This window comes from Variovorax monticola, from assembly GCF_051216855.1.
GTDB lineage: Bacteria > Pseudomonadota > Gammaproteobacteria > Burkholderiales > Burkholderiaceae_C > Variovorax.
Map to the genome: position 1 here is coordinate 896,290 of NZ_JBPJZP010000001.1, position 228,474 is coordinate 1,124,763.

At 67.6% G+C, this 228,474-nt stretch carries 193 protein-coding genes and 2 pseudogenes (2 of these 195 cut by a window edge); 101 read left to right on the forward strand and 94 right to left on the reverse strand.

The window, feature by feature from the left end:
- Positions 1–234, forward strand: partial view of a MocR-like pyridoxine biosynthesis transcription factor PdxR gene (pdxR, locus tag ACSFA5_RS04050; protein ID WP_435442723.1) — the final stretch only. It extends 1,284 nt beyond the left edge of the window; the window shows 234 of its 1,518 coding nt (coding positions 1,285–1,518); its start codon lies off the left edge, out of view; the stop codon is at positions 232–234.
- Positions 224–820 (forward strand): DNA-3-methyladenine glycosylase, encoded by a 597-nt coding sequence (locus ACSFA5_RS04055; protein ID WP_435442724.1) that lies wholly within the window; start codon positions 224–226, stop codon positions 818–820. Before pdxR ends, ACSFA5_RS04055 begins: the two co-directional genes overlap by 11 nt.
- Before the next feature lie 9 nt (positions 821–829).
- Here ACSFA5_RS04055 and ACSFA5_RS04060 read toward each other — a convergent pair whose 3' ends face one another.
- The 10 genes from ACSFA5_RS04060 to ACSFA5_RS04105 form a co-directional block, all read right to left on the reverse strand.
- Positions 830–2,068 carry a type II toxin-antitoxin system HipA family toxin gene (locus ACSFA5_RS04060; protein WP_435442725.1) on the reverse strand — a complete coding sequence of 413 codons (1,239 nt, stop codon included), beginning with the start codon at positions 2,066–2,068 and terminating at the stop codon, positions 830–832.
- Complete coding sequence (locus ACSFA5_RS04065; RefSeq protein WP_435442726.1) at positions 2,065–2,343, reverse strand: helix-turn-helix domain-containing protein; 279 nt, start codon at positions 2,341–2,343, stop codon at positions 2,065–2,067. Before ACSFA5_RS04065 ends, ACSFA5_RS04060 begins: the two co-directional genes overlap by 4 nt.
- Positions 2,344–2,442: 99 nt before the next feature.
- Positions 2,443–2,784: a hypothetical protein gene (locus tag ACSFA5_RS04070; protein WP_435442727.1), complete on the reverse strand. Its 342-nt coding sequence runs from the start codon at positions 2,782–2,784 to the stop codon at positions 2,443–2,445.
- Positions 2,785–3,584: 800 nt separating this feature from the next.
- Positions 3,585–4,658, reverse strand: a complete 1,074-nt coding sequence (locus ACSFA5_RS04075) for a DUF4238 domain-containing protein (RefSeq protein WP_435442728.1) — start codon at positions 4,656–4,658, stop codon at positions 3,585–3,587.
- Positions 4,659–4,667: 9 nt separating this feature from the next.
- Positions 4,668–5,240 carry a hypothetical protein gene (locus tag ACSFA5_RS04080; protein ID WP_435442729.1) on the reverse strand — a complete coding sequence of 191 codons (573 nt, stop codon included), beginning with the start codon at positions 5,238–5,240 and terminating at the stop codon, positions 4,668–4,670.
- A gap of 2 nt (positions 5,241–5,242) precedes the next feature.
- Complete coding sequence (locus tag ACSFA5_RS04085; RefSeq protein ID WP_435442730.1) at positions 5,243–5,896, reverse strand: DUF4145 domain-containing protein; 654 nt, start codon at positions 5,894–5,896, stop codon at positions 5,243–5,245.
- A 299-nt stretch (positions 5,897–6,195) separates the two neighbouring features.
- Positions 6,196–6,633, reverse strand: coding sequence for a CBS domain-containing protein (locus ACSFA5_RS04090; protein ID WP_435442731.1), 438 nt, complete (start codon positions 6,631–6,633; stop codon positions 6,196–6,198).
- A gap of 48 nt (positions 6,634–6,681) precedes the next feature.
- Positions 6,682–7,737, reverse strand: a complete 1,056-nt coding sequence (locus tag ACSFA5_RS04095; protein WP_435442732.1) for a 2-oxoacid:ferredoxin oxidoreductase subunit beta — start codon at positions 7,735–7,737, stop codon at positions 6,682–6,684.
- Positions 7,734–9,584, reverse strand: coding sequence for a 2-oxoacid:acceptor oxidoreductase subunit alpha (locus ACSFA5_RS04100; protein ID WP_435442733.1), 1,851 nt, complete (start codon positions 9,582–9,584; stop codon positions 7,734–7,736). The genes ACSFA5_RS04095 and ACSFA5_RS04100 overlap by 4 nt, the downstream gene beginning before the upstream one ends.
- A 157-nt stretch (positions 9,585–9,741) precedes the next feature.
- Positions 9,742–11,541 carry an FAD-dependent oxidoreductase gene (locus ACSFA5_RS04105; RefSeq protein WP_435442734.1) on the reverse strand — a complete coding sequence of 600 codons (1,800 nt, stop codon included), beginning with the start codon at positions 11,539–11,541 and terminating at the stop codon, positions 9,742–9,744.
- Between the two features lie 240 nt (positions 11,542–11,781).
- Between ACSFA5_RS04105 and ACSFA5_RS04110 the strand changes: the two genes are divergently transcribed.
- The 7 genes and pseudogenes from ACSFA5_RS04110 to ACSFA5_RS04140 all read left to right on the forward strand — a co-directional run bounded on the left by ACSFA5_RS04110 (position 11,782) and on the right by ACSFA5_RS04140 (position 16,011).
- Entirely contained in the window at positions 11,782–12,675 is an 894-nt protein-coding gene (locus ACSFA5_RS04110; RefSeq protein WP_435442735.1) for a DMT family transporter, read from the forward strand.
- A 94-nt stretch (positions 12,676–12,769) separates the two neighbouring features.
- Positions 12,770–13,165: pseudogene (arr, locus tag ACSFA5_RS04115) on the forward strand (NAD(+)--rifampin ADP-ribosyltransferase).
- Positions 13,166–13,308: 143 nt separating this feature from the next.
- A complete protein-coding gene (locus tag ACSFA5_RS04120; protein WP_435442736.1) occupies positions 13,309–13,773 on the forward strand; it encodes a GNAT family N-acetyltransferase in 465 nt (154 codons plus the stop codon).
- A 66-nt stretch (positions 13,774–13,839) separates the two neighbouring features.
- Positions 13,840–14,214: a hypothetical protein gene (locus ACSFA5_RS04125; protein ID WP_435442737.1), complete on the forward strand. Its 375-nt coding sequence runs from the start codon at positions 13,840–13,842 to the stop codon at positions 14,212–14,214.
- 458 nt (positions 14,215–14,672) lie between these two features.
- On the forward strand, positions 14,673–14,945 hold the full coding sequence (locus tag ACSFA5_RS04130) for a hypothetical protein (RefSeq protein WP_435442738.1): 273 nt from the start codon (positions 14,673–14,675) through the stop codon (positions 14,943–14,945).
- Between the two features lie 102 nt (positions 14,946–15,047).
- Entirely contained in the window at positions 15,048–15,383 is a 336-nt protein-coding gene (locus ACSFA5_RS04135; RefSeq protein ID WP_435442739.1) for a hypothetical protein, read from the forward strand.
- Positions 15,384–15,660: 277 nt separating this feature from the next.
- Positions 15,661–16,011, forward strand: coding sequence for a hypothetical protein (locus tag ACSFA5_RS04140; protein WP_435442740.1), 351 nt, complete (start codon positions 15,661–15,663; stop codon positions 16,009–16,011).
- Between the two features lie 299 nt (positions 16,012–16,310).
- Here ACSFA5_RS04140 and ACSFA5_RS04145 read toward each other — a convergent pair whose 3' ends face one another.
- The 3 genes from ACSFA5_RS04145 to ACSFA5_RS04155 form a co-directional block, all read right to left on the reverse strand.
- Entirely contained in the window at positions 16,311–16,865 is a 555-nt protein-coding gene (locus tag ACSFA5_RS04145; protein WP_435442741.1) for a DUF427 domain-containing protein, read from the reverse strand.
- 496 nt (positions 16,866–17,361) lie between these two features.
- The gene (locus ACSFA5_RS04150; protein WP_435442742.1) at positions 17,362–17,661 is read right to left on the reverse strand and encodes a hypothetical protein; all 300 of its coding nucleotides are present in this window, start codon (positions 17,659–17,661) and stop codon (positions 17,362–17,364) included.
- Between the two features lie 356 nt (positions 17,662–18,017).
- A complete protein-coding gene (locus ACSFA5_RS04155) occupies positions 18,018–21,638 on the reverse strand; it encodes an indolepyruvate ferredoxin oxidoreductase family protein (protein WP_435442743.1) in 3,621 nt (1,206 codons plus the stop codon).
- Positions 21,639–21,730: 92 nt separating this feature from the next.
- On the opposite strand from ACSFA5_RS04155, the gene ACSFA5_RS04160 reads away from it, so the two are divergent.
- From ACSFA5_RS04160 to ACSFA5_RS04190, 7 genes are all read left to right on the forward strand, one after another.
- Positions 21,731–22,249, forward strand: coding sequence for an Lrp/AsnC family transcriptional regulator (locus ACSFA5_RS04160; protein ID WP_435442744.1), 519 nt, complete (start codon positions 21,731–21,733; stop codon positions 22,247–22,249).
- A 203-nt stretch (positions 22,250–22,452) separates the two neighbouring features.
- Positions 22,453–22,839 carry a response regulator gene (locus ACSFA5_RS04165; RefSeq protein WP_435442745.1) on the forward strand — a complete coding sequence of 129 codons (387 nt, stop codon included), beginning with the start codon at positions 22,453–22,455 and terminating at the stop codon, positions 22,837–22,839.
- Positions 22,840–22,955: 116 nt separating this feature from the next.
- Positions 22,956–23,360 carry a BLUF domain-containing protein gene (locus ACSFA5_RS04170; protein WP_435442746.1) on the forward strand — a complete coding sequence of 135 codons (405 nt, stop codon included), beginning with the start codon at positions 22,956–22,958 and terminating at the stop codon, positions 23,358–23,360.
- 106 nt (positions 23,361–23,466) lie between these two features.
- Positions 23,467–27,861, forward strand: coding sequence for a DEAD/DEAH box helicase (locus tag ACSFA5_RS04175; RefSeq protein ID WP_435442747.1), 4,395 nt, complete (start codon positions 23,467–23,469; stop codon positions 27,859–27,861).
- Between the two features lie 257 nt (positions 27,862–28,118).
- On the forward strand, positions 28,119–28,391 hold the full coding sequence (locus ACSFA5_RS04180; protein ID WP_435442748.1) for a hypothetical protein: 273 nt from the start codon (positions 28,119–28,121) through the stop codon (positions 28,389–28,391).
- Positions 28,392–28,530: 139 nt separating this feature from the next.
- Positions 28,531–29,571, forward strand: coding sequence for a TRAP transporter substrate-binding protein (locus ACSFA5_RS04185; RefSeq protein WP_435442749.1), 1,041 nt, complete (start codon positions 28,531–28,533; stop codon positions 29,569–29,571).
- A complete protein-coding gene (locus ACSFA5_RS04190; RefSeq protein WP_435442750.1) occupies positions 29,568–32,642 on the forward strand; it encodes a bifunctional diguanylate cyclase/phosphodiesterase in 3,075 nt (1,024 codons plus the stop codon). Before ACSFA5_RS04185 ends, ACSFA5_RS04190 begins: the two co-directional genes overlap by 4 nt.
- Here ACSFA5_RS04190 and ACSFA5_RS04195 read toward each other — a convergent pair.
- Positions 32,632–34,254 (reverse strand): thiamine pyrophosphate-binding protein, encoded by a 1,623-nt coding sequence (locus tag ACSFA5_RS04195; protein WP_435442751.1) that lies wholly within the window; start codon positions 34,252–34,254, stop codon positions 32,632–32,634. The two genes, ACSFA5_RS04190 and ACSFA5_RS04195, sit on opposite strands and share 11 nt — an antisense overlap.
- Before the next feature lie 170 nt (positions 34,255–34,424).
- Between ACSFA5_RS04195 and ACSFA5_RS04200 the strand changes: the two genes are divergently transcribed.
- Positions 34,425–35,393: a hypothetical protein gene (locus ACSFA5_RS04200; protein WP_435442752.1), complete on the forward strand. Its 969-nt coding sequence runs from the start codon at positions 34,425–34,427 to the stop codon at positions 35,391–35,393.
- Positions 35,394–35,544: 151 nt separating this feature from the next.
- On the forward strand, positions 35,545–36,843 hold the full coding sequence (locus ACSFA5_RS04205; RefSeq protein WP_435442753.1) for a cation:proton antiporter: 1,299 nt from the start codon (positions 35,545–35,547) through the stop codon (positions 36,841–36,843).
- 21 nt (positions 36,844–36,864) lie between these two features.
- Here the strand turns inward: ACSFA5_RS04205 and ACSFA5_RS04210 are convergent, their stop codons facing one another.
- Together ACSFA5_RS04210 and ACSFA5_RS04215 are read right to left on the reverse strand one after the other, a co-directional pair.
- Entirely contained in the window at positions 36,865–37,977 is a 1,113-nt protein-coding gene (locus tag ACSFA5_RS04210) for a YihY/virulence factor BrkB family protein (protein ID WP_435442754.1), read from the reverse strand.
- Positions 37,978–38,081: 104 nt separating this feature from the next.
- The gene (locus tag ACSFA5_RS04215) at positions 38,082–38,999 is read right to left on the reverse strand and encodes a LysR family transcriptional regulator (RefSeq protein ID WP_435442755.1); all 918 of its coding nucleotides are present in this window, start codon (positions 38,997–38,999) and stop codon (positions 38,082–38,084) included.
- A gap of 75 nt (positions 39,000–39,074) precedes the next feature.
- Here ACSFA5_RS04215 and ACSFA5_RS04220 point away from each other — a divergent pair, with 75 nt between their 5' ends.
- From ACSFA5_RS04220 to ACSFA5_RS04230, 3 genes are read left to right on the forward strand one after another with little or no spacing between them, the layout of a single operon-like run.
- The gene (locus tag ACSFA5_RS04220) at positions 39,075–39,944 is read left to right on the forward strand and encodes an HpcH/HpaI aldolase/citrate lyase family protein (protein ID WP_435442756.1); all 870 of its coding nucleotides are present in this window, start codon (positions 39,075–39,077) and stop codon (positions 39,942–39,944) included.
- A 47-nt stretch (positions 39,945–39,991) separates the two neighbouring features.
- Positions 39,992–40,975, forward strand: coding sequence for a tripartite tricarboxylate transporter substrate binding protein (locus ACSFA5_RS04225; RefSeq protein WP_435442757.1), 984 nt, complete (start codon positions 39,992–39,994; stop codon positions 40,973–40,975).
- A gap of 10 nt (positions 40,976–40,985) precedes the next feature.
- The gene (locus ACSFA5_RS04230; RefSeq protein WP_435442758.1) at positions 40,986–42,191 is read left to right on the forward strand and encodes a CaiB/BaiF CoA transferase family protein; all 1,206 of its coding nucleotides are present in this window, start codon (positions 40,986–40,988) and stop codon (positions 42,189–42,191) included.
- Position 42,192: 1 nt separating this feature from the next.
- Here ACSFA5_RS04230 and ACSFA5_RS04235 read toward each other — a convergent pair whose 3' ends face one another.
- The 3 genes from ACSFA5_RS04235 to ACSFA5_RS04245 all read right to left on the reverse strand — a co-directional run bounded on the left by ACSFA5_RS04235 (position 42,193) and on the right by ACSFA5_RS04245 (position 44,734).
- Positions 42,193–42,594 carry a nuclear transport factor 2 family protein gene (locus tag ACSFA5_RS04235; RefSeq protein WP_435442759.1) on the reverse strand — a complete coding sequence of 134 codons (402 nt, stop codon included), beginning with the start codon at positions 42,592–42,594 and terminating at the stop codon, positions 42,193–42,195.
- 210 nt (positions 42,595–42,804) lie between these two features.
- A complete protein-coding gene (locus ACSFA5_RS04240) occupies positions 42,805–43,206 on the reverse strand; it encodes a hypothetical protein (protein ID WP_435442760.1) in 402 nt (133 codons plus the stop codon).
- 145 nt (positions 43,207–43,351) lie between these two features.
- Positions 43,352–44,734 (reverse strand): RepB family plasmid replication initiator protein, encoded by a 1,383-nt coding sequence (locus ACSFA5_RS04245; RefSeq protein ID WP_435442761.1) that lies wholly within the window; start codon positions 44,732–44,734, stop codon positions 43,352–43,354.
- 613 nt (positions 44,735–45,347) lie between these two features.
- Between ACSFA5_RS04245 and ACSFA5_RS04250 the strand changes: the two genes are divergently transcribed.
- The 4 genes from ACSFA5_RS04250 (at position 45,348) to ACSFA5_RS04265 (ending at position 50,678) form a co-directional block, all read left to right on the forward strand.
- A complete protein-coding gene (locus ACSFA5_RS04250) occupies positions 45,348–46,502 on the forward strand; it encodes an AAA family ATPase (RefSeq protein ID WP_435442762.1) in 1,155 nt (384 codons plus the stop codon).
- Positions 46,503–46,946: 444 nt separating this feature from the next.
- The gene (locus tag ACSFA5_RS04255) at positions 46,947–48,032 is read left to right on the forward strand and encodes a ParB/RepB/Spo0J family partition protein (protein ID WP_435442763.1); all 1,086 of its coding nucleotides are present in this window, start codon (positions 46,947–46,949) and stop codon (positions 48,030–48,032) included.
- Between the two features lie 438 nt (positions 48,033–48,470).
- Complete coding sequence (locus ACSFA5_RS04260; RefSeq protein WP_435442764.1) at positions 48,471–48,710, forward strand: hypothetical protein; 240 nt, start codon at positions 48,471–48,473, stop codon at positions 48,708–48,710.
- A 27-nt stretch (positions 48,711–48,737) separates the two neighbouring features.
- Complete coding sequence (locus ACSFA5_RS04265; RefSeq protein WP_435442765.1) at positions 48,738–50,678, forward strand: phage integrase family protein; 1,941 nt, start codon at positions 48,738–48,740, stop codon at positions 50,676–50,678.
- On the opposite strand, the gene tsaC is transcribed toward ACSFA5_RS04265, so the two are convergent.
- A complete protein-coding gene (gene tsaC / locus ACSFA5_RS04270) occupies positions 50,675–51,250 on the reverse strand; it encodes an L-threonylcarbamoyladenylate synthase type 1 TsaC (protein ID WP_435442766.1) in 576 nt (191 codons plus the stop codon). The two genes, ACSFA5_RS04265 and tsaC, sit on opposite strands and share 4 nt — an antisense overlap.
- Positions 51,251–51,537: 287 nt before the next feature.
- Between tsaC and ACSFA5_RS04275 the strand changes: the two genes are divergently transcribed.
- Positions 51,538–52,236 carry a pentapeptide repeat-containing protein gene (locus ACSFA5_RS04275; protein WP_435442767.1) on the forward strand — a complete coding sequence of 233 codons (699 nt, stop codon included), beginning with the start codon at positions 51,538–51,540 and terminating at the stop codon, positions 52,234–52,236.
- Positions 52,237–52,258: 22 nt separating this feature from the next.
- Entirely contained in the window at positions 52,259–54,259 is a 2,001-nt protein-coding gene (mrdA, locus tag ACSFA5_RS04280) for a penicillin-binding protein 2 (protein WP_435442768.1), read from the forward strand.
- A 12-nt stretch (positions 54,260–54,271) separates the two neighbouring features.
- Here the strand turns inward: mrdA and ACSFA5_RS04285 are convergent, their stop codons facing one another.
- Positions 54,272–55,054, reverse strand: a complete 783-nt coding sequence (locus ACSFA5_RS04285; RefSeq protein WP_435442769.1) for an IclR family transcriptional regulator — start codon at positions 55,052–55,054, stop codon at positions 54,272–54,274.
- A gap of 159 nt (positions 55,055–55,213) precedes the next feature.
- Here ACSFA5_RS04285 and ACSFA5_RS04290 point away from each other — a divergent pair, with 159 nt between their 5' ends.
- The 5 genes from ACSFA5_RS04290 to ACSFA5_RS04310 all read left to right on the forward strand — a co-directional run bounded on the left by ACSFA5_RS04290 (position 55,214) and on the right by ACSFA5_RS04310 (position 59,624).
- The gene (locus ACSFA5_RS04290; RefSeq protein WP_435442770.1) at positions 55,214–56,221 is read left to right on the forward strand and encodes a TRAP transporter substrate-binding protein; all 1,008 of its coding nucleotides are present in this window, start codon (positions 55,214–55,216) and stop codon (positions 56,219–56,221) included.
- A gap of 33 nt (positions 56,222–56,254) precedes the next feature.
- The gene (locus tag ACSFA5_RS04295) at positions 56,255–56,701 is read left to right on the forward strand and encodes a type II 3-dehydroquinate dehydratase (RefSeq protein WP_435442771.1); all 447 of its coding nucleotides are present in this window, start codon (positions 56,255–56,257) and stop codon (positions 56,699–56,701) included.
- A gap of 14 nt (positions 56,702–56,715) precedes the next feature.
- Positions 56,716–57,279, forward strand: a complete 564-nt coding sequence (locus tag ACSFA5_RS04300; RefSeq protein WP_435442772.1) for a TRAP transporter small permease — start codon at positions 56,716–56,718, stop codon at positions 57,277–57,279.
- On the forward strand, positions 57,276–58,556 hold the full coding sequence (locus ACSFA5_RS04305; RefSeq protein ID WP_435442773.1) for a TRAP transporter large permease: 1,281 nt from the start codon (positions 57,276–57,278) through the stop codon (positions 58,554–58,556). The genes ACSFA5_RS04300 and ACSFA5_RS04305 overlap by 4 nt, the downstream gene beginning before the upstream one ends.
- 63 nt (positions 58,557–58,619) lie before the next feature.
- The gene (locus ACSFA5_RS04310; RefSeq protein WP_435442774.1) at positions 58,620–59,624 is read left to right on the forward strand and encodes a TRAP transporter substrate-binding protein; all 1,005 of its coding nucleotides are present in this window, start codon (positions 58,620–58,622) and stop codon (positions 59,622–59,624) included.
- 71 nt (positions 59,625–59,695) lie between these two features.
- On the opposite strand, the gene ACSFA5_RS04315 is transcribed toward ACSFA5_RS04310, so the two are convergent.
- From ACSFA5_RS04315 to ACSFA5_RS04325, 3 genes are all read right to left on the reverse strand, one after another.
- Entirely contained in the window at positions 59,696–62,254 is a 2,559-nt protein-coding gene (locus ACSFA5_RS04315) for a TonB-dependent siderophore receptor (protein ID WP_435442775.1), read from the reverse strand.
- 103 nt (positions 62,255–62,357) lie between these two features.
- Positions 62,358–63,371 (reverse strand): FecR family protein, encoded by a 1,014-nt coding sequence (locus ACSFA5_RS04320; protein WP_435442776.1) that lies wholly within the window; start codon positions 63,369–63,371, stop codon positions 62,358–62,360.
- The gene (locus tag ACSFA5_RS04325; protein WP_435442777.1) at positions 63,364–63,876 is read right to left on the reverse strand and encodes a sigma-70 family RNA polymerase sigma factor; all 513 of its coding nucleotides are present in this window, start codon (positions 63,874–63,876) and stop codon (positions 63,364–63,366) included. Before ACSFA5_RS04325 ends, ACSFA5_RS04320 begins: the two co-directional genes overlap by 8 nt.
- Positions 63,877–63,993: 117 nt before the next feature.
- Between ACSFA5_RS04325 and ACSFA5_RS04330 the strand changes: the two genes are divergently transcribed.
- Positions 63,994–64,500 carry a DUF2867 domain-containing protein gene (locus tag ACSFA5_RS04330; RefSeq protein WP_435442778.1) on the forward strand — a complete coding sequence of 169 codons (507 nt, stop codon included), beginning with the start codon at positions 63,994–63,996 and terminating at the stop codon, positions 64,498–64,500.
- Here the strand turns inward: ACSFA5_RS04330 and ACSFA5_RS04335 are convergent.
- Positions 64,497–67,277: a hybrid sensor histidine kinase/response regulator gene (locus ACSFA5_RS04335; RefSeq protein ID WP_435442779.1), complete on the reverse strand. Its 2,781-nt coding sequence runs from the start codon at positions 67,275–67,277 to the stop codon at positions 64,497–64,499. The two genes, ACSFA5_RS04330 and ACSFA5_RS04335, sit on opposite strands and share 4 nt — an antisense overlap.
- Positions 67,278–67,432: 155 nt before the next feature.
- Here ACSFA5_RS04335 and ACSFA5_RS04340 point away from each other — a divergent pair, with 155 nt between their 5' ends.
- The 5 genes from ACSFA5_RS04340 (at position 67,433) to ACSFA5_RS04360 (ending at position 71,431) form a co-directional block, all read left to right on the forward strand.
- Positions 67,433–67,819: a response regulator gene (locus tag ACSFA5_RS04340; protein WP_435442780.1), complete on the forward strand. Its 387-nt coding sequence runs from the start codon at positions 67,433–67,435 to the stop codon at positions 67,817–67,819.
- A 91-nt stretch (positions 67,820–67,910) separates the two neighbouring features.
- Positions 67,911–69,008 (forward strand): alpha/beta hydrolase, encoded by a 1,098-nt coding sequence (locus ACSFA5_RS04345; RefSeq protein WP_435442781.1) that lies wholly within the window; start codon positions 67,911–67,913, stop codon positions 69,006–69,008.
- Positions 69,009–69,019: 11 nt separating this feature from the next.
- Positions 69,020–69,229: a tannase/feruloyl esterase family alpha/beta hydrolase gene (locus tag ACSFA5_RS04350; protein ID WP_475539808.1), complete on the forward strand. Its 210-nt coding sequence runs from the start codon at positions 69,020–69,022 to the stop codon at positions 69,227–69,229.
- Between the two features lie 151 nt (positions 69,230–69,380).
- On the forward strand, positions 69,381–70,217 hold the full coding sequence (locus tag ACSFA5_RS04355; protein WP_435442783.1) for an alpha/beta hydrolase: 837 nt from the start codon (positions 69,381–69,383) through the stop codon (positions 70,215–70,217).
- 158 nt (positions 70,218–70,375) lie between these two features.
- Positions 70,376–71,431: a MerR family transcriptional regulator gene (locus tag ACSFA5_RS04360; RefSeq protein ID WP_435442784.1), complete on the forward strand. Its 1,056-nt coding sequence runs from the start codon at positions 70,376–70,378 to the stop codon at positions 71,429–71,431.
- Here ACSFA5_RS04360 and ACSFA5_RS04365 read toward each other — a convergent pair.
- The 3 genes from ACSFA5_RS04365 to ACSFA5_RS04375 form a co-directional block, all read right to left on the reverse strand.
- Positions 71,428–72,039: a DUF938 domain-containing protein gene (locus ACSFA5_RS04365; RefSeq protein WP_435442785.1), complete on the reverse strand. Its 612-nt coding sequence runs from the start codon at positions 72,037–72,039 to the stop codon at positions 71,428–71,430. The two genes, ACSFA5_RS04360 and ACSFA5_RS04365, sit on opposite strands and share 4 nt — an antisense overlap.
- 70 nt (positions 72,040–72,109) lie before the next feature.
- A complete protein-coding gene (locus ACSFA5_RS04370) occupies positions 72,110–73,315 on the reverse strand; it encodes an ABC transporter substrate-binding protein (protein ID WP_435442786.1) in 1,206 nt (401 codons plus the stop codon).
- A gap of 41 nt (positions 73,316–73,356) precedes the next feature.
- On the reverse strand, positions 73,357–74,559 hold the full coding sequence (locus ACSFA5_RS04375; RefSeq protein WP_435442787.1) for an acyl-CoA dehydrogenase family protein: 1,203 nt from the start codon (positions 74,557–74,559) through the stop codon (positions 73,357–73,359).
- A gap of 298 nt (positions 74,560–74,857) precedes the next feature.
- Between ACSFA5_RS04375 and ACSFA5_RS04380 the strand changes: the two genes are divergently transcribed.
- From ACSFA5_RS04380 to ACSFA5_RS04445, 14 genes are all read left to right on the forward strand, one after another.
- Positions 74,858–75,814, forward strand: coding sequence for an SDR family oxidoreductase (locus tag ACSFA5_RS04380; RefSeq protein WP_435442788.1), 957 nt, complete (start codon positions 74,858–74,860; stop codon positions 75,812–75,814).
- Positions 75,811–76,587 (forward strand): TetR/AcrR family transcriptional regulator, encoded by a 777-nt coding sequence (locus tag ACSFA5_RS04385; protein WP_435442789.1) that lies wholly within the window; start codon positions 75,811–75,813, stop codon positions 76,585–76,587. Before ACSFA5_RS04380 ends, ACSFA5_RS04385 begins: the two co-directional genes overlap by 4 nt.
- On the forward strand, positions 76,584–78,056 hold the full coding sequence (locus ACSFA5_RS04390; protein ID WP_435442790.1) for an acetyl-CoA carboxylase biotin carboxylase subunit: 1,473 nt from the start codon (positions 76,584–76,586) through the stop codon (positions 78,054–78,056). The genes ACSFA5_RS04385 and ACSFA5_RS04390 overlap by 4 nt, the downstream gene beginning before the upstream one ends.
- A gap of 14 nt (positions 78,057–78,070) precedes the next feature.
- A complete protein-coding gene (locus ACSFA5_RS04395; protein ID WP_435442791.1) occupies positions 78,071–78,592 on the forward strand; it encodes an acyl-CoA carboxylase biotin carboxyl carrier protein subunit in 522 nt (173 codons plus the stop codon).
- Positions 78,589–80,199 carry an acyl-CoA carboxylase subunit beta gene (locus tag ACSFA5_RS04400; protein WP_435442792.1) on the forward strand — a complete coding sequence of 537 codons (1,611 nt, stop codon included), beginning with the start codon at positions 78,589–78,591 and terminating at the stop codon, positions 80,197–80,199. The genes ACSFA5_RS04395 and ACSFA5_RS04400 overlap by 4 nt, the downstream gene beginning before the upstream one ends.
- A 37-nt stretch (positions 80,200–80,236) precedes the next feature.
- Complete coding sequence (locus tag ACSFA5_RS04405) at positions 80,237–81,895, forward strand: AMP-binding protein (RefSeq protein WP_435442793.1); 1,659 nt, start codon at positions 80,237–80,239, stop codon at positions 81,893–81,895.
- A gap of 44 nt (positions 81,896–81,939) precedes the next feature.
- Positions 81,940–82,380, forward strand: coding sequence for a MaoC family dehydratase (locus tag ACSFA5_RS04410; protein ID WP_435442794.1), 441 nt, complete (start codon positions 81,940–81,942; stop codon positions 82,378–82,380).
- 54 nt (positions 82,381–82,434) lie between these two features.
- A complete protein-coding gene (locus tag ACSFA5_RS04415) occupies positions 82,435–84,057 on the forward strand; it encodes an AMP-binding protein (protein WP_435442795.1) in 1,623 nt (540 codons plus the stop codon).
- A gap of 78 nt (positions 84,058–84,135) precedes the next feature.
- Positions 84,136–84,399, forward strand: a complete 264-nt coding sequence (locus ACSFA5_RS04420) for a hypothetical protein (RefSeq protein ID WP_435442796.1) — start codon at positions 84,136–84,138, stop codon at positions 84,397–84,399.
- A gap of 85 nt (positions 84,400–84,484) precedes the next feature.
- Positions 84,485–85,048 carry a hypothetical protein gene (locus tag ACSFA5_RS04425; protein ID WP_435442797.1) on the forward strand — a complete coding sequence of 188 codons (564 nt, stop codon included), beginning with the start codon at positions 84,485–84,487 and terminating at the stop codon, positions 85,046–85,048.
- Positions 85,045–86,253, forward strand: a complete 1,209-nt coding sequence (locus ACSFA5_RS04430) for a PrsW family intramembrane metalloprotease (RefSeq protein WP_435442798.1) — start codon at positions 85,045–85,047, stop codon at positions 86,251–86,253. Before ACSFA5_RS04425 ends, ACSFA5_RS04430 begins: the two co-directional genes overlap by 4 nt.
- 19 nt (positions 86,254–86,272) lie before the next feature.
- Entirely contained in the window at positions 86,273–87,493 is a 1,221-nt protein-coding gene (locus ACSFA5_RS04435; protein WP_435442799.1) for a helix-turn-helix domain-containing protein, read from the forward strand.
- 47 nt (positions 87,494–87,540) lie between these two features.
- On the forward strand, positions 87,541–88,254 hold the full coding sequence (locus tag ACSFA5_RS04440) for a Vgb family protein (RefSeq protein ID WP_435442800.1): 714 nt from the start codon (positions 87,541–87,543) through the stop codon (positions 88,252–88,254).
- A 314-nt stretch (positions 88,255–88,568) separates the two neighbouring features.
- Entirely contained in the window at positions 88,569–91,583 is a 3,015-nt protein-coding gene (locus ACSFA5_RS04445) for an autotransporter outer membrane beta-barrel domain-containing protein (protein ID WP_435442801.1), read from the forward strand.
- A gap of 82 nt (positions 91,584–91,665) precedes the next feature.
- On the opposite strand, the gene ACSFA5_RS04450 is transcribed toward ACSFA5_RS04445, so the two are convergent.
- Positions 91,666–92,247: a flavin reductase family protein gene (locus ACSFA5_RS04450; protein ID WP_435442802.1), complete on the reverse strand. Its 582-nt coding sequence runs from the start codon at positions 92,245–92,247 to the stop codon at positions 91,666–91,668.
- The gene (locus ACSFA5_RS04455) at positions 92,244–93,512 is read right to left on the reverse strand and encodes an acyl-CoA dehydrogenase family protein (protein ID WP_435442803.1); all 1,269 of its coding nucleotides are present in this window, start codon (positions 93,510–93,512) and stop codon (positions 92,244–92,246) included. Before ACSFA5_RS04455 ends, ACSFA5_RS04450 begins: the two co-directional genes overlap by 4 nt.
- 258 nt (positions 93,513–93,770) lie before the next feature.
- Between ACSFA5_RS04455 and ACSFA5_RS04460 the strand changes: the two genes are divergently transcribed.
- The 4 genes from ACSFA5_RS04460 (at position 93,771) to ACSFA5_RS04475 (ending at position 97,210) form a co-directional block, all read left to right on the forward strand.
- Positions 93,771–94,421 (forward strand): TetR/AcrR family transcriptional regulator, encoded by a 651-nt coding sequence (locus ACSFA5_RS04460; RefSeq protein ID WP_435442804.1) that lies wholly within the window; start codon positions 93,771–93,773, stop codon positions 94,419–94,421.
- Between the two features lie 146 nt (positions 94,422–94,567).
- Complete coding sequence (locus tag ACSFA5_RS04465; RefSeq protein ID WP_435442805.1) at positions 94,568–95,158, forward strand: undecaprenyl-diphosphatase; 591 nt, start codon at positions 94,568–94,570, stop codon at positions 95,156–95,158.
- Between the two features lie 16 nt (positions 95,159–95,174).
- Complete coding sequence (locus ACSFA5_RS04470; RefSeq protein WP_435442806.1) at positions 95,175–95,831, forward strand: response regulator; 657 nt, start codon at positions 95,175–95,177, stop codon at positions 95,829–95,831.
- A gap of 2 nt (positions 95,832–95,833) precedes the next feature.
- The gene (locus ACSFA5_RS04475; RefSeq protein ID WP_435442807.1) at positions 95,834–97,210 is read left to right on the forward strand and encodes a sensor histidine kinase; all 1,377 of its coding nucleotides are present in this window, start codon (positions 95,834–95,836) and stop codon (positions 97,208–97,210) included.
- Between the two features lie 8 nt (positions 97,211–97,218).
- On the opposite strand, the gene ACSFA5_RS04480 is transcribed toward ACSFA5_RS04475, so the two are convergent.
- A complete protein-coding gene (locus ACSFA5_RS04480; protein WP_435442808.1) occupies positions 97,219–97,869 on the reverse strand; it encodes a DedA family protein in 651 nt (216 codons plus the stop codon).
- A gap of 140 nt (positions 97,870–98,009) precedes the next feature.
- Between ACSFA5_RS04480 and ACSFA5_RS04485 the strand changes: the two genes are divergently transcribed.
- The 3 genes from ACSFA5_RS04485 to ACSFA5_RS04495 all read left to right on the forward strand — a co-directional run bounded on the left by ACSFA5_RS04485 (position 98,010) and on the right by ACSFA5_RS04495 (position 101,443).
- Positions 98,010–98,870 carry a hypothetical protein gene (locus ACSFA5_RS04485; RefSeq protein ID WP_435442809.1) on the forward strand — a complete coding sequence of 287 codons (861 nt, stop codon included), beginning with the start codon at positions 98,010–98,012 and terminating at the stop codon, positions 98,868–98,870.
- The gene (locus tag ACSFA5_RS04490; protein ID WP_435442810.1) at positions 98,857–99,642 is read left to right on the forward strand and encodes a COG4705 family protein; all 786 of its coding nucleotides are present in this window, start codon (positions 98,857–98,859) and stop codon (positions 99,640–99,642) included. Before ACSFA5_RS04485 ends, ACSFA5_RS04490 begins: the two co-directional genes overlap by 14 nt.
- Before the next feature lie 313 nt (positions 99,643–99,955).
- Positions 99,956–101,443 (forward strand): glycosyltransferase family 39 protein, encoded by a 1,488-nt coding sequence (locus ACSFA5_RS04495; protein WP_435442811.1) that lies wholly within the window; start codon positions 99,956–99,958, stop codon positions 101,441–101,443.
- 215 nt (positions 101,444–101,658) lie between these two features.
- On the opposite strand, the gene ACSFA5_RS04500 is transcribed toward ACSFA5_RS04495, so the two are convergent.
- The 4 genes from ACSFA5_RS04500 to ACSFA5_RS04515 form a co-directional block, all read right to left on the reverse strand.
- Complete coding sequence (locus ACSFA5_RS04500; RefSeq protein WP_435442812.1) at positions 101,659–102,894, reverse strand: 2-methylaconitate cis-trans isomerase PrpF family protein; 1,236 nt, start codon at positions 102,892–102,894, stop codon at positions 101,659–101,661.
- The gene (ribB, locus tag ACSFA5_RS04505; protein ID WP_435442813.1) at positions 102,891–103,613 is read right to left on the reverse strand and encodes a 3,4-dihydroxy-2-butanone-4-phosphate synthase; all 723 of its coding nucleotides are present in this window, start codon (positions 103,611–103,613) and stop codon (positions 102,891–102,893) included. The genes ACSFA5_RS04500 and ribB overlap by 4 nt, the downstream gene beginning before the upstream one ends.
- Complete coding sequence (locus ACSFA5_RS04510; protein ID WP_435442814.1) at positions 103,610–104,710, reverse strand: flavin reductase; 1,101 nt, start codon at positions 104,708–104,710, stop codon at positions 103,610–103,612. Before ACSFA5_RS04510 ends, ribB begins: the two co-directional genes overlap by 4 nt.
- Before the next feature lie 126 nt (positions 104,711–104,836).
- On the reverse strand, positions 104,837–105,781 hold the full coding sequence (locus ACSFA5_RS04515) for a LysR family transcriptional regulator (protein WP_435442815.1): 945 nt from the start codon (positions 105,779–105,781) through the stop codon (positions 104,837–104,839).
- A gap of 132 nt (positions 105,782–105,913) precedes the next feature.
- Here ACSFA5_RS04515 and ACSFA5_RS04520 point away from each other — a divergent pair, with 132 nt between their 5' ends.
- The 4 genes from ACSFA5_RS04520 to ACSFA5_RS04535 are packed head-to-tail and all read left to right on the forward strand — an operon-like array spanning position 105,914 to position 110,018.
- Positions 105,914–106,894, forward strand: coding sequence for a Bug family tripartite tricarboxylate transporter substrate binding protein (locus ACSFA5_RS04520; protein ID WP_435442816.1), 981 nt, complete (start codon positions 105,914–105,916; stop codon positions 106,892–106,894).
- A 33-nt stretch (positions 106,895–106,927) separates the two neighbouring features.
- Entirely contained in the window at positions 106,928–108,328 is a 1,401-nt protein-coding gene (locus tag ACSFA5_RS04525; protein ID WP_435442817.1) for an LLM class flavin-dependent oxidoreductase, read from the forward strand.
- Positions 108,325–109,698 (forward strand): acyclic terpene utilization AtuA family protein, encoded by a 1,374-nt coding sequence (locus ACSFA5_RS04530; protein ID WP_435442818.1) that lies wholly within the window; start codon positions 108,325–108,327, stop codon positions 109,696–109,698. The genes ACSFA5_RS04525 and ACSFA5_RS04530 overlap by 4 nt, the downstream gene beginning before the upstream one ends.
- Positions 109,695–110,018 carry a DUF4387 domain-containing protein gene (locus tag ACSFA5_RS04535; protein ID WP_435442819.1) on the forward strand — a complete coding sequence of 108 codons (324 nt, stop codon included), beginning with the start codon at positions 109,695–109,697 and terminating at the stop codon, positions 110,016–110,018. Before ACSFA5_RS04530 ends, ACSFA5_RS04535 begins: the two co-directional genes overlap by 4 nt.
- Before the next feature lie 18 nt (positions 110,019–110,036).
- Here ACSFA5_RS04535 and ACSFA5_RS04540 read toward each other — a convergent pair whose 3' ends face one another.
- Positions 110,037–110,204 (reverse strand): hypothetical protein, encoded by a 168-nt coding sequence (locus ACSFA5_RS04540; protein ID WP_435442820.1) that lies wholly within the window; start codon positions 110,202–110,204, stop codon positions 110,037–110,039.
- Positions 110,205–110,236: 32 nt separating this feature from the next.
- Here ACSFA5_RS04540 and ACSFA5_RS04545 point away from each other — a divergent pair, with 32 nt between their 5' ends.
- The 5 genes from ACSFA5_RS04545 (at position 110,237) to ACSFA5_RS04565 (ending at position 117,727) form a co-directional block, all read left to right on the forward strand.
- On the forward strand, positions 110,237–111,646 hold the full coding sequence (locus ACSFA5_RS04545; RefSeq protein ID WP_435442821.1) for an MmgE/PrpD family protein: 1,410 nt from the start codon (positions 110,237–110,239) through the stop codon (positions 111,644–111,646).
- A 58-nt stretch (positions 111,647–111,704) separates the two neighbouring features.
- A complete protein-coding gene (locus ACSFA5_RS04550) occupies positions 111,705–113,048 on the forward strand; it encodes an MFS transporter (protein WP_435442822.1) in 1,344 nt (447 codons plus the stop codon).
- 128 nt (positions 113,049–113,176) lie between these two features.
- Positions 113,177–114,169: a Bug family tripartite tricarboxylate transporter substrate binding protein gene (locus tag ACSFA5_RS04555; RefSeq protein ID WP_435442823.1), complete on the forward strand. Its 993-nt coding sequence runs from the start codon at positions 113,177–113,179 to the stop codon at positions 114,167–114,169.
- Positions 114,170–114,389: 220 nt separating this feature from the next.
- Positions 114,390–117,074 (forward strand): chemotaxis protein CheB, encoded by a 2,685-nt coding sequence (locus tag ACSFA5_RS04560; protein WP_435442824.1) that lies wholly within the window; start codon positions 114,390–114,392, stop codon positions 117,072–117,074.
- A gap of 35 nt (positions 117,075–117,109) precedes the next feature.
- Positions 117,110–117,727 carry a hypothetical protein gene (locus ACSFA5_RS04565; RefSeq protein ID WP_435442825.1) on the forward strand — a complete coding sequence of 206 codons (618 nt, stop codon included), beginning with the start codon at positions 117,110–117,112 and terminating at the stop codon, positions 117,725–117,727.
- On the opposite strand, the gene ACSFA5_RS04570 is transcribed toward ACSFA5_RS04565, so the two are convergent.
- A complete protein-coding gene (locus tag ACSFA5_RS04570; protein ID WP_435442826.1) occupies positions 117,656–118,456 on the reverse strand; it encodes a Crp/Fnr family transcriptional regulator in 801 nt (266 codons plus the stop codon). The two genes, ACSFA5_RS04565 and ACSFA5_RS04570, sit on opposite strands and share 72 nt — an antisense overlap.
- Before the next feature lie 141 nt (positions 118,457–118,597).
- Between ACSFA5_RS04570 and ACSFA5_RS04575 the strand changes: the two genes are divergently transcribed.
- Complete coding sequence (locus ACSFA5_RS04575) at positions 118,598–118,870, forward strand: hypothetical protein (protein WP_435442827.1); 273 nt, start codon at positions 118,598–118,600, stop codon at positions 118,868–118,870.
- A 180-nt stretch (positions 118,871–119,050) separates the two neighbouring features.
- On the opposite strand, the gene ACSFA5_RS04580 is transcribed toward ACSFA5_RS04575, so the two are convergent.
- The 4 genes from ACSFA5_RS04580 to ACSFA5_RS04595 form a co-directional block, all read right to left on the reverse strand.
- The gene (locus tag ACSFA5_RS04580) at positions 119,051–119,773 is read right to left on the reverse strand and encodes an ABC transporter ATP-binding protein (protein ID WP_435442828.1); all 723 of its coding nucleotides are present in this window, start codon (positions 119,771–119,773) and stop codon (positions 119,051–119,053) included.
- A gap of 49 nt (positions 119,774–119,822) precedes the next feature.
- Entirely contained in the window at positions 119,823–121,748 is a 1,926-nt protein-coding gene (locus ACSFA5_RS04585) for a branched-chain amino acid ABC transporter ATP-binding protein/permease (protein WP_435442829.1), read from the reverse strand.
- A 25-nt stretch (positions 121,749–121,773) separates the two neighbouring features.
- A complete protein-coding gene (locus ACSFA5_RS04590; RefSeq protein WP_435442830.1) occupies positions 121,774–122,649 on the reverse strand; it encodes a branched-chain amino acid ABC transporter permease in 876 nt (291 codons plus the stop codon).
- 83 nt (positions 122,650–122,732) lie between these two features.
- Positions 122,733–123,962: an ABC transporter substrate-binding protein gene (locus tag ACSFA5_RS04595; protein WP_435442831.1), complete on the reverse strand. Its 1,230-nt coding sequence runs from the start codon at positions 123,960–123,962 to the stop codon at positions 122,733–122,735.
- Between the two features lie 209 nt (positions 123,963–124,171).
- Here ACSFA5_RS04595 and ACSFA5_RS04600 point away from each other — a divergent pair, with 209 nt between their 5' ends.
- Positions 124,172–126,259, forward strand: a complete 2,088-nt coding sequence (locus ACSFA5_RS04600) for a TonB-dependent receptor (RefSeq protein ID WP_435442832.1) — start codon at positions 124,172–124,174, stop codon at positions 126,257–126,259.
- Here the strand turns inward: ACSFA5_RS04600 and lplT are convergent.
- The 19 genes from lplT to ACSFA5_RS04695 form a co-directional block, all read right to left on the reverse strand.
- A complete protein-coding gene (gene lplT / locus ACSFA5_RS04605; RefSeq protein WP_435442833.1) occupies positions 126,247–127,482 on the reverse strand; it encodes a lysophospholipid transporter LplT in 1,236 nt (411 codons plus the stop codon). The genes ACSFA5_RS04600 and lplT overlap by 13 nt on opposite strands.
- Positions 127,479–128,261: a GNAT family N-acetyltransferase gene (locus tag ACSFA5_RS04610; protein WP_435442834.1), complete on the reverse strand. Its 783-nt coding sequence runs from the start codon at positions 128,259–128,261 to the stop codon at positions 127,479–127,481. Before ACSFA5_RS04610 ends, lplT begins: the two co-directional genes overlap by 4 nt.
- Before the next feature lie 8 nt (positions 128,262–128,269).
- Positions 128,270–129,364, reverse strand: coding sequence for a hypothetical protein (locus ACSFA5_RS04615; RefSeq protein WP_435442835.1), 1,095 nt, complete (start codon positions 129,362–129,364; stop codon positions 128,270–128,272).
- Positions 129,364–130,317 carry a methyltransferase gene (locus ACSFA5_RS04620; protein WP_435442836.1) on the reverse strand — a complete coding sequence of 318 codons (954 nt, stop codon included), beginning with the start codon at positions 130,315–130,317 and terminating at the stop codon, positions 129,364–129,366. The genes ACSFA5_RS04615 and ACSFA5_RS04620 overlap by 1 nt, the downstream gene beginning before the upstream one ends.
- Entirely contained in the window at positions 130,311–131,234 is a 924-nt protein-coding gene (locus ACSFA5_RS04625) for an iron-containing redox enzyme family protein (RefSeq protein WP_435442837.1), read from the reverse strand. Before ACSFA5_RS04625 ends, ACSFA5_RS04620 begins: the two co-directional genes overlap by 7 nt.
- A gap of 268 nt (positions 131,235–131,502) precedes the next feature.
- The gene (locus ACSFA5_RS04630) at positions 131,503–133,491 is read right to left on the reverse strand and encodes a hybrid sensor histidine kinase/response regulator (RefSeq protein WP_435442838.1); all 1,989 of its coding nucleotides are present in this window, start codon (positions 133,489–133,491) and stop codon (positions 131,503–131,505) included.
- Between the two features lie 2 nt (positions 133,492–133,493).
- Positions 133,494–134,372 carry a sensor histidine kinase gene (locus ACSFA5_RS04635; protein ID WP_435442839.1) on the reverse strand — a complete coding sequence of 293 codons (879 nt, stop codon included), beginning with the start codon at positions 134,370–134,372 and terminating at the stop codon, positions 133,494–133,496.
- Positions 134,369–135,454, reverse strand: a complete 1,086-nt coding sequence (locus ACSFA5_RS04640) for a SpoIIE family protein phosphatase (RefSeq protein WP_435442840.1) — start codon at positions 135,452–135,454, stop codon at positions 134,369–134,371. Before ACSFA5_RS04640 ends, ACSFA5_RS04635 begins: the two co-directional genes overlap by 4 nt.
- Positions 135,445–135,849 (reverse strand): anti-sigma regulatory factor, encoded by a 405-nt coding sequence (locus tag ACSFA5_RS04645; protein WP_435442841.1) that lies wholly within the window; start codon positions 135,847–135,849, stop codon positions 135,445–135,447. The genes ACSFA5_RS04640 and ACSFA5_RS04645 overlap by 10 nt, the downstream gene beginning before the upstream one ends.
- Positions 135,839–136,213 (reverse strand): STAS domain-containing protein, encoded by a 375-nt coding sequence (locus ACSFA5_RS04650; RefSeq protein ID WP_435442842.1) that lies wholly within the window; start codon positions 136,211–136,213, stop codon positions 135,839–135,841. Before ACSFA5_RS04650 ends, ACSFA5_RS04645 begins: the two co-directional genes overlap by 11 nt.
- Positions 136,214–136,225: 12 nt before the next feature.
- Positions 136,226–137,080 (reverse strand): STAS domain-containing protein, encoded by an 855-nt coding sequence (locus ACSFA5_RS04655; protein ID WP_435442843.1) that lies wholly within the window; start codon positions 137,078–137,080, stop codon positions 136,226–136,228.
- Positions 137,081–137,339: 259 nt separating this feature from the next.
- Complete coding sequence (locus tag ACSFA5_RS04660) at positions 137,340–138,551, reverse strand: HupE/UreJ family protein (protein WP_435442844.1); 1,212 nt, start codon at positions 138,549–138,551, stop codon at positions 137,340–137,342.
- The gene (locus ACSFA5_RS04665) at positions 138,538–139,752 is read right to left on the reverse strand and encodes a tetratricopeptide repeat protein (RefSeq protein ID WP_435442845.1); all 1,215 of its coding nucleotides are present in this window, start codon (positions 139,750–139,752) and stop codon (positions 138,538–138,540) included. Before ACSFA5_RS04665 ends, ACSFA5_RS04660 begins: the two co-directional genes overlap by 14 nt.
- Before the next feature lie 10 nt (positions 139,753–139,762).
- Positions 139,763–140,053, reverse strand: coding sequence for a hypothetical protein (locus ACSFA5_RS04670; RefSeq protein WP_435442846.1), 291 nt, complete (start codon positions 140,051–140,053; stop codon positions 139,763–139,765).
- Between the two features lie 25 nt (positions 140,054–140,078).
- Positions 140,079–141,578 carry a DUF4331 domain-containing protein gene (locus ACSFA5_RS04675; RefSeq protein ID WP_435442847.1) on the reverse strand — a complete coding sequence of 500 codons (1,500 nt, stop codon included), beginning with the start codon at positions 141,576–141,578 and terminating at the stop codon, positions 140,079–140,081.
- A 202-nt stretch (positions 141,579–141,780) separates the two neighbouring features.
- The gene (locus ACSFA5_RS04680; protein ID WP_435442848.1) at positions 141,781–142,611 is read right to left on the reverse strand and encodes an urease accessory protein UreD; all 831 of its coding nucleotides are present in this window, start codon (positions 142,609–142,611) and stop codon (positions 141,781–141,783) included.
- Positions 142,612–142,646: 35 nt separating this feature from the next.
- Complete coding sequence (locus tag ACSFA5_RS04685) at positions 142,647–143,636, reverse strand: quinone oxidoreductase family protein (protein ID WP_435442849.1); 990 nt, start codon at positions 143,634–143,636, stop codon at positions 142,647–142,649.
- Between the two features lie 85 nt (positions 143,637–143,721).
- Positions 143,722–144,246, reverse strand: a complete 525-nt coding sequence (locus ACSFA5_RS04690; RefSeq protein ID WP_435442850.1) for a nucleoside deaminase — start codon at positions 144,244–144,246, stop codon at positions 143,722–143,724.
- Positions 144,243–145,277 carry an ABC transporter substrate-binding protein gene (locus ACSFA5_RS04695; RefSeq protein WP_435442851.1) on the reverse strand — a complete coding sequence of 345 codons (1,035 nt, stop codon included), beginning with the start codon at positions 145,275–145,277 and terminating at the stop codon, positions 144,243–144,245. Before ACSFA5_RS04695 ends, ACSFA5_RS04690 begins: the two co-directional genes overlap by 4 nt.
- Positions 145,278–145,633: 356 nt before the next feature.
- On the opposite strand from ACSFA5_RS04695, the gene ACSFA5_RS04700 reads away from it, so the two are divergent.
- Positions 145,634–146,713 carry an aromatic ring-hydroxylating dioxygenase subunit alpha gene (locus ACSFA5_RS04700; protein ID WP_435442852.1) on the forward strand — a complete coding sequence of 360 codons (1,080 nt, stop codon included), beginning with the start codon at positions 145,634–145,636 and terminating at the stop codon, positions 146,711–146,713.
- A 7-nt stretch (positions 146,714–146,720) separates the two neighbouring features.
- Here ACSFA5_RS04700 and ACSFA5_RS04705 read toward each other — a convergent pair whose 3' ends face one another.
- The gene (locus ACSFA5_RS04705; protein WP_435442853.1) at positions 146,721–147,926 is read right to left on the reverse strand and encodes a diguanylate phosphodiesterase; all 1,206 of its coding nucleotides are present in this window, start codon (positions 147,924–147,926) and stop codon (positions 146,721–146,723) included.
- A 124-nt stretch (positions 147,927–148,050) separates the two neighbouring features.
- The gene (locus ACSFA5_RS04710) at positions 148,051–149,352 is read right to left on the reverse strand and encodes a D-amino acid dehydrogenase (protein ID WP_435442854.1); all 1,302 of its coding nucleotides are present in this window, start codon (positions 149,350–149,352) and stop codon (positions 148,051–148,053) included.
- 128 nt (positions 149,353–149,480) lie between these two features.
- Here ACSFA5_RS04710 and ACSFA5_RS04715 point away from each other — a divergent pair, with 128 nt between their 5' ends.
- Together ACSFA5_RS04715 and ACSFA5_RS04720 are read left to right on the forward strand one after the other, a co-directional pair.
- The gene (locus tag ACSFA5_RS04715; protein WP_435442855.1) at positions 149,481–149,948 is read left to right on the forward strand and encodes a winged helix-turn-helix transcriptional regulator; all 468 of its coding nucleotides are present in this window, start codon (positions 149,481–149,483) and stop codon (positions 149,946–149,948) included.
- 75 nt (positions 149,949–150,023) lie between these two features.
- A complete protein-coding gene (locus tag ACSFA5_RS04720) occupies positions 150,024–150,425 on the forward strand; it encodes an OsmC family protein (protein ID WP_435442856.1) in 402 nt (133 codons plus the stop codon).
- A gap of 37 nt (positions 150,426–150,462) precedes the next feature.
- Here ACSFA5_RS04720 and ACSFA5_RS04725 read toward each other — a convergent pair whose 3' ends face one another.
- Positions 150,463–151,596, reverse strand: coding sequence for an alpha/beta fold hydrolase (locus ACSFA5_RS04725; protein WP_435442857.1), 1,134 nt, complete (start codon positions 151,594–151,596; stop codon positions 150,463–150,465).
- 156 nt (positions 151,597–151,752) lie between these two features.
- Between ACSFA5_RS04725 and ACSFA5_RS04730 the strand changes: the two genes are divergently transcribed.
- From ACSFA5_RS04730 to lpxO, 3 genes are all read left to right on the forward strand, one after another.
- Positions 151,753–152,436 (forward strand): response regulator, encoded by a 684-nt coding sequence (locus ACSFA5_RS04730; RefSeq protein WP_435441557.1) that lies wholly within the window; start codon positions 151,753–151,755, stop codon positions 152,434–152,436.
- Positions 152,433–153,860: a sensor histidine kinase gene (locus ACSFA5_RS04735; RefSeq protein ID WP_435442858.1), complete on the forward strand. Its 1,428-nt coding sequence runs from the start codon at positions 152,433–152,435 to the stop codon at positions 153,858–153,860. Before ACSFA5_RS04730 ends, ACSFA5_RS04735 begins: the two co-directional genes overlap by 4 nt.
- A gap of 103 nt (positions 153,861–153,963) precedes the next feature.
- Complete coding sequence (lpxO, locus tag ACSFA5_RS04740) at positions 153,964–154,860, forward strand: lipid A hydroxylase LpxO (RefSeq protein WP_409171275.1); 897 nt, start codon at positions 153,964–153,966, stop codon at positions 154,858–154,860.
- Between the two features lie 22 nt (positions 154,861–154,882).
- Here the strand turns inward: lpxO and ACSFA5_RS04745 are convergent, their stop codons facing one another.
- Positions 154,883–155,581: a phosphatase PAP2 family protein gene (locus tag ACSFA5_RS04745; RefSeq protein ID WP_435442859.1), complete on the reverse strand. Its 699-nt coding sequence runs from the start codon at positions 155,579–155,581 to the stop codon at positions 154,883–154,885.
- Between the two features lie 133 nt (positions 155,582–155,714).
- Between ACSFA5_RS04745 and ACSFA5_RS04750 the strand changes: the two genes are divergently transcribed.
- From ACSFA5_RS04750 to ACSFA5_RS04770, 5 genes are all read left to right on the forward strand, one after another.
- Positions 155,715–156,407: a response regulator transcription factor gene (locus ACSFA5_RS04750; protein WP_435442860.1), complete on the forward strand. Its 693-nt coding sequence runs from the start codon at positions 155,715–155,717 to the stop codon at positions 156,405–156,407.
- Positions 156,398–157,750: a sensor histidine kinase gene (locus tag ACSFA5_RS04755; RefSeq protein WP_435442861.1), complete on the forward strand. Its 1,353-nt coding sequence runs from the start codon at positions 156,398–156,400 to the stop codon at positions 157,748–157,750. Before ACSFA5_RS04750 ends, ACSFA5_RS04755 begins: the two co-directional genes overlap by 10 nt.
- 83 nt (positions 157,751–157,833) lie before the next feature.
- On the forward strand, positions 157,834–158,142 hold the full coding sequence (gene relB / locus ACSFA5_RS04760; RefSeq protein ID WP_435442862.1) for a type II toxin-antitoxin system RelB family antitoxin: 309 nt from the start codon (positions 157,834–157,836) through the stop codon (positions 158,140–158,142).
- A complete protein-coding gene (locus ACSFA5_RS04765) occupies positions 158,139–158,426 on the forward strand; it encodes a type II toxin-antitoxin system RelE/ParE family toxin (protein ID WP_435442863.1) in 288 nt (95 codons plus the stop codon). Before relB ends, ACSFA5_RS04765 begins: the two co-directional genes overlap by 4 nt.
- Entirely contained in the window at positions 158,423–158,695 is a 273-nt protein-coding gene (locus tag ACSFA5_RS04770) for an oxidoreductase-like domain-containing protein (protein ID WP_435442864.1), read from the forward strand. Before ACSFA5_RS04765 ends, ACSFA5_RS04770 begins: the two co-directional genes overlap by 4 nt.
- 33 nt (positions 158,696–158,728) lie before the next feature.
- Here the strand turns inward: ACSFA5_RS04770 and argE are convergent, their stop codons facing one another.
- The 9 genes from argE to ACSFA5_RS04815 all read right to left on the reverse strand — a co-directional run bounded on the left by argE (position 158,729) and on the right by ACSFA5_RS04815 (position 168,320).
- Complete coding sequence (gene argE, locus ACSFA5_RS04775; RefSeq protein WP_435442865.1) at positions 158,729–159,847, reverse strand: acetylornithine deacetylase; 1,119 nt, start codon at positions 159,845–159,847, stop codon at positions 158,729–158,731.
- 7 nt (positions 159,848–159,854) lie between these two features.
- On the reverse strand, positions 159,855–160,589 hold the full coding sequence (locus ACSFA5_RS04780; RefSeq protein WP_435442866.1) for an alanyl-tRNA editing protein: 735 nt from the start codon (positions 160,587–160,589) through the stop codon (positions 159,855–159,857).
- Between the two features lie 22 nt (positions 160,590–160,611).
- On the reverse strand, positions 160,612–161,526 hold the full coding sequence (locus tag ACSFA5_RS04785; RefSeq protein ID WP_435442867.1) for a DMT family transporter: 915 nt from the start codon (positions 161,524–161,526) through the stop codon (positions 160,612–160,614).
- Positions 161,527–161,717: 191 nt separating this feature from the next.
- Entirely contained in the window at positions 161,718–162,557 is an 840-nt protein-coding gene (locus ACSFA5_RS04790) for an AraC family transcriptional regulator (protein WP_435442868.1), read from the reverse strand.
- 105 nt (positions 162,558–162,662) lie between these two features.
- Positions 162,663–163,145 carry a nucleoside deaminase gene (locus ACSFA5_RS04795; RefSeq protein ID WP_435442869.1) on the reverse strand — a complete coding sequence of 161 codons (483 nt, stop codon included), beginning with the start codon at positions 163,143–163,145 and terminating at the stop codon, positions 162,663–162,665.
- Between the two features lie 7 nt (positions 163,146–163,152).
- Positions 163,153–163,923 carry an ABC transporter permease gene (locus ACSFA5_RS04800; protein WP_435442870.1) on the reverse strand — a complete coding sequence of 257 codons (771 nt, stop codon included), beginning with the start codon at positions 163,921–163,923 and terminating at the stop codon, positions 163,153–163,155.
- Positions 163,920–164,780, reverse strand: a complete 861-nt coding sequence (locus ACSFA5_RS04805) for an ABC transporter ATP-binding protein (RefSeq protein WP_435442871.1) — start codon at positions 164,778–164,780, stop codon at positions 163,920–163,922. The genes ACSFA5_RS04800 and ACSFA5_RS04805 overlap by 4 nt, the downstream gene beginning before the upstream one ends.
- On the reverse strand, positions 164,780–165,811 hold the full coding sequence (locus tag ACSFA5_RS04810) for an ABC transporter substrate-binding protein (RefSeq protein ID WP_435442872.1): 1,032 nt from the start codon (positions 165,809–165,811) through the stop codon (positions 164,780–164,782). Before ACSFA5_RS04810 ends, ACSFA5_RS04805 begins: the two co-directional genes overlap by 1 nt.
- A gap of 208 nt (positions 165,812–166,019) precedes the next feature.
- Positions 166,020–168,320 carry an NADP-dependent malic enzyme gene (locus tag ACSFA5_RS04815; RefSeq protein WP_435442873.1) on the reverse strand — a complete coding sequence of 767 codons (2,301 nt, stop codon included), beginning with the start codon at positions 168,318–168,320 and terminating at the stop codon, positions 166,020–166,022.
- A 208-nt stretch (positions 168,321–168,528) separates the two neighbouring features.
- On the opposite strand from ACSFA5_RS04815, the gene ACSFA5_RS04820 reads away from it, so the two are divergent.
- Entirely contained in the window at positions 168,529–169,866 is a 1,338-nt protein-coding gene (locus ACSFA5_RS04820; protein ID WP_435442874.1) for an NAD(P)/FAD-dependent oxidoreductase, read from the forward strand.
- 98 nt (positions 169,867–169,964) lie between these two features.
- Here ACSFA5_RS04820 and ACSFA5_RS04825 read toward each other — a convergent pair whose 3' ends face one another.
- From ACSFA5_RS04825 to gcl, 3 genes are read right to left on the reverse strand one after another with little or no spacing between them, the layout of a single operon-like run.
- Positions 169,965–170,873, reverse strand: a complete 909-nt coding sequence (locus ACSFA5_RS04825) for a 2-hydroxy-3-oxopropionate reductase (RefSeq protein WP_435442875.1) — start codon at positions 170,871–170,873, stop codon at positions 169,965–169,967.
- Between the two features lie 20 nt (positions 170,874–170,893).
- Positions 170,894–171,679, reverse strand: coding sequence for a hydroxypyruvate isomerase (gene hyi / locus ACSFA5_RS04830; RefSeq protein WP_435442876.1), 786 nt, complete (start codon positions 171,677–171,679; stop codon positions 170,894–170,896).
- A gap of 11 nt (positions 171,680–171,690) precedes the next feature.
- Complete coding sequence (gene gcl / locus ACSFA5_RS04835) at positions 171,691–173,484, reverse strand: glyoxylate carboligase (RefSeq protein ID WP_435442877.1); 1,794 nt, start codon at positions 173,482–173,484, stop codon at positions 171,691–171,693.
- A gap of 112 nt (positions 173,485–173,596) precedes the next feature.
- Here gcl and ACSFA5_RS04840 point away from each other — a divergent pair, with 112 nt between their 5' ends.
- On the forward strand, positions 173,597–174,499 hold the full coding sequence (locus ACSFA5_RS04840) for a LysR family transcriptional regulator (RefSeq protein ID WP_435442878.1): 903 nt from the start codon (positions 173,597–173,599) through the stop codon (positions 174,497–174,499).
- 30 nt (positions 174,500–174,529) lie between these two features.
- On the opposite strand, the gene ACSFA5_RS04845 is transcribed toward ACSFA5_RS04840, so the two are convergent.
- From ACSFA5_RS04845 to ACSFA5_RS04865, 5 genes are all read right to left on the reverse strand, one after another.
- The gene (locus tag ACSFA5_RS04845; RefSeq protein ID WP_435442879.1) at positions 174,530–176,035 is read right to left on the reverse strand and encodes a carotenoid oxygenase family protein; all 1,506 of its coding nucleotides are present in this window, start codon (positions 176,033–176,035) and stop codon (positions 174,530–174,532) included.
- A gap of 10 nt (positions 176,036–176,045) precedes the next feature.
- Entirely contained in the window at positions 176,046–176,492 is a 447-nt protein-coding gene (locus ACSFA5_RS04850; protein ID WP_435442880.1) for a DUF2141 domain-containing protein, read from the reverse strand.
- Positions 176,493–176,658: 166 nt separating this feature from the next.
- On the reverse strand, positions 176,659–177,747 hold the full coding sequence (locus ACSFA5_RS04855) for an AI-2E family transporter (protein WP_435442881.1): 1,089 nt from the start codon (positions 177,745–177,747) through the stop codon (positions 176,659–176,661).
- A 111-nt stretch (positions 177,748–177,858) separates the two neighbouring features.
- On the reverse strand, positions 177,859–178,566 hold the full coding sequence (locus tag ACSFA5_RS04860) for a GntR family transcriptional regulator (protein ID WP_435442882.1): 708 nt from the start codon (positions 178,564–178,566) through the stop codon (positions 177,859–177,861).
- A gap of 11 nt (positions 178,567–178,577) precedes the next feature.
- Positions 178,578–179,915, reverse strand: coding sequence for a C4-dicarboxylate transporter DctA (locus tag ACSFA5_RS04865; RefSeq protein WP_435442883.1), 1,338 nt, complete (start codon positions 179,913–179,915; stop codon positions 178,578–178,580).
- 314 nt (positions 179,916–180,229) lie between these two features.
- On the opposite strand from ACSFA5_RS04865, the gene ACSFA5_RS04870 reads away from it, so the two are divergent.
- Positions 180,230–181,252 (forward strand): hypothetical protein, encoded by a 1,023-nt coding sequence (locus tag ACSFA5_RS04870; RefSeq protein ID WP_435442998.1) that lies wholly within the window; start codon positions 180,230–180,232, stop codon positions 181,250–181,252.
- A gap of 169 nt (positions 181,253–181,421) precedes the next feature.
- Here ACSFA5_RS04870 and ACSFA5_RS04875 read toward each other — a convergent pair whose 3' ends face one another.
- The 6 genes from ACSFA5_RS04875 to ACSFA5_RS04900 all read right to left on the reverse strand — a co-directional run bounded on the left by ACSFA5_RS04875 (position 181,422) and on the right by ACSFA5_RS04900 (position 198,987).
- Positions 181,422–181,640, reverse strand: a complete 219-nt coding sequence (locus ACSFA5_RS04875) for a hypothetical protein (RefSeq protein WP_435442884.1) — start codon at positions 181,638–181,640, stop codon at positions 181,422–181,424.
- 353 nt (positions 181,641–181,993) lie between these two features.
- Complete coding sequence (locus tag ACSFA5_RS04880; protein WP_435442885.1) at positions 181,994–182,686, reverse strand: RNA polymerase sigma factor; 693 nt, start codon at positions 182,684–182,686, stop codon at positions 181,994–181,996.
- A gap of 8 nt (positions 182,687–182,694) precedes the next feature.
- Positions 182,695–196,389 (reverse strand): filamentous haemagglutinin family protein, encoded by a 13,695-nt coding sequence (locus tag ACSFA5_RS04885; protein WP_435442886.1) that lies wholly within the window; start codon positions 196,387–196,389, stop codon positions 182,695–182,697.
- Positions 196,390–196,662: 273 nt separating this feature from the next.
- Positions 196,663–197,673, reverse strand: coding sequence for a FecR family protein (locus ACSFA5_RS04890; RefSeq protein WP_435442887.1), 1,011 nt, complete (start codon positions 197,671–197,673; stop codon positions 196,663–196,665).
- Positions 197,674–197,737: 64 nt separating this feature from the next.
- Complete coding sequence (locus tag ACSFA5_RS04895; RefSeq protein WP_435442888.1) at positions 197,738–198,253, reverse strand: RNA polymerase sigma factor; 516 nt, start codon at positions 198,251–198,253, stop codon at positions 197,738–197,740.
- Between the two features lie 2 nt (positions 198,254–198,255).
- Positions 198,256–198,987: a TonB family protein gene (locus ACSFA5_RS04900; RefSeq protein ID WP_435442889.1), complete on the reverse strand. Its 732-nt coding sequence runs from the start codon at positions 198,985–198,987 to the stop codon at positions 198,256–198,258.
- 292 nt (positions 198,988–199,279) lie between these two features.
- On the opposite strand from ACSFA5_RS04900, the gene ACSFA5_RS04905 reads away from it, so the two are divergent.
- Positions 199,280–201,118 (forward strand): phospholipase D-like domain-containing protein, encoded by a 1,839-nt coding sequence (locus tag ACSFA5_RS04905; protein WP_435442890.1) that lies wholly within the window; start codon positions 199,280–199,282, stop codon positions 201,116–201,118.
- A 271-nt stretch (positions 201,119–201,389) separates the two neighbouring features.
- Here ACSFA5_RS04905 and ACSFA5_RS04910 read toward each other — a convergent pair whose 3' ends face one another.
- The 3 genes from ACSFA5_RS04910 to tnpB all read right to left on the reverse strand — a co-directional run bounded on the left by ACSFA5_RS04910 (position 201,390) and on the right by tnpB (position 203,632).
- Positions 201,390–202,151 (reverse strand): SDR family NAD(P)-dependent oxidoreductase, encoded by a 762-nt coding sequence (locus ACSFA5_RS04910; RefSeq protein ID WP_435442891.1) that lies wholly within the window; start codon positions 202,149–202,151, stop codon positions 201,390–201,392.
- 104 nt (positions 202,152–202,255) lie between these two features.
- Positions 202,256–203,161 (reverse strand): LysR family transcriptional regulator, encoded by a 906-nt coding sequence (locus ACSFA5_RS04915; protein WP_435442892.1) that lies wholly within the window; start codon positions 203,159–203,161, stop codon positions 202,256–202,258.
- 24 nt (positions 203,162–203,185) lie between these two features.
- Positions 203,186–203,632, reverse strand: a complete 447-nt coding sequence (gene tnpB, locus ACSFA5_RS04920) for an IS66 family insertion sequence element accessory protein TnpB (protein ID WP_435442893.1) — start codon at positions 203,630–203,632, stop codon at positions 203,186–203,188.
- 192 nt (positions 203,633–203,824) lie between these two features.
- Here tnpB and rpsU point away from each other — a divergent pair, with 192 nt between their 5' ends.
- Positions 203,825–204,037, forward strand: a complete 213-nt coding sequence (rpsU, locus tag ACSFA5_RS04925; RefSeq protein ID WP_435442894.1) for a 30S ribosomal protein S21 — start codon at positions 203,825–203,827, stop codon at positions 204,035–204,037.
- Between the two features lie 24 nt (positions 204,038–204,061).
- On the opposite strand, the pseudogene ACSFA5_RS04930 reads toward rpsU, so the two are convergent.
- Positions 204,062–204,385, reverse strand: a pseudogene (locus ACSFA5_RS04930) (LysR family transcriptional regulator); the annotation flags it as partial.
- A 135-nt stretch (positions 204,386–204,520) separates the two neighbouring features.
- Here ACSFA5_RS04930 and ACSFA5_RS04935 point away from each other — a divergent pair.
- The 9 genes from ACSFA5_RS04935 (at position 204,521) to ACSFA5_RS04975 (ending at position 215,756) form a co-directional block, all read left to right on the forward strand.
- Positions 204,521–204,913, forward strand: a complete 393-nt coding sequence (locus ACSFA5_RS04935) for a RidA family protein (protein WP_435442895.1) — start codon at positions 204,521–204,523, stop codon at positions 204,911–204,913.
- A gap of 589 nt (positions 204,914–205,502) precedes the next feature.
- Positions 205,503–205,955 (forward strand): type II secretion system major pseudopilin GspG, encoded by a 453-nt coding sequence (gene gspG / locus ACSFA5_RS04940; protein ID WP_435442896.1) that lies wholly within the window; start codon positions 205,503–205,505, stop codon positions 205,953–205,955.
- An 83-nt stretch (positions 205,956–206,038) separates the two neighbouring features.
- Entirely contained in the window at positions 206,039–206,995 is a 957-nt protein-coding gene (gene gspK / locus ACSFA5_RS04945; protein ID WP_435442897.1) for a type II secretion system minor pseudopilin GspK, read from the forward strand.
- A 25-nt stretch (positions 206,996–207,020) separates the two neighbouring features.
- Positions 207,021–208,178 carry a type II secretion system protein GspL gene (gene gspL, locus ACSFA5_RS04950; protein WP_435442992.1) on the forward strand — a complete coding sequence of 386 codons (1,158 nt, stop codon included), beginning with the start codon at positions 207,021–207,023 and terminating at the stop codon, positions 208,176–208,178.
- Complete coding sequence (gene gspM, locus ACSFA5_RS04955) at positions 208,175–208,744, forward strand: type II secretion system protein GspM (protein ID WP_435442898.1); 570 nt, start codon at positions 208,175–208,177, stop codon at positions 208,742–208,744. Before gspL ends, gspM begins: the two co-directional genes overlap by 4 nt.
- A 341-nt stretch (positions 208,745–209,085) precedes the next feature.
- Positions 209,086–211,536, forward strand: coding sequence for a type II secretion system secretin GspD (gene gspD / locus ACSFA5_RS04960; protein WP_435442899.1), 2,451 nt, complete (start codon positions 209,086–209,088; stop codon positions 211,534–211,536).
- Complete coding sequence (gene gspE / locus ACSFA5_RS04965) at positions 211,533–212,987, forward strand: type II secretion system ATPase GspE (protein WP_435442900.1); 1,455 nt, start codon at positions 211,533–211,535, stop codon at positions 212,985–212,987. The genes gspD and gspE overlap by 4 nt, the downstream gene beginning before the upstream one ends.
- Positions 212,988–212,998: 11 nt before the next feature.
- Entirely contained in the window at positions 212,999–214,201 is a 1,203-nt protein-coding gene (gene gspF, locus ACSFA5_RS04970; protein ID WP_435442901.1) for a type II secretion system inner membrane protein GspF, read from the forward strand.
- 328 nt (positions 214,202–214,529) lie between these two features.
- Entirely contained in the window at positions 214,530–215,756 is a 1,227-nt protein-coding gene (locus ACSFA5_RS04975; protein ID WP_435442902.1) for a substrate-binding domain-containing protein, read from the forward strand.
- 131 nt (positions 215,757–215,887) lie between these two features.
- On the opposite strand, the gene ACSFA5_RS04980 is transcribed toward ACSFA5_RS04975, so the two are convergent.
- From ACSFA5_RS04980 to ACSFA5_RS04990, 3 genes are read right to left on the reverse strand one after another with little or no spacing between them, the layout of a single operon-like run.
- On the reverse strand, positions 215,888–216,595 hold the full coding sequence (locus ACSFA5_RS04980; protein ID WP_435442903.1) for a prepilin-type N-terminal cleavage/methylation domain-containing protein: 708 nt from the start codon (positions 216,593–216,595) through the stop codon (positions 215,888–215,890).
- Complete coding sequence (gene gspI / locus ACSFA5_RS04985; protein WP_435442904.1) at positions 216,592–216,993, reverse strand: type II secretion system minor pseudopilin GspI; 402 nt, start codon at positions 216,991–216,993, stop codon at positions 216,592–216,594. Before gspI ends, ACSFA5_RS04980 begins: the two co-directional genes overlap by 4 nt.
- Before the next feature lie 3 nt (positions 216,994–216,996).
- Complete coding sequence (locus ACSFA5_RS04990; protein ID WP_435442905.1) at positions 216,997–217,485, reverse strand: prepilin-type N-terminal cleavage/methylation domain-containing protein; 489 nt, start codon at positions 217,483–217,485, stop codon at positions 216,997–216,999.
- A 183-nt stretch (positions 217,486–217,668) separates the two neighbouring features.
- Here ACSFA5_RS04990 and ACSFA5_RS04995 point away from each other — a divergent pair, with 183 nt between their 5' ends.
- The 6 genes from ACSFA5_RS04995 to ACSFA5_RS05020 all read left to right on the forward strand — a co-directional run.
- Entirely contained in the window at positions 217,669–218,160 is a 492-nt protein-coding gene (locus tag ACSFA5_RS04995; protein WP_435442906.1) for a hypothetical protein, read from the forward strand.
- 247 nt (positions 218,161–218,407) lie between these two features.
- Positions 218,408–219,094, forward strand: a complete 687-nt coding sequence (locus ACSFA5_RS05000) for a transposase (protein WP_435442907.1) — start codon at positions 218,408–218,410, stop codon at positions 219,092–219,094.
- 252 nt (positions 219,095–219,346) lie between these two features.
- Complete coding sequence (locus ACSFA5_RS05005) at positions 219,347–220,003, forward strand: STN domain-containing protein (protein WP_435442908.1); 657 nt, start codon at positions 219,347–219,349, stop codon at positions 220,001–220,003.
- On the forward strand, positions 220,003–220,512 hold the full coding sequence (locus ACSFA5_RS05010; protein WP_435442993.1) for an RNA polymerase sigma factor: 510 nt from the start codon (positions 220,003–220,005) through the stop codon (positions 220,510–220,512). Before ACSFA5_RS05005 ends, ACSFA5_RS05010 begins: the two co-directional genes overlap by 1 nt.
- A 103-nt stretch (positions 220,513–220,615) precedes the next feature.
- Entirely contained in the window at positions 220,616–221,599 is a 984-nt protein-coding gene (locus ACSFA5_RS05015) for a FecR family protein (protein ID WP_435442909.1), read from the forward strand.
- A 264-nt stretch (positions 221,600–221,863) separates the two neighbouring features.
- Positions 221,864–228,474: the 5' end (the start) of a filamentous haemagglutinin family protein gene (locus tag ACSFA5_RS05020; RefSeq protein ID WP_435442910.1), read on the forward strand. Its footprint extends 6,721 nt past the window's final position; the window shows 6,611 of its 13,332 coding nt (coding positions 1–6,611); its start codon is at positions 221,864–221,866; the stop codon falls past the right edge of the window.

Genomic DNA, 228,474 nt, shown 5'->3' on the forward strand with positions numbered 1-228,474 from the left:
CTGGTGCTGCAGTTGCCCGAGGGCAGCGACGACGTGGCGATCTCGCAAGACGCCGAGGCCCACGGCGTGCTCACGCGCCCGCTGTCGCGCTACTACCGCCGAGGCGGCGCGCAGCGCGGGCTGCTGCTGGGGTACGCCTGCGTGCAGGAGGCCGACATCGAGCCCGCGTTCCGCGTGCTGCTGGGCTGCCTGCAGCGCGCCGGCGCGACTACCATTCGCGCGCATGTCTCCTGATGCCCTGCTCCCCGTCGCTGGATCGATCGGCTTCGAAGGCCCGTCGCTCGAGGTGGCACGCCGCCTGATCGGCATGACCCTGCTGATCGACGGGGTGGGCGGGCGCATCGTCGAGACCGAGGCCTACGACAGCACGGAGCCCGCTGCCCACGGCTTCGGCGGCCTGCGGCCGCGCAATGCCGCGCTGTTCGGCCCGCCGGGGCACGCCTACGTCTACCGCTCCTACGGCATTCACTGGTGCCTGAACTTCGTCTGCCGCGAGGCCGGGCACGGCGCCGGAGTGCTGATTCGCGCGCTGGAGCCGACGCATGGCATCGAGCGCATGCGAGAGCGGCGCGGCCTCGAAGACCTGCGACTGCTGTGCGCCGGCCCTGGGCGGGTCGGGCAAGCGCTCGGCATCGACCGCAGCTTCGACGGCATGGCGCTCGACGCGCCGCCCTTCGCGTTGCTGGCGCCGGCTGGCAACGGTCCATTGCTTGAACTCGACGTCGGGCCGCGCATCGGCATCACGAAAGCGATCGATCTGCCTTGGCGCTTCGGGGAGAAGGGCTCGCGCTACTTGAGCATGCCGTTTCGGCGGGCATGACCGCGGGGCCTAGCGCCTGGGCAGCGCGTCGAAGAACGACAGCAGCTTGACGCCCGCTTTCCACTGCCGTGCCATGGCGGCACCGATGGCCTTGAACTCGGGGTGCGCGCGCGCATGCACCGCCATTTCGGCGCGCGCCTGCTCCACGCCGGCGGCAGTGCGCTGCGCAATCTCCCTCAGGCGCACCGCAGTCAAGCCGGCCCGCTCGTGCGCAAAGCGCACCAGGGTCTTGTCGGGCTCACCGAGCTTCTTGCCGGCGATGGAAATCGCGGGAATGTCATTCTTGTATTGCGGGTAGACCTTGGTCGTGACCATGTCGAACATGGGCGCGAGCCGCACGCTCGAAGCGTCGCCATAGACCAGCCCGAAGTTCTTCAGATGGGCGTCGGTGTTCCCCACCGCCATCGACAACAGGTGCGCCGCCATCAGCGTTTCCTTGGCCTCGATGCGCTGCGGCCCTCGGGCGCAGGCATCGATCGCCTTGAAGATGCGCTCCATGGTGCCGCCGTACTTGCGCTCGGGCGGCATCGCGAGCAGCGCGCAAAAATCCTCGAAGCCCAGTGCGTTGCCAAGTTCGTCGTGGTCGAAGCGCTTTACCGCCAGGATGGCGCCGTTGTCCGCCAGCTTGAACTCCGGTGTCTCCAGGCCCGCGCATTGGGCAGCGCGCATCGTGAAGAACTCGTTGGTGGCCAGTTCAGGCAGGCTGGCGTCGCCGGCTTTGAGGATCCAGTGCTCGTCGCGAAGGGTGGCGCGGCCCTGCACCAGCACTTTGGGCAAGGCGCCCGACACGCCGAAGCCGATGTACCGGTCCAGCAGTTCGGCGAAGAGCGAGCCCACCTGCCTGTCGGCCATCAGTGAATCGATGTCCACCTGCAGCGGCCGGGTCCAGTTCAGGGCAAAGCCGGAAGGCACCACACGCTGGCGGCCAATGGGGTTGGCGCCGGTCAGCGCCAGCAGCACGAAGTCGTCGGTGGCCAGCACCTTGCCGAAGCGCTCTGTGATGTTGCGGCGCAAGAATCCTTCGGGCAGGTTCTGCTGGAACGTCGGAATCAGGGCCGAGGGCGCCGCGTAGCTCTCCAGCCGCACGGGCATCAGCAGCGAGGCGAAGTCGCGCGCGGCCACGTCCGGCAGGTAGGCGAACACGCTGCCGGCGGCGCCCTGCCGCTCGAGCGTGCCGACCCGGTTCTCGCCGACGTACACATCGAGCTGGTGTGCATGGGCCTGGACCTTGGCGAGCAGGTCGGTCACGCCGGGCGCTCCGCTTGGGCCGCGAAGTCGCGGGCGGCGTCTTCCATCGCCTCTTCGAGCGTCATGCCGTGGCCTGCGGGTCGCACCACCAATTGCAGGTTGAGGTACTCCGCCACGCGCAGCAAGCGCCGCGCGCCGATATCGTCCAGGTCGCCGCGCTCCAGGCGGGACAGCGTCGCGATGCCCATGCCCAGCGCGCTGGCCACGGCCTTCAGCGTGTGGCCCTGTGCTTTGCGGGCGTCGCGAATGGCTTGGCCGATCTCTGTGAGCGTCATGTTTATCCGATCTGACAAATTTTGGCTGAATTTACTTGATGTTTGTCGTATGCGATAAGTTATGGACCGCATAAATTATCTGATCCGATAAATTAATCGTTATATTTTCTCATTTTTATCGCATGCGATAAGTTTTATCTTGGTGTGCTGCAGGCCGTTCTCGCCCTGTTCGAGCGCGTCGAGCACGCGGTGCGCGCCTTGCAGAAACTGCTCGGCCTCGCGTGTGACAGCGTGGCCGCGAACACCGTGAGTTGGGCCGGCCCAGCACCAGATGGCTCCTTTTCTGGTCTGGCTCAAGCGCATCACTTGTAGGGCATGGCGGGACAAGACGCGGGCGCGCATTGCATCTGTGAAGGGGGTGCACAGATCGCAGAGTTCGCGTTCTTGCACGATCTGTTTGCGCGATGAGCGCTGCCGGATTTGTTTCTTGCGTGGAAGCAAATGTGGCGCTGCTGTGCTTGACGGGAGCAGGCCAGTGAGGCCCCTGCACGGCGTATCGCAGAAGCTGTATTTGTTCGCGCTTGTCGAGACTTCGTGGCGCACGAAACGGCTATTGCGCCGAGACGTTCTCTACAGTGAATGCCCCTGTCACTCACTACCCCAACAAGGGAACACGGAAGGCGCTACACACACAGCCACTGAATGTTTGAAGGCTGCTTGCCTCGCGGCAGGTTGTCGGTGCGAAAGCAGCGATGCGAATGCGAGGTATCAAAGGCGACGGCCGGGGTGTTAGAGCATCCCGACCGTCTAACCAAATCAGTGCACTTACCTCTAAAGGACCGCACAAAAATGGCTACTAAGACTATAGCCCGGCCTCGCACACCCGGAGCTTCCGAAGACAACGCCCAAGACCAGGCGGATCTTCTCGAAAACACACTCTCTCAGCTCGAAGCCCTCCTATGGGTCTGCCATGGGGAAGACATCGATTGGTGCAGCGGGAGTGGGCCTCGACAACTGGACAACTTGCTTTGGCTTGCGGCTGAATTGGCGCGGAAGGCTGGGGAGTTGTTTCAGATGAACGAGAAGGCGCGCAAGGGCGCGTCTGAGACTGGCGGGTAGGGCTGGTCTGGCGGGCTGCGATTTCGCCGCCCGTCTATCGAGGGCAGACGGCCAGCCACGTAGATCAACGCACAACCTACGGCCTTCGCCCAAACTGCTTCAGATTGGCATCGGTCATTTCGGCTAGGCCGCTCGACGACCAATTTAGATTCCACTTCCGGACGTGGTGCCATTCCGCCAAATTAAGGGAGTCCTAGGCCACCAATAATCTCGTCAACGTCTGCATTACTCAGAAGATGGGAGTTGCTCGCGATGTCCAGCGCCAACGCCCGATTCTCCGCGCTGTCGATGCTTGTAATGAAGAACTCAAGAGAGCAGGCAGTGAGGGCTCGTCGTACGCCCTCGGCGGTATTGAACGTCTCACATGGCCCGTCCAATTCTCCAATGAGGCACGTTTCTGTATCCAAAGGAAGCAGCACACCAATCATCGGCGTAGTGGCATCGTTGAGAGGCACTGCCTGACGCTCGCCCTCCACCGCGTACACGGCTGCCGAATCGCCCAAGATGATGCCGCCGCCTGGGTACTTGTGAATATGAAACTTCAGCTTCGCAAATGCCTCTTCTCTGGCCGAGCTTGTACCAACGCGTTTGAGTGCCTTTAGGTGCCCGGACTTCATCGCGCCTTTAAGCAAGCTTTTCGCCAGTTTCCCCTCAGCTTGCAGCGCCGTTGCCTGCTCGCCAGCGCTTGCCATGAAATGCGCAGACAGTTGCGTTCTAAGTTGCTGGAGAAACGCCGGGGTTATTTCCTCATCCAAGCGTCGACTCAGTTCCTCGGGAGGAACACGATCACCAGCAAGCGCCGTCCGAAATTGCTTGACGATACGAGTCAAATTGACATTGTCTTTAATTTGCTGAATGAATAAAGCGGCCAACTTCTCCGGATCCGCCATCGCGCTGTATACGCCTTCCAGCAACTCGCCACTCATCTTTCCGAAGTTTTCGCGAACATGCCGCGTGCGAACCAACATGTGAGCGACCAATTTGGCCGCCTGCTGTGAATCCACGTTCGTCCCGCCTGCAGCGGCACGCAGGTCCATCACGAATGCTGCCAGAGCGCCTTCGTCGTCCGTAATCGCGTCGTCCACGGACGTGTCGCCGTCGTGTGCGTAGAACTGCCCCTCGATAGCAATGTTCTGGATGTTGGTGTTGAGCGGTGGCCTATCCTTGCGAAAGACCCAAGCATTGCTTGCGTTATCTGGGCTAGCAAACCCGCGCTGAAGAAATTGAGGAATGAAGTGGTGTCGCTTACCTGCCATATCGCTTCCTCACACAGCTTTTTTGTTCTTAACGAACTCCGCCATATCTTCAAGGTAGCCAGCCATCGCCACCGCAGAAACAATGTACTGGTTCACTGCTTCTGGCGTCACGTCCATGTCCACGGCGTGCACCGCCATGTTCCGCAGTTCTCGCAGGTGACGAAACGCATTCACCTGAGGGGCCGTTAGGACGTCGAGTTGCTTTAAGCTGTTCAACAGCTGCAACGGGCCTACAGCGTTCGGCATGTGAAGCCCAGCTTGCCTTACCACCTCTGCCGCGTTGGTTTCGACGCGCACCCAAGCCTCCACGATGGCCGCCCTAGGCGAGATTTCTCCGATCTGTCTCAGTCGAGCAATGTCAGGGTCTTCGAAGGGCGGGGTAGCAGGGATCGCGGTTTGAGTTTCGGCCGCCAACTGCTCTGCCTGTTTTTCAAACTCCATCTCCAATCCGCTGAATTTGAGTTTTCTCAGCGAGCGGGCGAGGGCTGGCAGGTGTTCCTTTAGGTACCAAAGTAACCACACGACGATTGCGGGCCACGCAAGCGCTTCTACGAGTTTTGAAATAAACGTCAGTACATCCATATTCAAGAAAATTTCGTCAAAAGGAATTGTTCGACAAATCCAATGACGCTACTAACATCCGGTTCGGTGAGCTTTTCCCAATCTGCGTGCAATGCCATGTTTCTAATTCTCGGCATGGTATCCAAGAGGGACTTTTGAGCCCCTGAAACGTATCCGGCACCTTTCAGCGCTCCCACCACATCCTGCATCGTCTTCCCATCGACGTTCAATCCATTTGCTTGAGCGTAGCGCTTCAAAGCGTCTTCAAGGGCGGCACACGCGAGTACTGCAGCAACGTCCTTTTTTCCTTCAGCAAGCGCAGTCTTGGCAAGCCCGACGAAATCACCAAAGATTTCTCCCGATACACGGAGCTCCACATTAAAGACATACCCGCCATCAAAGTCTTCCTTTGCGCTAGAGAAAATTTGGTAGAGCCCCCTTAATTCGCTCGCATCACCATACCGGTCGTTTGTTTGCGCTGACTGTTTGCTGAAGTTCTGATAGTGCGGGGAGTTTTCCGAGAAAACAGCCTTAATCAGATTTTGCGCGCTAGATGCCCATCCTTTCCATCCGCCTTGCTCGCTGCTCTCATATCCATTGCTTGCTCGGCGGATTGGAATTTGAGCAAACGATCTATCGAGTTCGCTAAATCGCTTTTCAAATTGATCGCTAATCATCTGATTTGTTCGGGAAAATTTTGTGCTCCATCGCCGTGAGACGGCGCGAGCTTCGATTCACACACTATCTCTGGAATGCCGATCATGACGGCAAGCATCCTAGACGCCAATAGATGAGGTGCTTATGTTGAGCAGCAGCCCCGGCTCGTAGGCCAGGCGCATATAGCGCCAGTCACGGCAGGCCCTGAAGAGGCGTGCAACGCTGCCTATCCGACATTCGTTAGCGACAGCTTTGGTTCAAATCTCCCCAGGCGTACTCAAACCTTCTTGAGTAGCACTTGCCACCAACATGCCGTTCCTCACCCCAGCACATCCTTCCCCTGCTCATTGAATTCAGTCTGACTCAGCGCCGCGCCGATCTCCCTCGGCAGCGCGTCGCGCACCGAGAACACACCCAGAATCTTCGTTCCCGACACCAGCGGCAGATGGCGAAAGCCCCGTTCGAGCATCAGCACCACGGCGTCGGACACCCGCATGTCGGGTGGCACGCAGATCGGGTTGGGCGTCATGACCTCGCGCACCGCCGTGCGATCGGCGTCGAGCCCGCGGGCCAGCACCCGGGTCATCAGGTCGCGCTCGGTCAGGATGCCCAGCAGGGTGTCGGGCAGCTCCATGACGAGCACGCTGCCGCAATTGGCGCGCGTCATCACGCAGGCGGCGTCGCGCACGCTGGCCTGTGGGCCCAGGCTGACGACATGCGTGCGCGAGATGGACTGAAAAACCGTGCGCTCGGCCATGGTGCGACCTCCGGAATTGGCGTGCGTGATGGTGCGCCCGGCCTCGGCTCAGCGCAAGGAAGCGTTGAGCCGCTCCAGTGCCTGGGCGCCGGGGCAGAGCTGGGCCGGCCCGAGTGTGTTGAGCGGCCGGTCGCTGGTGTTGAGCGCCGTGTGCAGGTCGGTGGCCAGCGGGTCGACATAGAGCAGGCCCGTCACCACTTCGCCCATCGCGTGGTGCCGCTGCATGTAGGCCATGGCGGCGTAGCGGTCGCCGGGGTTGTAGTCGGGGTGCAGGCTGCGCAGGCGCAGCAGCGTGCCGTCGTGCTGGCGCACGTCCAGCACTTCGCCCGGCCCCATGTCGACGGTGATTTCTTCCCGCCCGCTGATGAAGTCGATGCGGCTCACCGCCTCGTTGTGCTCGCGCACGTAGTCGTAGCTCTTGGTGCTGCCCGGGTGGTTGTTGAAGGCGACGCAGGGACTGAGCACGTCGATGAACGCCGAGCCGCCGTGGCTGATGGCCCCCTTGATGAGCGGCACCAGCTGCGCCTTGTTGCCCGAGAAGCCCCGGCCCACGTAGCTCGCGCCCAACTGCAGCGCCATGGCCACCAGGTCCACCGGGCTGTCGGTGTTGACGACGCCCTTCTTGCTCCTGGAGCCCTGGTCGGCGGTGGCGGAGAACTGCCCCTTGGTCAGGCCGTATACCCCGTTGTTCTCCACGATGTAGGCCATGCGCACGCCGCGCCGCATGGCGTGGGCGAACTGGCCCAGGCCGATGGAGGCCGAATCGCCGTCGCCCGACACGCCCAGGTACAGCAGGTCGCGGTTGGCCAGGTTGGCGCCGGTCAGCACGCTGGGCATGCGGCCGTGCACGGTGTTGAAGCCGTGAGAGGCGCCCAGAAAATAGTCCGGCGTCTTGGAGCTGCAGCCGATGCCCGAGAGCTTGGCCACGCGGTGCGGCTCGATGTCCAGCTCCCAGCAGGCCTCGATGATGGCCGCGGAGATCGAGTCGTGGCCGCAACCGGCGCACAGCGTGGAGATCTTGCCCTCGTAGTCGCGCCGCGTGTAGCCGACCTTGTTGGTGGCCAGCGTCGGGTGGTGCAGCCTTGGCTTGGCGAGGTAGGTCATGCGGACTCCTTGGTATCGATGGCGCGGGACGCTTGCGTCTGCACATGCGCGGCGATGGCCTGCACGATGAAGCGCGCCGTGATCGGCGTGCCGTCGAAATGCAGCACCCGCACCAGCCGTGCCGGGTCCATGTCCAGCTCGTTGACCAGCAGGCTGCGCATCTGCGCGTCGCGGTTCTGCTCGACCACGAACACCTGCCGGTGCTGCGCGAGAAACTGCTTCACGCTGTCGGGGAACGGAAAGGCGCGCAGCCGCAGCGCGTCCAGGTGTATGCCTTGGGCCTCCAGCGCGTCCAGCGCCTCGTGCATCGACGGACTGGTCGAACCGAAATAGATCACGCCCAGCTCGGTGGCCTGCGCGGCCGGCCGCGGCACCGGCTGCGGCACCAGCGTGGCCGCGGTCGCGAACTTCTTCAGCAACCGTTCCACGTTGTAGATGTAGTCCTCCCCGCGCTCCGAATACCGCGCATAGGCGTCGCGCGTGGTGCCGCGCGTGAAGTAGCTGCCCTTGGTCGCGTGCGTGCCCGGCAGCGTGCGCCAGGGAATGCCGTCGCCGTCCACGTCCTTGTAGCGGCCGAAGTCGCGGCCCGCTTCCAGCTCTTCGGCGGTCATGACCTTGCCGCGGTCGTAGGCCTTGCTGTCGTCCCACGCAAAGGGCTCGCACAGGCGCTGGTTCATGCCGATGTCCAGGTCGGTCATCAGGAACACCGGCGTCTGCAGCCGGTCGGCCAGGTCCAGCGCCGCGGCCGCATGCTCGAAGCACTCGTGCGGGTCTTCGGGAAACAGCAGCACGTGCTTGGTGTCGCCGTGCGACGCATACGCGCACGAAAGAATGTCGGCCTGCTGCGTGCGCGTGGGCATGCCGGTGGAAGGCCCGCCGCGCTGCACGTTGATGAGCGTGACCGGAATCTCCGCGAAGTAGGCCAGGCCGATGAACTCGGTCATCAGCGAAATGCCGGGCCCCGAGGTCGGCGTGAAGGCCCGTGCGCCGTTCCATCCGGCGCCCACCACCATGCCGATGGAGGCGAGCTCGTCTTCGGCCTGCACGATGGCGAAGCGGTGTTGGCCGGTGGCCGGATCGATGCGGAACTTGGTGCAGTACTTCTGGAAGGCCTCGGCCACCGAAGAAGACGGCGTGATCGGGTACCAGGCCGCGACGGTAGCGCCGCCGTACACGCAGCCCAGCGCGGCGGCGCTGTTGCCGTCCACGAAGATGCGGTTGCCCACCCGGTCGGCGCGACGCACCTGCAGCCCGATGGGCTCGCGCAGGTTCTCGCGCGCGAAGTCGCAGCCCAGGTGCAGCGCCTGCACGTTGGAGGCCAGCAGCTTTTCCTTGCCCTTGTACTGCTCGCCGAACAGCTTCTCGACCACCTCGGGCTCGATGCCCAGCAGGATGGCCAGCGCACCCACGTACACGATGTTCTTGAACAGCTGGCGCTGGCGGGGGTCTTGATAGACGGCGTTGCAGATCTCGGTGAGCGGCATGCCGATCACGCGAATGTCGCTGCGAAACTTCGACGGCGGCAGCGCTCGCGTGCTGTCGTAGAACAGATAGCCGCCGGGCTCCAGCTCGGCCACGTCGGCATCCCAGGTCTGCGGGTTCATCGCCACCATCATGTCGGTGCCGCCGCGCCGCCCCAGGTGGCCCGCTTCGGTCACCCGCACTTCGTACCAGGTCGGCAGGCCCTGGATGTTGCTCGGGAAGATGTTGCGCGGGCTCACCGGCACGCCCATCCGCAAGATGGCCTTGGCGAAAAGCTCGTTGGCCGAGGCCGAGCCCGAGCCGTTGACGTTGGCGAACTTGATGACGAAGTCGTTGACTGCCGTGATCTGTGGCGTGCCGCTCATGGAGTCACCTCTGTGCGCGTGTTGCTCCCTTTCCCCCTGGGGAGAGGGCGGGGGTGAGGGCCGGCGACGATGGCAGGGGCGGCGGGCTTGCGAAGGCCCACGCCCTCACCCCAACCGTCTCCCCAAGGGGAGAGGGAGCAAGAGCAAGAGCGAACGTTCATGCGGCCACCCCCTGCCCCGCAGGCGTCATCTTCAACAGGAATTTCTGCATGTCCCAGGCGCCCGTGGGACAGCGCTCGGCGCACAGGCCGCAGTGCAGGCAGACGTCTTCGTCCTTGACCATCACGCGGCCCGTCTTGAGCCCGCCGGACACGTACAGGTCTTGCGCCAGGTTCAGCGCCGGCGCCTTCAGCCGGGGCCGCAGTTCGGCTTCGTCCGCGTTGTCGACGAAGCTGATGCAGTCCATCGGGCAGATGTCCACGCAGGCATCGCATTCGATGCACGCGGGCTCGGCGAACACGGTCTGCACATCGCAGTTCAGGCAGCGCTCGGCCTCCTTGAAGGCGGTGGCGGCGTCGAAGCCCAGTTCCACCTCCACGCGAATGCTGGCCAGCGCCGTTTCGGCCTTGGCCCAAGGCACCTTGTAGCGCAGGTCGTTGGAGGTGTCGTTGTCGTAGCTCCACTCGTGGATGCCCATCTTCTGCGACACGAGGTTGGTCATGGGCGCGGGGCGCACGTACACCGGCTCGGCGCGCAGCAGCTTGTCGATCGACACCGCGGCCTCATGGCCGTGGGCCACGGCCGTGATGATGTTCTTGGGGCCGAAGGCCGCGTCGCCGCCGAAGAACACGTGGGGCACGGTGGACTGAAAGGTGTTCTGGTCGAGCGTCGGCAGGCCCGACTTGTCGAAGGCCAGGCCGCAGTCGCGCTCGATCCAGGGAAAGGCGTTTTCCTGCCCCACGGCCACCAGCACCTCGTCGCATTCGACATACGCATCGGGCTCGCCCGTGGCCACCAGCGTGCGGCGGCCCTGGTCGTCGTACTCGGCACGCACGAGTTCGAAGCGCATGCCCAGCAACCTGCCCTCCTCGTGCACGAAGGCCTTGGGCACGTGAAAGTCGATGATCGGAATGCCTTCGTGTTGGGCGTCTTCCTTTTCCCAGGGCGAGGCCTTCATTTCGTCGAAGCCGCTGCGCACGACGACCTTCACGTCGGTTCCGCCCAGGCGGCGTGCCGAGCGGCAGCAGTCCATGGCAGTGTTGCCGCCGCCCAGCACGATCACGCGCTTGCCGATGCTGCTGATGTGCCCGAACGACACCGAGTTGAGCCAGTCGATGCCGATGTGGATGCTGGCCGCTGCTTCTTGCCGGCCGGGCACGTCGAGGTCGCGCCCGCGCGGCGCGCCGCAGCCGACGAAGATCGCGTCCCACCCCTGCGCCATCAACGCCTTCATCGAGTCGATGCGCTCGCCGCCGCGGAACTCGACGCCCAGGTCGAGCACGTAGCCCGTCTCTTCGTCGATCACCGACTCCGGCAGGCGAAAGCGCGGGATCTGCGTACGGATGAAGCCGCCGGCCTTGGCTTCGGCGTCGAACACGGTCACCTCGTAGCCCAGCGGTGCCAGGTCGCGCGCAACGGTGAGCGAGGCCGGGCCGGCGCCGACGCAGGCAATGCGCTGGCCGTTCTTCGGCACGGGCTTGGGCATGCGCGGGCGCACGTCGTCCTTCAGGTCGGCGGCCACACGCTTGAGCCGGCAGATGGCCACCGGTTCGGGCGCCTGGGCGTTGCTCTCTTCCACACGCCCACGCCTGCAGGCAGGCTCGCAGGGCCGGTCGCAGGTGCGCCCCAGGATGCCGGGAAACACGTTGGAGGCCCAGTTGATCATGTAGGCGTCGCCATAGCGGCGCTGCGCGATCATGCGGATGTATTCGGGGACGGGCGTGTGCGCCGGGCAGGCGTACTGGCAATCGACCACCTTGTGAAAGTAGGCCGGGTTGGCTATGTCGGTTCGCTGCAAAGCGTTGTCTCCTGACGGTCGCCCGGGAGCCCGAAGGGGCCGGCGCGCGGCTCGGCTGCGAGTATGCGCCGCACTGGTGGCTGGCAAAACTTGGTGGAATCCCGCAGCAGCGCAAGCCATCGGACGACAGATCGATTCGAGCGGCGGCACTGCAGGGTCAGCCGACCGATGGCAGCGCCTATGCTTCGCGGTCAAGAACAAGGCCACTGTCCGGCCACTGCCGCAAGACACACACCTCCCATGCACCCGACCGGAACCCTGCGCGGCATTGCCGCGATGCTGTTGGCCTGCGCCTTCTTTGCCTGCATGGACGCGCTGCTCAAGAACCTGGCCGGGCACTACCCGCCGGTGCAGGTGATGGCACTGCGCGGTCTTACCGCGCTGCCCCTGGTGTGCCTCTACATCGCATGGCGGCGCGAGGCCGGCGGCGTGTTCCACCGCCGGCTGCGTTGGCGGCTGCACCTGCTGCGCACCGTGCTGAACATGGCGATGCTGGTGCTCTTCGTCTACGGCCTGAAGACCCTCGGCCTGGCCGAGGCCTACACGCTCACCTTCATCGCGCCGTTGTTGATGGTGCTCATCGCCGTACCGATGCTGGGCGAGTCGGTGCGGCCGCGGCACTGGGTCGCGATCGGGCTGGGCTTTGTCGGCGTGGTGATCGCGCTGCGGCCCGAGCAGGGTGCGTTCCTGTCGATGGGGGCGCTGGCGGTGCTGGTGGCCGCGGTCTGCTATGCGGTGTCGAACATGCTGGGCCGGCTCATCAGCCGCACCGAGCCGAGCACCGCGCTGGTCTTCTGGACGACCGCCGGCATGGCGCTGGGCGGGACCGTGTTGGCGGTGCCGCAATGGGTGCCCCTTCAGGCCGAGCACACGTGGATGCTCGCGGGCCTGGCCATCAGCGGCTTCCTGGGCCAGATGGCCATCGCCGAAGCGTTTCGGCACGGCCAGGCTGCGGCCATCGCTCCGTTCGAATACAGCGCCCTTGCGTGGGGGTTGATGCTCGACTGGTTGTTCTGGCACGCCGCGCCCGATGTGTGGACGCTGGGTGGCGGGGCGTTGATCGTTGCGAGCGGGCTGTGGCTGGCGCGCAGCGAGGCGCCGAGGTCTGCGCGGAAGAAGCGGCGCGCCGTCTAAGCCGCGGTGAGGTGCGTGGGCGAAGCCGCGCGCCGCTGCGAGTCGACCTGAGCAGACTCCGCGGCTTTTCCTTTATGCAAAGGAGCGACCCGCGATGGCAGTCTTGGACACCGGCCCTTGTTTCCACGGCACGCGGGCGGACCTGCAAGTGGGCGACCTGCTCACCGCAGGCTTCCGCTCCAACTGCGACGGCCGCGTCGTCATGAGCCACATCTAGTTCACCGCTTGGCCAAAGGGCGCCGGGCTGGCGGCGGAAATGGCGAAGAGCGACGGCCGTGGCCGCGTGTACATCGTCGAACCCACGGGCGTCTTCGAGGACGACCCCAACGTCACAGACAAGAAGTTTCCGGGCAATCCCACACGCTCGTACCGCAGCCGCGAGCCGCTTCGGATCGTCGGCGAACTGGAGACCTGGGAACTCTTCGATGCGGAGTACCTCCGGCAGCTCAGGGAGCGCGTAAGCGCAGGCATGGGAGAGATCATCAACTGAATCTCGCCTGCCATGCCGTGCTGGGCAGCGATTGGAAATGGACTGGGTTGGTGACAGCCTTGGGCTCCTCGGCGCCACTGGTGCGTGGCAGGATTCGGCCAATACCAGCCCTTCGTCGCAGGTGGGCAATTCAAGGGAGGTGTATGGAAGTTCGACAAATCGCCGCTTCGGAACTCAAGAGCCTGCTGGCCCTGTACCAGCATCTTCACGACGTTGATGATCCATTGCCGGATATTGCCGCTGTCGAGTCTATATGGCAGGAGCTAGTAGGCAACTCGCGCTATAGGTACTTCGGGGTCTACACAGCGGAAAAGCTCGTCTCCAGCTGCACCGTCACCGTCATCCCGAATCTCACTCGGGGCTGCAAGCCATATGCCGTGATCGAGAACGTCGTGACCCACGCAGACCATCGCAAGCGTGGATACGGCAAGGCGGTACTTGTCGAGGCCCTAGCTTTTGCTTGGTCGCAAGGCTGCTACAAGGTCATGCTGATGACCGGCAGGAAGGATGAAGCGACCTTCCAGTTTTATGAGGCGGTCGGTTTCAACCGCAGCGACAAGCAGGCCTTTGCTGTGAAGGCTCCCGCCACCAACCCCGGAGCCAGATAGGACCGGACCCGGCCAACAGCGGTCATCCAACTTGGACTCTCAATTCAGCTAGAACACATGCCAAGCGTGACAATTGACGTCGTGAGTTTCGACCCTGTCCGTGACCAGTACGCGCTGCATCTGGTTGAAAGCGAAGATTTGCCCGACCACGTTGATGACAGGCGCGCCCGATTGAAGGCAATTCAGGACAGGGTCTTCAGCGCCGTAGATGCAGCAATTGATGGGCACCTTGCAGAGAAGTACCCTGAAACGCTTGGGCAGACAGTTCGAGTTCAAGTGGACAGCCCCTCCGGGAGAAATGATGAAATCGAGCTGGTGGTCAGCCGCGTGGCCGACTACCTCAGCACCGACCCGGAATACGTCACGGCAACCAAGAAATCGACTTACGTCAGGGCCGTACACGTGCTCACCAGCCATCAACTTGGTAGATTCCAGCCGTAGCTTCTGGCGTGCCGCCCTCGGCCAACAGCGGACGGTCGACCTTAGCGTTCCGAAGCGCGTGCGCACTCACAGCATGACGGATAAAAATCGCTGGCAGTAATCTCACCAATGTGTCACTCGCTCAGGACTTCCGGATGGACTGCAAAGCTCAAATCTATTGCCCTCACTGCAAGTTCAGACCGCGAGCTGAAGACCGGTGGTTTTGTGTGCCAAGCTGCGGTACTAGCTGGAACACATTCTGGACACGAGGCATTTGCCCCGGCTGCAGCGTCAGATGGCCTCAAACGCAATGCCTCCAGTGCGATATCTATGCGCCACACGAAGACTGGTATCACTATCCAGAACCTGAAGAAGTTCGAGAAGACAGCGATGCCATGCAGGAGCCAGTCCTTGTGTGAGCTCCAGTCTGGCAACAATCGGCAGGACCAGACGTTCACGCGCAGGCTAGATTCACGCCCATGACACGTGCACGGACACCTATCGAGGCTGCCGCCGGCAAGCTCATGGCGGCGATTCAGAAGGAGTGGGACATCGAAGCCGGCGAGCCGGAGGCGGCAGCAAGCGAGAGCGTGATGCACGCGGCGCACGACTTGCTGCAGGCCGCGTCCGAGTTTTGGTCAATCGCGAACGCCATCGACTCGGGCTCCGTATCGACGTTCATAGGCGCCCAGTGGGTTGAGGTCCATCCGCGAGTCCTGCCATATATTGCGGCGCTCGAAGGCGCTCAATGAGCAACGGGCGGAAATCGGCCACAACCAGACGTTCAGCTTCATGGAGAAATTTGCTTCAAAGCAGACATCCGCCCTGTGAAGAAGGCAAGGAAGAGTCACTCAATGTTCAAACTATTGCCAATTCGGCTGCGCCCGATGGATGTCAATCTTGATCAATTCCTTTTCGAAAGCGACTTGCCGGAGGCTGAGCTCGAAGAGTATGGCTTTCAGTTTGAGGACGTCTTAGACGAGATTGGTTCGGCGCGCGTCTGCCTCATCTGCGCCGATGAAAATCGATACTTCATCCTGCATCTTCGCCCAGAAATGCCTGAGGTTCGACTCCATGTGTGGGGCATCATCACGGCTGACATAGCCGAGCAGATCGATCAATTTACGGCGGCAACAGGGTTCAAAGCTGAGGAAATCTCATATCGGATCGATCAACGATATGTTGGCTAGGCGCGCAAATTCGGTGCATCTCAGCCCGACAAGCATCTGTTCGGCCGCGATGCTCCTTGAGGCGCGACCGGCTGCAGTCGGCCGAGGCTGTGTGAAAACGTTCGAAGGTCATGTTTCCATGGGTAGCCAAACCATTCCCGAAGCCTCGATAGTCGATCCTGGCGCGATCTGAGAGGTCGACTTTCACGCAAGGGGCACAGCACCAACGTTTTCACACAGCCTCGGCCAGGACCGGACCTTTGCAACTGGTCGCATGAACCAAATCAGGTGTCTTTAAATGAGCAAGTCGGATGCAGATGTCGTTTCGTATCTGGTCGTGGTGCGCGGCTTGCACGAATCTGCGCAAAGGCAGTTCTTCGAGAAATTTCCAAAGCACAGGGGCGGAGCAACTCCGGGGCCAGACCCTCGAGAAATCTACTTGGTCGTTGATTGCGAACCGGACGAAGTGAGTGCGAATCTCTGCTGGATTGCCGAAGCGATACCGAGAAAATACCGGGCGGTTGAACTCGGCGTCCACATCTATACACCTCGCAACTGGGCGAATTTCGATGTGCCGGCGGAACTCCTCGGGGCGGCACATCAATACGGTGCAACTCTTCGCGTTTCGTTCATGTCGCCCGCAATCTGATAGCAATGGTGGCGGGGGTGACAGACCGCTTTAGGGAATCGGCGACCGGCTGCTCTGGGCCCTAAGCGGAAGTCTGTCAAATTCCAGCAACAGGCTTGGAGCTACAGATGAGATTTGCCGGTCCAGTGACTGCTAAGGCCAATACCGACCATCCGACCCGGCGCTGGTTGAGCGACCGCTGCACTTCTTGCAGCTGAAGTTGGTCGGCCATGATCTCGATTCCGGCGGCGCGCACTCGCGATGGCACTTGATTGTGCGATTTGTCCTTGCTTGCGCACCGGGTCACCGAAACCGACTGGCTACCAACCTCCGCTACCGGGTCCGCCTTTGAAGGGCCCAGCCAAGTCGGGCGTGATCCAGCCCCCATAGAAGGCGCCCTCCTGTGGATGGGCCTTCGATCCGCCGACACGGCAGTCAAGATTGTGGGCATAGAAGGCCACGCACCCGGCGAGTGGCTCGGCACCGGACAAGGGATGGGGGTAGCTCCAGGCGACCTGGTCCAAGCGACGTGCGCCGTCTACCAGATTCCAATAGCGCGCCGGTCCCTTCCACTCACAGAACGAGCCACCGCCAGCGGGCTGCAACAGTCCAGGCTGTACGTCGACCAGCGGCAGGTAGAAGGTGGGTGGGTGGGCCGTTTCGCGGACAGCCCAGGCGGCGCGTGTGCGCGCTACCTCCAGGTGGCCCCAGAGCACGACGATCTCACGTGCTTCGCGTACGAGCTCTGGCGGCCTCGGGAAATCCCAAACCGAAACCTGCCCTGACGCAGGGACATCGGCGAACGGGGGCCGCTCTTCCCCTCGCCAAAGCCACTGCGCGCGGGCGCTCTCAAGCCATTTGGAATCGCTGCTCATGATGGCTCACAGAATACATGACGAGGCCGAAGTGCCGGTCGAAAGGCCGAGAACCCAAGGCGGTTCAGAAAACCAGCTTTTGGCGGAGCCGGTGATGCCGACGATGTGCACCTGCAGCCAAAACATTGGCCGTCAGCGCTTGGGGGATAGCCGCGACATTTTTCCCGATCGAACAAGCATCACGAAAGAACGGCCTCGCCCGATTCCAGGCAATAACGTGGAGCCTCCTTTGCGCTTGCGAAGCAACGCACAAATGATTGTCCCGGCGCCCAAGAACACATCGGGCGATCTCCCACCCAAGACTCGTACCCGACGGGAAGCATCATCTTGAAAGCATCGTCGATCCAGCAGGTACCGCTGCACATTCGGTCTCCCTGGATCTGCCGGTCTCGTGACCTGCCCGGAGCTTGTCGAACAGGGAAATTTTGCTGGCGGTGCCTGCACCGTCAGCGCGAGCGGTCTTGATTCGGGGGATATGCCGGTGCACGCGCCGTACTCATCGCTCACGAACCAATCGGACGTATCGCCAGCCTCCCCAGACGGCCCCGACGATGATGCCGATTCCGACGCTCCAGCCCACCGGCAAACCCAGTCCGAATGTGAGGAGGAGCATCAATCCAGCGCAGGCCATCGAGATGAAAACCATCGTGACGAAGTCAAAACGCGCGACCTCGAGCGTGTCCGCAGCAACGCCACGGTCGGAGCGGCCATGCTTGCGGCGCAGGCCTCTGAACAACAAGACGTCGATGACGAAATCGAAGATGCCGACGACAAGGTCGGCCAAGATGCTCCACATGAAGGTGCTCCATTTGCGGTGACACCCCGGGCCATCACTGCTCTCATGACGATCCGGCCAGGGTGGAGAGAGGCATCGTACCGAAATGTTGCCGGGTTTGCGACGAGCGATGCTTTCGCAAGCAGTCATCTCGAACGCAGGGTCGACCTTGATCGGCAAAGGTCTGAAGCAGAGCACGCCGCCGGGCTGCGCAATCGAAATGGACTTCGAGTCGCACAGTCAAATCAACGACATCAGGGCAGATCCGGAATGGCGCTCGTCTTTTCGTCTTTCAACGACCACTTGGGCACGCTGCCGCCCGAGCTCAAGCAAGAAGTTCTGAGCCTTCGGTCGCAGGCCTGAGCGGCGCGCGCACCTCAGGCTGCCGAGCCGGCCACGATCGCGATGCCGCGAATCTGGCCTGCCACAGGCGCGCCTTCGGCCGACGCCGGCTTCGCATAACGCGACGGCGCAAAGCGGTGCAGCAACTCGGCTTCGCGAACGCGCACCGACGCGAGGTTGGCGAGCTTCACATGCCCGAAGCCGCGCACCGACATCGGCAGCACGGCCACGCGCGCTGCGGTCGATTGGTTGTCGGTGGTGAGCTCGGTGCACATGTCCTGCAGCAGGCTGTCGAAGTGCGTGATGAGCCCGCGCTCGGTGCGCCGCTCTTCGGTGTAGCCGAACAGGTCGAAGGCCGTGCCGCGCAGCCGCTTGCCGTGCGCCAGCCATTTCATCGCGGGCAGCATCCACGCACCAAGGCGCACCTTGACCGGCGCCTGCCCGTGCGCGGGGCGCGCGAGCAGCGGCGGGGCCATGTGGAACTCGAGCTTCAGCTCGCCTTCGAACTGGTCCTGCAACTTCTGCAGGAAGGCGCCGTCGGTGTACAGGCGCGCCACTTCGTACTCGTCCTTGTAGCTCATCAGCTTGAGCAGGCCGCGCGCCGCATTGCGCGTGAAGGGCAGGCTGACATCGCCGCCCGCCAGTGCGGACTCGGCCTTTTGCAGCGCGCGAATGCGCGTCTCGAAGCGAGCCGCCCACGCGGCGTTCTGGTAGCCGGTGAGATGGCGGCGCGCATCGGCCAGCAGCGTTTCCAGCGGGCGCTCGTCGGCTTGCTGCGCTGGCGCATTCATCGGCGCCGCGCGCAATTGGTCGAGTGCGGCCGGGTCGCCCGCCGCCAGCCGCCCCAGCGAGAAGGCCGACTGGTTGGCCGCCACCGCCACGCCGTTGAGTTCGATCGCATGCATCAGCGCCTCCAGGCTCAGCGGAACCAGGCCGCGCTGCCACGCGTAGCCGGTCGCCACGATGTTGGCGGCCAGCGTGTCGCCCAGAAATTCTTCGGCCAGGCTCTGCGCGTCGAAAGTCTCGACCTGGTCTTCACCCGCGACGAAGCGCATCTTCTCCAGCAGCAGGTCGACGTGCAGCTCGGCATCGGGGTTGCGCAGCGACTCGGCCACGGGAATCTCGTGGATGTTGGCCAGCACGCGCGTGCGTCCGTGCCGCACGGTCTGCAGCGCGTCGGCCGATGCACCGACCACCACGTCGCACGCCAGGATGGCGTCGGCCTGCTGCGTGTCGATGCGCACCTGGTTGAGCCGCTCGGGCGCATCGGCCAGGCGCACGAAGCTCAGCACCGAGCCGCCCTTCTGCGCGAAGCCCATGAAGTCGAGCACGCTGGCCGACTTGCCTTCGAGGTGCGCGGCCATCGCGATGACGGCGCCCACGGTCACCACGCCGGTGCCGCCAACGCCCGTCACGAGCAGGTCGTACGGCGCGCTCCACGCATGCGCCGCGGGGTGCGGCAGCGCGGCCACGCGGTGCAGGAAGGCGTCGCGCCCCGCGGCCAGCGCGCCGCTCTTGCGGCGCAGCTTGCCGCCGGTCACGCCCACGAAACTGGGGCAGAAGCCCTTGGCGCAGGAGTAGTCCTTGTTGCAGCTGGTCTGGTCGATCTTGCGCTTGCGGCCCATGGTCGTTTCTTGCGGCAGCACGGCCACGCAGTTGCTCTGCACGGTGCAGTCGCCGCAGCCTTCGCACACGGCCTCGTTGATGAACAGGCGCTTGGGCGGGTCGGCCAGCTCGCCCTTCTTGCGGCGGCGGCGCTTCTCGGCGGCGCAGGTCTGCTCGTAGATGAGCACGGTCACGCCGGGCATCTCGCGCAGGCGGCGCTGCACGGCGTCGAGCGCGGCGCGGTCGTGGAACTCGGTGCCCGCCGGAAAGCGGCTCCTGATGGCGTCGTACTGGCCGATGGCATCGCTCACGACCACCACCTTCGTGACGCCTTCGGACTCGACCTGCCGCGCGATGGCGTCCACGCTGATGACGCCGTCGACCGGCTGCCCGCCGGTCATGGCGACCGCGTCGTTGAACAGGATCTTGTAGGTGAGCGTGGCCTTGGCCGCCACCGCCTGGCGAATCGCGAGGTAGCCCGAGTGGTAGTAGGTGCCGTCGCCCAGGTTCTGGAACACGTGCGGCGTTTTCGTGAACATGGCGTGCGAGATCCAGTCGACGCCCTCCCCACCCATCTGGATCAGGCCCGCCGTGCTGCGGTCCATCCAGTTGGCCATGAAGTGGCAGCCGATGCCCGCGCGCGCGGTGGAGCCTTCGGGCACCTTGGTGCTGGTGTTGTGCGGGCAGCCGGCGCAGAAGTACGGCACGCGCTTGACGGCGTCGCTCGCGTTGCCCAGCAGCTCGGGCGGCGTGAAGTCGCGCACATGCTGCAGGTGGTCGCCCAGGTCGTGGTTGTCCGGAAAGTGCACGGCCAGCCAGTGCGCGACCAGCTCGATGAGGCGCGACGGGCGCAGCTCGCCCAGCGCGGACACCAGCGGCAGGCCCGCGCGGTCGTGCTTGCCCACGAGCACGGGGCGCGCACCGGCGGGCGCGTTGTAGAAGATGTCGCGCAGCTGCGTCTCGACCACCGCGCCCTTTTCTTCCACGACGAGGATCTCGTCGAGCCCCTGCGCAAAGGCCTTCAGGCGCGTCTGCTCCAGCGGAAAGCTCAGGCCCACCTTGTAGAGCCGCACGCCGGCGCGCGCGAGCTGCTCGGGCGAGAGTTCGAGCCGGCGCAGCACCTCCATCAGGTCGTGGTGCGCCTTGCCGCAGGTGACGATGCCCACCCTGGCATGCGGGCTCACGATGACGTGGCGGTCGATGCTGTTGCGCTGCGTGAAGGCGGCCACGGCCGCGAGCTTGTCTTCGAGCCGCGACTCGATGCGCAGCGACGGCAGGTCGGGCCAGCGGTAATGCAGGCCGTCGGGCGGCGCGCGGTGGCCGGTGGCGGCGCGCACGGCGTCGGCGTCTTCCCAGGCGGCGACGCGCGCATTCACCGCGTCGAGGTCCACCGTGCCGGCGCTCTCGACAATTTCTGACAGCGCCGCCATGCCGACCCACGCGCCCGAATAGCGCGAGAGCTCGTAGCCGTACAGGCCGAACTCCAGGTACTCGGCCACGCTGGCGGGCTGCATCACGGGCATGCGCCAGGCCATGAAGGCGTGGTCGCTCTGGTGCGGCATCGACGACGACACGCAGCCGTGGTCGTCGCCCGCCACCACCAGCACGCCGCCGTGCGGCGACGAGCCGTAGGCATTGCCGTGCTTGAGTGCGTCGCCCGCGCGGTCCACGCCCGGGCCCTTGCCGTACCACATGGCGTACACGCCGTCGACGGTGCGCTCGGGGTCGGACTCGACGCGCTGCGTGCCCAGCACCTGCGTGGCGGCCAGTTCCTCGTTGACGGCCGGCACGAAGCGGATGCCGGTCTGCTTGAAGCGCTCGCCGGCCTTCCAGATGGCCTGGTCGACCATGCCCAGCGGCGAGCCGCGGTAGCCGCTGACGAAGCCCTGCGTGTGCAGGCCGCGCGCCGCGTCGCGCTGTCCCTGCATCGCCAGGATGCGGATCAGCGCCTGCGTGCCGGTGAGAAAGACCGAGCCGGCGCCGGCCCAGAGGTTGTCGGACAGCTGGTAGTCGGGCCGTTGGAGGGCGGTGGCTGCGTGGGGGGCGTTCATGCCCGGAATTGTTCTGCCGCACCCGAAGGAAGTGTTTCTTCAATACACTGGCGCAGACCCTTGTTTGAAGAAAAATCCTCTCAAAAACCGCCATGAACGTTGGTTCTGTTTCTCTCGACGAGCACTGCCTCAAGATTCTTTCTGCGCTGCAGCACGACGGGCGGCAGACGGTGCAGCAGATTTCCGAGGCCGTGGGGCTGTCGCCCACGCCCTGCTGGAAGCGCATCAAGGACATGGAGGCGGCCGGCGTCATTCGCGGCTACACGGCGCTGGTCGACCCCGAACTGGTGGGCCTGCACGTGTCGGCCGTGGCCGAGGTAAACCTCGACCGGCACAGCGAGGCGCTGGTGCAGCGCTTCGAGGAAGTGGTGGCCGCAAGTCCGCAGATCATCCGCTGTGTGTCGGCCACCGGGCCGGCGGACTACATCCTCCACGTGACCGTGCCGGACATGAAGCACTACGAGCGCTTCCTGCACGAAGTGCTGTTCAGCCTGCCGGGCGTGACGCACGTGCGTTCGAGCATCGTGTTGCGGGAGATCAAGTCGGAAACGGCGCTGCCGCTGGCGCACCTGCTGGGCGCCAAGGTGAGCGTGCGGCGCGGCCAGGCCTGAAGCTCGAAGGGGCGCTGGCCTGCAGCGTCCGGACATCGAGCTGCGAAGGCGGCGGCGCCGAAGAACTCGCGCGCAACGGGTCGAGCCGCGTGTTTTTCGGCGCCGTCGTAGGAGGCCCACTCACACCGACACGCGGGCAAAGACCACCACCGCGCACCGCAGGCCGCATAGCCTGTGAAAAAAACGGGACGATCAGGAAAAAAATGGCTGTCATCACATTCCTCGTCGAGGACAACAAGACGATTCGCGACCAACTCATTCCCACGCTGGAAGACCTGACAAGCGCCAGGGTGCTGGGAACCGCCGAAACCGAAGCGCAGGCCATTCACTGGCTGAAGGCACATGACGGCGACTGGGACATCGCAGTGGTCGATCTCTTTCTGAAGGAGGGCTCCGGGCTGGGGGTGCTGCGCGGCTGCGAGCAGCGCGCGCCGCACCAGTTCGTGGTGATCCTGTCGAACTACGCAACGCGCGAGATGCGGGCACAGTGCCTGGCCCTGGGTGCCGACGCCGTGTTCGACAAGTCGACCGAACTCGACCACTTCTTTCACTTCGTGGAGCGCATTCCGGGTCATGAGGACCGCAGCTGATGCGGTCGCCGCCAAAGCGGCCAACCGCTGCAAGGGCGTTGGGCGCACACTCGCTCATTGCCTGGCTGTAGTCTGTCGAGACGAAAAATTCAGGTCGCTCACGGGACGAAGCCTCGATGCCAACTGACGACGACCTCCACGAACTGCTCTACATCAGCGTGATCGCGCCCGCGGCCCCGCTGGACACGGTGGGCAAGATCGCCCGCCACGCCCGGCAAGCCAATGCCGACGTGCACATCACGGGGCTGCTCGTGTTCGACGGCGAGAGGTTCTGCCAGTACCTTGAAGGCCCCGCGGACGACGTCGGCAGGCTCTACGAACGCATCGAGGCCGACCCCAGGCACCGCGAGGTGCGGCTGCTGCACAAGGGCAAAAGCAATGAACGGCAATTTCGCCGGTTCAGCATGGGCTTCCTGAGTGTCGACGGCGCGGAAACGCTGCAGCGGATCGACAGCCAGGAGAGCGCCGCCGCGCGAGCGGCATTCGTCGCGCTGGTGCCGCTGATGGACATGGAGCCGTAGCGGCGATCGCCGCCGGTGACTGAAGGGGCCGCCTTGACATTTGCCCGCGCAGTCCCGATCTTCCCGACTGCAGGCGCCTACCCACACCGTCACGCGCCTGTTCCCCGTGACCCTGAACCCGTTTCACCCCGCCGTTGCCCAGTGGTTCCTCGGAACCTTTCCCGGCCCCACGCCCGCACAGGTCGCGGCGTGGCCGGCGATCCGTGCCGGGCGCGACACGCTGGTCGCCGCGCCCACCGGCTCCGGCAAGACACTCACTGCCTTCCTGGCCGCGCTGGACGACCTGGTGCGCCAGGGGCTGGCGCCCGGCGGGCTGCCGGATGAAACCGCCGTCGTCTACGTCTCGCCGCTGAAGGCGCTGTCCAACGACATCCGCCTGAACCTCGACGCGCCGCTCGCGGGCATTCGCGCCGCGCTGGCGGCGCTCGGCCTGCCCGACGTCGACATCCGCACCGCCGTGCGCACCGGCGACACGCCGCAGCGCGAGCGCCAGCAAAGCCTGCGCCGACCGCCGCACATCCTGGTGACCACGCCGGAGTCGCTCTATGTGCTGCTGGGTTCGGCGTCGGGCCGCAAGATGCTCTCGACCGTGCGCAGCGTGATCGTCGACGAGATCCACGCCATTGCCGCGAGCAAGCGCGGCAGCCACCTTGCGCTGTCGCTGGAGCGGTTGCAGGCGCTGTGCGTGGCGCACACGGGCGCGCGGCCGGTGCGCATCGGCCTGTCGGCCACGCAGAAGCCGATCGACGAGGTGGCGCGCTTCCTGGTCGGCGCCGGTGCGCTGCACGCCGACGGCACGGCAGCCTGCGCCATCGTCGACATCGGCTATGCCAAGCAGCGCGACCTGGCGCTCGAGCTGCCGCCGACGCCGCTGGAGGCGGTGATGTCGGGCGACCAGTGGACGCAGGTGTACGCCCGCGTGGCCGAACTGGTGTGGCTGCACAAGACCACGCTGGTGTTCGTCAACACGCGCCGCATGGCGGAGCGCGCGGCGCGGCACCTGGGCGACATCCTCGGCAAGGAGGCCGTGGCCGCGCACCACGGCAGCCTGTCGAAAGAGACGCGGCTGGACGCCGAGCAGCGCCTCAAGCGCGGCGAGCTGAAGGTGCTGGTGGCGACCGCCTCGCTGGAGCTGGGGCTGGACATCGGCGACGTCGACCTGGTGTGCCAGCTCGGCTCGCCGCGCGCCATCGCCACCTTCCTGCAACGCGCGGGGCGTTCGGGCCACGCGGTGGGCGGGGTGCCGAAGGCACGGCTGTTTGCGCAGTCGCGCGACGAGCTGGTCGAATGCGCCGCCCTGCTCGACTGCATCCGCCGCGGCGAGCTCGACGCGCTGCGCGTGCTGCCGGCGCCGCTGGACGTGCTGGCGCAGCAGATCGTGGCCGAGACCGCCTGCCGCGAATGGCACGAGGACGATCTCTTCGCGCTGGTGCGCCGCGCGTGGCCCTATGCGAACCTGACGCACGCGCGCTTCATGGACGTGGTGCGCATGGTGTCCGAAGGCTTCGCCACGCGGCAGGGGCAGCGCGCCGGCTACGTGCACCGCGACGCGGTGAACCACCTGCTGCGCGAGCGCAAGGGCGCGCGCATGACCGCGCTCACATCGGGCGGCACCATCCCCGAGACCGGCGACTACACGGTCATGCTGGAGCCGCAGGCCGACAAGATCGGCACGGTCAATGAAGACTTCGCGGTCGAGAGCCTGGCGGGCGACGTGTTCCAGCTCGGCAACACCAGCTACCGCATCCTGAAGATCGAGCCGGGCCGCGTCCGGGTGGAAGACGCGCACGGCGCGGCGCCCAACATTCCGTTCTGGCTCGGCGAGGCGCCGGGGCGCAGCGACGAGTTGTCGTTCGGTGTGTCGCGGCTGCGCGAAGAGGTGGCGCAGGCGCTGGAAGAAGGCGGCCGCGACGGCGCGATGGCGCTGCTGACGCAGACCCTCGGCCTGGACGGCGAAGCCGCACGCCAGATCGTGGAGCACCTTGCGCACGCGCTTGCCGTGCTCGGCGCGCTGCCGACGCAGCGCACGCTGGTCATGGAGCGCTTCTTCGACGCATCGGGCGGCATGCAGCTGGTGATTCACTCGCCCTTCGGCAGCCGGCTCAACCGCGCGTGGGGGCTGGCGCTGCGCAAGCGTTTCTGCCGCACCTTCAATTTCGAGCTGCAGGCCGCGGCGACCGAAGACGCGATCGTGCTGTCGCTGTCCACCAGCCACAGCTTCGCGCTCGACGAGGTCGCGCGCTACCTGCATTCGGCCTCGGCGCTGCACGTGCTGGTGCAGGCGCTGCTCGACGCGCCGCTGTTCGGCGTGCGCTGGCGCTGGAACGCGACCACGGCGCTCGCGCTGCCGCGCTTCAGCGGCGGGCGCAAGGTGGCGCCGCAGCTGCAGCGCATGCGCTCCGAAGACCTGCTCGCGGCCGTGTTCCCCGATCAGGTGGCGTGCGCGGAGAATATCGCCGGCGAGCGCGAGGTGCCCGAGCACCCGCTGGTCGTGCAGACGCTCGACGACTGCCTGCACGACGCGATGGATGCCGAGGGCTGGCTCGCGCTGCTGCGCCGCATGGAGTCGGGCGAGGTGCGCGTGCTGGCGCGCGACCTGCCCGCGCCCTCGCCGCTTGCCATGGAAGCGCTGAACGCGCGCCCCTATGCCTTCCTCGACGACGCGCCGCTGGAAGAACGCCGCACGCAGGCCGTGCAGAACCGCCGCTACACCGACCCCGAGAGCGCCGACGACGTCGGCCAGCTCGACGCGGACGCCATCGCCAGCGTGCGAGAGGAGGCCTGGCCGCAGCCGCGCAGCGCCGACGAGATGCACGAGGCGCTGGGCATGCTCGGCGCGTTGAGCGACGACGAGGTGGCGCACGAAGTGGCACGCGGTGCCGACTGGAAGCAATGGCTCGCCGCGCTAGCGAAGGCCGGCCGCGCGACGCGCCTGCTGCACGAAGGCACGGGACGCGCGGCACGCGGCCTGTGGGTGTCGGCCGAGCGCCTGCGCCTGCTGCAGGCCGTCGTGCCCGATGCACCGATGCAACCGGCCATCGAAGCGCCCGCCGACGCCGAGCAGCCGGCCGACCGCGACACGGCGCTGCGCGAGTTGCTGCGTTCGCGCCTTGGCGGTCTCGGGCCGGTCACCGCGGCGCAACTGGCCGCGCCGCTGCGCCTGCCGGCCGCCGACGTCGAAGGCGCGCTGCTGGCGCTGCAGGCCGAAGGCAGCGTGCTGCAGGGCCGCTTCACGCCGGGCACGGAAACCATCGAATGGTGCGAACGCCATCTGCTGGCGCGCATCCACCGCTACACGCTCAAGCGCCTGCGCCGCGAGATCGAGCCGGTCGAGTCGCGCGACTTCGTGCGCTTTCTCTTCGAATGGCAGCGCATCGGTGCGGCCGCGCGCGTGAGCGGTCCGCAAGCGCTGTCGGGGATCCTGTCGCAGCTCGAAGGCTACGAGGCGCCCGCGCCGCTGTGGGAGGCCGAGCTGCTGACCGCGCGCGTGACCGACTACGCCGGTGCGTGGCTCGACGACCTGTGCACGGCCGGACGCGTGCTGTGGACACGGCTGCGCCCGAACGCCGCGGAGGGCCAGAGCGCCAGAAAAGGCGCGGGCAGCCTGTCGTTGCACGCCACGCCGATCGTGCTGTTGCCGCGCCGCAGCGCGGCGCTGTGGACCCGCCTGGCGCCGGCCCCCGTCGACGACGAAACGCTGGGCTCGCGCGCCACGCGGGTGGCCGCGCACCTGGCGCAGCACGGTGCCTGCTTCTTCGACGAGATCGCGTCGGGCACGCGGCTGTTGCCGGTGGAGATCGAAGAGGCGTTGACCGAACTGGTCGCCAAGGGCCGCGCGCGCTGCGACAGCTATGCCGGCCTGCGCGCCTTGCTGGTGCCCGCATCGAAGCGGGCCTCGGCCGACACGCGGCGGCGGCGGCGCGCGCCGCTGTTCGGCATCGAGGATGCGGGGCGCTGGACCCTGGTGCGGCCGCCCGCCGCGGCCGAGGCGATGACGGCGACCTCCGCGCAGGCGATGGAACAGGTCGTGCACGTGCTGCTGCGCCGCTACGGCGTGGTCTGCTGGCGCCTGCTCGAACGCGAGCCCGCATGGCTGCCGCCCTGGCGCGACCTGGTGCGCGTGTGCCGGCGGCTGGAGGCGCGCGGCGAGATCCGCGGTGGCCGTTTCATCGCCGGGGTGTCGGGCGAGCAGTTCGCGCTGCCCGAGGCGGTCGCTTCGATGCGGCAGGTGCGCAGGCAGCCCGGCGATGGTGCGCTGATTGCGCTGGCCGCCAGCGACCCCGCCAACCTGCTGGGCAGCATCGTCCAAGGGCCCAGGGTGCCGCGCGTCGCGGGCTCGCGCGTGCTGTACCGCGACGGTGTGCCGATCGCGACCAGCGTGGCCGGTGAGATCGCCTGGCTGGTGACGCTGGACGCGGCGCAGGCGCAGGCGGCACGCCGCGCGCTGTCGCTCGAACCGTCGCTGCGCCTTTTCGACCTGGCAGTGCAACGGCAAGGTTGAGCGCCGGGGCGGGTAGCGAAGGGTGGGGTCGCGCACAGCGCAGAGCCGCACGCCGGCCGACTGTCAGCATCCACCGCTGACGCCACGCGAAGAATTCGAAGAACACATCGCACAGAACGAGTACATCCGACTGCAGTGGAAGGCCGAGTCACCCGAAAAGCGTATTGCGCAATATCCCGATTTGTTTACATTTCGTCGCACCATTTCGGGGCCGATCGGCGCGGCAAAAACGAGGACGCCGCGCACCGGAGGATCGAATGCCACTCTTTTGCCTGATGCGGCTCCAGCACGCCCGCTTTCCACTTCGCCTGGACAAGCCGGAAGATGTCCGGCGCATTTCCATCCTGGCCGCCACGGGCCTGGTCGAGGCTGAATTCAACACGCCGCCTGCGCTCAGGGGTGCCTATGTGGTGCCGCGGATCGCCGTGGTGAAGTGCATCACCGACGACGGCCTGCAGGAACTCGAACGCTTTGTCGGCGAGCGCGTCGGCCACCGGGCCGCCAGGAACCCGGACGATCGCGGCCTCTGAGGCGGGCGGCCGCCGAGGCCAAGCGCGGCACGCCGTCGAACAGCCGTTCGCGGCTTTCCAGCATCACTTGCGCGGCGTTGATCGCTGCAGGTCGCGTTCGCGCGTCGCGTGCCAGCGATCCTGTGTAATGATGAAAATCGTGGCTTATTTCCTTGTCTTTTTGATGTTCTTCGCGTCGCTGTGCAACGCGCAGACGGCGCCCGTTCAGCGCCTGCGCATCGTCGGCGGGTTGGGCGGTGTCACGCAGTACACGGGGCACGAGGAACAGTTCTGGACACGCGACCTGGCCACGCTGTCCGGCGGCCGCTACACCGCGAGCATCGTGCCCTTCGACCGCGCGGGCATTCCGGGACAGGAAATGCTCAACCTCATGCAGTTGGGCGTGGTGCCCTTCGGCACCGCGCTGATGAGCCAGATGGCCACGCAGTATCCGGAATTGGGCGCGCCCGACATGGCCGGCCTGAGCCCCGACATTCCCACGCTGCGCCGCGTGGTGAGCGCGTTTCGCCCCTACCTGTCCGAGACCTTGCGCGAGCGCTACGACGTGGAACTGCTGGCGGTGTACATCTATCCGGCGCAGGAGGTGTTCTGCAACAAGCCGATGCGGCAACTGGCCGACCTGGCGGGCCGGCGCACGCGCGTGTCGAGCGCAACGCAGGCCGACTTCGTCACGGCGCTGGGCGGCACGCCGGTGTACACCGAGTTCGCACAGGTCATCGCGAACATGAGGTCGGGCAACACCGACTGCGTCATCACCGGCACCATGTCGGGCTACACGCTGGGACTGCACGAAGTGACCAGCACGCTCTACACCATCCCCTTGAGTTGGGGCGTGGCGGTCTTCGCGGCCAACCGCGAAAGCCTTGCCGCTCTGCCACCCGACCTTCAAGCCTTGCTGCGCAAGGAACTGCCGCGCCTGGAGGCAGCGGTGTGGGCCCAGTCCGAACGCGAAACCGACGAAGGCATTGCCTGCAACACCGGGGCCGCCGGCTGCACCAAGCCCGGCAAGGGCCGCATGGTGGCCGTGGCGCCTTCGCCGCTGGACGAGACGCGCCGCAGCGAGATCTTCGCGGCCCGTGTGCTGCCGGGCTGGGTGCAGCGCTGCGGACCGGTGTGCGCCAAGGTCTGGAACGACACGCTGGGGCCGGTGGTCGGCCTGCGCGCGGCCACCACGCCGTGAGCGCCGACACCCCCGTGGGCACCGACCGCGCAGCGAAGCCGCACTTTCCCCGCCGTGTCATTGCCATCGTCTACGGCGTGGCCGTTCTCTTTCTCGTCACGGTGGCGACCGTGGCCGGCGTCATCGTCTGGGAGGCGCGCCAGAAGACGCTCGGCGACCACGAGAGCCAGGCGGTGCGCTTCGTGGGCGGCTCGGAGGCCGCGCTCAATCGCGCGCTGCTGAGCGTGGACATGCTGCTGGCCGGCGCCAACGAGCTGCTGCGCGACTCCACGGCCGGCAGCGCCGGCGTCAACGCGGGCGGCTTCGAGGCGCACCGGCTGCTCGACAACGTGGTGCGGCAGAACCTGCTGGTGCGCCACGTGGCCTTCGTCGATGCCAACGGCGCGGTGATTGCGTCGTCCGACCGGCGCGGCGCCCAGTTGCCGCTGGCGCTGCCCGAGGGCTTCGTGCGCAGCGTGCTGGCCAATCCGGTGTCCACGCTGGCGATCAGCGAGCCGGCTGCCAGCCTGGTCACCACGCAGAACGTGCTGTTCTTCGCACGCGCCGTGACGCTGGCGGACGGCGCGCGCATGGTGGGGGTGGCCGAGGTGCAGCTGTCGCTGCTGGCCACGATCATGACGCAGGGCGCGGGCATCCGCGGCCTGGAGGTCACGCTGGAACGCGACGCCGGCCCGCTGCTGGCGAGCCTGCCGCCGCGCGACGACCTCACGGGCAAGCAGATCGAGCCCGCCCTTCACGAGCAGACCAGCGACGGCAAGCCTTCGCGCATGGCCGCGCGCCTGAGCGGGCTGCCGGCCATCGTGGTGGCGCGCCCGACGCTGCATCGCAACATGCTGATCGTCGCGAGCATTCCGCTGACCGCGGCGCTGCGGGACTGGCGCCGCGAGCGCGACCTGATCGCCTGGACCGCCGCGGCCATCGGGCTGATGATCCTGGCGGTGGCGCGCTTCACGCACGTCCAGCTGCGCCGCCAATGGCGCGCGCGCAACGAGCTGGTTCGCTCCAAGGCCATGCTGGACCAGGCGCTGGAATCGATGATCGACGGCTTCGTGCTGCTCGACGCCGAGAACCGCGTGCTGAGCTGGAACCGCCGCTTCATCGCGATGTTTCCCTGGACGGCGGCCATGATCGCGCCGCAGTTTCCGTTTCGCAGCATCGTGGACGAGACCGCCAGGCACGTGGTGCACGAGCGCGGCCCGGCCGACTGGACGGCCGTGAACATGCCGCAGATGAGCCAGATGCACTCCGAGCAGGAGGCGCTGCTGCAGGGCGGCCAGGTGATCCGCGCCACGCGCAGCCGCACGCCCGACGGCGGCACCGTGTGCGTCTACCAGGACATCACCGAGAAGCGCCGCCACACGGCCGCCATCATCGAGAGCAAGGCGCAGCTGCAGGCCACGCTCGACGCGCTGCCCGACCTGTTGCTGGAAGTGGGGCTGGACGGCCGCTGCCACGGCTACCACGCGCCGCGCGGCCCGTTGCCGGTGACCGACGTGGAAGACCCGGTCGGCCATGTGCTGGCGGAGCTGCTGCCCGCCGAAGCCGCGGCGGAGGTGATGAGCGCCTTGCGCGAAGCCGACGCCACGGGCCATTCCGCGGGCCGCCAGTTCGAGCGGCGTGGCGCGCGCGACAACACCTGGTTCGAGATCTCGGTCTCGTGCAAATCGGTCGGCGACGAGGTCGATGCACGCTTCATCGTCATCCTGCGCAACATCACCGAGAGCAAGCGTGCGGCGCACGAAATCGAGCACCTCGCGTTCTACGACACGCTCACCGGCCTGCCCAACCGGCGGCTGCTGCTCGACCGCCTGAAGCAGGCCATCGGCGTGACCGCGTCGAACGCGCAGCGCTCGCGCCTGTGCGCCTTGCTGTTCCTGGACCTGGACAATTTCAAGACGCTGAACGACGCGCTGGGCCACGACATCGGCGACGTGATGCTCAAGCAGGTGGCGCAGCGGCTGAAGGACTGCCTGCGCGAGGGCGACATCGTGGCGCGCCTGGGCGGCGACGAGTTCGTGGTGATGCTGGAAGACCTGAGCGCGCAGGCCGTCGTTGCTACCTCGCAGACCGAGACCATGGGCGCGGCCATCCTCGCGCGGCTCAACCAGCCCTACCAGCTCGGCTCGCAGCAGCACCACAGCACCTGCAGCATCGGTGCGGTGCTGTTCGAGGCGGAGCACGCCTCCATGGAAGAGGTTCTCAAGCAGGCCGACATCGCGATGTACCACGCCAAGACCGGCGGCGGCAACGCGCTGCGCTTCTTCGAGGCGGGCATGCAGACCAGCATCACGGCGCGCGCCACGCTGGAGAGCGAGCTGCACGCGGCCATCGCGTCGCAGCAGTTCGTGCTGCACTACCAGAGCCAGGTGACCAGCGACAACCGGGTGACCGGTGCCGAGGTGCTGGTGCGCTGGCACCATCCGCTGCGCGGCCTGCTGCTGCCGCGCGAATTCATCGACGTGGCGGAAGACACCGGGCTGATCATTCCACTGGGCCTGTGGGTGCTGGAGACGGCGTGCAGGCAGCTGACCGCCTGGCGCGCCGACCCCGGCCGGGCCCACCTGCAGCTGTCGGTGAACGTGAGCGCGCGGCAGTTCCGCGAAGACGACTTCGTCGACCGGGTGCGCGCGGTGCTGCAGCGCACCGGCGCCGACCCGGCCCGGCTCAAGCTGGAACTCACCGAAAGCCTGCTGCACGACAAGGTGATCGACACCATCGAGAAGATGGACACGCTGGCCGCGCTGGGCATCCAGTTCTCGATGGACGATTTCGGCACGGGCTACTCGTCGCTGTCGTACATGACGCAGCTGCCGCTCAGCCAGGTCAAGGTCGACAAGTTCTTCGTGCACAGCATCGGGTTGAATCCGAAGGTCGAGCTGATCATCCAGACCATCATCGGCATGGCGCGCAACCTGGAACTGGAGATCGTGGCCGAGGGCGTGGAGACGCAGGCGCAGCGCGACTTCCTGGAGCGCAATGGCTGCCTGCTGTGCCAGGGCTACCTGTTCGGCAAGCCGCAGCCGCTGGACGCCTACGAGGACGCGCTCGACGCCGGCACGGCTACCGCCTGATCTGCGGCGCGGGCACGCCCTCGATCATCACGTTCAGGCACGCAGGCAGGCCGCTGGCGAGCGCGCGATCGGCCGCAGCCGGCAGCGAGGCGGCATGCGTCACGCACTCGCCGTGCGCGCCGAAGGCCTGCGCGACCATGTCGTAGCGCGTGGGCCGCAGCTCGCAGCCGATCAGGCGCTCCGGGCCGTAGTCGCGCAGTTGGATCTGGTACTCCGCATTCCAGCGTGCGTCGTTGCCGATCACCGCGAGGAAGGACAGGCCGTGGCGAACCGCGGTGTCGAACTCGGCGATGTGGAAACCGACGGTGCCGTCGCCCATCACCGCGACGACCGGCGCCTCGGGCCGGGCGCAGCGCGCGGCCAGCGCGTAGGGCAGCCCGGCGCCGATGGCGCCCGCAACGCCGTTGATGACGCGGTGCGGCGCCTGCAGGCAGGCCGTGGCCCACTGGCCGATTTCGCCGCCGTCGCACACGAGCACCGACTCGGGATGGCTGTCGAGCACCGCCTGCAGGGGCCGCAGCATCTGCACCGGGTGCAGGCGTTCCGGCGATGGCGCGCGGGCGCTGTCCCACGCGGCGGGCCGGTAGCGCACAGCTTCGCGCACTTCGTTCAACCAGGTGGAAGCTGCCGCACCGCGCGCCGCCTGCGTCAATGCGCGCAGCGCCGACGCCGCATCGGCCTGCGCGGTGATCCGCAACCGGTCGCCCACCGCACGGCGGCTGCGCGCGAGCTCGCCGGGGTCGGCATCGACCTGGTGCACTTCCACCGCAGCGGGAAAGGCCGCGCCGAACCTGAGGGTGAAGTCGAGCCGCTTGCCCACGAGCACCAGGCAGTCCACGCGTGGCAGCAGTTCGGCGAAGGCGCCGAGGCTCGCATCGGCGATGCCGCGCGGGCTCTCCATGCCGACCACCGGGATGCCCGTCGCCGTTTCCAGCGCCTCGGTCAGTGCGCGACCGGCACGCGTCATGCAGGACGGCCCCACGAGGATCATCGGGTTCGAGGCCTGCGCAAGGCGCTGGATCAGTTGCGCCGCGAGCGCCGGGTCGAGCGGCAGCGGGTCGGGCGCGAACGCGCCCACCTCCAGCAAACCGGCAGCAGCCGTACCTTCGAGCACGTCGGTCGGCAGGCTCAGGTGCACCGGTCCCGGCCGCCCGGACCTGGCGAGGCGGATGGCCCTGGCGACATCGGTGGCCACGTCTTCAGGACGGGCGCATGTCCAGGCCGCCTTGCAGACCGGTGCGGCCATCTCCGCCTGGCGCATTTCCTGGAACGCACCTTGCCCGAGCTGATCGTTCGGCGCGTGACCGGACAGCAGCACCACGGGCGCCTCGGCCATCTGCGCGGTGTACAGCGCAGCCACCGCATTCGCATGGCCCGGCCCGCCGGTGACGAGGGCGATGCCCACCTCCCCGGTGATCCGCGACCACGCATCGGCCATGTGCACCGCACTGGCCTCGTGGCGCGTGTGGACGAGCGCGATGCCGGAAGCGAAGGCGGCGTCGAACACCGACATGATGTGGTTGCCCGACAGCGTGAAGATGCGCTTCACACCCGCTATTTGCAGGGACTGGATCAGCGCATCGGCGCCTCGAGGGCCGGAGTTTTTTGGCATGGTTTGGCGGAGTTGGAATGTCCGGGGATTCTGCAGCGAGCGCTGCGCGAGGCCTGGCCTTGCGGGCAGCGCACCACTCGGGCACATCGCCTACCCCCGCTCGCGCGAGCGGATGACCGGGGCGACCTGATGCCCGTCGAAAAGTGCGGGTTCCACAACAAGGAGCAGCAATGGCCCAATACGGAGACGGACTCAGAGGCGTCAACACGCCGTTCCCCCCTGTCGAAGCGAGCGGCAGCCAGAGCGGCGTTTCGTGGGGCGCGATCTTTGCCGGCGCCGCAGGCGCCGCATCGCTGTCGCTGATCCTCTTGCTGCTCGGCACCGGCCTGGGCATGTCGAGCATCAGCCCCTGGGCCAGCCAGGGCGCGAGCGCGACCGCCGTCGGCGTGGCGGCCGTCCTGTGGCTCACCTTCACGCAGATCGCCGCATCGGGCATGGGCGGCTACCTGGCCGGCCGGCTTCGCACCAAGTGGGCCGGCGTCCATACCGACGAGGTCTACTTTCGCGATACGGCCCACGGCTTCCTGGCCTGGGCGGTCGCAACGCTGCTGACGGCCGCGCTGCTGAGTTCGGTGGTGGGTTCGATCCTGGGTGCCGGCGCGCAAGCGGGCGCGACGGTGGTCGGCGGCGCGGCCACGGCCGCCACCGCAGCAGGTGGCGCGGCGGCGGCGCAAGGCGCCTCCGACGCGAGCCCGGGCCCCATGAACTACTTCATCGATTCGCTGTTCCGTCGCGATGCCGGCAGCACCGCGCCCGCCTCCACCGACGCCGGCGCCGCGCCCGCGGCCATGAGCACGACGCCGGACCGCAGCGCGGGCTCGACGAGCACGGAGGTCAGCCGCATCTTCCTCAACAGCATTCGTTCCGGCGCGCTGCCGCCGGAAGACGCGAAGTACGTGGGCCAGGTGGTCGCGCAGCGCACGGGGCTCAGCCAGCAGGACGCGGAGAAGCGCGTGAACGACACCTATGCAAAGGCGCAGGCGGCCCTCAAGGATGCGCAGACCAAGGCGAAGGAAGCCGCCGACGCGGCCCGCAAGGCTTCGGCCTACGGCGCGCTCTGGCTGGTGATCTCGATGCTCATCGGCGCCTTCGTCGCGAGCTTCGCGGCAACCTACGGTGGCCGTCGCCGCGACCTTTGAACCTCATCTGCCTCAAGGAGAATTCTCATGCGCTCGCTTCTCTTGCTGTTCCTCGGTGTTCCGATTCCGATCATCATCCTGATCGCGCTGTTCTTCCACTGATCGCCGACCTCTACCCGGCCGCCGGCGCGATGCCTTTCCGGCCGATCTCATGACCGCGGCGACCTGGGATCTCATGGTCGGCGCGCTGCTGATCCTGATGGCGCTGTCCGGCACGCTGCTCAAGACCTTGCCCATCAGCGCCGCGGCGCTCTACATGGGCCTGGGCTTCATTGCAGGCCCCGGCGGCTTCAACCTGGTGAAGCTGGGCATGAAGGCAGATGCAGGACTCGTCGAGACCATCGCCGAGGTCGCGGTGCTGGTGTCGCTCTTCGCCGTGGGGCTGCGCCTTCGCATTCGCATGCAGGTGTCCAGCTGGTTCCAGCCGGTGTTGCTCGCCACCGCGGGCATGGTCATCACCATCGCGCTGATGACGCTGGCGGGTCTTGCATTGCACCTGACGCTGGCCAGCGCGCTGCTGCTCGCGGCCATCCTCGCGCCAACGGACCCGGTGCTGGCCTCCGACGTGCAGGTGCGGCACGAGAACGACCAGGACGACCTTCGCTTCGGACTCACCGCCGAGGGCGGCCTGAACGACGGCGCGGCCTTTCCGTTCGTGATGCTGGCGCTCGGCCTGGCCGGTGCGCACGAACTGGGCACCGGCGGGCTGCGCTGGCTGGGGCTGGATGTGGTGTGGGCCGTGGGGGGCGGCCTTGCGCTGGGCTGGACCTGCGGCGCGGCATTCACGCGGCTCGTGCTCTTCCTGCAGAACGAGAAGAAGCAGGCGATGGGCATGGAGAGCTTTCTTGCGCTGGGGCTCATCGCGCTGACCTACGGCATCGCACTGCATGCGTCGGTGTACGGCTTCCTTGCCGTGTTCGTCGCGGGGCTGAGCATGCGCAATGTCGAGCACGCCGTCGAAGACAAGGCCGACGAAGCGCGCACCGGCGCGGCACCGCGTGAAGCCAAGGTCGTAGCGATCGAACAGGCCAGGACCGCCGGTGCCATGACACGCGACGTTCTGGCGTTCGCCAAGGAGCTGGAGAAGTTCGTGGAGCTGGCGGCGATGCTGGTCATCGGATGCCTGCTGCGCACCGAGATGCTGACATTCAGGAACCTGTTGATCGCAGGCGTCCTCGTCGCCATCGCCCGCCCGGTCGCCGTGTACATCTCGACGCTGGGCGGGCCATGGAGCGCGTCGCAGCGCCGGCTCGGCGCATGGTTCGGCATTCGCGGCGTGGGCTCCATCTACTACCTGGCCTACGCATCGACGCACGGCGCGCCGTCGTCCGAGATCGGCGCTATCGGGGGCGCCGTGCTGGTCACGGTGGCGCTGTCGGTGGTCGTTCACGGCATCTCGGCCACGCCGCTGATGAACATCTACCAGGCGGCCGGCCGGCGGCGGCGCTGACCGAACCGATGCCGCATGCCCTCATGCGGCTGGACGCGCCCGCTTGCGGTGCCGGCGCGCCACCCAGGCGCTCGCCACGCTGACCGCCGCCAGGCCGATCAACTGCCGCGTGAGCGTGGCCGTTGCCTTGCGCGTACGTTGCGCCACCAGCTGTTGCGCGGCTTCGATGCGTGCGATGCCTTGCGCGTCGGGCTGCTGCACGGCGCCGTCGGTCCCGGCATCGGCCTGCCGTGCCGCGTCGTGCGTGGCAGCCTGGGCCTTGGCCGCGGCGACGGAGCCGTGCGCGGTGGCATACACCTTGGTGAACTCGGCACCGAGCAGGAAGATCTGCGCCGCGTAGTACACCCAGGCCAGCAGCACGACCAGCGAGCCGGCCGCGGCAAAGGATTCGTTCACGCCGCTCTTGCCGAGGTAGAGGCCGATCAGCACCTTGCCGACCTCGAAGAGAACGGCGGTGACGGCCGCGCCGATCCAGACGTCGCGCCATGCAATGGGCGCGCTCGGCATGAACTTGAAGATCATCGCGAACAGCAAGGTGAGGATGCCCAGCGACACCCCGACGTTCAGCGATTGCAGCAGCAGCTCCCACCCGGGGAACAGGCCCGTGCTCCAGGCTCCGAGCACCGCCAGGCCGGCGCTGACGACGAGCGAGACCATCAGCAGGAACGCGAGGCCCAGGATCAGGCCGAACGACAGCACCCGCGCGCGCAGGATGCCCCACAGGCCCTTGGGCTTGGCCCGCTCCGGCACGTGCCAGATGCGGTCGAGCGCGCTTTGCAGTTCGGCAAAGACCGTGGTGGCGCCCACGATCAGCACGACGATGCTGATGCCGCCCGCAATGAGCCCGCGCGAGGGTTCGCTCGCGCTCTTGATCAGGCCCTGGACCGCCAGCGCGCCCTCTTGCCCGATCACGCCCGACAGCTGCCCGGCGATCTGCCCGCGCACGGCTTCCGCGCCGAACAACGCGCCCGCCACCGCGATGACGATCACGAGCAACGGCGCCAGCGAGAACATCGTGTAGTACGAGATCGCCGCGCCCATGCTGGGGGCGAAGTCGTCGATCCAGGCCAAGGCGGCATCGCGGCACAGGCGGTAGAGCTGCATGAACTTCGGCTTGAGGGCGGCGGTGGTCAAGGTGTGCTCCATGGGCGTCGGCCGGACTCGGCGACATGTTGCAGAAAGAGTCGCCGCTTCCACGGCCACGCGAAGTAGGAAATTCGCGCGTCCGTGGGGCAGGCTCAGGCCGGGTTGCCCGCCCGCGCGAGGGGGCGGCGCGCGCCGTCCTTGCCCGGGGTGACGATGCGCGCACTCTCGACGAAGCCCTGGATCAACCGCAGCCGCGCCGACGCGCGCAGCCACAGGATGCCGAAGCGCCGCGACTGCGACGGCATCGGCAACCGGATCTTCACGACCTTCTGGCCGTCCAGCAGCGGCGAAGCGATGTCGGGCACCAGCGAGACGCCCAGGCCACGGTCGACCATCATCGCGATGGCCAGCAGCGAGCTGAGTTCGAAGCGCTCCTGCGGCACGATGCCCGCGGCGCGCAGGTAGCGGTCGGCCTGCTTGCCGCTGCCCAGGCTGCGGTCGTAGCGGATCAGCGGCGACGTGCGCAGCAGTTCGTGCGGATCGCGCCGCGCGAGGCGGCTGGGCGCGAGCAGCACCAGCGGCTCCTCGCGCAGCAGCGACCAGTCGAAGGTCTTGGCGAGCGCGAACGGCGGGTACTCGCACACGGCGGCGTCGAGCTCGCCTTGCTGCACCCCCTTGTAGAGCGTGGCGGTGGTGCCCGACTTGAGGAACACCTTGGCGTGCGGATGCGTCCTGACGAAGCGCGCGAGGATGTCGGGCAGCAGGCTGTGGAGGGCCGTGTTGATGGTGCCGATGGCGAGTTCGCCTCCGGCCGCGCCGCTGCCCAGCAGCGCCTTGATGTCGCCCACCTCGCGCAGCAGCGCGCGGGCGCGGGCCACCAGCTGGTGGCCCGCCTCGGTGGGCTGCACCGTGCGGCCGGCGCGCGCGAGCAGCGGCGCGTTGAGTTCGCGCTCGAGCGCGCGGATCTGCTGGGCGACGGCGCCGGGGGTCAGGTCGAGCCGGCGCGCGGCCTCGGACATCGAGCCCGACTCCACCACCAGGAGAAAGCTGTGCAGGTAGGCGGTTTCCATGAAGATAGATTTTCTGCGATGTGATCGCAGGGAGTGCCTGCTTTTCTCATCTCATGAACTGCGGACACTGCGGCCATGAGAAGCAAACTCTTCGTACCCGGCACCCGCCCCGAGCTGTTCGCCAAGGCACTCTCCAGCGCGGCGGACGCCATCTGCCTCGACCTGGAAGACGCGGTGTCCGAGCCGCGCAAGGACGAGGCGCGCGAGACCGTGCGCCACTGGCTGGCCCGCGGCGACGCGGCTTCGTCGCGAAAGACATTGATCGTTCGCGTGAACGCCATGGACACGCCGCACTTCGAGCGCGACGTGGCGGCAGCGGTGCAACCGGGCGTGCACCTGGTCAACCTGCCCAAGCCGCAAAGCCCTGCGCACGTGCGCACGGCCGTCGAAGCCATCGAGCGCGCGGAGCGCGCCAACGGCGTGCAGGCACCCATCGGCCTGCTGCTGAACATCGAGACGCCCTGCGCCTTGCGCACGGCTTCGGCGCTGGCGCTTGCGCATCCGCGCGTGGCGGGGCTGCAGCTGGGGCTGGGCGACCTGTTCGAGCCGCTGGGCATCGCGCGGCGCGAACCGTGCGCGATCCGCCAGGCGATGTTCGCGGTGCGCATCGCTGCCGGCGAGGCGGGGGTGTATGCCTATGACGGCGCCTTCGCGAACATCGGCGATGCCGAGGGATACCGCGCCGAGGCGATGCTGGCGCGCGACCTGGGCTTTCTGGGAAAGACGTGCATCCACCCGAGCCAGATCGCGATATCGAACGACGTGTTCCGCCCCACCGACGAGGAGATCGCGCATGCCTGCAAGGTGGTGGAGGCGGCCCGCGAGGCCGATGCCCGCGGCATGGGTGCCTATGTGGTGGACGGACGAATGATCGACATCCCGTTCGTGATCCGCGCGCGAGCGATCGTCGAGAGCGCGCGCAACCTGGGGCTGCTTGCAGGCTGAGCCTGCGGTTGCCACCCGAATTCAAAAAAAGAAACCGGAGACAAAAAATGAAAATTCGCTCGACCCTTCGTCCGCTCGCAGCGGCCGTGCTCGCCGCTGGCTGCCTGCTGTCGGCCGGCGCCTTCGCGCAGGCACCCTACCCCACCAGGAGCATCACGATCGTGGTGCCCTACCCCGCCGGCGGCTCGAACGACACCTTCGCGCGCCAGGTCGCCAAGGAACTCGGCGACGAGCTCAAGCAGCCCGTGATCATCGACAACCGCCCCGGCGCGAGCGGCAACACCGGCACCGGGCAAGTGGCGCGGGCCGCGCCCGACGGCTACACGCTGGTGGCGGTGTCGTCCAGCATGACGACCAACGCGGCCGTGCAGTCGAAGCTGCCCTTCGACCCCGTGAACGGCCTCGCGCCGGTGGCCATGTTCGCCAAGGGCCCGTTCATCGTCGCGGTGAACAACGAGTTTCCCGCGAAGACGCCGGCCGAGCTCATCGCCGCCATCAAGGCGAGGCCGGGCCAGTACAACTATGCGTCGTCGGGCTCGGGCAGCGTGAACCAGTTCGGCACCGAACTGCTCAAGGCCAAGGTGGGCGACCTGCAGATCGCGCACATCCCCTACAAGGGCATGGGCCCGGCCGTGACCGACCTGATCGGCAACCAGACGCAGCTGCTGATTTCCAGCGGGCCGTCGCTGCTGCCGATGGTGCGCGCGGGCAAGCTGCGCGCCGTGGGCATCACCAGCCTGAAGCCGAGCCCGGTCGCGCCCGAGCTCACGCCGATGTCGGTAGCGGTGCCCGGCTATGAATTCGAGCTCTGGTGGGGCCTGCTGGCACCGGTGGGCACGCCGAGCGAGGTGGTGGGCACGCTCAACCGCGCCGTCAACCAGATCCTGGCCAGGCCGGCCGTCGCGGCCAACTTCCTGCGCGAAGGCGCGATCGCCACGCCGCTTTCGCCGGCGCAGTTCGGCGCGGTGATCACCGAGGACGTGGCGCGATGGAAGAAGCTCGCGAAGCAACAGAACATCACCGCCGATTGAGTGAACACCCATGAGCATCACCGCGCCCGACGACAGCACAGACACCGAGCGCCTTCCCGAGCGCAAGGGCCCGAGCGGGCCGTTGAGCGGGCTTCGCGTGCTCGACCTGAGCGCGTACATCGCGGGCCCGTACGGCTGCTCGCTGCTGGCCGACCAGGGCGCGGAAGTCATCAAGATCGAGCCGCCCGCCGGTGACAACCTGCGCAAGTACCCGTCGACGCTGGAGGCCGAGAGCCGCGCGTTCATCGGCGTGAACCGCAGCAAGCTCGGCGTGCTGCTCGACCTGAAGGATGCGAACGACCTGGCCGCGCTCATGGCGCTGGTGCGCACGGCCGATGTGCTGGTGCACAACTTCCGCCCCAGCGTGCCGCCGCGGCTGGGCATTGCGTACGACCAGCTGAAGGGACTGAACCCTCGCCTGATCTACTGCGCCGTGACCGGCTACGGAGAGACCGGCCCGCTGCGCGAGAAGGCGGGCTACGACCAGGTGCTGCAGAGCATGACCGGCATGTGCGCGCTGCAGGGCAAGCGCGGCGAGCCGCCCGAGATCATCTACGGCTCGGTGGTCGACTACTACGCGGCCGCGCTGGTGGCCGCGGGCGTGGCCTCGGCGCTGTACGAGCGCGAGAAGAGCGGCGAGGGCCAGTACGTGGGCGTGTCGCTGCTGCGCTCCGCGCTCGCCATGCAGTCGGCCCGCATGGTGTGGGCCGAGGGCGAGCCGAAGGACGTGGGGCGCGACATGCGCTCGGGCGGCATCACCGGCCTTCACCCGACCCGCGAGGGCCACCTCTACATCTCGGCCAACACGCCGCATTTCTGGCAGGCGCTGTGCGCCAAGGTCGGGCTGCCGCAGCTGGCCCGCGACGAGCGCTACGACTCGGTGCGCAAGCGTGCGCAGCACGTCGCGCAGATCGTTCCCCTGCTGCGCGAAGCACTGGCGGAACGCTCCGCGCTCGAATGGGAGGAACTGTTCGGCGAAGAGGTGCCCTGCGCGGCGGCCCGCACCGTGGAGGACATGTTCGACAACCCGCAGGTGCTGGCCGAGGACATGGTGGCGAACTTCGCGCACCCCACGCTGGGCACCTACCGCGGCTTCACCCGGTCGGTGCAGTTCGGGCGCACGCCGGGGCCCGAGCCTTTCGCCGCGCCCACGCTGGGGCAGCACACGCACGGTGTGCTGGCGTCGCGAGGCAGCGCGCGCCCCAGCGTCGAGTGACCTAAGACGCGGGCCGGACGTGCGCCTGGAGCATGGCGCCCATCTTTTCGTGGATGAGGTTCACGGCCTTCAATGGGCGCAGCATCACCTTGAACTCGGTGATCCTGCCGGCGTCGTTCCACTTGAGCATGTCGACGCCGTTGACGGTGATGCCGTCGAGCTCGACCATGAACTCGAGCACGGCGTCGCGCTCGCCCTTGAGTTCTCGCACGTAGCGAAAGCTGTCGTTGAAGAACACCTGGAACGCCGCGGCCAGGTACTTCTGCGTGACGGCCTTGCCCACCTGCGGCTTGTGAACCACCGGTGAGTGAAAGACCGCCTCGTCGTCGAGCAGGGCATCGAGCCCTGCCGCGTCATGGCTCTCGACGAGCCGGTGCCAGGTTGCAAGGGTGTCGATCGGCATGGAGTCTCCGGGTGAGGTGAAGCGAGTAACCGGCGCGCAGTCTATCCAAGACCGCTGCTTTGCCTGTCGCCCGTGCGGCTTCCACCCCAGCGAGGGAGAACCTGCTCGATCCGAAGAAGGCTACGAAGCCCACATCGGCAAAAGCCACTAACGGCACGTATTACTGAAGCATCACGCGCAGCGGCTCTGCTGCTTCGAACACCCCGAATGCTAGCCTTGCGCGCTGGATCGGCTTCGCATCCACAACGCGACCGCTTCCAACTCCTCGGCCGTGAACCTGCCGAGCAGCTCCTGCGCGGTCGGGTCGACCATCGGCGAGGCCACGAGGTCGGCATACATCGCAAGCCTGCGCGATTCGAAATCCCGGGCGGTCAAGGCGAGCGGCATTTCAGCGGTGAAGCGCCCACCGGCCCTGAGCCGCACACGCACCTGTTCCTCGATGGTCTGGGTGTTGGCCACGTAGATGTTGACCAGGCTCTCGCCGGCCGCTGAGTGAAAACAGGTTTCCAGGGCGTTCCGGCTGATCTTGGCGGGAGTGCGCCTGCGGCCTTCCTTGTGAAAGAAATACAGCCAGTCTTCGGCGTTGTCCGGGTTGGTCCATTCGTCGTTCATGCGTCGGCGTGCCGTGTGGCAACAAGTGAGTCCAGACGCATGGTCGAAGCAATGGCGCAATGCCGCCAGGAGGCCATTGACGCCACGGTCTGTAGGCCGATCTCATATCCGAGGAAAAAGTCACACGCCCAAGCGTGTGGCGCCGTCAGATGCCGGCCACGCCGCGCTGAAGTGCGAAGTCGAGAAGCACGCGATCGGAGGGCTCCTCCGGCCAGGTGGTCTGGGCCACCCACTTGTAGAACGTGCTGGCCGCCACGCGGCTGGCGGGACCGTCGCGCCGCCAGGCGCGGGCGATGGGCAGGGCCAGCTGTTCCAGCCGCTGCGCTTCGAACTGGCTGCGCAACTCGCCTTGCGAGGGCGGTTGCATTTCGGCGAACATCGCGCGGGCCTGGGCCATGCGGTCGTTTTCCCAGAGCTCGCGGATGCGCTGCATGCGGTCGGACGGCGAGAGCGAGATCACCGGATGCGCTGCGGTGTTAGTGCTCGCTGACGCCGCTGGCTTTGCCGTGTCGGCAACTGGCAGGGACTTGACGGCCGCATAGCCCTTCTTGAGCGCGTCCTTGAAATACGCGGCGGGCGATTTGAGCTCGGGCATGGTCGGGCTGAGCAGGCGCTGATCGACGTGGTCGAGCGTGGCGCGCAACTGGTTCTCGTCGGTGGTGGCGTAGAGGTCTTGAGCCTCTTCCTGCTTGATGCCGAGCGCGATGAGCCGGCCCACGAGCGCCAGGTCGAAGACGTTGCGCTCTGCGTTGGGAATGTCACCCAGGCGCTGCTGCACCTTGGGGATCACGCGGAACTGGATCTCCTCGATCTTTCGACCGCGCTTGTGCTCGATGAGCTCGATGCTGAAGTCTTCGCACAGGGCGTCGATTTCGGCCAGGGCCTTGGAGATCACGTCGCGCTTGAGAAAGCGGTAGTCGACCTCCTTGATGTCGCTGCGCCCGGTCAGCACGGCTGCCCACCACACCACGTCCTCGCGCATCGACAGGCGCCCGGGCGATGTGAGATAGCGCGCGCCGATCTCGTACAGCACGGCGGCGGAGTAGCTGCGCATCTGGCCGCTGATTTCGAGCAGCACGCGGGTGTACTGGTGCGGGCGCACCAGACGCTCCTTGATCTCCTCCGGATAGCGCCAGGTCACCATGCAGGGGCGTCCCCTGCCCTGCTCCTCGATGGTGACGGTGCCGAGCAGCTGGGACGACACCCAGCGCTTCAGCGCGGGGCCGCTGGTCGACCATTCGATGGTCGTCGCCTGCATGTCGCGCAGGTGTGCCTTGAGCAGTTCGGTGTTGTTGGAGTTGAAGCGTGCGTCGCCGATGAGTTCGCTCAGCGCGAGCTTGTAGACGGGTTCGTCCACGCCCTGGCGCTGCGAGTGGTACAGCAAGGCGTTGTAGATGCGGCGCGAGAGCAGCGTGAGGCGCCCGCGCTTGGGGCGGATGGCGATGGCTTCGTTCGCCTTGGCAACGCTTTGCTCTTCCGCGGTGGGAAGCTGGCGCGGAGCGCTGGGGGGAACGTCTTCCTCGGCCATGTCTGATGTATCGCAATTGCTTGGGTTCACATCATGCCTTCGTATTGTGAATGGGTCAAATCACAAAGAATCGGCCCGTCTTGTTCTATTTGATAAATAACACTTGGAAAATTGAAGAGTTTGGCAAGTGAAATTCTTGTTGCATGACAAGGACTTGGCGCGGGTTGTGTGAGTGATTCTGGGATTCAATGTGAGATCGGCTGGGATTTGATGTGAGATCGATTGGGGTTCTTCAGCCGTTGTTGTGTGTATCTATGGGGTTTGATGTGAGTGGATATGGGGTTCTTGCCATCCCAAGGGTGCCTTTTCTGCAGTTCCGCCCTGTTATCTGTCCTGAATGAGCCTCGACAGAGCACAGGGGGCACCCGGGGAGGGCGCAACACCGCAAAATCGCCCCTTGTGCAAGGGCGTCAGGACGGGGTTCCCTATCGGTTCTCACATTAGGCAGGTGTGCGAAGACTGAGGAATCGGTATAACTTGTTCATTCGATGGATTCTCGTAGAATTGGCGGATTCTGTCGAATAGGGTCTACCCAATGTCCGTCCCCGTGCCTCCCGTCAGTGGAAACCAGGTTTCCACCGACACCCAGTCGCCCCCGAGGCAAGTCATCAACATGGAGCGCATCGCGGGCCTTGCCACGCGGGCCGGTTCCATGGTCGAGCAGATCCGCGGGATGCTGCTGGCCCCCGAGGCCCGCAAGATTCCGCCGGTCTATTCCACTGCGCAGCTCGCTGCGCTTTGCGGTGTCGACAAGGCGCACGTGGCCTATCGCATCACCAAGGAAGATCTTCCGGCCGGCCGCCTGACGCCTTCGGGCGGCAAGCGCACCTTCGAACTCGAAGAACTCCGCCGCTGGACGCGCACCTACCGCGCCGACAAGATGCGCCCGACCGGACGCAAGGCGATCACCATCGCCGTCGGTAACTTCAAGGGCGGCGTAGCAAAGACGACCACCGCGATGGTGCTGGCACAGGGCCTGAGCTTGCGGGGCCACCGCGTGCTGGCGATCGACACCGATCCGCAGGGCTCGCTCACCACGCTGCACGGCTTGCTGCCCGAGGCCGAGGTCACGGAAGACATGACGATCGGCCCGTTGTGCGATGGAACCGAGAGCGACATCCGTTATGCGATTCGCTCCACGTACTGGGACGGCCTCGACCTGGTGGCTGCAGCCCCGTTCCTGTTCTCGGCCGAGTTCGCCCTGCCCGCCCGCCAGATGCAGGAGCCGGGTGCGAAGTTCTGGGACGTGCTCAATGTCGGGCTTGAAAGCGTGCGCGATCTGTATGACGTGATCGTCATCGACACGCCGCCTTCCCTTTCTTACGTGACGATCAATGCGCTCTGGGCGGCGAACGGCATCGTGGTGCCTGTGCCTCCGTCGGGGCTGGACTTTGCTTCGTCGGCACAGTTCTGGTCGCTGCTGGCCGACCTTGGTTCCAACCTGGACGGTCAGAGCAAGGACCGGGAGGGCAAGGCCTTCGAGTTCCTGCACGTGCTGCTGAGCCGCGTCGATGCGGCCGATCCGGCCATGCCGGCTGTTCGGCAATGGATCCAGGCGACCTACGGCGAGTACACGCTGCCGGTAGAAATTCCCAAGACCAGCGTGACGAGCAACAAGGCCGCCGAGTTTGCGACCGTCTATGACGTGCAACGGTACGAAGGCGCAGCGAAGACTTACAAGCGTGCCGTGGATGCGTACGACGCGTTTGTGGAACTGGTCGAGCAATCCGTGGTCGGCGCATGGTCCGCGCAAGGGAGAGCGCGCTGATGGGGGAGAACCGCATTCAAGACAGAATGACTTGGAGCGCCAGGAGTAGCCGGGTGACCGGCACCGGCGTGGAAACCTGGTCTCCACGCGGCGTGTTGCAGTGGCAAGGCGAAGGTCGGAAAGCCGGACCGTTGAGGAGTCCAGTCTGCGCATTTGCCAATACGGGAAAGCTCTCCAAAGCGCGCTGTGCCCGGCGCGAATTTCCCGTGGCTGTGGAAACCAGGTTTCCACAGCCATCGGTTCACGCGTGCCCTTGCGTGGAATCGACGCGTAGCGCACGCCAGAAAATCGATTGGAAGTTGGAAGCGGAGTCTTCCCTTCTCACCAACGGGCGCCATCGAGTTGCGCCCCAACAGCGACGGACAAAGCCGCCGTCGCCGCCGATCGGGGTGTCGCGATCCCCGCTTGTGGAAACCTGGTTTCCACGTTTCAGGAGTCCGCACCATGTCTAGTACCCGAAAGCGCCTCGAAGCGCTGACTGCCAACCTGTCTCTTCCGCAGGCGCCTGCAATGCCCATCGACCTGCCCAAGGCCGCACCCGCAGAAGAGCCGACAGCGCCACACGCGGCGACGGGCGTGGAAACCAGGTTTCCACCAGCCGTCGGCGGCAGCCACGCCCCGCGCACCGGCCCCGGCCAGATGCTCGCGTTCCGCGGACAGATCCAGCAGGTCGAAGGAGAGATGGCAACGCTGCGCGAAAAGCTGCGCCAGTACGAAGGCTCCCTGCCGACGCGCAAGATGGACCCCGCCACGATTCGCCCAAGCCGCTGGGCCAACCGCCACGAGTCTTCGTTCAAGACCAGCGAGTTCGCAGGGCTCAAGGCCGACATCGAACATGCGGGCGGTAACGTCCAGCCGATTCTTGTTCGGCCGCTGAAGGAAGAGCCTGGGCAGTTCGAACTGGTTTTCGGTCATCGGCGCCACCGTGCGTCGCTGGAGCTGGGTATGCCAGTGCTGGCGTCGATCTGGGTGGACGACCTTGGCGATGCGGCGCTCTTTGCGGCCATGGACCGGGAAAACCGCGAGCGCGCGGACTTGTCTCCGTATGAACAGGGCGTGATGTACCAGCGTGCGCTGGAAGAGCAACTGTTCCCGACGCAGCGCCAGCTGGCAGAAGGGCTGGGGGTCAGCCATACCTGGGTTCGCAAGGCGCTGATGGTGGCGCAGCTGCCGTCGGCTGTCGTGGAGTGTTTCAGGTCTCCGCTGGAGATCAGCTTCCGTCATGCCGAACAGGTCAACGCCGCCATGGCGCTGGACCGACGCGGGCTGCTCAAGCGCGTGGAAAAGTTGCGGGGTCAGACCTTGTCTCCTGCGCTGGTGCTGGCGCGCCTGCTGGATGCGCCGCCCGGCTTCGAGCGCACAGAGCGCCTCGAGGTTCAGGCCGACGGCCAGAAGTTCGGCACACTGGTGCGATCGAAGGCAGGGGAGGTGACCATCACCCTGACCTCAGGCGCCGCCATCGGGGCGTCTGTGGAGGTGCTGGAATCCGCGATCGCTGATGCGCTTCGCAGGGCGCGCAGCTTCAGTTGAACCTGATCGAGGGCGGGCACTCTGCCCTTGATGTGAGATCCATTGGGATTCCAACCCGGTTGCACGAGCCGCTACTACACCTTTCAGCAGTTCCGGGTGAAAGATTTCTTCAAGAAGTGGGCGCAGGCTTCAACGCGATTTACCTGCCGCGACAACAGGTTGCCGCAAGTATCTAGATCTGGTTGCAGATGTACCGTCGAAGTTGCGGCCGGAGGCGCTGAAAATGCCCCTGCCGCGCGAAACCAGGGCCTTCCAGCCCATGTTCGCCGGAAGGCCCAGACGGCGACGTTCTCATTAATTCCAATCAGATCAACAAGTTAGTTCAAGGTCACATCGTGGAGTCTAGAAATGCATCCAAATATTGCATGAATGATTATTCGGCTAATCATCGAAATAGAATGCCCTCTCACTACACAGTTCATCACCTCATAGGAACTCATGACATCAACCGGCCCGTCATCCCCTTTCGCACACTTCGATGACGAGACCCTCGCGGAATTGGCACTGACCTGGCGCGCCCGCGCGCACCGTGGCGAGCGGGAAGCCTTTGGCACCGCACACGCGCTGGAAGTCGAAGTGCGCCGTCGCATGCGCGAAGCTGAAGAGTCCGCGCCCATGCCACCTGAAGAAGCAGCTGCGCCGGCGCCCGAGCGCGCCTGGTGGAAGTTCTGGCACTGAGCTGACAAGCACACAGCATCCCGCCCCATGACCAAGCTGCCGCCCCGCAAACTGCACCGAGGCCACTTCGCCTTCATGCGGGCGTTGGCCCAGGGCATCGACGAGCGCACTGCCTGGGACCGGTACCTCCGCCTGGAAGGCGAGCACACCGACCTGCGGGTCGTGCGCCGCACCATCGCCTGGATCCGCGACGAGTTCGCCGCCGCTGCGCGCAGGGAGCAGCGGCCCGGCACCGCCCGCCTGATCCTGCTCGATCCCGAGCAGTTCTCCCCGGCGGCTCCGTTGCCGAGCCTGAGCGACTTCGCACAGGCGCAGGGCCTGGAGGACTTCTCGGAAGCCGAGCAGATCGAGGCGTACGAAGCCGCCTTCCCGGGGGGGGCGCACCAGGGCGGCGGCGCCGGCCGCGCGTCCCGCCGCGCACGCGTCGTCGAGCGTCAGCTCGAGGCGTTGCGCTGGCTCGAAGGCCACACGGCGCAAGACCCCCGTGCGGCCGACGGTGTCTCTGCCTGGCTCAACCCCGCCGTGGCCGCGCGGCTGGAGCTCGGCGGCCTGTCGACCCTTGCCGCGCTGGTCGCGCGCATCAACGAAGCGGGTGCGCGGTGGTGGGTGAGGGTGCCGGGCGTCGGCGAACGCAAGGCCGCGCGCATCCTCGACTGGCTGCGCGCCAACGAGGAGCCGCTGGGCCTTCGCGTGGGCACGCATGCCGCCCACCGGCGCCGCCAGGTGGGCCCGCTCGACCTTGCCGCGGTCGTGCCGCCCGGCGCCGCCTTGGTTCCGTTCGAGAAGTTCGTGGCGCCCGCCGAGCTGGACGGGCGAGCCGGCCGCTACCGCGCCCCGCCGGACCAGTGCCTGCTGACGGCCCAGACCGACCATGAAGCCATCGGCGCCTGGCTCGCGGCCAAGCGCTCCCAGGACGCGGCCGGCGAACTCTCGCCCACCCAGCGTTCCTACCGCAAGGAAGCCGAGCGGCTGCTGCTGTGGGCCGTGCTCGAGCGCAAGACCGCCCTGTCGTCGCTCGGCGCCGAGGACGCCGTCGCCTACCGCCTGTTCCTCGGCGACCCGCCCGCCGCGTGGTGCGGCCCGCGCCACAACCAGCGCTGGTCACCGCTGTGGCGGCCGCTCGAAGGGCCCCTGGCGCCTACGGCGCTGCGCCAGGCCATGTCCATCCTGCGCAGCCTGTTCGCCTTCCTGATGCGCCAGAACTACCTCACAGGCAATCCTTTCGCCGCCATGACCGAGCGGATCGACGCGCCGCGCGCGCTGGGCCTGCACCGTACGCTGAGCCTTGCGCAGTGGGAGCACCTAGATGCGCTGCTCGCGGGCCACGCCGCGACCGAAGCCGGCCGTCGCCTGCGCCGCGGCATGCGCTGGGTCTACGCCACGGGCCTGCGGTTGTCCGAAATCACGGGTGCCACATGCGGCGACCTCCAGCAGGTGGTCTATCGCAGGCCCGACGGCCGCGACGCCGGCGGCTGGCTGCTGTCGGTCAAAGGCAAGGCCGGGCGCCAGCGCGAAGTGCCGGTGCCGGCCGAGCTGGTGACCGATCTCGAGGAAGAGCTCGCGCACCACGGCTTCGAGCCCCGCGTCGGCGCGCAGGGCAACCGACACATCCACGTGCTCGCCCGTTTCGACCTGAAGCCCGTGCACCCCAAGCCGTGGTCGGCCTCGGGCTTCTACAGCGCCATCAAGCTGTTCCTGGCGCAGGCCGCCCGCATGCTCGACGATGTGCAGGCAGAGCATCTGCAACGCGCCAGCATCCATTGGCTGCGCCATGCCCACGGCGCGCACGCGCTGCAGGGCAGGGCAGGGCGCCCGCCCGTGCCGATCCAGGTCGTGCAGAACAACCTGGGCCACGTGTCGGTGGGCACGACGGCCGGCTACCTGAGCGCACAGAGCAGGGCGGGCCTGATGGAAATGCAGGGCTTCTGGACACCGGCCACCGAGCCGGCGCCCGACACGCCCCGCTAGCCGCGAACGAGTTCGCCGGTCAGCGCGTCGCGGATCTCGCTCGGCCTCGCGAGCCCACCCACGGCGCCGTCGACCAGCACGTCGATGCCACTTGGAAAATACGACAGCACCTCGCTCGCCGTGCGTGCGGCCGGACGGCCATGCGGATTGGCGCTGGTCGACACCAGCGCACCGCCGAAGGCGCGGCACAGCGCGCCCGCGCCGGCGTGGGCCGTGACACGCAGCGCAATGCCCGGATGCCGGCCCGACACCCATGCCGGCACCTGCGCGCTGCGCGGAAAGATCCAGGTGAAGGGCCCGGGCCAGCTCGCCAGCACCCGCTCGAGCGCGACCTGGGGAACTTGCGCCATGTCGATGTAGGGCGCGACCTGCGCGAAGTCCGCAGCGATCAGCAACACGCCCTGCGCGACCTCGCGCTGCTTGAGCATGCAGATGCGCGTCACCGCCGCCTCGTTCGACGGATCGCAGCCCAACCCCATGACGGCTTCGGTGGGGTAGGCCACGACGTCGCCGGCACGCAGGCGTTGCGCCACGCGTTTTGCTTCGGCTGTCGAATCAGGGAAGGTCTGCATGGTCGGGGACGTCACCGGTGGAATGGAGTGCGCCAGTCTATCGACGCGGCGGGCTCGGAGCGTCGCCAAAGTAAACTCGACACCCCCTCCGAATGGACCGTTCAGGCACCCGTTCGCATGCGAGGGCCAGACCCAACGCACCACGTCTTTCAGCGCTTGCAGCAGCCCGTGGCCCGCGATACGCGACGACGCGCGCAAGGCCCGAGAAGCACCGGCCGACAGGCCGACCCATCCCCCGGGAACCGATGCGCGCCATGGCGTCTCTGATCCCCCTTACCTGCATTTCCATGACCAACGCTTCCACTTCTCCACCCCTCACCGGCGAGACCATCGACCGGGACCGCCTGAAGCGACTGCTGGCCGAGGCGCAGTGCGCGCTGCACTTCGCGCAATGCGACTTCGACGGTGCCGACCTGTCCGACCTCGACCTGCGCCGCGCGCAGTTCGTCGGCTGCAGCTTCGCCGAGGCCACCTTGCGCAAGACCGTGCTGGCCGACACCCGCTGGACGGCGTGCCGCGCGCGCCAGGCCGACTTTCAGATGGCCGACCTCACGGATGCCCGCTTCACGGCCTGCGACCTGAACAACACCGGCTGGCACCGCGCCAGGCTGTCCGCCACGCGCTTCACCGAGGTCAAGCTCACCGGCGCGCACTTCCACGAAGCGCAGGTGCTCGGCATCGGCTTTCACGACTCGCTGCTCGCGGGTGCCGACCTGCGCGGCATGTCGTTTCGCAAGCAGACCCTCGAGCGGCTCGACCTGTCCGATGCGGATCTCGGAGGCTGCGACTTTCGCGACGCCGTGTTCGAAGGCGGCAGCCTGCGCGACGCGAACCTCAAGAACGCGCGCTTCGACGGCGCCGACCTGCGCTCGGTCGACCTGGGCGGCCTGCGCATCGCGAACGTGGCGCAGCTCTTCAAGGGCGCGATCATTTCCTCGGATCAGGCCGCCGCGCTGATCGGCGAGCTCGGCCTGCGCGTGCTGTGAGCAAAAGGTATTTCTTCTTCCGATGAACAACGAAATTCGCGACACCGGCGCCGAACTCTCGCGCTTTCGCCGCCGCCTGCTGGTCATCGCCTGCGTGGTGCTCTTCGGCTTCGGCCTGATCGGCGCGCGGCTGGTCCACCTGCAGGTCGTGCGCTACGACGAGCTGGCCGAGCGGGCCGAAAGCAACCGCACCGCCATCGTTCCCATCGTGCCCAACCGCGGGCTGATCCTGGACCGCAACGGCGTGGTGCTGGCGTCCAACTACGCCGCCTACACGCTCGAAATCACGCCGTCCAAAGTCGGTGACGCCGGGGCCGTCGGCACCGCCATCGACGAGCTGGGCACCCTCGTGGAGGTCACGCCCGGCGACCGGCGCCGCTTCCAGCGCCTGCGCGAAGACTCGCGCAGCTTCGACTCCATTCCGATCCGCACCCGCCTGAACGACGAAGAGGTGGCCCGCTTCGCCGCGCAGCGCTACCGCTTTCCGGGCGTGGAGATCAAGGCGCGCCTGCTGCGCAGCTATCCGCACGGCGAGGTGGCGTCGCACGTCATCGGCTACATCGGGCGCATCAACCAGCGCGAGAAGACCGCGATGGAAGACTGGGAGGAGGGCGACCGTGCCAACTACCGCGGCACCGACCACATCGGCAAGCTCGGCGTCGAGCAGAGCTACGAGACGGTGCTGCACGGCCAGACCGGCGCCGAGCAGATGGAAACCTCGGCCGGCGGGCGCGCCGTGCGCCGCCTCGCGCGCCATGCCGCGGTGCCGGGCCAGACCGTGATGCTGTCGCTGGACATCAAGCTGCAGAAGCTGGTGGAAGACATGTTCGGCGAGCGCCGCGGCGCGCTGGTGGCCATCGACCCCAAGACTGGCGAGGTGCTGGCCTTCGTGAGCAAGCCCACCTTCGACCCCAACCTGTTCGTCGAAGGCATCGACACCGAAAGCTGGAAGGCGTTGACCGAGTCGCCCGACAACCCGCTGCTGAACCGCGCGCTGCGCGGCACCTACCCGCCCGGCTCCACCTACAAGCCCTTCATGGCGCTCGCGGCGCTGCAGACTGGCAAGCGCGCGGCCGCCAAGGTGGAGAACGACCCGGGCTACTACAACTTCGGCGGGCGCACCTTCCTCAGCCACCGCGGCGGGCTGGGCGGCGTGGACATGCACCGGGCCATCCAGCATTCGAGCAACACCTACTTCTATTCGCTCGCCACCGAGATGGGCGTGGACCTGATCCACGACTTCATGGCGCCGCTGGGCTTCGGGCAGATCACCGGCATCGACCTGATGGGCGAGGTGCGCGGCGTGCTGCCGAGCACCGCGTGGAAGCGCAATGCGTACCGGCGCGCCGACATGAAGCAATGGCACGCGGGCGAAACCATCTCGCTGGGCATCGGCCAGGGCTACAACAGCTTCACCATGCTGCAGCTCGCCTCGGCCAACGCCACGCTGGCCAACGCCGGCGTGCGCTACCAGCCGCACGTGGTGCGGGCCATCAAGGACACCGTCAGCGGCCAGGTCGTGCAGCAGGTGCAGCCGCCGGCCCAGGACCTGGGCTACGCGCGCAAGCACGTCGACGTCGTGCGCAACGCCATGGTCGCGGTCACCCAGGGCGGCACCGGCACGCGCGTGTTCGCGGGCGCGCCGTATGCGTCGGCCGGCAAGACGGGTACCGCGCAGGCCGTGGGCCTGAGCCCCAAGGCGCGCGCCAGCGGCAAGGCGCTCGATGCGCGCCAGCGCGATCACGCGCTCTACATGGCCTTCGCGCCGGCCGCGGACCCGACCATCGCGGTGGCGGCCATCGTGGAGAACGCGGGCTTCGGCGCGGCCCATGCGGCGCCGATCGTGCGCCGCGTGTTCGACTACTGGATCGCAGGCCAATACCCGAACGAAGCCGACATGGCGGCCGTGCGGGCGGGAACGGCAGGGGCGCCGATCGGCAAGCCCTTGCTGGCGAGCGAGGTGCCGACGCTGGAGAGCCGCGCGGAAACCGGCGGCACGCAGGACGACGCGGCCGAGCTGTAGAACCCGCCGGGTTCAGGCCCTGCGCTTGAACATCGCCGAGGCACCGCTGGCCTGCGCCACGTCCTCGGCCGACAGCAGCAGCGTGGGGCCGAGTTCGAGCATGCGTTCTTCCGTCAGGCGCACCAGCGGCCCGGCGATGGTGATGACGCCGATCACCGCACCGTTGCCGTTGCGCACCGGCGCGGCCATGGCCGTCATCGCCGGCGCGAACACCTCGTTGATCGTCGCGAAGCCGCGCTTGCGCGCCGCGCGCAGGTATGCCAGCAACGCCTTCACCGTGGTCGGCGCCTTCGGGCCGTAGTCCTCGGGCTTGCCGAAGCCCTGCCTGGCGACCAGCTGAAGGGCCTGTTCGTCCGTCATGGTGGAGAGCCACGCGTGGCCGGCCGAACTGCATGAAAGGTTCACCGACAGGCCCATGTCGGGGTCGTAGCGCAGGCCGCGGGTGGCGCCTTGCGCCTTGGCGACGAAGGTGAGCTCGTCGCCGTCGACCACGGCGAGCCGCACCAGCTCGCCCGATTCGGCCGCCAGCCTGTCGAGCAGCGGCTGCGCCACGTCGACGATGCCGCTGTTGCTCAGGAAGCTCAGGCCCAGCGACACCAGCTTGATCGTGAGCATGTAGTCGCCGTGGCTCTGGTCCTGGCGCACATAGCCGCAGCGGATCAGTTCGGTCAGAAGGCGGTGGGTGGCGCTCAACGGCATGCCCAGCGCGCCCGACAGGGCCGACAGCGCGCGGCCTTCGGGATGGCCGGCCAGGTGTTCGAGGACCTTGAAGCTGCGTTCGAGTATGGCGGTCATGGCGTTCGGAAGGTGGGGCAGACGCCACTCTAGCGTTTTTGCCAAGTGTTTTCACTAGTGGAAATACTTTCCACTTTCAAATTAAGATCGCGCCGCCCGGGGCCTGGAGGCAGCAACGGACCGCCCCGACGAGCACCTACAACACAGCAGGAGATCATCTTGAGCACGCTTCATCGTTCACTGGCCGCGGCCGGCCTTGCCCTGGCCCTGGTGGGTTCCGCCTTCGCGCAGGACGTGCAGGAGCGCGTCATCCGCTTCGGCCACCTCAACAACGCCGACCACCCGGTGAGCTTCGGCGTGAAGCGCTTCGCCGAGCTGCTCTCGGCCAAGAGCGGCGGCAAGATGAAGGTGCAGGAGTTCCCCGCCTCGCAGCTGGGCAACGAGATGCAGCAGCAGTCGGCGCTGCAGGGCGGCGTGCAGCAGATGTCGGCGCCGGCCACCACCTCGCTGGCGGGCATCGTGAAGGAGTTCGGCCTGGTGGACTTTCCGTTCGCGGTCGGCAGCTTCGCGCAGGCCGATGCGCTGCTCGACGGCCCGCTCGGCCAGCAGCTCATTGCCAAGCTGCCTGAGAAAGGCCTGGTCGCGCTCGGCTACTGGGACCTGGGCTTTCGCAACGTCACCAACAGCAAGCGCCCCATCACCAGGCCCGAAGACCTAGAGGGCCTGAAGATCCGCGTCATTCCGAACCCCGTGTTCCTGGAAACCTTCAAGGCCTTCAAGTCCAACCCGGTGCCGATGCCCTTCGCCGAGCTGTACGGCGCGCTCGAGGCCAAGGCGGTCGACGGCCAGGAGAACCCCTACGCGGTGATCCTGTCGAACAAGTTCTACGAAGTGCAGAAGTTCGTGAGTGCCACGAACCATGTGTACGCGGCCAACATCGTGCTGGTCAGCAAGAAGTTCTGGGACTCGCTCACGCCCACCGAACAGAAGTTGATGCGCGAGTCGGCCGACGAGGCGCGCGGCTACCAGCGCCAGGTGAGCCGCGCCGCCGCGCAGAAGGCCGTGGGCGAGCTGCAGGCCAAGGGCGCGCAGTTCAACGAGCTCGCCCCGTCCGAGCAGGCGCGCATGCGCCAGATCGCCAAGCCCGTGACCGAGCGCTTCGCCGCGAGCTACGACCCCGCCCTCGTGAAGCTCTACAACGACGAGCTCGCGCGCATCCGCAAGTAACTACGCCACCCCGAACAGCCACACGCCCCCGCCATGAAAATCCTCGTCCTGCACGGCCCCAACCTCAACCTGTTCGGCCGCCGCGAACCCCACATCTACGGCAAGACCACGCTCGCGGAAATCAACGCGCAGCTGGGCCGACTCGCGGATGAACTCGGCGTGACGCTGGACATCCTGCAGTCCAACCACGAAGGCGAGCTGATCGACTTTCTGCACGCGAACATCGACGACGCGCAGGGCGCGCTGATCAACCCCGCCGGCCTCACCCAGCACGGCGTGCCGCTGCACGATGCGATCAAGGCCATGCCGTTTCCGAGCATCGAGGTGCACATGTCGAACATCGCCGCGCGCGAGGCCTGGCGCGCGCACTCGATCATTTCGCCGGCGGTGAAGGGCACCGTCCAGGGCCTGGGCCCGCAGTCGTACCTCGCCGCGCTGCGCGCGCTGGTCGAGATGCAGCGGCAAGACGCCGCGGCCTGACAGAGAGCCACGAAATGAACCAATGGATCGACAGGTGCTGCGGCGCCATCGAAGCCCTGATCGCGGCCGCGCTCGCGGTGATGGTCGTGCTGGTCTTCGGCAACGTGGTGCTGCGCTACGGCTTCAACTCGGGCATCACGCTGTCTGAGGAAGTGTCGCGCTGGCTCTTCATCTGGATGACCTTCCTGGGCGCGGTGGTCGCGCTGAAGGAGCACGGCCACCTGGGCGTGGACATGGTGGTGCAGAAGCTGCCGCCTGTCGGCAAGAAGATCTGCCTGGCCGTGGGGCACGTGGTCATGCTGTACATCGTGTGGCTGCTGTTCCAGGGCAGCATGGCGCAGACGCGCATCAACTGGGACGTGACCGCGCCGGTCACAGGCGCCTCGATGGCGGTGGTGTACCTGTCGGGCGCGGTGTTCTCGGTGCTGGCCGCGTTCATCCTCGCGCTCGACCTGCTGCGCCTGCTGACCGGGCGCATCGCCGAGAGCGACCTCGTGATGGTGAAGGAGTCCGAAGAGGCGGTGCAGCTGCAGCAGATCCTGGGCGCGCAGGGCGACGCACGGGGAGCCGGCAAATGACAATCGCCGTCTTCGTGGGTTCGCTGCTGCTGGCCATGGCGATGGGCATTCCCATCGCGTTCTCGCTGCTCGCCAGCGGTGTCGCGCTGATGTGGCACCTCGACCTATTCGACGCACAGATCCTCGCGCAGAACGTGATCGGCGGGGCCGACAGCTTTCCGCTGCTGGCCGTGCCGTTCTTCATGCTGGCCGGCGAGATCATGAACGTCGGCGGGCTGTCCAAGCGCATCGTCGACTTCGCGCTGGCGCTGGTCGGCCACGTGAAGGGTGGCTTGGGCTACGTGACCATCATGGCCGGCTGCCTGCTGTCGGCGTTGTCGGGTTCGGCCGTGGCCGACGCGGCCGCGCTCACCGCGCTGCTGCTGCCGATGATGGTGAAGGCCGGTCACGACAAGCCGCGCGCGGCCGGGCTCATTGCGGCCACCGGCGTCATCGGCCCGGTCATTCCGCCGAGCATCGGGCTGGTGATCTTCGGGGTGGCGGCCAACGTGTCGATCTCCAAGCTGTTCCTGGCGGCCATCGTGCCCGGGCTGCTCATCGGCGGCGCGCTGTGGGTCACCTGGGCCTGGCTGGTGCGGCGCGAAAAAATCGTGCCGCCGCCGCGCAAGCCGGCCGCCGAAATTCTCGGCGCGTTCCGCAAGGCGCTGTGGGCGCTGATGCTGCCGGTCATCATCCTGGTGGGCCTGCGCATGGGCGTGTTCACGCCGACCGAGGCCGCGGTGGTGGCCGCCGTGTATGCGCTGTTCGTGTCGACCGTCATCTACCGCGAGATCACCTGGCGCGACCTGTACGGCATTTTCGTGAGCGCGGCCAAGACCAGCGCCGTTGTGATGTTCCTGATTGCCGCGGCCATGGTCAGCGCGTGGCTCATCACGGTGGCCGACCTGCCGGCGAAGGTGGTGGGCCTGCTGCAGCCCTTCATGGGCAACCAGATTCTTCTGATGATCGCGATCATGGTGCTCGTGATGGTGGTGGGCACCGCGATGGACATGACGCCGACCATCCTGATCCTCACGCCGGTGCTCATGCCCATCGTGAAGGCCGCGGGCATCGACCCCGTGTACTTCGGCGTGCTCTTCATCATCAACAACTCGATCGGGCTGGTCACGCCGCCGGTGGGCACGGTGCTCAACGTGGTGGCCGGCGTCGGAAAGATATCGATGGACGATGTCACGCGCGGCGTGGTGCCTTTCATGATCGCGGAGTTCGCCGTCATGTTCCTGATGGTGCTGTTCCCATGGCTGGTGACGGGACCGGCCAAGTTGTTTCACGGTTAGAAAAACGCACAAGGAGACTTCCGCATGAAGAGTTCGACCAGGGTTTCGACAAGGACCAGGACCATGACCAAGAGGGTCTTCGTGGCAGCCATCGCCGCGCTTGCCACGGCAGCCATGTCCGGCGCCGGTGCGCAGGTGAAGGAGCGCACGCTCAAGTTCGCGTTCCAGAACCAGACCGGCCATCCGCAGGCCCAGGGCGCGCAGAAGTTCGCCGACCTGGTGGCCGCCAAGTCCGGCGGCAAGATGACCGTCAAGCTGTTCGCGGGCGGCGCGCTCGGCGGCGACCTGCAGACCGTGTCGGCGCTGCAGGGCGGCACGGTCGAGCTCACGGTGCTGAACGCCGGCATCCTGTCGGCGCAGGTGAAGGAGTTCGCGGCCTACGACTTTCCGTTTCTGTTCAACAGCGGCAAGGAAGCCGACGCCGTCACCGACGGCCCCTTCGGCCAGAAGCTGATGGCCAGGCTGGAAGACAAGGGACTGCACGGCCTGGGCTACTGGGACCTGGGCTTTCGCAATCTCACCAACAGCAAGCGGCCCATCGTGAAGGCGGACGACATCGCGGGGCTGAAGATCCGCGTCATCCAGTCGCCCATCTACATCGACCTGTTCGGTGCGCTGGGCGCCAACGCCACGCCGCTGCCGTTCCCCGAGCTGTATCCGGCGCTCGACCAGAAAGCGGTCGACGGTCAGGAGAACCCGAACACCACCATCCTGTCGTCCAAGTTCGCCGAGGTGCAGAAGTACATCACCCAGACGCGCCATATCTACAACCCGCAGGCGCTGCTCGTCAGCAGGAAGACCTGGGACGGCATGAGCGCGGACGAGAAGAAGATCATCACCGAGGCGTCGAACGAATCGACCGCGTTCCAGCGCGAGGTGTCACGCGGCGCGGCCGACAGCGCGCTCGATGCGCTGAAGAAGGCGGGCATGACCGTGTCCGAGCTGCCACCGGAAGAAATGGCCAAGCTGCGCACCAAGGTCAGGCCGGTCATCGACAAGTACGCGGCCTCGGTGGGCGAGGCGACGGTGAAGCAGTTGATGGCGGAGATCGACAAGGCGCGCAAGTAGGGCGCAGGAGTCGCGTCGCAGGCCCGCCTTTCGGGAGGCGGCGCACCCCGCCCAAGCTTTTCAGCGGTCGCTCAGAACTTGTACCGCGCAATCACCTGCGCACTGCGCGGCGCCCCGTACGTTCCCGAATACCACCAGCCCGACATCGATGCGATGTACTTGCGGTCGAACAGGTTCTGCACGTTGAGCGTGACCGACAGCTTGTCGTTGACGTCGTAGCGCGCCATCAGGCTGGCCACTGCGTAGGCGCTCTGGCGCGCGGTGACGGTGCGATCGATCTGCCAGGCCTCCCCCGTGTAGCTGATGCCGCCGCTCCATTCCACGCCGCCGCCCAGCGTGAGCCGGCGCCATTCGCCGGGCAACCTGTACGTGGTCCACAGCCGGGCCATCTGGCGCGGGAAGGTGGTGTTGATGCGCCGGCCGGTCGCGTCCTTGGAGCCGCTGTAGTTGTACGAGGCCGTCAGGTTCCAGTCGCGCGTGAGTGCACCGTTGAGCTCCAGGTCGATGCCTTGGGTCTTCGCTCCCTTCACCGCGCGCGATGCGGTGTTGGTGGTGCCGGGAACGAACTGCCCCTCGTCCACCTCGGCCAGGTTGTCCTGCCGGATCTGGTAGACGGCGGCGCTGCTGGTCAGGCGGCCGTCCAGAGAGCTGCTCTTGATGCCGGCCTCGTAGGTGTTGCCCTCCTGCGGGTCGAGCATCACGCCGCGGCGGTCCAGCGATGTCTGCGGGTTGTAGATGGTCGCGAAGCTCGCGTACAGCGTGTGGTTGGCGTTCAGGTCGTACACCAGCCCGGCGTAGGGCGTGAACACGCGCCGCTCGGACGACGGGTTGCTCGCGTCGTAGCCGGCGGTGGTCTTGGTGATGTAGTCGCTGTCGTAGTTCATCACCTTGCCGCCCACGATGAGCTTGAGCTGGTCGCTCAGCTGGAAGCGGCCCGCACCGTAGATGCTCTTCTGGCGGCGCGTGCTGTCGAAGGTGACGAAGCGCTCGCCGAACACGGGGCTGCCGCCGTTGTCCCAGCGGTACACGTTGACCGGCGCACCGTCGAGTCCCGAGATGTCGAAGCTGCCGTGGGTCAGGCTGCGGAAGTCGGTGTAGTCGAAGCCGATCACGGCCTCGTGCTGTCGACCGAACAGGCTGAAGGGGCCGCCCAGCTTCACGTCGACGGTCTTGGTGCGCAGGTCGTAGTCGCGGCGCTCGCCGTTCAGGTGGAGGCCGTCGCCGGTGAACTTGTCGAACAGGCCGCTGTTGACCGCCAGGTAGACGGAGTCTTCCCGCTGCCTGGAGCGCAGGGAGTTGGCCGAGACCTTGAGCTTCCAGTCGTTGGCGAGCGACTGCTCCAGCGCCAGGAAGCTGCTGGTGGAATTGGTGTCGAAGCGGTTGTTGCGGCTGGCGCCGCTGAACGACACGGGAAAGTCGGTCTGCTCTGCGCTGCTGTTGAACAGCGGAAAGCCCAGGTACGAAAGCGATCCGCGCGACCGGTTCTCCTGGTGGTCGATGCCCGCCGTGAGCTTGAGCGACGCGCTCAGGTCCGCTTCGATGACGCCGTAGAACACGTCCTTCTTCTTGCTGTAGTGGTCGATGTAGCTGTCGCCCTGCTGGTGCAGCGCCACCATGCGGCCGCGCACGCTGCCTGAAGCATTGAGCGGCGTCGACAGATCGAGCACGGCGCGCCGGTCGCCCCACGAGCCGGCGCTGGCTTCGACCGAACCCTGGAAGGCGGCCGTGGGCTTCTTGCGCACCAGGTTGATCACCCCCGACGGGTCGCCCGCGCCCGTGGTCAGGCCCGATGCGCCGCGCAGCACCTCGACGCGGTCGTACAGGGCCATGTCGGCAATGCTCTGCGTGGGCAGCGCGTCCAGGCCCAGGAACTCGCTGTGGGTGCTGACGCCGTCGAGTTGGTAGTTGGTGATGGCATAGCCGCGCGCGCTGGCGGCGGAGCGTTCGGTGCCGAGCACCGAGGTCGAGATGCCCGGCGTGCGCGCCAGCACCTGGTTGACGCTGGTGAGGTTCTCGTCCTCCATGCGCTGCTGCGTCATCACGCTGATCGACTGCGGCGTGTCCTTCAGGCTCAGGTTCAGCCCGGTGGCCGCGACGCTCGGGCCGCGCGCGGCGTAGCTGCCCGTGCCCTCCGTGGTGCCCGAGCGGTCGGCCAGCGCCGTGACGCGCACTTCGGCCAGCGCAGCGCTCGCTTCGGCTGCCGTTGCTGCCGTTGCTGCCGGTGCGGCCGACGCGGCACCGCTCTCGGTGGCGACGACCGTCAGCGCCCCGCCGGGTGTCTGCGCCAAGGCCAGCCCGCTGCCCGCAAGCGCCTGCTGCGCGGCCTGCGCCACGGTGAAGCGCCCTTGCACGGCGTGGGCGCGGCGCCCGGCCACGAGGGCGGGGGCGGCGCTGATGGTGCGGCCGCCCTGGCGGGCAATGCGTGCAAGCACGATGCCCAGTTCATCGGCCTGCAGGCTCCACGTCATCGCGCCGTCGGCCACGGCCGGAGAGGCGGAGAGGGTCTGTGCGAACGGCGCGGTGGCGCATGCGAGCAGGGCGGCCAGCGCCAGCGTTGCCTTGCGAGCGGGCATGCGTGTGGCGGCCGGCAGGCGGGCGGGCGGAAGAAGGGGCAGTGTCACGTCGGACATCCTCGAAGCGGTTCTGGTTGATCGGAGCGTTCAACCCTGTATGTCCCGCGAGGTGTCGCGAACCCGTCAGTCGATGCGCGTCGATGCGATGCCGATGCGTGGGTCAGGCGGCGCGCACGTCCACGTACACCAGCCAGTCGCCCCAGCGGCGCACGCGCAGCGGCAGCGTGTCCACCAGGGCCTGCAGCACGTCCATCGGCCGGTCCAGCGGGTAGACACCGTAGACGCCGACGCGCGCCGCCTCGGGGCTCGCGCGCAGGATGGCAGGCGTGTAGGGGCGCAGGGCCTCGAGCACGTCCGACAGCGGCTGGTCGTGCACCTCGAGCACGCCGGTGGACCAGGCGCTCGGATCGATGCGCGCGGCGGACACCGCCTCGATGCGGTCGGCGTGCATCCAGGCGCTGCGCCCTTCGGGCAAGTCGATGCGGGCCTCTTCCTGCCGTGGCGTCAGGCGCACGCTGTGTTCCAGCACCGAGACCAGCGTGCGAGCGTCGTCCTGGCGCACCATGAAGCGCGTGCCCAGCGCACGCACGCTGCCCTGCGCGCTCTGCACGACGAAGGGCCGCTGCGGGTCGGCCGCGACCTTGACGATGAGCGCGCCCGCGCGCAGCTGTACAAGCCGTTGCGTGGCGCTGAAGTGCAGGTCGGCCGCCGAGCGTGCGTTGAGCAGCAGGTCGCTGCCGTCGTCCAGCACGAAGCGCCGGCGTTCGGCGGTGCCGGTATGCAGGTCGGCCGACCACGCCGTCAGCGGCGCGCGCCGGTCGGCCCACAGGGCACCGCCGCCGCCCGCGGCGCCCAACAGCGCCACCGTGGCACTGCCGAGCAATGCGCGGCGGCGGGCGCTATGGTCGGGCGGCGTGCTCAGGGCACGCACGCCGGTGGGCGCGTGGCCGCCCGTCTGCAACCGGGTCAACGCCGGAGCGATCCGCTGGCTCAGCCGCTGTTGCAGCGTGGCCCACGCCGCGGCATGGGCGGGGGCGGCGGCGAGCCACGCCGAGAAGGCCTGGCGGTCGCTGTCGTTGTCGTGGCCCGAGTCGAGCCGCACCAGCCAGTCGATCGCCTGCTCGGTCACGGCGTCGAGCAGCGGGGCGCCGGCGTGCCCCGGCGCCTCAGGCATCGGGTTGCGCCGGGCAGGTGTACAGGTGCACGATGGCCTGCTTCACGTAGCGTTCCACCGAGGTGACCGACACGCCCATGCGCGCCGCGATGTCGCCGTAGGCCAGCCCTTCGAGCTGGCGCAGCAGGAAGGCCTCGCGCACCTTGGGCTGCAGGCCGTCGAGCCATCGGTCGAGCGTTTCGATGGCCTCGCGCACCAGGGCATACGTTTCGGGCGAAGCCGCCAGCGCTTCCGGCTGGGCGGCGAGCGCGTCGAGCCACGCGCGCTCCAGTTCGCGGCGGCGCCAGAAGTTGTAGAGCACGCGCTGCGCCAGCGTGGTCAGGTAGGCGCGCGGCTCGCGAATCGCCTGCACCTGGCCGCCCATGATGACGCGCACGAAGGTGTCCTGCGTCAGGTCCGCGGCGGTGTGGCCGTCGCCCAGGCGGCGCCGCAGCCAGGCCTGCAACCAGTCGCGGTGCTCGCGGTAGAGCGCGTCGATCGGGGCTGCCGCAGCGGGGGAGGACATGAAACGAATAGTTTGTTAATGAGAATTACTCTCATTCTATCCGGCGCTGTGCGGCGCCCCGGGGAAACGCAGGCACGGCCGCACAATGCGCCGATGAACCCGCACCCCGTGAGAACCGTGGCCCTTCCGGCTGAAAGCGACATCGCCCATCTGTTTGCCGACGCGCACCTGGCCGACGCTTTCGCGATCACGCTGCCGGCCGACGCGCCGCACGACACCGAGCTGCTGGCGCGCGCCGTGCTCGGGGACCCCGCGCCGTGGTTTCGCGCGCTGCTGGCCTTCAGGGACGCCATCGTCGGCCCGTTCGGCGTCAAGACGTCGGCGCGGATCCGCCGGGAACTGGGCGGCGGCGGGTCGGCCACGCACATCGACTTTTTTCCGATCGTGGCGCGGCACCCCAAGGAGCTGATCGTCGGCGAAGACGACCGGCACCTCGACTTCAGGGCCTCGGTGCTGCAGCGCGCGTCGGCCGACGGCCAGGGGCGCGAGCTGGTCATGACCACGGCCGTGCACTGCCACAACCTCTTCGGTCGGGTGTACCTCTTCGTGATCTCGCCCTTCCACCGACTGGTGGTGCGCTCGGCCCTGGCGCGGGCCGCGGCGCGCGGCTGGCGCGGCGGTTAGCGCCGGTACAGCGCCTGCTGGATCCGCGCGAGGTCGGGCGGCTTGGGAAAGTGCGCATCGAAGCCCGCGTCGAGCGCCTTGGCGCGGTCCGACTCCTGGCCGTAGCCGGTCAGCGCCAGCAGCACCATGCCGCGCCGGCCAGCGTGGGAACGCACATGCCGGGCGAGGTCGTGGCCGCTCATGCCCGGCAGGCCCACGTCGAAGATGCCCGCATCGAAGTCTTGCGCGTCCAGCAAGGGCAGGGCGCTTTCGGCGCTGTCCGCGGTCGCCACGTGGTGGCCTTCGAGCGTGAACCATTCGGCCAGCACGCTCAGCGCGTCCCGGTTGTCGTCGACCAGCAGCAGGCGCAGGCGGGGCCGCGCCTCGGGTGCCTGCCCGGGCGCGGACAGCAGCTGCGCCGGTGCCTCGGCCGGCGCCAGCGGCAGCCGCACGGTGAAGGTGCTGCCTTGCCCCTGGCCGGCGGAGTGCGCCGCAATCGAGCCGCCGTGCAGCCGGACCAGGCTGCGCGCAATCGCCAGGCCCAGGCCGAGGCCGCCCGCGGCGCGCTGCAGCTGCTGCGCGCCCTGCACGAAGCGCTCGAACACCTGCGCCAGCAGCTCGGGCGCGATGCCGATGCCGGCGTCGGCCACGGTCAGTTCCGCATGGTGGCCGTCCGTGCGCAGCGCGATGTCGATGCGCGCGTCGGGCGCGGTGAACTTGGCGGCGTTGTTCAGCAGGTTGCCCACGATCTGCGCCAGGCGCAGCGGGTCGCCCTGCACCGGCACGGGCGCATCGGGCAGCGACACGCTGGGCATTTCGGCGCGCGCCTGCAGGGCGGGCAGCGTCAGCTCGATGGCCTTGGCCACGGTGTCGCGCAGGTCGACCCGCTCGGGCCGCAGCACGATCTTTCCCGAGACGATGCGCGAGATGTCGAGCAGGTCGTCCACCAGCCTCGACAGGTGTTTCACCTGGCGTTCGATGATCTGCCGCTCGCGCGGAAAGGCCTTGTCGTCGCGCCGCTCGATCAGCGTGAGCGCCAGCGAAATGGGCGCGAGCGGGTTGCGCAGCTCGTGGCCCAGCATGGCGAGGAACTCGTCCTTGGCCTTGCTCGCGACTTCGGCCTGGGCCTGCGCGGCCCGCGCCCGCGTGAGCAGGCGCACGTTGTCCAGCGCCAGCGCCGCGCGCTGCGCCAGCTCGCCGATGAGCGCGCCGTCCTCCGGCTTGAAGCGGCGCTGCGAGCGGTCCTGCAGGATGGCCATGGCGCCGATGGTGCGGCCGCGCGCCACCAGCGGCACCACGCAACCGGCCGTGACGCCGAGCGCCTGCACGAACTCGCGCAGCTGCGGGTGGAGCCGCTCGACCAGGCCCGGCTCGTCCAGGTTGTGCAGAAAGGTCCGGCCCGTGGCAATGGCCCAGGGAAAGGAGCCCACCGTGTCGGCGGAGGCCTCGCGGGTGCTCACCATGCGCGCGATGTCGGCGCCGCGCGCGGGGTCGACGTGGTGCGTGAGCTTGCGCTGCAGTACGTCGTGCTCGTCGAGCAGGTCGATGCGGCAGAGGTCCGCCACGTCGGGCACGATCACGTCGGCAATGGCGCGCAGCGTCGACTCTTCCTCGAGCGAGCGCGACAGCGCCGCGCTGGCGCTCACCAGGCGTTCGAGCCGCAACTGCGCGCCCTGGGCCGCCGTGCGGGCGTCGCGCTCGGCCCCCAGCAGGCGTTCGCGTTCCGCCTCGTGCTGCAGGCGCTGGCCAGCCGCTGAAGCGAGGGCGCGGCCGACCGCGTCGACCTCCGCGATGCCGGCGCGCACCTCGCTCACCGGCTGGCCGAGGCCGAGCGCATCGGCACTCTTGCGCAGCCTGGCCATGGGCCGGGTGATGGCGCGTGACATCCACCAGGCGGCGAGACCGCCCACGAGCAGGGAGATCAGCAGGCCGCTGCCGTAGGCGATGAGCGTGCGGCGCAAGGCATCCTCGGCCACCACGGTCGGAGCGCCCAGCGCCACCGTCCACGGGGCGAAGGCGAGCCGCGACACGGCGGTCTGCACATGCGTGCCGTCGACGTTGCGGGTGGTGCCCACGAACTCCTGGCGGTCGCGCCGCGAGCCGAGCAGTTCGCGCAGCGTGTCGCTCGGCGGCTGGCCGCGAAAGCGTTCGTCGTCGCGCGAGCGCGCCACGCGCAGGTCGTTGGAGTCGAAGATCGACACCGCCCAGCCCTCGGGCACGCGCTGGCGCGTGAGCACCGCGGCAATGGCCTCGGGCCGCACGATGGCCGTGAGCACGTAGCGCACCTCGTCGTTGCGCACCACCGGCACGCGCACCGCGAAAGCTAGGTTGCCTTTCTTGCCGGGCATCAGCGGGCCGACCGCCGGCTGGCCGGTACGCACCACCTGCGCCAGGCTCGCGGCTTCGACCACTTCCTCGTTCGTACCGTTCGCACCGGTCACGGCGCCCTCGGTGCTGAAGACGACCTTGCCGTCGGGCGTGACCAGCAGCACGCCGCGCCACTCGGGGTGCGAGGCCCGCAAGGCCTTGGCCAGCAGCAGGGCGTCCACCAGGCCCGACGCCTCCGGTTCGCCGAGCGGCTCGGTCAGCGCGAGCGCCTGCAGCGCCGCGACGGTCAGCCGCAGTTCGCTGTCCACGGCGGTGGCCAGCGCACGGGCGACGCCGAGCGTGGACGCCTGCGTCTGTTCGCGCTGCACGTGGAGCAGCCCGTGGAGTGCGAAGCCGCAGACGACCGCCAGGGGCAGCAGCGCCGCGGCGGCAACCAGCAGCAGGCGGGCGGACAAGGTGGGGGTGCGCATGGGAAGTGCGGGCTCTGGTCTCTGGGAGGCTGGAGGCGGAACGCGGGAAGGCGACATTGTGGCGCGAGGGCGCCGCCACGAAGGCCGGCCGGCCAACAAATGAACGCGCCTTCTGCCTACAGTTTGTTGCACAAAAAAGCCCGACCGTATCGGGCATGAAGCTTGCCGTTTACATCGTCGAGGACGACCCCTCGATCCAGGACAGCCTGAAGGTCGTCATCGAGGCCTATCTGCGCGCCGAGGTGATGGGCTGGGCGCCCTCCGAGGCCGAGGCGCTGGCATGGCTTCGCGCCAACGATGGCCGCTGGCACCTGCTGGTGGTCGACCTCACGCTGGCGCAAGGCTCGGGGCTCGGCGTGCTGGCAGCGGTTTCGCAGATGCGCAACGGCAAGGGCGTGGTGGTGGCGCTCACCAACGCCGCGTCGCCCGGCAACCGGGCGACGTGCTTGCGGCTGGGGGCCGACGCGGTGTTCGACAAGTCGGAAGAAATCAACCAGTTCCTCGCCTACTGCGAGAAGACGATTCCGGGCGCCGAGGCCTGATCGGCGTCGGCACAGTTGGGGTTTGAACGGAGGCCCTGCGCCCCGGTGCGGTGAGAGCATGCCAGCGCACACCCCCAGACAGGAAAAAACAATGCACTCCAGGATTCCCCGTGTCGCGGCGATGTTCGCGGCCCTCGTGCTCTGCGCCTGCTCGCAAGTTCCGCAAACCTATGCAGAGAAGGCCACCGCCCAAGGCACCGCCAACGCGCAGCCGGGTGCGCGTCGCTCGCCGGCACAGCTCAGCCCCGCACCCACCAGCGAGGTCAGCCCGCAGATGCAGGCGCTGATCGCAGGGCCGTACCCGGCGCATTTCAACGCGGACCCGAAGACCGCGGCCGAGTGGAAGGCGCTCATCGACAGCCGCGCCGCACCCGTGATCGCCGCGATTCCCGCGCTCAAGCGCAAGCTCGGCGTGAGCGTGCAGTCGGTGAAGATCGCCGGCGTGAATGCCTTCGTCGTCACGCCCGACAAGATCGCGCCGGGCAACGAACAGCGGCTGCTGATGCACGTGCACGGCGGCGGCTATGTGTTCGGCCCCGGCGAATCGGCGCTGCCCGAGGCGCTGCTGCTTGCGAGCATCGGCGGCTACAAGGTGGTGTCGGTCAACTACCGCATGCCGCCCGACCACCCGTACCCCGCCGCCATGGACGACGCCATGGCCGTGTGGAAGGAACTGCTCAAGACCAACCGGGCGAAGAACATGGCGGTGTTCGGCACCTCCACCGGCGGCGCGATGACGCTGGCGCTGGTGCTGCGCGCCAAGGCCGAGAACGTGCCGTTGCCCGGCGCCATCGCACCGGGCACGCCGTGGTCGGACATCGCGAAGATCGGCGACACCTACCAGACCAACGAATGGATCGACAACGTGCTCGTCACCTGGGACGGCTGGCTGGGCCGCGCCGCGCTGCTCTACGCAGCAGGCCGCGACCTGAAAGACCCGCAGCTGTCGCCCATCTACGGCGACTTCAAGGGCTTTCCGCCGGCCATTCTGACCAGCGGCACGCGCGACCTGTTCCTGTCGAACACCGTGCGCACGCACCGCAAGCTGCGCCGCGCCGGCGTGGAGGCGGACCTGAACGTGTACGAAGGGCAGTCGCACGCGCAGTACGGCATCAACCCCGACGCGCCAGAAACGCGGGAAGCCTTCGGCGACATCGCGCGCTTCTTCGACCGGCACCTGGGGCGGTAGGGGCGCGGCTCTTGGCCGTACCGGCTCGGCTACGACGGCTTGCGGTGCTCGACACCTGCGTGGAGAAAGGGCAGGCACCTGAGACGATTTCCTCAGTGGACAACAACCCCGACGCCGACCGCTCGCGGCCGATGTGCCGCTGGCCGGCGTGGCCGATGTTCACGGGCGCAGCGGGTGCGTCAGTGAGCGAGGCGGCAAACTTCAGCTGCCGGACCCGCTGAACACGGCGTGCATGGCCGGGAGGTCCGGGCTTTCCTGGAGATCGCGAAGCGCAAGCGCCGCAGCCGGTTTTCCACCGGTCCGGGGCGGGATGGCTGCAACCCGGCGAAACTAGGCGCCCACCCTGCCAGTCTTTCCCCGGGAGCCCGCCACTTGTCATCCAACAAAGTCTTTCGCGTCGCCCTGTCGGCGTCGGCCGCCGCCATCGGCAGCCTTGCCGCGTACTGGACCCTGCTGGCCACGCGCCAGGGCGACATCCTGTTCAACGCCCGCAAGCTGCCCGTCGTCCACCTGTCGGAGGACTTCTCCACCTACTCCCACACGGTGCCCGGCGGCATGGTGCGCGGCTACGTCTATCACCCGCAGGGCGAAGACGCGCTGCAGGATCTTTTCATCTACTTCGCCGGCCGGGGCGAAGACGTCCGCGCCACGGCGCAGATGCTGCACTGGCTGCCCGAAGGCTTCGGCTTCGCCGCGCTCAACTACCGGGGCGTGGCCGACTCGCAGGGGCGCCCGTCGGAGATCGCTTCGGTCGAGGACGCGGCCCAGTTCGCCAACCACCTGCGCCGCGCCTTTCCCCAGGCCCGGCTGCATGTGGTCGGCCGCAGCCTGGGCACGGGCGTGGCCATCCAGCTCGTGGCACGGCAGCCGTTCGAGAGCCTGCAGCTGGTCACGCCCTACGACTCGATGCTCGCGGTGGCGAAGAAGCGCTTTCCGCTCGTGCCGCTGTCGCTGCTGCTGCGCCACCAGTTCAACTCGCTCGAGCACAGCCGCGAGGTCGCGGCGAAGACCCAGGTGCTGCTGGCCGAACACGACGATGTGGTGCTGCCCGAGCGCTCCGCCACACTCATCAACGCCTGGCCGACCCCGATCAGCGTGCAGACGGTGCCCGGTTCGGACCACCACAGCATCATGGGGCTGGAGGCCACGTGGCTCTACCTGATCGACTTTGCGCTGACCGCGATTCTTCCGGAGCCGAAGGTGGCCTGAGGTGCGGGGTGCCATGACGAGCCGGCCGGCAAGACCTGCGTGCCGCTGAAGCTTCTGCCCGGGGCCAGGCTCCTGTTCACCGAGCAGACTTCCACTTGACCCGGCCCCTGCGGCCACCTCGATAAAGGCGGTCTCCAGTCCAACCCCGAGGTGATGCCGTGACCCCTTCCGCCCGATTCCTGAACCCCGCCGAAGCCGCCAGACGGCTCGGCGTCTCCGCCAAGGCCCTGCGCCTGTACGAAGAGCGCGGCCTGGTGGCCCCGGCGCGCAACGCGGCCGGATGGCGCTCCTACGGCCCCGAGGAGATGGCGCGTGGCGCCGACATCGTGGCCCTTCGCGCGCTCGGCCTCAGCCTGGCGCAGGTGGCGCGTGTGCTGCACGGCGACGCCGAGGGGCTGGAGCCCGCGCTGGCGGCGCATCAGGCGCTGCTCGAAGGCCGTGCGCGCGAGCTTTCGGGCACGCTCGAGAAGGTCCGTCGCCTGCGCGCCGATCTTGCCGGCGGCCAGACGCCGACGGTCGGCGAGCTGACGCGCCTGCTGCCGTCGTCCCCCGTGCCGGGTGTCGAGTTCGCGCTGCCCTGGCCCTGGGGCGGCGAACGGTTCGAGTGGCGCGACATCCGGGCGCTGAACTACATCGTCGGCCCGCTGGGCAGCGGCAAGACGCGGCTGGCCTTGCGCCTGGCCCGGACCCTGCCCGACGCCGCGTTCCTGGGGCTGGAGCGGTTGGAGAACGGCGCTGCCACGGCGCGGCTCGACGCCTGTCCGGCGCTGCGTTCGCGTGTCGATCGGGCGATGGCCTGGCTCGTCGAAGATGGCGCCACGGTGTCCGCGGCATTGACCGCCCTGCTGGCCGCGCTGGAAGCCGAAGGCCCGGCCGTGTGGGTCGTCGACATGGTGGAGCAGGGGCTCGACCACGCGACGCAGCAGGCGCTGGCCGCGCACCTGCGCCGGCGCGGGCCCGAGGGCCGACCCGTCTTCCTGCTCACACGCTCCTGCGTGATCCTGGACCTGGCGGCCGTGGGCGCGGACGAGTCGATCGTGCTCTGTCCCGCCAACCACAGCCTGCCCACGCGCGTGGCGCCGTATGCGGGCTCGCCCGGCTACGAGGCCGTTGCGACATGCCTGGCCACGCCCGAAGTGCGCGCGCGCACGCAGGGCCTCGTGGCGTCGTGGGCGGGTGGCATCGCGCAGGGCGTGCCCGGCGGCGCCCGCTAGAAGCCGAAGACCAGCAGCAGGTTGTTCGCCGGCATCGCATGCCGCTCGCGCAGCGCGAGCCCTGAGCGGCGCGCCTGGGCCTTCACGTCCTCCAGCCGGCGGATGCCCCATGCAGGGTTGCGTGCGCGCAGGCTCCCGTCGAACGCCACGTTGCTCGGCGCCGGCGTGTCGTCTTCGAAGTACGGCCCGTAGGTGATCAGCAGCCCGCCCGGCAGCAGGTGCCGCGCGGCCCCCTCCATCAGGGCGGCGCACGTGGCCGGCGGCGAGATGTGCAGCATGTTGGCGCAGTAGACGGCGTCGAAGCGCTCGGCGAACGCGTCGCCCTGCGACGGCCACTGCGCAGACATCACGTCCAGCAGCAACGGTGCGCGCAGGTTGGGCAGCGCGGCCTGCGCAACGCGGCTTGCGAGCACGGGCAGCAGGCGCGCGTCCGCATCGGTGGGCTGCCAGGTCCATCCGCTCAGTGCGGCCGCGAACCAGGCGGCGTGCTGCCCGGTGCCCGAGGCAATTTCCAGCGCGGTGCCGCGTGCGCCCAGCGTCTGCATCAACACGTCGAGGATGGGCTGCTTGTTGCGGTCTGCGGCGGTGCTGGCGGGAAGGTCGGTCATGCGGATGCGGGCTGGAGCGAAGGGGCTCGAAGGGTATCAGGCCGGTGCATGGCGCAAGGCGCAAGGCGCGTCATTTCCACAAGGCGCACTTGCTCTCTTCCTTCGCGGTGAAGACCTCCGCGCCGGGCAGCGTCTTCACCAGCTTCGTGTAGTCCCACGGCGCCTTCGACTCGGCCGGCGACTTGACCTGCATCAGGTACATGTCGTGCACCATCCGTCCGTCCGGGCGAATCACGCCCCTGGCGTAGAAGTCGTCGATGGGGGTCTTCTTCATGTAGACCATCACGGTGTCGGCGTCGGTCGTCTTCACGGCCTGCACGGCCTTGAGGTAGTTCATGGTCGCCGAGTAGTCTCCCGCCTGCAGGTCGGTCGGCATGCGCTTGGTCTTCTCGAAGAACTTGCGGCCGAACGAGCGTGACGTCTCGTTGAGGTTCCAGTCCCAGCTGGTGGTGAACAGCAGGCCTTCGGTGTTCTTCAGGCCCATGCTGTGGAAATCGGTGATGAAAACCAGCAGCGCCGCGACCTTCATCGACTTCGTGATGCCGAACTCCTTCGCCGCCTTGATGGCGTTGATGGCATCGCCCCCCGCCGTGGCCAGGCCGAGGACCTGCGCCTTCGAGTTTTGCGCCTGCAGCAGGAACGAAGAGAAGTCGGAGGCATTGAGCGGATGGCGCACCGCACCGACCACCGTGCCGCCCTTGGCCTTGACCACCGCGGCCGTGTCCGCCTCGAGCGCCTGCCCGAAGACGTAGTCGGCGGTCAGGAAGAACCATGTCTTGCCGCCACCCTCGACCACCGCGCTGCCCGTGCCCCGGGCCAGCGCCACCGTGTCGTAGGCGTAGTGGATGGTGTAGGGACTGCACTGCTCGTTGGTGAGCGCGGGGCTGCCGGCGCCCACGCTGATGAACACGCGCTTCTTGTCCTGCGCCAAGCGGGCCATGGCCAGCGCGGCACCCGAGTTGGAGCCGCCCAGCAGCATCGTCAGGCCTTGCGTGTCGATCCATTCGCGCGCCTTGGTGGCGGCGATGTCGGCCTTGTTCTGGTGATCGGCGCTCACCAGTTCGATGGGCTGGCCGAGCAGCCTGCCGCCGAAGTCGTCGATCGCCATCTGCACGGCGATGGCGCCGTTCTTGCCGTCGATGTCGGCGAACAGGCTCGACATGTCGGTGACGAAGCCGACCTTGACCTTGTCGGGCGCCGCGGGCTGCGCCAGGGCGGGCGAGACGAAGCCGGCGGCAAGCAGGGCCACCGACAGGAGGGAGAGAGAGTTTTTCATGGCGAGAGTCTTCAGGGGAGGGGAACGCAACGGCCGTCGTTTCAGCGCTTGAGCAACTCGTCGCTGATGATCACCTTGCGAACCTCGGTGGTGCCCGCGCCGATCTCCAGCAGCTTGATGGCGCGGTACAGGCGGTTGACCTCCGACTCCCAGATGTAGCCCAGGCCGCCATGGATCTGCACCGCCTCGTTCAGCACCTTGTTCATGGTCTCGGCCGCGTACATGACCGAGGCGGCCGTGATCATGTGGATGTCGCCGCGCCCGCCGCCGCCCACTTCGAGGTCGTTCGCCGCGCGCAGCGCCTGGTAGGTGAACACGCGCATCGATTCGATCCAGACGTACATGTCGGCCAGCTTGGCGCGGATCATCTGGAAGTTGGCGATCGGCTGGCCGAACTGCTGGCGCGTGCGCGCGTAGTCGATGGACAGCTGCAACGCGCGCTCCGAGATGCCCAGGCAGATCGGCGCGATCATGGCGCGCTCCAGGTCCAGGCCGCTCATCACCACCTGCACGCCGCGGTCCTCCCCGCCCACCAGGTTGGCCGCCGGCACGCGGCAGTTGTCGAACACGAGCTCGGCCGTCTGGCTGCCGCGAAATCCCATCTTGGTGAGCTTCTGCGCCACCTTGAAGCCCGGGAACTCCTTCTCGACGATGAAGGCCGAGATGCCCTTGGCGCCCTTGTTCTTGTCGGTCTTGGCATACACGAGCATCACGTCGGCCACCGCGCCGTTCGTGATGTAGATCTTGGCGCCGTTCAGCAGGTAGTCGTCGCCGTCGCGCGTGGCCGTGGTGCGCATCGAGCCGAGCGCGTCGGAGCCCGCGCCGGGTTCGGTCAGTCCGAGCGCGCCGATCGTCCTGCCGCTGCACAGGCGCGGCAGGTAGCGCTGGCGCTGCGCTTCGTCGGCATTGCGGTAGATGTTGTAGAGGCACAGGTTCTCGTGCGCCACCCAGCTCAGCGCCAGCGCATGGTTCCACCGGGAGAACGCCTGCACGACCAGGCCGCTGGCGAACAGGTCGAGCCCGACGCCGCCGTAGCGCTCCGGCACGGGGATGCCGAAGTAGCCGGTGCTGCCGATCTGCGCGAACGCTTCGGGCGGCCACCATTCCTCGTTGTCCATCCGGGCCGACAAGGGGTAGAGCGCGTTCTTCGCGAAGTGGTCGGCCTGCGTCAGGATTTCCTGCTCGTCGTCCGACAAGCCCGAAAAGCGCTGGGCCGCCGAGGCCGTGGATGTGCTCGTGTGCATGGTTCTCCGTCGAGAAGAAAAAAGCGGGTTGCGCCGTGGGCGGCGTCGATCGTCCGGCCGGCGAGGCCCGGCAGTTCGTCGCGGCAAGCGTGCGGCTGAAAAATGACCTGAACTCAATAACTGTTCTTTGACACGCAATGAGACGCCATCTTTTTGCGTTTGAATAGCAGTCATTGGTCGGGTTTTACCCTTATCAAATAATTTGAGTACATCTCATTGAATCGTTGACACCAGGTTGTTGCAGCCGGAAGATTCGACGCACGACAAGCGCCGCACCGTGGCGCGGAGACACGCACCGATGCCGACCGACACCCCCCCTGCCGCCAACCTCGACCGCTACCGTTCGGCGTTCCGCCCCGGCCTGTTCGAGGGCCGGACCGTGGTCATCACCGGCGGGGGCAGCGGGCTGGGCCGTTGCACCGCGCACGAACTCGCGAGCCTGGGCGCGCACGTGGCGCTGGTGGGGCGGCAAATGGCCAAGCTCGACGCGGTGGCCGACGAGATCGCGGCGATCTATCCCGAACGGGCGGGCGATGTCTCGCGCCACACCTGCGACATTCGCGACGAAGCGGCGGTCACTGCCACCGTGGCGGAGGTGATCGCCACGCACGGGCGGCTCGACGGCCTCTTCAACTGCGCGGGCGGGCAGTACCCGGCGCGCCTGCGCGACATCTCGCTCAAGGGCTGGGACGCGGTGGTGCGCAACAACCTGCACGGCACCTTCCTGTTCTCGCGCGAGTGCTTCGTGCAGTGGATGGCGCAGCATGGCGGCAGCATCGTGAACATGCTCGCGGACATCTGGGGCGGACTGCCCGGCATGGGCCATTCGGGCGCCGCGCGCGGCGGCGTGCTGACGTTGACCGAGACGGCCTCGTGCGAATGGGGCCATGCCGGCGTGCGCGTCAACGCGGTGGCGCCGGGCTGGATCGCCTCGTCCGGCATCGACACTTATGACGAGGACTACCGCACCTTGCTGCGCGGCATGCGCGGCAAGGTGCCGCTGCAGCGCTTCGGCACCGAGGCCGAGCTGTCGTCCGCCGTGGTCTACCTGCTGTCGGAGGCCGCCGGGTTCATCAACGGTGCGGTGATCCGGGTCGACGGCGGCGTGCCGACGGCGCGGCACACCTGGAAGCTCGAGGCCGCCGAGCGCACCTTCCCGTACGACGGATTCCCGCAGTACCAGCCGCCCGTGACATTCGCCGACGATGCGGCTGCGCCGAAGGGCGACGACCGCTTGCCGGAGCGCCGGCCATGAACGCTTCCGTCATGGCGCCCCAGGCCGCCGGCAAGCAGACGCCACGGCGCATGAAGCGCGCGGGCGAGATCCTTGCCGCCGCGCGCGAGGTGTTCCTCGAGAAGGGCTTCGAGCGCTCGTCGGTGAGCGAGATCGCCACCCGCGTGGGCGTGGTCGAAGGCCTCGTGTATGCCTACTTTCCGACCAAGCGCGACCTGCTCAACGAAGTGCTGCGCGGCATGTACGAGCCGCTGATCGCCGACATCGCCGAAGGTTTCTCGCGCATCGAGGGGCTGCGCAGCCGCCTTCGCTTCCTGGTGTGGCGGCACCTGCGCGTGTATGTGGAGGAGCCCAGCCTGTCGCGCATCGTGCTGCACGAGGTGCGCACGAGTCCGGAGTATTTCAAGTCGGTCCTGCACGACCTGCAGGTGCGCTACACGGCGTTCCTGCTGCTCACCGTGCGCGAGGCCGTGGCCGCGGGCGAACTGCCTGCCGACACCGACGCCGAGATGGTCCGCAGCATGGTGTATGGCGGCATCGAACACCGCATGTGGTCGCTGCTCTACGGGCGCGGCACCATCGATGTCGAGGCGACCGCCGACCGCTACACCGCCATGCTGATCGGCGGCCTGGTCCCTGCGCCGGGAGCCGTGCAGGGCGCCGGGGCAGGCGCCGGATCGCCAGGCGGCGACGTGGAGCGCCGGCTGGCACGCCTGGAGCAGATCGTGGCCGCCGGCGCGCTGCCCGCGCGCGCCAAACCCCGCCCCGCGAAGCGGCACGGAACATCCTCATGACCCTCATCCGCAAGCTCTTCATTGCCAACCGGGCCGAGATCGCGCTGCGCATCGCACGCACGGCGCAGCGCCTGGGCATCGACACAGTGGTGCCCTGGCATGCCCGCGACCGCGCGGGGCCCGCGCTGCTTGTTGCGACCGACACCGTCGAGGTCTTCGGCGATCCGCCCGTGGCGGCCTGGCTCGACGGCGACGCGATGATCCGTGCCGCACGCGACAGCGGCTGCGACGCGATCCATCCGGGCTACGGCTTCCTGTCGGAGAACGCGGGGTTCGCGCAGGCCGTGGTGGACGCCGGCCTGGTCTTCGTCGGCCCGCCTGCGTCGGTGATCGCATTGATGGGAGACAAGATCAGCGCGCGCCGTTTCGCCGTGCAGCACGACGTGCCGGTCACCCCTTCCGCCGACGAGGCGGACGACCCCGCCACCTTCGCCGAGCGCGCGCGCGCCGTCGGCTTCCCCTTGCTGATCAAGGGCGCGGCCGGGGGCGGCGGAAAGGGGATGCAGATCGTGCGGCAAGAGGCCGAACTGGCGGGCGCCATCCACACCGCCCGCGCCGAGAGCCAGCGCTACTTCGGCGACGGCCGGCTGTTCGCGGAGCGCTTCGTCGAGCAGCCGCGGCACATCGAGGTGCAGGTTTTCGGCGACGCGCAGGGCCGCGTCATCCACCTGGGCGAACGCGAATGCTCGATCCAGCGCCGCTTCCAGAAACTGATCGAAGAGTCACCCGCGCCCGGCCTGGCACCCGAACTGCGCGAGCGCATCTGCAACGCCGCAGTGCGGTTGGCCGCGGCGGCCGGCTACGTGAACGCCGGCACCGTCGAATGCATCGTGGCGCCGAGCGGGGAATTCTTCTTCCTGGAGATGAACACGCGCCTGCAGGTGGAGCACCCCGTGACCGAAATGGTCACCGGGCTGGACCTGGTCGAACTGCAGTTGCGCGTGGCGCAGGGCCAGCCCCTGGGCCTCGCCCAGGCCGACGTGCGCTGGTCGGGCCATGCCATCGAATGCCGCCTGCTCGCGGAGGATGCCGACGCCGGCTTCGTGCCCGACACCGGCCGCGTGCTGATGCTTGTCACGCCGCAAGGCCCGGGCGTGCGCTTCGACGGCGGCGTGACCCACGGCGCGGCCGTGACGGCGGACTTCGATTCCATGCTCGCCAAGCTGGTGGTGCACGGTGCCGACCGCGCGCTGGCCATCTCGCGCATGCGCACCGCGCTGGCCGAGACCACGATGCTCGGCGTCACGGTCAACAGCGACTTCCTGGCGCGGGTGGTGCAGCACCCTGCGTTCGCGCGCGGCCAGACCGATACCGGCTTTCTCGAACGCCACCGAGCCGACCTGGCGCCGAAGCCCTTGAGCGACGCCGAGCGGCAGGCCGTGCTGGCGGTGGCGGCCAGCGCCGCGCCCGATCCGGCCTTTCACTTCGTTCCCGAGCCCTATGCGTCGATGGGCGCATGGCGCAACTAGCGCACCCCCATGCCATGACCCACTACCAATTCAGCAAGACGCCGGCGGTCACGCACGGCGTCATCCGGCGACCCGGCGGGGCGCAGGTCGACGACGTTCGCGTGCCGGTGCAGGACGTGGGCGGCGGCCACTTCGTGGCGGTGGTCGACGGGCGGCGCGAACGCCTGCAGGCGGCCACGCACGGCGACGCGGTGTTCGTCCAGCTGCGCGGGCGTGCCTGGCGCGTCGACCGGCTCGATCCCACGCGCTCGGCGGTCGCCGCGCCTGTGGCGGGCGCCGGTGTGTCGCTCGCGCCCATGCCCGGCGTGGTGATCTCGCTGCAGTCCGGGGTCGGCCAACCCGTGCGCGCCGGCGCGCCGCTGCTGGTCATCGAGAGCATGAAGCTGCAGCTGACCATCGAGGCCACTGCGGACGGCGTGGTCATGGAGCTGCCGTTCGCGGTCGGGCAGACTTTCCAGCGCGGCGCGGTGCTGGTGCGCACCGCCGCCGAAGCCGAAGCCAAAACCGAAGCCAAAACCGGAGGGGTGGCTGCATGAGACGCCTCGAAAGCAAGGTCGACACCAGCACGGCCGCCTACAGGAACAACCATGCGGCCATGACGCAGCGCGTGGAGGCGCTGCGCGCACAGGTGCAGCGCGCGCGCTTCGAGCGCCCGGCACGCGATCTCGAACGGCTGCACCGGCAAAAGAAGCTCACCGTGCGCGAGCGGCTGGAGTTGCTGCTCGACCCGGGCACGCCCTTTCTGGAGCTCAGCACGCTGGCCGCCAACCGCGCCTACGAAGGCGAGGTGCATGGGGCGGGCCAGGTGTCGGGCATCGGCATCATCAACGGGCGCGAGGTCATGATCCACGCCGACGACCCGAGCATCAAGGGCGGCGCGTGGTATCCGCTGTCGGTCAAGAAGATCGTGCGTGCGCTGGACATCGCCATCGAGAACCGGCTGCCGGTCGTCCACCTGTGCGACAGCGCGGGCGGCTTTTTGCCGCTGCAGTCCGACCTCTTTCCCGACAAGCATGCGGCGGGGCGCATCTTTCGCAACCAGTGCACGCTGTCGAAGATGGGCGTGCCGCAGATCGCCGTGGTGCTGGGCCATTGCACGGCGGGCGGCGCCTACATTCCGGCGCTGTGCGACTACAGCGTGATCGTGCGCGGCAACGGCGGCGTGTTTCTTGGCGGCCCGCCGCTGGTGAAGGCGGCCACCGGCGAGGTCGTCACCGCCGAGGCACTGGGCGGCGCCGAGATGCACACCACCATTTCGGGCACCTGCGACTACCCCGCCGCCGACGAGCCCCATGCGATGGCACTGGCGCGCGACATCCTGGCGCAGACCTCGCCCATGCCCAAGCAGCGCATCGACCGCATCGAGGCCGAGCCGCCGCACCACGACCCCGGCGAGCTCTACGGCATCGTGCCCGCCGACTGGAAGACCGGCTTCGACATCCGCGAGGTGATTGCGCGCGTGGTCGACGGCAGCAAGTTCCATGAGTACCAGCCCGGCTACGGCACCACCATGGTCTGCGGGTACGCGCGCATCTGGGGCTGCAAGGTCGGCATCCTGGCCAACAACGGCGTGCTCTTCAACGACAGCTCGCTGAAGGCGGCGCACTTCATGCAGCTGTGCGACCGCGACCGCACGCCGCTGGTCTTTCTGCAGAACATCACCGGCTACATGGTCGGGCGCGAGTACGAGGAACGCGGCATCACCAAGGACGGCGCCAAGATGATCATGACGCAGGTCGGCTGCACGGTGCCGAAGTTCACGGTGATCGTCGGCGGCTCTTTCGGCGCGGGCAACTACGGCATGTGCGGGCGCGCATTCGACGGGCGCTTTCTCTGGATGTGGCCGCAGTCGCAGATCGCCGTGATGGGCGCGGAGCAGGCCGCCAACACGCTGGCCGACGTCAAGGTGCGCCAGTTGCAGCGCCAGGGCCACGAGCTCACGCCCGAGCAGGTCGCGGAAATCCGCGAGCCGGTACTCAGGAGCTTCGAGGCCGAGAGCGACGCCTATTACTCCACGTCGGAACTGTGGGACGACGGCATCCTCGATCCGGTCGACACGCGCAATGCCCTGGGCATGGCGATCGTGGCGTCGCTGAATGCGCCCTTCAGCGAGGACACCGGCTACGGTGTGCTGCGGCTGTGACCGGCCCCGCCGAGGCATACGCACCAGGAAACAGGCCGTGATCGCGATCGACGAACAATCCACCATCGGCGAAACCTTCTTCCGCGCGGCGCAGGCCTATGCGGACCATGCGTTCCTTGCCGTGCCCGCGAACCCGGCGCGCGCGTACGCAGCCGAAGGTGTGGAGATCACCTATCGCCAGGCCGCCGTCGAGGTGCGCGCGCTCGTCGGCATCTATGCGCAGGCGGGCTACGGCATGGGCCACCGCATCGGCCTGCTGCTGGAGAACCGGCCCGAGCACCTGCTGCACAAGCTGGCCATGAACGCGCTGGGCATCTGCTGCGTGCCGCTCAACCCCGACCATCGCCCCGGCGAACTGGCCTACGTGGTGGACCACGCGAAGATCGACCTGGTGGTGTGCATCGCGTCGCTCGCGCCCTTGCTGCAGGCGGCACTGCGTGAAACGCGGCGGCAGCCGGCGGTCGTGCGCCTCGGGCAGTTCGCACCGGGGCTCGCGCCGCCGGCCGAGCGTGCGGTTTCGAGCACCCCCGACGGCCAGACGCCCGCGAGCGTGCTCTACACCTCGGGCACCACCGGGCGGCCGAAGGGCTGCGTGCTGTCGCATCGCTACGAGCTCGCGTCGGGCGCCTGGTACGCCACGCTCGGCGGCCTGTGCGCGTTCGGCGAGGCGTGCGAGCGGCTCTACAACCCGCTGCCCGTCTTCCACGTGAACGCCTCCATCCTGTCGTTCTTCTGCGTGATGCTCAAGGGCAATTGCCAGGTGCAGACCGACCGCTTCCAGACGGCGCGCTGGTGGACCGAAGTGCGCGAGTCGCGTGCCACCGTCGTGCATTACCTGGGCGTGGTGGTGCCGATGCTGCTGGGCCAGCCGCAGGGCCCGCAAGACCGCGAGCACCACGTGCGCTTCGCGATCGGTGCGGGCGTGGAGCCGCAGCGCCACGCCACTTTCGAGGCGCGCTTCGGCTTTGCGCTGATCGAGATCTGGGGCATGACGGAGATGGTGCGCGCGCTGACCGACAACCGTTCGCCGCGCCAGGTCGGCACGCGCGCCTTCGGCCGCGCGCAGCCGGGCGTCGAGGTGCGCGTGGTGGACGACGCCGATTCCGATGTGCCCGACGGCGCCGACGGCGAGATGGTGATCCGCCATTCCGAGGCCACCCCGCGCAAGGACTTCTTCAGCGGCTACCTGGACGACGCCGCGGCCACCGCGCAGTCATGGCGTGGCGGCTGGTTTCATACCGGCGACATCGTCACGCGCGCGCCCGACGGCATGCTGCACTTCGTCGACCGGCGCAAGAACATCATCCGGCGCTCGGGCGAGAACATCGCGGCGGCGGAAGTGGAGGCGCTGCTACAGATCCATCCGCTGGTCGAGCACGTGGCCGTGCTGGCCGTGCAGGACGAGATCCGCGAAGAAGAAGTGCTGGCCTGCCTGGTACTGCGCGGCGTTCCGTCGTCCACGGCGTCCACGGCGGACATCGACATGGCGGTGCGCACGCTGTTCGATTTCTGCAACGCGCGGCTCGCGTACTACAAGGCACCGGGCTGGGTCTGGGTGACCGACCGCATCCCGACCACGGCGACGCAGAAGATCCAGAAGCACCAGATCTTTCCCCAGGGCGTCGACCCGCGGGGCCTGGCGGGCATGCGCGACCTTCGAAGCTGGAAGAAGCGCCACGTGCCCGCGCGGGCCTGAGCGCTCGACGCGCACGCCTTCAACAAGAAGCAGCAGGAGACACCATGGGTTGGTATTACGAAGACTTCGAGCCCGGCCGCGTCATCGAGACGCCGGGGCGCACCATCACCGAGGCCGACATCGGCGCCTTCGCGGGCTTGAGCGGCGACTTCAACCCGATCCACACCGACGAGGTCTTCGCCGTGGCGGCCGGCGTGGGCGGGCGCATTGCGCACGGCCCCATGGTGCTGGGCATGGCCTTCGGGCTCGCGTCGCGCGCGGGGCTGTTCGACGAGACCGTGCTGGGGCTGCTGGGCGTGCAGTGGACCTTCGAGGCCCCCGTGCGCCCGGGCGACACCCTGCGCGCCGCGGTCACGGTGCAGGAGATGCGCACCACGCGCAAACCCGACCGCGGCATCGTCGGCTTGCGCATGAACCTGCGCAACCAGCGCAGCGAGCCGGTGCAGACCGGCCACTGCCAGATCATGTTCAAGCGGCGCCCCTGACGCGAACTTCCCGACCCTTCTGTCTCGCCTTCCACGCCTTCCAAGGAAACGACCATGACGCAAGAACACGCGCTTTCGGACAGCTTGATCCAGCGGGTGAACGTGGGCGACCTGCTCACGCGCAGCGCCGCGCGCGCGCCCCGGCGGGACGCGGTGATCGACGGTGCGCGCCGCTTCAGCTACGGCGAGTTCGAGCGCTTGAGCAATCGCGTCGCTCACGGGCTGCTCTCGCTCGGCTTTCGGCCCGGCGATGCGCTGGCGCTCATGTCGGGCAACAGCGCCGAGTTCCTGGCCACGTATTTCGCCTGCGCGAAGGTCGGTGTGGTGTGCGTGCCGATCAACCTGTTCTGGCGCAACAAGGAACTGGGCTACGTGCTGGGGCATGCCAGGGTCCGCGGCGCGGTGGTGGCGGCCGGGCTGCTCGACCAGTTCATGACCGGACTGGAAGCCGGGCAGCCGCTGCGCGACGTGGTCGTCATCGGCGATCCCGGCCCCGCGCTCGACGCCTTGCCCGCGGGGCTGGCATCGCACGGATACGAGGCCCTGCAGCGCGGCCAGCCAGAACAGGTGCCGCAGGTGCTGGTCGAGGACCGCGCCGCCATCTCCTACCTGTACACCAGCGGCACCACCTCCGCGCCCAAGGGCGTGGTGGCGAGCCACCTGGCCATCTACCTCGAGTCGCTGGGCACCGCGGTCGACACCCGCATGAGCGGTGACGACCGCGCCGTGGCCATGATGCCGATGTTCCATACGGCGCAGCTCAACGCCATCTGCACGACGGTGGTGGCCGCGGGCGGAACGATCTGCGTCATGAAGGGGTTCGACGCCGAGGCGCTGCTGGACCTCGTCGAAAGCGAAAAGCTCAGCGTGCTGTTCGGCTTGCCGATGATGTACCGCGCGCTGCTGGAGGCCCAGCGCGCACGGCCGCGCGACGTGCGCAGCCTGCGCCTGGCGGTCTACGCCATGGCACCGATGCCCGACCAGGACCTGCGCGCGGCGATCGAGACCTTCCGCTGCGATTTCTCGCTGATGTTCGGCCAGACCGAGATGAGCCCGGTCGCCACCTTCTTCCGGCCCGAGCACCAGCTGAGCCATCCGGGCGCCGCGGGCACGCCGGGCACCAACGTGCAGGTGTGCATCCTGGATGCGCAGGGCAAGGCGCTGCCGCAGGGCGAGGCCGGCGAGATCGCCTACCGCAGCCCGCAGGCCCTCAGCGGCTACCTGTACAACGAGCCGGCCACGCGCGAGGCGTTTCGCGACGGCTGGTTCCACTCGGGCGACGTGGGCTTCTTCGATGCGGACGGCATCCTCTGGTTCAAGGACCGCTTCAAGGACGTGATCAAGAGCGGCGGCGAGAACATCGCCTCCATCGAGGTCGAGAAAGCGCTGTACGAAGCCGAGCCGGGCATCGCCGAGGTCGTGGTGATCGGCCTGCCGCATCCGCACTGGGCCGAGGCCGTCACCGCGGTCATCGTGCAGCGCGCGGGCGTGCGCATCGACATCGCGGCGCTCGAAGCCCGCCTGCGGGAAAGGCTGAGTCCCTACAAGTGCCCCAAGGCGCTGATCCTGGTCGACGCGCTGCCCAAGACCGCGACGGGAAAGATCCAGAAGAGCGTGCTCAGACAGACCTACGCCGGGCACTTCGACCCGAAGGATGCGACGCCTTCGCCGCACTGAGCCGGCGACGATGCCTTCCCCTGGGCCGAGCAACACAGGGAATGGGACGAGCGGCAGGAGGGCCCGCTGCCCGCGCTGGTGCTGAAGAAAGAACCCGACCAGCGCGAGCTGTGGGTCACGGCGCTGGGCAGCGACCGCGCAGGCAGCTACCCGCTGCAGGCCGTGTCGATGAAGCTGCGCAAGGGCTTCTTCGGCAAGGGCAAGCTGGAGCAGGACGCGAGCGTTGTCGATGCGCGCAACCGTGGCGAGGTCGACCGGCTCTGCGAGCTTTTTTGTGGCGGACAGCACGAGGCCTTCGACCGCGAGGTGGCCCGGCTCGCCGAGCGCCACGGCGACGACTGAGCGACGACTGAGCGACGACTGAGCGACGCGGCGCACCCCGCTCGGCCTGACCGGAGCGTGGCCGTCCGTATGGCACGATCCGCGCATGAACGAGCCGTCACGCCGTATCCCGTATCGCACCTGGCCCGGCGCGTTCGCCGTCCTTCTCGCCATTGCCGCCTATGTGGGCGGCCTCGCCTTCTGGGACCGCCACACGCCCGGTGCCCGGCCGCTGCAAGAGGGCGAAACGGTGGCCGTCGGCCAGGCCCGGTTCGTGCCCGCCGACGGATGGCAGATGGATGTGTCGCGCTCCAGGACCGGCCGGTCGCTGATGCTGTTCAAGGGCGCCCACAAGTTCCGGGTGACCACGGGCCAGTGGCAGGGCGGGCCCGACGGTCCCCTGGTGCGGCAGCAGCGGCTCATGGAGCGCGGCCAGGGCCTGACCATCGACGGCGACGTGTCCGGCTTCGTCACGTCCTGGGGCCTGCAGGGCAAGACCTTCGCCTACTACGGCGCGAAGCTGGCCGGGCGCTTCTGGCAGGTGGTCGACCTGCCGCGCAAGTCGCTCGTGCAGATCGACTTCTACGGCGCCAACGACGGCCTGGAGGAAGCGCAGGCCGACGCCCGGCGCATGCTCGACTCGATGGACCTGGAGGCACAGCCGCAGTGAACACGCCCGTCTTCGCGCATGCGCAGGCCCTGGACCGGGGTGTCTGGCCGGTCGGCACCGACTCCTTCTTCCAGCCCCGTCGCGCGGCCTTCTGGGTGCTGGCGGCGCTGATCGTCAACGGCCTGTTCTACACGGTCCATATGTTCTCCATGGGGTTTCGCGTGGTGCCGGTCACCGCCTTCCTGGGGCTGCTGGCGTGGGGCATGTACACGCTGCTTTTCTTCCTCGCGTTTCGCACGCTGGACCTGCTGGAACAGCATCCGCCGGAGGGCTACATCCTGGCCTTTGCATGGGGCGGCATGGGCGCGGTGTACTTCGCGGCGCCGGCCAACATCGCCATCCAGAGCCTGTGCGCCAAGCTGGTGTCGCCGGAGTTCGCAGCGGTGTGGGGGCCGGCCATCGCGGGGCCGATCACCGAAGAATTCCTGAAGCTCGCCGGGGTCGTTTTGCTGGTGCTGGTGGCGCGCAACCAGTTCGAAACGTATCTGTCGGTGCTCATCGTCGGCGCCATGGCGGGCCTGGGTTTCCAGGTGGTCGAGAACCTGAGCTACACCGTCAACGCCTCGATGCGCTTTCCGCTCGAGAACCAGGTGTATCCGGTGCTGCTCAACCTGCTGACGCGCGGCCTGATGAGCGGGCTGTGGAGCCATGCGGCCTACACCACCATCGCGTCCTTCGGCGTCGCCTGGTACCTGCTGCACCCGGAGCGCCCGAGGGCGGTACGCATCGCCGTGGCCTTCCTGTGCTTCGCGCTGGCGTGGGCCATGCACTTCATCTGGAACTCGCCGTTCCTCGAAGGCCTGCTCGACGACGGCTATGGCGAAATGGCCGTCCTGCTGGCCGTGAAGGGCATTCCCGCGGTGGTGGCGGCCGGCATTTTCTGGCGCGTGGCCGCGCGCGAGAACGGCGCCTACCTGCATGCGCTGGCGGCGTACTTCGTGCCGGAGCGCGAGCTGATCCGCGACGACGAATGGGTGCGCCTGGGCGACCCGCTGGCGCGCTATAAGGTGCGCCGCGAAATGGGCTGGGCCTTCGGCCTGCGTGCCCGGCGCCTGAAGGCGCAGCTGCAGCGCGAGCAGATGCGGCTGATCCGCAAGGCCGCGACCTGCGGGCGCGGCGCGCAGACGCTGCCTCATGAAGTCGCGGTGCGGCGCTTGCGCGCCCAGCTGGCGCCGCTCATCGCCGCGGCACCCGCGCAGGCCTGAAGCCGCACGAACTGCCCGCATGGATTCGCTGATTGCCGCTTCCGCCCGCGCACTGGCCGCGGGCGATGCGCTCGGCGCGCTCAAGCGGATCGCGCTGCGCGACGACCCGCCGGCGCTGGCGTTGCGCGGCATCGCGATGGCCCAGCTCGGCGAACACCCGCGCGCCCGCGAACTGTTGCGGCGCGCCGCCAGCGGCTTCGGCGTGCACGAAGAACTGGCGCGCGCGCGCTGCGTCGTCGCCGAGGCCGAGGTGGCGCTGGCCATGCGCGACCTCGGCGGCTCGCCGCGCGCGCTGGCCGCGGCGGCACACGCGCTCGAGGCGCGCGCCGATCACGCGAATGCGCTGCAGGCACGGCTGATCGCCGCGCGCCGGCTCCTGCTGCTCGGGCGCCTCGACGAGGCGTCGGCCGCGCTGGCGATGCTCGACGCGCGAGGCCTGCCGCCCGCATTGGCCGCGGTGGCCGAACTCAGCGCCGCCGAACTCGCGCTGCGCTCGCTGCGCATCGACACCGCGCGCACGGCCCTCGCACGCGCCCACGCCGCGGCCGAGCGCGCACGCGTGCCGGCGCTGCTGGCCGAAGTGGCGGAGGCAAGGGCGGTGCTCGAGCGTCCGGCCGCCCGGCGCCTGGCCGACGGCGGCGAGCAGGCGCTGCGGCTCGACGAGGTCGCGACCCTGCTGGCGTCCGAGGCGCTGGTGGTCGATGCCTGCCGCCGCGGGGTGGGTGCGGATGCCGCCTGGCAGCCACTCGCACGACGACCGGTGCTGTTCGCGCTGGCGCGCGCGCTGGCCGCGGCATGGCCCGGCGATGTCGATCGCGAAACCCTGATTGCCGATGCCTTCCGCACCCGCCGGCCCGACGAAACGCATCGCGCGCGGCTGCGCGTCGAGATCGGCCGGCTGCGCGCGCTCCTGAAGGCGATGGCGCGGATCGAGGCGACGCCGCGCGGCTTCGTGCTCAAGCCGCAGGGCGAACGCACCGTGGTCCTGCTGGCGCCGCCCATCGACGGCGAGCAGGCCTCGCTGGTGGCGCTGCTCTCCGACGGCGCGGCCTGGTCGACCTCGGCGCTCGCCCTGGCCCTGGGGGCCAGCCAGCGCACGGTGCAGCGCGCGCTGGCCGAGCTCGAGGCCGAGGGACGCGTGCGCGCCATCGGGCAGGCGCGGGCACGGCGCTGGCTGGCGCCGCCGCTGGCCGGATTCACGACGATCTTGTTACTCCCCGCCGCGCTGCCGATTGAATAGAGTCGTCTCCAGGGCGCCGATCCGCGGTGCACCACAAGGAGCCAACGATGACCCGCAATGCAAGCACGGCAGATTCCCGAGACAGTTTCCGAGACGGTTCCCGGACCAAGGCAAAGGCCAACGTGCAGGCCGCCGAGATCGTGCGCGAGTACGGTCCCTTCCCCGGCAGCGACAAGGTGGCCGGCGTGACCCATGACGGCCAGCGCGTCTGGGCCGCGCTGGGGGCGCAGCTGATCGCCTTCGATCCGCACAGCGGCGAGCCCACGCGCACGCTCGACGTCGCCTGCGACGCCGGCACCGCCTTCGACGGCAAGCACCTCTACCAGATCGCCGATTCGCGCATCGACAAGATCGACCCCGCCACGGGCCATGTGATGGCCTCGATTCCGGCGCCGGGCCATGGCGCCGACTCCGGGCTCACCTGGGCCGAGGGCAGCCTGTGGGTAGGCCAGTACCGCGACCGCAAGATCCACCAGGTCGACCCCGAGACCGGCGCGGTCGTGCGCACCATCGAGTCGAACCGCTTCGTCACCGGCGTGACCTGGGTCGACGGCGAGCTGTGGCACGGCACCTGGGAAGGCGACCAGAGCGACATCCGCCGCATCGACCCGCAAAGCGGCGCCGTGCTCGAACGGCTCGAGATGCCGAGCGGCGTGGGCGTGAGCGGGCTGGAGTCCGACGGGGCCGATCTCTTCTATTGCGGCGGCGGGGACAGCGGCAAGGTGCGCGCCGTGCGCCGCCCGAAGGCCGTACCGGTCTGAGCGCAAAACGTCGCCACGTCATCGGTGGCACCCGGTTCAACTGAGTACTTTCGAACCCATCAAGAAACATCGGTTACTTAATGAAGCACTTCAGGGTAGGCCGGTACCCAGGGTAGTTCGTGAGACCCAGCACGCGGAAAAAACCAGCTTTTCGGTCATCGAAGGGGTACCCGGTTTCAGGCATATCGCCGGTTGGTACGCGTGCTTACATTTTTGACTTGTATTTCGAAATCGACAGCGTGTGGAGGGGGCGAGCAATTGCTGCTGCTGCATGCGGGCGCCTGCCCGATCAGGTAACGAACAAGTTGAAAACCATGAACAAGATCTTCCGGACGCTTTGGAATCCAACGCTCGCTGCCTGGGTCGCCGCACCCGAAACCTCGCGCGGCCATGCGCGGTCGTCCAGCGCGGGCAGCGGCACGGCGGTGGCCATGGCGGTGGTGCTGCTGTGTGCCGGGCCGGCACTGGCGGCCGGCGGCGCGGGCGGGCAACCGGTGGGCAACCCGGTGCTGAACGCCGGCGCCGGCGGCAGCAACGGCACCGGCGGCAACGGCGGGCTCAACGACACCACCGTCAACGCGAGCGGCGGCGCCGGCGGGTCGTCGACCCCGGCGGGCGTCACGGCCGGGTCGGCAGCCAACACCGGCACCTTCGTTGGCGCCACCGCGGGCACGGGCGGCGCGGCGGGCGCCACCAGCAATGCGGCCGGCCCGGGCGCGTTCCAGGGGGCGAGCGGCAGCGCCGGCCAGGCGCAGACCGGCGATGCGCTCAACGGCAACGGCTACGGCGGCGGCGGCGGGGGCGGCTTCCAGGGGGCGTCGATCGCCAACAACGTCTCCTCGTCCACCAGCAGCTACACCGGCGGCAACGGCGGCGCGGGGGGCAACGGTTACTGGGCGGCCGGCGGTGGCGGTGCCGGCGGGTACGGGTCGATCCTCAGCACGCCCCTGGGCAGCTACACGGCCACGGGCACGTCCACGGGCGGCGCGGGCGGCAAGGGCGGCGACGCGTTTTCGCAAGCCGGCGGCGGGGGCAGCGGCGGCGGCGGGTTCTACCTGAGCACCACGACGCCGGGACTCACTTTCACCAACACCGGTGCCATCACGGCGGGCGCGGGCGGTGCCGGCGGGACCAACCTGCTGCCCAGCCAGCTCAACGCCTCGGGCGGCGGCGGCGGGGCGGGCGGCATCGGTGCCACGCTGGCCGGCAGCGCCGTCATCGTGAACAACACCGGCCAGATCACGGGCGGCGCAGGGGGCGCGGGCGGTGCGGGCGGCGGGGGCGGCACCGGCACCGGTGCGCCGGGCGCGGGCGGCGACGGCGGCGCAGGCCTCTCGTCCACGGCCGCCGCGGCGACCATCACCAACACCGGCACCATCGCGGGCGGTGCCGGCGGAGCGGGCGGCGTCAACAACAACGGACGGCCCAACGGCGCGAACGGCGTGGGGGGCGTGGGCGTGGTCGGCGCCAGCCTCGCCCTCACCAACAGCGGCACCATCGCCGGCGGGCTGGGTGGCGACGGCGTCACCCGCGCCTTGGCCGTGGAATTCACCGGCGGCAGCAACAGCCTCACGCTGAACACCGGCTCGGCGATGTCGGGCGCCATTGCCATCGACACCGGCGCCACCGCCCGCGTCGTCGCCGGTGCCGACGGGCTGGTCGTGGGCAATGCCTTGCTGCTGGGCGGCACGGGCACCGTCGACACCAACGGCCGCAGCCTGAGCTGGACGGGCCCGATCTCCGGCACCAGCGGCCTGGTGAAGGCCGGCGCGGGCGTGCTGACGCTGAGCGGCGCCAACACCTATGCCGGCGGCACCAACGTCACGGCCGGCACCTTGCGCGCCGCCGCGGCCAACACGCTCAGCAGCGCCAGCGCCTTCACGGTGGCCTCGGGCGCCACGCTGGACCTGGCCGGCAACAGCCAGACCGTGGCGTCCGTCACCAACAGCGGCGTCGTGTCGCTGGTGGGCAGCGCGCCCGGCACCACCCTCACCGTCAACGGTCCGTGGGTGGGCAACGGCGGCACCCTGCGCCTGGGCACGGCGCTGGGCGGCAGCGCCAGCGTGAGCGACCGGCTCGTCCTGAGCGGCAGCACCGCCATTGCCATCGGCACGACCAGCGTGCAGATCGTCAACCTGGGCGGCCTGGGCGCGCTGACCACCGGCAGCGGCATCGAGATCATCAGCGCCTTGAACGGCGCCACCACCACCGCGCAAACCACCAAGAGCGCCTTCAGCCTGGCCGGCGGCCACGTCGATGCCGGCGCCTACCAGTACCGGCTGTACGCCGCCGACGCGAGTGGCGCGGGCGAGAACTGGTACCTGCGCTCCAGCACCACGGCCAACGGCGCGGTCGTGCCCACCTACCGCACCGAAGTGCCGCTGTACGCGGCGCTGCCCGAACAGCTGCGCCAGGCCAACCTGTCGATGCTGGGCAACCTGCACCAGCGCGTGGGCGACGACGGGCCGAGCGGTGCCAACACCGCATCACCCGAGCAGGGCTACCGCCAGGCCTGGGCCCGCATCATCAGCACCGAGCGCACCATCGGCCAGGCCGGCAACGTCAGCCCCACCAGCAAGGGCCGCCTCACCGGCTTCCAGGCCGGCACCGACCTGTGGGCCGACCCCAACTGGCGCGTGGGCGTGTACGTCGGCCAGCTCGACGGCGACATGCGCGTGACCGGCTTCGCCAACGGCGTGCAGAACTACGCGAGCGGCTCCAACGACCTGCGCAACCAGTACCTGGGCGCCTATGCCACCTGGAAGAACGCCGACGGCCTGTACGTCGACGGCGTGCTGCAGGGCGGACGCCACCGCTACACCGCCTCGCCCACGCTGGGCTTCGGCAGCTCGGGCAAGGGCGACAGCCTGCTGGCCTCCGTCGAGGTGGGCCAGGCCTTCGCCATTGCGCCGAACTGGACCATCGAGCCGCAGCTGCAGCTGGTGCACCAGCGCGTGAGCCTGGACGACAACAGCATCGCCGGCGCCCTGGTGCAACAGAACAGCCACAACGGCTGGCTGGTGCGCGCCGGCGTGCGGGTCAAGGGCGAGATCGCGACGAGCGCCGGCCTGCTGCAGCCCTATGTGCGCTTCAACGTGTACCGCAGCGGCAGCGGCACGGACATCACCCGCTTCGTCGGCCCGGCCGCCTACACCGACATCGCCACGCGCACGGGCGGCACCAGCACCGAGCTGGCGGCGGGCGGCACGCTGCAGCTCACAGAGAGCACGAGCCTGTATGCGGAGCTGGGCAAGCTGTGGGCTTCGGGCGGCGACACGCGAACCAAAGGCAGCGTGCAGGCGAGCCTGGGCGTGAAGGTGCGCTGGTAAGCATGCGCTGATCGAAGCGCCCCGGCGCCATCCGCCGGGGCCGCATGCTGCCATGCGCGCAGTCGCACACCCGCCGCGCGTGTCACTGCGCGGGCACCTGGATGAACCGCCCTCCCGCGTACACCAGCAAGCCGCCGGCCTGCTGCCACGCGCCGACCACCTCGCCGAAGATCACCGTGTGCGAGGCGACGGCCGTGGCCGTCGACACCCGGCAGTCGAACGCGGCGGCCCGGTTGCTCAGCACGGGCGCGCCCGAGTGCAGCGTCGTCCAGCCGTCGTCCCAGAAGCGGTCGGGCACGGCGTTCATGCCGGCGAAATCGCGTGCGATCTGCTCGTCCCCCGCCGACAGCACGCTCACGCCGAAGAACCCCGCGCGAATGACGGCGGCGTGCGTTCGCGACGCCTGGTTGAGGCACACCAGCAGTGTGGGCGGCTCGGCCGACACCGAAGTGACCGCCGTGGCCGTGCAGCCCAGGAAGCGGCCTTCGTCGACGGTGGTGATCACGCACACGCCCGCCGCAAGCCTTCGCATGCCCGCCTTGAAATCGTGGCCGAGCGCTTCGCGCGCCACGGCGGGTACGCGCTCGATCGTTCGCGCGAACAGCGGCCGCGTGGCGTGCAGTGCCGAAGGCGCGGTGGCCGCAACCTGCGCCGCGCGGCTCACAGCGCCACCAGGGGAATGCCACCGTCCGCCCCCAGCAGCAACCGGCCGTAGGCCTCCTTGCCCACTTCGGTCGTCACGTAGGCATGTCGACCGGCGATCTCGCTGTCGCGCCAGAGCTTGTTCATGATGTTCGGTTCCGCGAACGCACCCGCGCCGTTGGCCGTCATCAGGATGTCGAAGGCCTCCTTCACGAGCGCGAAGATGTGGCCGGTGTCGTTGCGCACGCGCCCGCGCTGCAGCAGCGACATCACCTCGCCGCGCGCCGCCGCGCCGTCGATGTCCGCGCAGGCGCGCTGCATCAGCAGGTAGGCCAGGTCGATCTTGGTGTCGGCCGAGGCCACGGCGAGCTGGTGCGTGGGCGAGTTCTTCGACTGCGCATAGGTCGTGTATGCCACCGGCTTGTTCGGCAGCCGCTCCAGCGTCAGGTCCATCATGGCCCGCCCCAGGCCGAGTTGCGCGCCCACCAGCACCAGCGCCGCGACCGGCACGAACACCATGTTGGCCAGCGGCTCGGTGTCCTGGTGCGGGGTGGCGAACCTGGCCTCCATCAGGTCGGCGAAGGTCTGGATGCGATGGTCGGGCACGAAGTGGTCGACCACGACGATGGTGTTGCTGCCCGAGCCCTTCATGCCGGTGACGAACCAGGTGTCCTCGATCGTCCACGCGGACGCCGGAATGAGGCCCAGCGCCGGCGTGAAGCCGCCTTCGGCGTTCGGCAGGAACATCCCCAGCGTGCCCCAGTCGGCCGCGAACGAACCCGACGCATAGGCCCATCGGCCGCTGACCATGTAGCCGCCTTCCACGCGCTCGGCCTTGGTCCCCGGCGTGAAGATGCCGCAGCACTTGGCGTTCGGGTTCTCGCCGAAGACCTCGTCCTGGGCGCGCTGCGAGTAGGTGGTGGCGAACCAGGTGCACACGTTGAGCAGCGCGACCGCCCACGACGTGGAACCGTCGCCACGGCCCACCTCGGCCACCGTTTCCATCATGGTGCGCAGGTTGGTGCCGAAGCCGCCATAGCGCTTGGGCACCAGCAGCCTGAACAGGCCCGCCTGCTCGATGGCCTGCATGACGGCGGGCGCGACCTGGCGGTCTTCGGAGGTTCTTGCCGCGTGCTCGCGGATCAGCGGCACGAGGCGGGTGGCGCGCTCGATGATTTCGCGGTTCGGTCGCACCCATTCGTCGACGTTGACCGCCGGCTGCTTGCGGGGAACCGCAGAGCTGGCGGCAGGGGTTGCGGCGACAGGGGGCCTGACAGTGGTGAGCATGTGGATTCCTCGAATGACGTGATGTACCCCGGGGCAAGGCGCCATGCCTTGCCCGGCTTCGTGAAATCGATGCGCATCGACGAGTCGAATCTAGCGCCGGGCCCGCATGCCGGCCACATCTGTTTCCCTATGTGCAAATGACGATCCGTCATCCTGACGGAGTGTCCGCTCGGGTGCATGCCGATGGTGCGGCGGCGCAAGCGCACCTATATTCGGCGACCCCGATTCATCCGACAAAGAAGCAGGAGCGCAGCACCGATGGCGGACACCTTCGATCACCGTCCCGAAGTGGCCGAGAAACGCCGCGCGCTCATGCGGGCCCGGATTCTCGAAGCGACGGCACGCACGTTCACCGAACGGGTGAGCGCCATTCCGGGCATCGAGGATGTGGCGCGCGAGGCGGGGATTTCGCGCGGCACGTTCTATCGCTACTTCGAGTCGCTGGACGACGCGGTCGTGGCCGCGGGCATCGCGATGAGCGACGCGCTCATGACCGACATCCTGCCCGTCTACGACTTCCTGAAAGAGCCATGGCAGCGCTTCTCCGTCGGCTTCCGGCTGTATCTCGTGCGCTCGCTGCAGGACCCCAAGCACACCGAGTTCCTGATTCGCATGGACGTGTGGCCGCACGGCTCGCTGGTCGACAAATACATGTCCGCCGACCTGGTCACGGGGCGCGACCGCGGACAGTTCGAAGTAGAAAACGTCGAGGCCGCGACGGACTTTCTGAAGGGTGCTTCGGCCGGCACCATCCAGGCCGTGCGACGCGGCGTGGTCGAACCCGAGGGCTACATCGACGCGGCGGTGCACATGGGGCTGCGCAGCCTGGGATGCGACCTTGCGATGTGCCGCAAGGGGGTGGAATTTTCTCGCACGCACGTGGCGAGCCTGCCTTCGCGCGAAGGATGAAAGGGCGCGGCGAACTGGCCTTTCGGACCATGGCCGCAAACCCCCGCGCCAGGTCCGCCAGCAGATTCGCAGCCGCCGCCGCCGGACGCGAACAAACAGCGGCTTAAGTCGCACTTAAGCAGCAACCGCCGAAGATCACGGGTCGCATGATCCTCAGCAACGCCCACTTGTTCGAACTCATCAACGCCGGCCCGCAGCCCGCACCGCTGACGCTGGCGTTTGCGCGCCTTTGCGCCCAGTGGCTGATCTTCACTCTTCCTGTCGTCGGCGGTGTACTCTGGTTGCGCGGAGGCCAGCGCACGCGGCTCGACCTTCTCTACATCGCGCTGTCCGTGCTGCTCGCCCTCGGCATGGCACAACTGTTCGGCATGGCGTGGCCGTCCCCACGGCCGTTCGCACTGCACATGGGTCATCAGTTCCTGGCGCATGTGGACGACCCGGGCCTGCCGAGTGACCACGTCACGCTGATATGGACGGCCGCGTTCGCAACGCTCGCTTCGGCACGCGGATCGTGGCTGGTGTTCCCGCTTCTGGCGCTCGGCCTCGTGGTCGGCTGGGCCCGTGTCTACCTGGGCGTGCACTTTCCTTTCGACATTGCCGCCGCGCTGCCGGTGGCAATGCTCGGTGCTGCCGCGGCGTGGCGCCTGCGCGGCCGGCTCGAAAAATGGATGGTCGCGCTGCTGACGCGCTACGATGCCTGCGAGAGCGCCGCGCTCCACTTCCTGCATCGCGAATGAAGGCACCGGTCCATCCATGCGTCTGTTGCTCGTCGAAGACGATCCCATGATCGGCAAGGCCGTTCGCCAGGGCCTGCTCAACGCCGGCTTCGCCGTTGACTGGGCACACGATGGCGCGGCTGCCGAACTGGCGTTGCGCAACGGCGTGTACGACCTGGCAATCCTGGACCTCGGACTGCCCGTCAAGGACGGCATGGCCCTGCTCGACAGTGTGCGACGAAGCGGCAACCACCTGCCGGTGCTGATAGCGACCGCGCGCGATGCCGTCGCGGCACGTATCGCTGGGCTCAATGCCGGTGCCGACGACTACCTGGTCAAGCCGTTCGACATGGACGAGTTGGTGGCACGCGTGCGTGCGCTGCTGCGCCGACACGCCGGAAGCGGCTCTTCGTTGCTGAGCGCAGGCGACCTGGTGCTGGACCCGCTGCGCAAGACGGTCACCCAGGGCGGGCAACCCGTTGCGCTGTCGGCGCGAGAGTTCGCCCTGCTTGAAACACTGATGCAGCGGCCCGGCGTGGTGCTTTCGCGCGAGAAACTGGAGGAGTCGATGTACGGCTGGGGCGAAGAGATCGGCAGCAATGCGATCGAAGTGCATCTGCACTACCTGCGCAAAAAGCTTGGCGCCGCCGTCATCGTCAACGTGCGCGGCGTCGGCTACCGCGTCGCGGACTGATCTTGCGCTCGCTGCGACGCGGACTGCTGCAATGGACGCTCGGCGCCCTGGCGTTCGGCTCGATCGTGCTCGTGCTCGTGGCATACGTCTTCGTGCTCGACGAAATGAACGAAGTGCTGGACGAAAACCTGCGCGAAGTGGCCGCAGCAGTCGGGCGCTACCACGCCGAAGGGCAGGCCCTTCCGGCCATTGCCCAGGCCGCGCAACCGCGCACGCGCGCTCCGGACCAGTCGGACCTGGTCACGCGCGTCTGGCGGCGCGACGGCCAACCTGTCGGTGTACCGGACGGCGCTCTCGCGTTCCAGTTTCATCCGGAGGCTGGAGCGCGCCGCGCGACCCTCGAAGGTGTCGAATGGCGCACCTGCACCGTCGTCGAAGGCAACTTCGTGGTGCTGGCCGCGCAGCGCACTGCCGCCCGACAGGAGATGGCGGTGGAAGCTGCGTCCAAGCTGCTGCTCCCGTTGCTTCTGCTGGCGCTCATGATCGCAGGCTTGCTGGTGTTGGCGCTGCGCCGGGGATTGCATCCGCTGCACGAGGCAACTGCGCAGATCGCCCAACGCAACGCGCTCACGCTGGAGCCGATCGCGGGCACCGAAATGCCGCGCGAGCTGCAGCCGCTGGTCCGTGCATTCAACGGCTTGATGGACCGGCTGGGCGCCGCGTTCGCTCTGCAGCAGCGGTTCGTCGCCGATGCGGCGCATGAGCTGCGCTCGCCCGTCACCGCCTTGCGCTTGCAGATCGGTCTGCTGGAGCACACGCATGACACCCAGAGTCGCGCGGCCGCGTTTCGCGATGCACGCGAGGGCATCGATCGGCTGCAGCGCATGGTCGAGCAACTGCTTCAGCTCTCGCGCGCCGAACCCAGAGGTGGGAACCCTGACCGGGAGGAGGTCGACCTCGATCAACTGGTTCGCGACACGGTGTCGGAACATGCGGCGGCCGCCTCGCTCCTGAAGATCGATCTGGGCGCGGTCGCCATGTCGAAGACCTCCGTGCTGGCAAACCCTCACGAACTGCGGGCGCTGCTGAACAATCTGGTGCAGAACGCTCTGCACTATTCGCCCGGTGGCAGCACGGTCGACGTGAGTTCGGCCATCGTCAACGGCGCCGCCGTTCTGAGCGTGACCGACAACGGCCCCGGCATTCCGCTCGCGGAACGATCCCGCGCATTCGATCGCTTCTTTCGCGGTGCAGGCCCGCATGTGCGCGAAGGCGATCCGGCCGGCAGTGGCCTGGGACTGGCTATCGTCAAATCGATTGCTGAGCGCCACGGCGCGACGGTGTCCTTGCATGAAGGTCCGCAGCAGACCGGACTTGAAGTGCGGGTGTGGTTCGGCGCGCCCACCGGACACGACAACAGCGCCGCCCCATCCGATTAGCAACCGCGTCAGCGAAGCTCTTTCCGGGCGCCCGACGAACGGGATGCGCCCACGGCAGCCACAAGGCCCGGCACCAGAATCAAGGCCCAGATGATCACTTCGAGGTGATCCTTCACCACCGGCAGGTTGCCGAAGAAGTAACCGGCCAGGCACAGTGTCACCACCCACAGAATGCCCCCGATGACATTGAAGGCACTGAACCTGCCCCGGCTCATCTGCGCGACCCCGGCCACGAATGGCACGAAGGTCCGGATGAACGGCATGAACCGGGCAAGAACGATGGTCACGCCACCATGGCGGCCATAGAACGCGTGCGCTCGGTCGAAGGCCTTGCGATTGAACCATCGCGAGCTTTCTCCCCGCAGCACCTTCGGCCCGAAGTAGCGCCCCAGCGCGAAGTTGCACTGGTCGCCCGAAATGGCCGCCGCCAACAGGACCGGTACTGCGATTGCGCAGGACATGAGCCCGATGCCGCACAGCGCACCGACGATGAAGAGCAATGAATCGCCCGGCAAGAAGGGCGTCACGACCAGGCCGGTCTCGGCAAAGACGATCACGAAGACCAGCGCATAGACCCACAGTCCATACGCAGCAACGAATGCCTCGAGGTGCTTGTCGATGTGGAGTCCGAAATCGATGACGAGGCTGATGATGTCCATGGAGACCCGCGGTGACAGCAAAGAGAGGTGCCAGCGAGCCTAGGCGAGGGCGACTTAACCGCTGCTTAAGGTGCGAAGCCCCGGGGGCTGCAGGCCATTAAGTGTTTCTTAAGTCGCTGCATCTCACACTGGAGCGCAACATGTTCCTGCTGCACTCACTCCAACGCCGCGTGGCCGGTGCCACTGTTGCCGTCGTCATGGCGTTTTGCGCATCTGCCGTGCAGGCATCAGGCGCCGAAGAACTGAGCGGCAAGCTCCTCCTGTTGCACGGTTTGCTGGACAGGTCGACTTTCAAACGCCCCCTGATACTGAACGCGAGCGAGACGACGAACGGATTCAAGGGCGACGTGTACGCCATCGTCGATCATCCGGTCTCGGCGATCAGTTCGGCCCTGCGTACGCCCGAAGCCTGGTGCCAGGCCATGCTGCTGCATATCAACAATCGAGACTGCGCAGTGTCGAAGAACGGCGGGAGCCCTGTCGTCGCGCTGAGCGTGGTGCGCAAGTACGACCGGCCGGTCGACAGTGCCTTTCGCCTGGCCTTCGATTTCCATGTGGTCGACGCGACCCCACAGCACCTGGAGGTGGGACTCGGTGCGCAGGCCGGACCGCTGGGCACCGGCAACTACCAGATCGCCTTCGAGGCCGTGCCTGCCGATGCAACCCACAGCTTTCTGCATTTCTCGTACGCGTATGACGAGAACGTCCTTACTCGCACCGCCATGGAGGCCTACCTGGCCACCTTCGGCCGCTCGAAGGTCGGCTTCACTGAGATTGGGCAAAAGCCAGAAGGCCAACCCGAGTACATCGGAGGAACGCATGGACTGGTCGAGCGCAACGCAATGCGCTATTTCCTCGCGGTAGACGCTTACATCGGCGCCAGGGACGCCGTATCGCGAAGGAATGCCTGGTACACGGAGACGGAAAAATATCCGCGGCAGTTGCATGAAGTCGACCGCGGAACCTACCTCGCGCTCAAGGCCGCCGATGAGCATCACTGACGACACCGGAGCGCCAAGGCACATCAGCGTGGGCAAGATCGCAGAAGTCACCTTCTGGTTCTGGGTCATCAAGATTGCGGCGACGACGCTTGGCGAAACCGGTGGCGACGCGGTCACCATGTCGATGAGTCTGGGCTATCTCACCGGCACCGCCATCTTCGCCACGCTGTTCGTTGTGGCCGTGGCGGCGCAGATCTCCGTCCGGAAGTTCCACCCCTTTCTCTTCTGGACGGTCATCATCGCAACCACCACCGTGGGAACGACCTTGGCCGATCTGCTCGACCGGTCGCTGGGCATCGGCTACCTGGGAGGCACGGCGATCCTGCTGACGTTGCTGCTCGCAACCCTGGCCCTGTGGCACCGCGCGATGGGGTCGGTCTCCGTGTCGGACATCTCGTCGCGCAAGGCGGAGATTTTCTATTGGACGACCATCCTCTTTTCACAGACCCTGGGCACGGCACTCGGCGACTGGATGGCCGACAGCAAGGGTGGCTTGGGTCTGGGCTACGAAGGTGGCGCCCTCCTTTTTGCTGCGGGACTCGCACTCGTGGTAGCCGCCTACAGGTGGACGAAGGTGTCGCACACGGTCCTGTTCTGGGTTGCGTTCATTCTCACGCGTCCGCTCGGCGCGACCGTGGGCGATCTGCTCGACAAGCCGCTCAGCAGCGGCGGTCTCGCGTTGAGCCGCTACACGGCTTCGGCCGCGCTGGGCGCTTTCATACTCGGTTGCGTTCTGCTGATTCCTCAGCGCGCCGAGCAGCGCCGAGACTGACCTCGGGACCCGAGGCGCAGGTCAGAGGCAGAAGGTTGCGTGCCTGCGGAAGCTCACGACGCGTTACTTGCCGCATGCTTCGCGTCGCGGTTTTGCAATGGCAGAGGACCGTCGGCGAACGCCTCCATGTTTGTCGCGGATTCGGAACGCCAAGTCAGCCCCTGGTAGGCCGGTCGTACTACAAACGGCTGCGATGAACTCTTGGCTGAATCCCCCCGCCGGTCGTGCCCTGCCGGCGACCGCGCGACCTTTCCCACTGCACTGCGCGGTCCTTGCCGCACTCGGCATGCTGGTGGTGCTCTGGACCTTGCCCATGGCAACCTTCTACGAGACACCCCCGTGGGACAACGTCGAGGAGCTCTTCTGGGGCGGCAGCCTGGAATGGGGCTACTACAAGCATCCGCCGCTGCCGAGCTGGCTGATGGGCCTGCTGGTCTCCCTGGCTGGTCGTCAGGCTTGGCTGACCTACGCCGCAGGAGTGGGCTGCGGGGCAGGGGCTCTCTACATCCTGTGGCGCTGGTCGCTGGGCATGATGTCTCCCGCGCGGGCGGCGCTGGCCGTGCTGCTCGGCACGCTGGTGACCTACCACGTGCAGCGCGCGACCATCTTCAACCACAACACGGTGCAGCTGCTGCCGATGGCAGGCTACTGGTGGATGCTGTGGCGCGTGTTGCGCGCGCCGGCAACGGGGCGCCTCGACTGGCTATGGCTCGGTGTGTTCGCCGCGCTGTCGATGCTCACCAAATACAGCGCCGTGGTGCAGTTCGCGGTGGGCGCGGCCTTCATCGTCCGCGAGGGAGCGTGGCGCGATGCGCGCGTGCGGCGCGACCTGCTGCGCGCTGGCGCGGTGGCACTGCTGCTCATGGCGCCGCACCTGGTGTGGCTGTTGCATCATGGCAACCAGACCATCGGCTACGCACGGCACTCGGTGCATCCTTCGGGCCTGGCCGCGCACGTGCACTCCCGGCCGCTTCGCATCCTGCTGGTGCAGGTCGCGCGGCTGTCGCCGATGCTGCTGTTCGTCGCAGTGGCCTGGTTCACCCGCGAGCGCAGCCCGGGTGTGCGACCGGCGGCGCAGGATGGCTTCGACCGGCAATTTCTCGCTTGGGCGACCCTCGGGCCAGCGTGCCTGGTGCTGGCAGCGTCGGCCCTGCTGCAGACGCACCTGGTGGCCTCGTGGCTCAGCACCTTCTTCCTGCCGGCTGCGGTGTGGGCAGTGGCGGTGGTGCCGGGTCTCGAGGCGGAGCGCTGGGGCCGGCGCCGCTGGGCCGTCACGCTCGCCGCGGCGGCACTGTTGCATGTCGCAGGTTCGTTCGGTCAAGCTTGGGTCGACGGTGTCTGGAGCGCAAGGCACGGCTACATCACGCGTGCCAACCTGCCCTCGCGACAGATCGCCGAGGCCGTCGATGCCGTGTGGCGCGAGCGCGCTGGCGACCGTCCCCTGCGGCTGATGGTGGGCGACACCTGGTTCGCCGGCGCGGTGGTCCTGCACATGGACCCGGCCGTGCAGTTGCTGATCGACGGCGACCCGCGCACCTCGCCCTGGCTGGCCCCCGGTGCGCTGGCACGCGAAGGCGGCATGGTGCTGATCCTCGACACGCCGGAGTTCCGCTCAGAGGGAGCGCTGCTGGAGCCGCTGCTGGCCACCGCCAGCTGCACCGGCAGCCTGCGCCTGCCCTGGGCGGACGAGGACGACGCGCGCAGCGTGCGTGCACGCTGGGGCATCCTGCCACCCGAGGGTGCGCACGGGCTGTCGGGCTGCCTGCCGACCTCCTCTAGCGCATCTACCTCCTTGCCTTGACGCAGTGCGCCGATCCCGCGTTTCGTTTGACCGTCCCGCCCAAGCGACGAACCCCACCCAGAGCCATCCAGCGACTGCCAGCAATGCGAACGCCAGCATGAGCGTCGTCGACGAGCGCGATCGGCGCCAGTGAACAGATGATGCTTTCAGTCGATTGCGATCAGCACTGTGCGCACGCACCTGCGCCACATCTTCGAGAAGACCGGCGTGGGGCGTCAGGGAGACCTCATCCGGCTTGTCTGTGGCGAGCAAGATCCAGCAGGGCAGTCCCGCAGGGGAACGTACAGCTGGCCTGCCATGAGGCGACGCGCCGTGCGTGTGAGGCCCAGTGCAGAGAAGCGGGTGTTCGCCGGGTGGTCGGATGTTTCGGCCACCACCTTCACTTCCATCACGCCGAGCGGATGCCCGATGCGCAGCGTGCCCGTGGCCGCGCGCCCCGCGCCGACAACCTGGTGCGCCGTGGAGCCGGTCACGCGCGAGGCGGCGGCCGTGCACAGCGACCCGGTGCCGGCCATGCTGTCGTGGCACTTGCCGAGAAACACGAGGCGCGCCCGCAGGTCCATGGCGGCGGCCGCCTGCGTGCGGCCATTCACGTCCACGTAGTCGGCCGGCGGCGCGACGATCACCGCCAGCGGCAGGCCGGGCAGGTGCACCTCGCGCCAGTCGGCGTAGAGGCCGATGCGTTCGCCCATCTTCGACTGGATCTCGCCCAGCGTCTCGATGAGCGCGCGGTCGGCGCTGATGGCGTCGGGCAGCTCGCTGCCGTGCAAGCCGAGCGATTGCGCCGCGATGAACACGCAGGGGTTGGCCGTGTCGCACAGCGAGACCTCGATGCGGCGGCCGTCCTCCAGCGTCACCGTGTCCACCGCCTGGCCCGTGGGCAGCAGCCGGCCGGTCTTGGCGCCCACGGTGCCCGCGTAGTCCATGAGGATCTCCGCGCCTGTGCCCGGCACGCCGGGAATGGCGCAGTCGCCGTGCACGCGGGCCTTGCCGTTCTTCACCTGCACTTTCGACACCAGCAGCTTGCCGGTGTTGGTGTTGTGGATGCGCACGGTGGTGACCGGCTCGACGGCCTCGACCAGCCCTTCGTCGATGGCGAAGGGCGCGACGGCCGAGGAGATGTTGCTGCAGTTGGCGTCGTAGCCGACGCCGTCGCGCTCCACGTCGACCTGCGCGAAGGTGTAGTCGACGTCGGCATCCTCGCGCGCGGAGCGCTGGACGATGGCGACCTTCGAGGTCACGAGCCGCGAGCCGCCCATGCCGTCGATCTGCAGCACGTCGGGCGTGCCCATCGCGCGCTTGAGCAGCCGGTCGCGCGCGGGGCCCGCGGGCGGCACGTCGCGTTCGTGAAAGAAGAGCGCCTTGCTGGTGCCGCCGCGCATCAGCACGCAGGGAATCGAGATCTGTTCTTCGTCGATGCTCGCTTCCGTTTCACTCTGATGCTCGCTCATGGCCGGCCCTCGCCGACGCGCTCCAGGCCCTTGCGCATCTGCTTTCTGTGGTCGATCAGTTGTGCAATTGAGATGATCGGGATGCCGTGCGTTGATGCGAATCGCAGGAGATCAGGCCGCCTCGCCATGCTGCCGTCCTCGTTCACCAGTTCGCACAGCACGCCACCTGGGGAACGGCCGGCAAGCTCCACCAGGTCGGACGCCGCCTCGGTGTGCCCGGGGCGCACCAGCACGCCGCCAGGGCGGCTGCGCAATGGAAAGACATGGCCGGGCCGAGCGAAATCCGATGCAGTCGACGACGCGTCGGCCAACGCGTTCAAGGTGCGCGCTCTGTCGGCTGCGGATACGCCGGTGGTGGTGCCGCGCCTGCAATCGACGCTCACGGTGAATGCAGTCTGATGCGACTCCTCGTTGTCGCGAACCATCAATGGCAGCGCCAGGCAATCAAGCACGTCCGCCGGCAGGGCCACGCAGACGATGCCGCTGGTGTGGCGCACCATGAATGCGAGATGCGCAGGGGTGACGGCATCGGCAGCGATGATGAGATCGCCCTCGTTCTCGCGATGCTCGTCGTCGACGACCAGCACGAACTCGCCGCGGGAAACAGCCCGCACGGCAGTGTCGACCTCGTCGAAGACCACGCCGCCCGGCGCCAACCCGCGCTCTGGCGAAAATTCGCGCAGGTTGTCTGCGCCCGGCTCGACGCCCTGCGCGTTCATGCCGTCACCTCGGTCATGCTGCCTGCAAGTTTTTTGGAGATGCGCCCTGCGGCAGCGGCAAGGCCGCGCGGCACCTCGCCATCCCATTCAATGCCCAGTCGGGTTGCGCACGAGGTCACGGAAAGCGCCATGATCATCTGGCCCTCGGCATCCAGGACCGGCGCGCTGAAGGCATTGACGGCAATCTGGTGAATCGGCGAAGGCGTTGCGCCGACAGCGTGGGCAATGCCCCGTTGGCGCACCAGACCCATGACGACATCGAATCCCGCGCGCCGCTCGGCAATGGTCTCCCGTGTGGCGGTCGAGACGCGCAGGTCCTCCTCAACCAAATGCTGGGTCATCGCATCCGGCAGGAATGCGGCGAATGCACGGCCTGTCGCGGACCGCGTGATGCTCATCACGAGGCCGGGGCGCAATTGGTCGCTGACCGGTTGGCGCGACGGCTCCCAGTGAATGGCCGTCGGTCCGTGGTTGCCCCACACCGAGAGGCACACCGTGTGGTCTCCGAGCGCAGCAGCGATGCGGGGCATTTCATCGATGGCAAGGCGGATTGCTCGAAGATCCGCCGGCTTGGACGTTCCCAGCCGCAATGCGGTGGGTCCGAGGTCGTGGGCATAGGCCACCAGGTATTTTCCGTTGCCGAAAGCAAGGGGACGTTGGCCCGATTGCGAAATGCGCTCTACGCGACCGATGTATACGACGTGGTCGCCTCCGGGGTATTCGGCGACCTTCACGCATTCAAGATGCGCTGCCGCGCCGTCGAGCACCGGAACGCCGCCCACGCCGCTGGCGTGCGCCATACCGCTGAACTTGTCGTCGCGCGACTTTGCAAAATGGTTCGACAAGTCGATCTGATCGTCAGCAAGGATGTTGACCGCGAAATGATCGCTGTCATGAAACGCCTCGTAGCTCCTGGACGACAAGGACTGGCTCCACAGGACCAGCGGCGGGTCTAGCGATACAGAGCTGAAGGAGTTCGCGGTAACCCCGTGTGCGACACCGGATGCGTCGCGCGTCGTGACCACGGTCACGCCGGTAACGAAGGTGCCTAGAACGTCGCGCAGTTGGCGAGCTTCGAATGATGCGATCGCTTCCATGTGTTTGTCTCCAAGTGCATTTCAATGCGCTGGAGTCTAGAAACCGCGGTCGCACTCAACAATTCGAGAGTTGCGATGAATTGATAATTTGGCTCGATGAATCGAGGCCAGCAGGCGCGCCGCGAGTCAGTTGCTGGGGTGGATGTCCGCTTGCCTGACGAACCGGATGAAACTCTGAGTGGCCGGACTGAGCTGAGCCGTGCGAGCGGTCACGACACCGAAACGCCTCGTCATGTCAACGCCCTCGATCTCGATATGCGCATGCTTGGCCACACTGCCGCGGTTGGACACAGACCTCGGTAGCAGCGTCACGCCCATGCCCGCGTCCAGCATGCCGAGCAACGTGTTGAGATTGCCGACAACCTTCGACGGGGGCAGCTTCAGCCCCCGTTCCTGAAGCGCGTCGGCGATGCGCGCGCGCACGCCCTGGTACTGGTCGACCACCATGAGCGCAATCGACGCCAGGTCCTCGGGGCCCACGCTCTTGCGCTGGGCGAGCGCATGGCCTTGGGGCGCGACGAGCAGCATGTCGTCTTGCCAGAGCGGGACAAAACGGTAGCGCCTGTCACTGCCTTCAAGTGCCAGCACTGCAACGTCGGCATGGCCGTCGTCGATGGCGGCCAGCACGCTCGCGTACTGCAAATCGAGCAACTCGACCTCGACATCCGGATAACGCTCCGCATACGCTTGAATGATGGGCGGCAGGCGAAGCGCGGCGATGGTCGGCGTGGCCGCCACCACCACACGTTGGCGCGCGTTGCGTGCTTTCTTGCGAAATCCGTCCACCAATCGCGCGAGGCCATCGAGCGTCTTGACGGCCTCGCGCAACAGCGATTCGCCCGCTTCCGTGGTCTCCACCTTGCGCGTCGTGCGGCGCAGCAACTGCGCGCCCAGCGAGGCTTCGAGCCGGTTGATGCGCCCGGTCACGGTGGGCTGCGTGACGTGCAACTGCTGCGCCGCCGCGCTGAAGCTGCGGGCGCTCGCCACGACCACGAAGGTCTCCAGCTCGATCAGCTCCAGCCCGATCACCGTGAGTGCCTGCAAGGTTGCGGCGGGGGAAGAAGATGGCATGCAGATCGACCCGATTTATCGAGATAATTTATAAGTGTATCGTGGTTCTCGATTTGTTCGAGAGGCTGGTGACCTCAACAATTGCTGCATGCCCTGCAAGACGGGGCGACAACAAAAGTTGGAGACAAAACCATGATCGATCGCAGAAACTTCTGCCTCTCCGCGCTGGCGGCCTCGTCGCTGGCCACATTCGACGGCACCGCGTTCGCCGGCGACTATCCAGACCGCGCCATCAAGCTCATCGTCGGATTCCCTGCAGGCCAGAGTACCGACACGAGCGCACGCCGCGTGGCGCAGAGCATGTCCGAGACGCTCAAGCAAGCGGTCTACGTCGACAACCGGCCCGGTGCGGCGGGCATCATTTCGCACGAGGCGGTCAAGAACGCTTCGCCCGACGGCTACACGCTGCTGATGGGCTCGACCGGAACGCTCGCGATCAACCCGTGGCTCTACCAGAAGCTGCCTTATGACCCGATCAAGGACTTCGAGCCCGTGGCATCCGTCTCGGCGTCGCCGCTGGTGCTTTTCACGTCCGCGGATTCGCCTGTCAACGACCTCAAGCAGCTGATCGCGCTGGCCAAGTCGCGCCCCGGGAAGGTGAGCTATGGCTCGAGCGGCAATGGCACTACCGGCCACATCGCGATGGAAATGCTCAAGAAAGAAGCCGGCATCGACCTGCTGCACGTGCCCTACAAGGGCTCGCCACCGATGATCACCGACGTGATCGGCGGGCAAGTCAACGTTGCATTCGACACCGCAGGCGCTGTGCTCCCGATGGTCAGAGGCGGCCGCATCAAGATGCTGGGAATCGCCACCCTCAAGCGCTTCCAGACCGCACCCAGCGTGCCCACGCTGGCTGAGCAGGGTCTGACCGGCTTCGAGGCCATGCCGTGGTCCGCCATTCTTGCGCCCAAAGGCACCCCCGCAGCCGTCGTGCAACGGCTGAACGCCGCGGTCGACACCGCGCTCAAGAATCCGGCCGTGCTCGAGCAGTTCGTCTCGACAGGCAGCTACGCGCTTGGCGGGTCGCCCTCGCAGCTCCAAAGCTACCTGGCGCAACAGCATGCGCTCTGGGGCAAAGCCGTGGTCGCCTCTGGCGCGCGCGTCGACTGAACACATCCCATCCACCCGACAAGGACAACTTCCATGAAAAACACCTCGCCCTCTCGGCAGATGAGTCTGATTGCCTTTATGCAGGCACAGAACTGCACCAACTATGTCGGCTCGTGGCGCCATCCCGCGAGCATGAGCGACTTCATGACACCGGAGTACTACCAGCGCATTGCCCGTACGCTGGAAGACGGCAAGTTCGACATGGCGTTCTTCGACGACCGCCTGGCAATGCCCGACATCTACGGCGACGATCACCGCGAGACGGTTGCCCATGGCGTTCGCTGCGTGAAGATGGACCCGTCAACCATTCTGATGGCCATGGCCGCCGCAACGACCAGGCTCGGACTGGGCGCCACCTACTCCACCACCTACTACGAGCCTTTCCACGTGGCGCGCCTGTTCGCGACGCTGGACTTGATGACCAAGGGTCGCGTGGCGTGGAACGTCGTGACTTCGCTCAACGATTCGGAAGCCGCAAACTTCGGCCGCGACGAGCACCTGGAGCACGATCTGCGCTATGACCGCGCGGACGAGTTCATGGAAGTCGTTCAAGGCCATTGGGACAGTTGGGAGGACGACGCGCTGATCCTGGACAAGGCGAACGACCGTTTCGCCGATCCGGACAAGGTGCACCGGCTTGATCACTCCGGCAAATTCTTCAAATCGAAGGGTCCGCTTCCTGTGCCGCGTTCGCGCCAAGGCAATCCGGTGATCCTTCAGGCCGGCTCGAGCGGTCGCGGCATGGCGTTTGCCGCACGTTGGGCAGAACTCGTCTTTGCTGCCTATCCCAACCTCGAAGTGGGCAAGAAGCAATACGCGTATTTCAAGAACGCGATTGCCGAAGCGGGTCGTGACCCGGCGCAGGTCAAGGTCGCACCCGCGGTCAAGTTCGTGGTCGGCGAGTCCGAAGCTCATGCGCAGGACAAGCTGGCGTTGGCCACCTCGACGGCGCGCCCCTTCGACGGCCTGGCTCTGCTGTGCGAAGTCCTCAATGTCGATTTCGCCGCTCGCCCCTACGAAAAGCCGTTTTCCGACGAAGAGCTGGCTTCGCTCTCTTGGCACGGCTTGCGCGACAAGGTGGTTGCCAAGAGTGGCAAGAAGAACCCTTCCGTCAAGGATTTCGTGGAAGCCTCGGGCCGCGGCACCGTCGCAGAAGGTCCGAACTTCGTCGGCACGCCGGCCCAGGTTGCCGATCAAATGGAAGAGTGGTTCAACGGTGCTTGCGACGGCTTCGTGATCCAAGCCCTGCACACGCCAGGAAGCTACGAAGACTTCGTGCGCCTGGTCGTGCCGGAACTGCAACGCCGCAACCTTTTCCGCAAGGAGTACAGCGGTGACACGCTGCGCGAAAACCTGGGACTGAAACGTCCTCAACCTCGTGACTGGCGTCGCGCGCAGGACGCTCTGTTGGCGCAGAAGGAAAAAGCAGCATGACCAAGAAGGCTGAGATCAAGATCCTCACGCCCGTGGGCATGCTCGGTTACGGAATTCCCGAAGCCGACTTCTGGCGCGGCATCGACGCAGGCGCCGACGCCGTGGTGGTGGATGCGGGCTCGACCGACCCCGGCCCGTATCTGCTGGGACTCGGCAAGATGATCGTTGCGCAAAGCGCGCTGGAGCGCGATCTTCGCCTGATCCTTGCCGGTTGCGACAAGAACAAGATTCCTCTGCTGCTGGGTTCCGCCGGAGGACCGGGCATTGGCAAGCACGTCGACGAGACGATCGACATCATTCGTCGTATCGCCAAGGACAAGGGTTACAAACTCAAGGTCGCTGCGATCTATGCCGACGTCGAGCCCGAACTGGTGCACGCACGCTTCAATGCCGGTCGCGTCACGTCCTGTGCCTCCGCACCGCCTGCCACCAGCCACGACATCGAGAGTTCGGAACACATCGTCGCGCAGATGGGGGCCGAGCCGATCCTGGCGGTCTTGCGAGAACATCCCGACGTGAACGTGGTCGTGGCGGGGCGCGCATACGACCCCGCGCCCTACGCCGCCTTCTGCATGCTGCACGGCATCGAAGACCCCGGCATCTTCTGGCACATGGGCAAGATCATGGAGTGCGGTGCCAACTGCGCCGAGCCCAAGGGCAAGGTGATCCTGGCCACGATCCGACAGGACAGCTTCGACCTCGAACCCATGAGCCCGAACGAGCGCTGCACGCCTCTGTCCGTTGCCGCGCACACGCTGTACGAGAAAACGCGGCCGGATCTGCTGTCCGGCCCCGGCGGCGTGCTGGACCTGAACGGCGCGCAGTACGTGCCGTTGAACGAGCGAACGGTGCGCGTCAGCGGCAGCGTGTTTCGTCCCACACCCAAGTACCTGGTCAAGCTCGAGGGTGCCGCCATCGCCGGGCAACGCACGATCTTCATGGGCGGGGTCCGCGACCCGATCCTGATCGGCCAGATCGACACTTTTCTTGAAGCACTGAAAAAACGTTTGAACGCCGTCTATCCCGAGTTGCGTTCGGGCGAGGCGCAGGTCAACTTTCATGTCTACGGCAAGAACGGTGTGATGGGCGCGCTCGAGCCGGAGAAGGATTTTGTGCCGCTGGAAGTCGGTATCTTGGGTGAGGTGACGGCACCGACGCAGGATCTGGCTACCGCGATCTGCAGCAATGCGCGCATCGGCGTGCTGCACATGCCCTACCCGGGCCAGATGGCGACCGCGGGCAATTTCGCGCTGCCGCTCAATCCGATGGAAAACCCGATTGGACCCGTGTGCCGCTTTTCGCTGTATCACCTGATGGAAGTCGAATCGCCGCTTGAACTGTTTCCATACCGCATCGAGGAGGTGGCATGACTCAACTGAAAGACCTGGCCCAGGTCATCCGCAGCAAGAACTCCGGCCCCTTCGAGATCACCTTCGACGTGATGTTCAAGGATGCTTCGACCTACCAGCTCGTCCAGGAAAGCGGCGTACTGAATCACGCGTTGGTGTGCAAACTGTACGGCGTGAAACGGGAGGACATTGTCGCGCTGCTGTTCTTCAAGCCCGCCCAGGCCTTCAAGTTCACGCTGCGGCGCAACTGGGCACAGGGCAGCATCAACGAGCGCGACACCTTCGGCGCGCAACAGCACGCGCCCCTCATGACGATCGAGATCCCAACGGGATCCAGGTGACATGAACGCGCCGCACTTTCACCGCACTTGTGCCGCTTTCGCACTCGCGGTCAGCGGCTTTTTGCCGATCGCATCGGTGTAGGCAACTCGACGGCGGACTTCAACAAGCAGATGGTCCGCGACTGCGACCACTGGACGCGCCTCGGCCAGGATGCCGGTCTCCAGGTCGAGTGAAACCGTTTTCACCTGATCAACATCTACGCGGAGTTTAAAAAACCATGAACGCAAACAGTCAAACCGAAGTCAATGCGCTCGCGCAAACCGAATCCGAAAAGATCGCGCAGTTTGCGCTGAACCTGAAACTTGAGGATGTCCCGGTCGATGTGATGACGCTGGCCAAAGAGCATTTTCTCGATGTCATCGGCATCGCGCTGGCGTCCTCCAAATTCGACATTGGTCAATCCGTGCTGCGGGGCGCGCAGGAGTTGGGGCGTGGCGATGACGCGATGGCCATCGGCAGTGGCGCACGGCTGCCCGCTGCGTCCGCCGCCCTGGTGAACGGCGTGCTCGCCCACGCGCTGGACTTCGACGACACACACATCGGGGCCATCTACCATGCAAGTGCGCAGGCCATGGCGGCTTCGGTCGCGGCAGGACAGGCCAACAAATCGACTGGCGAGGAGGTCCTGCTTGCCTTTATCGCAGCATTGGAGATCGGTTGCCGGCTTGCGACGGTCGGCGCGCCAGACTTTCATAACCGCGGCTTTCATCCGACTGCTCTGTGCGGCACGTTTGCGGCAGCAGCTGCGGCGGGACGCCTTTACAAGGTCGATCACAAGTCGCTGGTTTCGTCGCTGGGTCTGTGCGGCAGCCAAGCCTCGGGCATCTTGATTGGTGGCACCTCCTGGCTCAAGCGCTTGCACCCGGGCTGGTCTGCGCACAGCGCGCTCGCGGCGGTGGCTCTTGGCCGCGCCGGTTTTCTTGGCCCGAACACTGTGTTCGAGGCCGCCAAGGGCGGCTTTTACGCCACGCATATCCAGCGCATCCCTGAAGGCGACAAACTGCCGAGTTTCGGCTTGGGCGAGCCGCAACAAGACTGGCAAACGCTCGGCATCGCGCTCAAGCCGTATCCGGTCTGCCACTTCATTCACGCGTTTGTGGACGCAGCGCTGGAACTGCGCGGTCAGTTTGAATTGGACGAGATCGAGCGCATCGAATGCCCGTTGACAGCCGATTTGCACAAGATGGTGGCACTGCCGCGTGAAGCCTGCATCAAGCCTTCCATCCCCTATCGCGCCCTCTTCAGCGTTCAGTATGTGGTTGCACTCGCGTTGGCAAGAGGTCGAGTGGATATTGCGGCTTTCCATGATGAACCGCTCGACTCGCCTGACGTTCTTGAAATCGCCGAGAAAACCTTCTGCGTTGACGACCCGGCCAGCGATTTCCCGGTGCACTTTCCTGGAGAGGTAATTGTTCACCTCAAGAATGGACGCGTTGTGCGTTGCCGCAAACCCGCAAGTCTCGGAACGGCCGACGTGCCACTGTCGACCGCTGCACTCAAGGCGAAGTTCATGACCAATGCCACGCGCGCAATAACACCGCGCGCCGCCGAGGAACTGATCAACAAGGTGTTGAACCTGGAAGCCGCGTCTTCGCTTGACGAAATCATGGCGCTCTGCGTGATCTGAGCCTTCCCGCCGAGGCGGTCGTCGCCTGATGCCGATTGAAAAAAGAGACAAAAACAACATGGCCTACACCGCAGCGCAGCGGCTTGACCGCCTGCCCGAATCAAGATTCCATCGTCGGATGGCGCTCATGATCGGCGCAGGACTTTTCTTCGACGCATTCGACCTCTACCTTGCGAGCGGCGTCATGGTCGCGCTCACTTCGACGGGATGGTCGACGATGGCGGGCAATGCCAACTTTGCGTCGGCGGGAGCACTCGGCACTTTGATCGGCGCGTTCATGGCCGGCTGGCTGGGCGACCGGTTTGGACGGAAATTCACATTCCAGTTCAATCTGATCCTGTTCGGCATCACTTCGGTCGCCGCCGCGTTCTCACCCAGCATGGAGTGGCTGATTCTCTTCAGGTTCGTGATGGGCATCGGCCTTGGGGCCGAGATCGTCGTCGGCTACGCCACCATCTCGGAATTCGTTCCGCCCGCCAAGCGCGGCAAATGGGGGGCTGTGCTCTTCTTCCTGGCGACGTCGGCGCTTCTCGTGTCGAATGTGGTCAGCTACTTCGTGATTCCGACCCTGGGATGGCGCTGGATGTTCGGCATCGCGGGTGCGGGCGGCCTGATGGTCTGGGCAATGCGCCAGAAGATGCCCGAGTCGCCGCGTTGGCTGGAGTCGGTTGGACGTGGAGCCGAAGCGAATGAGATCCTCGATGCGATCGAGGCCGAGGTCAGACAAGAAACCGGGCGACCGTTGGCCGACCCCGTTCCCGTGCCCGATGCGATTCCTTCCAGCTTTCGATTCGTGGACTTGTTCCGGCCGCCCCTGCTTCGTTCGACACTCGTCGCAGTGACCCTGAATGTGGTGGCGCTCGCCTCGCTGTACGGCTTCATCATCTGGCTGCCCACCTTCCTGGTCAAGCAGGGGCTGTCCATGTCTTCGTCCTTGGGCCACACCGCACTCATGTCGTGCGGAAGCCTGCTGGGTGTCCTGCTGGCGGCGCAAGTCACGGACACATGGAGTCGCAAGAAATGGATTGTGCTGGCATCGATCGGTTCGGTGGTGCTTGGCTGGGCCTATGCCAATGCGGGCAGCCTCACCGCGACGACGGCGGTCGGCGTCGCGTTCATGACCGTCAGCTATTTCGGCTCGACCATGGGGTTCTCGACCTACGTTCCCGAGATCTTTCCGACGCAAGTGCGACTGCGTGGTGCTGGCATCGCCAGTGTTTCGGGTCGAGCCGCGTCCATTTTTGCCCCGCAGGCGGTCGCCGTCCTGTATGCGTTCGATGGCGTCAACGGCGTGATCTTCACCGTGATGGCATTGGGCATTGCACAGGCAATCGTTCTGGCGATTTTTGGCATTGAGACGACTCGGCGCTCATTGGAGGGCGAATTCGTGTCCGCGCATTGAATCCAGCCGCGCCCGATGTCGCTCTCGTGCTCGGCCCCAAGCCGCGCGATTGTTCCTGCGACTGAATGCGCCAGCTTTGGCAACGGCCGAATCATTCCTCTCTTTGGATTTTCATTTCACACACGCGCTTGGAGAAAAACATGCACAGGAGACAGTTTTCAAAAACTATGGCGAGCGCTGCGGTTCTGACCACCGTGGCTCGGATCGGCCACACCCAGGAGCGGTTTCCCAGCCGCCCCATTCGCTTGGTCGTCGGCTTTCCCGCTGGACAGTCTTCTGACGTGGGCGGGCGGATCGTTGCGGCAAGGCTCAGCGAGGAGATGGGGCAATCTGTGATAGTCGACAACAAGCCGGGCGCCTCAGGGATCATTGCGCATGACTTCGTCAAAAAGTCAGCGCCTGACGGATACACGTTGCTCCTCACCTCGACGGCCCCACTGGCCATCAATCCGTTTCTGTTTCGCAATATTCCTTACGACTCATCGAAGGACTTCACGCCGATCATCCTGATCAATACCAGTCCCATGTTCCTGGTGACTGCGGCCGATTCGCCCTTCAACACGCTTCGTGAATTCATTGACCATGCGAAGGCGAACCCTGGCAAGGTTTCGTACGGTTCGAGCGGAAGCGGCACGACCGGGCATATCGCGATGGAAATGCTGAAGAGCGAAACCGGACTCGATGCCGCGCATATCCCGTACAAAGGCTCGGGCGCGCTCATCACGGACCTCATCGGTGGTCGCGTGCAGGCCGGATTCGATGCGGCCAGTTCCATCGCACCGCTGCTCAGTGCTGGCAAGGTCAAGGCACTTGCAACCAGCGGCGCCGAGCGCTCTCCGCGTTTTCCCAAGGTCCCTACCGTCGCCGAGCAGGGTGTCCCCAACTTTCAGGCTTTGACCTGGGCCGGGCTGGTGGGGCCAGCCGGCATGTCTCCCGCAGTGGTCGATCAACTGAACGCCGCTGTGAACCGCGCACTGAAGAACGCTCAAGTGCTGAAGCACTATGAAAGCGTCGGCTCGGTTGTCAACGGCGGGACGGCCGCAAGCTTCGATCAACTCGTTCGCCAGGAACTGAAGCGCTGGGGCCCTGCAGTGAAGGCGTCAGGCGCGCAACTGGATTGACCGACTTTTTGTCGGAGCATTCCGTTTTCTCGACCGCGGACAGTCCATTCAGAGGCTTCATGATGCATGGCGTGGGTTAATCTGATCTGTACGATGGCGCACGCAAGCGCGCACGCCGCAGGCTCGGACTTTCAGATAAAACGTGCCGCCGTGCGCCACTTTCCGCGGCAATCCCACCCTCGAGGTGGCCCGCAAGTGGCACCACGTCTCTCGGCATTGCTTGAGCGACGACAACCTCATAATGCAACCGGGTGCCGACGAATTTGCTTGCCTGAGAGTCGACGCGACTTCAGAGCTGCGCCACGATGCGCCATCCTTCGGCCGGTTAGACCCGCACGCATACCAGGCAATGGCCGACACTTCAGTACCTGTTTTTGGAATTCGAACAGCCCAAGGGACCCGCATCGTCGGGCTGGGTGCATCTGCGGGCGGACTGGAACCACTGGAACAGTTCATTGCCGGCATCCCTGCTTCGAGCGGCCTTGCCTATGTGGTCGTCCAGCACATGGATCCGACGCACAAGGCGTTGCTGGGCGGGCTGCTGCAGCGGGTTACCGCGATGCCGGTGCATGAAGTGACGCAAGCGCAGCGGATCGAGCCCGACACCGTCTACGTGATTCCCCCCAACACGGAACTCACGATCGTCGGCGGCACGCTGCATCTGGCGAAACCATCGCAATTGCGCGGAAGGCGCCTGCCGATCGACGTGCTGTTCAGTTCGCTGGCGCGAGAGTTCGGCGATCGGGCCATCGGTGTGGTCCTTTCAGGCATGGGGTCGGACGGCACGCTGGGGCTGCAAACCATCAAGACACAAGGCGGCATGACCCTGGCGCAGCAACCCGATTCAGCCCAGTTCGATGCCATGCCCAAGAACGCGATCGCATCGGGGTGCGTGGACATCGTCGCGCTGCCGGGCGAAATGCCGGCGCGTATTCTGGGCATCTCGGGCGCGCAGGTCGCGAGTGAGTCGGAACCGCCCGAAGCGGGCAATCATGCGGGGGCCCTGGCCCGCATTCTCGAACTATTGCACGAGCGCACCCGGCACGATTTGGCGGACTACAAACCCAACACGCTCGTGCGCCGCATCGGCCGCCGCATGGCCGTTCACTCCATGGACACGATGGCGGCCTATGCCGCCTACCTGCATGGAAACTCGCAGGAACTGGACCTGCTGTTCAAGGAGATGCTGATCGGCGTCACCACCTTTTTTCGCGACCCGGAGATCTGGCAGGAACTCAGCGACCAGGTCTTGCCGGTTGTGCTCGCGCGCCGTGCGGCCGCCGGTGGGCCGCTTCGCGCCTGGGTTGCCGGGTGCTCGACCGGGGAGGAAGCCTATTCGCTGGCCATCGCCTTCGCGGAAGCCATCGAGTCGATGCCTCAGCACGCTGATCGCACGCTGCAGATCTTTGCGACCGACCTGAACGCGGATGCGATCGCAACGGCGCGCAGCGGTCGCTTTGCCCCGGCGATTGCGCAGGACCTGACGCCCGACCGGCTGGCAAGGTTTTTCACCGAGCGGCCCGACGGCTACCTGATCGACAAACGCATCCGCGACATGGTGCTGTTCGCTCGCCACGACGTGATCATCGATCCGCCATTCACGCACCTGGACATCCTGTCGTGCCGGAACCTGATGATCTATTTCAGCGCGGTGCTGCAGCGGCGCCTGGTGCCACTGTTTCACTACAGCCTGCGCCCCGGTGGCGCCTTGTTGCTTGGCAATTCGGAGACCGTCGGTCGGGCCCAGGCGCTGTTCATTCCACTGGCCCCGAAGTCGAGGCTCTTCTGGCGCGGCGACAATGCCAGTGCTGTCGATGCCGTGGTCTTTCCGACCAACCGACGCCCCGCCTCGCGATTGGCCACGCAGGAGCCTACCTTGCCCGCATTGAATTCTTCTCCGGCCAACTTCCAGTCCGTAGCAGATCAACTGATCCTGCAGACGGTTGCGCCGCCCGCGGTGCTGGTCAATGAGGGCGGTGACATCGTCTACGTCAGCGGGCGCACCGGCCGCTATCTGGAGCCCGCGGCGGGCAAGGCGAACTGGAACATCCATGTGATGGCGCGGCCATCCATTCGCACGCAACTGGCGATTGCGCTGAGGACGGCCCTGCAGGACAAGACCTCGGTCGAACTGCGCGGACTGAGGCTCGATGACGAACCGGCGATCAGCGTCGACATCACCGTGCAGGCGGTGCTCGAGCCCAAGTCGCTCGACGGCATGGCGATGATCGTCTTCCGTCACGCGGCCCTGCAGCCAGGCTCACGCAGCAAGCGCACTAGATCGGCAGGTGCCGTGAACGCGGACGTGGACGGCGAACTGGTTCGCGCGCGCGAAGAGATCCGGGCGCTGCACGAGCAGATGCGGTCGTCCCATGAGGAACTGCAGGCAGCCAACGAAGAGCTGCAATCGACGAACGAAGAACTGCAGTCGGCCAACGAGGAACTGACGACCTCCAAGGAAGAGGCGCAGTCAATGAACGAGGAACTGCAAACGATCAATGGGGAGCTGCAGTCCAAGCTCGACGACCTGGCGCTGGCGCAGAGCGACATGCAGAATTTGCTGAACAGCACCGACATTGCCACGCTGTTCCTCGACAACAACTTCAACGTGCGGCGCTTCACCGAGCAGATCGCCCGCGTGTTCCACCTGCGCGAAGGCGATATCGGCCGCCCCTTGAGCGAGTTGGCGAGTACGTTGATCTACCCGGAGCTTCACGCCGATGTGAAGGAAACGATGCGCACGCTGGTCTTCAGCGAGAAGCAGATCGCGACCACCGACGAGCGTTGGTACACCGTGCGCATCATGCCGTACCGCACACTGACCAACGTGATCCAGGGCGTGGTGATCACCTTCGTTGACATCACGGCCGCAAAACAACTCGAGTCCCGCCTTCGTCAGGCGTAGAGTGAAGCAATATCCAGCCCCCGCAGAAAGCCTGTATGCCCGACCACGTGCTCGAAACGACAACACCCACTGATCTTCGGTTTCGAGCGGCGAGCCAGCTGACCGGCGTCGATGGCGGGAAGAGTTCGGCGGCCAGGGCCACCAACGCACTGGCCGTGCTCCACGCGTTGGCGTCATCGCCCGACACGGCGCCCGACGCGCTGGCCTTGCTTCATGAACTGCAAGTTCATCAGGTCGAGCTGGACCTGCAGGCCGAAGAATTGAGAGAGTCGCGTGCCGAGCTGGAAATAGCGTTGCGGCGGCAGATCGAGCTCTACGAGTTTCAACCGGTCGGCTGCTTTTCCTTGGACGGCCACCTCGTGATTCGCGAAGCGAACCTGAGGGGTGCCAGCATGCTGGGGCTCGAGCGCGACGAGGTGTATGGGGTTGTCATCGCCACATTTTTTGCCGCCGACGCCTTGGGTACGCTGCAAGGCTTGATAGCCAAAGCAAACCTGGGAGGCCACGCATCTGGCACGCTCAAGTGCCGCCATGCTTGCAATCTCGTGAAAACGGTCTGCGCTGAAATTGGCCGGGCTCCCTCAGGAGGCGGATATCTTGTCGCGCTGATGACCATCGAAGACGTCCCCAAGCCCGATCCTGCAAGCGGCTGACCTGCTGCTTTGGACGGCCGTGGCCTTCGGGAGCAGCCGCTCGTACTCCCGCTTCACGACGTTGTAGCACTCGCAGCACCGTTGCTCCAGTGCCGCCCGGTCGATGACCGTGATCTGGCCTCGCGCGTAGCGGATAACGCCGGCGTGCTGCAGCTTCAATGCGCTCTCCGTCACGCTCTCGCGGCGAACGCCCAGCATGTTGGAGATCAGTTCCTGCGTCGTCGTCAACTGAGGTCCGCTCGATCTATCGAGGCTCATCAGCAGCCACCGGCACAGCTGCTGATCGAGCGAGTGATAGCGATTGCAGATGGCGGTTTGTGCCATCTGCGTGATCAAGGCCTGGGTGTAGCGCAGGAGCAGGTGCATGACGGGCATTGAGCCGCTGAACTCGGACTTGATTTCCGCCGCCGGCAGTCGATAGCCGTGGCCGGCGCTTTGCACGACCGCGCGATGAGACGTCGTATCGCCGCCCATGAACAACGCAATCCCGACGAGCCCTTCGTTCCCGACGACTGCAAGTTCGGCGGACGAACCGCTTTCAGTGACGTAAAGCAGCGAAACGATGGCCGTGGTCGGAAAGTACATGTGGTTCATTACGCTTCCCGACTCGTGTAAGACCATTCCGAGTGGGAGCGCCACCGGTTCGAGCAGCGGGGTCCAACGTTTCATTTCGATGCCGGGGAGCGATTCGATCAAGGCATTCAAGTGAGAACCGCTTTTTTGAGTCATGAGGTTGCGCTGGCTGTGTCTTGCTCGCTCTATCCGCGTTGAACAATCGGGTGCCTGCATTCGCTCGCGCTATGTGCGCTACCGAACGGTGAAGCCCGCTTTGAACCGATAGCTTGATTCTCCTGAAGCAAAGGAGGACCGATGGCCGACTCTACGATAGCCGCCCGGCAGCTGGTGTGCCGTTACCTCGACGGACGAACCATGGATCCTGTCATGTTCGATGCAATGGCATGGGTGGTCGCGAAACGCTTGAATGAAGGTCTTTTGCCCACGCTGTCCGCCACTCTTTGCGAGGACATCGACAACCAGGCGCGTGCGTCGGCAGGAAGCAATGAAATGCGGGCTGCACGTGCGTCGAGCCCAGCTCAGCGCGAAGCATCCGAAGATTTTGGCTTCCGCGCGCCCGACAGATGAGGTGAAGGCCACTGCTTGCACGAGCGTACGTCGAGAGTGCTGGGTGAGCCACCGTTGCCAGGTCAGTTGTTCATCCTCATGAAACCGAATCTCTTCCGCATTCAGACGGCAGGCCTGCCGGGCTGACCTGATGCATGCGCTGGCCGAAAAGCTGCGCATCGCCGTCGGGCTGGCGGTGGGCTAATGCCCGCCGCCCAGGTAGGCGGCCTTGACAGCCGGGTCGCTGCGCAGCTTGGCCGCCGGCCCGTGCAGCGAGATGCGCCCGTTCTCCAGCACATAACCGTAGTCCGCCACGCCGAGCGCGGCGGCGGCGAACTGTTCCACCAGCAGCATCGTCACGCCCTCGCTCTTGAGCCGCTCGATGATGCGGAACACCTCGGCCACCAGGATCGGCGCCAGGCCCATCGAAGGTTCGTCGAGCAGCACCACCTCGGGGTTCAGCATCACGGCACGCGCCATGGCGAGCATCTGCTGCTCGCCGCCCGACAGCGTGCCGGCCAGCTGCATGCGGCGCTCCTTCAGGCGCGGAAAGAGTTCGAGCGCGCGCTCCAGGTCGCCCGCCACGTCGCCGCGCGGGCGGCTGCCGGTCAGGCGCGGAAAGGCGCCCAGCGTGAGGTTGTCGGTGACGGTCATGGTCGCGAACACGCGCCGGCCCTCGGGCGAATGCGCCAGGCCCAGCTTGGCGATGTGGTACGACTCCAGGCCGTCGATGCGCTTGCCGTTGAGCGTGATCTCGCCCGCGGTGGGCGCGATCATTCCGGACACGGCCCGCATGGTGGTGGTCTTGCCGGCGCCGTTGGAGCCGATGAGCGTCACGACCATGCCCTTGGGCACCTCGATCGAGATGCCGTGCAGCACCTGCACCTTGCCGTAGCCCGCAAAAAGATTCTGAATGCTCAGCATGATGGGTTTCCTGCTCTTGCGCTTCCTGCACGGGTGATTTCGGCGCGGGTCATGCGGTGCCGCCCAGGTAGGCCTCGATCACCTTCTCGTCGGCCTGCACGCGGGCCGGCTCGCCCTCGGCGATCTTCTGGCCGAAGTCGAGCACCGAGACGGTGTCGCACATGCTCATCACCACGTCCATGTGGTGCTCGATCAGGATCACGGTCACGCCGTGCTCGCGGATCTTGCGGATGATGGCGAGCAGCTCCTTGATGTCGGGCGCGGTGAGCCCTGCGGCCGGCTCGTCGAGCAGCAGCAGCTGCGGGTCGAGCGCCAGCGCCCGCGCGATCTCCAGCAGGCGCTGCTTGCCGTAGGGCAGGTTGCGCGCCTCCTCGGTGGCGAGCGACTCCAGGCCGACGAACTTCAGCAGCCCCAGCCCGCGTTGCACCGCGGCCGCGCTCTCGCGGCGGTAGCGCGGCGTGTGCACCGCCACGTCGAGCAGGTTGCTCGCAAAGCTGTGGTGCAGGCCGACCTGCACGTTCTGCAGCGCGGTCATCTCGCCGAACAGCTGCACGTTCTGAAAAGTGCGCGCAATGCCCGACAGCGCGATGTCGGCCGAGGTGCGCCCGACCAGCGATCGGCCGCCGAAAGAGATGGCGCCGGCCGTGGGCACGTAGATGCCGGTCAGCACATTCATCATGGTGCTCTTGCCCGAGCCGTTGGGCCCGATCAGGCCGTGGATGGTGCCGCGCCTGATGCGCAGGTCGACGTTGTTGAGCGCCTTCAGGCCGCCGAACTGCATGAGCACGCCCGAGGCCTCGAGCACGTCTTCGGTGCCGCCGGCATGCGCCGCGACGGACACCGCGTCGGCCGGCGCAGCACCCACGTCCACTGCTGCAATCGACGCCACGGGCCGGCCCATGTTGAAGGCCTTGCGCACGAAGCCGACGATGCCGTCCTGCAGGTAGTACACGACGAACAGCATGATCACGCCGAAGATCGACAGCCGCCAGTCGGTCATGGCATCGAGCCAGAAGGCCAGGCCCGCCAGCGCGATGCTGCCGACCACGGGAATGGCCATCTGCGCGGGCGTGGCGCGCTGCCGCCTGATGGCGACCACCGCCGTCACCAGCACCAGCACGGCCAGCGCCACCGACACGTAGCGAAACAGCACCACGTCGTCCAGCAACTTGGGCAGCAGCACGATGATGGTGGCGCCCAGCATGGCGCCGATGCGGCTCTTGCGCCCGCCCATGATCACCGCCAGCAGGAACAGCACCGTGAGCTCGAAGTTGTACGAGTTGGGCGAGATGTACTGCTCGGAGTAGGCATACAGGCAGCCCGCGAGCCCGGCGAAGCCCGCGCTGATGACGAAGGCGTAGACCTTGTAGCGGTACACCGACACGCCCATGCAGTCGGAGGCCACCGGGCTGCCGCGCAGCGCCTCGAAGGCCCGCCCCAGGTGCGAACGCAGGATGCGGTGCACCACCACCAGCGCCAGCACCATCAGCACCGCCACCACCCAGTAGTACTCGCGGTCGTCCAGCTTGTGGCCGAACAGCGCGGGCTTCTCCAGCTTGATGCCCATCGGGCCGTTGGTCAGGAAACTCATCTCGTTGATGAGGATCTGGATGATGGTGCCGAAGGCCAGCGTGACCATCGCGAGGTAGGGCCCCGACACGCGCAGCGCGGGCAATGCCAGCAGCGCGCCGAAGCCCGCCGTGACCAGGATGGCCACCGGCACGGTGATCCAGAACGGCATGGCGAGCTTGAAGACGAGCACGCCGGCGGCATAGGCGCCCAGGCCGAACAGGCCCGCGTGCCCCAGCGAGACCTGGCCGGTGTAGCCCACCACGATGTCCAGCCCGAACAGCAGGATCGCGTAGATCATGATGGTCTCGAGCAGGTGGATGTAGTACGGGTTGTCGATGCCGACCGGGAACAGCAGCAGCGCCGCCACGCCGGCCGTCGCCAGAAGCAGATGGCTGGTTTTCATTTTTTCGGAGTTCATTGCGCCGCGCTCACACCTTCTTGATGGCAGCCTTGCCGAACAGGCCCGAGGGCCGCACGGCAAGCACGATCAGCAGCAGCACCAGGCCGGGCACGTCCTTGTAGCCGGTGCTCAGGTAGAAGCCGGTGGTGGTCTCGGCAATGCCCAGGATGATCCCGCCCACCACGATGCCCATGCCGCTGGTGAGCCCGCCGATGATGGCCACCGCGAAGGCCTTCAGGCCCAGCACCGCGCCCATCGAGGCGCCGGTCAGGGTGAGCGGCGCAATCAGCACGCCCGCAAAGGCGGCCGTCATGGACGACAGCGCATACGAGAAGGTGATGACCAGGCCGGTGTTGATGCCCATGAGCTTGGCCGCGTCGCGGTCGTTGAAGGTCGCGACCACGGCCTTGCCGTAGATCGAGCGGCGGTTGAACACCTCGACCGCCAGCATCATGAGCAGCGCGCCGACGACCACCAGAATCTCCATCGGCAGCACGTTGGCGCCCAGGAAGTGCAGCGGCGACTCGGGCAGCGGCGACGGAAACTTCAGGTCGTCGCGCCCCCACACGTTCTCGGCCACGTTGGTGAAGATGATGCCCAGCGCAATGGTGGACATGATCCAGCCGAACTCCGACTTGATCTTGATGGCCGGCCGCACGGCGATGCGCTCCACCACCGTGCCCTGGAAGGCGCCGAACAGGCACACCAGCGGAATCATCAGCCAGTAGTTCAGCCCCAGGTTCACCAGCGTGAGGCCGACCATGGCCCCGAGCATCAGGGCGTTGCCCTGGCCGAAGTTCAGGGTGTCCGACGTGGCGAAGGTGAGCTGGTAGCCGAACGCGATGACGGCATAGATCATGCCCAGCGCAATCCCGCTGAAGATGAGTTGGGTGAGGATTTGCATGGCGGCTCGAGGAAAGCGTTGGACCAAAAAATGCGCCGCCGCGGGAACAGGCCCCGGGGCGGCGCCGGCACCCGGGCCGGTGTTTACTTCTTCAGCAGGGCGTCGTTGGCCGCCGCATCCTTCATGCGCACGGTGCCGGCGCTCTTCTGGTCGTCGGCACTCGCAAAGACCACGCGGCCGCCCTTGACCTCGCCGAACACCGGAATGTTGGCGGTGATGGCGTCATGGTCGGTCTTGGAGAAGGGCTTGTTGTAGGTCGTCACCACGCCTTCGACCGGCGCCTGCAGGTCTTCGAGCGCTGCCTTGATCTTCGGGCCGTCGGTGCTGCCGGCCTGCTTGATCGCCGCGGCGAGCAGGTAGATGGAGTCGTAGCCCTGCGCCGCCGACACGGGTGAATCCATGCGGTTGTTCTTCGGCTTGAACTTGGCGACGAAGGCTTCGATGAAGGCCTTTCGCTTGGGCGTGGTCGGCTCCTGGATGAAGGTCTGCGGCATGCGCGCACCGTCGCCGCCGGGGCCGGCGTTGTCGATGAAGTTGGCCATGGCCAGGGTCCAGCTACCGACGATCGGCACCTTCCAGCCCAGCTTGGTCATGCCGTTGGCGATCTGGGCCAGCTCGGGGCCGATGCCGTAGGTGAGCACGGCCTCGGCGCCGGCTTCCTTCGACTTCAGCAGCTGGGCCGTCATGTCGACGTCCTTGATGTTGAACTTCTCGACCGCCACGGGCGTGATGCCCTTGTTCTTGAGCGCGCGCTCCAGGTCTTCGCGGCCGAGCTGGCCGTAGTTGGTGGAGTCGGCCAGGATCGCGACCTTCTTGTAGCCGCGGCGCACGATGGCCTCTTCCACGATCATCGGCGCCTGGATGCTGTCGTGCGCGGCGTTGCGAAAGACGTAGTTCTCGGGGTCCTTGTCGAACTGGTGCGTGATGACCGAGCCGGTGGCCACGTTGTTGAGCACCGGAATCTTCGCCTCCTGGAAGAAGCGCTGCGAGGCCAGCGCCACGCCGGTGTTGATGTAGCCCACGGCCGCCACGACCTTTTCCTTGTTGACGAACTCCTGGGCGATCTGCACCCCGCGCTCGTTCTTGGCTTCGTCGTCGCGTTCGATCAGCTGGATCTGACGGCCGAGCACGCCGCCGGACTTGTTGATTTCCTCGGCAGCCAGGCGCACGCCGTCGCGCATGCTCACACCCATCGAGGACGAGCCGCCGGTGTAGGGACCGTCCACGCCGATCTTGATCGGATCGGCCGCGAAAGCGGCGGCCGAAAGGGCGAGGGCGCTGCTCAGGGCCAGCAGCTTGAATCGGAATTGCATTGAAAGGTCTCCAACGATGTTATGAAGGTCTGGGTCGGAACGAAAGCGACGACGCGCAAGCACGAAGCCTGCAAAACATAGTCGATAACCTTTCAGCGCCCAGAGAGTGACAACCCTAGCCGGACCACCACATCCGCCCGGCGTTTCCCCGCGTAAGCGTTGTACCCGCCTCGCGCAGCACCACCACAAACGCCGGAGACACCCGCCTCATGAACCTTCCTTCCCGCACGGCCACCCGCCCCTGGCTGCTCGGCGCCCTGTTCGGCAGCGCCGCCGCGTGCGCCCAGCAGACCCATCTGCCCGAGATCCAGGTCGTCGGCCCGCGCGACACCGCCATCGGCACGGCCGACAGCGCGAGCGAAGGCGCGGTGGAGCGCGAGTCGTACCAGTCGCGGCCCAAGCTGCGCCCGGGCGACATCGTCGAGGCGGTGCCCGGCGTGGTGGCCACGCAGCACTCGGGCGACGGCAAGGCCAACCAGTACTTCCTGCGCGGCTTCAACCTCGACCATGGCACCGACTTCGCGGTGACGGTGGACGGCATGCCGGTGAACATGCCCACGCACGGCCACGGGCAGGGCTATGCCGATCTCAACTTCCTGATGCCCGAGCTGGTGTCGGGCGTGCGCTACCGCAAGGGCCCTTACTTTGCGCAGAGCGGCGACTTTTCCCTGGCCGGCAGCGCGTCGCTCGACTACTTCAGCGCACTGGAGGCGCCCTTTGCCGAACTCACCGTGGGTTCTCACGACTTCAAACGGCTGCTGGCCGCGGGCTCGCGCACCGTGGACGACCAGACCTGGCTCGGCGCCATCGAGCTCGAAGGCAACAACGGCCCGTGGAACGTGCCCGAAAACCTGAAGAAGGCCAACGCCGTGCTGCGCTACTCGCAAGGCTCGCCCACGCGCGGATTCAGCCTCACCGGCATGGCCTACAAGAGCAGCTGGACCTCGACCGACCAAGTGCCCGAGCGGCTCATCGACAGCGGAGCGCTGCCGCGCTTCGGCAGCCTGAACCCCACCGACGGCGGCAAGACGCAACGCATCAGCCTGTCGGGCAAGTGGTTCGACAAGGGCCCGAGCGGCGACACCGAGTTCAGCGCCTACGCCATCGACTACCGCTTCGACCTGTTCTCCGACTTCACCTACTTCCTGAACAACCCCGTCAACGGCGACCAGTTCGAGCAGACCGACCGGCGCCGCATCTTCGGCGCGCAGGGCTCGCATTCGATGGGCAACAAGATCGCGGGGCTCGACGGCCTGCTGAGCTTCGGCGCGCAATGGCGCGGCGACCGCATCGCCGAGGTGGGGCTCTACGACACCGAGGCGCGCCAGCGCCTGGGCACGGTGCGCAACGACAAGGTCTCGCAGGACCTGTTCTCGGTGTACGGCCAGCAGCTGGTGAACTTCAGCGAGCGCTGGCGGGCCTACGTGGGCCTGCGCGGCGATGCGCTGCGCTACAACGTGCAGGGCCGCGAGCCGGTCTACGGGCCGCTCAACAGCGGCAAGGGACACGATTCGCAGCTGAGCCCGAAGTTCGGCCTGGCCTTCACGCCCACGCCGGCGCACGAGTTCTACTTCAACGCGGGCGTGGGTTTTCACAGCAACGACGTGCGCGGCGCCACCATCACCACCGACCCGCGCAGCGGCCTGCCGGCCGACCGCGTGCCCGCGCTGGTGAAGGGGCGCGGCGCCGAAGTCGGCTGGCGCTTCCAGCCGAACGAAGACCTCACGGCCACGGTGGCGCTGTGGAAGCTCGACCTCGACTCCGAGCTGGTCTACGTCGGCGATGCGGGCACCACCGAGCCGGGCCGTGCCAGCACGCGGCGCGGCATCGAGGCCACGCTGCGCTGGAAGTTCGACCGCGCCTGGCGGCTCGAGGTGGACGGCGCGCTGTCGCGCGCGCGCTTCAAGGGCGCGGCGCCGGAGGGCGAGGGCAACCACGTTGACAACGCCGTGGAGCGCGTGGTCGCGGCCGGCATCACCTACATCGAAGGCCCGCTGACCGCGTCGCTGCGGCTGCGCTACATGGGGCCGCGCGCGCTGGACACGCTGAACACCGTGCGCTCGCGCGCCACCACGCTGCTGAACTTCGGCGCGCGCTATGCGGTGAACCGGCAGCTCACGCTGGGGCTGGACGTGTTCAACCTGGCGGGGCGCAAGGGCAACGACATCGAGTACTACTACGCCTCGTGCACCGCCGGCGAGGTGGCCGGCGGCAGCTGCAACGGCGGTGTGAACGACCGCCACGTGCACCCGATGGAGCCGCGCACGGTGCGCGTGAGCGCGCGCTACACCTTCTGAGCGGCGAGCGCGTCGCGCGCGGGGCCGAGCCGGCGCGACCAGACAAAGATCGCGCCCATCGCCAGCACCAGGAAGCCGCCGAAGCCCGCGAGCGTGGGCAGCAGCGGGGCGTCGAGCCAGACCAGCGCACCGTACACCGCGAGCATGGCCAGCGAAGCGGTGCTCTCGTTGGCGTTCTGCACCGCGATCGACTGGCCCGGGTGCATGCGCAGCAGCCCGCGGCTTTGCAGCAACGCATTCATCGGCACCAGCAGCAGGCCGGCCAGCGCGCCGATCGCCACCAGCATCACGGCGGCCACCGCGGTCTGCGTGACCAGCGTCATCGCCACGACCACGGCGCCCAGCGCCACGCCCAAGGGCAACGCGCGCATGGCGCGCTGCAACGGGAACCAGCGTGCCGCGCCCATCGCGCCGCCCACCATGCCCACGGCCACCGCGATCTGCAGCAGCGCGCTTTGCGACAGCGTGAGCCCCAGCCGCTCGGCGCCCCAGCGCAGCACCAGGAACTGCAGCGTGGCCGACGCCGCCCAGAACAGGCTGGTGACGGCCAGCGAAATGCGCGCATCGGCATCGCGCCACAGCAGCCGCAGCGAGTGCCCGAAACCGCGCACCAGCTCGCCCGGACGCGCCAGCGCCGCGCGGTTGCGCGCCGGGCTGTGCGGAATGGCGAGCGTGCAGGCGGCGGCCAGCAGGTACACCGCGCCGATGGCCGGCAGCGCGTGGCCCTTGTTCACCAGCGTGCTGCCCAGCGCCACGCCGAACAAAATCGACACCACGGTGCTCGCTTCGACCCAGCCGTTGGCCTTGACCAGTTCGTCCTGCGGCAGCAGCTCGGACAGGATGCCGTACTTGGCCGGCGAATAGGCCGCCGCGCCCAGCCCCACCAGCGCATACGCCACCAGCGGCTGCACATGCCACACCAGCAGCGCGCAGCCGCCCAGCTTGACGAGGTTGGAGACCATCAGCACGCGGCCCTTGGGCGCGGCGTCGGCCACCGCGCCCGCGAAGGCGGCCAGCAGCACGTAGGAAAGGTAGAAGAACACCCGCAGCGCCGGCGTCATCCAGCCCGGCGCGTGGCGCTGCATGAGCAGGCCGATGGCGACGATCAGCAGCGCGTTGTCGCCCAGCGAGCTGAAGAACTGCGCGGCCACCACCGAGCGCAGCGCGCGCCGCGAGCGCGCGGAGGCCTGCACCGGTGGCACGGGTTGCACGGGTTCGGTCACGCCGCCACGCCGAAGAAGTGCTGCCGGTAGCGCGGCGACACGTCGTCGATGCGCAGCATCAGGGGCAGGTCGGCGGTGTTGAATGCGACGTCGAGCGCGGGCGGGCCGAGCAGGCGCGCGCCGCAGCGCAGGTAGCCCTTGATGAGCGGCGGCGGCGCGGGGGGCGCGGCATGGATGTCGTCGTCGGCGTGAGCCTCGGTGTCCAGCGGCAGCGCGATGCGAGGCGCCACGCGCCAGCGCTCCTCGACCAGATGCGTGCGGCACAGCCGGTGCCACAGCCGGGCGGCGCTCAGGCCATGTGCGTCCAGGCCGATGCTGGCGCAGCCGATCATGGTGTCGAGCCGGTGCTCGACCATGTACTGCCCCAGCGCGGTCCACAGCGCCATGATGACGCTGCCCGTGCGCCACTGCGCGTCCACGCACGAGCGGCCCAGCTCCAGCGCGCGGCCGCGCAGCGGCGCGAGCGGCGACAGGTCGAACTCGGTGTCGGTGTAGAAGCCGCCCGCGCGCCGCGCCGCCCCGGGCGTCAGCACGCGGTAGGTGCCGATGAGCGGGCCGGGGCCGTGCACCGGGTCCACCGCGCGCACCAGCAGGTGGTCGCAGAAGGCGTCGAAGCGGTCGGCGTCGAGCCCGCCCGGCGTGCCCTCGGGCGGCGTCAGGCGCGCGCCCATCTCCAGCGCGAACACGCGAAAGCGCAGGCGCTGTGCGCAGCGCACGTCGTCTTCGCAATCGGCCCAGCGGGTTTCCAGAACGGGTGCAGCGACAGTGTCCGTGTGCATGCGGCAACTCAGTTGGAGGGCGGGTAGCGATCGACCAGCCGGTTCTGCCGCCGGTTGAGCCGCGCGAGTGCCAGCAGGCCGATGGGCCGCACGCCGGCCTTGCGCTGCGCGGCGCCGATGGCGAACAGCAGCCGCTGCTTGGCGAAGACCATGCGAAAGCCCTGCAGCACGCCGGTGTCGGGGTCCCATGCCTCGATGGCCTCGGAGCCCGCGCCGTTGATTTCCATGATGGTGAAGCCGCGCCCGGCACCCAGTTCGCGCAGGCTGTCGTAGCGCACGTCGAAGCGCCCGAAATGAAAGTCGGGCATGTCGCGCGCGACCGCATCGACGGCGCGCACCAGCTCGGGCGTGATGAGCGCCGCGCCGTCGCGGTACAGCCCGCCGACGCGGGTCGAGCCGATGGTGGCCAGCCGCACCTGCTGCCCGGCCGCCGGCACGCTCTCGGGCGGCACGCTGCACTCGTGGCGCGGCGAGCGCGCGATGCGGCGCGCCCGCGCGTCGGCCGCCACCAGCTGGGCCACGGTGCTGCGGCCGTCGCCCGTGACGCGCGGAAAGTAGCGCAGCGCCAGGCCGATGATGCGGCCCTGGCCCGTGACCGGGTCGCGTGCGTAGAAGATGCCCGCCTCGCCCTCCTGCGGAAGGTAGCGCTGCAGCACCACCGTTTCACCGGTGGGAAACGCGGCCAGGTAGGCCAGCAGTGCGGGCATGTCTTGCACCAGGCGCACGCCGTAGCCGCACAGGCCGAGGTCGGGCTTGGCGACCACGGGAAAGGCCAGGCCGCTGCGTTGCATCGCCGCGCGCAGCACGGGCTGCGTGGCCGCGCCGTCGTTGAACACCGCGCAGTGCGCCGCCGTGACCGAGCGCGCCAGCGGTCCCATGCCGCGGAAGTACTCCAGCTTGCCTTCGCCCACCAGCCCGCCCGAGGTCAGGTGCGGGTTGGCCGCCGAAGGCACTGTCGCGCCGCCGTGGCGCAGCGACAGCCACAGCCACTGCACGACCAGCGGCACGCAGATGAGCCACTTGGGCATGCGCTCCAGCACGCTGCAGTCGCGCACCCCGGCCAGGCTTGCAGTGTCCAGCCCGAGGTCGAGCCCGGCGGCCATCACGCGTTCTCCTGCGGCCGCGTGGCGACAAGGCCCACCGCCGCGATGCGGTCGATGTGCGCGTACACCGAGCGCTCCAGCTCTTCGCCAAACACGTCGGGGTCGATCTCCGCATACGACCAGTCGCAGCCCGAGCCGTCCAGCAGGGGCCGCATCTCGGCCAGGAACGGGTCTTCGCCGTCGACCATGGCCACGCCCGTGTACAGCAGCAGTTGCCCGCCCGGTGCCAGCCGCTGGAGCGACTCGGCGGCAATGCGCGCGCTGAGCGCCCGCCCGAGCCGCATGCCGCCGTGGCGGTAGGCGCGCTGCGCGGCGTCGTCGAGGTAGGGCGGGTTCGACACGATGAGGTCGAACTCGCCGTCGACGGCTGAGAGCGCGTCGCCCTGCGCCAGCGTCACCGGCACGCCGGCGGCCTCGGCGTTGACCGCCGCGTACTGCAGCGCCAGCGGGTTGATGTCGTTCATGACCACGCTCGCCGGCGTGCCTGCGGCGGCCAGCGCCCGCGCGATGGCAATGCCGCCCGCACCGCTGCCGCAGCCCACGTCCAGTACCCGCAGTGCGCGCGCGTGGGGCTGCGCCGTGCGCCCGGCCAGCGCATGGAGGACGAAGCGCGCAAAGCGGCTGGTGTCGGGCCCGAAGAACACCGCGTTCTCTTCCACCGTCGGGTAGGCCGAATGAAAGAACAGGTCGTCGCCCAGGCTCGCGATGCGCACCGTGCTGCGCAGCAGCGTGCCCATGCGCCGCGCGAGGCCGGCGTGTTCCATGCTCGCCAGCAAGTCCGGCGGCAGCGCATTCGCTTCGAACGGCAGGTTCCAGCCGAAGATGTCCCGCAGCGTGGTGCCCGGCTCGCGCCCGCGCCGCGCGAGCACGCGCTGGTGGGTGAGCGGCGTGACCGTCGTGAAACGGTAGCCGGTGGCCGCCACCTGGCGCAGCACGGGGGCCGCGTTCAGCATGCGGCGACCTCTTCGGTGTGCGGTTCCCGCAGTTCCAGGGTGTAGCGGTCGAAACAGCGCGCACCGCACACGAGCCGCATCAGCGCGCCTTCGGCAATGAACTGTCCGCACGCCGGGTCCTCGTGGACCAGCGGGTGGATCACCTCGCGCAGCCAGGCGCGCGCGTGCGAAACATCCAGCGCGCCATGCAGGTCGAAGTAGGCGCGCGCCCGCCCGCTCAAGCCCAGGCGGCGCATGCCGGCGGCCACCTGCTTCACGCGCCCGGGGGCCGTGAGCTCGATGACGCCGAGCGCGCCGATGGCGTGGTACGCGTAGCGGCGCGTGGTCGCCAGCCCCACCATGGTGTTGGCCAGCGCAAGGGATTCCCACACTGTGGTGTCGATGGCCGGGTGCAGGTCGAGCTCGCGCACCATGTGCGCGAGCATCTCGCCATGCATGGCGCTGCGCTTGCCGTGGCCCATCTCGTCCCAGAAGTTGCGCGCGCACTCCAGCTTGGGTTGCGGCGGCAGCTTGACCTGCGTGTAGGCCAGCAGGTCTTCGAAGCCCGCTTCGCCCGCGGCCTCCTGCGTGAGGAACCAGCGCATCTGAGGCAAGCTGGCCTCCTGGGCGAGCCAGTCGAACAGCGCATGCGCCTGGCCGGGGCCGGTGTGCGCGAGCGATTCGAACCAGTGGACGAAGTGGCCTGCATTGCCGGCCGACACGCAGGCTGCCGTGCGCACCGTGACACGCAGGTCTTCGAGAAACCGGCCTTCCAGCAGGCGATGCTCGTGCTCGCGTGCAAGGTCGTCCTGCCAGTGCAACGACGGTTGTCCCGGGTTCAGGCGCGTGGCGTTGAAGCGGGCCAGGCGCCGGTGGAGTTTTGCGGGCGGCGGCAGCGGCCCTTGCAGGCCGGGGTCCGTGATGTCGTGTGCGGACATGGTCGGTCCTTCTCGTCCGATGGAGCAAAAGACGCAGCGTGCGCCTTTGCTCGGCCTCTGTCCGTCAGACAGCGGCTACAAATCCGCCGTGCGTGCTCAGACCCGGGGCGGGTCTCAATCGCGCGACGGATGGCGTTGCTGGCCCACGGCCGCGGCGACTGCGCGGGCGATGCCGAGAGCTCGGGCGTGACCGGCGTCTGCAGCGCGCGCTGCAGTGCGCCGGGCACGGTCTTCATGCCCAGCCCGGCCGCCACCTTGGCGGCGAGTGCTAGGCCGCCGGGGGCCGCCCGCCGATCAGTGCGAGCAGCGCATGCGGCTGCAGCGGCTTGCCCAGGTGCGCATCGAACCCCGCCTCGGTCGCCTTGGCGTGGTCTTGCGGCCGGGTGAAGGCGGTGTGGGCCACGCAGAACAGCCGGGGCTTGCCGAGCGTGCGCTCGCGCTGGCGCACTTCGCGAATGAGGTCGTAGCCGTCGCGCCCCGGCAGGCCGATGTCGCTGATCAGCACGTCGGGCCATTTCTGCTCGAACAGCTGCAGCGCGCTGTCGAAGTCGGCGCCCAGGCGCACCGTGGCGCCGGCGTCGGCCAGCACCACCGTCATGATTTCGCTCGCATCGGCGTTGTCTTCCACGATCAGCACATCGAGGCCGGCCAGCACGCGGTCGTTGGTCGCCGCGGGCCGCGTGTCCTGCGCATCGAGCAACACGATGGGCACATCGCCCGAGGGCACCACGCCCAGCACCACGCGCAGCATGGCGCCCCGGCCCTCGCCTTCGCTGTAGGCCGAGACGCTGCCGTCGTGCAGCTCCGCCAGGTTCTTGACGATCGACAGCCCGAGCCCCAAGCCGCCGTGGAAGCGGTTGTCCGGCGAATCGCTTTGCGAGAAGCGGTCGAACAGGTGCAACAGAAATTCGGGGCTGATGCCGCGGCCGAAGTCCTGCACCGACAGGTCGAGCAAGTCGCCGTCGCGGTGCAGCTCGACGAGGATGCGACCGCCTTCGGCGGAGAACTTGATGGCGTTGGACAGCAGGTTCCACACGATCTGCTGAAAACGCGTGGCGTCGAGCCAGGCCGGTGCGTCCGCCGGCGCCTGGTCGAACTCGATGCTCACGCGCTTGGCCGCGGCCGGCGCGGCGAGTGCCTCGATGGCGGAGCTCACCAGCCCGCGCGGCTCGATCCATTCGCGGTGCAGGCGCAGCTTGCCGGAGCTGATGCGCGACACGTCCAGGATGTCGGCGATCAGCCGCGTCTGCGCCTTCACGCTGCGGTCGATGGCGTTCAGGCCTTTTTCCATCTGCTCGGGCGTGCGGTTGCCCACCTTGAGCACGTGCACCCAGCCGCCGATGGCGTTGAGCGGGTTGCGCAGCTCGTGCGAGAGCACGGCCACGAAGTCGTCCTTGGTGCGGCTCTGGCGCTCGGCCGAGGCGCGCGCGGCCTGCTCGCGCTCGAGCACCTCGCGTCGGCGCCCTTCGAGCTCGAAGCGTTCCGACACGTCCAGCGCAATGCCCACGCGCAGGCCCGGCTCGATTTCGGCCGACATGGTCCATTCGAGACGGACCCAGGAGCCGTCCCTGCGCCGCAGCGGGAACTCGCCGTTCCATGGCGTCGTCGGCGTGTGCGCGCCCAGTGCGCCTGCCGTGTGGGCCGTCACGAAGGCCGTCCATTCGTCGGGCGCGAAGGCGCTGACCGGCTGGCCGATCAGCGTGTCGCGCGCCTGGCCCAGCATGCCGACCATGGCCGGGTTCACGTCGGCGAACCGGCCCTCGGCGTCGATCAGCGCCATGCCCGTTGGGGCCTGGTCGTAGATGGCGCGAAAACGCGCTTCGCTGTTGCGCTGCTTTTCCTCGGCCATGCGCGCGCGGATCAGCGCCTGCAGCGTGGCCACCAGCACCGGGGGCTCCACAGGGTGCACCAGGTAGGCGTCGGCGCCGGCGTTCAGGCCGGCCACCTTGTCCTCGTTGCGCACGAAGGTGGCCGACAGGTGCACCACGGGCAAGGTGGAGGTCGCCGGCTTGATGCGCAGTTCGCGGCACACCTCGAAGCCGCTGAAGTCGGGCAGGTGCACGTCCAGCACCACGGCCGAGATGTGTTGCGAGGCCAGCGCAAGTGCCTCGCCGCCGGTGCCCGCCTCGCGCGTTTCGAAGCCGGCGGCACGGATCACGCGTGCGGTGGTGTAGCGCGTGGTGGGGTTGTCGTCCACCACCAGCACGGTGTGGCGCGACCGGTCGATCGTGGTGTTGATCAGCGGTTCGGTTGGCATGGCTATTCCGGCAGCGCCGATTCCTGACGGTGGAGCTGCACCGGCAGCGTGACGGAAAAGACCGAGCCTTTGCCGAGCTCGCTGGCCAGCTCCACGCGCCCACCCAGCAGCACCGCGAGCTGCCGGCTCAGCGACAGGCCCAGCCCGGTGCCGCGCAGGCGCTTTTGCACCGGCGAATCCACTTGCGAGAAATCGTCGAAGACGGCGGCGTGGTTTTCGGGTGCGATGCCGATGCCCGTGTCCGCAACCGAGAACCGTACCTCGTCGTCGCCCACGCGCATCGCGGTGACGCGCACCTCGCCGTGCGGGGTGAACTTGAGCGCGTTCGAAATGAAGTTGCGCAGGATCTGCGAGAGCTTGCGGTCGTCGGTGTAGAGCTTGGGCAGCCCCTCGGGCTCCTCGAAGATCAGCGCGGTGGCCGGGTTGTGCAGCACCGGGCGGAACATGCCGCGCAGCGCGGAGAACAGGTCGACCATTTCGAACCAGGCCGGCGAGATGTCGACCCGGCCCGCCTCGATCTTGGCCAGGTCGAGCAGGTCGTCGACCATGTCGGCCAGCTCGGTGGCGGTGGTGTCGACAAAGCCGACCTGCTTTTCCTGCTCGGGCGTGAGCGGCCCGTCCACGCGGTCGCTCAGCAGGCGCACGATGCTGCGGATGGCGTTGATCGGGGTACGGAATTCGTGGCTCATGTAGGCCAGGAATCGGCTCTTGAGTTCGGTGGCCTTCTGCAGCTGCTGGGCCTGGGCGTCGAGCTCGGCGTACAGCGCCACCACGCCGCGGTTGGTTTCCTCGAGCTCCGCGCGCAGCTCGTCGACTTCGCGCCGGCTTGCGGCCAGCGCCTGCACGGTGTCTTCACAGTCGGCCGGGCCGTTGCTGTTCATGCGTTTTCCTTTTGGCGGATCACCACCACGGTGGCGTCGTCGCGGTGGCGGGTATGGTCGCGCAAAAGAACCGCCGCGACCAGCGCCGGGTCCTTTTGCAGCAGGGGACGGAGGCGATCGACGCTCCAGCGGGTCTCGATGCCGTCGCTGTGCAGCACCACCAGTGCATGGGCCGGCAACTCGAGCGAGGTGACCTCGGGCTTTCGGATCTGCAGGCCCGCGGTGCCGTGCTGGGTGACGACAGATTTGTCGAACACGCCCGACAGCACACGGCCCACGATGTTGCCGGCGCCGGTGTAGGTGACGGTGGCGCTCGCGGTGTCGATGCGCAGCGCGCACATGGCGGCGCCGCGCGTGGTCCGGAGTTCGCTGTGCACGCGCTGCACGGTGTCGCGCAAATCGGCGTCGGGCGCCGTGGCGAAGGCGTCGATCGCAGCCTGCGAGGCCTTGGCCGCTTCCGGACCGTGGCCCAGGCCGTCGGCCACCAGGAAGGTGGTCTGTGCGCCGTGCGTTGCGGCTGCCCAGGCGTCGCCGCACACCGATTCGTAGGGCGCCGGCAGGCGAATTGCCCCGATCTGCAACGCCGGCGCAGCCTCGGACTGCGTTGCCGCTGCCGCCGACGGGCCCGCGGACGGGCGCACGCGGGCCACGCTCACCGTGCCGTGCGGCACCGACGAATGAATGTCGAAATCGCTCGCCAGCCGGCGCACCGCCCCCAGCCCCGTGCCGGGCGTCGTGCTGGAGGAGTGGCCGTCGCGCATGGCGAGGGCGATGTCGGGGATGCCGGGGCCTTCGTCGATGCAGATCATTTCCATCTCACCCGCCCCGCCCGTCCCACCCGCCCCGCCGGGCTTGCCGGCCGGGGGCCGCGCCGCGATCAGCAGCCGGCCTTTCTTTGCATGGCGCACGAGGTTGGTGCCCAGCTCGGTCACCACCAGTGCCAGCCGCCCCGCGTCGACCTCGCCCCAGCCCAGGTCCGCCGCCGCCTGCGCGGCATGCCGGCGCGCCTCGCCGACGCGGCTGGCGTCGTCCATGGGAAACGCCTTGTGGGTCCAGCCCGTGATGGTGGCGCCTACTTCCACTTGGTGATGCTCACTCGGGTGCCCTGGCCCGGCGCCGAGGCAATGTCGAACTCGTTCACCAGCCGCTTGCTGCCCGGCAGGCCCAGGCCCATGCCGCTGCCGCTGGTCCAGCCGTCGGTGAGCGCGAGCGCCATGTCGGCAATGCCCGGCCCCTCGTCCTCGAAGTGCAGCAGCAGGCCGCGCCGCCCGTTGCGTTCGACGAATTCCCAGCGCATGCGCCCGCCGCCTCCGTGGATCAGCGTGTTGCGCGAGAGCTCGCTGGCGGCGGTGATCATCTTGGTCTGGTCGACCAGCGAGAGCTTCAGGTCCAGGCACAGGGCACGCACCATCTGGCGGCTGGCGACGATGTTCTGTTCCGTCAGCAGCGGCAAGGTGCCGGAGAGTTCAATGGCCAAGAACATTCTCCAGCCGGGAACGCCGCAGGAGCTCCATGCCGCGCTCGACATTGAGCGCCGTCTTCACGCCGTCGAGCGACAGCCCGAGCTCGACCAGCGTGATCGCCACGGCGGGCTGCATGCCCACCACCACCGTCGTGGCCGAGAGGATGCGGGCGATGCCCGAGATGCTGGTGAGCATGCGCCCGACGAAGGAGTCGACGATCTCGAGCGCCGAGATGTCGATCATCACGCCCGAGGCGCCGGTCACGGCGATGCGGTTGGCCAGGTCGTCCTGCAGCGTGAGGGCGGTCTGGTCCTGCATGTCGACCTGGATGGTCACCAGCAGCGTGTCGCCCATGCGAAGAATTGGAATGCGGTCCATGGTGGGTGCCGCTTACTTGTCTGCCGCGCCGCGCGTGACGCGCCAGCCGGTTTGCTGCAGCGCGAGCGCCAGCGCGTCGGCCAGCGTGGCCTTGGTGCGCACGCCCTGCAGGTCGATGCCCAGGTGCACGATGGTCTGCGCAATCTGCGGGCGAATGCCGCTGATGATGCAGTCCGCGCCCATGAGCCGGATGGCGGTGACGGTCTTCAGCAGGTGCTGCGCGACCAGCGTGTCGACCGTGGGCACGCCGGTGATGTCGATGATGGCCAGCTCGGAGCCGGTTTCCACGATTTTCTCGAGCAGGGCTTCCATCACCATCTGCGTGCGGCTGCTGTCGAGCACGCCGATCATCGGCACCGCGAGCACGCCGTCCCACAGCTTGACGACGGGCGTGGAGAGTTCCAGCAGCTCTTCCTGCTGGCGGCGAATGATTTCTTCGCGCGCCTGCTGGTAGGTGCCCACGGTGTGCTGCGCCAGCTTGTCGACGGTGGTCGACAGCGCCCAGAGCGAACTCGCCATGGCGAGCGCGTCGGTGCCCAGGCGGCGCTGGATGGCGGCGAACAGCGGCTTCTTGAGTGCGAGCACGAACAGGCTCGTTTCGGCCACCGACTGGCCCTTGGCCGCGCGCGTCTGCGACAGCGCACCGAGCGTCTCGCGCAGCCCGGCCCAGGCGGGCACCTCGAAACGCGCCGGATCGCCGCCGGCCTGCAGCCCTTCGCGCAGCTGGCGAAGGATGTCGGTCGCCTCGGCTTGCGCGGCGCGGCGCGCGCCCGGTTCGCTGACCTGGGCTTCGTCCAGCCAGGCATCGACGACGGTCGTTTCTTCGTCGCGCAGGGTGTCCAGCAACGCTTGGTATTCGCTCTTCATGAAGTTCCTCTTGGATTTTTTGGGTGCGTCCGCGTGAAACGACTGAAGTGCGAGCGCGAGCGATGTCTGCCCGCTGCAATATGTCGCGTTTCACTGGGCCAGATCGTAGCCCTTGCACACCGTTGTTAACGGTGTTTGCAAATGCGAGATGCCGCCAATTCACGTAGGCCCATGCCTACAACGACATGCTGCTTGCGCGCACGCGCCGGTGCGATGCAAGGTCTTCGGTGCTGGAGGCACCGCCGTCGAGGCAGCCGTTTCAGGAAAAAGGCAGCACCTTCACGTCGAACACCCGCTCGCCCAGCCAGATGGCCGCCACCAGCACCGCCAGCGCCGAGCCGCCGCGCAGCACCAGCGGCGGGTAGCGCCGCCAGTGGCGCAAGGCCAGCAGCGCGACCAGCACCACGGCCACCACCATCAGCTGCCCCGCTTCCACGCCCAGGTTGAACTGGAGCAGGGCGACGACGAAGTCCCGCAGCGGCAGGTCGAGCTCGGCCAGCGCACCCGCGAAGCCGAAACCGTGGATCAACCCGAACAGGAAGCTGAAGAGCTTGCGCCGCCCGCGCAGCACCGGGTAGATGTTGTCGATGGCGGCCAGCATGATGGTGATGGCGATGCCCGGCTCGATGATGCGCGGCGAGATGGTCACCACCTTCAGGCCGGCGAGCGCCAGCGTGATCGAGTGCGCGATGGTGAACATGGTGACGATGCCCAGCATCGGCCACACCGCCTCGCGCCAGCCGATGACCGGCTCCCACCCCTCGGGCCTGCGGCGCAGCACGGCGGGCAGCAGCAGGCACACCAGGAACAGGATGTGGTCGTAGCCGATCAGGATGTGATGGATGCCGTCGCGAAAGAAGCTGGTGTCGGACGCGGGCGTGTCGGCCATGGCCGTTGCCGCTGCGCCCGGCCAGGGCACCGCGACCGCGCCGGCCGACGGATCGAGCGAGCGCACCGTCGGCTGGACGGCGCCTTCGACTTCCACGCGCAGCAGCCCGCGGTGCGTGGGGTCGACCTCGCGGAACAGCCGGTAGTCGATGTCGAGCGCGGTGCTCGCTGCCAGGGCGGGGCATTGGCCGCGCAGCTGCAGCACGAGGTAGGCGCCGTCGATGCGGTCTTCGACGGCGGCGGGTTGTGCTTCGGCCAGCGCGCACCGGCCCTGCTGCAGCCGCAGGCGTGCCAGCGCATAGCCGCGGATGTCGGCCAGGCGCGTGCGCACCTCGCCCCAGCTGAGCTTGCGGTCGGCGTTGGTGTCGAGGTCGAGCAGCGCGTCGAGGTCGCGCAGCGCGATGTCCCAGCGCAGGTCGATCGTGTCGCCGCTGCGGTGCAACAGCAGGTAGGCGTCGCTGGCCTTGTGGGCATGGGCCGGCGCCGCTGCGAACAGCAGCGCCAACAGCATCGGCACGGCCCACGCGGCCCACGCGGCCCGCGAGGCCCGCACGGCCCGCACGGCCCGTTCAAAGCATCGCATCGACACGCGCATCCTTCAGTCCGATCTGTTGCATCAGGGCCTTCACTTCGCCGCGCGCGGCGTCGTTCCTGGCGGCCGCGGCGGCGCGGGCGAACACCAGCAGGTCGATGGGTTCGCGCTGCAGCTTGACGTTCAGGCGCGCGAGTTCGAGCGCGCGCTGGGGGTCGTTCTGCACGTCGAGCGCGAACATGGCTTCTTCGCGCGCATGCAGCGCGGTGGTGCCGGGGCGCAGCGCGGAGGCCTCGAAGCGCTGGCGCAACTCGTCGGCCTCCGCCTGGGCTCCCTTGTCGCGTGCGGATGCAGCGGCAATGGCCAGGCGCAGCAGCACGGCATCGCTGCGTGCTTCCTTGGCGAGCAGGCCTGGAATCTCGGCGTGCCGCCCGGCGCGCTGCAGGTAGTCGCTGTAGGCCAGCAGCAGGTAGCCCGAGCGCTGCGCCGCCACCGCCTTGCGGTAGGCGGCATCGGCCTGGGCGGACCGGCCCGCGAGCTCCTCGACCTCGGCCACGCTGGTCAGCAGCCACTGGCGCGTGCCGGCCTGTGCGGCGCCGGCCAGCGCCGGGTTGGCCAGCAGCTCTTGCAGGGTGTCGCGCGCCTCGTCGTGCCGGCCGCGCAGGCCGGCGTTCTCGGCCAGGCAGGCGACGCCGTACAGCGCGGGACCGACGCGGCCCAGCGCGCGGCAGGCGGCGTCCGATTCGTTGTAGCGCCCGCGCACGCGCAGGATGGTGGCCAGCGTGATCCAGCCTTGCGCGTCGTTGGGCTGGCGTGCCAGCGCGACCTTGAGGGTGGCCTCGGCACCGTCGAAATCGTGCAGGAACTGCGCGATGGTGGCGCGCATGACCAGCACGGCGGGCGGCGTGTCGGCCGCGGGCTGGGCCTCCCAGGCCTGCAGCGCGCCCAGGGCGTAGCCGGCATAGCGCGCGTCGCCCTGGTCGCGCGCCAGGTTCAGATAAGTGGTCGCCGCCTCGATGGCGGTGGCCGGGTCGTCGGGCCGCCGCACCAGTTCACGGCGCAGGCGGCGTTGTTCGCTCGACCAGCCGGCCACGGCGGGCAGTGTTTCCACCACCGCGTCGTCGCTGGCCGGCACGCGGGGCACGGCGTGCGCCGCGCCGGCGAGCACCAGCATCGCCGCCGGCAGCACCAGCCACCGGCCGATGGGGCCGATGGCGCGGATGGCACGCGCGAAGGGAATGCAGGCTCGCATGGCGCGGTGCCTAAGGCGTGGCGACCGGGTCCCGCGTCTCCGACGTGGGCGGCGGATCGAACTGCGCCACGTTGGCCGCGTCGTCGGTCTCGGACTGCGTGGCCACCAGCGCCACCACGTAGGCCACGAAGGCGTCGTAGGCGCTGACCTCCACCGGCGGCTGGTTGTCCGGCGGCGGTGTGGTGGCGATCGGGAACGGGTAGAAGCCGCCCCCGCCGCCGCCCCCGCCGCCGCAGCCCGCCAGGGCCGCCGCAAGGACGACCGCACCGGCGGCGCAAGAAAGGAGTCGTGTGTTTTTCATGGGATACCTCTGGTTCATGGCACGTTCACTGCGGGTTCACGGCGCCAGGCAGCGGAAGGTTCAGGTACGGAAAGGTGTCGGGGAACTGCGCCGGGCTCTGCAATGCGCCGTCGGTGATGGCAGCGCCGCCGGCCGGTGCGTCCGCGGGCTTGCAGCCCACCTTGAGCGCGTCGTTGGCGCCGGTCAGCACGCACAGGGCGCCCATGGCCACGCGCAGCTCGATGTCGACCACGTCGTCGCCCGGGCGGCGGCCGTTCGGAAAGCCCGCGAGGTCGTTGCCGGCCACGCCCAGGTTGCTCTGGCTCGCCTTGGGCGTGGGCGTCGTGCTGGTGTTCAGGCGCAGCATCTCCGACGCCTTGACGTTGGTCGGCTGGTTCACGCCGGAAATACCGGTCAGGAACGCGGCCACCAGGTCGGTGCGCGGGAAGTTGGTGGGCGCCGGGGCGCTGGGAAACAGCGTCTGGATCAGCGCCGGCAGCGTGGGGTTGGTCACGTAGGTGGCGAACTGGCCGTCGTCCATGGGGCGTGAGCTGTTGAACTTGTCCTTGTCCTTCAGGCCGATGACCACCTCGTTGACCAGCGGCATGCCCAGGCGCGACACCTGCGCCCAGGCACCGCCGTTGAGGGTGGTGGTGCCGTGGCCGCTCTTGGGCGGGTTGGCGATCAGGCGGCCCTGGCGCGCGCTGGCCGTGGTCCAGCCGCCGATGATCGGGCCGGTGCCGCCCGCGGTGAGGCAGGCGATCGGCACCTCGAGCGCCAGCGTCGACACGTTCTTCTGCGCCAGCGCGTCGGGGTTGGCGTTGGTGGTGCCCAGCGGGTTCAGGTTGATCAGGTCGAACACCTGGCCCAGGGCCACGGTGAACGGGTCCTTGCGCTGGCCGGCGAACACGCGGCCCGGCGTGCTGCAGCCCGGAATGTTGACGCTGTACAGGTGCTGCGCCGCGTAGGCGGCATAGCCGGCCGGGCCGCCGAAGGTCTTCTCGCCGATGTTGTCGGTCGGGCGGTCGAACACGTTGGAGCCGTTGGCCGCGTTGGTGACGGCCTCCGACCGGCCCTTGCGGCGGTCGCCTCGCACCACGGTGAGGGTGAAGGTTTCGCGCAGGTTGCTGGTGGCCTGGTTGGGGCCGGTGATGGCACCGGCCTGCACCAGCGGAATCGACACCTGCTTGCCCGAAATGGGCAGCTGGATGTCGCGCAGCGTGTTGGTGAAGCGGAACTGGAACGTGAGCGCCTCCGTGGCGCTGCCGGTGTTGTCGATATGGATCTCGTACAGCCCGTTCGGGTCCATGGTGAAGTAGTTGGGGCCGCCGTAGGCGCTCTGGTCGGGCTGGTAGTTGGCGATCAGCGTCACGAAGTCCTGGCGGTTGGCCTCGTAGCTGCGGAACATGTAGAAGTCCGTGCCGTCCAGCTTGGGCATTCCCGCGATCGACGGGGCCTCGCGGTGGCTGGACGCGAACGCACCCGTGGCGGCAACCGCGCACAGGGCCAGAACACAGGCCCGAACGGGCGTTTGGGGCAATCTCATCGGCGTCACCTCGGTAGTGAAGATGTTGGAATGGGCACGAACGACACACGCGGCGCAAAGGCCGTCGCTGTTTGAGTACGCGCAACAAGTTCAGCCGGATGTGCGAATGCGGGTAAGTAGTTACGCGCATTGCCAGCGCGGCGCGGTAGGCGCAAACGCGTGCGCCCGCGGTCAAGCCGCGCTCACGAGGCGCACGGGGGCTTCAGGTCGCCCAGATGCGCGGCGTGGCCGCGCCCAGCTGCCACAGCTCGCTGCGCCATGCCTGCCACACCTGCCGCAGCAGGTGCATCGCGGGCTCGACCACCGGGGCCAGCACGCGCAGCACGACGATTTCGCCATGCGGGCTGGTGGCGCCCGCGCTGTCGAACAGGGGGCTCGCCTCGAGCAGCGTGCGCGCCTGCGCGAGCAGGGCGTCGCGCCGCGCGCGCGCCAGCGGGGTGCCCGCCACGAAGAACAGCGAGGCCATGCAGCGGTGGCCGCCCAGGCCGATGGGGCTTTGCAGCAGCCGGTGGTCGGCCGCGTCGATGCGCCCGCGCTCCAGCCACACGCCGGGCACCTCGATGTGCTGCAGGTAGGTACCCCGCTCGAAGGGCTGGTTGGCGTTGGGCAGGCCGAGCGCGGTGACGTCCCAGCCGAGCAGCTCGGCGCCGGGCGCGACTTCGATGGACAACCGGTTCTCCGCCTGGCAGCCGCTGTAGCAGATGGCTTCGAGCGGCAGCCATTCGAGCCGCGCGCCCGCCGCCAGGCGGATGCGCGTGCGCTGCAGCGCCAGCTCGCCCTCGGAGCGGTAGAAGCGCGAGGCGCCGGGCGTGGTGATGAGGCCGTGGCTGCCGTCGGCGGCCTCGATGTCGATGTCCAGCGTGTCGCCGCCCACCAGGCCGCCCGGCGGGTGCACGAGCACGTTGTGGCACACCGTGTCGCCCTCGGGGTACAGGCTCTGCAGGATGCGCAGCGGCCCGTCGTGGCGAAAGCGCGCGACGGTGCGGGCGGACTCTTTTTGATAGGCGAGATGGAGACGGGCGTGCCAGGGCATGCAGCGAGTCTAGAGGCAGCGCCCGCCGTTTCTGGTCAGGGCAGCAGCAGGATCGCACCGGCGACCGAGCGGCTTTCCGCGGCCCGGTGCGCATCGGCCGCGTCGGCCAACGCGAAGCGCGCGCCGATCGATGCGCGCACCGCGCCCGAGGCCATCGCGTCGAACACGTCCTTCGCATTCGCGCGGAAGGTGGCGGGGTCGGCGTTGTGCGGGAACACAGAAGGCCGTGTGAGGAACAGGCAGCCCTTCTTGTTGAGCAGCTCGGGGTCGATGGCCGGCGCCGGCCCCGAGGCCGCGCCGTACAGCACCACCATGCCGAAGGGCGCGGTGCAGTCCAGCGAGCCCATGAAGGTGTGCCGGGCCACCGAGTCGTACACCACGCGCGCCTTGGCGCCGCCGGTGGCGGCAATCACCTGCTGCACCCAGTCGGCCTGCGAATAGTCGACGGCCACGTCGCAACCGGCGGCGCGCGCGGCCTCGCACTTGGCCGCGGAGCCGGCGGTGCCGATGACGGTGGCGCCCAGCGCCTTGGCCCAGCCGCTGAGGATCTGGCCGACGCCGCCCGCGGCCGCATGCACCACCACGATGTCGCCGGGCTGCACCGCGTGCGTCTTCTTCACGAGGTACTGCGCGGTCATGGCCTTGAAGAACACGGCGGCCGCGTCCTCGTCGGAGATGGCATCGGGAATGCGCACCAGCTTGGCGGCCGGCACGTTGCGGCGTTCCGCATAGGCGCCCACGCCGGCGTTCATGTAGACCACGCGGTCGCCGATGGCCAGGTCGGCGACCCCGTCGCCGAGTGCCTCGACCACGCCCGTGGCTTCGTGGCCCAGGCCGGTGGGCGAGGGCAGCGGGTACTTGCCGCTGCGCTGGTAGATGTCGATGTAGTTGAAGCCGGCGGCGGTCTGGCGCAGTTGCGCCTCGCCCGCGGCGGGCGCGGGCAGCTCGACGGTCTCGAGGCGCATGGCTTCGGGGCCGCCGAATTCGGTCACGCGGATGGCGCGGGTCTGTGTGGGTCGGGTCATGAGGGGCTTGCTCCTTTGTCTCGTGGGCCGTGGTTGGCCGACGCGATTCTGAGCGAAGCCGCGGTCCCGGGCAGGCGCGGGTCTTTCAGACCTTCCAGGCCCCGTCGTGCGCCGCGCTGGCCTCGTCGACCAGCGCGGGTCCGATGCACTCGATGGGGTGCGGCGAGGCGCGAAACACGTCGCGGCACGACAGCTCGGCGTCGCGCTGGTCCTGCCGCTCGCCGCGGAACACGCGCAGTCGTTCGGCGTCGATGCCGAACACCACGCGCCCGATGTTCGACCAGAAGATGGCGCCGGCGCACATCACGCAGGGCTCGCCCGAGGCATAGAGCGTGGCGCCCGCCAGCGTTTCGCGCGAGATGTTGCGCCCGGCCAGCGCGCGCAGCGCATTGACCTCGGCATGCGCGGTGCAGTCGCCGGTCTCGATGTTGCTGTTGCCGGCCTCGGCCAGCACTTCGCCCGAGGCCGAGACGATGACCGAGCCGAAGGGGCGGTTGCCCCGCCGGCGTGCCGCGTGCGACCACACGATGGCCTTGCGCAGGTAGCGGCCGTCGCGCTCTTCGAGCGCGGTTTCGGCGGGGTAGGTGGTGGTGTTGCTGTTGAAGTTCATGACTTGGGAAGATTGCGTTCGCTGCGCAATGGGAGCATCGAAGTGTTGAAGATGGCGTCGGACGCGGGCTTGACCTTGAGGCCGAACACATCGGCCACCTCGTCGACCTGCTGCTCGAGCGTGAGCTTTTTGATGTCGCCCAGGCCGTGGCCGCGCGTGTCCGCCGCGCCCACGTACTGGGCGGTGATGCCCCAGCGCTCCAGCTCGATCTTCTCGTCGAGGATGGGCTCGCGCTGGCGCATGGCCGCGATGCTGGGCGCCGGGTTGGCGAAGGTCTCGACGATGGCGCGGTTGCTCGCGCGCAGGAAGGCGGCCACCACCTTCGGGTTCTGCGCAATGAGGTTGCTGCTCGCGAGGATGGCGTTGCCGTACAGGTCGACGCCCGCGTCGGCGTACTTGAGCACCGACAGCTCCTCGGGCTTCATGCGCGCGAACAGCGAGACGGCCGAGTCGTGGAAGTAGGTGGCGGCATCGACGTCACCGCGCACCATCACGTTGTCGCGCGCGCTGAAGTCGGTGGTCTGCCACTGGAAGGCATCGCCGCGCATGCCCTGCTTGCGCGCCACCAGGGGCCAGGCGCGGCGGGTCGACTCGACGGCGGCCGCGGCCACCTTCTTGCCCTGCAGGCTCTTGAAGTCGGCCGTCACGCCGCGGTCCTTGCGCCCGATGATCACGAACGGTGCGCGGTTGTAGTACTGGTACACGGCCTGCACCATCGGCGTGCCCGCGTTCTGCGCGTTGAACTCCACCAGCGAGCTGATGTCGCCCAGGCCCAGCTGGTACACGCCGCTGGCGATGCGCGTGATGGAGGCGACCGAGCCGGCGCCCGTGTCGATGCTCACGTCGAGCCCTTCGTCCTTGTAGTAGCCCTTGGTCATTGCCAGGAAGAAGGGCGCGGTCTGCCCGTTGATGCGGAAGTCGAGCGTGAACTTGAGGGGGGTGAGCTTGCCGCCGCCCTGCGCGAAGACGGAAGGGGCGGCGATGGCGGCTGCGGTGGTGCCGGCGGCTGCAAGAAAGAATCGACGTTGCATGGTGGGGCCTCGGAATCTTCGGGTCTCTTGAATCCCCCCGCAAAAAGCAGAAGGCGTTTCAAGAGCAATTTCCGGGCGGCGCACGTTCGTGGTGCGTGCGCTGCTGAACGCTTCTACTCTTGCGGCCGGTGATGCACGACGCATGCCAAGGGCGATGCCAACCGGTTTTGCTCGGGCTTTGCGACCGGGGGCTTGGAGCGATGGCGCAGCCGCGTCACAATCCGGGCGCGCAATTTGCATGGCAGGTTGCGCAGAGTAGAAGCGTTCAGCCGCGCGGTGCCACCCCTCCCCCCGCACCCCCGGCAGGAAATTGCTCTTTCAGTTCGTCCCCACACGACCACAGAAGGAGTCCGCGCATGCTCGTTACCCAACAACCCGTCTTCCGCAAGTTCTGGCATGCCGTCATGCCGCTCACCGAACTGGCCCACGGCCCCAAGCCTTTCAGGCTGCTGGGCGAAGACATCGTCCTCTTCATCGACGCCGGCGGCCAACCGGCCGCCTTGCGCGACCGCTGCTGTCACCGCACCGCCAAGCTGTCGAAGGGCTGGTGCGTGGACAGCCAAGGCCAGGCCTGCGGCACCGGTGCCATCCAGTGCGGCTACCACGGCTGGACCTACGACCGCAGCGGCCAGGTGGTGCGCATTCCGCAGTACGAGCCCGAGCGCAAGATCTCGCCCGACTACAAGACCACGGCCTACCGCTGCACCGCGCGCTACGGCTACGCCTGGGTGGCGCTGGAAGAGCCCATTGCCGACATTCCAGCCATTCCGGAGTTCGACGACCCGGGCTACCGCACCATCTTCCAGTTCTACGAGGAGTGGCAGACCAGCCCGATGCGCGCGCTGGAAAACTCCTTCGACAACTCGCACTTCAGCTTCGTGCACCGCGCCACCTTCGGCGTGGCCGCGAGCCCGAAGCCGAGCAAGTACGAGCTGGTGGAAAACGAGTCGGGCTTCCACGCCGAGACGGTCATCGAGGCCACCAATCCGGTGAAGTTCCTTGCGATCAGCGGCGTGACCGACCCGATCACCACGCGCCACATGCGCAACGCCTACTTCCTGCCGTTCTCGCGCCGGCTCGACATCGAGTACCCGAGCGGGGTGCGCCACATCATCATCAACTGCTTCACGCCCATCGACGACGCGCGCATGCAGCTGTGCCAATGGCTGTTCCGCAACGACACCGAGGCCGACTGCGCCGCGCAGATGCTGATCGACTTCGACGATGCGGTGACGCGGGAGGACAAGGACATCCTCGAGTCGACCGACCCCGACGCGCTGGTCGACACGCGCCGTCGCGGGGTCGAGTACTCGATGGAGTCGGACCGGCCGGGCATGCTGATTCGCAAGCACCTGATGCAGCTGCTCGCCAGGCATGGCGAGGCGGAGGTTCACCGCGGCATGCACGCGGTCATTCCTGTGGCAAGGGCTGCCTGAGCGGCTGTCAGGGAAACGCGGGCATCGGCAGGCACTCGAAGCCCGGCTTCGCGAACAGGTAGCCCTGGAACAGGTGCACGCCCTGGTCTTCGAGCCAGCGCAACTGGTCGGTCGACTCGATGCCTTCGGCGATCAGGTCGATGCGAAGCTCGCGGCACAGACCCACGATCGCCCGCACGATCGACTGGCGCGGTCCGCTCATCTGGATCTGGCGCACCAGGGCGATGTCGACCTTGAGCTGGTCGGGCTGGAATTCGGCCAGCAGGTTCAGCCCCGAGTAACCGGCCCCGAAGTCGTCGATGGCCACCTTCAATCCCTGGCGCCGGTACACGTCGATCGACTCCGAGAAGCTGCGATGGTCCTGAATGGCCTCGGTCTCCGTGATCTCGATGACGATGCGCTCCGGCGCAATGCCGCATCGCATGGCCGCCTCCAGGGTGCTGTCCAGGCCGCGCGGCGACGCGATGGCGCTTTGAGGCATGAAGTTCAGGTTCAGGTCGCAGTCGATTCCCAGGCGTGCCGCCTGCTCGATGGCGTCGACCCGGCCATCGGCGTCGAAGCCGTAAAGCTGCGCGGCAGGCACCGCTCCCAGCACCTGGAACGCCGATTCGCCCCGGGCCCCGCGAACCAGGGCCTCGTACGAAACGACCCTGCGGGTCGCCGTGTCGATGATCGGCTGATACGCGTAGCTGCGGCCGTACGCCGAGCGCCAGGCCGCTGCTGCAGGCGCGGAGACGTCCGGGTCGGCGGCGGCGATGCTTCCTTGCGCCGCGCGACCGGCGATGTTCTGCCGCCAGCGTCCGTCGGCAAAAGCGGCGATCACACGGCGCGCCTGCGCCGGATTCATTTGCATGAACGTCGCGCCCGCGTCGAAGAAGTCTTGCAGCCCGTCGATGGCGCCGAGCTCGGCCCGGGTCAGTGTCATGGAGGACATGGACCATTCGTCGAACTGGCGCGCTGGAAGGGGCTCTTTCAGGATGCAGACGATCTCGCCGTGGCGCGCGTCCGCGACGATCTTCTGCAAGGTCTCCTCGACCACGGCCGGCGGGCCCTCCAGCAATTGAAAGAAGTGGCGGTCGTCGTAGAGAAGAAAGCCCGTGAGCCCACGGCTTTCGTTGGCGTCGCTGGCCCGTTGCATCAGCTGCGCCAGGGCGCGGGGTTCGAAGGCCTGTGTCGCTTTGCTCGCGTAGGCGATGTGAATGAGGGGTTGCATCAGTTGATTCCGTGCGCTTAGGGTAGCAACGGAAACGGACTGCGCAACCACGACTTCGCGGCGATCGTGTAGGCCGATGTGCCGTGAAGCTGCCGACGCTTCGGGCGGGAGCCGGGGGGTGGCGTCAGGCCGGTGCGGTCGCCGGGTTCGGGCGCGGCGCGCGCGACGGGCCCTGTGCGTAGCGGTCCATTGCCAGCCCGTCCGTGCGAATCTCCGGCCGCTGGCCCATCACCATGTCGGAGATGAGCTTGCCCGAGCCGCAGGCCATGGTCCAGCCCAGCGTGCCGTGGCCGGTGTTGAGGAACAGGTTGGCGTAGCGCGTGCCGCCGACGATGGGCGTGCTGTCGGGCGTCATCGGGCGCAGGCCGGTCCAGAAGGTGGCGCGCGGCAGGTCGCCGCCGGGGAACAGGTCGCTCACCACCTTCTCGAGCGTGGCGCGGCGCGCCGGGTTCAGGCGCAGGTCGAAGCCGCCGAGCTCGGCCATGCCGCCCACGCGGATGCGGTTGTCGAAGCGCGTCACCGCCACCTTGTAGGTCTCGTCGAGCACGGTGGACTGCGGCGCGAGCGATTCGTCCAGCAGCGGCACGGTCAGCGAGTAGCCCTTGACCGGGTACACCGGAATGTCCAGCCCCAGCGAGGCGACGGCGGCGCGCGAGTAGCTGCCGAAGGCCATCACGTAGCGGTCGGCCGTGAGCACCTTGCCGGCGGTGGTGCGCACGCCGGTGATGCGGCCGCCGTCGGTTTCCAGGCCGTCGATGGTCTGGCCGAAGCGAAAGTCCACGCCCAGGCCGCGCGCGATGTCTGCCAGGCCGCGCGTGAACAGGTGGCAGTCGCCGGTTTCGTCGTTGGGCAGGCGCAGCCCGCCCGCGAGGCGGTCGCGCGCGCCGGCCAGCGCGGGCTCGACGCCGGCGAGCGCGTCGCGGTCGAGCAGTTCATAGGGCACGCCGCACTCTTCGAGCACCGCGATGTCGCGCTGCACCGCGTCGAGCTGGGCCTGCGTGCGAAACAGCTGCAGGGTGCCGCCGGTGCGCTGCTCGTACTGCAGGCCGGTGTCGGCGCGCAGCTGCTGCAGGCAGCCGCGGCTGTATTCGGCCACGCGCATCATGCGTTCCTTGTTCACCGCATAGGCCTCGGGCGAGCAGTTGCGCAGCATGGCGGCCATCCAGCGCAACTGGAACAGCGTGCCGTCGGGGCGGATGGACAGCGGCGCGTGCTTCTTGAACATCCACTTGATCGCCTTCAGCGGAATGCCCGGCGCGGCCCACGGCGTGGAGTAGCCGGGCGAGACCTGGCCGGCATTGCCGAAGCTGGTTTCCTCGGCGGGACCGTCCTGCCGGTCGAGCAGGGTGACCTCGGCGCCCGAGCGCGCGAGGTAGTAGGCCGTGGTGGTGCCGATCACGCCGCCGCCGAGAACGATGACTTTCATGGTGTATTCGCTGATTCAGATGGAATAGATGGAATCTAAAGGGCACAATGCCGTGGATTCCATCGTTTTTAGAGATTCGGCAGTGAAAGTAGCTGCCGAAAATCGTCCAATGCCCCGCGCGAAGTGAAATGCCCGAACTCGACCGAATCGACCGCAAGATCCTCGATGTCCTGCAGCGCCAGGGGCGCATGTCCATGACCGAACTGGCCGAGCACATCGGCCTGTCGGCGTCGCCCTGCGCCGAGCGCGTGAAGCGCATGGAGCGCGACGGCGTCATCACCGGCTACCACGCGCGCGTGTCGCCCGAGGCGCTGGGCAAGACGCTGCTGGTGTTCGTGGAGATCAAGCTCTCGGCCAAGTCGGGCGAGGTGTTCGACAAGGTCAGGCAGGAGCTGCTGCACATGCCTGAGGTGCTCGAATGCCACCTGGTGTCGGGCAGCTTCGACTACCTGGTGAAGGCGCGCCTGAGCGGCATGAGCGAGTACCGGCACCTGCTCGGCGACATCCTGAAGAAGCTCCCCGTGGCGGCCGAGTCGCACAGCTACGTCGTCATGGAGGAAATCAAGGAGACGCTGGTGCTGGCGGTGGACCGATGAGCGCCAGCCGCGTCGCCTTTTTCCCCGTGCTTTCCTGTTCCTGATTCACAACCACGCCCCACCAAGGACACCGGCATGACCATTTCGATTCGCCGCGACGGCACCACCGGCACGCGCCACATCCTGAAGATCCGCAACCACGAGATTGCGGTCGATGCCTCGCCCGCCGGTGGCGGCAGCGACGCCGGCCCGGACCCGCACGACCTGTACGACGCGTCGCTCGCGGCCTGCAAGGCGCTCACCGTGCTGATCTACGCGCGCCGCAAGGGCATTCCGGTGGAAGACATCGAGGTGGTGGTCGACCGCGACAACAGCGACGAGCGCAAGGGCGTGTACCGCCTGAAGTCGGGCCTGCGCATGACCGGCGATTTGACCGAGGCGCAGCGCGAGGAGCTGCTGCGCGTGGCGGCCAAGTGCCCGGTGCACAAGCTCATGACCGAGGTGAAGACCGAGATCGAGACCGGCTGGGCGGACTGAGCGCGCCGCGCCGCACGACGGCGCACCCCACCGCGGTTCAGGCCCAGGTCATGAACCGGATCGCGCGCAGCACCTCGGCCTCGCGCTCCATCAGGAAGTCGGCGTGGCAGGCGTTGTCGAGCGTCAGCCGATGCGGGGTGTTCAGGGCAGCGACCAGGCGGTCCGAGTTGGTCTGGTAGACGCGGCGAATCACGCGCAGCAGGTCCGCCGCGTACTTCTCGGTGGTGGCGTCGAACGGCTGCGCCAGCCATGGCAGCAGGTCGCGCGCGGTGGCGGGCAGCGCCGTGACCACCAGCGAGGGCGCGCGCACCGCGTGGTAGTCGGGCATGAAGTTGTGGGCGGCCACGTCCATCGCGGTGGCTGCGCTGTCCGGCGTGTTGGGGCGCACGCTGCCGTCGGGGCGCAGGTCTAGCGATTCGCGCAGGTTGGCTTCGAGGGCAGGCCACCAGTTCTTCACCAGCCGGCGGTTGAAGGCCACGGCGGCTTGCAGCGAGCTGCGGTCGGCGTCGCCGGGCACGGGCTCGTCGAGCGCGGCATTGACCGGCGGATCTTCGCCGCCCGTGTCGGGGATGTCCTGGTAATGAAAGGTGGTGTCCAGGTACACGAGGCCTTGCACGCGCTCGGGGTAGAGGCCCGCGAAGCGCGTGAGCTCGTTGCCGGCGATCGAATGGCCGGCGAGCACCACGCGCGGCAGGCCCAGGTCGTCGAGCACCGCCTTCAGGTCGGCGGTGAGCGTGTCCGTGTCGTAGTACTGCGTGGCCGAGCGCACCGGCAGCGGCTTGTCCGAGAGGCCGTAGCCGCGCCGGCTGATGGCCACCACGCGCGAGTCGGCCGCCAGCGCAGGCGCCAGGCTGTCGAAGTAGCGGGCGTTGGCGCCCAGGCCGGCCAGCAGCACGATGGTGGGGCCCGTGTTGCCGGTGCGTTGCCAGTCGCGCACCTGCAGCGAGACGTCGGGTGTGTGCGAGACCTGCACGAAACGGTCCGTGACCGAGACGGTGCCCACCGCGGGGTCGGCAGGGCCGGCGCTCGTGCCGCTTGCACTGCGCCCTCCGCCGCAGGCCGCAAGCCCGGCAACGCCGGTCAGCGCCATGGCGCGCAAGAGGTCCCTGCGCCGGGGCTGGAAGCGGTTGGGCCGCAGGTGCAGGAGCGTGGGTGCGAGGGGGCTGTTCACGTCGGTGTTCCGTGTGGGAAAGAGTCGTTCCAGTGTCCGGTTCGCACCTGAAGAGCGGCTGCGCCCTTCATGAAGATTTCCTGAACTGCGCCGCCGGTGCTTCGCAGATACTTCGGCCTCCCCCGGCACCGTGCTGGCTAATTCGCGTGGAGCGCCATGAATCTCTTGCTGGTTGAGGACGACCTGGATCTCGGCAACGGCGTGCGCATTGCGCTGGCCAACCAGGGCATGGACGTGGTGTGGGTGCGCCGGCTCGACGACGCGCTGCGCACGCTCGACGGGGGCACCTTCGACATGGTGCTGCTCGACCTCGGCCTGCCCGACGGCGACGGGCTCGACCTGCTGTTTCGCCTGCGCCGCGACAAGCAGATCCTGCCGGTGCTGGTGCTGAGCGCGCGCGATGCATTGAACGACCGGCTGCGCAGCCTGGACGACGGCGCGGACGACTACCTCGTCAAGCCCTTCGCGCTGGCCGAGCTGCTGTCGCGCGTGCGGGCGCTCGCGCGGCGCAGCTACGGCTTCAACGACGAAACCATCCGCATGCGCGGCCTGGCGCTGCACGAGCCCACGCGCGGCGTGATCGTCGACGGCGAGCCGGTGGAGCTGTCGCGCTGCGAGTTCGACCTGCTCGCGCTGCTGCTCAAGCGCACCGGCCGCGTGGTCACGCGCCGCGTCATGGAAGAACAGGTGCTGCCCGGCGGCCAGGCCAACGGCAGCAATTCGCTGGAGGTGCACATCTCCAACCTGCGCAGGAAGATCGGGCAGGGCTACATCCGCACGGTGCGCGGCATCGGCTACGTGGTCGACGTGCAGTCGCTGGTGCGGAGCACGCCGAAATGATGCTGGCGCTGTCGAGGCGCTGGAAGAACTGGAAGCAACCGTCCCTGATGCGGCGCCTGCTGCTGGCGCAGATGGCCGTGGTCGCCCTGCTGTGGACCATGACCATCGCGCTGCTGCTGTACGACTCCTATGACGACCCCGAGCTGCTGAAGTACGACAAGATCTTCAACGCGGTGCTGGTCGTTGCGCAGAGCATGGCCGAGCAGCCCCAGCGGCAGCAGGAAAGCCTGGCCGCCTTCGACGCCGCGCTGGTGGAGACCGTGGGCGACGGCGACGCCGCCTCGGACAGCGCGCCGGTGCTGCAGGTGTGGCAGCACGGCAAGCTGATCTACCGCTCGACGGCGGGCGTGCCGGTCATTCTGAACAGCGCGCCCGACCGCATCGAGACGGTGAAGGCCGGCAACCGCGAATGGCGCGCGCGTACGCTGGTCTCGCCCACCTCCGACACGCGCGTGATGCTGGCCGAGCCCAGCGTGTGGCGCCTCACGGTCACGGTGCTCAACCGAGGCTACTACCTGCTGCCGCTGGTCATCAGCCTGCCGTTCCTGATCTTTCCGGCCTGGCTGTCGGTGCGTCTCGCGCTGCGGCCATGGCGCCAGGTGAGCAGGGAAACCGCCGAGCGTGGGCCGGCCGACCTCTCGCCGTTGTCGTACGCGCCGCCGCACAAGGAGCTGCAGCCGCTGGTGCAGAGCATCAACAGCCTGCTGCAACGGGTGCGCGACAGCACCTCGCGCGAACGCAGCCTGATTGCCGACGCGGCCCACGAGCTGCGAACGCCGCTGGCGGCCATGCGCGTGAACGTGGAAGCGCTGAAGGAGCAGAGCACCGACGAGGACCAGCGCGAGCTCATGGGCAACCTGCTGCGCAGCAACGACCGCGCGGCGCGCCTGGTGGGGCAGCTGCTGCAGCTGATGCGCAGCGACGCGGTCTCGGACAACAGCCTGCCGGTGATGCTGTCGCTCGACGCGCTGGTGCAGGACCGGCTCGCGATGATCGAGGGGCTGGCCAGCGCGCGCCATGTGGAGCTGGAACTGGTCTGCGACGACCGCGTGCCGGTGCTGGGCGAGCGCGAGAGCCTGGTCTCGATGATCGACAACCTCATCAACAATGCCATCAAGTACAGCCCGGAGGGCGCGACGGTGATGGTGCATGTGTTGCGCGACGGCGCGCACGCGCTGCTGACCGTCGCCGACAGGGGGCCGGGCATTCCGGCGCTGTTGCGCGAGCGGGTGTTCGACCGGTTCTTTCGCAATCCGGAACAGACGCAGAGCGGCAGCGGGCTGGGCCTGGCCATCGTCAAGTCGGTGGTCGACCGGCACGGCGGGGAGGTCGTGCTCGGCGAGGCGGCGGGCGGCGGGCTGCTGGCCACCGTGCGGCTGCCGTTGGCCGAGGCGGATGCGCCGCTGCCCTTGCTGTGCGGCTGAAAAAGCCCGAGATGCCCTTCAAAGACCCGGTCAGCTCCATTTTGGGGCGACGATTTACACTACCGGGCTGCCTCCGGGTGCCGTTTACAGGACACTTTCACCAATGAAGTGGGTCATTCTTGCCATCTTCGCGCTCAGCGCGCTCTACGTTCACTTCCGCGGCCAGGTGCGGCACAAGTTCTTCAGACAGCTCTCTGACCACTCGACCTTCCTCGCGCCGCTGAACGTCTTCATGTACCTTTTCTCGAAGGTGCCGGGTACGCCGTACCTGTCGCCCGCGCAGTTCCCCGAGATGCGCATCCTCGAGGAGAACTGGGAAGTCATTCGCGAGGAAGCGCTGGCCATGCGCAACGGCGGCAGCATCAAGGCGTCGAGCCAGTTCAACGACGTGGGCTTCAACTCCTTCTTCAAGAGCGGCTGGAAGCGCTTCTACCTGAAGTGGTACGACGAGGCCCATCCGTCGGCCGCCGTGTTGTGCCCGCGCACGACCGAACTGCTCAAGGGCATCGGCACCATCAAGGCCGCCATGTTCGCCGAGCTGCCGCCGGGCAGCCGCCTCGTGCGCCACCGCGACCCCTTCGCCGGTTCGCTGCGCTACCACCTGGGCCTGTGGACACCCGGCGTCGAAGGCTGCTACATCGACGTGGACGGCCAGCGCTACCACTGGCGCGACGGCGAGGCCGTGGTGTTCGACGAAACCTTCATTCACTACGCCGAGAACACCACCGACCACGACCGCGTGATCTTGTTCTGCGACATCGAGCGCCCGCTGAAGTACCGCTGGGCCAGCGCGGTGAACCGCTGGTTCGCGAAGAACCTGCTGGCCGCCGCGAGCTCGCCCAACGAAGCGGGCGACAAGACGGGCGGCATCAACCGCGCGTTCAAGTACATCTACCAGATCCGCGTGGTCGGCAAGCGCCTGAAGGCCTGGGACAAGCGCGCCTACTACCTGGTGAAGTGGGCCATCTTCGGCGGCCTGGCGCTCTGGATCTTCTGGTGACCGTGCGGCCTGGGCAACCAGCCTAGGCTTCCTTCCACACCAGCCGGTCGCGCGCGGTGCCGGCCCAGGTCACGGCGCCTGCGAGCAATGCGCCGCCGAGCACGTCGAGCAGCACATGCTGGCGCGTGGCCAGCGTCGAATAGACGATGCCGACGGCCCACAGCACGTTCGCTGCGCGCACCCATGACGGCGCTCCCACGCTGCGCAACTGGTGGCCCAGTTGCACGGCGGCGAGCACCGCGAACGCGACGTGCAGCGACGGAAACGCGTTGCCGCCCGCGTCGGCGCTTTTAAGGAACTGCAGCGCCGGGTACTGCGCCCAGTCGATGCCGAAGGCGGGCACCACCGTCGGGAACAGCCAGAACACCGCGAGGCCCACGGCGGCCATCAGCGTGGCGTCGCGCGCGCAGGCCCACAGCGCGGCCTTGTCCTTGGCGAAGGCCGGCGCCAGCGAGATGTAGAACCACAGCGAAGCGTAGAGCAGCATGGCGTCGTCGCTCACGCCCACCCAGTGGTCCAGCGGCGTGAGCGGCATCACGGTCGGCTCGCCCAGCGGGTTGTGCATCACCCAGAAGTAGAGGAAGAAGAAGCCCGAGATGCCGGCCGTGGTGCCGATCATCTTCACCACCCAGAGCGTTGCGATGCGCCGGCCCAGCGCCAGGTACCAGGGGTCGCAAGGCATGCCGGGCAGGGGGGAGGGAATCGCCGAGCGGGAGTTCACCGGTGCTGCTTTCGGAGGGTTGGGGGGCGCTCCAGCTTAGGCGCGTGCATTGCGTGAACATTGCGTCGTTTGCAAGAAGCGCTCTCCTAGAATGGCCGGCCCTTTCGCTCCCTTCCCTGCGCATCACTGCCTCATGAGAATCCTGCTCGTCGAAGACGAAGTCGACCTGGCGCAAGCCCTGGCCTCGGCGTTGCGGCAGAACCAGGCGGTGGTCGACGTGGCCGGTTCGCTGCGCGAGGCCGAAGAGGCGGCGCTGTGCGCGCAGCACGACGTGATCGTGCTCGACCGCGGCCTGCCCGACGGCGACGGCCTGTCGCTGGTGGCCTTCCTGCGGCACAACGACATTGCCGCCGCGGTGCTGGTGCTCACCGCCATGAGCGACGTGGCCGAGCGCGTGCTGAGCCTGGACGGCGGCGCGGACGACTACCTGGCCAAGCCCTTCTCGATGGACGAGCTGATGGCGCGCGTGCGCGCGCTGGCGCGCCGTCCGGCGGTGCGTGCCCACCTCGTCATGACGCTCGGGCAGCTGCGCTTCGACCACCACATGCGCCAGGCCCATGTGGGCGAGGCGAGCATCACGCTGCCGCGGCGCGAGCTGCTCGTGCTCGAGGCGCTGCTCGAGCACCGCGGACGCACCGTGCTGCGCGCGTCCATGCAGGAGCGCGTATATGGCGACCGGGACGAGATCCAGTCCAACGCGCTCGACACGCACGTCTCGCGCCTGCGCTCCAAGCTCGACAGGGCCGGCGCGCAGGTCGAGATTCATGCGATCCGTGGCGTGGGCTACCTGATCTGCGCGGCCACGCCGCGCGCGGCATGCGCCTGAGCCTGCTGTCGCTGCGCTGGCGGCTGATCTGGAGCCTGATCCTGCTGCAGGTGGTGGTGGGCTCGCTGGTGATGGGCGGCTTTCTCGGGCTGGCGTGGTCGCTGGGCCGCGTGGTCGACGAGACCGGGCAGGAGACGGTGGCCGCCATCCAGCGCGCGCTGCTGCGCGACGCCGACGGCACGCTGTCGGCCGAGCCGACGCCCGAACTCCGGCGGCTGCAGCAGGCCGATCCGTCGCACTGGTTCATCGTGCGCGATGCCCGCGGCGCGGAACTGCGCCGTGGCGAGGTGCCGCCCGAATACCTCAAGCTCCTCGTCGCGTTCGACGGCATGGACCGCGTCGCCATCAACCCCGAGCCCGACAGCACCCGGCCCAAGGCCCGCTTCGAGCGTGTCGAGAGCCGCGCGGGCCCCGTCGCCGTGATGGCGCAGACCGGCGGGCCGCTGACAGTGCGCAACACGCTCAAGGGCACCGGCATCGCCTTCCTGTTCATGGTGGCGCCGATGGCGCTGGTGACCTGCCTGGGCGTGATCCTGGCCACGCCCTTCGTGGTGAAGCGCGGCCTGAAGGGCGTGGTGGCCACCGCCGAGCATGCCGAAGGCATCGACGTGCACGAGCGCACCACGCGGCTGCCGCTGGCGAACGTGGCGAGCGAGATCCGCCCGCTCGTCAATGCCGTGAACCGCGCGTTCGACCGGCTCAACGAGGGCTACGACCGGCAGGAGCGCTTCCTGGCCGACGCCGCGCACGAGCTGCGCACGCCCATCACCACGCTGCAGATCCACATCGAGGGCCTGCCGAACGACCTGCTCAAGGTGAAGCTGATGCAGGCCTCGGCGCGGCTGGCCACGCTGGCCGAGCAACTGCTCGACCTGCAGCGGCTGGACCGCATCGCCTCGCAGGACCGCCAGCAGGTCGACCTGAAGGCGCTGTGCGAGCGCATGGCGGCCGACATTGCGCCGCTGGCCGTCATGAACCGCTGCACGCTCTCGGTCGATGCGCCGCGCCCGCTGTGGGTGCGCGGCGACGCGCCTTCTCTGGAGCGCGCGCTGGCCAACCTGATCCAGAACGCCATCGAGCATGGCGGGCAGGGCTGCGACATCCAGGTGCGGCTGTGGGAGCCCTCTGGCTTCGAGGTGCTGGACTCGGGGCCTGGCATTCCGGAGGCCGACCGCGAGCGCGTGGTGGCGCCGTTCCACCGGCTGGTGCCGCGCGGTCGCGGCGCGGGGCTCGGGCTGCACCTGGTGGCTGAGGTGGCGCGGCTGCACGGTGGGCAGCTCACCATCGGGTCGAGCGAATCGGGTGGGGCGAAGATGCGGTTCGAGCTGAACCTCGGCGCTTAGAAGGAGTACAGGCATGAACACATATGCGATGTCATTCAATTGAATTACACTAAATCCGTTGTTCTTTGACTTGGAGGCCTGCCATGGTCGCAAACGCATTGGTACAGACCCGCATCGACGCTGATGTGAAGGAGCGCGCCACCGCGGTGCTCGACAACATCGGCCTCACCGTCTCGGATGTGATGAGGATCGTTCTGACCCGTGTGGCCAAGGAGGGCGCATTGCCGGCGGGTTTTACCGTCGACGCTGCGGCGCACGACGCCTGGTTCCGAGCCAAGGTGCAGGAGGCCTTGGATGATCCGCGCCCTGCCATCCCCCACGAGAAAGTCGAAGCGCATTTCGCCAGGCGCCGAGTCGCTGCGCGGCTCAAAGCGGGTGAAGGCGACGCGTGAGACTGGAGTGGTCGCCGTTGGCGATGGATGATCGAGAGCGGATTTTCGACTTCATCGAGCAGGACGATCCGCGCGCGGCGATTGCAGTGGACGAGCGCATCGCCGCGCAGATGTTGGTGCTGGTGCGGTTTCCAGAGGGCGGGCGCCCAGGGCGCATCGAAGGGACGCGCGAGCTGATCGTTCGCCGCACGCCGTACATCGTGGCCTACCGGGTTGGAAAGGATCGCGTTCGCATCCTGCGAATTCTTCACAGCGCGCAGCTGTGGCCCGGCGAACTGCCATGAACCTCATCGACCGGCTGCCGGAGCCGACCAACCTCGCCGGCGCACAGGCGCTGATCGCACGCGTGCTGGCGCTGCTCGATGCCGCAGGCGTCCCGATGCGCGCGCCGCCGCCCGAGCCCACCACCTGCTGCGGGCGCGGCTGCAACGGCTGCGTGTGGGAGGGCTGGCTCGCGGCGGTGAACTACTGGCGCGACGAGGCATCGCTGCGCTTGGGCGACGCCCCCGCCGAGCCGCGCCCTGCGCGGCCACGGGCGCCGACCGGAAACTGAATCGGCAGCAGATTCAGGGCGCCTTCGCGCCGGTCATTTCGTTGCTGCCCATTCCCCGGCCGACTGCATGAAGCGATCGGCCGCCTGCAGCTGGGTGGCGCAGATCCATTCGTCCGGCTGGTGCGCCTGCGCGATGTCGCCAGGGCCGCACACCACCGTGGGAATGCCGGCCTGCTGGAAGAAGCCCGCCTCGGTGCCGAACGGCAGGTCGGCCTCCGGCCAGAGCGCGCCGAGTTGGCGCGCGACCGAGACCGCCGCGTCGTTGTTGCGCGTCGACAGCGCGGGCACGCCGGCGACCTGCACGGCCTCGACCGTGACACCGGCGGGAAGGTCCATCAAGGCATTGCGGACCGCATCGCGCACGCGTCGCGCCGCCGCTTCGTCCTGCGAACGGAACTCCCACAAGACCTCGCAGCAGCCCGGCACGATGTTGATGGCGGTGCCGCCGTCGATCCGGCCGATGTTGAGCGTGGCCTCGCTGCCCTGCGTGGCGAAGGCGCGTCGCAGCCCGGCCAGGCAGGTGACCAGGTAGGCGGCAGGCTCGATCGCGCTGGTGCCGAGCGACGGGTCGCTCGAATGCGCGGGCAGTCCGCTGAAGAGCGCACGATGCCCGAAGAAGCCGCGGTGCCTGACGCCGATCCGCATCTGCGTCGGCTCGCCGATGATGGCCACCGCGGGCGCCGCCACCTGCGTCTGCAAGCGGCTCACGAGCTGCGGGACACCGAGGCATCCGACTTCTTCGTCGTAGGAGAACGCAAGGTGGATCGGACGAGCCAGCGCACGCCCTTGCCACGACGGAACGGCCGACAGGCAGGCGGCGATGAAGCCCTTCATGTCCGCCGCGCCGCGGCCGTGAAAGCGACCGTCGCGTTCGACCAGCCTGAAAGGGTCGGAACACCAGTTCTGGTCGGCCACGGGCACCACGTCGCTGTGTCCCGAGAGCACCATGCCGCCCACCGTGTCGGGCCCGATGCTGGCAAGCAGGTTCGCCTTGCGTGCGTCCTCGCTGTGCACGAGGTGCCCCTTCACCCGATGCGCCGCCAGGTAGTCCGCAATCCAATGGATCAGCTCGAGGTTCGATCGGTGCGACGTCGTGTCGAACGCCACCAGGGTTCGCAGGATCTCGACGGTGGTCATCGGTTCGACGGGCATGTGCGGCCTATCTGACCAGCCCGATCCGGATCCTTCGGTTGTGCTGCCCCTTGTTCTCGATCTTCAGGATGCGCAACGGTGCCGATTGCGAGGTCTTCGCGAGATGCGTTCCGCCGCAGGCCTGCCGGTCCAGCCCCACGATTTCGATGATGCGCGTGGTGCCGTCGTCCTGGCTCGGCGGTGCGACCGACCGGCTGCGCAGCACGCCCGGCTCGCGCGCGAGTTCGCTCGCGTCGAGGTACACCGCATTCACCTGCAGTCCGTCGCCAATGAGCGTGTTGAGCTCGGGCTCGAGCTTGCGCAGGTCGTTGTTGTCGGCCTCGGGCAGATCGAAGTCGATGCGGGCGGTGCCGTCGACCGCCATCTGCACGCCGGTCACCAGGGAACCCTCGAAGCGCTGGTAGACCAGCGCGTTGAGGATGTGCAGGCCGGTGTGCAGCTGGCTCATCATGAAGCGGAAGTCGCGGTTCACGTGGGCGACGACTTTCTCCGCGGACATTGCCGGCATGGCGGCGATGTCCGCATCATCGAAGCAGTGCCACGCATGGCGGCCCTCCATCTCGATGCGGGCGATTCTGGCCTCGCCGCCGTTCCATTGCAGCGCGCCGCGATCCGCCAGTTGCCCGCCGCCGCCCGGATAGAAGAAGGACCGGTCGAGCAGAACGGCGTTCGGGCGGCGCGCCACCACGTGGGCTTCGAAGCTGAAGCAGTCGGGCTCGGCATGGCAAAGATAAGGAGACATGAATTCCTCGCTGGCGGAATGTCTAGGAAAACCGGCGCGCGGTCACGATGCCGATCAGGATGACGGCGGCCCCCACGAACTCGGGACCGCTGAGGTATTCGTGAAAGAGCCAGGCGCCGAGCACGGTGGCAATGACGGGCTGTACCAGCAGCGTGATGGAAGACAGCGCCGCCGGGAGCTTGGCCAGCGCGTAGGCGATGAGGCCCTGGCCGCCGACATGGGACACGACCGCCAGCGCCAGCAGCATCAGCATGCCGTGCAGCGTGTGCGGAACCAGCGATTCGCCGCGCAGCAGCGTGATGGGCAACAGCACGATCAGCGTGCCCACGCTGCTCCACGCCATGACGGTCATGGTCCGGTAGTTCGAGCGCACGAGGCTCACCGCCAGCAGGTACGAGCCGTAGAAGACCGCCGTCAGCAGACCCAGCAGATTGCCGGTCATGTAGTTCGAGCCGAAGTCGAGCCGATGGCCGATCAGGATGAATGCGCCGGCCAATGCGAACAGCATGCCGAACAGGAAGCCTGAACTGAATTTCTTGGCCAGGAACAACCTGGACCCGAGCACCACGAAGATCGGCGCAAGATTGGCCAGCAGATTCGAATTGGCCAGCGTGGTCAGCGTCATCGACCAGTGATAGAGCGCCAGATTCCCCGAAAAAATGAACCCGACCAGGATGAGCCTGATCGGAATGCCCGGCATGTTCTCGGGTTTCGAAAGGGTCGTGCCCACAGGCTCGGCTCTTGCGGCAAGCCTGTCGAGCAGGAAGAAGATGGGAATGGCGAGCGCCACCCGATACACCGCGCTGGCCGTTGGCGGCAATTCGCTGTGCCGGAGAAAAACGCCGCCCAGTGCCAACGCCGCCGCGCCGAGCAGCAGCGCCACGAAGGACAGGAAATTACTTTTCGAGGCAGCCGGTAGTGCAATGGATGTCGTCATGTTTCGTCGAGGCGCGACCGGGTCTTGACCGATCGGGCCCGTCGGTTTGTTTTTGAACGATCGAGAAAGCGGGGCGAAGTCTCGATGCGCTTCACGATAGCCAGCGCGCAGGTGCCCGTATTGGCAAAAATTGCGCGGCGCAGGAGCGGGACGCCCTCAGCGCGCGGCGCGAGGGCTGCTGCAACCCTCCGTCAGCGTGCCCGTGCGCGGACGTACTGCAGAGGCGTCATGCCGAAGGTGCGCTTGAAATGCCGGGTAAGGGCGCTCTGGTCGTAGAAGCCGCTTGCAACGGCGGCTTCGATCAGCGGCCTGCCTGCGGCGAGCTGAGCGATGGCGGCCCTGAGCCGCAGCTGCGTCAGGTAGGCGTGCGGCGTCAGTCCGATCAACCGGTTGAATGCGCCGATCAACTGGAACGGGGTGAGCGCGGCGGCTGCCGCCATCTGTTCGAGGGTCAATCGCTCCGAGAAGGCGTCGTGCAGCAGTTCCAGCACGGGCGCCAGCACGCGGGCGTCCGCGGGTACCGGTAGCACGCGTTGCCCTGGCTGTGCGTGGCTCTGGAAGAGCGTGCCGAAGCTGTGGACGAACAGCTCCTGCCGGCGTAACGGATCCCACTGCGCGCTGTGTCCGTCGAAGGCGCGATGCAGTTCCAGGAAGCTGGCGATCAGGTGCGGGTCGCGCAGGACGTTCGACCCGAAGTACCGGGTCTGGTCGATGCCCAGCGCGGTCATCAGGTGCCTGATGCCCGGCTCGGCCAGGTAGACAGAGCGGTAGCGCCAGCGCGCGCTGCCGCCCATGCGTCCCGAGTGGGGTTCGGCCGGGTTGAACACGAGCAACGCTTGCTGATTGGCAACGCCCGTTCGGCCGCGGCTCCTGAATTCGGACCCGCCGACCTCGGTGACCGCGATCACGAAGGAATGGTGCACGTGGGGCGCGTACTCGTGGGTGGTGAAGTCCGCATGCAGCATGTCCATGCCCGGCAGGTCGGGCACTTGCCAGTAGCGCGATGTGTTCAGCGGGTCCAGCTTGGCCAAGGAAGCCTCCGTGTGGATCGGCCGTTGCACTTCGGGCACGCAACGGCTGTGCCATTGTGTCGGTTCGGCGGGACGCGCGGCTTCGTGCCGCCTCGGCGCGGCGCTTCAGTGCCCGCGCGTTTCCCAGAACCCGCGGTGCGTGTCGATCATCTCATCGGCCACTTCAGCCACCGGCCCGATGACCTCGATGCGCTTCTGGCCGCGCGCGAACACCTCGCGGCGGGGCAGGCTCAGCGTGGGGTTCTCGGGGTGGTCGCCGGTGAGCGCGAGCAGCGCCGATTCTTCCGCGCCGTAGACGATGCGCCCGATGTTCGCCCAGTAGCTCGTGCCCGCGCACATGGCGCAGGGCTCGAAGGTGGTCACCAGGGTGCATTGCCACAGGTAGTCGGCCGGCCAGTTCAGCGCCGCGTGGCGCGCGAGCGTGGCCTCGGCGTGGTGCACGGTGTCGATGTTGCCCTGCTCGGCGAGGATGGTTTCGCCGTCGGGCGCGACCAGCACGGCGCCGAAGGGATGGCGGCCCATGGCCATCGCGCGCCGTGCCACCTCGTTTGCGCGACGCAGCGCGCGAATCATCTGGTCGTGGGTCATTCGCACATTATTGGTTCTGCGAACCGCGGTGCGCCCAGCCCGTGGTGTGCTTCTCGATCACGCTGAACAGTTCGTACATCAGCATGGCCATCGCGCCCACCACCATCAGGCCCGCGAAGGCCAGGCCCATCTGCATGGCCGAGCCGGCGGAAATCAGCAGGTAGCCGATGCCTTCGTTCGCGGCCGTCATCTCGCTCACCGTGGTGCCGACGAAGGCCAGCGTGATCGCGACCTTCAGCGAGCCGAAGAAGTAGGGCATGGAGCGCGGCAGGCCGATCTTCATGAGCACGTCCCAGCGCTTGGCGCCCAGCACGCGCAGCACGTCTTCGAGTTCGGGCTCCAGAGTGGCAAGGCCAGTGGCGATGTTGACCATGATCGGAAAGAAGCTGATCAAGAAGGCCGTGAGAATCGCCGGCCCCGCGCCGATGCCGAACCACACCACCAGGATGGGCACGAAGGCGGCCTTGGGCAGCGCGTTGAAGGCCGTCATCAGCGGATACACCGCCGCATACGCGATGCGCGAACTGCCGATGACGAAACCCAGCAGCACGCCCACCACAATGGCCAGGCCAAAGCCCGCCATCGTGACCCAGAAGGTGCGCCATGCATGGCCCGCGATGATTTCCTTGTATTCCCAGAACTGGCTCCAGATGCGCAAGGGGCTCGGAAAAATGAAGTCCGACACCTCGAAGCCCGCGCAGACGATTTGCCACAGCAGCAGCACCGCGACCAGCAGCAGCCAAGGGGACCAGCGTTCGATCTGCTTCGTGTTTTTCATGCGGAGGCTCCCGCGGCGGCCGTTTGCGCGGCGCTGATGCCGGTGTTCCGGATGGCGCCGATGTGCCCGCGCAGCTCCAGCACGATGTCGGTGAACTCCTTGGTGTAGGTGAGCTCCAGCTCGCGCGGGCGCGGCAGCTCGATGTCGCGCTTCACCACGAAGCGCCCCGGGCTCTTGCTCATCACGTACACCGTGTCGGCCAGGAACACCGATTCGCGCAGGTCGTGCGTGACCAGGATCACGTTGAACTGCTGCTCGGTCCACAGGTCGCGCAGGATGCACCAGAGCTCTTCGCGCGTGAACGCGTCGAGCGCGCCGAAGGGCTCGTCGAGCAGCAGCATCTTGGGCTCGTGGATGAGCGCGCGGCAAATGCTCGCGCGCTGCTGCATGCCGCCCGAGAGCTGCCACGGAAACTTGTCTTCATAGCCCGCCAGGCCCACCTTCTGCAGCAGCTTGCGCGCGCGCTCCACGTATTCCTTGCGCTTGGCCTTGAAGCTGGAGCGGTAGGGCTCCACGATTTCCAGCGGCAGCAGCACGTTGTCGACCGTGGTGCGCCACGGCAGCAGCGACGGCGCCTGAAAGGCCATGCCCGAGATCTTGAGCGGGCCCGTCACCGGCTGCCCGTCGATGCGGATCTTGCCCATCGAGGGCATCTTCAGCCCCGTGGTGAGCTTCATGAAGGTCGACTTGCCGCAGCCCGAGGGGCCGACGATGGCGATGAACTCGCCGCGCTTGACCTTCAGGTCGATGGCCTCGACCGCGAAGTGGTTCTCGCGCAGCAGCTCTTCGTTGTAGGCGAGCCAGACGTCCTGGAAATCGACGAAGGGGGCGTCCGCCTGCAATGCGCCGCTTGCCATCACTTCTTCAGCACGTTCAGTTCGGCCGCCGGCGGCAGCAGGGCCGCGGTCCACACCGCGTCGGGGCTCACGCGCGTCTTGGTGTTGAACGCGTCCGACACCTGCGAGGCCATCAGCGACATGCGGCCCGCGTTGACCGCGCCGAAGCCTTCGGCGCGCGCGTCGGCGCTGTTGATGACGGTGTCGATGGCCAGCTGCAGGCGGCGCGTTTCGAGCTTGCTGTCGATGATGCCGTCGCGCGCCTTCACCGACTCGATGGCCACGGCCGGGTTGGCAATGACTTCCTTCGCGCCCTTGGCGAAGGCCGAGAGGAACTTCTTCACCGCCTCGGGGTGTTCCTTGATGAGCTTGGGCGACGCGATGATCACGTTGCCGTACAGCTTCACGCCGTAGTCGGGGTAGGGGAGCACCACCACGTCGGCCGTCTTGGCGCCGCGCGCCTCCAGGTTCAGCAGCGAGGTGAAGGTGAAACCGGTGATGGCATCGACGTCGCCGCGCATCAGCATGGTTTCGCGCAGCGTCGGGTCCATGGCGGTCCAGTTGACCGCGCCGATGTTGTTGGCCTTGGCGAAGATCGGGAACGCGCGGCGGCCCGCGTCGAACACCGGCGCGCCCAGCTTCTTGCCGGCGAGGTCGGCCGGCTTGGTGATGCCGCTCTTCTTGAGCGCCATGACCGAGGCGGGCGTGTTGTTGTAGACCATCATCACCGCGACCGGCTTGTTCGGGCTGTCGGGGTTGTTGGCGTGGAATTCCATCAGCGCCGCAAGGTCGGCAAAGCCCATGTCGTAGGCGCCCGAGGCCACCCGCGTGACGGTGCCGCCCGAGCCGTTGCCCGCGTCGATGCTCACGTCGAGGCCGGCGGCCTTGAAGTAGCCCTTGGCCGCGGGGTGCAGGAACAGCGCGGCCGGTCCTTCGAAGCGCCAGTCGAGCTGGAACTTGATCGGCGTCGGGGCCTGCGCGAAGGCCGACGTGAGGCCGAAGCTGAGGGCCGAGGCGGCGAGGAAGGACTGGAGCAGGTGGCGCTTGTTCATGCGGGATCGATCCGTGAAAGGTGAATGCAAGGGAGGTCATCGGCATTCAAGCAAAAACGGTGCCCGCACGTGATTGGTGCGAACCCTTCCCGTGAATCACGGCGGTGCGATATTTGCACTCTTCAAGGGATGTTCAGACCAAATATCGTCGGTTCCAGCGGGTTGATGCACCGAAACCGAGCCAATTCTGAACTCCCGCTCACGCCGCCTATTTGTCCACCGTCACCTTCGCCACCGCCAGCGCCGTCATGTTGATGATCCGGCGCACCGTCGACGACGGCGTCAGCACGTGCGCCGAGCTGGCCGCGCCCAGCAGCACCGGCCCGACCGTGATGCCGTTGGCACCGGTCATCTTCAGCACGTTGTAGAGGATGTGCGCCGAATCCAGGTTCGGGCACACCAGCAGGTTGGCTTCGCCGCTGAGCGTGGTCTCGGGCAGGGCAGTGCGGCGAATGTCTTCCGACAGCGCCGCGTCGCCGTGCATCTCGCCGTCGCATTCGATGTCGGGCGCCATCTGCGCGAACAGGTCGCGCGCCAGGCGCATCTTGCGGGCTGAGCCGCGGCTGGAGGTGCCGTAGTTCGAGTGCGACAGGAAGGCCACCTTCGGCGGCAGGCCGAAGCGGCGCACTTCCTCGGCGGCCATCACCGCGATGCTGGCCAGCAGCTCGGCGGTCGGGTCTTCGTTCACGTTGGTGTCGGTGATGAACACGGTGCGCTTGTCCAGCGTCAGCGCGTTCAGCGTGGCGAAGCCCGGCGCGCCGCGCTTCAGGCCGATCACGTTGCGGATGTGCTCCAGGTGCACGTCGAAGCGCCCGACCAGGCCGCACACCATGGCGTCGGCGTCGCCCAGGTGCAGCATCAGCGCGGCAATGGTGGTGTTGGAGCGGCGCACCAGGGTCTTGGCGGCCTCGGGCGTCACGCCGCGGCGGCCCATGAGCTTGTGATAGCCCTCCCAGTAGGTGCGAAAGCGCGGATCGTCCTCGGGGTTGACGATCTCGAAGTCGGTGCCCGCGCGGATGTGCAGGCCGGCCTTCAGGATGCGCGCCTCGATCACTGCGGGACGGCCCACCAGGATCGGGCGGGCCAGGCCCTCGTCCACGGCCCACTGGGCGGCGCGCAGCACGCGCTCGTCTTCACCTTCGGCGTAGGCCACGCGCTTGGCGGTGGCCAGCTTGGCGGCGGTGAACACCGGTCGCATGAACATGCCGGTCTGGTAGACGAAGCGCGTCAGGTGCTGGCGGTAGGCCTCCATGTCTTCGATCGGGCGGGTCGCCACGCCCGACGCGGCGGCGGCGCGGGCCACGGCCGGCGCGATGCGCAGGATCAGGCGCGAGTCGAAGGGCTTGGGAATGATGTAGTCGGGTCCGAAGGCCAGCTCCTGGCCGGCGTAGGCGGTGGCCACCTCTTCGCTGATGTCTGCCTTGGTCAGGTCGGCGATCTCGCGCACGCAGGCCAGCTTCATTTCTTCCGTGATCTTGGTGGCGCCGCAGTCCAGCGCGCCGCGGAAGATGTACGGAAAGCACAGCACGTTGTTGACCTGGTTCGGGTAGTCCGAACGGCCCGTGGCAATGATGCAGTCGGGCCGCACGGCCTTGGCCAGCTCGGGGCGAATTTCGGGCTCGGGGTTGGCCAGCGCCAGGATGATGGGCTGCGTGCCCATGGTCTTGACCATCTCGGCGCTCATGACGCCGGGGGCCGAGCAGCCGAGGAACACATCGGCGTCCTTCACCACGTCGGCCAGGGTGCGCGCGCCGGTGTCCTGCTGGGCGTAGCGCGCCTTCGATTCGTCGAAGCCGCCCGCGCGCCCCGCATAGATCAGGCCCTTGGAGTCGCAGGCGTAGATGTTGGCAGGCTTGGCGCCCAGGCCGACCATCACGTCCAGGCAGGCGATGGCGGCGGCGCCGGCGCCCGACACGGCGATCTTCACGTTCTCGATCGTCTTGCCGACCAGCTCCAGCCCGTTGAGCAGCGCGGCGGCCGAGATGATGGCCGTGCCGTGCTGGTCGTCGTGGAACACCGGAATGTTCATGCGCTCGCGCAGCTTCTTCTCGATGTAGAAGCACTCCGGCGCCTTGATGTCTTCCAGGTTGATGCCGCCCAGCGTGGGCTCCAGCGCCGCAATGATGTCGACCAGCTTGTCGGGGTCGTTCTCGGCCAGCTCGATGTCGAACACGTCGATGCCGGCGAATTTCTTGAACAGGCAGCCCTTGCCCTCCATCACCGGCTTGGCGGCCAGCGGACCGATGTTGCCCAGGCCCAGCACGGCCGTGCCGTTGGTGATGACGCCCACCAGGTTGCCGCGCGCCGTGTATTCGTTGGCCAGCGAGGGGTCGGCCGCGATGTCCAGGCAGGGGTACGCCACGCCCGGCGAATAGGCCAGCGACAGGTCGCGCTGGTTCAGCAGGGGCTTGGTCGGGGTGATCGAGATCTTGCCCTTGACGGGCGAGCGGTGGTATTCGCGCGCTGCCTCGCGAAGTGCTTCTTCTGCGGGGGAAAGGGGTGCAGCCATGAAAGTCTCCTTGGTTCGGACGGGCAACGAGGCTACCGCAAAAGCGCGGCTTGTTCTTGCGGGGGACATGCCGAAAACGCCTGAACCCATCGCTTGCGCGGGGCCAGGACGGACGGTTCGCTAAACTCCGCGGCTGTTAACCACAGTTAAAAACGGTTAGCGGACCATCGTCAATCACATCTAAAAAAATGACAACGGAGGGCAGCGCATGACACCCGGAGCTTTCACCACCACCGACCCCGACGTCGTGGTCATCGGCGGCGGCCCTGCGGGCTCCACCGTGGCCGCGCTGCTGGCGGACAAGGGGCATGACGTGGTGTTGATCGAGAAGGCGCAACACCCGCGCTTTCACATCGGCGAGTCGCTGCTGCCCATGAACATGCCGCTGTTCGACCGGCTGGGCGTGCGCACCGAGGTCGAGGCCATCGGCCTCAGGAAGCACGGCGCCGAGTTCGTCTCGCCCTGGCACGATCACACCAGCCATTTCGACTTCGGCCAGGCGATGGACAAGAGCTTTCCGTACGCGGTGCACGTGCGCCGCTCCGAACTCGACGAGCTGCTGTTCCGCCACGCCGGCAAGCGCGGCGCGCGCACCTTCGAGGGGCAGCGCGTCACGGGCGTGGACATGGACGCCGGCAAGGGCACGCCCGACAACCGGCCGGCGGTGAAGGTCAGGGCCGACGACGGCACCGAGACCGCCTGGCGCCCGCGCTTCGTGATCGACGCCAGCGGGCGCGACACGCTGCTTTCGAACCAGTTCGACGTGAAGCAGCGCAACCGCAAGCACGCCAGCGCCGCGCTGTACGGCCACTTCGCCAACGCCGAGCGCCGGCCGGGCCGCTTCGAGGGCAACATTTCGCTGTTCTGGTTCGACCATGGCTGGTTCTGGTACATCCCGCTGAAAGACGGCACGGTGAGCGTGGGCGCGGTGGCGTCGCCCGCCTACTTCAAGCGCCGCAAGGGCTCGCTCGAAGACTTCCTGATGGAAACCATCGCGCTCGCGCCCAAGCTGGCCGCGCGTCTTGCGAACGCCATGCTGATGGAGGGCGCCACCTCCACCGGCAACTACGCCTACGACGCCGAGTTCTGCCGCGGCGACCGCTTCATGATGGTGGGCGACGCCTATGCCTTCGTCGACCCGATGTTCTCCTCGGGTGTGTACCTGGCGATGAACAGCGGGTTCGAGGCGGCCACTGCAGCCGACCTGTGGTTGAAGGGCGAGGCGAAGGAGGCCGAGCGCGCTTTCCGCCATTACGAGAAGGTCATGAAGCACGGGCCGAAGATGTTCTCGTGGTTCATCTACCGCATCACCTCGCCGGCCATCCGGCGCCTGTTCATGGCGCCGCGCAACATCTGGCGCATGCAGGAAGCCTTGCTGTCCATATTGGCCGGCGACCTGTTCCGCGACACGCCCATCGGGCCGCGCTTCTGGGGCTTCAAGCTGACGTACTACGTGTCGTGCATCGGCATCCTGCCGCAGGCCGTGAAGACCTGGGCATGGCGCCGGCGCAACCTGAAAGAGTCGCTGGACGCGGCGAAGAATTAGCTCGCCCCCAGGCTTCGCGCACTACGTGTCGCTTCTCCTCCCCCCTACCGGGGGCAACACCTGAGGCCCGGCAAAGCCGGTTCCTCGGTGTTTCGCGATCAATCCGGGGACACCTTGTGCTGTGCCAGCGCTTCGAGCGCGCGCACCAGCGCCGAGTGGTCCAGCTGGCCGTAGCCCAGCGCCGCGCACGCGTTCATCAGTTGCGCGGCCCCCGCCGTCTGCGGCAGCGCCACGCCCAGCGTGCGCGCGCTCTGCAGCGCCAGGTTCAGGTCCTTCTGGTGCAGCGAAATGCGGAACCCCGGCGCGAAGGTGCGCTTGATCATGCGTTCGCCGTGCACCTCCAGAATGCGCGAGCTCGCGAAACCGCCCATCAGCGCCTGGCGCACGCGCGCCGGATCGGCACCGGCCTTCGCGGCGAACACCAGCGCCTCGCTCACCGCCGCGATGTTCAACGCCACGATGATCTGGTTGGCCACCTTGCACACCTGGCCGTCGCCCACGCCGCCCACCAGCGTCACGTTCTTGCCCATCCTGTCGAGCAACGGCTTCACGCGCTCGAAGCTGCCTTCGTCGCCGCCGCACATGATCGTCAGGCTCGCGGCCTTGGCGCCCACCTCGCCGCCCGACACGGGTGCATCGACATAGCCGGCGCCCGCCGCGGCGATGCGGCGCGCAAAGTCCTTGGTGGCAATCGGGTCGATGGAGCTGCAGTCCACCACGATCTTCCCGCTCGAGCCCTTCAGGCCCGCGGCCACGCCTTCCTTGCCCGGCTCGCCGAACAGCACCTTCTCCACGTCGGGCGTGTCGGGCACCATGATGAAGACGATGTCCGACTGGCGCGTGACTTCGGCGGCCGAGGCACAGATGGTGGCCTTCGACACGAAGGGCTCCGGCGTGTTGCCGTGCGTGTTCACGAACAGCTGGTGGCCCGCGTCGAGCAGGTGGCCCGCCATGGGCGCGCCCATGATGCCGAGGCCGATGAATCCGATTTTTTGTTGTGTCGTCATGTCTCTGGGTCCTGTGTGGTTCATTGCTTTTGCGTGAGCGCTTCGCGCCAGCCGAGGCCGTCGACTGTGTCGCTGCGGGGCTTGTATTCGCAGCCGATCCAGCCGCCGTAGCCCAGCCCGTCGATGTGCCTGAACAGCCACGGGTAGTTGATTTCTCCCGTGCCCGGTTCGCCGCGGCCGGGGTTGTCGGCCAGCTGGATGTGGCCGATGCGCGCCAGGTGCTTCGTGAGCGTGTTGCCCAGCTCGCCTTCCATGCGCTGTGCGTGGTAGATGTCGTACTGCACGCGCAGGTTGGCCGAGCCGACCTCGTCGATCAGCGCCAGCGCCTGGTCGGTGCGCGTGAGAAAGAAGCCGGGAATGTCGAAGGTGTTGATGGGCTCGATCAGCAGACGCAGGCCCGCCGCTTCCAGTTCTCGCGCGGCGATGCGCAGGTTGCCGACCACCGTGCGGTGCGCCGCTTCCTTGCTCACGCCTTCAGGCACTTTGCCGACAAGGCAGTTCACCTGCGGGCAGCCGAGCGCGCTCGCGTAGTCGATGGCCATGCCGATGCCTTCGATGAATTCGCCCGTGCGCTCGGGGTGGCAGGCGATGCCGCGCTCGCCCTGGTCCCAGTCGCCGGCCGGCAGGTTGTGCAGCACCTGCTGCAGGCCGTTGGCGCGCAGGGCGGCCGTGAGTTCCTTCTTCTCGAACGCGTAGGGAAAGAGGTACTCCACCCCCTCGAAGCCTGCCTTGGCGGCGGCCTCGAAGCGTTGCATGAAGGGCAGCTCGGTGAAGAGCATCGTGAGGTTGGCTGCGAACTTGGGCATGTCTTTCCTTTTCAATCCAGCATCGCCACGGCCAGCGCGGTGGGTGCGTCGACCGTGCTCTCGGCCAGCGGTTCGAATTCGTTGATGGCGTCGATCTCGGTGCCCATCGCGATGTTGGTCACGCGCTCCAGCATCACCTCGATCACCACCGGCACGCTGAACTCGGCCATCAGCGCTTCGGCGCGCGCGATGGCGGGCGCCATCTCTTCCTGCTTGCACACGCGAATGGCCTTGCAGCCCAGGCCTTCGACCACCTTCATGTGGTCCACGCCGTAGCTGCGCTCGATGCCGCTGTCGGGCGCCGCGTTGATGTTGTCGAACGCGAGCTGCACGCAGTAGTCCATCTCGAAGCCGCGCTGCGCCTGGCGAATGAGCCCGAGGTAGGAGTTGTTGACCACGATGTGCAGGTACGGCAGCTTGAACTGCGCACCCACGGCCAGCTCTTCGATCATGAACTGGAAGTCGTAGTCGCCCGAGAGCGCGACGATCTTGCGCGTGGGGTCTGCCGCACGCACGCCCAGCGCGGCGGGAATGGTCCAGCCCAGCGGGCCGGCTTGGCCGCAGTTGATCCAGTGGCGCGGGTTGTACACGTGCAGGAACTGCGCCGCCGCAATCTGCGACAGGCCGATGGTGCTCACGTAGCAGGTGTCGCGGTCCAGGTGGTTGTTCATGCACTGGTACACGCGCTGCGGCTTCATCGGCACGTCGGCGAAGTTGGTCTTGCGCAGCATCGTCTTCTTGCGCTCGCGGCATTCGCCGGCCCATGCGCCGCGGTTCGGGAGCTTGCCCGCGGCCTTCATCTCCTCGGCCACTTCCACGAAGAGCTGCAGCGCGGCCTTGGCGTCCGACACGATGCCGAAGTCGGGCGTGAACACCCGGCCGATCTGCGTGGGCTCGATGTCCACGTGCACGAAGGTGCGGCCCTTGGTGTAGACCTCGACCGAGCCCGTGTGGCGGTTGGCCCAGCGGTTGCCGATGCCCAGCACGAAGTCGCTCGCCAGCAGGGTCGCGTTGCCGTAGCGGTGGCTGGTCTGCAGGCCGCACATGCCGGCCATCAGCGGGTGGTCGTCGGCAATGGCGCCCCAGGCCATCAGCGTGGGAATCACCGGCACGCCGGTGGCTTCGGCGAAGCGCACCAGCAGGTCGGCCGCGTCGGCGTTGATGACGCCGCCGCCGGCCACGATCAGCGGGCGCTCGGCCGCGTTCAGCATGCCCAGGGCTTTTTCGATCTGGGCGCGCGTGGCGGCCGGCTTGTAGGGCACGAGCGGCTGGTAGGCGTCGATGTCGAACTCGATCTGCGCCATCTGCACGTCGAAGGGCAGGTCGACGAGCACCGGGCCCGGTCGGCCCGAGCGCATCAGGTGAAAGGCCTGCTGAAAGACTTGCGGCACCTGGCCGGGCTCGCGCACCGTGACCGACCACTTGGTGACGGGCTTGGAGATCGACTCGATGTCCACCGCCTGGAAGTCTTCCTTGTACAGGCGCGCACGCGGCGCCTGGCCGGTGATGCACAGGATGGGAATGGAGTCGGCCCAGGCCGAGTACAGCCCCGTGATCATGTCGGTGCCCGCCGGCCCCGAGGTGCCGATGCACACGCCGATGTTGCCGGCCACGGCCCGCGTGTAGCCCTCGGCCATGTGCGAGGCGCCCTCGACGTGGCGCGCCAGGATGTGCGCGATGCTGCCGCGCTGGCGCAGCGCCGCATACAGCGGGTTGATCGCCGCGCCCGGCACGCCGAAGGCCTGCGTCACGCCTTCCTTTTCCATCACCAGCACCGCGGCCTGGATCGCTGTCATCTTTGCCATTTGCATGTCTCCTTGAGGTGGGCCCACTGTAGGAAGCGGGGCAGGTTCGAAGAAGACGGCTGCGGGCCATAAAACCTATTCCAGAATGGAATAACTGGCTACGATCCGGCCCATGGACAGATTGTTGGCAATGGAAATGTTCGTGCGCGTGGTCGAGACCGGCAGCTTCTCGAAAGCCGCGCGCGAGTTCAACACCACGCAGCCCACCGTGACCAAGCAGGTCGCGGCCACGGAAGCGCGGCTGAAGGTGCGGCTGCTCAACCGCAACACGCGCGGCGTGAGCCTCACCGAGCCCGGCGCGCTGTACTACGAGAAGTGCAAGATCATCGTGCGCGAGGCCGAGGAGGCCGAGAGCATCGTGCAGCTGCGGCAGAACCAGGCGCAGGGCCTGCTGCGCGTGGGCACGTCGGTGGCCTTCGGGCGGCGCGTGGTGGTGCCGCTGGCGCTGGAATACATGCAAAGGCATCCGCAGGTGCAGCTCGACCTGAGCTTCGAGGACCGCTACGTGGACCTGATCGCGCAGGGCATCGACATCGCCATCCGCATGGGCAAGCTGGCCGATTCGTCGCTGGGCGCGCGCTACCTGGGCGCCAACCCGTGGGTCATGGTGGCGTCACCCGCCTACCTGAAGAAACACGGCACGCCCCGGCGCGCGCAGGACCTGGGCGCGCACGTGGCGCTGATCTACAGCAGCGTGGTGGGCGACGAGTTCTGGCGCATGCACACGCCCAAGGGCGACCCGGTCACGGTGCCAGTGTCGGGCCGTTTTCGCTCGAACAACCTGTCTGCCGTGCTGGCCGCGACGCGCGACGGCCTGGGCATTGCGCTGATGCCGCGCTACGTGGCGAGCGAGTCGCTCGCCACGGGCAAGGTGCGCGAGGTGCTCGGCGACCATGCGCTGCCCGAGCAGGAGATCCACGCCGTGTTCCCGTCGCCCAAGCTGGTGCCGGGCAAGGTGTCGGGCTTCGTGGCCTTCCTGCAGGGGCGCTTCGACGAAGGCTGGTGGGCCGCCTGAGCACGCGCCGCGCCTCTCTCTGCCTCTCGTTCAGGCCGGCACGAAGGCGCCGTGCAGGCCCAGCGGCAGCGCATACGGCAGCGTGGCCTGCGCCACCGGGCCCGCCCCGAGGTGGTCTGCCGCGAAGCACGACAGCACCGTCTTCTGCCGGCCGAAATCCAGCACGGTGCCCAGCACCCACCCCGGCTTCGCGCCGTCCGGCACGTAGACGTGTTCTTCCACCAAGGCCTGCGCGCCATAGCTGAACTGCTGGCTGCGGCCGCTCTCGACATCGGTGCGAGCGACCGCGCCGAAACCCGGCAGGTCGGGCCGGATCTGCGTGGCGTGAACCACCTGCCGGTGGCGCAGGCCCACGCGGCGCGGATCGATGCGCGGAAACTCGGCCTCCTGCGCCAGGGCCGTCTGCGTGGCGGTGCCGGTGGCCAGGTTCAGCGTGGCAACCGTCAGGCGCGGGTCGGTGCTTTTCACGCGGCGCGCGCGCATCACCTCACGGCTGGTGGTGAACACCGAGTCTGCGTTGTCCGAGCGCACATAGTCCACGTGAATCAAGGTGCCGCGCGTTGTTTCTTCTTCCCAGGCGTTGCCCACGTGGAACAGGAAGCCGGCCGGCAGCGCCAGCATCTGGCGCTTCTCCCAGTTCTGCTTGTCGACCACCAGCGCGCGCATGCCCAGTTCGGGCCGCCACACGTGGGCGTCCAGAAAGCTCGCACCGGCTTCCTTGCGCTTGCCGTCGTACACCAGCGGCGGCATCAAAAACACCAGGTGCCGCTCGGTCACGGCGAAGTCGTGGACCATCGGCATGTCGGCCACCGGCACCACGGCCGCGCGGCGCAGCGTGCCGTCAGGCGCGATCTCGTACAGCGCCAGCAGGCCCTGGCCCGAGCTGACGCCGAAGTTCCACACCGTGCCGTCGGGGTCCACCTTGGGGTGCGCCGAAAAGGGCATGCCCGCGAGGTCGGCGCGCCAGGTCTTCACGCCCAGCGTGTCCAGCGTGCGCGCATCGACGCGGGTGGCCGATCCGCCTTCCCACAGCGCCAGCACCTCGCCCTGCAGCGGCAGCACGCTGGTGTTGGCCACGTTGATGCTGTCGGCCGAGGTCGGCGGCTCGACGCCCGGCGGCATGGTGCCGAAGGCCTCCGTCAGCCGGCGGCCGGCCCGCACCTCGGCCGTGCGCTTGGGCGTGGCGACGTAGCGGCCCTGGTGGCGCACGTCGGCACCGTCGATCACGAAACGATGCACCATGCCGTCGCCGTCGAACCAGTGGTGGTAGCGCTCGCCGCCCAGGTCGTGGCCGGCGGGGCCGATGCGAAACAGCGTGCCGGCCACGGCATCTGGAAAGCGTCCGCGCACCGTGGCGCGGGTCAGCGGCAGGTCGCCCGGGGGCGTGGCGAAGGCGGTCTTCCAGGGCGCGCCGGCGGCTTCGAACTGGGCCTGCCAGTCTTGCGTTCTTTCGGTGCCGGCGGCACGCGCAAGGGGCGCCAGCAAGGGCAGGGCGCCGGCGGCGGCCAGCAGGCGCAGGAGTTCGCGTCGTTCCATGGCGGCCTCCTCAGCGCAGGTGAATCACGGTCTGCAGGTCGGCGTCGAGGCCGAAGGCGGCGGCCTCGAAGTCGGGCGGGGCGCGGTTGCCCTTGGCGTCGTTCGAGAAACCGTAGCGTTCGGTCGGCATGCCCATGAGGTTGGTGTCGAGCTTGCCGTTGCCGTTCTCGTCGGCGAACACGCGCAGCGCGTAGCGCCCCGGCGGCAGCCCCGCGAACACCAGCCGTGCCTTGCCGCCCTGCATCGGCGCGGTCTGCGATGCCACGGCCTTGCTGGCGGCGTAGCCGGCGGCGTCGTTGTACAGCGCGACATAGACCGTGGCCTCTGCCGCCGGACCGTCGGCGACGCTCAGGCTCAGGTCGGCGGCCAGGGCGCCGAGCGGCGCCAGCGGCACGAGGGCCGCGGCGGTGCACAGGGCGCGCACGGCCGGGCGGGACAGGAGAGCAGGAAGATGCATGGGGGGCCTCGTCGGAAGTTGGAGGCCCGACGATCTCGCAGGTCGGCTGCGGTGCCCAGCGCCATGTGACGAAACGCGGGAAAGCGAGCGTGAAGCGCGCGTGAAGCGCGCAGGGGGCGTGAGTGACGCGCGGTTGGGACGAAGCGGGCCGGCGCCCGCCGGCGCGTCAGCCCTTCTTCGGGTCTTCGGCGCTCTCGTGCCCGTTGCCCACATGCCCCGAGTCCGCGAACAGGCCCCAGGCCGCCATGAACAGCGCCGCGATCACAGGCCCGATCACGAAGCCGTTGATGCCGAAGATCGCCATGCCGCCGATGGTCGACATCAGCACGATGTAGTCGGGCATCTGCGTGTCCTTGCCCACCAGCAGCGGGCGCAGGATGTTGTCCACCAGCCCGATCACGAACACGCCCACGAAGATCAGCACGCCGCCCTGCCAGAAATGCCCCGTGGCCAGGAAGTAGATGGCCACCGGACCCCAGATCAGCGCTGCGCCCACGGCAGGCAGCAGCGACAGGAAGGCCATCAGCACCGCCCACAGCAGCGCGCCCTGCACGCCCAAGAACCAGAAGGCCAGCCCGCCGATGGTGCCCTGTGCAATGGCCACGGCCACGTTGCCCTTGACGGTCGCGCGGATCACGGTGGTGAACTTGTTCAGCAGGTAGTGCGTGTGCGGCTTGGCCAGCGGCAACGCGTCGCGCACCTTCTTGGAAAGGTCCGCGCCGTCGCGCACCAGGAAGTACAGCAGGTACAGCATCACGAAGAAGCTGACCACGAAGTCGAAGGTGTTCTGCCCGATGGTGAGCGCCTGGCTTGCCACCACCTGGCTGCCCTGCGCGGCGCCGGCCGAGATGCGTGCCTGCCATGCCGCCATGTCGCCCAGGTTGAAGCGCTCCACCAGGTTCAGCAGCCACTGCGGCGCCGCGTCCAATATTTGCTGGAAGTAGGCCGCGAAGTTGATCTCGCCCGAGCGGATGCTCTGCGTGACCAGCGCCACCTCCTGCACCAGCGACACGCCCACCATGGCCAGCGGCAGGATCACGATGAACAGGCAGATCGCCAGCGTGCACAGCGCCGCCAGGTTGGGCTTGCCGCGCATCTTGCGCAGCAGCCACTTGTACAGCGGCGTGAAAAGAATCGCCAGCGCCACGCCCCAGAGCACCGCCCCGAAGAACGGCAGCAGCACCCAGATGAAGGCACCAGTGACAGCGGCGAGAAGGGCGAGGAAGACGCCGCGCTGGAGTTGGGGAGAGTTCATAAGTGAGTCGGACTGTAGCCGAGCCGGTACGGGGCGACGTGTCAGCGGGCGCGCCCTCGTGCGGGGCCTTCCGGCGCTTTCTGCCGCTTCCTGCCGCCCCCGGTGCCGATCTCAGCGCTTGGCGCGCGGCAGCGCCACGGGCGCCAGCGTGGCGCGCAGCCGGCTCGGCGCGTCGGGCTCGGCGGCGGCGTCCACCTCGAGGGCGCGCTCGACATTGCCGATGTGCGCCAGCATCAGCAGGCGGGCCTTGCCGGTGTCGCCCTCCTCGAGCGCCTCGACGATGGCGCCGTGCTCCGCGCATGACTGCCAGGCCTCGTGCGTCGACTGGTACAGCGTGGCGGCCAGCGTGGTGCGCGCCGTGAGGTCGCGCAGCACGTCGACCAGCAGCTGGTGCCCCATCTGCTCGGCCAGGCACACATGGAAATCGGCCAGCAGGAAGGCGCGCGTGGCGGCGTCGGCACCGTCGATGGCGCGCTGCTCGTCGGCGATGTGGTCGCGCAGCTTGCGGATCACCTTGGCCAGCGGCCGCCCCTCGCTCGCCGCCAGGATGCCGGCCTCGACGATGCGCCGCGCCGAGAACGCGTCGCGCGCCTCCTCGGCCGAAGGCTCCACCACGTACCAGCCGCGGCGCGACTGCACCTCCACGAAGCCGCGCGCCTGCAGCTGCATCAGCGCCTCGCGCACCATGGTGCGGCTCACCGCGAAGTTCTCTGCCAGCGCCTGCTCGCCGAGCCGCTCGCCCGGCGCGAGCTTCTGCGCGAGGATGGCCTCGACGACGCGTTCGGCGATGGCGGTGGGGCTGACGTCGGCGGCGGGCATGGGCGTGGGGTTCAGTGGGCGCTGGAAGCTGTGGCGGTGCCTGTGTGTACCACGGCATCGGCCTCGGCCAGCGGCTCGTCGTCGGGCGAATAGCGCCCGTCGAGCACTGCGTGCGCGCGCTCGCGGTCGATGTCGCCTTCCCATGCCGCGATGGCCACCGTGGCCACGCAGTTGCCGATCAGGTTGCCCAGCGCGCGGGCGATGCCCATGAACCAGTCCACCGACAGCACCAGCACCAGGCCGATGGCCGGAATCGCCGGAATGGCGTGCAGCGTGGCGGCCAGCACCACGATGGCCGAGCCCGGCACGCCGTGCGCGCCCTTGGAGGTGACCAGCGCAATCGCGAGGATGGTCAGCAGGTCGGCCATCGAGATCGGCGTGTTGGTCGCCTGCGCAATGAACACCGCCGCCAGCGTGATGTAGATCGAGAAGGCGTCCAGGTTGAACGAGTAGCCCGTGGGAATCACCAGCCCCACCGTCGAGTCGCGGATGCCCATGCGGCGCAGCTTGGCCATGACCTGCGGCAGCACGCTGTCCGACGAGGTGGTGGCGAACACGATGGTGAGCTCTTCGCGCAGGTAGCGCAGCAGCTTGATCAGGCTGAAGCCCGACAGGCGCATCACCAGCCCCAGCACCCCGAACACGAAGATCAGCACCGCGCCGTAGAACAGCGCCACCAGCATGCCCAGTTGCTTCAGCGAGCCCACGCCGTACTGCCCCACCGTGAAGGCGATGGCCCCCAGCACGCCCAGCGGCGCCAGCTTGATGATGATCCCCATGATCTTGAACAGCACCAGCGAGGTCGCGTCGATCACCGCCGCCACGGGCTTGCCGCGCTCGCCCAGCATCGTGAGCGCGCAGCCGAACAGCACCGCGAACAGCAGCACCTGCAGCACGTCGCCGGTGGCGAAGGCGTTCACCACCGTGGTGGGAATGAGCTTCATCAGGAAGTCGACCGTGCCGCCGCTGGTGAGCTTGTCGGCGTTCGACGCGTACGCGCTCATGGCGGCCGGGTCGAGCTTGGCCGGGTCCACGTTCATGCCCGCGCCGGGCTGGAACACGAAGGCCAGCACCAGACCCAGGGCCAGGGCGACGGTGGTCAGCACCTCGAAGTAGATGAGCGACTTCACGCCCACCCGCCCCACGCGCTTCAGGTCGCCCGCGCCGGCGATGCCGTGCACCACCACGCAGAACACCAGCACCGGGATGATCATCTTGATCAGCTTGATGAACCCGTCACCCAGCGGCTTGAGCTTGACGGCGTACTCGGGGGCGAACAGCCCCGCGAGCACGCCCAGCACCAGCGCGATGACCACCTGACCGAAAAGCGATTTGGCGAAGCGAGGCATGGGAGGCTCCTGTTGTCTGTCTTGTCGAGGTTTTGCATGCAAGCAACGCCTTGTCTTGCATGCAAGAAATGTAGGCAAGAAGGCTTCGGGGCCGGAAGAGGGTATTCCCGGTGCATCGTGCCTACGGGGAATCAAGTTGTGGACCGGGGAATAAAGCGCTGGACTGGGAAACAAAGCGGTGGACTGAATGCGCGGGAGGTGTTGATTGCCACCGAAAATTGACCCTCTGAACGCAGTAATTTCCGTCTAGGACCGACCCACGTAAAACCCTACCCTGCTCATTTTTGAAGCGGGGGATCCTAGGAGTTTTGGACGTGGCGACATTGAGTGTCATCAGACGTTGGGCCCTGCGCGAGCAGATGCGCTACGCCAAGCGGGCGAGTTCCAGCAAGCTCGATCCCTATGCCGAAAAGCTCGCGACCTGGCTCGCTATCGAGGCCACCAAATCGCGGAAACAGCGGCGCAATCTGCGGCAGATCCACACAGCCGCTTCAACAGGTCGCGCAGAAGCCCTTGATGAAGACTCTCATTGCGTTCAATATAATGGTGTAAATCATTTACACCATATTTGGAACTCTTCAATGACTGACTCCGGCCTGCCCACCAACGACACGAATTCCGCGCACAGCGCCCCCACAGACCCGGCGGTGGCTGTCTCCGCAGCCCAGCCGCCGGCAGCGCCCACAACTCCCGTCGCAGCGCAGCTGGCATCGAACTCTCCAGCAGCGGTGCCGGTTGCACGCAAAAGGCCGGCGCTCAAGAAGGCGCCGGTGAACAAGACCGAAGCAGCTGCAACCAAGAAAGCGGCCGCGAAGAAGGTCTCGCCTCGGAAGGCCACGCCGGCAAAACCCGTGGTCACGAAGCCCTCTGCAAAAAAGGGACCTGTGACCGAGAAGGCTGCGTTGGCCAAGGTCGGCGCCAAGACGGTTTCATCCAAGAAAATGACGTCGACGAAGAAAGCATCAGCGAAGAAGACAGTTGCAAAGAAGACGGTGCCACTGAAGGCAAAGCCTGTGAAAGCCGTGCTCGCGCCGTCTCAGGTCGGACGGCCTACGGCTCCCCGCACGGAACCGGCAACGTCTCTCCAGGCCGCCGAGTCCGTGCGCGACGCAGCGAAAACCAAAGCGAAGCTCGTGCGAGACAGTTTCACGATGCCCCAGCAGGACTTCGGCTTGATTGCCGTTCTCAAGGACCGCGCACTGGGTTTCAAACGGCCGGCCAAGAAGAGCGAGCTTCTGCGAGCCGGGCTGCATGCGCTTCAACAGCTCACCGATATCCAGCTGCGTGGTGCGCTGGATTCGCTGGCGCCGCTGAAGGCTGGGCGTCCGAAGAAGTAGGCCAGACAATGCTTCCGTGATGCACGACAGACCTCATTGCTGCCAAGAACACCGTAGTCACGTGCGGGTCAAAATGCAATGCGACGATGTATGGTGACGGCCGCCGGACGCTGGTAGGGAATGCAGTTTGCGCCTCGAATCCCGAGGTTCCCGATGTCCGCGACCGTCGCTACAACAAGCCTGCGCCTTTGCCCGCGCGCGCCAAGCGCGCCGTCCGGTCGGCGAACAGGGGCACATCACAATAACGCAGGGGCTTGCGTGCGCGGGACTCGTCGAGCGCCAGCCGTTCCACCGCGTCATGAACCTGAAGAACATCGGCGTCGTGTGCTCCGTACAGGGCCTGCATTCGCACCAGGAGGTGCTGCAGGCGAGCTTGATCTTTGCTCATCGCATCGTCCTTCCTTGCAGGCTGAGAAAGCCATGGGGGGTGGAACTGTCGCCTCAGCGCCAGGCGCAACTCTACATGTCAAATATGGGCAAGGTCCGGTTCATTTTTGTTTCGAAGCGCAACTCGCTTCGGAGCGTTCTCGTACATGCATGTATGCGGCCCTGTCATGCGGCGCCCCAAGGCACCTCCCCAGCGGAATTCATCCAGCCGCGCTTGGTGCGCTGGCAAGCGCCCGGATGCAACCGTCACTCCTTATTCCGAAAAGTTTGGAGCGATTGAAGGAGGGGGAGTGCCACAAATGCGACGTTCAACATCACGCTGGGGGTGAAGCCATGGGAAAAAGGCCGCAACGCCTAAAGAGCGGACCTCGCTGCCCGAAGCTGGCGACGCACAGCGCTGATGCCTGCGAACACCTGTTGGCCGGAGCCCTTCGCACAATGGTCCAAGGCCTGGCGCAGCACGGTATCCACACCTCGCAGTGACAGGCCATAGCGGGTCGCGACCTCATCGCGCGTCATCTCGTCGATACGCAAGGACATGAGCACTGCACGGTGGCGCCGCGGCATGCGCTCAATTGCACGATCGACCGCATGCAACTCCGAGCGGGCTTGCGCAATCGTCTCCGGACCGGGCGAAGGATCGACGAGTTGCTCGAGCACAGCCTCGGCGTCGCCGCTGTACTGCCACGGCCGATTGGCGCGAAGATAGTCGATGGCCACGTTGCATGCCACGCGGTAGACGTAGCGCTCGGGACTGTGCACCGGCTCGCAAACGACTGTCTCGCCCAAACGCAGCCAGGTGTCATGCAGGCAATCGCTGGCCATATGAGCGCAGCCGACACGGTGCAACAGACGTTGGCGAAGACGCTCATAGTTCGCGACAAGAAAATCCTGCAGTGCAAAGCCATGATGTGCCTGGCCGAGCGAATCGTTCGCAGCCTCGGTGCCGGGGGTCGGCCGCAAACATCGAAACACGCCCGACGCCACGGGCAACGAGTTGCCCGGCAAGTCATCGGCATGCGCTGAACCCAGCGACAGGGAAAGCATGACGTGGCCTACCGAGACTGTTGCACGCGACGACGCTCTTCGTCCGTCAGGCGGGCCAGTTGCTTCGGATCGAAGCTGTCACCGAGGCCCACGAGCTGCATCGGAAACGACGGATCGTACGGATGCTTCCTGCCCGCCTGACGAGCTGACTCCGGTGGCGGGGAAGCTTCGGCGCCGTTCCTCGGGCCAGCGTCATCGCCGAAGCCCAATACCCGCACCGTGAACACAGATGGCAAGCTTTGCCGAACTGCGGCGCGTTCGCGATGCAGCACGTCCTGCGAGGCGCTGGCGGCCTGCGATGCGGCGGCGCTCGCGTTGGTGAGCGCGCCCACGTTCACCGCCGCGATCACCGGAATGCCCACGGCCTGCCCCTTCACCTGGATGTTCTCGGCGTTCACCACATGCAGCGCCGCGAGGTTCACGTTGCCCGACACGCGAATGCCGGCCTCGCCCGCGTCGATGGTGCCCAGCGGCGCGATCAGGTCCACGTCGCCCGGCGGGATCTCCGGAATCGGGTTCAGCGTGGCAATGCCGGCGCCGGTGTTCGGCGTGTTGGGCGACAGCGCCACATTGCCCACGTTGTCATAGGCGCGCCGTTGCGGCGTGTAGACGATGGTGGTCTTGGCGCCGCGACCCGCGTTGATGTCGCCCTGCGCCGACCACGCCAGCACGTTGCCGCCGAAGGTGGTGAAGATGCGGCTCTGGCCCAGCAGGAGGCTGCCGCGCGTGTAGACGTTGATGTCGCCTTCGCCCTGCGTGAGCAGGCCCGAGCCTTCGCCCGGCGTGAAGCCGCCGTCCACGCCCACCACCGCGCGCCCGCCCGGCACCAGCAGGCTGATGTCGCCGCCGAAGTCGGTGTGCATGCCGGCGTCGAGCACCTTGTAGTACGGCAGGCTGGAGGCTGCGCTGCCCATGGCCAGCCATTCGTCGTAGCGCAGATAGTTCTTGCCCGGCAAGGCTCGCTTGGTCGGCTCCGCGCCGGCCTGCTCGTAGTACAGGGCGCTGCTGAACATGGTCAGGTCGCCCATGTAAATACCAGTTGAGCCGCGCGGGTTGCCCTGCGCGTCTTGCGACGGCAGCAGCGTGGCGATGGCCTCGCGCCCACGCAGGTAGCTGCCGCCGCGGCGGCTCTCCGGGTCGTTGTACTCGCGACCGCCGGCCTTCAGCTCGGCGTAGTACACGTTGCGCAGGAAGGCGCGTTGCTGCGGTGGCGGCAAGGCGTCGAAGAAGGCGCGTGCGTCCATCGTCCTCGCATCGAAGTGCAGGCCCAGGCCGTTGGCGCCGCCGAAGCGTTCGGTGAGCCAGTTGACCAGTTGCAAGCCGCTTTCCAGGCGGTACTCGCGCTCCAGCGTGCGGATGGCCGCGCCACTGCCGGTGCTGCTGGTGCCTTGACGTGCACCGTCGAGCTCGGCCTGCTTGCTCGCCAGGTACGCGGAGGCACCCGCCTCGTCGCCGCCGTAGCCGAACTCGCGCGCCAGCCATTGCGACAGCGACAGCGCGCCTTCGTAGGTGCGCAGCGCCTTCCCCGGCTGCTCGGCGAAAGACTGCTCGGCGTTCGCCAGGTTCTTCGGATCGAGGTAGCGCGCGGCAAAGGCTGCCCAGTCGGCGCCTTCGCGGCCCGCGCCCGCAGTCACCGCAATGCCGGCGCCGCTACGGCGATCGCCCGGCGCCACGCCGGGCCCGCGCGCCACCGAGCCGATGCTGCGCAACTCGGCCTTGTCGGCCATGTACACGTCGCGGCCCGCCGTGAGTTCGAGCTGGCCAGGGCCCGCCACGTAGAAGCTGCTGTAGCGGATGTCCCGGCCCGCCTCCACTACCGACACGTCGTCGATGTTGTTGTGCACGATCAGGTTGCCCGTTGCGAATCCGTTTGCCTGGGAGGAGGCCGGTTTGTACGGCGCGTTGTCGTCGGCGCGGCTCGCCAGGCGCGTCCAGCCCAAGGCATCGGCCGGCAGGGTCTCGGCGACGCCCAGCGGCGTACCGGCATTCACGATGTCGCGGCCGGCGCGGATCGCGACCGGGCCGCTGCCTTCGTACCAGGTGTCGACAGGGCCGGTGGCCTCCAAGCGCGAGATGATGGAGCCGGTGCGCAGGCCGACGATGTCTCCCTGCACCGCGTAAAAGCGCGACGGCGCATGGCCCGTAACGCTGTAGCCGGAGGCCGTGGGTGACACGAAGCTGAACAGCGGATAGCTCTGAGGGGTGGCATTGGGCATGGTGTTGCCCGACACCAGCACCGAAGGCGCGATCGCATCGGGGTGCACGTTGGTGATGCGAAGCGGCCCGTACCAGACGGCCTGGCCCAGGCCGACAAAGCCCGGGTTGAAGGGCGTGGGCAGCATCGCCGGATCGACGCCCGAGGGCGTCACGGCGTAGCCGCTCGCGTAGATCGAATCGCCGGCCAGCAGCTCGAGCTGCGGCTTGCCCTGGCGCACGAACTGCGCGCCGACCGGTGTCGGTGCCAGCAGGATGCCGGTGCTCGACTTGTCCGGCACGTTGCTGCTGTTGAACGTGCCGGTCACGGCGTTGCCGTAGTAGAGGCTGCCGTTGGCCGACGCCGCGCGCAGCACCGAGGGGTAGATGAAGCGGTCGCCGCTCGCCACCTGGTCGCTCCGGCCGCGGTTGTCGGTCCAGGCCATGCCCGGCGTCAGGTTGCCGCCGGCCGAGAACAGGTCGACCGCTGTCGACGGCGTCCACAGCGAGAACCAGCCGATGCCGCCGCCAGCGAAATGCGTGCCGTTGGAAGTGAACGGCACGCCGCCGTTGAACTGCGGGACGCGCCCGGCATCGGTCACCGTGCCGATCACCAGGTCACCGCGCGTTTCCATGCGCATGCCGCTGTCGCCCAGCACCAGCACCGGCCCGCCGCCGGCAATGCCGGAGCTGGAGACGTCGACGCGCAACGCGCGCGACTCCGTCGGGTCGGCCCGGTCGTAGCGCAGTTCGATGCCGCCTACCGAGCCCGCGTCCACGCGCAGCGCGCCGCGCAAGTTGGTGAAGGTGCCGTTCAGGTCCTGCCGCTGTTCGGTGCGGCGCAGGTCGCTCGCGTACTGGCGGTTGCCGTTGGGGGCGAAGCTGCGCGTCTCGGCCACGGGGTTGAGACCGCCGCCAATGCGAATGTCGAGGTCGCCGCCGCCGGTGAGCACCAGCTCGCCAGCGGAAGTCACGCGGCCGGTGCTGCCCACGGCAAGGTTCAGGCCCTGGCTGCGCGAGACGAAGGCGGCGTTCCAGTCGCTGAGGAGGTTGAGCATGCCGGCATTGCGGCCTGCCTCGAAGACCAGGTTGCCGCCGCCCAGCGTGCCGAAGCCGGTGAAGCCCGTCAGGTAGGGTGCGCTGTCGTTGGTGACGCCGGTTACGTAGGTTCCGAAGTTGATCCACCAGGCCGTCGGGACGTCCTGGGCCACGGTGCCGCCGCCCTGGCGCCACAGCCATTGCCCGACGGAGCTGGTGCCCGTCATCGCCCCGCGCATGCGCAGCGGGTCCGAGCGGATCAATCCGCCGGCACTGCCGATCTGGTCGCCCATGACGTCGCCCCCCGCGCGCAGCAGCAGGTTGCCGCCGTGCTCGGGGTACCACGCCTGGTAAAGGCTCTGGCTGCCGCTGCCGCTGCCGTCGACGAAGGGCGCGAGCGTGGTGCCCAGCGAACCGAGCGCGCTGCCGTCGGCCTGTTGGCCGCGGGGCAGGTTATGGAGATCGGGCTTGCCCGGCGCGGCCAGCGAGGCCGAGGGCGTGCCGGCGGTGTAGACCCCATAGGGCGAGGTCATCAGGATGTCGCCGCCGGAGACCAGGTCGAGGTCGCCGGTGCCGGTGCGCAGCACGCTGAAGATCGGCTCGCGCAGCGACTTTTCTTCCAGCCGGGTCTCCGGCGGCTTCGCGGGCCCGGTCTGCACCAGCAGCGGACCGACACCGAAGTCGTTGAGTTCCAGGCCGCCCCAGCCCATGACCTCCTCGACCTGCGCCGGTGTCAGCGCCTGCCCTGGGTGAATGTCGAAGCCCAGGCCTTGCTCGTTCCAGAGCGCCACGTCGGCATCGATCGCCCACATGAACTCGCCGGGCGTGGCGGTGCCGGGAATTTCAACCCTGATGAAGTTGGAGCCGTAGTGCGTGTCGGACAGGCGGATGCCGGCCCTGGCATGCGGCTGCGTGAGGCGCGTGTCCGCCGCCGACAGGTCGGCCCCGCCGACCAGGCGCAGGTCCCAGGACTGCGAGCCCTGCGCCAGCAGCGGCGCCAGTGCCCAGGTGCGGCCCTGGGTGCCGTCGGTCTCGCGATCGCGCAGGTCGACGAAGTTGATGCCGCCCGGCAGGCGCACCAGGGTTTCGCTGGGAATGACCGCGCCCTTGGCCAGCACGAGCGGCCGCGCGAGCTGCACGCCGTTGAGAGGCGATCCCGGGAAGGCCTCGTCGCGGATGACGCCGTCGGGGAAAGGCAGCGCCACGCCATGCGGCCAGGTCATGGCAGCCACGTTGGCAACGCTGTTCAGGCGGAAGCCCGCGCCCAGGCGGGCGCCGGCGGGCAGGGTCACGTCCGACGCGAGCACCGTGCCCGCGGCATACAGCGGGTTGCCCGCCGCATCCTGCACCGCGCCGCCGAGCACCGTGCCCTTGGCCAGCGCCAGCGGCTGGCTGAGCGTGGCGGTGGCGGGCAGCAAGGTGCCGCGCGCCAGGCTCATGGGCTGCATGGGCAGGTCGTAGTTCAGCACGCGGCCCGACTGGAAGAAGGTGCCGGTGTCCAAGGTCACGCGCCCGCCATGCGGCAGCACCATGTCGCCGCCCAGAGGGATGCGGCCGCTAGGGAGCACCCAGCCCTTGTCGTCGGGCGTGACCGGCAGGCGCGCACCGTCGAAGCCGTCGCTCAGGCTGCCGAAGACGTCCAGCCTGCCCTTGGCGCGCAACACCAGCGCACCGGCTTCGCCCGAGCCCGCGACGCCGGTGCGCGACGTGTGGGGGTTGATGCCCTGGTAGCGGTGTCCCGACAGGTCGATGTCGCCGTCCAGGTGCAGGTCGCCGTCGGCCGTGCGGCTCGCGATCTCGATGCCCGGGCGCAGATGAAAGGCGTCGCCGTACGCGCGCAGGCCCTGCAGCCGGGTGTTCATCAGCGCGCCGTTGGCCAACGCGTTGGCCATGAAGACCGTGCTGTCGGCGTGCTTGGCATCCAGGTAGGCCTGCGTGACCGACTGGTAGCTGCGGCCGTCCACGCCAACGTCGGTGCCCACCGGCGCATCGTCATAGCGCCAGAAAGCGTTGAGCATGATCGACCGGGCGCCTTCGATGGCGATGCCGCCGGCGGCATCGATGCCCACGTCGTTGCCGGTCGCGCCGCCCAGGCGCGGTGCGTTGAGTGCGACGGTGCCGAACGTGCGGCCCGAGTTTCCCGCGCGCAGGTCCATGCGCACGCCGGGTTCGATGCGCAGGCGTCCGCTGCCCGCGTCGATCTCGATCACCGCACGGTTCGGTGCGTCGATGGCCTGGCCGTAGCTGTCCACGCGCAGCACGCGGCCATGCGCATCGAGCACGGCGTTGCCGGCCAGCGTGACGCCGTTCTTCGCCGCGAGGCGGATGCTGCCGACCTGCTCGCCGCTGGCGTCGACGGTGCCGGCCACGGTGAGCTGGCCGTTGTCCACCGACACGTTGATCTCGCGTGCGCGCAGTTCGTCGCCCAACCGCAGGTCGCCCTGTTTGAGCTGGAAGCTGCGCCCGCCGACCACGCCGCCGTCGTTCAGGCGCTGGTTGAGGCCGGTGAAGTCGTCGATGTGCTGCGCGCGAATGTCGGTGCGGCCCGCCGCATAGGGCACGTCGGTGCCGCCCGCGTCGTAGTGGCCGCTGCCGGCGCCGCGCAGGGTACCTGCAAGGGACACCGTGCCCGCGGCATCGCCCAGCGCCATTGCCACGATCTTGCCGGCGCGGTTCTCCACCGCCGATACGTCGATGGCCGAGCCCGCCGCCTGCGCGATGTTGCCCGCGCGGCTTTCGAGCAGCACGTCGCCGCCCCAGCTGTGCTTGGCGCTGTCGAAGAAGTCGATGCGCCGGCCCGCCATGTCGACCTGCGCGCCCGCCCCCAGCAGCAGGTCGCCCTGCGCCGCGAGGCTGAGCTTGCCACTGGGCAGCAGCACCGCGGTGTCCAGGCGCAGGCTGCCGTTGCGGCTGTCGAGCGACAGCTCGGCGCCGAGCGCGTCGGCCAGCGCCGCGTTGTCGGGCACACCTGCACGGGCGCCGGGGAAGGCCACGGCTTCGATGCTGCCGCCCGCCACCATCTTGTTGACCGACCCCGCGCGGCCGGTGAGCAGCGGCGTGCGCAGGTGCAGCGTGCCGCCGCTGTAGCTGAAGTCGTTCAGCGTGTCGTCCCACGCACCACGGCTCTGGTAGACCGACAGCGAGCCGCTGCGGTTGGCCGTGATGCGCTCGCTCGCGTTCAGGCTCACGTCGGCAAAGCCGAGCGTCGTGCGGTCGAAGGTGTGGACCGAGTCGACGCGCGCACCGGGGCCGAAGCCGAACTCGATGCGGCGCGCGTCGATGGCCAGGCTGCCGCTGCCGGTGCCCGCGCCGCCGGCCACCACGTTGCCGGGCGGCGTGGTCGCGCCGTTCCATACCAGCGTGTCGGTCTGGATGCGCGCGAGCGCATCGGCGCCGCCGTGGCCATAGATGGCGGGTGTGCCCAGCACCAGCCGCTCGACCGACGATCGGCCGGTGGCGGGGTCGATGGTGGACAGCGTGGTCGTGTCGTAGAAGTTGAGCGAATCACGCACCGTGAGAATCAGGTTCTCCAGCGCGGGCGCGCCGGCCTCGGGGTCGCCGCGCAGCAGGCGGTCGAGCACGCCCTGGTTGAGCGTGAGGCCCGGCGGCAGCACGCCGCGCGTGGCGGCGTCGGCCAGCGACTGCTCGCTGCCCACGTTCACGCCGCCCACGGCCAGCACCAGGTTGCGCGTGCCGTAGCGCACCGCTTCACCAAGGTCGAAGGCGTTGTCGGTCGCGGCCGTGATGGTGCCTTCGGAATACAGGCGCGTGACCCCGGCGCACGGCGTGAGCGTGCAGGCGCCGATCCGGATCGCGCCCGCGCCCTTGCCGTCGCCTTCGGTCGGCAGGGTCGGCGCCAGCATGTCGAGCCAGCCGTTGGACACGGCCACCAGGCTGTTGGGGCCCGGCGCGAAGACGAAGCCGTCCTTCGAGTCGTAGGCGGCCTTGCCGCGGCCCAGCGTGTTGATGCTCGCACCCTGCTCCACGGTGATGCCCCCGGCGCGCGAACTGGTGATCAGAAAGACCTCTGCCGCGCGCAGTTCGCTGCCGGCGCGCAGCACGATCGAGCCCGACTGCGCCGTGGCGTTGACCATGTTCGCCTGCTGCAGGCTGCCCTTGCTGTCGAGGTAGGAAGTCGTGAGCTGGCCGCCGATGACCAGGCGCGCGGCGCCGATGGCGTTCAGCTCGGAGGCGTTGATCGACACGCCGGTGAAGCCCGGCGTGCGCGAAGCGCCGTCGGGCAGGATCTCGAAGTCGCTGCCGCCGCCGGCCGCCACCGTGCTGCCGCGCCCGCCCTCGGCCGGCGCGGCCAGCACCGTGCCGGCAAAGCGCAGTTGCTGCGGCCGTCCGAACGAGCCTTCTTGCGTGGGCGGCAACAGGTCCAGGCGCATCGACTTGGCGTCGCGCTCCAGCACTGCGCGCGGCACGCCTTCGCGCAGGGCCTGCGCTTGTGCGAAGGCGCTGTAGCCCATCTCGTTGTACTGCGAGTAGCTGCGCAGCATGTCGGCCGGCGTCAGGATCACCTGCGTGGGCATCGCATCGCGAAACACGGTGCCGGCCGTGCCGAGCTGCCCCGAGGCCGCCCACGACCCGTTGCGCATGGCGTTGGCGGTGCCCATGGCGCCCACGCTGGGCGCCAGGCCGTTCAGCTCGACGCGGAATGCCCCCGGCATCAGCGCGTAGGTGGAAGGCAGCAGCGTGTAGGTGCCTGGGGGCAAACCGGGCACGCCCGCTCCGATGGTGATCTGGCGGCCCACGGCCGCGTTGCTTGCACCCTTCTCCCCGTTCACCGGCGCATAGGCGGCCTGAATGCCCGGCACGATGGCGTACACCGGGTTGGTCGCAAGGCCCGGCAGCACGAAAGCGCGGCCATCGGCGCTGCGCTGCATCAGCGGATTCATGCGCGCATCGACCGAGCCGCCACGGCCCGGCAGGAAGGCTGTGCCCGTGAGTTCGCCGCCGCCTGAAAGATCGACCACCGCGCCCGCGTGCACGTCCACCGCGTGGCCCACGAAGTTGAGCGACGGCTCCCCGCCCACGCCCCGGTACACCACGTCCTGGCCGTTGAAGACATAGTTCAGCCCGTCCGACGTGCCGCCATAGGGCATGCGCAGCCCGGCCGCACTGACCGAGGTGACGCTGCCCGGCATCAGCTCGACAACCCCGGTATAGCCGCTGCCCGATGCGCTGCCCAGCGTGATGCTGCCCAGCGGCGCGCGCAGCACGCCGGCCTGCACCACCTTGGCCGCCGATAGCGTGAGTTGGCCAAACACACTCTGCGGCATGCCCGGCAATGCGTCGCCAATGCGCTCGACGGTGAGGGTGCGCTGGGGGTCGAACGCAATCTGCATCGTGCCGAATTCAGGGTTCAGGCCGCTGTAGCGTCCGACCACGACGGTGCCGATGTCGTTGCTGGCCGGATAAATCTGCGCCGCCGCGAGCGTGAGGTTGCCGGGTACATAGAGGCCGCCCCGGTCTTGGAAGCGGATGTCTCCCTGACTGGCCAGGCGCATGTCGTCGAAGGCAAAACGCTCCACGGCCACCTTCTTGCCGTTGTTCAGATAGATCAGGCCGCGGGTGCCGGTCATGACGTCGCCCGCAATGTCGATCTGGTCGGCATCTACCCGCAAGCTGCTGCCCGCCGCCACCTTCGGAGTGCCCAGCTCCCCACTGCCCTGGCCGTAGTTGCGCACGCCGGTCACGGGGTTGGGCATGAGCGTGTTGTCGACCTGCCGGTTGGCTGAACCGCCCAGGCGCACATAGGGAGCTGCGAGCACGATGCGGCTGTCGATGGGCGCGTTCTCGACCAGGCCCAGGCTGCTGGCGGTCAGGCGCAGGCTCTGGCCCAGCCGCAGGTCCACGGAGCCGTCGAAGCTCAGCACGCCGTTGACGCCCAGCGCCAGGTTGTCGAAGCCGCCGGCCTGGATGCGGTCCACGCCGATGCGCGCGCGGCCATACGTCAGCGCGGGATCGGCCGCGCCGGCCCGCAGGCCGGCCGCCAGCACGCCGTCTCCCTGCGTCTGTGCCAGCACCAGTTCACGGGTCTGGCGCACCGTGTCGGTGACATTCGGGCCTGCGTAGGTGAAGTTGGCGACCGGGCCGTAGATCGGCGTCTCCAGCGTCACGGCCAGCGTACCGCCGGCCACGCCAGCGCCGCCCGATGCGGCACGCATCCGGCCGTCCAGGAACAGGCCCCGCGAAGAGGTCAGCGAGATCACGCCGCCCTGGCTTGGCGCTTCGACGGGCCCCGAGCCCGGCTGGTACAGCGTGGCCGTGGCGCCCGACGCGTCGAGCCGCGCACCGGGGCGAACCACCACGAAGGTGTCGGCCTGCGCCGACTTGCGGGTGTCGAGGTCGAAGGGCACGCCGATCTCGATGGTGCCGCCCGCGCCGACCTTGCCGTAGGCGTGGCCGAGCGAGTCGGTGGCGGTGAAGGCCCGTCCGGACACATCGAGTTCGGCGTGCTCGCCGATCCAGATCGAGCGGCTGTCGCCGCGGCCGCTGGCCGCGCCCGATGGCCCGACCTCGTTGTAGGCCCCGCGCAGCACCGAGATGCGTCCGCCCGCGGCCTGCAGCAGCCCGTCGATCGTGGTTTGCGCATTGCCTTCGAGCGCAATGGTGCGGCCCGGGTCGACCTCGATGCGCGCACCGCCTCCGATGGTCAGCGCCCCTTCCGCTTCCGGCGTCCCCGCCTTCAGCGACAGGTCGGCGCCATCACGCACCGTGAGCGTTCGGCGCACCGCATTCTCTTGCTGCAGCGGCGGCAGCCAGGCCTGCAGCGCCTGCGAGGTGTCGCTCCCGGTGGCGAGCATGCGGCCCGCGGCCGGGTCGAAGCGCAGCACCGGCATGACGACTTGCAGCTGCGCGCCGTCGACCACCGAGATGCCGTCGGGCGAACTCACCGCGTAGCGGCTGAAGCCGCGCTGGAACAGGCCGGGGTCCAGCGCGAGAAAAGGCGCCACCGCGACCGTGTCGGGCCACACCGTACCGGTGGCGATGCGCGTGCCTGCGGGCACCGTGGTCGGGTATTTGGCCGTGGTGCCGGCCTTGTAGACGGTGGTCTGCTCGAAGGTCGGCAGGCCCCTCGGGAACACGTCGGCCGGCAACACATAGCCCGCGGGAATGTTGGAGATGACGACCAGGGTGCTGCCCGCCGGCACCACCTGGTTGGCGGCAATGAGCTTGCCCGAGGCCAGCTGCACGGTCGATGTGCTCACCCACGGTGCGGCGGTGATCACGGGGTTCTGCTCGTTCAGCCGCGGCTGCGCGTCTTGCCGCACCACCTGTCCCGGCGCCAGCCTGTCGCTGGTGACGGAGAAATCCATCGGGATCGACGCACCCGCGCCAATCAGGTAATCGTTCACCAGGCGCAGCGGCTGCGCGCTGGCCAACCCGCCCTGCAGCACCTTGTCGGCGGCGGTCAGCACGCCGCCGATGCTGACGGTGGTGCCGTGTTCCAGGCTCAGCTTGCCGCCGCCGCGCACGCCATGGCCGCGCAACTCGCCGTCCAGCGTCAACGCGCCGGCGCCCAGGTTCTGGCTGGCACCCAGCGTCACGTTGCCGCCCTTGCCGCCGCGCAGCGAACCGTCTTCCATCAGTGCCGCGCCGGAAGACACGTCGATCAGGCTGCCCGTGCCCAGCGCCACGCTGCCGGTGCTGCGCACCGACACGCTGCCGCCGTCCACGTAGGGCAGGCCGGCAATGTCGCTGCGGTCGATCTTCAGGTTCGTCCAGAGGCCGCGCGCGTCGAGCGTCACGCCGTCGGCCACCAGCGTCCGGTTGACGTAGCCGCCGGGTGGCATCTTGTCGATCGGCTGCTCCAGCCAGGGCTGGGCCAAGGGCGTGTGGCGCTCGATCATGTTGCCCAGCAGGATGCTGCCGCCGCGCGCCGAGAGGTCGGCATTGACCTTCACCTCGGTCGCGTGCAGCGCCAGCGTGCCGCCGTGGGCAACGCTCACCGCGCCGTCCACCTGGATGCCACCCGTCGCGTACACGCGCAGTTCGCCCAGCCCCAGGCTGCCGAGCCAGCCGGCGTCGAGCAGCATGCTCTTCGCGGCTGCTTCGGGCAGCGGTTGCGCGAGCGCAAGGTCATCGGCCTGATGGCGTGCGTGCGTGCCGATCTCGACCTTCTCGGCCATCGCGTCGGGGCTGTTGCGCAGGTTCTGCAGGGCCTTGTCGTAGTACGGCGTCAGCGCGCCGATGACGAGCTGACCCTGCTTCGCAACGGCGGTCTGCGCCTGCAGGTAGCCGTCGATGCCGGCTTCGCGTGCACGTTGCTGGCGCGGGCCCTGGAAGGCGGTGGTCGTGAGTTCGCCTTCGAGCACCGCGGCGCGGGTGGACACCACAAGCCGGCCGGCGTCGCGGCCCACGGTGTAGCCGCTTTCGAGTCGCTGCTGCGGTGCGATCAACGGGTTGTAGAAGAAGTCGGTGGCCGATTCGCCCCAGCGCTTGTGCGTCGACTCGAAGCCCTTGTACACACCGTCGTACAGCAGGTCGCCCGGTGCCCTCGAGGCTTCGTAGAGGCGGCCGTCGCGGCCCTTCAGGTAGCTCTGGCGAATGTTGCCGGTCTGCACGTTGATCGTGCCGCCCGAGAGGTTGATGTTCGAGCCGCCCTGCGTCACGAGCTCGCCGCCGCCGAACTGCACTGTGCCGCCCTGCGCCGCCCATTCGCCGATGCCGTGGCCATCGGTGCCCAGGTAGCCGCCCACTTCGAGCAAGCCGCCGGCCGTGTACCAGCGGTCGCTGTCGTTGCCCTGCGTGCCCTTGGGCACGCGCACCAGCGTGCGCCGGTCGATCCACAGCTTGCTGTTGTTCAGCCGCTTGCTGTCACGGTTGCCCGGTGCGTCGCGCTGCTCGTTGCCCTGCACGTCGACCTGCACGTTGTTGGCTTCCATGGCCACAGGGACGCCCACCGCGCCCGAAACGTCGATGCGCGCGCCGCTGGCCACATGGCTGCGACGCACCGCGTCGACCATCACCTGGCCGCCGGTGGCGAGCGTGAGCGATTCGCCCTGGAAGTCGACGTTGCCGCCGCTCGCAATGCGCACCAGCGACTGGTCTCGGCGGTTGAACCCGTCGCCGCCCGTCTTGTCGCTGTCCATCAGCAGCGACTCGCGCTGCACGTCGAGTGCGGTGGCGGGGTCGGTGTCGAGCCGGATCGCGGTGATGCTGCCCGGCGCAAGCGTGACCGTGGCCGCGGCCTGCTTCTCGTCGGCCACCAGGTGAATGGTGCCGCGCGTGTGCACGGAGGTGGTCGCTTCCAGCACGCCCTCCTGGCGCACCTGGCGACCGACCAGTGTGATGTCGCCGGTAGGCGCGTGCACGAGACCGCTGTTGACCACGCGGCCGGCGGCCGAGTCGGCCAGGTACAGCGGCGTGACCACGTTGCCGCGCGTGCTGGAGGTCTGGTTGGCATCGGTGCCCGCACCCTTGCGGATCACGAAGGCGTCCCCAGCGGCCAGCACGGTCTGGCCCGAAGGCGTTTCGATGCGCCCGCGGTTGACCGTCTCGCGGCCCGCGAGCAGCACGTAGCCACCGCCCTCGGTCACGCTGGTGGGCTTGTGCGTGGCAATGCGCGCACCGGCCTCGATCGTCACGTCGGCCGTGGCCGCGCCGTGGGTGAAGCCGGTGGCTGTGGTCGCAAGGTCGTTGGCCAGCGTCGGGATGAAGGCCGAAGCCTGCGCGTCGCTGTACAGGCCCTTCTTGAACTGCGCGTCGCTGAGGCCGACGGCGGAGGCCACGAGGTTGCGCGTGTTCACCTGGCTGCTGCCGCTGAACACGATGCCGTTGCGGTTGACCACCAGCACCGTGCCGTCGGCCTGGATCTGCCCCTGGATCTGCGAAGGCCGGGCCTTCGGGTCGTTCACGCGGTTGAGCACAGCCCAGCTCGGCTGCTGCTCGAACTTCACCGTGGTGTTCTTGCCGACGTTGAAGGTCTCCCAGTTCAGGGTGGCCTGCGCGCCAGTCTGCGCGATGGTGACCTGGGTCTGGGCGCCGCTCTGGGTTTGCACCGGCGCATTGGCATTGACCCAGCCTGCGGTGAGGCTGGCTGTGTCCACGCGCAGGCCGCCTTCGGCCAGGCCGTCGGGCACGCCCTGCCCACTTTCGAGCGCCGCGCGCCGCGCAGCCTCTTGTGCGGCCTGCTGTGCCGCAATGCCGCGCGCGGCCAGGTTCAGGTTGCCGAAGGAGCGCTGCAGTTGCTCGGCCGCGCGCTGCTGCTGCGCCTGCGGGCTGGTGAGCATCGAGGCCGGCATGCCGTTGGGCAGCCGGCCTGTGGCTGCGGCCGCGTTCTGGATCGCGCCCTTGTCGTTGAACCAGGCCGGGCTGAAGGCGCGCTGCTGCGCATGCGCGACGCCGGCCACGCCGCTGGCCATCAGAGTCAGCGCGACGGCGCGCGCGACGGGTGCCATCCGGAAGAGACTGCCCTGGGTCGTGGTCGCTGGCCTGTGGTGGCTGCGTGCGCGTGTGTTCATGTGAAGTCTTGCCGATAGGTTTTGAGCGATGCCATCCGGCTGCCAGGCACATGCCGGCGCAGCCGCTTCCGTGGGGCGGCACGCACGGCCCGCGAACCCGTCGCCTGCCATGCCTGTCTCGCCTCCGATGCGCTAAGACGGAGCCAGCCTCTGCAAAACCGCAAACTATTTTTGAGGCGCCGTGTGGCGCTGTCTTGTCATGCGCTGCGCACCACGACGCCGCGTGCACCGTGTCTTTGCACGGTCATGTTCACGCGGGAGAAAACCGGCGCTTCAGGCGAGGATGAGCAAGCCGCCCGGCAAGGTGCGGGCGCTCAGATCGAAGTTGTGCTGGAGCTGCGCAAGCGCGGAGTCCAGCGCCTTGATGACGAAACGGCCGCTCACGCGGTTGTCCTGCACGCGCGTGTTCATCAGCACCACGCGGCCCGCGCGATAGCGGTTGATCTCGTCGATCACCTCGGCCAGCCGCGTGTTGTTGAACACCAGCTCGCCGCGTCGCCACGCCGCCGCGTCGGCCACGTCGACACGGCCGATGCCGCTGAGCGCGGCGGCGTCGTACACCGCCTGCTGCCCAGCCCCGAGTGCCTGCACGCCGACGGGATGCTCCACCCGCACCGAGCCTTCGATGCAGGTCACGCAGACCTTGCCCGCGAGGTACCGCACCTCGAAGCGCCCAGCCTCGGCCAGGCTGCGGCCCACGCCGGCCACCACGCTGAACGCAGGGCTTGCCGCGCGCCGCCCCGCCGGCATGTCGACGGCCGCCTCGCCCGCAAGCAGGTCGATGCCTACGGTGTTGCCATCCACCACCTGGCGGCGAATGCTGGTCTGCGTGTTCAGGGTGACGCCGACGCTGCCGGCCAGCGTCAGGGCCTGCCGCTCGCCCACCGCCGTGCGGAAATCCGCGCGCCATTCGCCGGGCGAGTACAGCAGCCGCGCCGGCGGCTGGAACACGGCCACGCCGGCCACAGCGGCTGCCGTGCCCAGTGTCGCGCCAAGGAAGGCACGACGCTTCATCAGCCCCGGCCCCTCCAGCGTGCGCGCGTGGAACTCGGCGGCCTGCGGGTTGGAGCGCAGCATTTCGCCCACCACGGGCTTCAGCGCGGTCCACCGTGCCTTCACTTCGCGAAAGGCTTCTTTGTGCGCCGGACTGGCGTTGAGCCAGCGCTTGAACGCCTCCGCGTCCCATGGCTTCACGTCTCCCGAGGAGAGCGTGCGCAGCCACACCCGCGCCTGCCTGTGCGACAGGTCGGATGCAGCGTCACGGTCTTCGGGAGATTTCTGCATGTTCATCGGCTCGGTTCAGCGGGGTCCATGGGTCATGACGTTTCGACGTACCCCAAAACCGCAATCAATTTTTTTCATCGGCCATCCGCATGTCGAGATATTCGTGGGCGCGCTTGAGGTCCAGTTCCACCGTGCGCAGCGACACGCCCAACTGCCTGGCCACCTCTTTCTGGGCCATACCCTCCCATCGCACCAGCACGATCACCTCGCGCTGGCGCTTGGGCAGGCGGTCGAGGTGCTTCATCAGCGCGCCGAGGTTCGAGCGCGCCTCGGCCACCTGCGCCGGCCCTGGTGCCGTGTCGGCCAGATCGAGCAATGCCGCCACATCGTCGTGGGGCAAGGACTGGCCGTGCCTGCGCTGGATGTCCACAGCAGCATTTGCGGCCATGCGCATCAGGTACGCACGCGGGCTCTGTATGGGGCCTTCCTCGTCCTCGCGGCTCTTCAGGCGCAGCCAGGTGTCCTGTAGTGCGTCCCCTGCCAGCTCGGAGTTGCCGAGAACCCGTGTGAGCCGTCGCTTGAGCTCGCCGTAGCCTCGGGTCAGGTAGTCCAGCAGGACCGGCTGTGCCTTGTCCGACATGCTCAGGACACCGCACCATTGCGTGCTGCGCAAGCGCTGCCCGGTGCGGCGTCAGGGCCGCTGCGCTCGCTCGGCAAGATGAGCATCGTCATTGGTTGGAGCATTCCCGGCGGCGGGGGCGCATCCATGCGCACATGGCCCAGAGCTTCGAGCATCGCGGAGTCGCGGTCTGTGTCACCGGTCGATCCAAGCAGCTGGACCCGGTGAATCCCGCCAACCGGGTCTACACGAAAGCGCAGCAAGGCGCGGTAGCGGCCCGGCGCCGTGCGGATGCCCCCGCACAACGCCTGCCAGAGACGGGCTTGCACCAGGCCGGGATAGTCACCGGCACTTGCCCATGCAGCCGGCATGGAAGGCTCTGGCTGTCCGAGCACTTTCAATGCGAAAGCCTCGACCGGTCCAGTCCGGGTCCGCTCGGCCACCACGCCGGTGCCTTCCAAGAGCATGGCCAGAGCCGCTTCGGGCGTGTAACGGCCTCGAACGGCTGACGACATGCGCCCGACAACGACTTCGCTGCGGAACAGCGCAGCGCGCTCGGTTATTGACGCATAGTGATTGAGCGCTGTCGCCAGAGGCTGCGCCGGGATGTCGAAGCTGAGGAACTGGCCCGTCATTTCTGGTGCAGGCGCCTGATGCCGCATGTCACCGGACGGCGGCATGAGCACACCGTCTGCGGCCCACGCCGAGGCAGCAAACCCGTACACGACCCACAGCACCACGCTGTGCTGGCTCAAGAGGAGGGCTTGCAGGCGCACCCGGGGCCACCCCCATCGCCATCTATCTGGCCGGTATCGCCATGGACGGCAACGCTCCCACGGCCATTCCGAAGGGCGAATCGAAAAAGGCTGGATCGGCGTAGCAAAACTTGGGCACTGATTTGAAGCATCAGATGGTGGCAGTGCCGCGTGACCACTTCGTTACACACAGGGGGTGTGCACCCGCGATACTCCCGCGCGGGAGGCGGCGGTGCCGGTGCTCTCTCCGAATTCACTCTCCAACCGGCCTCAATCGGATCGTGGAGGACACATGCAGAACGCCGTGGCTTTTGCCAACAACGAGGTGATCATGGTCGCATGGAGCTACGGCAAGAGGCCGGATGGCTGCATGGGATTCGCCGTCTACCGCATCGCCCAGGACGGCCGCGAAACGCCACTCCCGGGCCAGGCACGGTTCAAGGGCATCACGCCCAAGAAATGGACTACCGAGGAACTGCCGATCCAGAAGTTCTACTGGAAAGATCCTTACGCACGGCTCGAAGCCGAGAAGAGCAAGAACCGGATTTTCCGCTACAAGATCGTGCCACTGGAGGGCGCACCGGGAAAGCTCCAGCCCATGGCGAAGCTGCCGATCCTGTTGACCAACGAAGTGGAGATCACCCCGGTGATCGACGACAAGCTGAGCGTCTACTTCAACCGCGGATTGATTTCCACACAGCGCGTCGCGCGCGCGCTCGGCGCCAAGGGCATGAAGGACTCGCTGATCGAGAAGATCTCGGACCCCAACGACAAGAGCAAGCTTCGCGAGAGCCTTTCGGGCGACATGATCGAGGCCATCCAGGAGTTTCTTGCGCGCGCCGACGGCAAAGGCAAGATCTACGCGGCACTCTACGAACTCAAGGACCCGCAGCTGATCGGCTGGCTCGCGGGGCTGGGCGAACGCCTCCACATCGTCCTGGGCGACTCCAAGGAAGACGAAGATGTGCTGGGCGAGGACGGCAAGCCGGTGAAGGTGACCAACCCCAAGACCGGCAAGACCAAGGTCAAGACCGTGAAGGTCGATGGCAACGAGCAAGCGCGCAAGACCCTCACCAGCACCGCTGCGGAGACCCACAGCCGCATCATGGCCAACGGCCATATCGCTCACAACAAGTTCTTGGTCTACGTCGACTCCAATGGCAAGCCCAAGGCGGTTTTCACCGGCTCGACTAACTGGACGGCCACCGGTCTGTGCACCCAGACCAACAACTCCATCGTCATCGACAACGAGGCGCTCGCCGGGCGCTACCTGGCGTACTGGAAAGAACTCGCCAAGGACGCCGACCAAGCCGCAGGCGATCCGAAAGCGCTGCAGGGCGCGGCGCTTCGCAAGTGGGCATCGAAGGGCGCGGCGCTGACCTTGGACGACGGTGCCGCTGTTCACAGCTGGTTCTCGCCGAATACGCCGAAGGCGCGCGGCAAGAACCCGGCGACAGAGAGGCGCCCGCCGGACATGGAAGACCTCGCCCAGTTGATCGCGGGCGCCAGCCACTCCGTGCTCTTTCTCGCCTTCTATCCAGGCAGCCCGAGCGTCGCGAACTGGACGGCACAGGCCGCAAGCAAGAACAAGAAGCTGTTCGTACGAGGATGCGTGACGAACAAGTCAGCCTCCGAAGGGTTCTACTACGAGCTCAAGGGCATGACGCCGCCCGCCAAAAAGAAGGGCGAGAAAAGGCCGCCCGTGCTGCAGGACCCTCGCGTCTTCGGAGCCGAGGCATTCGACTCCAAGGTGCCCGACGGCTGGAAGAAGGAGATCCTCAACGCCGGCTACGCCATCATTCACGACAAGATCGTGGTGATCGACCCCTTCGACGATGACTGCGTCGTTGCCACAGGCAGCCACAACCTGGGGCACAAAGCATCATTCGACAACGACGAGAACCTGCTGATCGTCCGCGGCAACAAGAAGCTCGCAATGGCCTATGCGACCCGCATCCTGGACGTCTACGACCACTTTTCCTCCCGCTTCTGGTTCAAGCGGCTCGGTGGCCAGAAGGATGCGCTGGAACTCGAAAGCACGCCTGAGGCCTGGCTGGGAAAGTACTACGACAAGACCGGAAGGCTAAAGAACCCGCAGCTCAAGTTCTGGATGGATGCAGCGGTGCAGTAACTGCAACAGCCGGCTCGTGACACACCTCGGTGATCGTGGGAGCCGAACCCAGGTCTCTCAAGACCAAACGTATTTTCTGTCTGACGATGGCTTGTCGTGTGAACTAGCTAAATCGCTCGAATTGGTTCGCCGAAGACTTGGCCGACGCCGCTTTTGCTCGCGCGCCGCAGCCCCAATTTTTGCGATCAAAGTTGACGCCGGCGGCATCATGGGGGCGGATCTTCATGATCCCCTTGGCTCACATTTGTTGCCCCCCAAAGTAGCCCTGCAATCAGATTGCCAAGCCACCTGCGATATTAAGCGCTTGACCATTGATGTAGCCCGCCGAGGGGCCCGCGAGAAAGCACACGGTTTGCGAGACTTCCTCGAGGGTCGCGATGCGACGGATGGGGTGCATGTCAAGGATGGCGTCTCGGTTCGGTAGTTCACCGGCGACGTCTGCGGCCATGTCTGTTGGCATGATGCCGGGCTGGACCACGTTGACCGTGATGTTGCGGGGCCCCAGGTCGCGCGCGATGCCTCGAGCGTATCCGGCGAGTGCCCATTTGGTTCCTGCGTAGTCGGCGACACCGGGAAACGGGACCGACGAGCCGAGCAGCGAACCGATGAAAATGATCCGGCCGCCGTCGGTCAGGCGGGGCGCCGCAGCTCGCGTGTTGGCAATCGTGCCCATGACGTTCACCTGCCACTGCCGGTTGTACTTCTCGCCGTCCAGTTCGGGATCGTCAACGAGCTGGCCCTGGATGGCGATGCCGGCGTTGTTCACGAGGATGTCGAGCTTTCCAAACTCCGCCCAGACGGCTTCGACCAACGGCTTGGCGGATGACAGGTCGGCCTGGTCGCTTTGGATCGCGATCGCACGCGTCCCTTGCGCCTTCAACTTGTCGACCACAGCTGTCGCCTTTGCGGCGGAGCTTGCATAGCTGATGGCGACGTGCGCCCCTTGGTCGGCGAACGCTTGTGCCAGCGCGGCGCCTAGACCGCGTGATCCGCCGGTGATAAGAACGACCTTGCCTTCGAGTGTTTTCTGCATGACTGCACCTGGTTGTTGTTGATGCATGCACGGTATCAACGACGTCTCCGCCCAGGAAGGCAGGTGCCCAGACTGACAGCCATTCCGGCCAGGAATGAGCGGGCTCAACGCGCACGCAGGCCCGGCTCCTCCGCGGCCATCTGCGTCAGGAGATCGATGAACACGCGCAGCCGGTGCGGCACGCGGCGGTCGCCCGCGGTCACGGCGTGGATGTCTCGCGGAGTTGGCCTGAACGTCTGCAGGATTGGCACGACTGTGCCGGCGTCCAGATCCGACTGGAACATCGCTTGCGAGTCGTGGGCGATCCCAAGACCTGCCAGCACGGCCGCCCGGATGGCTTCCGCGTCGTTGGATCGGATGTTGCCGGTCGGCTCAATCTCGAGGGGCCCCGCCGGCGTCTCGAACCGCCACGCCAGCACGCTGTTGTTGGCGTGGCCGGTGACCAAGTTGTGGAAGCGAAGCTGAGCAGGATCTTCCGGGATGCCGTGCTGGGCGATGTAGCTCGGACTCGCGACCGTGCAGATGTGCATGCTGCCGATCTTGCGTGCGATCAGAGAGGAACCGCTGAGATTGCCGATTCGCAACGCAACATCAATTCCGTCTTTGATGAGGTCGACGTGACGCTCGGACACCGACACTTCCACGGCGATGTCGGGGAACTGGGCGAAAAACGCCGGCAGGCGTGGGACGAGGTACATCCGGGCCAGCGCAGGCGGCGCCGCCACGCGCACCAGTCCAGCCGGCGCAACGTGACCACGTCCGATCCGACTCTCCGCCTCCTCGAATTCGGCCAGCAACTTGACAGCCGAGTCGTAGAAGTCGTGTCCAGCCGCAGTGGCGTGCAAGCCCCGCGGAGATCGAACGAACAACCGCGCGCCGAGGCGTGCTTCGAGCGCTGAGATCTGCTTGCTCACGGCGGGCTGACCAATCCTCATTTCCTGCGCAGCCTTCGTGAAGCTGCTGCTTTCGAAGACGCGCACATAGAGCTGGAGCGTGGAGAACCGGTCCATGAGGTGACCTTGGTGCGTGCGACGTTACGTTCCGGTGTCGGATCGACGGAGGCGTGCATCATAAGCAGTTGCGGGCGGCCAACTCGGGCGCCGGCGATGACGGGCCAGGTCACGCTGATGTTCAATGGGCCATGCTCGACATCGGTTCGTGGCCTGCGGCCAGATGAGGCGTCCCCGCTCCAAATCGCCTGGTCGACAGCATCGGGCCTCGGCCGTCGACAACAGCACCTCGAGGATGTCGCCGCGCCGTCCTCGAAAGACGAAGACGTGGATCTTGAACAGATCCTTTGCCGGCGCGGTCTGCACCAGTTCGGCCAAGCCGCGAAGCACTGCCTCATGGCGGTACTCGTCACACGATTCGATGAGTGATGCTTCGTCGATGCCGGTTGCGCCCCCTCCGTCCGCTTTACCTTGCAGGCCGAGGCCGACGGCGTGACCATCAGCGAAGGCGCGCTCAAGGCGTTCTGCCATTTTCCGCTGCGCCGGAAGTTACCGTGCATTGACCCGCACGCACCATAGAGGCTCTCGACATCGGATGGTTGATTTTGGACAAAGCAAGCTGTCGGGGTACCCGATAATCAAGGGCCATTCAACTCGGTTGACCCGACGGCCCAACTTATCGCACGTTGGCAGTCCGTAGCGTTGCCAACACATCCAAATCCGATGACCACTGTCCGTGTCAAAGACAACGAACCTTTCGAGGTCGCCCTGCGACGATTCAAGCGCACGATCGAAAAGTTAGGTCTGATAACAGCGCTTCGCGCGCGCGAGTTCTACGAGAAGCCGACGACCGAGCGCAAGCGCAAGAAGGCAGCAGCTGTCAGCCGGCAGCGCAAGCTGGTTCGCTCGTCGCAGTTGCCCAAGAAGATGTATTGATTCGTCCTTGGAAGTGGAGTTGAGGACCAAGATCATATTGGCCAAAGGGCTTGGCACATCCACGCGAAGCAGGCCGCGCGGCGACGTGGAGGCACCGGGGAGGTTGGCTTCGATGTCGTCCATTTCGGCCAACAGGCGAACCACGCGCTCGTAGTAGGCAGCGCCATCCGTGGTGACGTTCACCCGCCGCGTCGTGCGGTTGAGCAGCTTGATTCGAAGGTGCGCCTCCAACTGCTGCACCAGTTGGGTGACCGTGGTACGGCTCGTGCCCAGGTGCCCGGCCGCCTTTGTGAAACTGCCCGCCTCTACCACCCGCACCAACGCCTTCATGCCGTCGAACCTGTCCATGGGTGCGCTCCTTGGTTGTTCCGGGTATCTGGCCATTGGATTGAATACGCAAACAGTGTTTCAGCAGTTCGCGGGTTTATCCGGGCCAAGCAAAAAACTAGAGTGCCTGGATCTATCAACGTCAGGAGTATCGACATGAGCGCACGCGACGCTGTTTTCCCCGCCGGTCGGCAAGACCTCTACACATCGCAGACCTATTCCGCAGCAATCCGATCGGGCGATCTGCTGTTCGTGTCCGGTCAGGTCGGCAGCCGCAGCGACGGCTCACCAGAGCCGGAGTTCGAGGCGCAGGTTCGCCTGGCATTCGCCAATCTCGCGGCGACGTTGAAAGCGGGTGGATGCGCGCTGGACGACATCGTCGACGTGACGACCTTCCATACCGATCCAGAGAACCAGTTCGGCACGGTCATGGCTGTCAAGGGCGAGGTATTTCCCCAGGCGCCGTATCCGAACTGGACGGCAGTCGGCGTCACTTGGATCGGGGGATTCGACTTCGAAATCAAGGTCATTGCCCGCATTCCCAGCTGAGTGCCGAACAACTGTTGTCGAGGGCCGACCGACGCAGCCCTGCACCAGGCTCAGGTCAAACCGGGCCCCGCTCCCCCAATCGCCAGGTGCTGACGGGTGTTCGATAAGTCCACTCAGCTCGCGGAGTTTTTTGCGGAGTGTCTGCGCTACGCAGAGTCGTAACCCAAGGCAAGCCACAGGGTGTCCATGCACGCATTTTTTGAGTGGGCTTGGTTGAATCGATGAATCTCGATCTGCGATGAAGGACGCTAAACACGAAAGTAGCGTGGCCGTATGCAGCCAGACGCCGACGACCTCAGTTTCAGGCGCTGCTGGCCGCCATCTGGACCAATACGCTACTGCCGCAGACCATTGAGCCGATGCGCAGCACGTTCTGCTTCCGGTCGACGGCAGCGCACGAAGATCTGGGCGACATCACAAGCGGGTCGCACGCGTGACGATGGTCGGGAGAATCTCGAGCGAAAGCGTCTGAAAGCTCTCACATTCAGAGGCGGGACGCGCAATTCCTCCCGAGCTTCGTCCATCAAGGTGACACGCCAGGTTGCGACCATCTCCAGGTGTCGAAGACATCGAAATCGGAGAGAGAAAAATGGCCGCAGGGATCCTCGAAAAGAAGCACCTGCCCGCGCGGCCGCAGCAGGGATTCACGCTCATTGAAATCATGGTGGTGCTGGTGATCATGGGCGTGCTGGCGGCACTGATCGTTCCCAACCTGATGGGTCGCCCGGACCAGGCGCGTGCAACGGCGGCGCGCCAGGACGTTGGCGCAGTCATGCAGGCGCTCAAGCTCTACCGTCTGGACAACGGCGAGTACCCCAGTGCAAGCCAGGGGTTGAAGGCACTGGTGGAAAAACCCACCGCAGGCAAGGTCCCTTCGAACTGGCGCAGCTACCTGGAGCGGCTGCCCAGTGATCCCTGGGGCAAGCCGTACCAATACCTCAACCCCGGCACCAACGGCGAGATCGACGTTTTCTCGCTCGGTGCCGACGGGGAGCCAGGCGGAGAAAAGGCCAACGCCGACATTGGCTCCTGGCAGTTGTAGGCGGCTTCATGCGCACAACCAGGAAGCGGCCTGCGGGCCTGGAGCGACGTTGTTGCGCATTCCGAAGTCGTGCGCAGTGCGGCATGGCCGTCGTCAGCGTGCTCCTGGTCGTCGCGGTGATCGCCGTGCTTGCGGCCGCTTTGCTCGGCAGGCAGACCGCGGCCATACGTGCCGCACAAACGCAGCAGACGCGTGTGCAGGCGAAGTGGCTGCTTCGCGGGGAAATCAGCCGTGCGCAGGCCGTGTTGCGCGCTCAGGCTCTGCGCGACCCCACGACCCGTCTCGACGGGCTCTGGAACCGCCCGGTGAACGGACCCGTCCTTGGTCAGATCGAGGGCGCTCCCGCGCGTGCGTTCACCGAGATCACCGACGAGCAATCCAAATTCAATCTCCGCAATCTCGTGAATTCCGGGCAGATGGACCCGAGCGAGAGCGCAGCTTTCCTTCGGCTGTGCACGCTGGTCGGCGTGTCGCCGGACCAGGCTGCCCACATCGCTCGACGGGTGGCCGTCAGCCTGGTCGAAGGCCAGCGGCAGTCGGCCACGCCGGCCGCGCCATCGGAGATCGGCGCGGCACGGGAAGCGGTCGAGCAACTCGGGCTTGCAAGCCTGCCGCTGCGCGAGCAGGCGCCGCGCCTGCGCGCCGTTGAAGACCTGCTCGCCGCGCCGGGGGTGGCTGCCGACAGCGTTGCGCGCCTGCGCCCGTACGTCACGGTCCTGCCGCAACGAACCTGGATCAACGCCAACACCGCGAAGGCCGAAGTGCTGGCCGCCTGGGTCCCCGGGCTGGCACTCGATCGCGCCCGCGCACTGATCCAGGTGCGCGACAACGGCCAGTGGTTCATCAATCGCGGCGACTTCGCCAACCGGCTTCAGATGCCTCAGCTCGACGAGAGCGAAATTCTCATTGGCATCGACAGTCGATGGTTTCGCGTCTCGAGCGCTCTGCAGATGTCTCGCACGACCCTGTTGATGCAGGCACTGCTGCACGACGACAAGGAAGTTCTGCCGCAGGTGGTCTGGCTGCGAGAGGGCGCCTGAGATGGCGCGAGTCGATCTGCTGCGGATGGTGCTGCCTCCCGCGCGGCACCTGGGTACCTTGCCCGTGAGGTGCGCCTGGCGTTCGTCAGCGGGTGTGTGGCACGGTGCGGCCTTCGAGGGGCTGGCGGCGATCGGGGCCCGGTTCCAGCCCAGGCGCGTCGAGCTCTGTCCACATCCGTCCGACGTGTCGATGACGCAGATCGAACTGCCACCCCTGCCAGCCAGGCGTCAGCGCATCGCGGTGCTGGGTGCCGTCGAGCTGCTGGCGTTGACCCCACCGAACAACCTGGCCGTGGGCTTCGGGCCGCGCAGTGACAAAGGCACCGTGCCGGTGGCCTGGATGAGTGCCGGCGTCTTGTTGTCGTGCGTGAAGACATTGCGCGAGCATGGGCTGCCCGCGCATGCCGTCTTCCCTTTGCCCGCATTCCTGCCCAGCCCCGACGACGCTTCCTGGCCTCGAGGCGAAGCGGCCGCGGTGCGCTTCGACGATTGGTTGGTCCTGCGAACAGGGGCGCAGGAGGGCGCCATGCACCCGGTTCCCGCGGGCTGCACGGACCAGCCGACACAGGCCGAGGGGGGCCAGGCGCCGGTGCCCTGGACAGGAACCGGATGGAACTGGACGCTGCCCATGAACAAGGCCATGGAAGGCGCGGCGGATCGCCGTTGGCTGGGCCCGGCCATCGGCTGGGCCGCGGCAGCCGCCGCGGTGTGGCTGCTGGGCCTCAACCTCCACGCTTCGCAAGTCGCAGGCCAGGGACAGGCCCTGGCGCGCCAGATGAGAGCCCAGGTCAAGGCGGCCTACCCGGAGGTGTCGGTGGTCCTCAACCCACTGCAACAAGCGCGTCAACTGCGCGATGCGCGGCGCGCAGGGGTGGGGTCCGTGGCGTCGGCCGATTTCGCCGTGCTGGTGCGTGCTTCCGCCGCACTGCTCCCGCAGGCCGAGGGACAGGTGCAGGCACTCGACTTCGACGACGGCCAGTTGCAGATTCGATGGCGGGAGGGCGCCACCCCCGGCCCGCAGGAGCTGAAGTCCCTGCAAGTGCAAGCGCAGGAACACGGCCTGGCGGTTCAGCTCGAGGGCGGGGTGCTGCACGTACGCGTCGCGGTCGCGAAAAAGGGCGACGACGTCGCACCCACACCGGCGGTTGCAAGCGCGCCTGCCGCGTCGAAAGCCGCGCCATGAGCGGTCGGTGGGCGGCGCTTCGCCTGCGTCTTCGAGCCGTCGCGCAGCCAAGGCTCGCTCCGCTGCAGAACCGCTGGCGCGGGCTGTCGCAGCGCGAGCGCCGGCAGGCTGCATGGATGGTCGTGGCCTTGACGCTGGCGCTCGCCTGGCTTTTGCTGGCCAAGCCGGCGCTCGACACGCTTGCGCACTGGGACAACGAACTGCCGCGCTTGCGCTCGCAAGCCGCTGCGCTGACGGAGGTGCTCGCAGATGGTCGTTCGGGCACCACGCCCTCGAACGCGTCGCTGGCCCCCGCCGAGCGCGTGCGGGCGAGCCTGGACGCGGCGGGCCTGCAAGGCGCCTATCGACTGCGCGAGGCCGGCTCCGCATGGCATGTGGAGTTCGCGGTCTCCACCGACGCATCGCAGGCTCTGGCCTGGCTGCTCGGTGCCCCGATACCCCTGGGAATGAAGGTGCGGCACGTCGTGCTGCAACGGTCCGAGAACGGCGGTTCGTCGGACCGGAAGAGCCAGGTCAGGATCACGGCGACGTTAGTGACGCAAGAACAACCAGGGAAGGGATCATGATGCGAGCCAACGCGGGTCGAATGGGAAAGCGCTGTGCGCTGATGTGCTGCCTGGCTCTGGCGGGATGTGCCGCGACCACGCCCGAGGCGTCGCTGTTCAGGGAAGGGACCTACGTTCCGAGTTCGGCGGCAGTGGCTGAGGCGGCCCCTTCTCGGAAGGCCTCTGCACCACTTTCCGCACCACCTCCAGCACCACTCCCCGCACAGTCTCCAGCCCCGGGCACGTCGCCAGCGCCTGCCACCGCCGAGCGCGTCGTCCGGCCCGTGGGGCAGGACCGGCGTTCGGCCACGGGCACCGCCGCGGCACGCCGGCAGGTGACGGGTGCCGAAGACAGGGCGGTCATGAACTTCGTCGATGCCGACATCCAGGCCGTGGTCTCCGCGCTGTCGCGCTTCCTGGGGCGAAACTTCCTGATGGACCCGCGCGTCAAGGGACAGATCACGTTGGTGTCCGACGGCGAGATTCCTTCGGCAACGGCCTACGACATGCTGGTGTCGGCCCTGCGGATGCGCGGCTTCACGATCGTGGACGTCGGCAAGGTCAGCCGGGTGGTGCCGGTGGCCGACGCCAAACTGCAGGGCGGTTCCGTCAATGCGGCTGCGCCCGGTGGCGGCATTGCCACACGGACCTTCAGGCTGGCCTACGAAAACGCCGAGGCCATGGTGCCGGTGCTCAAACCGATGATCGCGCCTGAGAACAGCATTGCCGCCTACGCGGCGAACAACACGCTGGTCATCACGGACTATGTCGACAACCTGGAGCGCATTGCGCGCATCGTCGAGAGCATCGACACACCGACCTCGCTCGATACCGCCGTGGTCAAGGTCTACAACGGCGTGGCGGCGGACATCGCGTCCCTTGCCAACGAGCTTCTGCAGGGCGGGGGCAACGAGACTCGCCGCGACATCGTGGTGCTGGCCGACCCGCGCTCCAACAGCGTGATCGTGCGTTCGAGCAGTCCGGCGCGCACGGGCCTGGCGCGTGACCTGGTCACCAAGCTCGACAATGCACAGGACGATCCCGGCAACCTGCATGTGGTGTACCTGCGCAATGCGCAGGCGACCTATCTCTCGGGGGTGCTCAGGGGGCTGCTCACCGGCGACTCCGGCGGCACCGCGCTGGGCAGCGGGGACGCCGCCCGGGCCGCACTCGGTGCCGGCGGGATGCTCGGCGGCGCCGGCGCCGCAGGTGGTACGGGTGGTGCGGGCGGGGCCGGCGCTGCGGGCAGGGCAAGTACCTCGGCATCGGGCGCCAATGCGCGCGGCGTGACCAGCGGCACGGGGGGCGGCAGCACGCGTTTCGGCGGCGGCGGCACCGGCGGGGCGCAGCAGGCCGGTGCCGGTGCCGCAGGGGCGTTCTCGGCCAATGGCGTGACGGTGCAAGCCGACGCCACCACCAACACGCTCATCATCGCGGCGCCGGAGCCGATGTACCGCAGCATCCGGCGCGTCATCGACATGCTCGACCAGCGGCGTGCGCAGGTGCTGGTCGAAAGCCTGATCGTGGAAGTCACGGAGCAGGACGCGGCGCAACTCGGCATTCAATGGATGCGCAACAACGGCCGCTTCATCGGTGGCACCAACCTCGGCGGCGGCGCGGGGCTGAACAACGGCGCGACCAACACCGTCGACCTGCTCCCGAAGGGGCTGAGCCTGGGCATCGTCGACGGCACCATCAAGCTGCCGGGCGGCGCCGAGATCCTCAACCTCAACCTGCTGGCGCGCGCGTTGCAGACCAAGGGCGGCGTCAACATCCTCTCGACGCCGAACATCCTGACGCTCGACAACGAGACGGCGTCCATCATCGTCGGCAAGACGGTCCCCTTCGTCAGCGGCCAGTACATCACGCCGGGCGGCGGCGGCTCCGACAACCCGTTCCAGACCGTGACGCGCGAAGACATCGGGCTGCAACTCAAGATCCGGCCGCAGATTTCCGAGGGCGGCACGGTCAAGCTGGACATCTACCAGGAGGTGTCGAGCATCGACGACCAGAACTCGGGGGTGTCGGGCATCGTGACCAACAAACGTGCGCTGGACACCAGCGTGTTGCTCGACGACGGCCAGATCATGGTGCTGGGCGGGCTGCTGGAGGACAGCGTCAGCAACACGGCGGAGTCGGTGCCGGGGCTGGGGTCGATTCCGGTGCTTGGCAACCTGTTTCGCTACGACAAGCGACAACGCGTGAAGACGAACCTGATGGTCTTCCTTCGGCCCTATGTGATCCGCGATGCCAACGCCGGACGCGGTCTGACCCAGGACCGCTACAACTTCATGCGCACCCAGCAAAGCCGTGTGCAGCCGGCCAGGCATCTGCTGCTGCCCGACATGCCGGCGCCCATTCTTCCGCCGGGCGATGTGCCCGTGGCCGGCCGCCCTTCCAGGCTGGACCTGCGGCCGGAGCAGTGGAGCGACACGCGCGAGCAGCCGGGGCCTGCCACGCAGACGAGCAGCCAGGTGCGCGAGCGGCCTTTGCAGGGCGAATCGAAGGAGCCTGAAATCCGGTCCCAGCTGCCCTCCAACGTCGGCGTGACCAGCGACCCCGCCGTGCTCTACGCCACGACCGAGAGCAACAAGAGCGTGCTGCAGGTGGCCGACCTCCCGCTGCAGGAAGACGCGGTGCGCGTCGCCAGGCGCGTGCGCATCAGCGGAATGCCGGCGTACATCGTGAGCGGTCCGGGCGGCACCGGTTACGCGGTGCGGGTGGACTTGCCACGCGATTCACGCTCGGTCGACACCGCCACGGGCGTGCTGCGCGAGCTGGGCTACCGGCCGGAGATCGTGGTGGCGCCATGAGCACGAGCGCCGCAGGTCGACCCGCGCCGATGCTGCCGCATGCCTGGGCACGCGCCCAGCGTATCGTCGTGTGCGTGAAGGGCGAGGCCATGGAAATCGCATTCAGCGCGCGCACGCCGGGGTGGGCGGTGGCCGAAGCGCAGCGCCAGACCGGCGTCCATGCACGCAGCGAGGTGTCCGAGCAGGAAATGGATGCGCTGCTGTCCGCCGGTTATGCCGAGACAGGCAGCGCAGCCGCAGTGGTCGGCGCCGCCGAGTCCGAGGTCGATCTGGAACGGCTGATGCAGGACATCCCCGCCGTGACCGATCTGCTCGATGCGCAGGACGGTGCGCCGGTCATCCGCATGATCAACGCGCTGCTGGCCCAGGCCGCGCGAGACGGCGCGAGCGACGTGCACTTCGAGGCGTTCGAGACGCATTCGGTGGTGCGCTACCGCGTGGACGGAACGCTGCGCGACGTGGTCTCGCCGCGCAAGGAACTTCACGCCGCGCTCATCTCGCGCATCAAGATCATGTCGCAGCTCGACATTGCCGAAAAGCGCATTCCGCAGGACGGTCGCATCACGTTGCGCGTAGGCGGGCGGCCGATCGACGTGCGCGTCTCCACCGTGCCCACGGTGCACGGAGAGCGCGCCGTCCTGCGCCTGCTGGAAAAGGATGCCGGCCGGCTGCAGCTCGCGCGCCTGGGCCTGGCGAGCGACACCCTGGCCGCACTGACGCGGCTGGTTCGCCAGCCGCACGGCATCGTGCTCGTGACGGGCCCCACCGGCAGCGGCAAGACCACCACGCTCTATGCGGCGCTCGGCCAGCTCGACAAGAGCGTGAGCAACATCCTCTCGGTGGAAGACCCGGTCGAATACGACCTGCCGGGCGTCAACCAGATCCCGGTGCACACCAAGATCGGCATGACCTTCGGCGCGGCGTTGCGCGCCGCGCTTCGCCAGGACCCCGACAACATCATGATCGGCGAGATACGCGACCTGGAGACAGCGCAGATCGCCGTGCAGTCGTCGCTCACCGGGCACGGCGTGCTGGCCTCGCTGCACACCAACGACGCGATCTCCGCGGTCACGCGCCTGACCGACATGGGGATCGAGCCCTTTCTGCTGTCGTCGTCGCTTCTGGGGGTGCTGGCCCAGCGGCTGGTGCGCTGCCTGTGCCCGCAGTGCAGGCGCGAAGAAACGCAGCCCGACGGCAGCACCCGGTGGGTGTCGGTGGGCTGCGCCCATTGCAACCAGTCGGGCTTCAAGGGGCGTACCGGCATTCACGAACTCTTCGTCATCGACGACGAGATTCGCAGGATCATCCACGACGGCGGCAACGAGCACGCCATGCGCGAAGCAGCCCGCCGCCGCGGCATGCGCACCATGCGAGAGGATGGCCAGCGCTGGGTCACCGCCGGCGTCAGCACCTTCGAAGAAATCCTGCGTGTCACGCGCGATGACGGGTAGGGGAGCAGGCAATGCCGCGATTTCAATTCGACGCCGCCAACGCCACCGGTCAGATTCAGGCGGGGGCCATGGACGCGGAGTCCGCGCGTGCCGTGCGCGTGCTGCTGCGAGAGCGTGGCTTGACGGCGCTGGACGTCCGCGAGACGACCACCGGCGGGGGTCTTTCCTGGCTGGGCCCCACGCTCGGCGCGGCTGACCTGTGCTGGGCCACGCGCGAGCTGGCAAGCCTGCTGGGTGCGCGCCTGCCGCTGGAGTCGGCGTTGATGGCCACCATCGAACAGGCGGAGCACAAGGTCGTGGCCGAGGCGCTGACCGCCGTTTGCAACCACGTTCGCGGCGGCATGCGGCTGGCCGATGCATTGGGCGAGCGCCCCCGCGACTTCCCCGCGATCTATCGTGCGTTGGTCAGCGCCGGAGAAGACTCGGGCGACCTGGCGCGCGTGATGGAGCGGCTCGCCGACTATCTGGAGAGCCGCGACAACCTGCGCAGCAAGATGCTGACGGCCTTCATCTATCCGGCAGTCGTTGCGTTCGTTTCCGTGTGCATCGTGATCTTCCTGCTCGGCTATGTCGTGCCGCAGGTCGTCAGCGCGTTCTCGCAGGCGCGCCAGGAACTGCCGATGCTCACGCAGGTCATGCTGGCCGCCAGCGGCTACGTGCGTGAATGGGGTTGGCTCACGGCGACGACGCTGGCTGTCGCTGTCGCGCTGTGGCGTCGGTCGTTGAGGGACGACGCGGTTCGCCTTCGTTGGCACGGCGCCGTCCTGAACGTGCCGATGGTGGGCAAGTATGTGCTGGGCGTGAACACCGCGCGTTTTGCCTCGACGCTGGCCATCCTGATGGACGCAGGGGTGCCCTTGCTGCGCGCACTCGAGGCTGCGCGCCAGACGATGGGCAACGACCGGCTCAAGGCGTGCGCGGCCGACACCACCGCGCGCGTCAGGGAGGGCGCGCCGCTTGCTTCCGCGCTGAAGGTGCAGAAGGTCTTTCCCTCCAACCTGATTCACCTGGTGGCCAGCGGTGAGAAAACAGGTGCGCTCGCACCGATGCTCGACCGCGCGGCCGCCAATCTCTCGCGCGACCTGGAGCGCCGTGCCACGCGCCTGACAGCGTTGCTGGAGCCCTTGATGATCCTGGGCATGGGCGCCGTGGTGATGCTGATCGTTCTTGCGGTGCTGCTGCCGATCATGGAAATCAACCAGATGGTGCAGTGAGGGCCTGGCCTTCGCGAACTTCTCCCGAGTGATTTGCAAGAGTTCGGGAGCATTGCACCGAAAAGCGATGCCAGGCGCAATGAATGAGCGCTTTTTATTGCATCTATTTTGCTTGATCACTCGGGTGAACCGAAGACCGTTCTGGGGGTTCTTGTTCAACACCGCGTCACTGTGCCTATTCAGACTTTGCATGTCGTCAAGGCAATGACGATGCGTCGCCCGAAGGGGCGGCCGGGCGCTGTGGAGGGTCTGAATTCGAGGCGTCCAAAGGTCTAGTCAATTTGTTTTAGGTTCTCAAACTTTCAAAGTTTGCTTAAGGAGCATTTCGATGAAATCCGTTAATTTCAAACTCAATGTGATCTCCGCGCTGGTCGCGGCCGGTGTGATGGCGATCGCAGGTGCCGCATCGGCGCAGACCGTCACTTCGGGCGGTGCAACGCTGCCCCAACCGCTGTACCAGGACATCTTCACCAACGGGCCCATCACGGGGACCTGGAGCTACGCCGGCACGGGCAGCGGTACCGGCAAGACGGCCTTCCTGACCAACAACTCGGCATTGTTCAGCACCACCGGCACGGTGCACATCGTGGGCAGCGACTCGGCACTGTCGTCGACAGAGCTCTCCACCTACAACGCCGCCTACAACAACGGCACCAGCTCGACCGCGGCCAACTACGGCCGCCTGATCCAGGTTCCTGCTGTCGCTACCCCGGTTCTGCTGCCGTACAAGGAAACCGGCATCTCCACGCTGAACCTGACCAACCAGGAAATCTGCCGCATCTTCTCGTTCGACGCCAATGCCCGCAACTGGAACCAGGTGACCACGGCCGCGGACGACGGCGGCGTGGGCAGCGCGACCGCCATCCAGGTGGTGTTCCGCGCCGAGACCAGCGGCACGACCGAGCTGCTGTCGCGTTTCCTGAACGCAGCGTGCGGATCGTTCCTTCCCGCCGGCAAGTCGTTCACCATCTCCAACAGCTTCAAGACGGTCGTCGCCAGCGCCTTGCCGACCCTGACGGCCGCTCAGGACGCCAATGGCGACGGCATTCCCGACGTGTGGGTTTCGGCAACGGGAAGCAGCGGTGTCGCGGCTGCCCTCGCGGTCAACCATCGGTTCGGCTTCCTGAGCCCCGATTCGACCTACACGGGCGGCACCAACAGCGTCGTTGCGCGGATCAACAGCTTCCTGCCGAACGCAGCGTCCATCCAGGCGGCCCTGCCGGCGCCCCCGTCCACCGCGATTGCCCGCAGCAATCCGCTGAACTGGGTGCCGGCCTATTCGCTCCCGACCTCGGCTTACCCGATCTACGGCACCACCAACCTGCTGCTGGGCCAGTGCTACGCCGGTGGCGTCGGCGCCGGTACCGCTGGCGCGGCCGTCAAGGACTTCCTGACCAAGCTGAACAACGGCACCTACGACGCCAAGATCACGACGCACAACTTCATCAAGATGCCTGCCGCGTGGAACACCGCCATCAACGACGCGTTCCTGACGTCGACGAACACCCTGGCTGTCGGAAACACGTCTGTCTGCAACGCCATCGGCCGCCCGTGATTCTTGCGTCCGGCCATGAGTGAGTCGCGCGCCGGTCTGCCGGCCTGACTCCTCCGTTCGGCTCGAAGCCGGGCAGTTGCAAGCGCAACTGCCCGGCTTTCTTGCGTGTTCCGGCGTGGGCCACCGTCCAGTCAGTTCAGCGCAATCACCTGGCGGTACGTCATGACGGCGTCGGCGTTGCGTCGCACACCGAGCGTGATCTCCAGCCCTGAAGCCGGTGCGCGTACCGGGCCGGTTGCGGGCAGTCGGCGCCAGCCCCCTTCGGGTTGCCATGCACGCACCTCGAAAGACGCGATGCCGTCCAGCACGGCGACACGGTCGGCGGGTTCCGGCGCCGGCAGCGGATAGTCGGCCACCGCGGGGCCGGCCGCGCGGTAGAGCGTGCCGGACTGCAGCCACCATTGCACGCGCTGCCAGCGCCCCGGCGCAGCGGGTGCCGCGCGCACCAGTTCGACCAGCAACGGCTTGTCGCTCGTGCGGCGTGCATCCATGCCTGTCGGCAAGAGCAGGGCCGACGCTGCGGGTTGCCTGTTGCGCGCTGCCTGCGGCGTCGACGGCGTCGCTGGCGTCTCGTCCCGCGCTGGGAGATCGTCGGCGGTGGAGCGCAACTCGGTCGTGGTGCGCCACGTCAGGTCGCGTTCGATCTGTTGCAACGCACGCATCAGGCGAGCGGTGTCTTCCGTGCGCGCCTGCAACTGGGCATTGGCGCGGCCCATGACGTCGAGGCCCCGCCAGGCGATCAAGCTGAGGACCGCCATGATCACGATGGCAATCATGACCTCGATCAACGTGAAGCCCGAGGGGCATCGCCGCTGCCTGGGTGGCACCCACGCTTTCATCGGCTTCTCTCCGACAGCCAGGATTGCAGGCTGGCCATGCGCTGCTCGCTGTTGCGGCCGAGGTAGACATCGACCACCACCGCGCACAAGCCATCCTGGGCAGGACCGATTTGGACCCGGCAGACAAACGGTTGGCCGGCCTGCGGACATTCGATCTGGCGCAGGCCGGGCGCAGGCAGCGAATCGATCTGCAGTTCCGCCATGGCGCCCTGCGCGGAGAGCAAGGCCAGCGACCGGCTTTCGAGCAGGCCCAGGCTGCTGGCAGTCTGGCTCGTGAGGCGCACGAAGGCCGCCAGGGCGATGCTGATGATGGCCAGCGCGATCATCACTTCGATGAGCGTGAAGCCGCGTTCGCGGCAGGGCGCCGAATGCCGATGCAGGAGCCGGAGGGCGCGCATGCGTCACTGCGCCTTGAAGCCGCCCGTGGCATCGCGCACCACGGCAACCTTGTACGGCCCGCTGCGCAGCGCCAGCGAAAACGGAGACCCGATCCATTCGGAAGTCAGCACCAAAGGGGCGGCCGGCGTGACTTCCACGGTGCCGGCGCGCCACCGGCGGGGACGCAGCGCATCGTCCTGCGCGAAGCGATCGAGCTCGCCGCCGGTCGAGACCGTCGGAACCACGCTGCCGGGCGTGTTCATCCATGTGCCTCGCACGAACTGGTAGCCGTCGCCGCGCGCTTCCCAGGCAATGACACGGCCGTCGATGTGCACCTCCTGCTGTGCGGTGGAGAGCCGCAAGGCGAGCTCGCGCGCGTCCATCCGCAGCGGCTCGGAAGGGTCGGGCGCGGCACTGAGCGAGATCGCGGCCGTTGCAATGCCGACGATGACCAGCACGACCATCACTTCGATCAGGGAGAAGCCACGATGCGGGCCAGGAGAGTTGTTCATGAGGCAGCGCTGCCGTTCCATGTGAGGTGGAAGTTCTTCTGCGGTGACGCGAAAAAATAGTAGGGCAGTAATGTGGCGTTGACATGAATTTCCAATACGTCTCTGCTAATACTGGACGCTGCCTTCGCATGGAACGCGGTGCGCCCGCGTTCCCCGACGTACAAACATTCAAGGAGTAGCGTGATGACCCGAACATGGCGAACATGGAAATGGCCGGCCCCGGTATCGCCGGTATCGCCGGTATCGCCGGTATCGCCGGTATCGCCGGTGCGCGCGGTGCATGCGCTCGGCCTGGGGGCGGTCATTGCCGGCGTGTGTTTCTGGGGCTACCGGCTGCACGGGCCGCAGGCAACCTCGCCGCAAGCGCGGCCTTTTGCCGCGGTGCCTGCCGATCGCGCGGCCCAGGCTGTGGCCGCGTGGCTGGGCCCCGGCCAGATGCGCCTGAACGTGGTCGTGATCGGCCTCGTGCGCCGGCATGATCGTGCGGTGGCGATGCTGGCGATCAATGGCGCATCGCCCAAGGCCTACATGGCCGGGGAGACCGTGGCGCGCGAGGTCACCCTCGCATCCATCGAGCCCGACGCCGTGACCATCGAGCGCGCCGGCATTGCGACTCGCATCCCGGCGCCACTGCGCCCCGACTACGGCCCGCCGGGGATCGTGCGCGTGCCGTGAATCGTGGCGCGCTGCGCGGCGCTGCGGCGTGTCGATGCCGGCAGGTCGGAGCCGAACGACCCACTAACTGCGGTTGCGAACTTTCGTGTGCGAGCCAATGCGTCATTTTTTCGGCACACGCATTCGTGCCTTTTTTCCTGCGGTTTCGTCGAGCGGCATTCGTCTAGAAAGATCGGTCGAGAGCCATGGAACGACAGACGCATGCTGCGGGGAAGTGGCCACGTGCCCAACAGATGGAGGAATCTGGATGAAGAAAAAGAAACCGAGTTCGCACGTCTCGCTCGATGCCATGGCGAGCGTGTCGATGCAGACACTGGACAAGGAGCTGTCCAGGCACGTGGAAGTCGCTCGAACCAAGCCGGTGCCCATCGACCGGTACGGGGTGCCCTGGGTGTGGATCGTGTCGCACCCGGTGTGGATGGAGGCCGACTACCTGAAGTCCTTCGTGCCCGAAGACCATGCCCTGGTGGCACTGCGCGAGGCCATCGACAGCGCGCTGGCCTACGAGGGTCTTTTCATGAACGCGCTGTCGGTCAAGTGCAGGAGCGGGATCGACGCACGCATGGTCACGCGCGCCTGGCTGTTGCAGATCGTGTACTCGTTGTCGGGCCCCAAACGCCTGCGCGAGGGGCTGGGCTACAACATGCTGTGGCGGTGGTTTGTCGGCTACCTGCTGCGTTCCGAGCCGCTGCCCGAGCTGCGAGCGTTCGCCCAGGACGTCGACATGGTCAGCGCCGACCCCCATGTGGTCGACATCGTGTACCGCTGCCTGACGGGTGGCGTCCTGTCGACTGCCTACGCTGAAGAATTCAGCATCAATCGCGGTTTGCTGCATACCTTGCGGTCGCATGGCGTCGATGCCTCGGGCCTGTCCACGGGGGATGACCCTGCACCTGTACGGCGCGCGCGTGACGAGCAAACCGTGACCTTGTAGACAGCGGCGCCTTGTCCGGGCGGACATCGGCGGTGTCACACGCATGCAACTTGCCGAACGGACCATGTATTTTTTTGCCGGGGTTCTCGTTGCCGTGCTGACGCCCTCCTTTCCCTTCCCGTTTCATGCCCGGCGTGCTGGCTGTGGGTGGCGGGGCGCCTTCGGCAAGGCATCGTGGGGGGGTGGGCCGTGGTACGCGCCGTTGCGCGTGGCGTACTAGGCCGAGCGGCGGTTCATGCCTGTGCCCTGTGGATGACGGTGAGCCCTGCCGCTGCGTCGGCGACCGGTGACTCGACGGCTGCAGTGGCTGCGGTTCGGCAGGACGCACTCGACTTCGACATTGCCGGCCAGCCGCTCGCTTCCGCGCTGGCGCGGTACGCGGTCGTTGCCGACCAGACGGTCCTGTTCAGCGACGCGCTGGTGCAAGGGCGCATGTCGGCACCGATCAAGGGCCGGTATGTCCCGCAGGCCGCTTTGGCCGCGCTGCTCATCGGCACCGGCCTGCTGGCGGAAAACCCGGGCGGCAGGCTCGGAGACACCTTCGTGCTCAGGCCGATGGCTGCCGTGGCGGCAGCAGCACCTGCCGAGCCTGGGCTGGACCGTCGCTATGACGGCCTTGTTCAGGTCCGTGTCTGGGAAGCGCTGTGCGCCGATCCGCGCACGGCGCCCGGCGGCTACCGGGCGTCGCTGCGACTGAACATCGATGTCGGCGGCCGCCTGACGCAAGCTCGCCTGATCGGCTCGACCGGAGACGCGGGGCGCGACCGGGCCATGGTCGCAGCGTTGAACGGCCTGCGGCTGGACCATTCACCGCCGGCGGATCTGCGCCAGCCGTTGCTGCTGGTCGTCATGCCGAGCCACGGCCCGGCAGGCAGTGCCTGCGCCAGTCTCGGGTCTGCACCGCCGTGATGGACAACGTCCTGCCCCTTCTGCGCAGCGTTCTGACCCAGCGCTACGAGCAGATCAAGCACAGCCTGGCCATCCAGCTGGGCAGCGCGGATCTCGCGGGCGACACCGTCCACGAGATCTGGCTGCGCCTGCAGAGGGACAGCCATGTCGCCGGCCCCGTCTCCAGCCCTCAGGCCTACCTGGTCCGCATGGGCGTGAACATGGCCATCGACGTGCGGCGCAGCCAGAGCCGGATGCTGTCGGCAGAAGACGTGCAGGAGCTGATGGACGTTCTTCCGGACCCCGCGCCCGGCCCGGCGCAGATCGCCGAATCCCGCTCGGAGCTGGAAGCGCTCATGACGGCGGTCAACGAGATGCCCGCGCGCCGTCGCGAAATCCTGCTCCTGGTGCGCTGGGAGCACTGGCCGCAACGCGAAGTCGCCAAGCGGCTGGGGGTGTCCTTGCGCACCGTGGAAAGCGAACTCAAGGTGGCCCAGGAGTACTGCGCCGCCCGCTTGCTGGCGCGCTAGCACACGCTCATGACGGAATCGCGAAATTTTTTCAGCGGGTTTGCGGGCCGGCAAACGTCTAGTAGACAGTGCGAGCCCGCACAAGGAATTTGAGAACGAGTCGATGATGCAATCCGGTGATGGCAACAACCTGCCCGATGCGCTCAAGGATGCGCAGGCCTGGGTGCGCAAGCTTGCCTCGGGCCATGTCAGCGAATGGGAGGCGCAGGCCTTCAAGCGCTGGCGCGATACCGACGCCGCGCATCTGGCCGCCTTCCGGGAGGCAACGCGCCAGTGGCGGCTGCTGGAGTCGGTGAGCGGGCGTGTGCTGGCCACCAACGCGGAAGCGGCGCGCTATCACCGCAAGACGGTTCATCGGCCTCGGGTGGGCCGGCGCACTTTTTTCGCAGCCGCGATCGGCGGTGCCGCTGCCGCGGGCGTGGCGGCCTATTCGCCGCTGGGGCTGTGGCCCGATGCCGGGCAGTGGGGTGCGGACTACCGCACTGCCGTGGGAGAGCAGCGAGAGGTGTCCCTGGACGACCGCGTGACGGTGGCGATGAACACCCGTACCAGCCTGCGCCGGCTGAGCGAGCGCGGACAGACGGTCGGCGTGGAGTTGCTGGAGGGCGAGGCGGCGCTGGAAGTGCGCGAGGACGCGCAGGCGTTCCGCGTGGTGGCGGGTGCAGGGCGGGTCGTTGCCGAGGCGGCGAGTTTCGAGGTCCGGTATCTCGATGGCCGAATCTGCGTGACGTGCCTGCACGGCAGGGTGCGGGTCGAACACCCCGCGGGCAGGCGTGTGCTGCAGGCGCGGCAGTTCGCTGTGTACGACGCTCGCGCCGTGAGCGAGATTGCGGCGATCGAGCCGGACGCCCTTTCCCCCTGGCGGCAGGGCGAACTGGTGTTCAGGCAGATGCCCTTGCCCGACGTCCTGCACGAGATCAACCGCTACCGTCCGGGCCGGGTGATGCTGGTGGGGGACGCGTTGCGCACCAAGACCGTGACCGCGCGCATCAAGGTCACCGAGATCGAAACCGCGCTGCTGCAGATTCAGTACTCCTTCGATCTCAGCGCGCGATCGTTTCCTGCAGGCGTGCTTGTGCTGAGCTGACGGCTTTCAACGCCGCACCTTGCACGGCGCATCGGGCCGGGCCGTGCCGGCTCGCTCCTGGTCTTCGACCAGCGTTCGCCGCCCGGCGGCAAAAAAATTGAAGCCTTTCGCTGCGGGTTCGCGAACTGGCATCCGTCTAGAGACATCGGTCGTGAAACATGGCTGAAGGCCTTCTCCCCAAGGGGGCGGGCACTGTGTACAGACGCACACGCGAACCCGCGTGCTGCCAGTTCGACTTCGACATCCATTTCGGCGGGAACTTCAATGAGCACACGCGGGCGCATCGGCACGGACCGGTCAGCACACACGAAGGACATCGGGTTTCGCATCGCACCCATGGCGCGAGCCATTGCCGTGCTCGTCGCCGCGGGCGGTGTGATCGGTCCTGCGCAGGCACAGCGCGCGTTCAGTCCTTCGTGGTTTGCCAACAAGGGCGCCATGCAGAGCAGCGCGAGCGCGACGGGCATGTTGCCCAACGGCACACCCGCCTCGATGCTGACCAACCCGCAAGCCCAGCAGCAGCGTGCCAACGAGCAGTTGCAGCGCTCGATCAGCAACCTGAACCTCGCCGCCCAGGCCATTGCGGCGCAGCAGGCCGCCCAGGCCGCGGCGCGGGAGGCGGCCCTGAAAGACCCTTCGTCGGTGCCGGACGGCCTGGCCGATGGCGGCCTGAAGATCGACACGCAGAGTCTTACCGCCGGTTGGCACAACGCCAATGCACCCGAGCAATCGCGCCTCGATGGCCGCACGAACGTCGCCATCCAGCAGACCGGCGACAAGGCCATCCTGAACTGGGAGACCTTCAACGTGGGGCGCAACACCACGGTCGAATTCAGGCAGGACCCGAGCTGGGCCGTGCTCAACAAGGTCAATGATCCGCAGGCGCGTCCTTCGCAGATCCAGGGCCGCATCAAGGCCGATGGCACCGTGCTCGTCGCCAACCGCAACGGCGTGGTTTTCTCCGGCACCAGCCAGGTCGACGCGCGCAACCTGGTCGCCGCCGCGGCCACGATCACGGACGACCAGTTCCGCGCCAAGGGGCTGTACGTCGACGCCAGCGGCAGTGCGCCCACGTTCACCGGCGCCGCCGGTACGGTCGAGGTGCAGGCCGGTGCGCAAATTGCCACCCACGCCCCCGGCTCGGTCACCCAGGGCGGCGGCTACGTGCTGCTGCTGGGCAAGGAGGTGCGCAACGCCGGCCAGATCGCCACGCCGTCGGGACAGACCGTGCTGGCCGCCGGCGACAGCTTCACCATTCGAAAGGGCGCGGGCACCGAGGCCAACACGGGCTCGACCACCGCGGGCAACGAGGTCTCCACCTCGCGAAACCCGGGCAGCACCGCGGGCAGCGTCGTCAACACCGGCTTGATCACCGCCTCCACCGGCGACATCACGCTGACCGGCCATGCGGTGACCCAGGCGGGCGTGGTCGTGGCGACCACCTCGACAGCCAAGCGCGGCACCGTTCATCTGTCCAGCCGCGCCAGCGACGAGACCGGCACCGTCACGCTGGCGCAGGGCGGCACCACCGCGATCCTGCTGGCCGACAGCGATGCCACCGCGCTGGACAGCCAGCGCGACGCGGGTCTGCAGCGCATTGCAGGCGCCACGGGCAACGACGTCGCAGGCGTGTTCGACAACCTCGGCCGCGTGCTCGATCGCCGCGATCTCTCGCGCATCGAGATCGTCAGCGGCAGCACGGTGGAGTTCCAGGGCGCATCGATGACGCTGGCCACCGGCGGCGAGATCGCGGTGTCCGCGTCGAAGCGCACGCTTGTCGCCAGCGGCGCGCAGCTGGACGTCTCGGGCGCCGTGGGGGCCAAGGTATCGATGGAGAGCAACAACGTCCTGATCAACGCGCAGGGCAACGAGCAACGCGATGCGCCGCTCAACCGCGACAGCAAGAACCTCAACAGCCTGAACCTGTGGGTGGACAGGCGCAGACTGGTTCTCGTGCCTGCGGGCACCCAGGGGTATGCGACCGATCGCTGGTACACGCAGGGCGGCTTGCTGGAAGTCAGCGGCTACCTGGCGACCAGTGGGCACACGGTCGGCGAGTGGATGGCGCAAGGCGGCACCGTCACGGTGACGGGCGGCGACGTGGTGACCCGTTCGGGCTCCGGGATCAACCTGTCCGGCGGCACGCTGGACGTGGCGACCGGCACCATCCGCCAGAGCTGGCTCAAGGGCAGCGACGGCCGGCTGTACGAGGTTTCCAGGGCGCCGGGAGATCTGCTCTACACCGGGCTGTACCGTGGCTTCGAGGACGAGCACGTGCGCTGGGGCAAGAACGCGACGGGGTACTTCTACAACCCCCTGATCGGGCCGCAGAGCAGGCTGGAAAACGGCTACACCGTGGGGCGCGACGCCGGCAAGCTGGTGGTGGCTACCGGCAGTGCGGTGCTCGAGGGCACCATCGTCGGCGAAACGTTCCAGGGGCCGCGGCAGACGCAGGCCGCACAGGCCGGTCTGGACGGCTATCGCCAGTCGCAGAACGCCGCGGCGCGGCGCGGCGAGTTGATCCTGGGTCAGTATCGCCCGGTCTACGACGCGGACAAGGGCCTGCTGCTCTACGCCCTGACGCCGTTGCTCGACAGTGTGTCGCTCGACCAGGGCAGCCAGGTCCTTGCCGATGGCTTGCAGCTGGCCGATGCCGTGCCGGCCGATCGCCGGGGTGTGGTGCATCTGGACGCCGCGAGCCTGAGTGCATCGAACCTGGGCGCTGTGCGCATTGCGGCCAGGAAAGAGGTCGGCGTTCACGGTGCGTTGCAGGTCGCCGACGGCGGCGAGATCGTTCTGTATGCGCCAGCGGTCGATGTGGCGGCTCACCTGACGGCGCACAGCGGCACCCTCCGTGTGGGCGACGTGCTCCGGCAGCCTCAGGACATCACGGGTTCTCCGGTCGGCGATGTCGGCATCGCCATGCCGAGCGGCACCGAAGGGGGTGTCTGGTTGCGTCAAGGCGTGATGCTCGACGCGACGGGCCGATCGACCGACCTGCGCACCGCTGGCGGCAACCCGGCGGACCTGGCGCATGTCGACGGCGGCACGGTCAGCATCCGTTCCTCGCAGAGCGTGACGCTGGCCGCCGGCTCGCTGATCGATGTGTCCTCGGGCGCGGCGGTGCTGGCCAACGGCAGCATCGCCGCAGGCACGGGCGGCTCCGTTCAACTGGGCTCGGGACTGGCGAGTACGGGGGCCGGCAATGCGGCGGCGGTGCTGGCCCTGGACGGCGACATCCGCGGCTATGGCGTCAAGGGCGGAGGCGCGCTGGAGATCGAGTCGGCGAGCGCCGTCGCCATCGGTGGAAAAGTCGTGCAGACCGACGGCGTGCTGGGGGCCGGCGAATCGGCCCGGGCGGATTTGATCCTGCTGAAGAACTACGAGGTCAAGGCGGGGGAGGTGCTGCCCGTCGGCTATTCATCTCAAACGCTCCTCGCCTTGCCGGGGCAAGTGCTTCCAGGCGGAACGCCCGCAACCGACGTCTGGTACACGCTGGGGGCCGACTGGGTGCTGCCGTTGCCACCGGCTGGCGCCACTCCGCTCTCGCTCAACAGGGTCGTGAGCCAGGACGGCAGGGTGTGGAGCCTGTCTTTCTTCTCGACGCCCGGAAGCGTGGTGATACCGGCAGGAACCACCGTCCAGTTCTCAGGTTCACAGGGCCGCTACTTTGCCGGCTATGTAGTGGATGCGCGTGTCTTTCCCGAAGGCATTCAGTTGAAGACGGCCATGACCGTCATCACCCCTGCCGGAGAAATCGCACCGGCCGATTTCACGGTGGCGGCCGGAGCGCGACTGGCTGCGGGTACGCAACTGTCGCGGGCCGCCGAGGTGGTGAAGACGACGGTGCTGTCCCCCACGTTGTTCCAGGCCGGATTCGCCCGGTACGACGTGCGCGGCCACAACGGCGTGGTCGTACCGGACGGCACGACGCTGGACGTGACGATGCCTGTGCTGCAGGCGGACGCCTCTGCGCTGTCGAGCGGGGCCGACATCAAGGCCGCGTTTCAACCCCGGCTGCCCGATCTGTACCAGGCGCAGTCCGCCACCCGCACGCTGACGCAGCGTGGCGGCGCGAGCCTGTCGATGGCGGCGGGGCTGGCGGACGAGATGGCGGGCGCAGGCAACAGCGGCAGCCTGTACGTCGGCGAAGGGGCGACCGTGCGGGTCGACCCCGGCCAGTCGATGGCACTGTCGAGCCGAGGCAACCTGACGGTCGACGGTGCGTTGCAGGCGCGAGGCGGGCAGATCAGCCTGCTCGGACCCCGGTCCGCGGCAGCGGGCAAGACATTGGCGCAAGGCGCAGGCACGGCGGATGGTTCTGCCAATTCGCGCACCATCCTGCTGGGCGAGCATGCCGTGCTCGATGCGTCGGCCGCGTCCGCGGTGGCGTCGGACGCGCGCGGCCGCCCCTACGGCGTGTTGAGCGACGGTGGAAGCATCGTCGTCGGCGGCACCCTGCAGGAATCGGGAAGCCGTGCCATCGCCTCGGATGCCTTCGTGGTGATCCGCGAGGGCGCTCTGCTGGACGCGTCGGGCGGCTCGGCGCGGCTGGACGCCGATGGCACGGGCGCAAGGACAGTCGCCAGCGATGGCGGCAGCATCCAGATCGCATCGGCCAGCGGCCTGTATCTCGACGGCCGCATGCGCGCCCACGCCGGCGGCGCGGGCGCCGCGGGTGGCAGTCTGGTGGTGGCGTTGGAAGCGCCCAACTACAAGTCGCTGAACGCCACGGTGGACGACGCGGTGCTGGCGGTGCGCGATCTGACGCTCGTGCAGCAGCGCGTGCCGGGTGCCACCGAGGCAGCCGCGCGCCGGTACGGCCACGCGGCGCTGGGCGTGAATCAGGTGCAGGACGGCGGCTTCTCTTCGCTGACCCTCTACAGCAACGGCCTCGTGAGTTTCGGTGGCGACGTGAGCCTGGCCATGGGCAAGGAACTGCGCATTTATTCGGGCGCGCTGGCCGTGGCGGATGGCGTTGCGCCCGCCATCAACGTGTCGCTGTCCGCGCCCTACGTGCTGCTGGCCGGCATCAGCGACAACGCGGGCGAAGAGAACCACGTGCGTCCTTCTTACCAGGGCGGCGTGAGCACGCTGGACTCCAGCGCGACATTGAGTGCCAAGGGCAAGCTGGTCGATGTCAAGGGTGTCGTCACGTCGGGCTTGAACGACACCGTGGGCTTCTCGACGGTGGAACGGGCCGGGTTCGGCCAGCTGAACCTGAACAGCGAGGGCGACCTGCGCTTCGTGGCGGGCGCGCCCTTGAAAAGCGGCGCGGTCACCGATACGGAACTGAGCAGTGCGGGCAACATCCTGCTGCACGCGGCACAGGTGTACCCGGCGACCGGGGTGTCGGCTCGCGTGCTGGCAGGCCGCGAAAGTGCCGAGGCCTACGATCCGGCGGGCCGCCTGGTCGTCGAACGCGCCGATGCACAGGCTGCGGATCCCGCGGTGCCTTACTCGGTCTTCGGCACCTTGACATTGGGCGCGGCCCACATTGAGCAGAACGGCGTTCTGCGGGCACCGCTGGGCTCGATCACGCTGGGCACCGACACCTCCGGCACGACCGGCGTGACCAGCTCCGTGAAGCTGGCAGCGGGCAGCCTGACCTCCATCAGCGCCGCGGGCCTGGTGATGCCGTATGGCGGCACCGCCGACGGCGTGAACTACACCGAAGGCGGAAAGCCCGTGCTGCTGCGCGGCACAGGCAGCGCCGGGGAGATTTCGGTCTCCGCCCGGAACATCGCGACGGAAAAGGACGCGGTGCTCGACCTGTCGGGCGGCGGCGACCTGCGCGGTGCCGGCTTCGTTTCGGGCCGTGGCGGTTCCACCGATGCGCGAATGAACCCGTTGATGCAAACCGGCCGCAGCGGGTTCGTGCTGCCGGGGCTGGACAGCCATCCGGTGTATGCCATCGTGCCCGGCTACGCCTCGGCCTATGCGCCCGCGGACGGCGGCGGCGCGGTCGATCCCCGAATCGGCCAGCAGGTTCGCATCGGCGCCAACGACATCCCCGGGCTGGCCGCCGGCACCTACACCCTGCTGCCGTCGAACTACGCCCTGATGCCGGGCGCTTTCCGGGTCGAGATCAACGGCGCGGCGACCGGCCTGGCTGCCAGCCGCGCCCTGCCGATGCGCAACGGGTCGTATGCCGTGGCAGGCACGCTGGGCACTGCCGACACCGGCCTGGCCGACAGCCTGTCGAGCGCCCTCGTCATCACGCCGGCGAGCGTGCTGCGAACTTACTCCCAGTACAACGAAACCGGCTACTCGGACTTCGTGCTTCAGCAGGCCGCGCTGGCCGGCACCGTGCGCGCCGTGCTCCCGGCGGACGCCAAGAGCCTGGCCTTCCGGTTGCCCTCCTCGGCCGAAAGCACCTTCAGCTTCCAGGGGCGGGCGGACTTCACGCCGGCCAAGGGGGGCTACGGCGGCACGGTCAGCGTCGTGACCACCAGTGGCAACGTCGGAACTGGCGCGATCGAGGTTCTTGGCAACGCAGCCACGCCCACCGAGGGCTTCGACGGGTTGTCCCTGCGTGCAGGGGACCTCAACGCCGTCGGCGCAGCGCGCATGGTCGTGGGGGGGCGCCTGTCGTCCACCTACGGCGTGCAGAACGGCACGAATGCCAGCAACTACGTCGACGTGGCAGGGCAGACGGGGAGCATCGTGTTGCGCGAGGGCGCCATCCTGAAGGCGCCCGAAGTGTTCCTGGTGGCGGGCAATGCCAGCGGCGGCATCGCCATTGAAACCGGAGCGGGCATCAACACCATCGGCACCGGCAGGGTGGCCTTCGACTCGACGAACGGCTACATCTACCGGCCCGGCGCCGTCTCCGTGGTGGCTGCCTCCAACGGCTGGCTCAACGTGCTGCCACC

Bases quoted from the DNA above. Each gene is read 5' to 3' on its own strand.
- ACSFA5_RS04625 (WP_435442837.1), bottom strand. From the start codon at position 131,234: ATGTCCGCACACGACATCACGGACCCCGGCCTGCAAGGGCCGCTGCCG.
- ACSFA5_RS04400 (WP_435442792.1), top strand. From the start codon at position 78,589: ATGAGACGCCTCGAAAGCAAGGTCGACACCAGCACGGCCGCCTACAGG.
- ACSFA5_RS04575 (WP_435442827.1), top strand. From the start codon at position 118,598: ATGGCCGACTCTACGATAGCCGCCCGGCAGCTGGTGTGCCGTTACCTC.
- ACSFA5_RS04150 (WP_435442742.1), bottom strand. From the start codon at position 17,661: ATGTGGAGCATCTTGGCCGACCTTGTCGTCGGCATCTTCGATTTCGTC.
- ACSFA5_RS04180 (WP_435442748.1), top strand. From the start codon at position 28,119: ATGCCACTCTTTTGCCTGATGCGGCTCCAGCACGCCCGCTTTCCACTT.
- rpsU (WP_435442894.1), top strand. From the start codon at position 203,825: ATGACCACTGTCCGTGTCAAAGACAACGAACCTTTCGAGGTCGCCCTG.
- ACSFA5_RS04695 (WP_435442851.1), bottom strand. From the start codon at position 145,277: ATGCAACGTCGATTCTTTCTTGCAGCCGCCGGCACCACCGCAGCCGCC.
- ACSFA5_RS04655 (WP_435442843.1), bottom strand. From the start codon at position 137,080: ATGAAGAGCGAATACCAAGCGTTGCTGGACACCCTGCGCGACGAAGAA.
- ACSFA5_RS04685 (WP_435442849.1), bottom strand. From the start codon at position 143,636: ATGACCCGACCCACACAGACCCGCGCCATCCGCGTGACCGAATTCGGC.
- ACSFA5_RS04850 (WP_435442880.1), bottom strand. From the start codon at position 176,492: ATGCATCTTCCTGCTCTCCTGTCCCGCCCGGCCGTGCGCGCCCTGTGC.
- gspG (WP_435442896.1), top strand. From the start codon at position 205,503: ATGGCCGCAGGGATCCTCGAAAAGAAGCACCTGCCCGCGCGGCCGCAG.
- ACSFA5_RS04195 (WP_435442751.1), bottom strand. From the start codon at position 34,254: ATGCCAAAAAACTCCGGCCCTCGAGGCGCCGATGCGCTGATCCAGTCC.
- ACSFA5_RS04200 (WP_435442752.1), top strand. From the start codon at position 34,425: ATGGCCCAATACGGAGACGGACTCAGAGGCGTCAACACGCCGTTCCCC.
- ribB (WP_435442813.1), bottom strand. From the start codon at position 103,613: ATGAACGCGCAGGGCGTCGAGCCGGGCGCAGACAACCTGCGCGAATTT.
- ACSFA5_RS04885 (WP_435442886.1), bottom strand. From the start codon at position 196,389: ATGAACACACGCGCACGCAGCCACCACAGGCCAGCGACCACGACCCAG.
- ACSFA5_RS04980 (WP_435442903.1), bottom strand. From the start codon at position 216,595: ATGAAAGCGTGGGTGCCACCCAGGCAGCGGCGATGCCCCTCGGGCTTC.
- ACSFA5_RS04335 (WP_435442779.1), bottom strand. From the start codon at position 67,277: ATGCGCACCCCCACCTTGTCCGCCCGCCTGCTGCTGGTTGCCGCCGCG.
- ACSFA5_RS04935 (WP_435442895.1), top strand. From the start codon at position 204,521: ATGAGCGCACGCGACGCTGTTTTCCCCGCCGGTCGGCAAGACCTCTAC.
- ACSFA5_RS04235 (WP_435442759.1), bottom strand. From the start codon at position 42,594: ATGCCGATCGACACCCTTGCAACCTGGCACCGGCTCGTCGAGAGCCAT.
- ACSFA5_RS04155 (WP_435442743.1), bottom strand. From the start codon at position 21,638: ATGAACGCCCCCCACGCAGCCACCGCCCTCCAACGGCCCGACTACCAG.
- ACSFA5_RS04065 (WP_435442726.1), bottom strand. From the start codon at position 2,343: ATGACGCTCACAGAGATCGGCCAAGCCATTCGCGACGCCCGCAAAGCA.
- ACSFA5_RS04820 (WP_435442874.1), top strand. From the start codon at position 168,529: ATGACACCCGGAGCTTTCACCACCACCGACCCCGACGTCGTGGTCATC.
- tnpB (WP_435442893.1), bottom strand. From the start codon at position 203,632: ATGGCAGAACGCCTTGAGCGCGCCTTCGCTGATGGTCACGCCGTCGGC.
- ACSFA5_RS04915 (WP_435442892.1), bottom strand. From the start codon at position 203,161: ATGGACCGGTTCTCCACGCTCCAGCTCTATGTGCGCGTCTTCGAAAGC.
- ACSFA5_RS04395 (WP_435442791.1), top strand. From the start codon at position 78,071: ATGACCCACTACCAATTCAGCAAGACGCCGGCGGTCACGCACGGCGTC.
- ACSFA5_RS04305 (WP_435442773.1), top strand. From the start codon at position 57,276: ATGACAATCGCCGTCTTCGTGGGTTCGCTGCTGCTGGCCATGGCGATG.
- ACSFA5_RS04370 (WP_435442786.1), bottom strand. From the start codon at position 73,315: ATGAAAAACTCTCTCTCCCTCCTGTCGGTGGCCCTGCTTGCCGCCGGC.
- ACSFA5_RS04675 (WP_435442847.1), bottom strand. From the start codon at position 141,578: ATGAGATTGCCCCAAACGCCCGTTCGGGCCTGTGTTCTGGCCCTGTGC.
- ACSFA5_RS04470 (WP_435442806.1), top strand. From the start codon at position 95,175: ATGCGTCTGTTGCTCGTCGAAGACGATCCCATGATCGGCAAGGCCGTT.
- ACSFA5_RS04680 (WP_435442848.1), bottom strand. From the start codon at position 142,611: ATGCCCTGGCACGCCCGTCTCCATCTCGCCTATCAAAAAGAGTCCGCC.
- ACSFA5_RS04700 (WP_435442852.1), top strand. From the start codon at position 145,634: ATGCTCGTTACCCAACAACCCGTCTTCCGCAAGTTCTGGCATGCCGTC.
- argE (WP_435442865.1), bottom strand. From the start codon at position 159,847: ATGCCCGTCGAACCGATGACCACCGTCGAGATCCTGCGAACCCTGGTG.
- ACSFA5_RS04460 (WP_435442804.1), top strand. From the start codon at position 93,771: ATGGCGGACACCTTCGATCACCGTCCCGAAGTGGCCGAGAAACGCCGC.
- ACSFA5_RS04665 (WP_435442845.1), bottom strand. From the start codon at position 139,752: ATGCGAGCCTGCATTCCCTTCGCGCGTGCCATCCGCGCCATCGGCCCC.
- ACSFA5_RS04090 (WP_435442731.1), bottom strand. From the start codon at position 6,633: ATGGCCGAGCGCACGGTTTTTCAGTCCATCTCGCGCACGCATGTCGTC.
- ACSFA5_RS04635 (WP_435442839.1), bottom strand. From the start codon at position 134,372: ATGAACAGCAACGGCCCGGCCGACTGTGAAGACACCGTGCAGGCGCTG.
- ACSFA5_RS04240 (WP_435442760.1), bottom strand. From the start codon at position 43,206: ATGAACGACGAATGGACCAACCCGGACAACGCCGAAGACTGGCTGTAT.
- ACSFA5_RS04085 (WP_435442730.1), bottom strand. From the start codon at position 5,896: ATGATTAGCGATCAATTTGAAAAGCGATTTAGCGAACTCGATAGATCG.
- gspL (WP_435442992.1), top strand. From the start codon at position 207,021: ATGGTGCTGCCTCCCGCGCGGCACCTGGGTACCTTGCCCGTGAGGTGC.
- ACSFA5_RS04220 (WP_435442756.1), top strand. From the start codon at position 39,075: ATGAGAAGCAAACTCTTCGTACCCGGCACCCGCCCCGAGCTGTTCGCC.
- ACSFA5_RS04380 (WP_435442788.1), top strand. From the start codon at position 74,858: ATGCCGACCGACACCCCCCCTGCCGCCAACCTCGACCGCTACCGTTCG.
- ACSFA5_RS04080 (WP_435442729.1), bottom strand. From the start codon at position 5,240: ATGGATGTACTGACGTTTATTTCAAAACTCGTAGAAGCGCTTGCGTGG.
- ACSFA5_RS04415 (WP_435442795.1), top strand. From the start codon at position 82,435: ATGACGCAAGAACACGCGCTTTCGGACAGCTTGATCCAGCGGGTGAAC.
- ACSFA5_RS04600 (WP_435442832.1), top strand. From the start codon at position 124,172: ATGAACCTTCCTTCCCGCACGGCCACCCGCCCCTGGCTGCTCGGCGCC.
- relB (WP_435442862.1), top strand. From the start codon at position 157,834: ATGGTCGCAAACGCATTGGTACAGACCCGCATCGACGCTGATGTGAAG.
- ACSFA5_RS04855 (WP_435442881.1), bottom strand. From the start codon at position 177,747: ATGAACTCTCCCCAACTCCAGCGCGGCGTCTTCCTCGCCCTTCTCGCC.
- ACSFA5_RS04580 (WP_435442828.1), bottom strand. From the start codon at position 119,773: ATGCTGAGCATTCAGAATCTTTTTGCGGGCTACGGCAAGGTGCAGGTG.
- ACSFA5_RS04215 (WP_435442755.1), bottom strand. From the start codon at position 38,999: ATGGAAACCGCCTACCTGCACAGCTTTCTCCTGGTGGTGGAGTCGGGC.
- ACSFA5_RS04285 (WP_435442769.1), bottom strand. From the start codon at position 55,054: ATGACCGCCATACTCGAACGCAGCTTCAAGGTCCTCGAACACCTGGCC.
- ACSFA5_RS04975 (WP_435442902.1), top strand. From the start codon at position 214,530: ATGAAATCCGTTAATTTCAAACTCAATGTGATCTCCGCGCTGGTCGCG.
- ACSFA5_RS04585 (WP_435442829.1), bottom strand. From the start codon at position 121,748: ATGAAAACCAGCCATCTGCTTCTGGCGACGGCCGGCGTGGCGGCGCTG.
- ACSFA5_RS04780 (WP_435442866.1), bottom strand. From the start codon at position 160,589: ATGTCTCCTTATCTTTGCCATGCCGAGCCCGACTGCTTCAGCTTCGAA.
- ACSFA5_RS04445 (WP_435442801.1), top strand. From the start codon at position 88,569: ATGAACAAGATCTTCCGGACGCTTTGGAATCCAACGCTCGCTGCCTGG.
- ACSFA5_RS04860 (WP_435442882.1), bottom strand. From the start codon at position 178,566: ATGCCCGCCGCCGACGTCAGCCCCACCGCCATCGCCGAACGCGTCGTC.
- ACSFA5_RS04800 (WP_435442870.1), bottom strand. From the start codon at position 163,923: ATGAAAAACACGAAGCAGATCGAACGCTGGTCCCCTTGGCTGCTGCTG.
- ACSFA5_RS04320 (WP_435442776.1), bottom strand. From the start codon at position 63,371: ATGCCTGAGGCGCCGGGGCACGCCGGCGCCCCGCTGCTCGACGCCGTG.
- gspK (WP_435442897.1), top strand. From the start codon at position 206,039: ATGGCCGTCGTCAGCGTGCTCCTGGTCGTCGCGGTGATCGCCGTGCTT.
- ACSFA5_RS04120 (WP_435442736.1), top strand. From the start codon at position 13,309: ATGGAAGTTCGACAAATCGCCGCTTCGGAACTCAAGAGCCTGCTGGCC.
- ACSFA5_RS04520 (WP_435442816.1), top strand. From the start codon at position 105,914: ATGATCGATCGCAGAAACTTCTGCCTCTCCGCGCTGGCGGCCTCGTCG.
- ACSFA5_RS04435 (WP_435442799.1), top strand. From the start codon at position 86,273: ATGGATTCGCTGATTGCCGCTTCCGCCCGCGCACTGGCCGCGGGCGAT.
- ACSFA5_RS04530 (WP_435442818.1), top strand. From the start codon at position 108,325: ATGACCAAGAAGGCTGAGATCAAGATCCTCACGCCCGTGGGCATGCTC.
- ACSFA5_RS04565 (WP_435442825.1), top strand. From the start codon at position 117,110: ATGCCCGACCACGTGCTCGAAACGACAACACCCACTGATCTTCGGTTT.
- ACSFA5_RS04510 (WP_435442814.1), bottom strand. From the start codon at position 104,710: ATGGAAGCGATCGCATCATTCGAAGCTCGCCAACTGCGCGACGTTCTA.
- ACSFA5_RS04650 (WP_435442842.1), bottom strand. From the start codon at position 136,213: ATGGACCGCATTCCAATTCTTCGCATGGGCGACACGCTGCTGGTGACC.
- ACSFA5_RS04275 (WP_435442767.1), top strand. From the start codon at position 51,538: ATGACCAACGCTTCCACTTCTCCACCCCTCACCGGCGAGACCATCGAC.
- ACSFA5_RS04145 (WP_435442741.1), bottom strand. From the start codon at position 16,865: ATGAGCAGCGATTCCAAATGGCTTGAGAGCGCCCGCGCGCAGTGGCTT.
- ACSFA5_RS04690 (WP_435442850.1), bottom strand. From the start codon at position 144,246: ATGAACTTCAACAGCAACACCACCACCTACCCCGCCGAAACCGCGCTC.
- ACSFA5_RS04390 (WP_435442790.1), top strand. From the start codon at position 76,584: ATGACCCTCATCCGCAAGCTCTTCATTGCCAACCGGGCCGAGATCGCG.
- ACSFA5_RS04295 (WP_435442771.1), top strand. From the start codon at position 56,255: ATGAAAATCCTCGTCCTGCACGGCCCCAACCTCAACCTGTTCGGCCGC.
- ACSFA5_RS04205 (WP_435442753.1), top strand. From the start codon at position 35,545: ATGACCGCGGCGACCTGGGATCTCATGGTCGGCGCGCTGCTGATCCTG.
- ACSFA5_RS04410 (WP_435442794.1), top strand. From the start codon at position 81,940: ATGGGTTGGTATTACGAAGACTTCGAGCCCGGCCGCGTCATCGAGACG.
- ACSFA5_RS04165 (WP_435442745.1), top strand. From the start codon at position 22,453: ATGGCTGTCATCACATTCCTCGTCGAGGACAACAAGACGATTCGCGAC.
- ACSFA5_RS04660 (WP_435442844.1), bottom strand. From the start codon at position 138,551: ATGCGATGCTTTGAACGGGCCGTGCGGGCCGTGCGGGCCTCGCGGGCC.
- ACSFA5_RS04880 (WP_435442885.1), bottom strand. From the start codon at position 182,686: ATGCTTTCCCTGTCGCTGGGTTCAGCGCATGCCGATGACTTGCCGGGC.
- ACSFA5_RS04710 (WP_435442854.1), bottom strand. From the start codon at position 149,352: ATGAAAGTCATCGTTCTCGGCGGCGGCGTGATCGGCACCACCACGGCC.
- ACSFA5_RS04890 (WP_435442887.1), bottom strand. From the start codon at position 197,673: ATGCAGAAATCTCCCGAAGACCGTGACGCTGCATCCGACCTGTCGCAC.
- ACSFA5_RS04905 (WP_435442890.1), top strand. From the start codon at position 199,280: ATGCAGAACGCCGTGGCTTTTGCCAACAACGAGGTGATCATGGTCGCA.
- ACSFA5_RS04630 (WP_435442838.1), bottom strand. From the start codon at position 133,491: ATGCCAACCGAACCGCTGATCAACACCACGATCGACCGGTCGCGCCAC.
- ACSFA5_RS04595 (WP_435442831.1), bottom strand. From the start codon at position 123,962: ATGCAATTCCGATTCAAGCTGCTGGCCCTGAGCAGCGCCCTCGCCCTT.
- ACSFA5_RS04255 (WP_435442763.1), top strand. From the start codon at position 46,947: ATGTCTAGTACCCGAAAGCGCCTCGAAGCGCTGACTGCCAACCTGTCT.
- ACSFA5_RS04490 (WP_435442810.1), top strand. From the start codon at position 98,857: ATGAGCATCACTGACGACACCGGAGCGCCAAGGCACATCAGCGTGGGC.
- ACSFA5_RS04440 (WP_435442800.1), top strand. From the start codon at position 87,541: ATGACCCGCAATGCAAGCACGGCAGATTCCCGAGACAGTTTCCGAGAC.
- gspE (WP_435442900.1), top strand. From the start codon at position 211,533: ATGAGCACGAGCGCCGCAGGTCGACCCGCGCCGATGCTGCCGCATGCC.
- ACSFA5_RS04810 (WP_435442872.1), bottom strand. From the start codon at position 165,811: ATGAACAAGCGCCACCTGCTCCAGTCCTTCCTCGCCGCCTCGGCCCTC.
- ACSFA5_RS04735 (WP_435442858.1), top strand. From the start codon at position 152,433: ATGATGCTGGCGCTGTCGAGGCGCTGGAAGAACTGGAAGCAACCGTCC.
- ACSFA5_RS04785 (WP_435442867.1), bottom strand. From the start codon at position 161,526: ATGACGACATCCATTGCACTACCGGCTGCCTCGAAAAGTAATTTCCTG.
- ACSFA5_RS04995 (WP_435442906.1), top strand. From the start codon at position 217,669: ATGACCCGAACATGGCGAACATGGAAATGGCCGGCCCCGGTATCGCCG.
- ACSFA5_RS04160 (WP_435442744.1), top strand. From the start codon at position 21,731: ATGAACGTTGGTTCTGTTTCTCTCGACGAGCACTGCCTCAAGATTCTT.
- ACSFA5_RS04225 (WP_435442757.1), top strand. From the start codon at position 39,992: ATGAAAATTCGCTCGACCCTTCGTCCGCTCGCAGCGGCCGTGCTCGCC.
- ACSFA5_RS04075 (WP_435442728.1), bottom strand. From the start codon at position 4,658: ATGGCAGGTAAGCGACACCACTTCATTCCTCAATTTCTTCAGCGCGGG.
- ACSFA5_RS04480 (WP_435442808.1), bottom strand. From the start codon at position 97,869: ATGGACATCATCAGCCTCGTCATCGATTTCGGACTCCACATCGACAAG.
- ACSFA5_RS04345 (WP_435442781.1), top strand. From the start codon at position 67,911: ATGCACTCCAGGATTCCCCGTGTCGCGGCGATGTTCGCGGCCCTCGTG.
- ACSFA5_RS04500 (WP_435442812.1), bottom strand. From the start codon at position 102,894: ATGAGCGAGCATCAGAGTGAAACGGAAGCGAGCATCGACGAAGAACAG.
- ACSFA5_RS04425 (WP_435442797.1), top strand. From the start codon at position 84,485: ATGAACGAGCCGTCACGCCGTATCCCGTATCGCACCTGGCCCGGCGCG.
- ACSFA5_RS04910 (WP_435442891.1), bottom strand. From the start codon at position 202,151: ATGCAGAAAACACTCGAAGGCAAGGTCGTTCTTATCACCGGCGGATCA.
- ACSFA5_RS04535 (WP_435442819.1), top strand. From the start codon at position 109,695: ATGACTCAACTGAAAGACCTGGCCCAGGTCATCCGCAGCAAGAACTCC.
- ACSFA5_RS04310 (WP_435442774.1), top strand. From the start codon at position 58,620: ATGACCAAGAGGGTCTTCGTGGCAGCCATCGCCGCGCTTGCCACGGCA.
- ACSFA5_RS04590 (WP_435442830.1), bottom strand. From the start codon at position 122,649: ATGCAAATCCTCACCCAACTCATCTTCAGCGGGATTGCGCTGGGCATG.
- ACSFA5_RS04130 (WP_435442738.1), top strand. From the start codon at position 14,673: ATGACACGTGCACGGACACCTATCGAGGCTGCCGCCGGCAAGCTCATG.
- ACSFA5_RS04300 (WP_435442772.1), top strand. From the start codon at position 56,716: ATGAACCAATGGATCGACAGGTGCTGCGGCGCCATCGAAGCCCTGATC.
- ACSFA5_RS04865 (WP_435442883.1), bottom strand. From the start codon at position 179,915: ATGCCTCGCTTCGCCAAATCGCTTTTCGGTCAGGTGGTCATCGCGCTG.
- ACSFA5_RS05000 (WP_435442907.1), top strand. From the start codon at position 218,408: ATGAAGAAAAAGAAACCGAGTTCGCACGTCTCGCTCGATGCCATGGCG.
- ACSFA5_RS05015 (WP_435442909.1), top strand. From the start codon at position 220,616: ATGATGCAATCCGGTGATGGCAACAACCTGCCCGATGCGCTCAAGGAT.
- ACSFA5_RS04495 (WP_435442811.1), top strand. From the start codon at position 99,956: ATGGCAACCTTCTACGAGACACCCCCGTGGGACAACGTCGAGGAGCTC.
- ACSFA5_RS04095 (WP_435442732.1), bottom strand. From the start codon at position 7,737: ATGACCTACCTCGCCAAGCCAAGGCTGCACCACCCGACGCTGGCCACC.
- gspF (WP_435442901.1), top strand. From the start codon at position 212,999: ATGCCGCGATTTCAATTCGACGCCGCCAACGCCACCGGTCAGATTCAG.
- ACSFA5_RS04135 (WP_435442739.1), top strand. From the start codon at position 15,048: ATGTTCAAACTATTGCCAATTCGGCTGCGCCCGATGGATGTCAATCTT.
- ACSFA5_RS04875 (WP_435442884.1), bottom strand. From the start codon at position 181,640: ATGAGCAAAGATCAAGCTCGCCTGCAGCACCTCCTGGTGCGAATGCAG.
- ACSFA5_RS04515 (WP_435442815.1), bottom strand. From the start codon at position 105,781: ATGCCATCTTCTTCCCCCGCCGCAACCTTGCAGGCACTCACGGTGATC.
- ACSFA5_RS04550 (WP_435442822.1), top strand. From the start codon at position 111,705: ATGGCCTACACCGCAGCGCAGCGGCTTGACCGCCTGCCCGAATCAAGA.
- ACSFA5_RS04795 (WP_435442869.1), bottom strand. From the start codon at position 163,145: ATGACCCACGACCAGATGATTCGCGCGCTGCGTCGCGCAAACGAGGTG.
- hyi (WP_435442876.1), bottom strand. From the start codon at position 171,679: ATGCCCAAGTTCGCAGCCAACCTCACGATGCTCTTCACCGAGCTGCCC.
- ACSFA5_RS04570 (WP_435442826.1), bottom strand. From the start codon at position 118,456: ATGACTCAAAAAAGCGGTTCTCACTTGAATGCCTTGATCGAATCGCTC.
- ACSFA5_RS04620 (WP_435442836.1), bottom strand. From the start codon at position 130,317: ATGCTGAACGCGGCCCCCGTGCTGCGCCAGGTGGCGGCCACCGGCTAC.
- ACSFA5_RS05010 (WP_435442993.1), top strand. From the start codon at position 220,003: ATGGACAACGTCCTGCCCCTTCTGCGCAGCGTTCTGACCCAGCGCTAC.
- lpxO (WP_409171275.1), top strand. From the start codon at position 153,964: ATGAAGTGGGTCATTCTTGCCATCTTCGCGCTCAGCGCGCTCTACGTT.
- ACSFA5_RS04230 (WP_435442758.1), top strand. From the start codon at position 40,986: ATGAGCATCACCGCGCCCGACGACAGCACAGACACCGAGCGCCTTCCC.
- ACSFA5_RS04720 (WP_435442856.1), top strand. From the start codon at position 150,024: ATGACCATTTCGATTCGCCGCGACGGCACCACCGGCACGCGCCACATC.
- ACSFA5_RS04705 (WP_435442853.1), bottom strand. From the start codon at position 147,926: ATGCAACCCCTCATTCACATCGCCTACGCGAGCAAAGCGACACAGGCC.
- ACSFA5_RS04260 (WP_435442764.1), top strand. From the start codon at position 48,471: ATGACATCAACCGGCCCGTCATCCCCTTTCGCACACTTCGATGACGAG.
- ACSFA5_RS04265 (WP_435442765.1), top strand. From the start codon at position 48,738: ATGACCAAGCTGCCGCCCCGCAAACTGCACCGAGGCCACTTCGCCTTC.
- ACSFA5_RS04845 (WP_435442879.1), bottom strand. From the start codon at position 176,035: ATGGAACGACGCGAACTCCTGCGCCTGCTGGCCGCCGCCGGCGCCCTG.
- ACSFA5_RS05005 (WP_435442908.1), top strand. From the start codon at position 219,347: ATGACGGTGAGCCCTGCCGCTGCGTCGGCGACCGGTGACTCGACGGCT.
- gspD (WP_435442899.1), top strand. From the start codon at position 209,086: ATGAACTTCGTCGATGCCGACATCCAGGCCGTGGTCTCCGCGCTGTCG.
- ACSFA5_RS04895 (WP_435442888.1), bottom strand. From the start codon at position 198,253: ATGTCGGACAAGGCACAGCCGGTCCTGCTGGACTACCTGACCCGAGGC.
- ACSFA5_RS04140 (WP_435442740.1), top strand. From the start codon at position 15,661: ATGAGCAAGTCGGATGCAGATGTCGTTTCGTATCTGGTCGTGGTGCGC.
- tsaC (WP_435442766.1), bottom strand. From the start codon at position 51,250: ATGCAGACCTTCCCTGATTCGACAGCCGAAGCAAAACGCGTGGCGCAA.
- ACSFA5_RS04615 (WP_435442835.1), bottom strand. From the start codon at position 129,364: ATGGCCGCCGGGCTCGACCTCGGGCTGGACACTGCAAGCCTGGCCGGG.
- ACSFA5_RS04315 (WP_435442775.1), bottom strand. From the start codon at position 62,254: ATGTCCGACGTGACACTGCCCCTTCTTCCGCCCGCCCGCCTGCCGGCC.
- ACSFA5_RS04485 (WP_435442809.1), top strand. From the start codon at position 98,010: ATGTTCCTGCTGCACTCACTCCAACGCCGCGTGGCCGGTGCCACTGTT.
- ACSFA5_RS04770 (WP_435442864.1), top strand. From the start codon at position 158,423: ATGAACCTCATCGACCGGCTGCCGGAGCCGACCAACCTCGCCGGCGCA.
- ACSFA5_RS04840 (WP_435442878.1), top strand. From the start codon at position 173,597: ATGGACAGATTGTTGGCAATGGAAATGTTCGTGCGCGTGGTCGAGACC.
- ACSFA5_RS04385 (WP_435442789.1), top strand. From the start codon at position 75,811: ATGAACGCTTCCGTCATGGCGCCCCAGGCCGCCGGCAAGCAGACGCCA.
- gspI (WP_435442904.1), bottom strand. From the start codon at position 216,993: ATGCGCGCCCTCCGGCTCCTGCATCGGCATTCGGCGCCCTGCCGCGAA.
- gcl (WP_435442877.1), bottom strand. From the start codon at position 173,484: ATGGCAAAGATGACAGCGATCCAGGCCGCGGTGCTGGTGATGGAAAAG.
- ACSFA5_RS04750 (WP_435442860.1), top strand. From the start codon at position 155,715: ATGAGAATCCTGCTCGTCGAAGACGAAGTCGACCTGGCGCAAGCCCTG.
- ACSFA5_RS04610 (WP_435442834.1), bottom strand. From the start codon at position 128,261: ATGCACACGGACACTGTCGCTGCACCCGTTCTGGAAACCCGCTGGGCC.
- ACSFA5_RS04990 (WP_435442905.1), bottom strand. From the start codon at position 217,485: ATGAACAACTCTCCTGGCCCGCATCGTGGCTTCTCCCTGATCGAAGTG.
- ACSFA5_RS04170 (WP_435442746.1), top strand. From the start codon at position 22,956: ATGCCAACTGACGACGACCTCCACGAACTGCTCTACATCAGCGTGATC.
- ACSFA5_RS04340 (WP_435442780.1), top strand. From the start codon at position 67,433: ATGAAGCTTGCCGTTTACATCGTCGAGGACGACCCCTCGATCCAGGAC.
- ACSFA5_RS04375 (WP_435442787.1), bottom strand. From the start codon at position 74,559: ATGCACACGAGCACATCCACGGCCTCGGCGGCCCAGCGCTTTTCGGGC.
- ACSFA5_RS04755 (WP_435442861.1), top strand. From the start codon at position 156,398: ATGCGCCTGAGCCTGCTGTCGCTGCGCTGGCGGCTGATCTGGAGCCTG.
- ACSFA5_RS04250 (WP_435442762.1), top strand. From the start codon at position 45,348: ATGGAGCGCATCGCGGGCCTTGCCACGCGGGCCGGTTCCATGGTCGAG.
- ACSFA5_RS04110 (WP_435442735.1), top strand. From the start codon at position 11,782: ATGCACCCGACCGGAACCCTGCGCGGCATTGCCGCGATGCTGTTGGCC.
- ACSFA5_RS04100 (WP_435442733.1), bottom strand. From the start codon at position 9,584: ATGAGCGGCACGCCACAGATCACGGCAGTCAACGACTTCGTCATCAAG.
- ACSFA5_RS04715 (WP_435442855.1), top strand. From the start codon at position 149,481: ATGCCCGAACTCGACCGAATCGACCGCAAGATCCTCGATGTCCTGCAG.
- ACSFA5_RS04545 (WP_435442821.1), top strand. From the start codon at position 110,237: ATGAACGCAAACAGTCAAACCGAAGTCAATGCGCTCGCGCAAACCGAA.
- ACSFA5_RS04670 (WP_435442846.1), bottom strand. From the start codon at position 140,053: ATGAAAAACACACGACTCCTTTCTTGCGCCGCCGGTGCGGTCGTCCTT.
- ACSFA5_RS04245 (WP_435442761.1), bottom strand. From the start codon at position 44,734: ATGGCCGAGGAAGACGTTCCCCCCAGCGCTCCGCGCCAGCTTCCCACC.
- ACSFA5_RS04325 (WP_435442777.1), bottom strand. From the start codon at position 63,876: ATGTCCTCCCCCGCTGCGGCAGCCCCGATCGACGCGCTCTACCGCGAG.
- ACSFA5_RS04465 (WP_435442805.1), top strand. From the start codon at position 94,568: ATGATCCTCAGCAACGCCCACTTGTTCGAACTCATCAACGCCGGCCCG.
- ACSFA5_RS04825 (WP_435442875.1), bottom strand. From the start codon at position 170,873: ATGACGACACAACAAAAAATCGGATTCATCGGCCTCGGCATCATGGGC.
- mrdA (WP_435442768.1), top strand. From the start codon at position 52,259: ATGAACAACGAAATTCGCGACACCGGCGCCGAACTCTCGCGCTTTCGC.
- ACSFA5_RS04525 (WP_435442817.1), top strand. From the start codon at position 106,928: ATGAAAAACACCTCGCCCTCTCGGCAGATGAGTCTGATTGCCTTTATG.
- gspM (WP_435442898.1), top strand. From the start codon at position 208,175: ATGAGCGGTCGGTGGGCGGCGCTTCGCCTGCGTCTTCGAGCCGTCGCG.
- ACSFA5_RS04730 (WP_435441557.1), top strand. From the start codon at position 151,753: ATGAATCTCTTGCTGGTTGAGGACGACCTGGATCTCGGCAACGGCGTG.
- ACSFA5_RS04455 (WP_435442803.1), bottom strand. From the start codon at position 93,512: ATGCTCACCACTGTCAGGCCCCCTGTCGCCGCAACCCCTGCCGCCAGC.
- ACSFA5_RS04365 (WP_435442785.1), bottom strand. From the start codon at position 72,039: ATGACCGACCTTCCCGCCAGCACCGCCGCAGACCGCAACAAGCAGCCC.
- ACSFA5_RS04805 (WP_435442871.1), bottom strand. From the start codon at position 164,780: ATGGCAAGCGGCGCATTGCAGGCGGACGCCCCCTTCGTCGATTTCCAG.
- ACSFA5_RS04815 (WP_435442873.1), bottom strand. From the start codon at position 168,320: ATGGCTGCACCCCTTTCCCCCGCAGAAGAAGCACTTCGCGAGGCAGCG.
- ACSFA5_RS04055 (WP_435442724.1), top strand. From the start codon at position 224: ATGTCTCCTGATGCCCTGCTCCCCGTCGCTGGATCGATCGGCTTCGAA.